We start from the raw sequence: 164,700 nt of genomic DNA, 5'->3' as shown, positions 1-164,700 counted from the left end.
CCTTGGGTCGCGATGCGGTTCGCCTTGCCCTGCTGGCGGCCGACGTAGCGCCAGCCACCTCCCTCTGGAATGCGGCCGAGCTTCTTGACGTCCATGTGCAGAAGGTCGCCAGGATGCTCGTGCTCGTAGCGGCGGATCGGTTCGCCGGTCGCCCGGTCGATGTGGGAGAGCCGGTTCAGCTGGCACCGCACCAACACCGCGTGCACAGTTGAGGCGGGAACACCCAGCCGGTCGCCGATCTGGATCGGTCCCAGGCGCTGCTTCCAGCGCAGGTGCACGATCCTGCGGACCACCGGCCTCGGAGTGCGGTTCGGCTGGTGGTGCGGTCGTGAGGACCGGTCCACCATGCCGGCGCGTCCCTCGACCTCGTAGCGGTCGGCCCACTTCTTGGCGGTGCGCCAGGAGACGTCGTAGCGCTCAGCTGCGCGGGCGTGCGACCAGCCGTGATCGATGACCAACTGGGCCAGGCGAAGACGAGCGCGCGGAGTCAGGGCCGCGTTGGCGTGGGTAGCGTGTGACATGAAGACCTCCTGGTTGGAGCGGTTCCTTAGACAGCTCCACTCCACATCGGGAGGTCTTCACCCGTCTACGCGTCAGATCGATTCATCGCAGCGCCTCGACCAACGTGCCTGGGCATCACACCTAGCTCTTCGTCAACGTCGCCTTGATGTCGGTCTTGAGCACCTTCCCGACCTTGGAGCGCGGCAGGTCGGGCCAGACCTCGACCTGCTTGGGCGCCTTGACGCTGCCGATGCGCTCCTTGACGAAGCCGGCGAGCTCGGTGCCGGCCACCTCCCTCCCCGGCCGCAGCTGTACGACGGCCGTGACCCGCTCGCCCCACTTCTCGTCCGGCAGCCCGACCACCGCACAGTCGGCCACGTCGGGGTGCTGCATGAGTGCCTGCTCGACCTCGGTCGAGTAGACGTTGAAGCCGCCGGTGATGACCATGTCCTTCGCCCGGTCGACGATGAACAGGAACCCGTCGCCGTCGAGGAAGCCGATGTCGCCCGTGTGGTGCCAGCCGTACGCCGAGGCCTCGGCCGTCGCCTCCGGATTCTTGTAGTAGCCACGCATCACCAGCGAGCTGCGTACGACGATCTCGCCACGTTCACCGCGCGGCAGCAGCTCACCCGCCTCGTCCATGATCGCCACGGTCACCAGCGGAGTCGGACGACCAGCCGAGGCCAGCCGGTCGTGGGCGATCGAGCCGTCCTCGAGGAAGTGATCGGCCGGCGGCAACGCCGAGACCATCATCGGCGCCTCGGTCTGGCCGAACAGCTGCGCCATCACCGGGCCGATCCGGGTCAGCGCCTCCTCGAGCCGGCTGGTCGACATCGGCGCAGCGCCGTACCAGAAGCACTGCAGCGAGGAGAGGTCGACGACCGACAGTCCTGGATGGTCGAGCAGCATGTAGATCAGCGTCGGAGGCAGGAACGTGTGCGTCACCCCGTGGGTCTCGACCAGGCCGAGGAAGCGCTCGACGTCCGGCGTACGCATCACCACGATCTCCCCCGCCTTGGCCAGCACGGGGAAGCAGAGCACTCCCGCGGCATGGGTGAGCGGCGCCAGCGCGAGGTAGACCGGACGCCCCTCGAACGGGTAGCTCATCAGGGTGATCGCGGTCATGGTCTCGAGGTTGGTGCCGGTCAGCATCACGCCCTTGGGCCGCCCCGTCGTACCGCCGGTGCCGACGATCATGGCGAGATCGTCCACGGCATCGGCGTCGACGTGGTCCGCCGAGGACGACCCGAGGAACTCCTCCCACGACAGCGCACCCTCCGCCGGCACGCCGTCGAGGCACACGACGGTCGTCAGCTTCGACAGCCGGTCGCGGATCTGGCCGACCAGCGGTGTGAACGACTGCTGATGGATGAGTACCGTGCAGTCGAAGAGGTCGAGCAGCTCGCGGTTCTCGGCCGCCTCGTTGCGCGGGTTGATCGGGCACCACACCGCACCCGCCCGGCTGATCCCGAAGACGCAGCTGAACGCGACCGGGTCGTTGGCCGACAGGATCGCGACCTTGTCACCCGGCTCCACTCCCGCGCGCACGAGTGCCGCCGCGATGCGAAAGCTGAGCTCGCGCACCTCGGCGTACGACGAGCTGGTGCCGTCGGTGGTCAGGCAGGGAGCCTCGGGATCCACCGAGGCCCCCTTGTCGAGGTAGTCGACCAGACGCACGACTCAGCTCTCGCTTCTCAGGCCTCGACGGTCAGGACCGGTTCCGACACCAGCCCGAAGGAGCGCAGCACCCCGAGCAGCTCACGGTGCCCGAAGGCCTGGCACCCCGACGCGAAGCCGACCCGCTTGGGCGGCTGCATCAGCAACGAGTACGCCGCGTAGGCCTGCAGCAGGCCGGTCTGCTTGTAGTTCTGGTTGCCGTGGATCACGCAGTGCGCGCGTCCCAGGGGACCGGACGCGTGCACGGAGTCGAGCGACTTGTTCAGCCGCGGGTTCTCGCGCGGGGGCATCGAGTTCATCACCTGCGCGGCAGTGGCTGCGAGGGCGGCGTACTTCTCGTCGGGGTCCATGTCCTTGGTCGCCTCGAGCGCGCCCGCGACGATCTGGGGCACGCCGAGCATCAGCGCCTTGTTGAACACCCCACCGAGCGCCTTGCAGTTCGCGACGCGGGGGTCCTTGCGGTACCAGACCGGGTGCGACGTGCCGCCCCACGGAAGCGCGAGGGCGAGCTCGTGCTGCCCCGGGATGGCGAGCTGGTAGTGGCCGGCCTCGGGGTCGAACGGCACGTAGGCGTTCTGCTCGAGGTAGTGCGCGCCGGAGAGCGCCGCGTTGAACAGGATCGTCTGCGTCGAGGCGATCGTCGGGCTGCCTCCCCAGAACACCGCGATGTCGAGGGTGTCGAGGCCAGGATTCTCGAGGGCGACCTCGGCGGCGATCTCACCGGTCGTGTACATCTGCGCGATGCCGGGCGCGAGGAGCAGGCCGGCGGCGGCGAAGTCGGCGCCGTACTCCTCGTCGCACCTGATCAGCCAGTCCTGCTCACCGGTGGTGTCGGTGTAGTGCGCACCGGAGGCCAGGCAGGCCTCGACCACCTCGGGACCCCACTTGCTGAACGGTCCGACGGTGTTGAGCACGACGGAGGCACCGCTGAACAGCTCGGTCAGAGAGGCGAGGTCGTGGGTCACCTCGACCACCTCGTAGTCGGCGGTCTCGATGCCGGCGACGTTGCCCTCCATCGAGGCCTTCAGCTTGCCGCCGTCGCGGCCGGCCGCGACGAAGGGCACGTTGTACTCGCGGAGGTATTCACAGATCAGTCGGCCGGTGTAGCCGGAGGCGCCGTAGACGACGACAGGCTTCTCGGTCATGGTCACATCCCCATCCCGCCGTCGACGGGCAGGCCGACGCCGTTGACGAAGCGGGAGGCATCGGAGGCGAGGAACACGACCGCGTCGGCCATGTCGGAGACCTCGCCGAGCCGGCCGGAGGGCGTCAGCTCGACCACGCCGGCCACGGCTTCCTCCGGAGAGCCGAAGAGGCCGAGCGAGGCCATGTCGGCGGCCAGTCCCTGTCCCATCGCCGTCGGCACGAGCCCCGGGTAGATGCAGTTGATGCGTACGCCGTAGCCGAGCTTGCCGGACTCCATCGCAGCGACACGGGTGAGCCGATCGACCGCCGACTTGGTGGCCGAGTAGATCGGGATGCCGGGGAACGCGATCGTCGCGGCCACCGACGAGATGTTGATGATGCTGCCGCCCTTGCCACCGAGACCGTCTGGTCGCATCGTCCGCAGCCCCCACTTGAGCCCGAGCGCGGTGCCGAGGATGTTCACCTCGAGCATGGTGCGGATGTCCTTGGGGTCCACCTCGGTGATCAGGCTGGTGATCTCGACACCGGCGTTGTTGACCAGGATGTCGAGCCCGCCGAAGTCGGAGGCGGCCGCGGTCGTGGCGTTCTCCCAGCTCGCCTCGTCGGTGACGTCGAGGTGCACGAAGCCGTGGCCGTCGCCCTTGAGCGAGTCGGCCACCTTCTCCCCCGCGTCGTCCTGCACGTCGGCGATGACGACGCGGGCGCCGTTGGCGGCGAGCGCCTGGGCCATGCCCTCCCCGAGTCCCTGGGCGCCCCCGGTCACGAGGGCGGTGCGTCCGGTCAGGTCGAGGTCGGTCATGGGTGTGCTCCTCAGCTGGGTGGGTGATCGCAGACACAACCTGCGCCGTCTCTTGACAGTTGTCAAGAGATTGCTTGACATTTGTCCAGACAGTCCCGAACTCCACTAGGGTGGGAGCCATGCCCAGCACCACCACCACGACGAAGTCGCCTGCCAAGGCGCCGCGTCGGGCGCCCGCCGACAAGTTCGACGAGCGTCGCAACCAGCTCGCCGAGTCGGCGCTGCAGACGCTCGGTGAGCTCGGCTACGCCCGCACCAGCCTCCGGGAGATCGCCAACAACTCCGAGTTCAGCCACGGTGTCGTGCACTACTACTTCTCCGACAAGACCGAGCTGATCGTCTACTGCGTGACCTACTACAAGGCCCAGTGCGTACGCCGCTACGACGGTGTCGTCGCCGACTCGAGCTCCCCTGAGGACCTGCTCGACGCCTTCGCGGCGAAGCTGGTCGAGACCCTCACCGACGAGGCGCCGATGCACCGCCTCTGGTACGACCTGCGCACCCAGAGCATGTTCGAGGAGTCGCTCCGCGAGGCCGTGCTGATGATCGACGGCACGTTGCAGGACATGATCTGGCGAGTCGTGTCGCGCTACGCCGAGCTCAGCGGTGTCGAGGTCGCGATGTCCCCGTCGGCGGCGTACGGCGTGCTCGACGGGCTGTTCCAGCAGGCACTGCTCAGCTACCTCACCGGTGACCAGCAGGGAGCACTCGACGTGCTGGTCGGTCAGGTCCACGCCCTGATGCCACTCACCCTGGCCTGAAGGAGGCAACCCACATGGCAGTCTTCACACGCGGATTCGGCGGTCGTCGGCAACGCGAGGCCGAGGAGCTGCCTCCGGGTCAGTACCTCGCCGACGGGTTCCCCGTGCTCAGCGCCGGGCCGACGCAGTACGTCGACACCGACGACTGGTCGTTCACGATCACGACCGAGACCGGCGAGCGGTCCACGTGGTCCTGGCAGGACCTGTTGGCCATGCCGGTCGAGGACGTCACGGTCGACATCCACTGCGTGACCCGCTGGTCGAAGCTGGAGACCCGCTGGCGCGGCGTACCCGTCGACGCGTTCTTCGAGGACGTCGAGAGCACGTCGGAATACGTGATGGCGCACTCCTTCGGCGGCTACACCACCAACCTGCCGCTGGAGGACCTGCTCGACGGCAAGGCCTGGGTGGTCTTCGAGTACGACGACGACCCGCTGACCCCCGAGCACGGCGGTCCGGTGCGGCTGCTGGTGCCGCACCTCTACTTCTGGAAGTCAGCCAAGTGGCTGTCCGGCTTCACGATGATGCCCAGCGACGAACCCGGTTTCTGGGAGGGCTTCGGCTACCACAACTACGGCGACCCCTGGCGCGAGGAGCGGTACGACGGTGACTGAGGCGCGCACTCGGGGGCTCGTCGGCGGGCCGCGCCCACGGTGGCTGCCGGCCCAGCTGGTCGGGCTGCGCTCGGAGACCAGGACCGCGCGGACGCTCGACTTCGACGTGCCGGGGTGGCCCGGACACCTGGCCGGGCAGCACGTCGACGTACGCCTCACCGCCGCCGACGGCTACTCCGCGCAGCGCGCCTACTCGATCGCGGAGCCGGTCGACGACGAGAAGATCTCGATCACCGTCCAGCAGGTCGGCGAGGGCGAGGTCTCGCCGTACCTCGTGGAGGACATGGAGCTCGGCGACCAGCTCGAGGTGCGGGGGCCGATCGGCGGCTGGTTCGTCTGGTCACCCTCGGCCGAGGCGCCGGTCGAGCAACCGATCCTGCTGGTCGGTGGCGGCTCGGGCGTCGTACCCCTGATGGCGATGGTGCGCGAGCGAGCCCGCCTGCACAGCCGGGCTCCGTTCCGGCTGGTGTACTCCGTGCGCGACCCCGCCCAGGTGATGTACGCCGACGAGCTCGAGCGCCGGGCCAAGGACGACGGCGTGCTCGTGGACGTGCTGCACACCCGCCAGGCGCCGGCCGGGTCGGAGCGGCCACCCGGGCGGATCACGACCGACGACCTGGCCACTCCTTCGACGTGGCCAACGGGCGTGGCACCGCGTGCCTACGTGTGCGGACCAACCGGGTTCGTCGAGCACACGATCGGACTGCTGCTCGGGCTCGGCTTCACCAACAAGACCATCCGCGCCGAACGATTCGGACCTTCAGGGAGCTGACATGACCGACCACAGTGCACTCGACGGCAACGCCGCTGCAGGCGCCTTCGCGGCGGTCTTCGGGGCCGACGTCACCACCGTCATCGTCACCTGCGCGGGCTGTCACGCCTCGGCGCCGTTCGCCGAGCAGGCGGCCTACCTCGGCTCCCCCGGCACGGTGCTGCGCTGCCCCGGCTGCGACCACCTGCTCGCCCGCGTCGTCGAGACGCAGACCGAGCTGTGGCTGGAGATGAGCGGCTGCGCGTCCTGGCGCTTCCCGCGTGAGGCACGCGACTAACGATGGCTCCGGCCTCGCCCGATGAGGACGAGCGCCGCCCCCGCCAGCAGCAACAGCAACCCGCCGACGACGACGGCGACGGCGGGGCCGCCGGTGGCCGCGAGGCCTCCGATCGTCGGCGAGGAAACCACCGTCGAGGCTCCTGGACCGCCGCCGCTGCCACCCGGACCCTGGCTGGGGTCGATCGGCTCCGGCGGTGAGGGTGTTGGCGCGACGTCGACCGTGACCGTGGCCCGGGCGCACAGCGGCACCGTCCCCGGTGAGCAGATGCGGTAACCGAAGGAGTCGGTGCCGATGAACCCGGCGTCGGGCTCGTAGACGATTCGCTTTTCCTCGACGCGCACCGTGCCCGACGTCGGCGGCGACGTGACCTGGGGTGGCTCGTTCATGGCGCCCGAGTCGTTGCCCAGGACCGCGATCGTGACCGCCGTGCCCTCGGTGGTGCTGGTCCGGTCGTCGACGGCGATCGGGTGGACATTGACGATGACCTCGGCCGTGCTGCACAGCTGTGGGTCTCCGTCGTCACAGGCCACGACGGTGAACCTGTCGACCCCCGAGAGCCCCGGTCGCGGCGTGTAGGTGAACGACCCGTCCGGTCTGACCGCCACGGTGCCGGAGCGGGGCCGCAGGCGGAGGTGGAAGGTGACGGTGTCAGCGTCCGGGTCGGTGGCCGCCACCGTGCCCGAGACGGCCGTTCCGGTGGTCGTCACCACGACCTGTGGAGCGACGAGCGGCGGGTGGTTGACCGGCTGCACCTCCACGGTCACTTCGGCCGTCGTACACAGGATCGGTGCGCCGTTCGCGACGGGCGAGCAGTAGGAGTAGGTGAACGTGTCCGTGCCGAGGAACCCGGTGACGGGGGTGTACTCCACCTTTCCGCCGACGATCGTGGCCGTGCCGTTCGCCGGATCTGTGTCGATGGAGTCGAGGACGCCTCCCACCACGTCGTTGGCGACCACGGGGATCAGGACCGGGGTCTCCTCGAACGTCCGCGCCTCGTCGTCTGCTGCGATCGGCGAGATCGCCGCGAAGACCGTGGCCGTGTCGCACAAGCTCGGGCCTCCGTTGTCGCAGACCCGGAAGGTGAAGCTGTCGTGGCCGGCGAACCCCGCGTCCGGCCGGTACAGGAACGCGCCTCCGCCGGCCATCACGGCTCGCCCGGACCCCGGACCCGAGACGGGGCCGCTGAACCGGAGGGTCTGGTTGGTGTCAGGGTCGGTGGCGGCGACCCGCCCGAGCAGCAGGGAGTCGGCCCGACCGGTGACGGTGACGTCCTCGGCGACCGGTTGCTGGTTGACCGGCGGCGGCGCCGGCTCGACGTCGGTGCTGGTCGTCGACCACTCGGCCGTCCCGTCGTTGTTCGTCGGGTCCGGGTCGGGCGTGTCCGCAGTCGAGGAGACCCGGTTGAGGAGGGTGCCGGTCGCCGGCGCCGTGCCAGTCACGGTGAGCTCGACGGAGGCTCCGCTCGCGAGGTCTCCGAGGCTCCAGGTGACGGTGCTTCCCGCGACCACGCCAGGGGCGGAGGCGGTGACCCCGGTCAGGGTCGTCGGGAGCGTGTCGGTGACGACGACGCCGTCGGCCGGGCTCGGCCCGTTGTTGGTGACGGTGATCGTGAACTGGAGCTGTCCCCCGGCCACGACGGTCGGCGGCGCGGTCTTGGTGGTGATCACGTCGGCACTCGGTCGGGGCACCACCCCGCTGCAGCTGGGGGCCGGGTACGTCGTGGGTGGTTCGGCGCGCACCGTCCCGGCGACCACGTTCTGCACGGTCCCCGACTGCACGTCGAAGATCTGGGGCGGGGCGGGCGGGGTCAGGTCGTCGACGACGATGGGCTCCTCGGGAGAGGACCCGACGAACTGGTTCTGCGTCTGGCTGGCTGCGCTGACGACGTAGCGGCCGAGACCGGTCACCCTGCCGTCGTTGTTGAGCGAGCCCGTGCGCGAGGTGCCAGTTGCGGCCTGGAGCCAGGTGCCGTTGTTGGAGAACTGCCCACCCACCTCGACCAGGCCGTCGTTGACCGCGAGGGTCGACTGGTTGGCGAGCCCCTCCGTCGTACTCAGCGCGCACTGGTTGTCGAGCGTCGCCCCGCCGTTGACGGTGAGGCTGCCCGTGATCCTGGCCAGGCCGGTGTTCTCGAACCGCCCGTTGACCGTGGAGCTACCCGTCACCGCGAGGATCCCGGTGTTGGTGAACGACGCCTGGTTGTTCAGGTTGAAGCCAGCTGCGGCGGTGAAGCTGCCGTTGTTGACGATGCCACCCGCACTCGGTGAGAACTGGCTGGAGACCGTCATCGTGCCGCCGGGCAGGTTGCGGATGTTGGCGGCGCCGTTGATGTTCAGGCCCGCGAACGTGGCCGATCCCTGGTTGTCGAGCAGGAACCCGGTCGCCACCGAGATCGAGGGAAAGCTCGCCGTACCCCCGGGAGCGATGTCGAGGGTGCCGGCGGCGTTGTTGAGGTACGCCGGAGCCAGGCTCGCGGAACCGGCCAGGCACAGGAACGAGCCCTCGGGAAAGCTGTCGACACCCCCGGTGAAGGTGCCGCCGGTGAGCAGGAGGCGTTCTCCCGGAGCCACCGTGATGGGCTGGTTGCTGCCTCCGGCGAGCGTGCGCGTCGGGGCCGAGCAGTCGGTCGCGAAGACCGCCTGGGTCGCAGACATCGGCACGGAGAGGAGCGCACCCACGGCGAAAGCCGTGAGCACACCGAGAAAGGCCGGCCTGCACCTCATCCAGCGACCATATCGGCATGTGAGACGTGCCGGCCGGTCGTGACGACCACGACGGAGGCGAAGCCGACGGCCATCAAGCGCTGGACCAGGCCGGGGATCACTAGACTCCCGGCACCTGTCCGAACCGGGAGGAGGTCGTCGTGGGGCGACTCGACGAGCTCGACCTGTCCGCAACGTTGCCGAAGAAGGAGGCGAAGAAGCGCCTCAAGGAGGAGCAGCGCCGGTTGCTCGACCTGCGGCTACGCCTCGGCGGACTCAAGGGCGGCAGCGAGATCGGTCCACCGCTCTGCGTCGTCTTCGAGGGCTGGGACGCTTCCGGGAAGGGCGGCGCCATCAAGCGACTCGTCAAGCAGCTGGACCCGCGGCACGTGCGCGTCCGGTCCTTCTCGGCGCCCTCCAAGGACGAGCTGCGGCACCACTGGCTGTGGCGGTTCTGGCCGCACCTCCCGGGGTGGGGCGGGATGGCCGTGTTCGACCGCTCCTGGTACGGCCGGGTGCTGGTGGAGCGGGTCGAGGGCTTCGCGGAGCCCGACGCGTGGGAGCGGGCGTACGCCGAGATCCGACAGTTCGAGTCGATGCTGGTCCTCGAGGGCACCATCCTGGTCAAGTTCTGGATGCACATCTCCGAGGAGGAGCAGCTGCGCCGCTTCGAGTCCCGCAAGGACGACTCGCTGAAGTCGTGGAAGCTGACCGACGAGGACTGGCGCAACCGCGAGAAGCGCACGGAGTACGCCGATGCGGTGGAGGACATGCTCGACCGCACCAGCACCTCCCGGGCACCGTGGCACCTCATCGAGGGTGACTCGAAGCGCTACGCCCGGCTGCGGGTGGTCGAGACCGTCAACCAGGCCATCGAGGCAGCCGTCGGCGGCGGCGAGCCCACGTCGGACTCCTAGGAGAGCCCGGACTCAGAACGAGGCGGCCAGCGCAGCCGGGCGCAGCCGCGCATGTGGCTGCCGCTCCTCGCTGCGGAACAGCTTGCCGATCTGGCGCGGAGCGTTCCTGACCGTCGTCTCCTTCAGCCACCCGTTGGGGAGCGACAGGCGCACGACCTTGTGCCAGGCGCTGCCGACCTGCCGGACGAGCGGGGCGGCGTGGTACTTGAGCTCGTACTGGTGGAACACCTCGCGGACCTTGGGAGCGATCTCGCGGTAGCGGCGGCTGGGCAGGTCGGGGAACAGGTGGTGCTCGATCTGGTGCGACAGGTTGCCGCTCATCAGGTGCATCGCTCGGGAGCCGGAGATGTTGGCCGAGCCGAGCATCTGGCGCAGGTACCACTCGCCCTTGGTCTCGTGCTCGTCGATCGAGTCCTGCTCGAAGGTCTCGACGCCCTCGGGGAAGTGGCCGCACATGATCACCGAGTGGGCCCAGAGGTTGCGCGCGACGTTGGCGGTGAAGTTGGCCGCCAGGGTCCGGCGCCACGAGCGGCCGGACAGGGCGGGGAACAGCACGTAGTCCTTGGCCGCCTGCCGGGCCGCCTTGCCGGCGGTCTGCCCGATCCGCGAGCGCAGCTCGGGTGTCATCTCGCGCTTCTCACGCAGGTGGTCGCCGAGGTCGATGTCGTACATCGCGATGCCGTACTCGAAGAAGCAGGCGTTCAGGAAGTTCCACAGCGGCTGGACGAGGTAGCGCGGCTTCCACGGCTGGTCCTCGTCGACCCGCATGATCCCGTAGCCGAGGTCGTTGTCCTTGCCGAGGATGTTGGTGAACGTGTGGTGCTGCACGTTGTGGGCGCGCTTCCACTGCTCCGCCGGCGACGCGTGGTCCCACTCCCAGGTGCTCGAGTGGATCTTCGGGTCGCGCATCCAGTCCCACTGGCCGTGCAGCACGTTGTGCCCGATCTCCATGTTGTCGAGCACCTTGGCGACCGCCAGGCAGGCCGTGCCCAGCACCCAGGCGGACTTGTACCTGCTGCCGATCAGCAGCGCCCGTCCGCCCATCTCGAGCTTGCGCTGCACGTCGATGACGCGCCGGATGTACGCCGCGTCCCGGGCGCCTCGGTCGTCGAGCACGGACTGCCGGATGGTCTCCAGCTGCCGGCCGATCGCCTCGACGTCCGCGGTCGAGAGGTGTGCCACGGGACTGAGGGGCTTGTTCTCTACGGCCGTCATCTGGGGAAACGTACCCGCTCAAGATGAACGGTAATCGTGCGGACCCTGATCAGATCACCCCGAGGGCGAGCATCGCGTCGGACACCTTGATGAACCCCGCGATGTTGGCGCCTGTCGAGTAGCTGCCTGGCGCCCCGTAGGCGTCGGCGGTCTCCAGGCAGCGGTCGTGGATGCCGCTCATGATGCGCGAGAGGCGCTCCTCGGTGCTCCCGAAGTCCCAGGAGTCACGGGACGCGTTCTGCTGCATCTCCAGGGCGCTGGTCGCGACGCCACCGGCGTTGGCTGCCTTGCCCGGCGCGTAGGCGACCTCGGCATCGGCGAAGACCTGCACCGCCTCGGGTGTCGCGGGCATGTTGGCGCCCTCGGCCACGATCGTGCAGCCGTTCTTCACCAGACGCACGGCGAGGTCCTCGTCGATCTCGTTCTGGGTCGCGGCCGGGATCGCGATGTCGCAGGCCACCTCCCAGACCGATCCGTTGTCCGAGAACTCGGCCGAGCCGCGCTGCTCGGCGTACTCCTCGATGCGGCCGCGCTGCACCTCCTTGACCTCCTTGAGCAGGTCGAGGTCGATGCCCTCCTGGTCGGTGACGAACCCGCTGGAGTCCGAACAGGCCACCACCACGCCACCGAGCTCGTGCACCTTCTCGATGGCGTAGATGGCGACGTTGCCCGACCCCGAGACCACCACCCGCTTGCCGTCGAAGGAGTCGTCACGGTGCTCGAGCATCTTCTCGACGAAGAAGACCGTGCCGTAGCCGGTGGCCTCGGTGCGCACCAGCGAGCCGCCCCAGGAGATCCCCTTGCCGGTCAGCACACCGGACTCGTAGCGGTTGGTGATCCGCTTGTACTGCCCGAACAGGTAGCCGACCTCGCGCTCACCGACGCCGATGTCGCCCGCAGGGACGTCGGTGTACTCCCCGATGTGCCGGTAGAGCTCGGTCATGAAGGACTGGCAGAACCGCATCACCTCGCCCTCGGAGCGGCCCTTGGGGTCGAAGTCCGAACCGCCCTTGCCGCCACCGATGGGCAGGCCGGTGAGTGCGTTCTTGAAGATCTGTTCGTAGCCGAGGAACTTCACGATGCCGAGGTAGACGCTGGGATGAAACCGCAGTCCGCCCTTGAACGGCCCCAGCGCCGAGTTGAACTCGACGCGGAAGCCGCGGTTGATCTGCACCTCGCCGGCGTCGTCGACCCACGGGACGCGGAAGATGATCTGCCGCTCCGGCTCGCACAGGCGTCTGATCACTGCGCTGTCGGTGTACTCCGGGTGCTTGTCCACGACGGGTCCCAGGCTGTCCAGGACCTCGTGCACGGCCTGGTGGAACTCCGACTCGCCGGGGTTGCGTTGCAGTACCTCGTCGTAGACGTCGCGCAGCTTCTCGTGCAGGTCAGGCATGGATGAGTGCTTCCTTGTCGGGTCGGTGAGAACGCGGCGCCAGTACCCAGATCAGGTCATCGGGCGCGGTGCCGCGGGAACTCGACCACCTGCTGGAAGGTCGGCCGGTTCTGCCAGTCGAGGTGCGGCTGGCCGACGATTCCCAACGGGCGCAGGATGATCGAGTCGTGCTCGGGCATCGTCTCGCCGGCGGTGTGCGACTCGGTCGAGGCGGTCCACGATGTGACATCGGTGCTGCCGTTGGCCTTCACCAGGGCGTCGTACGTCGTCTGCAGGGCCTGGTCGACCGAAGCGTGACAGGTGGCCGGGCCACCGTCGCACTCGCGGCTGGTCAGCTCCGGACCGAAGCCGTCGGCCGGCTTCTGCCCGAGCAGCTGCTGGAAGGTCGACATCAGGTAGCCCTCGAAGCCGCCGTCGTACGCCGAGCCGAGGTGGGCGCCGCCCGAGTTCGGGGTGTTCACCCACTGCATCGGCACCTTCGCGTAACCGGGGAGGGTGGCGCCGCCGGTGGACACGACTCCCCCGCTGCCCCCGGCGGCGAAGATCTCGTCGTAGAAGGCACGGATCAGGTTCGGCACCAGCTCGTCGGAGATCGCGACGGCTGCGTGGTCGACGTACTGCTCGTCCTCGTGGCTGGCCTTGATCCGGTGCGAGCCGGTGGCGTTCCAGGACTTCAGCTGCGCGAGCATCGCCTTCACCCCGGCGGGCTCGGAGCGGTTGCCGACGTACTTCAGGATCAGGTCGTTCAGCGTGACGCCGTCGAGATCCTGGCTGGCCGCGGTCTCCATCGCCTTGACCACGTCGGAGCGGACGAGGTCGTGCGGGTGCGCCGCCAGCTGCTTCTGGAGCTGCTGGTCGAGCAGGACCGAGCGGTAGGTCTGGCTGTAGGCGTACTCGCCGTCGGTGGCGAATCCCGGCGCCGGCTTGTTGTTCCAGCTGATGAAGTAGCCGTGCTTCGGGTTGGTCTCGTGCGGATGTTGGTCCTGGGTGAGGTAGCCGCGCCACTCGCTCTCGCCGGTGCCCCACATCGGCAGCGTCGGGTCGGCCGCGGGGTGTCGCACCGGGTCGAGCCCGCTGACGTAGTAGCCGGTGTCCTTGTCGTCGGCGTAGAACCAGTTGAAGGTGAAGTCGATCTTGGCCGCGGAGTCCACCCAGCTGCTCACGTCGTGGGTGCTGTTCGGGTCACCGAAGCCGAGGAAGCCGACGACCGAGTCGATGTCGTGGTTGTACGTCGATCGCTGGGTCACGATCGCGACCGGCTTTCCGTCGACCGTCGTCCAGCCCTGGACGATGCCGTGGCTGGTCTTGTAGATCGTGTGCTTCATCTGGGCCGGCGCGCCGGTGCCGCTCGCCTTCGGCAGCACCGTCTCGTCGAACTCCTCGCGCTGCATCGGAACACATCGTCCGTTGAAGAGGTACGACGTGCCGTTCGCCTCCGGCGTACCTCCCGAGGGGTTGCAGATCTTCTCGACCCGCTGGTCGATCAGGTCGCTCTCCGCGGAGGTGGCCGACCAGGCGTAGTCCTTGCCGCGTCCGAGCTCGACCAGGCCGGTGCCCGGGAACGAGGCGCCCATGGCGGCGTAGTCGGGCGCGTGGATGTCCAGCACGCTGAGGATCTGCGGGGCGAAGTAGGACACCTGCGGGCCGAACACCGCGATCGGGTGCCCCGACCGGGTCTGCGAGCCGTTAACGACGAGGGCGTTGCTCATGTCCTTCGGCATGGCCCGCAGCGAACCGATGATGTTCTTCGCGGCCTGCGCCCTGGTGGTCGCGCTCAACGGGATGCCGGGCACGGCCGGCGGGGTCGGGCTCGAGCCGTCGCCGCAGCCCGGGGCGGTGCCCTGCGGTCCACCGGTGAGGGCGCCGTCGTCGGGCAGCGCGTTGAGCGACTTGTTCCAGGGCTTGGTGCGCACGTCGTACGGGAAGGTCTTGTCAGTGATCGTGGTCGGCGCCAGCGGGTCGTTCTGGTGGTCGACCTCGTGGTAGGCCCGCAGCCCGTCGGCATCGCCGAGGCGGTTCTGGAGGTAGCTCAGCAGGTGGGCGTCCTGGACCTCGAAGCCGCCGCCCTTGCCGAAGATCCCGCCGATCAGACCGGCGATCGAGACGACGTCGGCGTCGGTCCACTTCTTCGGCAACAGCTGGTCGGGCGCAGCGGCGACGTAGTCGGCGGGCAGCTTGCTGGGGTCGGTCCGGGTGGCGTCGATGTAGGCGTTCACACCCTGCACGTAGGCGTCGATCATCGACTTGGCCAGCGCCCCGTCCTTGCCGTACCGCTCGGGCAGAGCGTCGACCTGGGCCTGCGCCTGGGCGGGGGTGTACGGCGCCAGCAGGAGCTGGTCGTGGTCCATCTGCTCGAAGTCGCACGACGCACCGAGGAACGAGGCCAGCATGCCCGCGCCGTAGTGGCGCAGCACGTCCATCATGAACAGCCTGTCCTCGGCCTGCGCGTAGCCGGCGCCGAACGCCGCCGCCGGGTTGGTGTCGCCGTAGATGTGCGGCACGTCGTGCTTGTCGCGGTAGATCGTCACGCCGGGCCCGGGAGTCTCGGTCTTCGTCACGTCCTCGGGCTTCACCCCGAACGACTCGTCGTTGAAGTAGTCGGTCAGCTTGGCGTTCGTCAGTGTCGGCGCGCCGTACAGGAGGTCGGAGTACTGCGACAGCTGGTCGTCACTCGCCGCCGGCCTCTTCCCGGTCGTCTCGAACTGGAGAGCATCGGTGGCGTTCACCAACCCGTTCTCACCGGGCGGCAACACGTACATCGCCTGCCCGTCGGCGTAGTCGTCCGCCCGATACCGGTTCGGCGAGCTCGCTGCCCTGGCCGACCCCCCAGCGCCGAACGCAGCCACCGACAACGCCGTAGCCGTCAGCACCGCCACCAGTCCCGTACGCCCACCCACCCGCATGCCAACCTCCACCTAGAACGTGTTCCAAGGTGACAACGGGTGCTCGATTGGTTCGGTTACGCCCGAGTAACCGGATGTCGGACCAGGCGTAGGTGGTCGAGCAGTGAGCGAAGCGATCAGTCAAGACGTCCTGCCCACGAAGCGGCGGCAAGCCGCTAGGCGGTGGAGTGCCTGGGGAAGCCGGAGTGGCGCACTCCGGCCCCTGAATTTCACTTTCGAATCCTGCACCTGCCGCCAGCGTGACACAGCCCCGACCTGGAGGTTGGCACGGTCTCGGATGAGGCATGGACACTGGGAGCGCTTCTAAGCGCATACTTGTCGCTACCCGGTGCGAAAGCTGGAACTTTACAAGCAAGCAACTGCGATCGAGGTGCAAGAACGGTGGACCGACTCCTCTATCTCACTGCGATCCTGATGGCCCTGCTGATCACCTTCGCGCTGGGCCTTTGGGCATTCGAGACGGCCCAGGACGTGGCAACCGCCACCGCCCCGGTGATAACTGCACTTGCGACAATCGGTGCCGCAGTATTTGGCATCAGCGTCGGGCGTGAGGCAGGAAAGTCAGAAGGTCGCGAGCAGGGAACAAAGACCGGCAGGAAGGAAGTTGCGGCGGAAGTACTGACGCACTTGCACGCTACCGCTACTGATGACTCAACCTCGCTGCGGGCGGCCAGCGGAGTGGGCGGCCAACCAGGAAGTCCCTCGACGAGCCCAAGCATTCTTGAGAGTCGTTTACGACAAATCCTCGACTCGTAGATCGAACTGGCGTCCGCGGCTCCCTCGCATAGGGCCGTTGTCGGTTTGCCCTAGAGCCTCGCTGCGCGGAGACGCGACAAACCAGCTTTGTGTCGTCACCGTTTGGAATGTACGACCATTGAGGTCGCGATTCAGTCCTGCTGGACTGTCACTGTTGGATCTCCGAGAATCACCATGCTCTGGCGGTCCAGTGCCGCTAGCCGCGCCACGAGCGCCCTCTCCCGTGCAGCTGCAACCCCCCTATTTATCGAGCCTTGCTGTGCGTACCATACGCTCCAGAATGTCCCGATTGTGGCGTAGTGGCGGTGCATGGCCATACCGATTGGTTCGCCATGTTCTTGGAAAAGCCCGTCGTACAGCGCCCCCCTAAGGTCACTGGTCATTGGCTCGGCGTTCTCCGGGTTCTTCAGCGTCCAGTTAAAGGTTGGTTCCACGTGGCCGACAAAAGCCCTGAGCGGATGTTCGCGCCCAAGAAGGTCTCTTGGCAACGGTGCCGTGCACGAACCCGCAACCGTCACCCCCGTTACCGCCTTGTCCACGTCGGAACCCTGCTTCGCGATTCCGCCATACAGGGTGGACGAGTCAGCACCCGCGGAGCAGCATGCGTGCGCGTACCAGATCGCACCGTCGGGAGACCAGTTCGAAAGTTGATCCGTACGCAGCACTTCATAATTCTGATCGACCGGAAGGCCGAGAGTCTCCCGGAGATACGCTGGATCCCCGTCTACAAATGTGGCCCCATGGCTGGTGGTGACGATCAAACCCGGGTGTCCCTCTAGGGACTCGGTGAGCGCGTCGCACGAGGCCTCGTCCGCTGCCAGGTGGGCCGGAGTCACGTCAGGGTCATGCGCGAAGTTGCTTCTCAGTGGCTCGGCCAACGTGTAGCGCATGTCCCAGGTGATGTCGGGCTGGCCGTGGTCGACAGTCCAGATCAGCACACTTCTGCGGCTTGCCGGGCTTGCACTCCAGTTGTCGAGCAGCGCGGCGACATATCGGTCAAGTCCCAGCTCAGGGAGATCAAGCCGCCCAACAAAATGAGTGCCGTTGAGGACGTACTGGACACGCCACGGAATCTCCGACGGAGAGCCGACGATGAGGAGGTACCGCGGGAGGCGGCGCTTACCGGCCCCCACCTCGCCGCCAGCAGTTGCTATTTTGCGGGCGGTGCCATCGGCCTCGTAGAGCATGAAGTAGGCCGACCCGAGATCTGGCCGGTACCGGAGCACTGGACAGTCGGGAACCACTTCCCGTCTGGCGGCGAGCAACCTCTGGATCGCCGGGGGAGCGTCTTCGGCGTTGGCCTTCCTTTTCCTGTCCGCTTCACCATCTGCTTCGATGTCCGGAAGAATGATTCCCCACCCGACCTCTTCCCAATGTTCGAGCTTCGGGGGTGACTCGGCGAAGAGAACCTGGTGCGGCCGCAGGGTGTCAACGCCCCGAATCGCCCACTGCTCGATCTCGTCGGACGGCAGACCCCGAGCCCCCTCTTCAGCCCCACCGATCCAAGCGTTTATTTGGACCTCCGCCCGGTTCACTACTCCGCCTCTTCCGAAGTGAATGCCGAGGGCTGGTCGTCGTCGACTTCGCGCTGAGACAAGGCTTGGGCGACCAGGTCCGCTAGCTCGGCGACACTAGTGAGCCCGGAAAATGCCTTGTTGAACTCCCTCAGAGTGTTCGCGGCTACGGCATCGACGATCAGTCGCTGATCGTTCGCGCTGACATGCACCTTGCCGAGGTCCGCGGGGTCATCCGGCTCCTTTTCGATGATCGTGATCGACAGCGGGTCCCGGGCGACGAAGAGAACAGGCAGCGTCCAGTTCAGCGCGCCCATTGATGGGGCAGACAGGGCCTCACGCAGGCTGTATCCCAAGGCCGCGAGTTCGAGCTGGACGATTCCTTCCACGTGCGCTCGATCCAACCGATCGGCAATATCGGACAGCAACGAGTTGTAGACGGTGCTGGTCAGAATGTGGGCACTTTCAGGATCAACCGGTGTCCTCCACCCAAGTGCCGCACCCGCACCGGCCTCCACGATGCTCTCGGCCAGAGTCTGCGTCGGGCCAGCAGACTCAGCCCCTGAGCAGCAGTTCAACGTGACAAGCCAAAGCCGGCGGTTGTCGACTAGGAGTTGAAGTCGAGCGATGTCGATCGTGACCGATTCCTGGGTCTGACTTTCGTCCGCTCGGTCCTGGATCGTGGCGAAGGAGATGTGCTCACTGCCGAAACTCGCGGAGCCGTGACAGAAGAAGTGGACAATGTGCGGCCGCTGCTGCTTCAACGCCCAGTTGATCGTTTGCTGGTCGACAAGGGGAATGACTTTGAGCCATTTGTTTGAGTTCGCTGAGGCATCAGCCTCCAACTGCTGTAGCTCGGTCAGAAGCTCGATCTCCCCCACGACCACCGTCAGATGCACAGGAAGAACGCCGGCAGCGGCATCCACGGCCGAGCGAAGACCCTCCCATTCCTCGCGGGCGGAGACGCCCACCGCCGACATGACCGCGAGAATCCGCAAGGGCGCGTGATACATGCGGGCCATGGTGTGATCGGATCCCACGACCCTGGCTATGGGCCATTGTGGGCACAAGGCCAAGAAGTTGTGCGGCTTGACCCACAGCGCTTCCCACAAGAATCCTGGGACCTCTTCCAGATCAGTCTCGAGTTCAAAGCACAATGGCCAAACTTCGCCCACGGGTGCCCTAAGCGCGTGAGCCACCGCGTCACGAGCGGCGGCTTCTTCGTTGAGGGCTTCGACGAGGCGTGCTCCGTGATACCGAGCCTTGTCAGGATCCGTTGGCTGAGTGAGAACCAGCGGCCGAGTCAGCACCTTGCCCTTTCCACGTCTCCCGCCGGGTGCTCGACTCAACTTCAGGCGCAGGCCACCGCTCTCCTCGTCTTCGATGAGAATCGTCGTACGCTGATTGTCACCCATGCTGTTTTCTCTCTATCAGCGCACTTGCCTTGGTGGCGAGAGCCTCTTGAATGGCTGCAAGGGCGACTTCGACACCGAGCGCGACCGCAGCCGCCTCGGGAGTCTGTGTGCCAGACTTAGCAGTCTTCTGGTATTGAGCAAGTTGAACCTGCCGCTGCTCCACGAACCGCTGAGCTGCTGCTAGCCAGATGGGCGTGTTTTCCGCCTCCATCAAGGTGGCGGCGGCTCCGCGTGGTCTTGCGTCCGCGCTGCTTGCGACCCCGTACGTCAGCGGCAGGAGATCATCAGGCGCCCGAGTTGGCTCACTCACCAGCATCCCATGAGTGAGTCTTGGCGGCGTCCCTTGTTCCTGCGCGTAGAGGAATTGGTAGCCGGCCTCGACCTCGCCGCATCCGGGATCTGCACTCAGATCAGTTACCAATACGGGACCGGGCCGCATCTCAGCGATACGACATCCCAGGTAGCGCATCTGCGCCGACGATTTGCTGCCTGCCGGCGAGCTGAGGCACAGCGACCAAGCTCCGAGCTCATCCAGGGTGGCGATGAGCGAGGAAATCGACACAAACCGCGACGAGACATCAGGGGTGCGCTTCATGGGATCAGCGAGAACTAGGCGGGCCTTGCTGTCGGTCACCTGTGCACCGCAAATCAGGTGAACCACGTCGGCTTGCTCACCTCCCTGGGCAGCCTTGAGCAGCCTGAGCCAAGGGATCCGGCGAGTCTCGCCTGTATCCGATTGCTCTGCCCTGACCTGCTTCTGCAACACCCTGGGGTCGTGGAGCACGACGTTCGTACGCTTCAGGCCGTGCCACATTTTGCGAAGTTCATGGTAAGTCCACAAGGTGGGGATTACATGAACTGTGGTTGTCCGCCGTGTCGAGCCGTGGAGGACAGCACGTACAACACGGTCCACCTCGAGCGCCCTGCTTTCGATCGCCCGCCTGTTGCGTCGCCCACGACTCTTTCCCTCCACATCCGAATCGGCCGCCCGTGCCCGGGCTCCCGACCCAGGGATGGAGTTGGTCGCAGCCACTGCTGTTCCATGAAGTGTGGTCCTCAATGGCCCAGGCCGTTCGCGGTCTGGTACGGCTACAAGGATTGCAACCTGCAAGCTGTCATGCGGGGTTCTGCGGGAGAGGGTCAGCGTGGGTAACCGGACAACGGTCACGTCGAAGAGTGCCTGCAGCAATCTCTCCCATGGCACCAGCGCCAGATACCCGAACGGTTCGGCGAGTTGAAGCCAGAGCACATTGGGTTCGGTCTTCTCAAGCGCTGACCTCACCATGTCTTCGAGAAGGGTCGGGATGTGAAAGTGCCCCTCGTCGATGTGGGATCGGGAAAGGCTCACGGGTAGCCCGAAGTCATGCGGAGCAAGGCTCAAGACACGATCGTCCGTGGCATCAGCATCCGTCGGCATACTTGCAAGTACTGCAACCTCTTTCCCCGCGCGCGGGGAAAGAGTGAGCCTTAGAACAGTGGACTGAGGTGCGTTCATGCTGGTCCCCTTGGATCGGCCGTAACCAAGTTGTCGAGGGCCCACCACGTGGAAACGTTGTTGATGTCTCCATGTCCTGAGATCGTCGAAGACGCTCGGACGCCGTACACGTGTGGGGCGTCGGCACCGAGGTTGTAGCGCTCATCAGGCAAGCGGACGTCAACAAGCTTCGCCCGGTCGCCTAGTCCCCAAGGTCCATAACCCCCCAAGGCGGAATAGGGATCAGGACGACCATCGGCTGCGATGCGTATCTCGTTAACGTCGACAGTCCTGTGCGCGGCGTACTGGAATACATGCCGCAGCGGCCAATCATGGGTGCTGTAGGTGCTGAGAATCGGCAGATTCACGCGATCCAGGGCGGCGTGGTATCCACCGCGACCGTATTCATCATCGGCGAAACAGCGATGATTGACGGCCGGCTGCAGCAAGAGCATCGACGTGACTTGCCGCGGCAGGGCACTGGGATAGCAAACCGCCGACAAACACACTTTTGCACCGTAGGAGTGTCCGAGAAGATGCACGCGTGTGTCTTGATGGTTGGCAGCACCAAGCAACTCGACGAGAAGCGGGGCGACGCCCTTGGCGCCAACCGTCCCGGCCCGATCTTTCATCAGCTGCACTGTGACGAGCCGAAGGATCCGGCGTGGATCTAGCTTGCCCAGCACCGATGCGCCGACGAGCGGCTCGGCCGCAGGCACCCTGCCGAAGTCTGCCACCTGCTCGGCAATCTTGTGGGGGTCCTCTCGTCTTTCCTCCGGGGTGGCCGCGCCGTAGGAGCGCCACGTGGCCACGGTGGGGTCGCCCTGTCGGCCCTGAGACTCTTCGTCCCCATTTGCCATGAACTCGGCAGGGTCATCCTCAGAGGTTCGTTCGAGTAGGGGCTTCAGCATCTCCTTAAGGTCTAGTGCCTCTATCTCGGAAATCTCGTCTCGGTCAAGAAGTTCGTAGAAGCGGGGAAGCGCCCGCTCCGACAACTCCGCAGCAACCGCTTCGACCTCACCGTGTCGAAGCGCGTGCTTGGCGGCGCGGTCGTCAGTTGCACCCCCGGCAATGCGCAGCCCTTCTTCGCTGCCGACCACCAAGGCGGTGCTGGGCCAGAAGACCCCCACAAGTAGAGGGTTTAGGGGCCGACCAGTCTCCAAACCTCGTTCACGGCGGAGGCCCAGGTATCCGTCAATGAAATCCCGATAGCGTTTGGTTGCGACATTCCAGTCGTTATTCCATCCGTGCGCGAACACGAAGACGTCCGTGATGTCGGTCGATCTAACCTGGTCGACGATGTGCTTCTGGGTCCGGGGTCCGGTGCAGGAGCCAACTTTGTCGAAGGGCAGCATGTACCAGTCGAAGGAACGGTCTGTCCCTCTAAACTCCTGATACGGGGTCACTTCCAACGTGGTCACGTCAGGGCCCCGATCCGCGGTGGGATGGCCTCGAGATCGGTCGCAACGCTGACCAACGTCAACGCCCACTTCATTTGCCCGCGAGTCATTCCGGCAAAGCTTGGAGTGAGGGAGACAATTCCCGTGTTGTTACCCCTGGCCTGAAGAAAGATCACGGCTTGAGGGCGTCGCGATCGGGATGACGTGGCAACAACGCAGTTTCGAAGTTCGGCTGCGCAACTCCGTAACTTGACAACCTTTCGACCCGCCACGAGCGGCCCCCAAATTTGGTGGTACATCGTCCTGGAATCGAGTTTGATCGCGGTCTGGGGCTCTGGCAAGGCCCACAGGAGGGGAGGAGCAGACCAGTAAGGATCACGTCCTCTCAGTGGTTGACCGAATAACCGGCACTGGACAAGGCGAATCTCGCGCTGCGGATTTACTCGACTCGCCTTGGTCTGTGTCGGTGTCGGTGTCGGTGTCGGTGTCGGTGTCGGTGTCGGAGACTGAAGAATCGTCAACGTCGTGCGTGCCGTAGGAGCCACGCCCCTTGGTTGTGCCACGTCAGCCCGGCCCGGTGGGTGCACTTGTGCATCGGGCTCAGGCAAGATTTAGCGCGTCGCTGTACGGACCCGTTCCCGTTCTCCCTGTTCCACACGTGGTCGCTGTCGTCAGATCTCGTACCTCACTGGCTGGCGACAGATAGGGATGCTTCCCGGCTGACCAAGCGTTGCCAAAACCATGACCGATCTGGCGCAGACCTTGCGCGACCGCTGGAGTCCGACCGCGTGGGACGGCGAGCACGTGCTCCAGCCCATCGACGTGGAGCGACTCGTCGAGGCGGCGCGGTGGTCTCCGTCCGCCGGTAACTCGCAGCCCTGGACGTTCATCACCGCTCCTCGCGGCGACACCCTGCACGAGCGGCTTGTTCCTCTTCTCGCGCCCAGTGCTCGTCGGTGGGCGCCCGATGCCTCGCTTCTGGTGGTCAACGTCTGTCATCGGTACGTCGAGGGCACTGACTGGGACAGCTCGGAGTTCGCCGAGTACGACCTGGGTCAGTCGGTGGCACACATGACGCTGCAGGCGATGTCGATGGGTCTGTTCTCGCGCCAGTTCCGTGCATTCGACCGCGAGGCCGTGGAGCGGGAGCTCGGCGTACCCGAGCACTGGGTCGCCATGACCATCACCGCCATCGGCCGACCTGCCCAGGAGCCACCGCTCGAGGGGCGAGTTCGTCGACCCCTCGACGACGTGTGGTGGCGCTAGCATCCGAAGATGCCCGCGCAGACTCCTGTACTACCCACCTCACTCGTCGGCAGCTACGCCCAGCCGGAGTGGCTGATCGACCGCGCCAAGCTGGCCGGGCGGTTCCCGCCGCGAGTTCGTGCCAGGGAGCTCTGGCGCATCGAGCCGGAGCACCTGAAGGAGGCGCAGGACGACGCCACGGTGTTGGCGATCCGGGCCCAGGAGGAGGCGGGGCTGGACATCATCACCGACGGCGAGATGCGTCGGGAGTCCTACTCCAACCACTTCGCCACCGCGCTTGAGGGCGTCGACACCGACAACCCCGGTACGGCGCTCGACCGCAGTGGGCACCCCAACCCGGTCCCCCGGATCGCCGGCCCGATCGAGCGGACCGGACCCATCGAGGTCGAGGACGTGAAGTTCCTGCGCGCGCACACCGACCGCACCATCAAGATGACCGTTCCCGGCCCGTTCACGATGTCGCAGCAGGCGCAGAACGACTACTACCCCGACCTCGAGTCCGCGGCGATGGCGTACGCCGCCGCCGTGAACGCCGAGATCAAGGACCTGCACGCCGCCGGCGCCGACATCGTGCAGATGGACGAGCCCTACATGCAGGCGCGGCCCGACGACGCCCGTGCGTACGGACTCCAGGCGCTCGAGGCCGCCCTCGACGGAGTCACTGGAACGACCGCCGTCCACATCTGCTTCGGGTACGCCGCGATCATCCACGAGCGCCCCGAGGGCTACTCGTTCCTCCCCGAGCTCGGCGGCTGCTCGGCCGACCAGATCTCCATCGAGACCGCCCAGTCAGGTCTCGACCTCGGCGTACTCTCCGACCTCGCCGACAAGACCGTCATCCTCGGCGTCATCGACCTCTCCGACCAGGAGGTCGAGAGCGCCGATGTCGTCGCCGACCGGGTCCGGCGAGCGTTTCACTTCACCTCGCCTGACAAGATCACCATCGCTACCGACTGCGGGATGAAGTACCTCCCCCGCGCGAGTGCCGAGGGAAAACTGCGCTCGATGTCGGCGGCCGCCGCGACGCTGCGCGCTGAGCTGTAGGGCGGACGCCGCCTCGGCAGTACGCTGAGTTCCCTCGAGGAGGCGAAGCGTTCATGCAGCTGCCCATCCTGGCCCGCCTGATCGCTTCCGCGAGCGCCGTCGCGTTGCTGCTGACCGGGGTCGGCTCGGCGGCGCACGGCGCAGACCCGACGTACCCGACCGGCACGTTCACCGTCGACCGGACCAGCACGTACGCATTGGCACCCGACGGGGACGTGCTCGGCAGCGAGCCGGTGGTGGTCACGCGACACGAGATCATCGACGACACGACCGCACCGGACGACATCCAGGTCGTGCTCGACCCGAACGACGGGGCCTCGGGCTCGTTCTTGTGGTCTGCCCCCTACTGCCCAGGTGACACGTGTTCCCTGGGCTTCAGCAGGGTTGGCACGTTCACCCCGCATGCCTTGCTCACCGACCAGGACGGCCACACCTCCATCGTCGGTCTGCCGCAGGTCACGGTGATCCGCGACCTCACCGCCCCAGTCGTGCGTCTCACGAAGCCTCGCCCTCGACTCCGTCACAGGATCTCCGCGTGGCGCGTGCTGCACGGCACGGTGAGCGACCGCCAGATCGGGGTCTGGTCCGTCCATGCCGGGCTGACGCAGAAGCGACACGGTCGCTGGTACTGCTACTCGGACTACGACCACCGGTGGCACAAGGGTCTGCGCTCCGAGGCTGCGACGTGGCGGGGGGCCGGGGACTATCTGGAGACCGAGCTGGTCGGCGCCAACGGCTGGCGCACGCCCCGCATCCCTGGCCTCACGCGAGGGAGGTTGGTGGTCCGCATCACCGCCGATGACCGGACCAACAACTTCACTCCGATGCGGGTTGTGCACAGGGGGCGCCTCACTCGCCGGTGAGTCTGGTCAGCAGCAACCTTCAGATTTGGTTGATCCATGCCACCGCCCGGCGCTCGCTGGCGAACGAGCTCGAGCGGGGATCGTCGATGTGCGACGTCTGTCGTCGCTGCCCGGGACCTCGCGGTCCGCTGCCCCGGGCCGCAGACGCCCGCCAGAGCAGGGAGACTGCGACAACGCCGGCCACGCTCGGCAGCAGCCCGATCCAACCGAGCAGAGGCGTCAGGCCGACCTCGCCGGAGGTGTCCTTGACCAGCAGCGCCGTCAGTGCGAGTGCGGCGCCCGCGGCGAGGAGCACGGTGGACACCCACCGCGCCCATGACGTGCCCGCCCGCACGGCCCAGATCGAGACGACCCAGCCCATGACGCCGAGCGCACCGACCACGCCGAGGATGACGAGCCAGGCGGTCACCGCCGAGTCGACACGGTCCGGGGTGTACGACGGGTAGCCGTGTCGGACGTGTCCGGCCAGCACGTGACCGGTGGCGCGATCGACGAACGGCGCGACGGTGGCCGCGATGGTGAGCAGCAGACCGGCGTACATCGCAGCCAGGGCGCCGGCGTTCCCCCGGCGGGTGCTGGTGGTGCGGGTGGAGTGGGTGGAGTGGGTGGTCATGACAGTCCACGTCCTTCTAGCTCGGTGTCTTCAGTGGTGTTCATGCGATCGTCGGTGGCTCGGATGTCTGCTGCCGTGGGCTGTCGCAGCACGGTCAGCGCGACGACGACGGCCGCGACCAGCAGGGCGGCGTCGAGAGTCAGCCCGAGCGCGTAGCCGCGGGTGAGGGCTGCGGGGGTCGCGACGTGGCCGGTGCGGTGGTACGCCGCCGTACCCAGGGCGGCCAGGCCGAGGGCGGCGCCGATCTGGCGAGAACTGTTCAGCAGCGCGGACGCGATGCCGGTCTCCTGTGCCGCGACGCCGGCAGTCGCCACCGACACCACGGGTGCCAGGCACAGGCCGTAGCCGACGCTGGAGAGGACGAGCGGGGCCAGGATGCCGTGTGCAAAGGACTCGTCGGCGTCGAGGAAGGCATACCCGCTGTACCCGAGGGCGGTGACGAGTCCGCCTGCCACCAGCAGGACGCTTGGCGCGAACCTGTGGCTCAGCTTCACTGCGAGCATCGAGCCAGCGACCACACCGAAGGCGAACGGCAAGGACTCCGTTCCGGTCTTCGCCGGCCCCGTGTCGAGAACCCGCTGGAGGTAGAGGACGACGAAGTAGAAGCCAGACCCCATGACGGCCCCCAGCAGCAGGTTGAAGGCGTTGGCACCGGCGACGGCCCGGTTGGTGAGCAGGCCGAGCCGCAGGAGGGGGTCGCGGGTCGTCGTTCTCTCCACGACGACGAACGAGGCCAGCAGGGCGACCGCGGCGGCCAGGGTGGCGACGGTGGTCGTCGAGCTCCAGGGGTGTCTGTCGGTGCGGACCACACCGAGCACCAGCAGACTCATGCCGGCCGTGACGAGGGCCGCGCCCAGCAGGTCCGGGCCGCCGGCCGAGCGCGCCGACCGATGGTCGTGGACGATGCCGCGCCCGGCGAAGCCGAGGGCGACTGCCACGAGAGGCACGTTGACGAACATCACCCACCTCCAGCCGGCGTACTGGGTGAGCAGCCCCCCAGCCACGACACCGAAAGCGCCGCCGGAGGCGTTCACGGCGCTCCACACCCCGAAGGCGCGGGCACGCGCGGGGCCGGTGGGAAAAGTGGAGGTCAGCAGGGCAAGCGCGGCCGGCGCCAGGGCCGCAGCGCCAGCACCCTGGGCGGCTCGGGACGCCACCAGTGCGACTGGGGAGGTGGCCAGCCCACCAGCGAGTGAGGCGAGCCCGAACAGGCCGAGTCCGAACATGAGCACCCGCTTGCGGCCGTACCGGTCGGCCGCTTTGCCGCCCAGCAGCAGCAGACCTCCGAAGGCCAGTGCGTACGCGTTGATGACCCAGGTCAGGCCGACCGGGGTGAAGCCCAGGCGGTCACCGATCCGGGGCAGCGCGATGTTCACGATGGACAGGTCGACCGTGACCAGGAACTGCACCATCGCGACGGTGGCGAGCACGGGGGCCGTCCGCACCCGCGGCGCGCTGGTCGGCGGGCCAGCGGCCTCGCTCGTGTCGTGCAAGGCATTGGTGGTTCGGGGTGCAGCCATCGTGGTCTCCAGGTACGGGTGTCGTTCGTACCTGCCACGGTGGCCGCCCAGGCGCCGATTCACCTTGACGTGGTGTGACCCCTCCTTGTCCTGGGGTGCACACGAGGCCAGGGACCGGCTAGAGCGCCTCGTGGTCGGTCGGGACATCCACCCGCAGCGCCTTCGGAGGAACCCCGTGGCGGGCACGGAAGGCGCGGGTGAAGGTGGCGTGGTCCCGGAAGCCCCAGCGGGCGGCGATGCGGTGGATGGGCAGGTCGGCGAACCGGGGATCGACCAGGTCCCTGCGCGCCCGCTCGAGCCGCTGGTTGCGGATCGTCGCGGCGACGGTGAGGTCCTGGCTGGCGAACAACCGGTGCAGGTAGCTGACGGAGATGTGGTGGGCGGCGGCGATCGTGTCCGGTGAGAGCTCTGGGTCACCGAGGTGATCACGAATGTGGTCGACCACCCGCGAGAGCAGTCCCTGCGGTCCCGGCAGCACCTGCCGGTCGGAGTCGAGCACGTGCGCGACCACGGCATCGAACATGTCGAGGGTCAGGTTGCCGAGTCGCAGCAGGTCGCCTGGCCGGTAGTCCCCGCCCGGCCCGGCGGGAGCGGAGGCCAGGCCGGCCAGGAACTGGGTGAACACGCTGCCCATGCCGCCATGTCCGGGCACGGCTTCGGCGAGCATCCGGTCGAGCTGCGGCCGCTGCTGCGCGAGGAGTGATCGGGGCACCTGGGCTCGGATCAGTCGCGCGGGACCGTGCTCTGGGGCGATGTGCACCTCGAACGGGCGGCCGCTCGAGCGCAACGCCATCCACCCGGGTCGCAGCTCGAGGTCACGACCCGCCTGGCTCAGCACGGTCCGGCCGCTCAACGGCGCGATGAAGGCGTACACGTCGGGGTCCGAGGCCCGGATCAGGGCCGGAGTACGGGCGACGGTGGCGTTGGCCGCCGTCAGCTCCGAGACCTCGATGCTGCCGAGCTGGACCGCGCGGACGTGGGCGGCGAACAGCTCGGGGCGCCGGCTCAGCACGCGGCTCCCGTGGTTGCTGTCGGTGAGGAAGGCGTCGAAGTGCATCAGACGTTCCTGCGTCGACAGGCCGTCGGTGCTGAACACCGTCTCGAGGACTGCGCCGGCAGTCGGAGCGGCGGTGGGCTTCTGCGGAAGGAGCCCGGCTGATGCAGCGGAGCTGGTCATGGCGAGGTTCCGGTGGTTGTTGCTGACGTGGTCGGGGTGTCACGGCGTCGTGCGTGCTACTTTTCGAACATGTACCGAAAGTACTCCCCGATCTGGCTGCCGGCCAAGTGGGTTGACGCGTCCGTCGACGTACCACCCACCTTTGCCGGGAAGGTTCGCGGTTGACGGGCGAGGACGGGCAGGCACCTCGGGTCCCAGCCGCACCCGCCCGGACCGGTCGGCCTCCAGTGACCTCGCGCAGCGAAGTGCTGGCGGCTGCGCGTCGGCTGATCGACCGGCACGGCTGGGAGAAGCTGACGATCCGGCGACTGGCCGCCGAGCTCGGCATCGGCCCCACGACCCTCTACCATCACGTGCGCGATCGGGAAGATCTTCTCCTCCTGCTGCTCAACGAGTACGCCGGTCAGATCCCCCGGCCCCACCTTCCTGACGATCCGCGCGCGCGCATCGTCCTGGCAGCCGTCGCCCTGCACGACGCCCTGGCCGCCTGGCCCTGGGCGGCGGAGGTCCTGACCACCGACGGCTTCATCGCCGTCATGGGTGAGCCGGCCCTGTGGACGGTCGAGACCATGGTCGACGGTGCGACCCGAGCCGGGTGCACCCCCGAGCAGGCGGTGGAGGTGTTCCGGAGCATCTGGTACTTCACGGTCGGCGAGATCCTGGTCCGGGCACACTCGGCCCGCGCTCGGAGGGACGGCACCAGCCACGCTCCCGAGCGAGGCTTCTTCAGCGCCCTCGATGCTGCACAGCTGCCGCGATTGAAGGCGATCGGTGACACGTGGGCCGTGGTCGCCGCCCGCGACACCTATCGACCGGGCGTCGAGGCGTTCGTCGACGGACTGCTCGCCCAGGCCTCGGCCGCGCTTTCGTAGGGCGAGTCGGCGTCTCGGCCAGGGTGCGGGTGAGCATCCGTCGGACTGGCGGGCCGCACGTTGTGGTTCCGGGAGAACAAGTTCGCGGGGTCGTAGCAGCGTTTCACCTGAGCGAGCCGCTCGTGTGTCGCCGCCGGGTAGACCGCCGCGAGCGCCTCCTCACCTGCAGTCGACAAGAAGTTGGCGTAGGCGCCGTGCACGCTGGGCCCCAGCCGCGACCACATCGCATCCAGGGCTGGGCGAGCGGCCTCCACGACCGGCGCCGGGCCGGCGGTGACGCTCACGACCAACAGCTCCGCCTGCCGGTACGGATACGCCGTCGCACCTTCCGGCACACGTGAGACAGCGCCCCCGAGACTGCGAACCCCGACCACCGGCGCGCCGTTCGACGTCGAGGACTCGGCGAGGACGCGGAGCACGTCTGGCACCGACTCCTCGTCGACGAACGCGCTGCGCAGCACGAACTGCAGGCCGGGTGGCGGTGCGGCGCCATCGACGAGCGTGTCGGCGTACGGCCGCAGGGTGATGTCGTCGTCGAGGACCGTGCCGAGTCGACGGATGGGCTCGAGAGCCTCCGCGGCACGGTCCGCGTCGTCACTGTCGAAAGTCACGTGGACCTCAACGGGTGCCTGCGGTCCGCCGGTCATCGGGTTTGCGAGGTTGACGAGGGAGGTCAGGTCGTCGGGTGCCGCTCGCAGGTAGTCCGACCACCCGGTGAGAACAGTTTCGGCCTCGCGAGCCGGGAACGTGACCTTGCCGTGGAAGACCTCGGTGGTCGTGTGGGCCGCGAAGTCGAACGCGGTCACCACGCCGAAGCTGCCGCCTCCGCCCCGGAGGGCCCAGAACAGGTCGCTGTGGTCCTCGGCGCTGGCGTGCACGACCTCACCGGACGCGAGGACGACCTCGGCGCCGACCAACGCGTCCAGGGCTAGGCCGTACTTGCGCACCTTCCAGCCAATGCCGCCCGCCAGCGTCAGACCGCCGACGCCCACGCTCCTGGTGTCTCCGGACGAGATCGCCAGGTTGTGCTCGCTCAGCGCGGCGGCGACTGTGCCCCACGTGGCGCCGCCGCCGATGCGCACCAGGCGGCGGTCGAGGTCGAGGATCCGCACGCTGTCCAGTCCGCCGAGGTCGATGACCAGGCCGCCGTCGTTGGTGCCGAAGCCGGAGAAGCTGTGGCCGCCGCCCCTGATGCTGAGGGGAAGAGCAGCGTCGCGTGCGAAGCGGACCGCTGCACGTACGTCGCCGACGTCGTCCGGTCGCACGACGTACGCCGGGGCGCCGGTCGCGAAGACTGTTCGGCGGGCCACCTCGTAGTCGGCGTGGCCGGGCTCGATCATCTGTCCGCCGAAGCGGTCAGCCTGGAGGTCAGACATGAACCGTACCCGTCGCAGGTTCTGGTCCGTCGACTGCGTGGACTGGTCGGTGTGGTGGTGGCTTGTGGCCATGGCGAGCTCCAGGGAGAGGTGTTCAACACCAGCACCCTGCGCTGCCGCGCAGGCGTTCGCCTTGACCTGGAGTGACGTGCGCTTGACGTCCTCTCCACAGTGATCGGAAGGTCAGAGCTGCGACTGCACCCCAGCCAACAACTGGCGCGCCATCACGATGCGCTGGACCTGGTTGGTGCCTTCGTAGATCTGGGTGATCTTGGCGTCGCGCATCATCCGCTCGACCGGGTAGTCGCGGGTGTAGCCGTAGCCGCCGAGGACCTGGACGGCGTCGGTGGTCACCTGCATGGCGACGTCGGAGGCGAAGCACTTGGCTGAGGCGCCGAAGAAGGTGAGGTCCTTGTCGCCGCGCTCGGATCGGCCGGCGGCGGCGTACGTCAGCTGTCGGGCCGCCTCCACCTTCATGCCCATGTCGGCCAACATGAACTGGAGCCCCTGGAAGTCGGCGATCGGCTTGCCGAACTGCTGACGCTCCTTGGCGTACTCCAGCGCGTAGTCGAGTGCGCCTTGCGCCACGCCGACGGCTTGGGCGGCGATGGTGACCCGGGTGTGGTCGAGGGTCTTCATCGCGGTCGCGAACCCGGTGCCCTCCCCGCCGATCATCCGGTCGGCGGGGATGCGGACCTTGTCGAAGTACACCTCGCGCGTCGGGGATCCCTTGATGCCGAGCTTCTTCTCCGGCGCACCGAAGGAGACGCCCTCGTCGGACTTCTCCACCACGAAGGCGGAGATGCCGCCGCGGGTCTTCTTCTCGGCATCGGTGACGGCCATCACGGTGTAGAACTCCGACTCCCCCGCGTTGGTGATCCAGCGCTTCACACCGTTGAGCACCCAGCCGTCGCCGTCCTTCTCGGCCTTGCACTTCATGCCGCCGGCGTCAGACCCGGCGTCGGGCTCGGAGAGGCAGTAGGAAAAGCCACCCTCACCTGCGGCGAGCTTGGTGAGGTACTTCTTCTTGATGTCCTCTCCACCGGAGATCTGCACCGGCAGCGACCCGAGCTTGTTCACAGCGGGGATGAGCGAGGAGCTCACGCAGACGCGGGCGATCTCCTCGATCACGATGACGGTGGCCAGCGCGTCGGCGCCGGCCCCGCCGTACTCCTCGGGGACGTGGGGGGCGTGGAAGTCGGCCGCGATCAACGCCTTCTCGGCCTCGACCGGGTAGCGCGCTTCCTCGTCGACCTCGGCGGCGTGCGGCGCGATCTTGGCCTCGGCGATGGCGCGGACCGCCTCTCGGATCGCCTGGTGCTCGTCGGTGAGGGCGTAGACAGGGAAATCGCTCATGGGGCAAGGCTAGGCGAGCCATTCGACGCCGGCGTTGGCGACGTCGTGCTTGGCGCGTGCGACGAGGGCTTCGTGCGCTGTCGGGTCCGCTTCCGGAGTGAGTGCCTCGCCCAGGAAGGTCGCCGTGTCGCCGTCCGGCCCCGGCAGCTGGACCAGGGCCGCCGCAGTAACGGTGCGTCCCTCGAAGACGGCATAGGCGAGGAAGCCCTCGACCTCCGCGACGTCGGGCAGGCGGTCGAGGATCCCGGCAGGATCGTGCACTCCGTGCTCGCGCAGGACCCGGACCACCTGGCGGCCCACACCCCAGCCGATCTGCTCCACGTCCACAGGTCCTCCCTCCACCGGTTGCGGTCGAGAATAGGTTTGTCCCGTGATCCCGGGTTGGCAGGACCGTGCAACGGTCGACCGCATGCTCGACGAGTACGAGACCTGGGCGGTCGTCGGGTTGTCCGGCAACACCAGCCGTACGGCGTACCGCATAGCGGCCCTGCTCCAGGAACGTGGCAAGACGATCGTGCCGGTCCACCCGAACGCACCGACAGTGCTCGGCGAGCAGGGCTACGCCACGCTGGCCGACGTGCCGTTCCCGATCGACGTCGTAGACGTGTTCCGGCGCTCGTCGGCCGCCGGTCAGTTCGCCGACGAAGCCGTCGCCGTGGGCGCCAAGGGCGTCTGGTTCCAGCTCGGCGTGATCGACCAGGAGGCGTTCGAGCGCACCTGGGCCGCCGGCGTGCCGATGGTGATGGACACCTGCCCGGCGATCGAGTGGCGCAAGCGGTGACCAACGGCCTGTACCTGCGTCCCGGACCGGGCATTCCCGACGGGCTCGCCATCCCGGAGAGCGATCTCGAGGAACGGTTCTCGAAGTCGTCAGGCCCCGGTGGTCAGTCGGTGAACACCACCGACAGCCGGGTCGAGGTCAGCCTCGACCTGGCATCGTGCTCGGCCCTAAACGACGCCCAGCGCGAGCGCGCGATCAGCCGACTGGGGCGGACGCTCGCCGTGGTCGCCTCCGAGCACCGCTCCCAGCACCGCAACCGGGTCGCAGCACGGTCCCGGATGGCTGACCGGCTGCGCGAGGCGCTGGCTCCGCCGCCCTTGCAGCGGGTGCCGACCAAGCCCACCAAGGGCTCCCAGCGACGTCGGGTGGAGAGCAAGAAGCGCCACTCGCAGGTCAAGTCCCTGCGCGGCCGGGTCCGCGACGACTGACGACACAACGGACAGGGCGAGCGGGTGATTCTGGAGCCGGGCGGGCGAAGTATCGCCCTTCCGGCGGCAGTTTCCCCGGGCGCCCGGGGAAACCGACCCCCCTAGGCCTCACTCGACGGTGAGGAGTCGCGCGCCGCTGCCCTCCTCCGAGAGATGGTCCTCCTCGTTGTTCAGGGCGCAGGACTTCAGTGAGAGGCAGCCGCAGCCGATGCAGCTGGTCAGGGTGTCGCGCAGCTTCTCCAGCTGCTCGATCCGGTGCTCGAGGTCGGCGCGCCAGTGTCGCGAGAGGCGGGTCCAGTCCTTCTTGGTGGGAGTCCGACCCTCGGGGAGGGTCTCGAGCGCGCCACGGATCTCGGCCAGGGGTACGCCGACGCGCTGCGACGTACGGATGAACGCCACGCGGCGTAGTGTCTCGCGGGCCTAGCGGCGCTGGTTGCCGGCGGTGCGCTCGCTGTGGATCAGACCCTCGCGCTCGTAGAAGTGCAGCGCAGAGACGGCGACGCCCGATCTCTCGGCCAGCTCGCCCGGAGTCAGCAGCTTGACGGTAGTCATTTGACCTCAACCTTAGTTGAGGTTATTGACTGGCGCCTATGACCATGACGCAACCCGATGTCGCGCCGCGCGCCTTCGACGAGCAGCACCGCACCGTCACTGTCGGGCTGCTCGCCCTGGTCACCATGTTCGCCTTCGAGGCGGTCGCGGTCAGCCTGGCGATGCCGAGCGTGGCGCGGGACCTCGGCGGAGAGACGCTGTACCCGATCGCGGTCATCGGGATGCTCACCGCCGCCATCGTCGGCATGGTCGTCGGCGGCATCTGGGGCGACGCTCGCGGGGCGAGCCTGCCGGTGACCCTGGGCGGTGTCGGCTTCGTGGCCGGCCTCCTCTTGTCGGGGTTCGCCGGCTCGATGGAGGTCCTGGTCGCCGGTCGGCTGCTGCAGGGCCTGGGCGGCGGGGCGGCACTGACGGGGCTGTACGTCGCCGTGGCCGACGGCTACCCGGCCCACCTGCGCACCCGGGTGTTCTCGCTGTTCGCGACCGCCTGGGTGGTGCCCTCGATCGCTGGCCCGTTCGTCGCCGGCGCACTGGTCGACCTCTTCGGGTGGCGCTCGGTCTTCCTGGTCGTCGCGGGCTTCGCCGCCCTCAGCATCCTGGCCGTACGACGACCCATGTCGCGCCGTCTGGCCGTCCGCTCCGAGCCGCTCGTCTGGGGCCGTCGACCGCTGTACGCCGTCGTCGCCGCGGTCGGGGTGGTCGCACTGCACCTGGCCGGCCACGGCTCCGGCCTCCGTTCTGCGGCGCTGCTCGTGGCCGGGTTGCTGGTCGTCACGCTCGCCGCCGGTCCCCTGCTTCCCCGGGGCACCACCCGAGCGACCCGCGGACTTCCGGCAGTGATCGCGTCGCGTGGCCTGTTCGGTGCCGCCTTCGCCTGCGTGGAGCTGTTCCTGCCGCTCGTGCTGCAGGTCGAGGCGGGGATGAGCCCGACCCTGAGCGGACTGGTGATGATGGTCGGTGCGCTCGGCTGGGTGGCAGGTTCGGCGTACGCCGGCAAGCGCGGTGAGCCCGAGACGTTCCCGAGGATCATGCGCGTCGGCAGCCTGAGCCTGCTCGTCGGCACGCTCATCTCCCTGACGCTGGTGCCCCTCGACCACCTGCCGGTGATCGCCGGAGTGGTGGCCACGATCGGCTTCGCCACCATGGCGGTCGGGATGGGCCTGGCCACCCCGCTGATGTCGACGCTGGCCCTCGACATGGCACCCGAGGGACGTCAGGGAGACAGCGGTGCGGCCATCCAGATGAGCGACTCGCTCGGTCAGAGCATCGCCGCCGGTCTGGTGGGTGCGGTGTTCGCGCGCTGGTTCCTGATCGACGAGCACACGTCCTATCTCGCCGGCTTCGGGATGGCGGTGCTGCTGGCGCTCGTCGCGATGATCACCGCGCGGCGTACCACTCAGAACGGCTGACCGAAGGGCACCTTCTTGGCCTTCGCCGGTGCCTCGAGGGTGGAGCGCTGCTCGAAGTCGCCGGTCTTGAGTCCCTTGGTGACGGCGGCGGCCAGCTGGCTGCGGCTGCGCGTTGCGTCCTCCGCCAGCGCCTTGAGGAACAGGTAGGTGAACGCGCCGTTGGGGCGGTTGCTGAAGGTCGCGTCGGACGCCGTCTGGTCGGGACGGCAGGCGGCGAACAGCACCGGCTTGGCGCTGCCGCTGCGCGCCTTGGTCAGCTCACGCAGCGACTTCGTGTCCGGCCTGGGGGCCGAGCTGGCGCGGATCGCGCGGGCCTGGTCCAACCCCCGGGGCGTCGGCGGCGGCAGGAACCTCGGCCGGCGACCCATCAACATCGCCTGCTGGATGTCCTCGAGGTCCTTCAAGCCGGTGCCGCTGTGGCAGGTGTCGAGGAGCACCTCGACGAGCACGCCCTCCGGCACCGTCGCGAACAGGTCGTGCAGCTCGTTGTCGATGATGACGGTGCTGCGGTCCCAGCTGTCACCGGTCTGCTTGATGTCGTGGCAGGCGAACGCTTCGTCGAGACCGTCAGGCTCGTCGGGATCGTCGGGCACGCTCGGTACCTGGGTGCCGTGGCTGGAGAAGGTGAAGACCAGCTGGTCGCCCGGCTTGGAGGCCTTGACCATCGAGGTGAGCGCGGTCATCACCTTCTTCTTGGTGGCCTCCTTGTCGCGCAGCACGGTGATGCTGCGTGCGGTGAAGCCGAGTCCCTTGAGGGCCTTGGAGATGTCGTTGGCGTCGTTGACACAACCGCTCAGCCAGCTGCTCATCGGCAGTGACCTGAACTCGTTGATGCCGACGCAGAGCGCGCGACGGGCCATGAGCGTTCCTTTCGGTGGGGTGTTCAGGAGGTGACGAGGACCGCGTCGGGTCTCGCGTAGACGACGAAGGCGAGCCACGTGGCGTCGCCGGCCTGGCGAGCCGCCTCCCGGGCACGGGTGGTGGCCACGCTGATCTGTTCTCCGGCCAGCAGCTCGTCGTACAGCTTCTCGACGAAGATGCGCGACGGCTGCTCCTGCACCGACCACAGGCAGGAGACGAAGGCCGATGCACCGGCGTCGAGGAACGCCTTCGCGAAGCCGCCGACCGTGGTGAGCAGCTCACCGGCCCGCCCGACCTGGCAGGCATTGAGTACGACGACCGGGCCGGCCGTCCCCTTCGTGGCCCAGGTGGCGTTCTCGCTGACGGTGGTGGCGCCGAGGTACTGCGGCTCGACCGTGCCGGCCCGCTTGAGCCCCTGGAGCAGCAGCTTGGCGTCGAGGATGTCGCTGGGATCGGCGGCACCGTGGCCGGAGAAGTGGAACAGGTCGAAGTCGCCCGAGCGCAACAGCGTGCGTACGCCGTTGGGCGTGGCCGTCACCTTGGAGGCCTCGAACTTCTCGGCCAGGAACTGCTCCTCGAAGACCGGCTCGGTCAGAGCGAACACCGGGTCCTTGTAGAGCGGGACCAGCGAACGCGCCCTGCCCCGGCGGACGCGCATCTCGCGCGGAGGGAAGCTGCCCGACTGCCACCGCACCATGCCGGCCTGGGCCAGGAAGCGCGGCTTCTCCTGGCGCGGACCCGTCGGCGGCTTGAGGTGGACCAGCTCCCACGGGACGAACGGCTCGTCGGCGTACACCAGCAGGTCCTTGATCCTGGACTTGTTGTCCCACAGGTAGGCCTGCATGTCGGGCGGGAACAGCTCGTCGAACATCTTCGAGCCGACGTCCTGGAGCTTGCGTTCGCGCTCCTTCGGGTCGCCGCTGGTGTTCTTCCACACGTCGGCGACGTCGTCGAGGATGGTGGCGATCTTCGCCTCGCGGTCCTTGAGCGGACTCGACTCGAAGTGCAGCGCCGGCTTGGTGGGCTCGAGGCGCACGGCGTAGAGGTAGGACACCTCGTCGTCGGTCAGCTCGCGTTCGTAGATCTCGATGCACGGGATTCCCTCGAGCTCCGGCGCATCGATCATGGGGTCCATGTCGACCCCGGACGTCGTGCCCAACGGCACCGTGGCCGCGTCCTGGGCACCGACGGCGGTCGCCTCCAGGGTCAGGTGGCCGACCGTGACCGTGCCCTGCTTGACGACGATCTTCACGACGCACGCGCCCGGGGCCAGCGCCTGACCAGTGAAGGTCAGCTCGCTGGTTCCTCCGCCCGGCGGCAGCGCGAAGACGTCCGCACCGGTGCCGGTCAGGCGCACGTTCTTCTTGCCGACGACCTGGACGGCCAGTGGCCGCTCGGCGTCGACGTCCACGCCGGCGGCGGCGTGGACGGCACCGCTGCTCGGCACGATGGCGTTGCGCGAGAGCTGGACGCTGATCACGAAGTCGGTCTCCACCACCACGTTGTCAGGCATCTCGGCGGCCAGGTGGGCCGGCGTCGACGCGAGCTCGGGAGCGACCGGTGGGATCGCGCGTTGCGCTGGCGCCATGGCCGCGGAGGGCGGTGGCGGCTCCGGGGGCTCCGCCATGGCAGCCGTGGGCTCGTCGGCCGCCGCGGCCGTCTCGGACTGCTGCTCCCACATGCCGGGCGGGATCCCGCGGGTGACCGGCGCCGACTCGACCGAGGCGCCACCTCCCGCGTCGTCTCCCCCGCCGGCACCCATGCCGAGCGGCAACCAGCTGCCGAGGGCCTCGATCACCTTGAGCTGGGAGAAGTAGTTGTTGTGGTAGGTGACGTCGTTCTCGCCCAGCGCGCAGGTGTCCCGGACGAAGCCACCGGCCTTGCCACCGATCGCCGACATCGACGCCACGTCGACCACCAGGTCGTTGTCGCCGTGGAACAGCTGGTCGACGAAGCCCTCCTTGAGCTTGCGCGCCAGCTCCTTGGAGAACTCCGGGGGACGGTGGCTGTCGTCGAACAGGCTCACGTGGAAGCTGGAGCTGACCACGAACCAGTTGGTGCCGGGCTTCGGCTGGCCCGGCTGCTGCTTGTCGAGCTCCTTGATGAAGCGACCACCGGGCGCCATCGCCGCCAGCCCGGGGACCTCGTCACCGGTCGCGATGTAGGAGACGAGGTACTTCACGAACGCCCCGATCCCCTTGACCACCCCGCCGACGATCACCCCGACAGCTCCGGCCCCGGCCATCGTCAGCACCTTCGCCGACACCGCTGCGAGGTTGGTGTAGAGGTCGACCATGTCCGACCAGCGCTCGGGGTCGGCCAGGTGTGTGCCGCCATGGGTCGAGGCCACGAAGACGATGTTGTCGACGCTGGCCGGCCAGCTGCTGGGGGGCAGCACCTGCTCCACGAAGGAGCGCGTGGTCAGCCCACCCCGGCTGTGCGTGACGATGTCGAAGACGAGCTCGGCCTCGGGCCGGTGGGTCTGCAGCCGCTCCAGCAGGTCCTCGGCGTTCTGCTTCGGGTCGACGCTGAGGGTCTTGTGGTCGAAACCGATGACGGCGTCGTACGCCGAGAGCGCGGTGCTCAGGAACCCCGGGCCGTTCTCCCCCACCCCCAGGGCCCCGAAGCCACCGGCGGTCGAGGAGAAGGTGCCGTGGATGAACAGCAGCACCCGCACCGGCCGGTCGGTCGGGAGGTGCAGCTCGTCGAGGGTCTCGAACCGCTTCCAGCTGGACACCTCGGTGTCGGTCAGGTGGACGAGGCCCGTCTTGACGTGGGCCTCCATCTTCTCGACTGCCTTCTCCATCAGGGCCGGCGCGACGAAGCGGAAGACCAGGGCCTGGGCCGCGCCTTCGACGACGGTGCCGAGCAGTCCCCGGTCCTGGCGGTCCGTGGGTGCCGGGGCGGCTGCACCCGGGACGGGCTGGACGTCGATCTCGAAGCGACGGGTCTGTGGCCCCGGGTCGAGAGAACGAGTACGGCGACCGGCGTCGACCGGCAGGTGCCAGGAGTAGACGCCGTCGCGCTCCAGCAGCACGACCGCGTCCTCGTCCGGGGGCACGTCGACGTCCAGCTGGACGGTGCCTCCGCGCGCAGGGGCACCCAGGTCCTTGGTGCCGCGCGGTGCGAGGTCGACGGTCTGCACCAGGTCGAGGTCGCTGTCCTGGAGCGCGGCGATCAGCTCTGTGTGGGCCGCTGCCTGGTTGAGCTGCGCCGGATCGGGCAGCCCCTTGGTGGCAGCCGGTTCCTGCGCGTCGTACGACGGAGGGGTGGTCACCCGCACCGTCCCGTTGGCAAACGTCGACGACATACGTTGCTCCCTTCGCCCAGTTCGGGTGCACGTCCTGTCAACGTAGAGCGGTTCGTGGGACTGGAGATACCACTGGGACGGCCTGGTCTACCCCGGGGATGTTTGAGAGGGCGGCGGGTACGGGCACGGTGAAGTAGTTGAACAACCAACCTTCGCGGACCCCTCAGGAGAGCGACCACATGATGTCAGACCCCGTCAAGCTCGCGATCATCTACTACTCCTCCACCGGCACCGTCGACGCGATGGCGCGGCACGCAGCCACGATGGCGGAGAAGGCAGGCGCCGAGGTGCGGCTGCGACACGTCGAGGAGCTCGCACCCGACGACGTGGTGGCGACCCAGGACGAGTGGGTCGAGCACCGCAAGGCCGTGGCCGACGAGCCGACCGCCGTACCAGACGACGTGGTGTGGGCCGACGCCGTCCTGTTCGGTACGCCGACCCGGTTCGGCAACGTGGCCAGCCAGCTCAAGCAGTTCATCGACACGCTCGGTCCGCAGTGGGGCGAGGGCAAGCTGGCCGACAAGACGTACGCCGGGTTCACCGCCGCCAAGACGATGCACGGGGGGCACGAGTCGACGCTGCTGGCGCTCTACAACACGATCCACCACTTCGGCGGCATCGTCGTACCGCCCGGCTACACCGACGACATCAAGTTCGAGGAGGGCAACCCCTACGGCGTCTCGCAGGTCGACCAGGGCGACTCCGACGAGCCGTTGACCGACACCGCTTCCGAGGCGCTGACCCACCTCGTCAACCGGCTGGTCACGATCACCGGCAAGCTGAACAGCTAGATCTCTAGAAGCCCAGCTTGTGCGCGGACTCGCCGCGCACGGCCTTGCCCTTCTCCTGCGCGGTCTGCTTCAGCTCGGCCTGGAAGTCGACCATCCGCTGCTGGAGAGCGGGGTCGCCGGCGGCCAGGATGCGTACGGCGAGCAGGCCGGCGTTCCTGGCATTGCCCACCGCCACCGTCGCGACCGGTACACCGGCCGGCATCTGCACGATGGAGAGCAGCGAGTCCATCCCGTCGAGGTACTTCAGCGGCACCGGCACGCCGATCACCGGCAGCGGCGTGACCGCCGCGAGCATGCCCGGCAGGTGGGCCGCTCCCCCGGCGCCGGCGATGATCACCTGCAGCCCGCGACCGGCGGCCTCCTTGCCGTAGGCCAGCATCTCCTCGGGCATCCGGTGGGCCGAGACCACGTCGGCCTCGAAGGCGATGTCGAACTCCTCGCACGCCTCGGCGGCCGCCTTCATCACCGGCCAGTCCGAGTCGGATCCCATCACGATGCCGACACGTGCGCTGGACTCGCTCATTCGCTCTCCTCTCCCAGGTCGCCCGCGAACCATGCTGCCGCATGGCGGGCCCGTTCGAGGCAGTCCTCGAGGTCGTCGCCGTAGGCGTTGACGTGGCCGACCTTCCGGCCCGGCCGCATCTCCTTGCCGTACAGGTGCACCCGCAGCCGCGGGTCGCGGGCCATGGCGTGGGGGTAGCCGTCGTAGAGGCGACCGGTGTGCTCGGCTCCGCCGAGGATGTTGACCATCACCGTCCACCGGGCGCGGGGGTCGGGTGCGCCGAGCGGCAGGTCGAGCACGGCACGGAGGTGGTTCTCGAACTGGCTGGTGACCGACCCGTCCTGGGTCCAGTGGCCGGTGTTGTGCGGTCGCATGGCGAGCTCGTTGACCAGCACCCGCCCGTCGACGGTCTCGAACAGCTCCACGGCCAGCACCCCGGTCACGCCGAGCTCGCCGGCGATCTTCATCGCGATCTGCGCGGCCTCGGCGGCGAGCGCGGGGGCGAGGTCGGGCGCCGGGGCGATCACCTCGTGGCAGATCCCGTTGCGCTGTGTGGAGGCCACGATCGGCCAGACGGCCACCTGGCCGGACGGTGAACGGGCCACCAGTGCGGACAGCTCGCGGCGGAAGTCGACTCGCTCCTCGGCCAGGATCTCCCGGCCCGACTCGAAGGCGGCGGCGCAGTCGTCTGGTCCGTCGACGAACCAGACCCCCTTCCCGTCGTACCCGCCCCTGGTGGTCTTCAGGACACACGGCCAACCCCCTGAAGAATTGGCGAAAGCGGCGACGTCCTCGACCGAGGACACGAGGGCGTTGCGTGGGCAGGGGATGTCCAGCTCGGCGAGCCGGCGGCGCATCACGCCCTTGTCCTGGGCGTGCACCAGCGCCTCCGGCCCGGGGCGTACGGCGAGCGAGTACTCCAACGCGTGCAGGTGGTCGGTCGGGACGTGCTCGTGGTCGAAGGTGACCACCTCGCAGCCCTCGGTGACCGCCCGCAACGTGGCCAGGTCGGTGTAGTCGCCCACCGTGTGGTCGGGCAGCACCTGCGCGGCGCTCACGCCCGGCGCCTCGGCCAGCAACCGGATAGGGATGCCGAGAGCGGCGGCGGGCTCGGCCATCATCCGGGCCAGCTGTCCGCCGCCGATGACGGCCACGGTGGGGGCGAGCGGCCCGCTGGACGTCTGGGTCACGGAGCGACCCTATCCAGCCCGGTCAGCGAGGCGAACGACGGACCGCGACCGGCTCGAGGTCGCCGAAGCCGCGGACCGGACGGGCCGGGAGCACGCGGGTCTCGTAGCGGTGCGCCGGCAGCCGCTCCGCCGTGTGGGCGTCGGTGATCACCCGGTTGCGCCGGGCGACGCCGACCAGCCGGGCCGCGAGGTTGACGGCGGGGCCGTAGACGTCCCCCATGCGGAGTACGACGGACCCGGTGACCAGCCCGACGCGCACGTCCGGCAGCCGCTTGTCGCCTCCGATCACCTGCACGATGTCCCAGGCGATCTCGACCCCCTCCTCCGGGGTCGGCGCCATGAACAGCACCGAGTCGCCGAGGGTCTTGACGACCCGTCCGGCCCGTCGGGAGACGACGTCGTGGCTGCGGCTCTCGAACACCTCGACCAGGTCGCCGATCTCGTCGTCGTCGAGCCGGTTGGTGAGCTCGCTAAAGCTGACCAGGTCGGCGAAACCCACCGTCGCCTCGGCCAGCTGCTCGTCGGCGGCGCCCTCGAGGCTCTCCACACGGGCGACGGCAGCGACGAGGTGCCGTCGCCAGACGTAGGTGAGCAGCGCCTCGAACTCCGGACCGATCCCCTCCACGAGCCGCAGCGCCTCCTCGCGCTTGGAGGAGTCGCTCGTGGTCTTGTCGAGCAGCGAGGCCAGCGTGGCCACCTCCCACTCGGCGAGCCGGTCCATCGTCTGCCCGACCGCACGGGTCATCCGCACGATCGTGTCGAAGTCGAGGTGGCCGAGCCGCTCGATCGCGGCGACCCTCGAGAGCGCCTCGGCGTCAGCGGTGCTGAACGCCGAGGCTCCGTCGGCGCCCGGGAAGCCGAGCGCGCGCCAGAGCCGCTGCGCCTGGTCGACGGTGAGTCCAGCGGTGGCAGCCACCTCTTCGCCGGTCAGCTCAGGGACGGCTCCGAGAATCGCTCGTTCGAGGTCCTCAGGTGCCGTCATCAGCCTTGCGGGCCCCGTGGAAGAGCTCGTCGCTCACCCGCAGCTGGGCCTGTTCGACGTTGGGGATGTCGTGGAGCTGCACCCGTCCCTGCTCGCTGGCGTCGGAGATGATCAGGGTGCCGCAGCCGAAGATCCGGTCGAGGAGGCCCTTCTCGTACTCGATGTCGCTGATCCGGTTCATCGGGATGTCGTGGCCGCGGCGGGTGAGCAGTCCGGTGCGGGTGATCAGCCGCCGGTTGGTGAAGGTGTAGGTCGTGGTCAACCAGTCGAGGAACGGCTTCACGCAGAACCACAGCAGCAGCAGGGCGGTGACCACCCACAGCACCCACCGCCAGGTGCCGGCGTGGTCGCCGTCGGGGAGGCTGGACAGGTAGCCCGCCACTCCTGCGATCACGATCAGCACCACGGCGGGGAGGACCAGCGCCTTGACGTGCGTGCGGGTGCTGAGCACGACGTGCTCGCCCTCGTTGAGGAGCTTCGGGGAGATCGCCACGGCCCCGATCATGCCACGGACGGGGTCGCTCTCAGGGGCCTTCCGGACGGACGTGCACGACGTCCCCGGCCCCGAGGTGCTCCTCCCCGGCGGAGGTGCGTACGACGAGCCGACCGGCCTCGTCGACGTCGACCGCCTCGCCGGTCACCTCGCCCCCCGGGACGGCCACCTTCACCTGCTGGCCGGGGGTGGTGCACAGCTCGAGGTACGCCGCCCGCAGGTCGGCGCCCGCGACCCACTCGTCGTAGCGGACCTCGAGCTCCTCGACCAGGGCACCGAGCAGCGCGGACCGGTCGACCGGGCCACCGGTGACGATCGCCAGCGAGGTCGCCTCGGGGACGGGCAGCTCGTCCCGGGACTGGTGGCAGTTGATGCCGATGCCGACCACGGCCGCGGCCGTCCCGTCGTGCTCGATCCGCTCGAGCAGGATCCCGCCGAGCTTGTGGTCGTCGGCGAGCACGTCGTTGGGCCACTTCAGTGCGACCTGGACGCCCGTGACCCGGCGTACGGCAGCGGCGGCAGCGACCCCGGTCAGCAGCGGCAGCCACGGCCAGCGCTCCGGGGGCGCAGCGTCCGGGACCAGCAGGAAGGAGACCGTCAGCGAGCTCCGGGCCGGGGTGACCCACTCGCGACCCAGCCGGCCGCGGCCGGCTGTCTGGTGCTCGGCGGCCAGCACCAGCCCCTCCCGCTCGCCGGACCGGAACCGGTCGCCGACGTCGGCGTTCGTCGAGGCCGACTCGTCGACCACCTCGACCCGCCATCGGCCCGTCGTCCCGGACGTCGTCCCGGACGTTGTCCCGGCTGCCTCGAGGGGTGGGCGGCTGTCCGCGTCGTCGCTCATGCCCACTAGATTGGCGCAGGAACGAACCGATTGCGAGGAGTCCTTCACGTGAGCGCAGCAGCGGGCCATCAGGACACGGGCGGCACTGAGGTCCCCGAGGACATCGACATCCACACGACCGCGGGCAAGCTGGCCGACCTCGACCGTCGTGTCGACGAGGCGGTGCACGCGGGTTCGGCCAAGGCGGTCGAGAAGCAGCACGCCAAGGGCAAGATGACGGCCCGCGAGCGCATCGAGAAGCTGTTCGACGAGGGCTCGTTCGTCGAGCTCGACGAGCTGGCCCGGCACCGCTCCACCGCCTTCGGCCTGGAGAAGAACCGGCCCTACGGCGACGGCGTGATCACCGGCTTCGGCACCATCGACGGTCGCCAGGCCTGTGTGTTCTCCCAGGACTTCACCATCTTCGGCGGCTCACTGGGCGAGGTCTACGGCGAGAAGATCACCAAGGTGATGGACCTCGCCATCAAGACCGGCTGCCCGATCATCGGCATCAACGAGGGCGCCGGCGCCCGCATCCAGGAAGGCGTCGTCTCTCTCGGCCTCTACGGCGAGATCTTCCGGCGCAACGTGCACGCCAGCGGCGTGATCCCGCAGATCAGCCTGATCATGGGCTCCTGCGCCGGCGGGCACGTCTACTCCCCCGCCGTCACCGACTTCACGATCATGGTCGACGGCACCTCCAACATGTTCATCACCGGTCCCGACGTCATCAAGACCGTCACCGGCGAGGACGTCACCATGGAGGAGCTCGGCGGCGCCCGGGCCCACAACACCAAGTCAGGCAACGCCCACTACATGGGCTCCGACGAGGACGACGCGCTGGAGTACACCAAGGCACTGCTGTCCTACCTGCCGCAGAACAACCTCGACGACCCTCCGACGTACGACACTGCGTCGTTTGGAGGGGGGGCGGACCTCGAGATCAGCGAGCTCGACCGGGCACTGGACACCCTCATCCCCGACGGTGCCAACCAGCCCTACGACATGCACACCGTGATCACCTCGGTCCTCGACGACGAAGAGTTCCTCGAGGTGATGGAGCTGTTCGCACCCAACATCGTGGTCGGCTACGGCCGCGTCGAAGGGAAGTCGGTCGGCGTCGTCGCCAACCAGCCGATGCAGTTCGCCGGCACCCTCGACATCGACGCCTCGGAGAAGGCGGCCCGCTTCGTGCGCACCTGCGACGCGTTCAACATCCCGGTGCTCACCTTCGTCGACGTGCCCGGCTTCCTCCCCGGGACCGACCAGGAGTGGAACGGCATCATCCGCCGCGGCGCCAAGCTGATCTACGCCTACGCCGAGGCGACCGTCCCGCTCGTCACGATCATCACCCGCAAGGCCTATGGCGGGGCCTACGACGTGATGGGCTCCAAGCACCTCGGAGCCGACATCAACCTCGCGTGGCCCACCGCCCAGATCGCGGTGATGGGCGCCCAGGGCGCGGCCAACATCGTCTACCGCAAGGAGCTGGCCCAGCTCGACAAGGACGGCGGTGACGTCGAGGAGCGCCGGGCCGAGCTGATCGCGGAGTACGAGGACGCGCTCGCCAACCCCTACATCGCCGCCGAGCGGGGCTACATCGACGCGGTGATCACGCCCCACGAGACGCGCATCGAGGTCGTCCGCGCGCTGCGCCTGCTCGCCTCCAAGCGCGAGACGCTGCCGCCGAAGAAGCACGGGAACATCCCGCTGTGAGCGACCCGGTGAACGACGAGACCCACGACTCCGAGGAGCGGCCCCCGCTGCTGCGCATCGTCAAGGGCGACCCGACCCCGGAAGAGGTCGCGGCGCTCGTGTCGGTCGTCTCCGCGATGGCTGCCGGCGCCGCGGAGGCAGCGGCCAGCGACCACGCCCCGAAGTCCGAGTGGTCGGCCCACCACCGCAAGCTGCGCACCACCCACCGGCACGGTGTCGGGGCGTGGCGCACCAGCGCGCGGTAGACCGATCACTAGGTTGGCCTGATGTCGACCCTCCCGCGCCTGATCCTCGCCTCCGCCTCACCGGCGCGGTTGAAGACCCTGCAGAACGCAGGCCTCTCCCCCGAGGTGATCGTCAGCGGGGTCGACGAGAGCACGGTCCCGATGACCGGTCCGGCCGACTACACGATGAAGCTGGCCCAGCTGAAGGCCGTCGCGGTCGCCGCTGACCAGAAGCGGGCGCTGGTGGTCGGCTGCGACTCGGTCCTCGCGCTGGACGGCGAGGTCCTGGGCAAGCCCGGGACCGACGACGAGGCAGTCGCCCGCTGGAAGCAGATGCGGGGTCGTTCCGGCGTGCTCCACACCGGGCACTGCGTCATCGACACCCACCGCGAGGTGTGGCTGGCACGCTCGGCAGCGACACAGGTGCGCTTCGCGCACGTCACCGACGAGGAGATCGAGGCGTACGTCGCGACCGGCGAGCCCTCAGCGGTCGCGGGGGCCTTCACCATCGACGGACGCGGCGGGGCCTTCGTGTCGGGCGTGACGGGCGACCACCACAACGTCGTGGGCATCAGCCTTCCCCTGCTGCGGCTGATGTTCGAGGAGCTCGGCTTCGTCTGGACCGAGTTCTGGAGCTGACCCGATGACCAGGGTCTCGTGGGCTCCGTGGAACTCCACGGCGTGCCGTGTGAACACGAACCGGCGGAAAGCCCAGAACCGGACCAGCATCGCCAGCACCGCGCCGACCACGTTGGCCGCCACGTTGTCGGCCAGCACGCTCGACCACCCGAACACGTTGCGGGTGATCCACAGGCAGGCCATCGGGATCACGAACGACGCGAAGTTGACGATCGCGTAGTTGACCAGGCCGCCGCCCAGACCGGTGGGGTGACGGTTCTTGAAGGCGTAGTGCCGGCTGCCGTAGAAGCTGATCAGCATGCCGACCGTGTTGGCGACGAAGTAGGTCATCACCGGGTAGTCGTGCAGCGGACCGGGACCGTAGAGCATCGGCAACCCGTGCACGAGCGCGTTGAACAGCAGCACGGCCACCGTGGTCGCGACGACGTTGACGGCCGAGAACTTGATCGCCTCGCCGAAGACGCGACGCGCTCGCGCACCCATGGCCTGCACGCTATCCCGGCGGTCCCCGCCGAGGGCTCGCGGACTCACTCACACGTATCGGGTGATCCCAGCCCCGGTGGGCGGGGTGAGCCTGAGCGGGCAGGGGGCGAACCCCCTGCCCGAGGCGAAAGATGTGGTGACATGAGCGACACCGACGTACACGGCCCGGTGGACTTCGTCCTGCTGGAGTTCCCCGACGACCGGCTCGAGGGTCGCGCAGCCGTTGAGCTGCTCGACCTCGTCAACCGCGGCATCATCGCGGTCTTCGACCTGCTGGTCGTCGGCAAGACCGACGACGGCGAGACCTACGGCGTGGAGATGACCGGCGGGGACGACCGGCTCGGCGGCTTCGCGGAGTTCGGCGGCGCGAGGTCTGGTCTGCTGACCGAGGACGACATGCGCGAGGCGGCCTCGGTCCTGGAGCCGGGACGCCTGGCGGCGCTCATCGTCTACGAGAACACCTGGGCGGTGCCGTTCGTGGCGGCCGCGCGCGAGGCGGGCGGCGAGCTCGTCGCCGGCGCGCGGATCCCGGCCCAGGACGTGATGGATGCACTGGACGCACTCGAGGCCCTCGAGGGTTCCGAGTCCATGGAAACGATGAGCTGAGGAGACAGAGATGCCCGGACTACTGCGTGGAGTGGCGCGCACCGCGGTCATAGCAGGAACCGCGTCGGCCGTGAACGGCCGCGTACAACGCCGACAGGCGAACAAGTTCGCCGAGCAGGACGCCCAGACCTATGCCAAGCAGCAGGAGGCCTACGAGCAGCAGTATGCGCCACCGCCGCAGGCACCGCCCCCGCCTCCCCAGGGCTCAGGGGGCGACATGCTCGAGCAGCTGAAGACCCTCGGGGAGCTGAAGGCGGCGGGCGTGCTGACCGAGGAGGAGTTCGCGGCCCAGAAGGCGAAGATCCTGGCTCGGTGATCAGGCTCCGTCGTACGCCGGCTGGCATGATCGGCCCATGCGTGGGCTGATCCTGGCCGGGGGAACCGGTTCGCGACTGCATCCGGTGACCCTCGGCACCAGCAAGCAGCTGGTGCCGGTCTACGACAAGCCGATGATCTACTACCCGCTCAGCACCCTGATGCTGGCCGGCATCCGCGACATCCTGGTCATCACCACACCCCACGAAGCCGCGGGTTTCCAACGCCTGCTCGGCGACGGCTCGGCGTTCGGGATCTCGCTGGCGTACGCCGAGCAGGCCTCCCCGGACGGGCTGGCCCAGGCGTTCACGATCGGTGCGGACTTCATCGCCGGTCAGTCGTCCGCGCTGGTGCTCGGCGACAACCTCTTCTACGGGCCGGGGTTCGGCCGCAAGCTCGCGCGCTTCGGTGACATCGAGGGGGCGACCGTGTTCGCCTACTGGGTCTCCCGGCCCAGTGCCTACGGGGTGGTCGAGTTCGACGCCGAGGGCACCGCGATCTCGCTGGAGGAGAAGCCGGAACGCCCGCGCAGCAGCTACGCGGTCCCGGGCCTCTACTTCTACGACGCCGACGTCGTGGAGATCGCGCGCGGCCTCGAGCCGTCGGCCAGGGGCGAGTACGAGATCACCGACATCAACCGGCACTACCTCGACCGCGGCCGGCTCCAGGTCGAGGTGCTCGAGCGCGGCACCGCCTGGCTGGACACCGGCACCTTCGACTCGCTGCACGACGCCAGCAACTTCATCCGCACCATCGAGCACCGGCAGGGGCTCAAGATCGGCGCGCCGGAAGAGGTCGCCTGGCGACAGGGTTGGCTCACCGACGACGAGCTCCGCCGGCGCGCCGAACCGTTGCTGAAGTCGGGGTACGGCGCCTATCTACTCGGCCTGGTCGACCCCGAGCACCTCTGACGCGGCGACCGTCCACCGGTCCTGCCACGGCCCGATGGGGTCGATGCCGTGCTCGCGGAGCCGGTCGTGGCCGAGCACCGAGTACGCCGGCCGGGCCGCCGGGCGGGGGAACGCCGTCGAGTCGGTCGGCCTGACGATGTCCGGTGAGAGTCCGGCAGCGGCCACCACCTCGCGAGCGAAGCCGAACCAGCTCGTCTCGCCGCCGGAGGTCGCGTGCCAGATGCCCGTCGGTGCGTCCGCCTGGACGAGCCGCACCACAAGGTCAGCGACGTCCTTGGTCCACGTCGGCTGGCCGACCTGGTCCTCGACGACGTCGACCGTGCCTCTCTCGCGGGCGAGACGGGCGATGGTACGCGGGAAGCAGGAGCCGTGGGCGCCGTACAGCCAGGCGGTGCGGACGACCAGGTGTCGCTCCGGCGCCACCATCCGCAGAGAGAGCTCTCCGGCCGCCTTGGTCCGGCCGTACACCGTTCGCGGTCGCACCGGCGCGTCCTCGTCGTACGGCGACCGGGCCTCGCCGTCGAAGACGTAGTCGGTGCTCACCTGCACCGGGAGCGCCCCGGCGTCGTGGGCCAGGCGGGCGAGCCGGGCCGCCCCGACCTCGTTGACGGCGATCGCCTCGGCCAGGTGCGACTCGGCAAGGTCGACGTCGGTCCAGGCAGCGCAGTTGACCACGACGTCGTGCCCGGCCACCGCCCGGGCGACCGCGGCCTCGTCGGTCAGGTCGAGGTCGTGGCGACCGGCCGCGGTGTGCTCGATGCCGCGCTCGGTCAACGTCGCGCAGACGTCGGTGCCGAGCATGCCCTGCGCACCGGTCACCAGCCATGTCACAGGCCGGAGCCTAGTGCGACTCGGTTAGCCTGCTCCCGTGTTGGTCCGCGAGCTCTCCGTCCCCGGCGCGCTCGAGTTCACACCGGTCCAGTACGATGACGACCGCGGGGTCTTCCTGGAGTGGTTCCGTGAGGACGAGTTCAGCAAGGCCACCGGGCACTCGCTGCACCTGGCCCAGGCCAACTGCTCGGTCTCGCGGGCCGGCACGCTGCGCGGCATCCACTTCGCCGAGCTGCCACCGAGCCAGGCCAAGCTGGTCACCTGCGTGCACGGTGCGGCCCTCGACGTGGTCGTCGACCTGCGCGTCGGCTCGCCGACCTTCGGTCGTTGGGACGCCGTCACGCTCGACGACGACGACCGGCGCGCCGTCTACCTCCCCGTGGGCGTCGGGCACGCGTTCATGGCGCTGGCCGACGAGACGGTCGTGAACTACCTGTGCTCGGAGCCCTACTCCCCCGGTCGTGAGCACGCCATCCATCCGCTCGACCCGGCGATCGGCATCGAGTGGCCGGCCACCGCCCGGGACGGCACGGACCTCTCGCCCCTGCTGTCGCCCAAGGACGACGCCGCCCCCACGCTCGCCGAGGTCCGGGCGCGCGGCGTGCTGGCGTCCTACGAGAGCTGCCTCGCCTTCAGCCGAGGTGAGCTCGCGCCTTGAGCGGCTCCCACCAGGCGCGGTTCTCGCGGTACCACCGAACGGTCTCCGCCAGTCCGGCGGTGAAGGGCACCTGCGGCTGGTAGCCGAGCTCGGTGCGGATCTTGGTGTCGTCGACCGAGTAGCGCAGGTCGTGGCCCAGTCGGTCGGTGACGTTGCGGACCCGGTCCCAGCCGGTGCCGGTCGCCTCGAGCAGCAGGCCGGTGAGCTCCTTGTTGCTCAGCTCGGTGCCGCCGCCGATGTTGTAGACCTCGCCCGGCCGTCCGCCGTGCAGCACGAGATGGATCGCCCGGCAGTGGTCGTCGACGTGCAGCCAGTCGCGGACGTTGGCACCCTCGCCGTACAGCGGTACCTCGGCGCCGTCGACGAGGTTGGTGACGAACAGCGGGATCACCTTCTCGGGGAACTGGTAGGGCCCGTAGTTGTTGGAGCACCGCGTGATCGACACCGGCAGTCCATGCGTGCGGTGGTAGGCCCGGGCCAGCAGGTCACTGGACGCCTTCGACGCGGAGTACGGCGAGTTGGGCTCGAGCGGCTGCTCCTCGTCCCAGCTGCCCTCCGCGATCGAGCCGTAGACCTCGTCGGTGGAGACGTGCACGAACCGGTCGAGGCCCGTCTGGAGTGCCGACGCGAGCAGCGTCTGGGTGCCGACCACGTTGGTCATCACGAAGTCGGCCGCACCCAGGATCGACCGGTCCACGTGGCTCTCGGCGGCGAAGTGCACGACGGCGTCGGTCTCGGCCATCAGGGTGTCCACCTGCGGCCGGTCGAGGATGTCACCCTCGACGACGCGCAGTCGCTCGTCGGACAGCACCGGAGCAAGGTTCTCGATGTTGCCGGCGTAGGTGAACTTGTCGAGCACCACCACCTGCTCGGGAACCGGTCCGCCCCAGGCGCCGGTGAGCACGCTGCGCACGTAGTGGCTGCCGATGAACCCGGCACCCCCGGTGACCAGGAGTCTCATGTGGGCCATCGTGGCAGCACCGGCACGATCTGGCTGCCCGTCGACCGCAGCGTCGCCGCGATCCCTGCACTCAGCGGTGTCCGGGCGAGGGCCGACGTGTGCGGCCAGGCCACCGACCGCAGCCTCAGGTCGCGCACCTGGAACCCCGACTGCGGACTGGTGCCCAGCACGATCGGCGGCCTGCGGCGGGTGATCCGGTGGAGGTCGCCGAGGACGGCGCCGACCGTCGTCGAGCGTTCGCTGGCGATCACCTTCAGCGCCCGCACTCCGTGGTCGGTGACCTGGCCGGTCGCCGCGACCACCATGGCGGCCGCGTCGTCGACGAAGAGGTAGTCGCGCCTGGTGTCCAGAGAGACGTAGACACTGATCGGCTGCCGGCTCAGCTGCGCCCGACAGAGCGCCGAGACCAGCCCTTGCGGTTTGGACAGATCCTGGCCCGGACCGTAGAGGTTCGCGAGCCGGCCGACGAGCAGGGCGGTGCCGGTGCGCTGGGCGAACTCGGTGGCGATGACCTCGGTCCGCAGCTTGGCGTGGCCGTACGGCGAGAGGGGAGCCGGCTCGGTGTGCTCGGTGAACGGCCCACCTCTCGCGCCGGCGTACACCCCGCCGGCCGAGGAGGCCAGGAAGAACCCGTGCCGGTGCCGACCATCGGGCTGCCAGCGCTCGAGGAACTGCTCGAGGATCGCCATCTCGACCGCGAGGTCCTCCTCGGAGGTCGCGACCACCCCGGCCCCGGCGCACCAGTAGACCTCGAGGGCACCGGCCAGCCCCTCGACGGCGGCCAGCAGCGCGGTCACCGCGTTGTCGCGGTCCTCCCACGGGACGATGGTCGTGCGCGGCTCGCGACCCAGCGCCCGGAGGCGTCGGCAGACGGCACTGCCGAGCAGCCCACCGCCACCGATCACCCAGGCGGTGCGGGCCTGGTCAGGGTGGGGGTCAGGGCCTGGGTCGACGTCCAAGGGGTCCCTCCGCAGGATCCTGGGTGATCAGGTACAGCGGCTTGCCCATGGCCATGTTGACGGCGACTCCGACGTACTCCGCGATCACGCCCAGCGAGAACAGGATCGCGCCGGTGCAGATCAGGGTGACGACGGCGAGCGAGGTCCAGCCGGCGACCGGCGCGGGGTGGACCAGCTGACGGATGACGATGAACACCGCCAGCAGGAAGCCCAGCACGGCGAACGCGATGCCGAGGCCGCTGACGAGCCGGAGCCCGCGGGTGCCGCCGGTCAGCACCATCCGCCAGAAGTGCGACAGCAGCGTGCGCGTGGAGTAGCCGGAGCGGCGCCCCTCCCCCTCGGCGCGCGACACGACCGGCGCGGTGGCCGGTGGTCCGGCGACCCAGCCGAGGGCGATGTCGAGGTAGACCCCGGAGCCGGCGTACGCCGCGACGCTGCGCCCCACCTCGCCCAGGATCAGCCGGTAGCTGTGGAACACCGAGGTGTCCGCGCCGCCGCTCAGCACGTTGACCACGCGCTTGGCTCCCCGGGAGGCGGCGTTGCGCACAGCACCGTGGGGGGCGCTGTTGGTCGGCCGGGCGTAGACGACGCTGACCTGCTCGGCCAGCGCCACGTCCAGCATCGCGCCGATGTACGCCGGGTCGTGCTGGCCGTCCTCGTCGAGGGTGACGATCCAGTCGCCCCCGGCCGACGCCATCCCGGCCAGGGTGGCCGCGTGCTGGCCGAAGTTGCGGCTCAACCAGATGCCTCGCGCGAAGGCGTGCTCCTGCTCCATCTCCCGGATCACGCGGGCCGAGTCGTCGGGCCCGCAGTCGTGCACGAGCAGCACCTCGGCCACCCGGAACGGCGCCCCCGCGGGCGAGACGGTGGACCGGTTCAGCGCCGCCAGCTCGGCCACCACCGAGGGCAGGTGGCGCTCGGCCTGGTAGACCGGGATCACCACCGAGACGAGGTGCTCGCCACCCGGTGGCGCGACGTCGGCTGGCACGGGCCCGACTATATTCACCGGCGTCTCGTCAGGGAGGGTTCGCGCATGGTCACTGCACCTCCACGCGTGTCGGTGGTGGTGCCGTCGTACCAGAACGGGGCCTACATCGAGGCGACCATCCGCTCGGTCCTCGCCCAGACCTTCACCGACTTCGAGCTGGTCGTCGCCGACCACGGCTCCTCGGACCGGACGTGGGAGCTTCTCCAGCAGTTCACCGGCGACGAGCGGGTCCGGCTGCTCACCACCGAGCCCGGCGGTGGTGCCGAGCGCAACTGGAACCGGGTGACCGAGCAGGCGCGCGGCGAGCTGGTCAAGCTGGTGTGCGGCGACGACCTGCTCGAGCCCAGTGCCCTGGAGCGCCAGGTCGCAGCCTTCGACGCCCATGACGAGGGCGTCGTGCTGGTGGCCTCGAAGCGTGACCTCATCGACGCGTCCGGACGACACGTGCTGCGCAACCTCGGTCTCGGGGGTCTGCCCACCGGTCGGGTGCCCGGGCCGAGCGCCGTACGGCGGACCGTGCTCCGCGGAGCGAACGTCTTCGGCGAGCCGGCCTGCGTGCTCATGCGCCGAGCAGTGCTGGAGCGGGCCGGCGGGTGGAGCGGGAGCCCCGGCTTCGTGATCGACCAGTCGACGTACTGCCGGGTGCTGCTGCACGGCGACCTCGTCACCACGCCGGAGTCGCTCGCCTCGTTCCGGATCAGCGCCACCCAGTGGAGCGTCCGGCTGGCCGGGGAGCAGGCGCGCTCGGTGGCCGAGCTGCATCGCCAGCTCGCCCAGCTCGCCCCCGGACTGCTCAGCTCCCGAGACGTCGCCGTCGGCAACGCCATGGCCGCTGTGCGGGCCGCCCAGCGCCGGCTGGTCTACCTGTACCTTCGCAGGCGGATGTCGCCCGACAGCTGACCGACCGCCACCCCGGAAGGCCCCACCATGGCCCTCGCCCCGCGCCCGTGCCCCGCGTGCGCCTCGCGGACCACACCCGCCGGCTGCGAGCTGCCGGAGATGATGTTCGGGCTGGGCGAGCGCTTCGACTACCTGACCTGCGCCGACTGCGCATCACTGTTCATCCGCGAGGTTCCCGACGACCTCGCGGCCTACTACTCGGCGCCGTATTACTCGCTCGAGGTCGACCCCGAGGTGGTCCTCGGCCGACCGGGAGTCAAGCAGCTGGTGGCGCTGCTCGGCCGGTCCACCCTGTTCGGGTCGGGTCGCGTGTCCCGGACCGCTCGGGTCGTGCCGGTCCGACAGCTGCGCACGCTGGTCACCCTCCTGGAGTCGGTCCGGCTGGCCGGGCTGCCCGGCGGGCGGGACACCCGGGTGCTGGACGTCGGCTGCGGGGCCGGTGCCCTCGTGTTCGCGCTCGGGCTGGCCGGGATGCGGTCCGTGACCGGTGTCGATCCGTTCCTCGCAGCCGACCGGACCCTGTCGACAGGAGCGCCCGTGCTGCGTCGCACCGTCGACGACCTGGACGGATCCTTCGACCTGGTGATGCTGCACCACAGCCTCGAGCACGTGCCGGACCCCGGCGCCACGCTCGAGGCCGTCGCGCGCCGGCTCTCGCCCGACGGCCGGGTGCTGGTGCGGATGCCGACCGTGTCGTCAGCGGCGTACGAGCGCTACGGCCACGACTGGATCCAGCTCGACCCACCGCGGCACCTCACGCTGTTCTCCCGCGCTGGCATGGAGACGCTGGCTCGGTCGACCGGCTTCGCGGTCGAGGCGGTGGCCGACGACTCCAGCAGCTTCCAGTTCTGGGGCAGCGAGCAGGTCAGGCGCGGCACCAGCCTGATGGCGCCTGACTCCCACTTCGTGAACCCGTCCGGCTCCGCCTTCACGCGGGCGCTGCTGCGGGCCTGGGACCGTGAGGCCGACGAGCTCAACCGCGCCGGCCGGGGTGACCAGGCGGCCTGGGTCCTCCGCCCGGTGGCCGCCGGCTGAGGGAGCTCACTCCACCGGCAGGCCGAGGCCGCGCGCGATCAGCATCCGCTGCACCTCGGAGGTGCCCTCGCCGATCTCGAGCACCTTGGCGTCCCGGTAGAAGCGCGCGACGGCGTACTCCTCCATGAAGCCGTAGCCGCCGAAGACCTGGGTGGCGATGCGCGTCGCGGTCACCGCCGACTCGGTGGCGTAGAGCTTGGCGATGGCGGCGGCGTGCTTGAACTCCTTGGCCGGCTTGCCGGCGTCCTTCATCCAGGCGGCCTGGTAGGTCAGCTGCCGGCTGGCGGCGAGCATCACCTCCAGGTCGGCGATCTGGAAGGCGACGCCCTGCTTGCGCCCGATGGGTACGCCGAACGTGGTCCGCTCCCCGGCGTACTGCAGGCTCAGGTCGAGACAGGCCTGGATGCAGCCGACGGCGAGGGCGGCGATCGCGACCCGACCGTCGTCGAGGGTGGCCAGGAACTGGGCGAACCCGCGGCCGCGCTCGCCGAGCAGGTGCGACTCGGGCACGCGCGCGTCGCTGAAGCTGAGCGGGTGGGTGTCCGAGGCGTGCCAGCCGAGCTTGTCGTAGGCCTTCTCGGCGGTGAACCCCTCGGTGCCGCTCGGGACGATGATGGTGGAGATCTCGGCCCGGCCGTCCTCGCGCTCCCCGGTGCGGGCGGTCACCGTCACCAGCGAGGTCATCTCGGACCCGGAGTTGGTGATGAACTGCTTGCTGCCGTTGATGACCCACTCGCCGTCGACGAGCTCGGCCTTGGTCTTGGTCGCCCCGGCGTCAGAACCGGCACCCGGCTCGGTGAGGCCGAAGCCGGCCAGCTTCTGGCCCTCGACGAGGTCGGGCAGCCAGGTGTCCTTCTGCTCGTCGGTGCCGAAGGTGAGGATCGGGTTGATGCCGAGGCCGACGCCGGCCTCCAGGGTGATGCCGAGCGACTGGTCGACGCGGCCGATCTCCTCGATGGCCACGCACAGGCTGGTGAAGTCACCGTCGGCACCGCCGTACTGCTCCGGCGCGGTGAGGCCGAACAGTCCGAGCGAGCCCATCTTCCGGACCACGTCGACCGGGAAGTGGTGGTCGCGGTCCCACTGGGCGGCGTGCGGAGCGATCTCCTTCTCGGCGAAGTCGCGCACCGTACGGCGGAACTGTTCGTGGTCCTCGGACAACTCGAAGCTCATGGGCGCATCCTAGCCCAGATGTTAACGATCGCTAACCCCTCGATGACCCCTCGCTCGGGTTCGCAACTGGGTGGGATGGTCCCTAGAGTGGCTGGGTGACTGTGACGAGCTCAACGGCGAGCTTCTTGGCGGACGCGACCTCGTCCGACGCCGCGCTGCGCCGCTTCCTGCACGGACTCCCGGGTGTCGACCAGGTGGGCGCCGAGCAGCGCGCGGCCGGCCTCGGCACCCGCTCGATCAAGACCTCGGCCAAGGAGTTCGCGATCGACCTGGCCATCCGGATGGTCGACCTCACCACGCTGGAGGGGGCCGACACGCCCGGCAAGGTGCGGGCCCTGTCGACCAAGGCGATGCACCCCGACCCGGCGGACCCGACCTGCCCCTCGACGGCAGCCGTGTGCGTCTACCCGGACATGGTCCCGTTCGCGAAGGAGACGCTGAGTCATGCCGGGGGTACGTCCGGCGTACACATCGCGGCCGTGGCCACCGCCTTCCCCAGTGGACGGGCGGCCCTGGACATCAAGCTGGCGGACGTCCAGGACGCAGTCGAGGCCGGCGCCGACGAGATCGACATGGTGATCGACCGCGGCGCGTTCCTGTCCGGGCGCTACCTGGAGGTCTACGAGGAGATCGTGGCCGTCCGCGAGGCGGTGGGTGACGCACACCTGAAGGTCATCTTCGAGACCGGCGAGCTCCAGACCTACGACAACGTACGACGGGCCAGCTGGCTCGCGATGATGGCCGGCGGCCACTTCATCAAGACCTCGACCGGCAAGATCCAGCCCGCCGCGACGCTGCCCGTGACGCTGGTCATGCTCGAGGCCGTCCGCGACTTCCGCGAGGTCACCGGACAGATGGTCGGCGTGAAGCCGGCTGGCGGCATCCGCTCCTCGAAGGACGCGATCAAGTACCTCGTGATGGTCAACGAGGTCGCCGGCCCCGACTGGCTGGACCCGGACTGGTTCAGGTTCGGTGCCTCCACGCTGCTCAACGACCTGCTGATGCAGCGCACCAAGATGCAGACCGGCCGCTACTCCGGCCCCGACTACTTCACGTTGGACTGATCGCCGTGAGCGAGCGTCAGCGAGTGAACAATGTGAGCCGAATTATCGGGCCCCGTTCGTGCCCGGAGCGAAGCGAGGACACGAATGGGTTTTGAGTACGCACCCGCCCCCGAGTCACGCTCGGTAGTCGACATCAAGTCCTCCTACGGACTGTTCATCAACGGCGAGTTCGTCGACGGCTCCGGCAAGGCGTTCAAGTCGATCTCGCCGAGCACCGAGGAGGTGCTGGCCGAGGTCGCCGAGGCCGACGACCACGACGTCGACCAGGCCGTGAAGGCAGCCCGCCGCGCCTACAACCGGGTCTGGTCGCGGATGAGCGGGGCCGAACGCGGCAAGTACCTCTTCCGGATCGCGCGCATCATCCAGGAGCGCTCCCGCGAGCTGGCCGTCCTCGAGTCGATCGACAACGGCAAGCCGATCAAGGAGTCGCGCGACGTCGACATCCCCACGGCGGCCGCACACTTCTTCTACTACGCCGGCTGGGCCGACAAGCTGGAGTACGCCGGCTACGGACCCGACCCACAGCCGATGGGCGTCGCCGGCCAGGTCATCCCGTGGAACTTCCCGTTCCTGATGCTGGCCTGGAAGATCGCTCCCGCCCTGGCCTGTGGCAACACCGTCGTGCTCAAGCCGGCCGAGACCACTCCCCTGACCGCGCTGCTGTTCGCCGAGATCTGCCAGCAGGCCGACCTCCCGCCGGGTGTGGTCAACATCCTCACCGGCGCCGGCGCGACCGGTCAGGCGATCGTCTCCCACGACGACGTCGACAAGGTCGCGTTCACCGGCTCGACCGACGTCGGGCGGGCCATCGCGAAGGCCGTGGCCGGGTCGAGGAAGAAGGTCACCCTCGAGCTCGGCGGCAAGGCCGCCAACATCGTCTTCGACGACGCGCCGGTCGACCAGGCGGTCGAGGGCATCGTCAACGGCATCTTCTTCAACCAGGGCCACGTCTGCTGCGCGGGCTCGCGGTTGCTGGTGCAGGAGTCGGTGGCCGAGGAGGTGCTGGCCAAGCTGAAGCGACGGATGTCGACGCTGCGCGTGGGTGACCCGCTGGACAAGAACACCGACATCGGCGCCATCAACTCCGCCGAGCAGCTCGCCAAGATCCGTGAGCTGTCCGACATCGGCGAGGCGGAGGGTGCCGGCCGCTGGTCGCCGAAGTGCGACCTGCCCGACCACGGCTTCTGGTTCCCGCCGACGATCTTCACCGGCGTCACGGCGGCCCACCGGATCGCCCGCGAGGAGATCTTCGGACCGGTGCTCTCGGTGATCACCTTCCGGACGCCCAAGGAGGCGGTCGAGAAGGCCAACAACACGCCGTACGGCCTCTCGGCCGGCATCTGGTCCGACAAGGGCTCCCGCACGCTGTGGATGGCCTCGCAGCTGCGCGCCGGCGTCGTCTGGTCCAACACGTTCAACCGCTTCGACCCGGCCAGCCCGTTCGGCGGCTACAAGGAGTCGGGCTACGGCCGCGAGGGTGGCCGCCACGGACTGGAGGGCTATCTCAAGTGACGCGCATCGACGTACGCAAGACCTACAAGCTCTACATCGGTGGCGCCTTCCCGCGCTCGGAGTCGGGACGCTCCTACGCGGTCAACGACGCCAGGGGCAGGTTCTGGGCCAACGCCTCGCACGCCTCCCGCAAGGACGCCCGCGACGCGGTCAAGGCGGCCCGTGCAGCGTTCGGCGGCTGGTCGTCGCGCACGGCGTACAACCGGGGCCAGGTCGTCTACCGGATCGCCGAGGTGCTGGAGGACCGTCGCGAGCAGTTCGAGGCCGAGCTGCGCACCGCCGAGGGCCTGACCGCGGCCAAGGCGCGCACCTACGTGGAGGCCGCGATCGACCGGCTCGTCTGGTACGCCGGCTGGGCCGACAAGATCGCCCAGGTGACCGGCGGCGCCAACCAGGTCGCCGGACCGTACTTCAACCACTCCGCCCCCGAGCCGAGCGGCGTGATCGCCGTGGTCGCTCCCAGCGGGCCGCTGCTGGGGCTGGTCAGCGTCATCGCGCCGGCGATCGTCACCGGCAACACCACGGTGGTGATCGCCAGCGAGCCGCATCCGCTGACCTCGATCACGCTGGCCGAGGTGATGGCGACCTCAGACGTCCCCGGCGGCGTGGTCAACATCCTCACCGGTCCCCAGGCCGAGATCGCCCCGTGGCTGGCCTCGCACATGGACGTCAACGGGATCGACCTCACCGGCGTCACCGACGACGAGCTCGCCCGCAACCTCGAGATCGAGGCGGCGGAGAACCTCAAGCGGGTCCGCCGTCCGGGCGTCGAGGACCTCCTCGCTCCCCCGGCCCTCGACCGGATGACCACCTTCCTGGAGACGAAGACCGTCTGGCACCCGATGGGGATCTAGGTTGCCCCAGGTGATCGTCCTGGCCGGGCCGTCCGGGTCGGGCAAGTCGCACCTCGCCGACCGGTTGGGGCTGCCGATCCTGAGACTGGACGACTTCTACAAGGACGGGGACGACCCGACCCTGCCGCGGCTCGACCTGGCCGGAGGCGAGCCGATCGTCGACTGGGACGATCCCGGCTCGTGGAACCTGGAGGCCGCGGTCGCGGCGGTCGAGGAGCTGTGCCGCACGGGCTGCACCGATGCGCCGGTCTACGACATCGCGGCCAGTGCTCGCACCGGCCACCACGTGCTGGAGCTCGACGGGTCGGCGTACTTCGTCGCCGAGGGGATCTTCGCCCAGGAGATCGTGGCCGAGTGCCGCCGCCGGGGGCTGCTCGCCGAGGCCCTCTGCGTCACCCAGCACCCCGCCCTGACCTTCGTACGACGCCTGGCCCGTGACCTGCGCGAGCACCGCAAGCCACCCTTCGTGCTGGTCCGCCGCGGGCTGCACCTGCTCCTCGCCCAGCGTGCAGTCGTCCGGCACGCGCAGGACCTCGGCTGTCGCGTGCTCTCACCCGACGACGCCTACCGCGAGGTGCGCAGCCTCATCGGGTGAGCTGCTCGTGCGGCGCCGAGCGCCAGCCGCCGTTGACGCCACGTCCGCGCATCAGCAGCACCGCCTCGGTGCGACTGCCGGCACCCAGGACCTCCAGCACCCGGTGCACCTCCCGCTCCACCGTGCGCAGGGAGAGTCCCAGTGCATGCGCGATGGCCCGGTCGCGCAGGCCGACGCACACGTGACGGGCCACGTCGAGCTGTCGCTCGGTGAGCGGCGGGTCCTCGCCCGGCTCCAGGATGGGGTGGCAGTGGGGCAGGGTCGCCCTCCAGACGTCGATCACCGAGTCGATCACCTCGGGCACGGTGGTGTACCACGCCACGCGGCGGCCGTAGGCATCGTCGGCACCGCCCACGATCGCCTGCCGTGAGTCGACGACGAGGGCCCGGAGGAACACCGGACCGAGCATGGTCGAGGGGAAGATCGACGAGAGCAACGGGTGCGTGTGAGTGGTGGCCGGGAGCGTGATCAGCTCGGTGTCCACGCCGCGTTCGCGGGCCGACCGCGTCAGCGCCACGCCGGGGTCCTCGGGGTCGTAGGCGTAGTGCGGCTGCAGCACCCACGAGGTGCTGGTCGCCGCCGGGGCGATCCGCTTGAGCTGCAGCACCAGCGCCGCGAGGCCCACCAGTGGCTGCACCGCACCCGGTCTCTCGGCAGCGACACTGTCGAGGCACTCGAGCACCTCGGCTGAGCGTCTGCGGAGGGCGGCGACCTCGGCCGGCTCCTCGAAGCTCCCGAGCCCCCGAGTGACATCCATGGCGCAGATGGTCTCAGGTGGCTCGGGATTTGGCAGCGGTTTCGCCGGTCGAGCCGAAGAGCGCCATCGCTCCGGTCGGGCATCCGCAGTGCACCGAGGCCCGCCTCGGGCGGCTCAGGCCAGTGCCTTGGCCTTCAGCGCGTCGAACTCCTGGGGCGAGATCGCCCCGGAGTCGAGCAGACCCTTGGCCTGCGCGATCTGGTCGGCGGGCGAGGCCCCGGACGAGACCTGCCGGATGTAGGCCTCCTGGTCGCGCTGGGCAGTCTGGACGGCGGCGATGTTGCGCTCGGTCATCTGCCGGCCGCGCGCGATCAGGTAGACGAGCGAGGTGAGGATCGGCAGGAAGATCAGGAACAGGATCCACACCGCCTTCACCCAGCCGCTCGTGTCCCGGTCGCGGAACAGGTCGCCGAGGATCTGGAAGAGAACCATCAGGTACGCCATCAGCAGGAAGAAGCTGAGGATGAACCAGAAGAAGTCCCAGAAGCTGTCCATGTCGGAGCCCTTTCGTCCGTCCTGGCACGTGTCGGGCGCCAGCGTCAGCGTCACGCTAGGGCTCCGGGGGTCACACCGACCTCACCTGCAACGGGTGAGGCCGCCGGCGCGCGCCGGCTCAGGCGAGGGGCGCGAACAGGTCGACCGGGTTGCCGTCCGGGTCGTGGACGACGGCGTAGCGCATGCCCCAGAACGCGTCCCACGGCGGCAACGCTCCGGTGGCTCCAGCACCGGTGAGCTCGGCGTACGCCGCATCGACCTGGGCCGGGGAGTCGCAGGCGAAGGCGAGCGCCATCCCGTGGCCGCCCGAGGGAGGTGTCCAGTCGCTGTTGAACGACAAGATCGTCTCGCGGGTGTCGAACGCCAGGTGGAGGCTGCCGAGGTCGACGTCCACGTGGGGCTCGGTGTCCGCATCCGCGGCGATCTCGAGGCCGAGGCGACGGTAGAAGGCCAGTGCCGCCGCCATGTCGGCGACGACGATCTCGATGACTGCTGGTCGTAGCTTCATGCGCCCGACGCTAGTCAGGCGCCTCAGGCGGCGTCTTGGACGGATCGGACACGTTCGGCGCGGAGCACGGTCGGCGTCGCTCCGGCCAGCGCCCGCATCTCACGCACCAGGTGGGCCTGGTCGACGTAGCCCGCACGCTGGGCGACCTCCGTCCACGCCAGCCCGGTGTCGGCGGCGGCGACGGCCCGCAGCAGCCGCAGCACCCGGCCGAGCTGCTGTGGCCCGTAGCCGAACAGGGGCAGCAGCCGGCGGTGCAGCTGTCGCGGGCTGTAGCCCACTGCCTCGGCCACCTGGGCGACGGACGAGCCGCGGTCGAGCAAGTCGTGCACCAGGTCGCCGAACGGGTCGCCGTCCGAGGAGGTCGCCCAGTCGATCAGCGCGGACTCCGGGTGTGCGCCGACCTGCTCGGTCAGCGCGCGGGCGCGGGCGCTGCCCCAGACGTCCTCGAGCGGCACCGTGCGGTCGCGCAGCTCGTCGGCCGGCACCCCGAGCAGCAGCGGACCCCGGCCGGCGTGCAGGCGCACTCCCGTGACCGGGTCGGGTGCCACGGCGAGGTGCACCCGAGCGGAGGTGTCCGGCCCGGCGACGAACAGGCGCTCGTCGATGAGCACGAGGTCGATGCAGCCGTCGGGCAGGATCCGCTGCTGCCCGGTCGAGGCAGCGTTGCGCCACACCTCGATGCCGGGCGCGACGGTGCGTTCGGCGTACCCCATCTCCCGACCGTACGACGAGCCACCGACAGCGGCTAGCGCACTCCGAGCTCGGCGTACCCGGGCTTGATGATGTCGTTGATCAGCTGCAGCCGCTGCTCGAAGTGGACGAAGGCCGACTTCATGGCGTTGACCGTGACCCACTGCAGGTCGCCCAGGTCCCACCCGAACGCATCGACGAGCGCGCCCATCTCGCGACTCATCGACGTGCCGCTCATCAGCCGGTTGTCGGTGTTGACCGTGACCCGGAAGCGCAGCTTCGCGAGCAGGCCGATCGGGTGCTCGGCGATCGAACCGGCGGCACCCGTCTGGATGTTGGAGTGCGGGCACAGCTCGAGCGGGATCCGCTTGTCGCGGACGTACTGCGCCAGCCGCCCGAGCCGCACTGCACCACTTTCCGGGTCACCGTCGACCGTGATGTCGTCGATGATGCGGACGCCGTGGCCGAGCCGGTCGGCACCGCACCACTGGATCGCCTGCCAGATCGAGGGCAGTCCGAACGCCTCGCCGGCGTGGATGGTGAAGTGGGCGTTCTCGCGCTGGAGGTACTCGAAGGCGTCGAGGTGCCGGGTGGGCGGGTAGCCGGCCTCGGCGCCGGCGATGTCGAAGCCGACCACCCCGTCGTCGCGGTGCTTCACCGCCAGCTCGGCGATCTCCCGCGACCGGGCCTGGTGACGCATCGCGGTCAGCAGCTGGCGTACGACGATCTTTCTTCCGGACCCGCTCTCCGCCATCCCCTCGTCGAAGCCCTCCTGCACCGCGCGGACGACCTCCTCCAGGGTCAGGTCACCCTCGAGGTGCTGCTCGGGGGCGTAGCGCACCTCGGCGTACACCACCCCGTCGGCGGCCAGGTCCTCGACGCACTCCCGCGCCACCCGGGTGAGGTGGTCGGCGCGCTGCATGACCGCGACCGTGTGGTCGAAGGTCTCCAGGTAGCGCTCCAGCGAGCCGCTGTCGGCCGACTCGGTGAACCAGCGCCCGAGCGACTCGGCGTCGTCGGCCGGCAGGGTGTGGGCGACCTCGTGGGCCAGCTCCACGATGGTGGCAGGACGCAGTCCTCCGTCGAGGTGGTCGTGCAGCAGCACCTTCGGGACGGCCCTGATCAGGTCGGGATCGATGACGATAGATTCGGACACGTTGCCCATCCAACACCTTCACAGGATGCGTCCACGAGGAGCGTCGTACATGCGCGTGTTCAGCACGTTCGAGGAGATCGAAGCCGCCGCCGGGGAGGAGATCGGTGCCTCGGAGTGGGTGGAGATCACCCAGGAGCGGGTCGACGAGTTCGCCAGGGCGACCGACGACTTCCAGTGGATCCACGTCGACCAGGAGAAGGCCGAGGCCGGTCCGTTCGGCGGCACCATCGCCCACGGCTACCTGACGCTGTCGCTGATCCCCTACCTCAGCAACCAGGTGTTCGGGGTCGAGACCGAGGGCGCCAAGCTCAACTACGGGCTCAACAAGGTCCGCTTCCCCAACCCGGTCCCGGTGGGCGCCCGCCTGCGCGCGGTCGTGACCGTCGGCACCGTCACCGACCTCCCCGCCGGCAAGCAGCTGACCATGAAGTACGTCATCGAGATCGAGGACCACGACAAGCCGGCCTGCGTCGCCGAGACCGTCGTGCTGCTGCTCAGCTGATCCGGTCGAGCACGATCGGCCCGGGCTCGTACGACGTGCCGATGTCGTAGCCACCCTCCAGCGAGGACAGCGCACGCTCGAAGCGGTCCGGCTCGTCGGTGTGCAGGGTGAGCAGCGGCTCGCCCTCGGTCACCGCGTCGCCGGGTCGGGCGTGCCACTCGACACCGGCTCCGGCCTGGACGGCGTCGCCCTGCTTGGCGCGGCCCGCGCCGAGCCGCCAGGCGGCGAGCCCGACGGCCATCGCGTCCAGCCGGGTGAGTACGCCGGACGAGGGTGCCGTGACGACGTGGGTCTCGCGCGCGACGGGCAGGGTTGCGTCGGGATCACCGCCCTGGGCGGCGATCATCTGCTTCCAGGAGTCCATCGCCCTCCCGGAGGCGAGCACGTCGGCCGGGTCGAGGTCCTCGCGGCCGGCGCCGGCCAGCATCTCCCGGGCCAGCGCGACTGTCAGCTCGACGACATCCGCTGGTCCACCGCCTGCCAGCACCTCGACCGACTCGCGCACCTCGAGGGCGTTGCCGGCGGTCAGGCCAAGCGGCGTGGACATGTCGGTGAGCAGCGCGACCGTGCGCACGCCCGCGTCGGTGCCGAGACCGACCATCGTCTCGGCCAGCTCGCGCGCCCGGTCGAGGTCCTTCATGAAGGCGCCGGTGCCGACCTTGACGTCGAGGACCAGGGCACCGGTGCCCTCGGCGATCTTCTTGCTCATGATCGAGGAGGCGATCAGCGGGATCGCCTCGACCGTCCCGGTGACGTCGCGCAGCGCGTAGAGCTTCTTGTCGGCTGGAGCCAGGCCCGATCCCGCAGCACAGATGACGGCTCCGACGTCCTCGAGCTGCTGCATCATCGCCTCGTTGGACAGTGACGCCTGCCAGCCCGGGATCGACTCCAGCTTGTCGAGCGTGCCGCCGGTGTGGCCGAGCCCGCGGCCCGACAGCTGCGGCACGGCGACGCCGCAGGCCGCCACCAGCGGCGCGAGCGGGAGCGTGATCTTGTCCCCGACCCCGCCGGTCGAGTGCTTGTCGGCCGTGGGCCGGGACAGCCTGGAGAAGTCCATCCGCTCGCCGCTGCCGATCATCGCCGCGGTCCAGCGGGCGATCTCGCGCCGGTTCATGCCGTTGAGCAGGATCGCCATGGCCAGCGCGGACATCTGCTCGTCGGCGACGTCACCGCGGGTGTAGGCGTCCAGCACCCAGTCGATCTGGCTGTCGCTGAGCTCCGCGCCGTCCCGCTTGGCGATGATCACCTCGACCGCGTCGTGCGCTGCCATCAGGCTCCCTCCTGTCGGACCAGCACCCTACGGAACCCCCGGAGCACGAACGTCCCCCGGCTCTCCGGCTCGCCGACGAGGTCGAGCGCAGGGAAGCAGTCGAAGAGCGCGGTCAACGACTCGGCCAGCTCCATCCGGGCCAACGGTGCGCCCAGGCAGAAGTGCAGTCCGGCGCCGAACGCGAGGTGCGGGTTGGGGTCACGCTGCGGGTCGAAGGTGTCCGCGTCGGCGAACGCCGAGGGGTCGCGGTTGGCAGCACCGAGCAGTGCGGCGACCTTCTCCCCCTCCCTCACGACGACTCCGCCGACCTCGACCTCACGGGTCGCCGTGCGCTCGAAGAGCTGGAGGGCGGAGTCGAAGCGCAGCATCTCCTCGACGGTCAGGGTCGGGTCGTCACCAGGAGTCAGTCCACGGGAGAGCAGCGCCACCAGGCCGTTGCCGAACACGTTGACCGACGCCTCGTGCCCCGCGTTCAGCAGCAGTACGGCGGCCGCGACCAGCTCGTCGTCGGAGAGCCCAGCCGCCAGCAGGTCGGTCGTCAGGTCCTCTCCCGGGCTCGAGCGGCGACGGGCGAGGTGCTCGCGGACGTGGTCGGCGAACTCGGTCGCGGAGCGCACGGCGTCGGCCACCACCTCGGCGGACGGTGCCGGCTCGTACATCCGCACGATCGCCTGCGACCAGCGGCGCAGCGACGACACGTCGGTCGTGGCAAGACCGACCAGCTCGGCGATGACCAGGACGGGCAGCGGCTCGGCGTACTCCCCGATCACGTCGAACGAGGACGGTTCGACCTCGTCGAGCAGCTCGGCGGCCAGCGCCCGGACGCGCGGGCGGAGCCGCTCGACGTGGCCGCGGTTGAAGGCCCCGGCCACCGCCCGTCGTAGTCGGGTGTGCTCGGGCGGCTCGTTCTCCATCATCTGGTTGCGGTGCAGGAGGTTGAACGGCTCGAGGTAGGCCGCCGGCTCCTTGTCGCGCCAGATCCGCCCCAGCGCGCGGTCGCGCAGGACAGCGCTCGCCGCGGTGTGCGAGAAGGTCAGCCATGTCCCCGAGCCCTCGTGCCGGGCGACCTCGTGACGCTGCCGCTCGGCGGCGAAGTGCGGGTAGGGATCTGCGACGACGTCGGCATCCGTCAGGTCAATCGAGGTCGTGGGGGCCGAAGGCATCCGGCAGCACCTCGTCCATGCGGCGTACGCCCTTCGGGGTGAGCAGCAGCAGCTCGGGTCCGCCGTTCTCCATCAGCAGCTGGCGACAGCGCCCGCACGGCATGATCAGCTCGGACTTCCCGTTGACGCACACCGAGTGCGTCAGCCGGCCACCGCCGGTGATGTGCAGCTGGGAGACCATGCCGCACTCCGCGCACAGCGCCACGCCGTACGCCGCGTTCTCGACGTTGCAGCCGGTGACCACCCGGCCGTCGTCGACCAGCGCGGCCGCTCCAACCGGGAAGTGTGAGTACGGCGCGTAGGCGTGGGTGGCCGCCTCGACCGCCCGGGCCTTGAGCTCGTCCCAGTCGACGTCGTCGGTGATCAACCCGCAGAGCCCTTCCGGTAGATCTGTCCGTCGGCCGCTGGCATGCGCAGTCGCTGGGAGGCGAAGGCCAGCACCAGCAGCGTCGTGACGTACGGCGCCATCGTGGTGAACTCGCGCGGGACGACGTCGGTGACCAGGAACCAGAGCAGGAACAGCACCCCGAAGACCAGAGTGGTCGCCGCCTGGGCCTTCGAGCCACGGAAGAACTGCCAGAGCGCGAACGCCACCAGGATCGCGGCCACGAGCAGCAGCAGCCCGTGCAATGAGACGGTGCCTTCGCGGAACGGCAGGGCCTGGGTGTAGCCGAACAGGGTCGACCCGAGGAACATCCCGACCGGACGCCAGTTGCCGAAGATCATCGCCGCCAGGCCGATGTAGCCGCGACCGTTGGTCTGCCCGACCTGGAAGCCCGAGACCGAGACCATCGACAGCAGCGCACCGCCGAACCCGGCCATCGCGCCGGAGATCAGCACGGCCACGAACTTGTAGCGGTAGACGTTCACGCCGAGCGTCTCGGCCGCCGACGGTGCCTCGCCGCACGAACGCAGACGCAGCCCGAAGCGGGTCTTCCACAGCGCCCAGGTGGTGCCGAAGATCAGCACCAGCCCGATCAGCACGAGCGAGCTGAGGTTCTTGGTGAACATCTCCACCACCCCGGCCAGGTCGCTGATCAGGAACCAGTGCTTGTTCTCCAGGGTGTTCATCGGGTCGGAGATGAACGGCAGGTTGATCACCGGAGGGGTGGGCAGCGGCGGTGACTGCGTCGGGCCGCCACCCTCGAGGTCGCTGAACCACGCCTCGGCCAGGAAGCCGGCGACACCGAGTGCGATCAGGTTGATGGCGACACCGGAGACGATGTGGTCGACGCCGAAGACGACCGTGGCCAACGCGTGCAGCGCGCCGCCGAGCAGGCCGAAGGCGGTGGCGCCCAGCACGCCCACCCAGACGCCGTAGTGGAACCCGAAGTAGCCGGCGCCGAGCGTACCCATGATCATCATGCCCTCGAGGCCGATGTTGACCACGCCCGCGCGTTCGGACCAGAGACCACCGAGACCACACATGGCGATCGGCATCGTGGCCGTCAGCGTGACGGTCAGCGTGCCCGACGAGGTCAGCTCGTCGGCGCCGCTGATCACCCGGACCAGGCAGAGCAGCACGAACCCGGCCAGGGCCAGCAAGGCGGTACGCCGGTAGCGCGACCGGCGCTCGACCTGAGCCTCGACCGGCGACGGCGGAGTCGTGACGACCGTGCTCACGAGGCCACCCCCTCGGTCTGCGGGGTCGCTCTGGACTGGTCGGCCAGCTGGGCAGCGACCTCGGACTGCTCGAGGCGGACCCGGTAGCGGCGTACGACCTCGTAGGCGATCACGACGGCCAGCACGATCACGCCCTGGGTGACGCTGACGATGTCGGGCGAGATGCCGGCCAGGATGTTCAGCAGAGTCGCCTGCTCGCTGAGGAACGCGAAGATCAGCGCTCCGAAGGCGATCCCGATCGGGTTGTTGCGGCCGAGCAGGGCGACCGCGATGCCGGTGAAGCCGAGCCCGGTCTGGAACGACGAGCCGTAGGCGAACGAGTCGGAGAACATCGTCGGCAGTCCCACCAGGCCGGCCACGGCACCGGAGAGCAGCATCGCGATCACGATCATCTTCTTGACGTTGACGCCGCTCGCGATGGCTGCGCTCTCGGAGGCGCCGGCCGCGCGCAGGTCGAAGCCGAACCGGGTGCGGTTGAGCAGCACCCAGAAGCCGACACCGACGACCACCGCCAGCAGCGAGAGCCCGTAGAGCTCGGTGGGGCTGTCCTTGAACAGGTTGATGGTGCCGACGCGGGTGCCCTCCGGCATCGCCTTGGTGTTGGTCGCGTTGCCGTTGTTCACGCCGATCTTGAAGATGATGTAGGTGATCACCGAGCCGGCGATCGCGTTCAGCATGATCGTCGAGATGACCTCGCTGACGCCGCGCGTCACCCGCAGCACGCCGGCGATGCCGGCCCACAGGGCGCCGACCACCATCGCGACGATGATGGCGGCCACGGTGTTCAGCTTGCCGGGGAGCCAGGCCTCCCCCGCGAACGCGGCGGCGGCGAACCCGGCGATCTTGTACTGGCCCTCGACGCCGATGTTGAACAGGTTCATCCGGAAGCCGATCGCCGCTGCCACACCGGAGAGGTAGAGCAGCGCCGTCGTGTTCAGGATGCTGACGATGTTGCGGTGGGCCGGCCAGGTGAACATGACGTCCCAGAAGCCGCCGACGTCGTCGCCGGTGATGCTGAGCACCAGGCTGGCGACGATCCCCGCCACCACGAAGGCCAGCACGGGAGCGGCCAGGGCGAGCCCCACCCGCTTGACGAGACTCACTGGTCGTCACCTGCTCCGGTCATGGCGGATCCGAGCTCCTGCGGTGTCACCGTCTGCGGGTCGAACTCGCCGACCAGCCGGCCGCGGAGGAGCACCCGGATCGTGTCGGAGAGGCCGATCAGCTCGTCGAGGTCGGCGGAGATCAGCAGCACGGCGAGGCCGTTCTTGCGGGCCTGCTTGATGTGTCCCCAGATCTGCGCCTGGGCGCCGACGTCGACACCGCGTGTGGGGTGCGAGGCGATCAGCAGGACGGGGTCGCCACTCATCTCGCGGCCGACGATGAACTTCTGCTGGTTGCCGCCGGAGAGAGCGCGCGCAGTGGTGTCGATGCCAGGAGTGCGTACGTCGTACTCCTCCACGATGCGTTCGGAGTCCTGTCGAGCACCGCCGACGTCGAGCCAGCCGCCCTTGACCGACGGCCGCCGGGTCTGGTGGCCGAGGATGCGGTTCTCCCAGAGCGGCGAGTCGAGGAGCAGGCCGTGGCGCTGCCGGTCCTCGGGTATGTAGCCGATTCCGGACTCGCGGCGCTCGCGGGTGGACCACTGGCTGATGTCCTGGTCGCCGAGCCGCACGGTGCCGGCGATCGGGTGCCGCATCCCGATCAGCGTCTCCACCAGCTCGGTCTGGCCGTTGCCCTCGACGCCGGCAATACCGAGGACCTCACCGGCGTGGATGTCGAAGCTGATGTCGGCCAGCTCGGTGCGGCCGAGGGAGTCGTGAAGCTCGATGTCACTCACGCTCAGCAGCACCGTGTCGGTGACGGTGGACTCCTCGGTGCTGGGCGAGGGCAGCTCGCTGCCGACCATCAGCTCGGCCAGCTTGCGGGCGGTGACGTCGGCGGGCTTGACCGAGGTGACGGTCGTGCCGCGGCGCATCACCGTGATGTCGTCGGCGACAGCGAGCACCTCGTCGAGCTTGTGGGAGATGAAGATGAGGGTGTGCCCCTGCGCTTTCAGCTCGCGCAGGTTGGCGAAGAGGGCGTCGACCTCCTGCGGCACCAGCACGGCCGTCGGCTCGTCGAGGATGATGATCTTGGCGCCGCGGTAGAGGACCTTGAGGATCTCGACCCGTTGGCGCTCGCCGACACCGAGGGTCTCGACCAGCTCGTCGGGGTCGAGCTCGAAGCCGTAGCGCTTGGAGATCGTCAGGATCTCGGCCCGGGCCGCGTCGCCGATGCCGTGCAGCTTCTCGGCCCCGAGCGCGACGTTCTCCAGCACGGTCAGGTTGTCGGCCAGCATGAAGTGCTGGAAAACCATCCCGATGCCCCGGTCGATCGCGTCGGCCGGTGTCGCGAAGGAGACCTCGGAACCGTTGACGGTGATGGTCCCGTCGTCCGGCTTCTGCACGCCGTACAGGATCTTCATCAGCGTGGACTTGCCGGCACCGTTCTCGCCGACCAGTGCGTGGATGGTGCCGGTGCGGATGGTGATGTCGATGTCGTGGTTGGCGATCACGCCCGGGAACCGCTTGCCGATGCCCCTGAGCTCGATGGCGCCGGACGCTGCGCCCGATGGTGCTGGTGACGGTGGCTCGACGACCGTGGTCACGGTCCCTCCTGACGTCTGGACGAACAGATGCCCGGGCGACACGGTAGCGCGTCGCCCGGGCACCAGTCTTGCCGGTGGGGAGCCGGTTGTGACCGGCTCCCCGGCTGTTACTTGACCTTCTTGGGGTCGGACGGAACGACGATCTCGCCGCTCTTGATCTTGTCCGCCGCCGCCTCGATCTTGCTCTTGATGTCGTCCACGAAACCGCCGGAGGTGGCGTAGCCGACGCCGTCGCTCTTCAGGTTGTAGTTCGTGAACCCGGGCTTCAGGGACTTGTCCGCGAAGGTCTTGATCTCGTCGTAGACCGCCGTGTCGACCCGCTTCAGGGCCGAGGTCAGGATGTGCGGCTGCTGGTCCTTCGGCGCGGTGAGGTACTGGTCGGAGTCCACACCGATGGCCCACTTGCCCTCACCCGCCGCGGCTGCGGCCTGGAAGACACCGAGACCGGACTTGCCGGCCGCGTGGAAGACGACGTCGGCGCCCTTCTCGTACATCGCCGACGCTGCGTCCTTGCCACCGGCCGGGTTCTCGTACGCCGTCTGCGCGTCCGTCTGGTCCTGGGTCAGGTAGGTGACGTCGATCTTGATCGACGGGTCCACCGACTTCACACCGGCCTCGTAACCGGCCTCGAACGGCCCGATCACGGCGCCGGGGACGCCGCCGACGAAGCCGACGTGCTTGGCCTTGGTCTTGAGCGCGGCCGCCACACCGACGAGGTAGGAACCCTCGTTGGCGGCGAACACCAGGTCGTTGAGGTTCTTCAGCGGCGTCTTGGGCAGCGTGGTGCTGTAGCCGTCGACGACCGCGAAGTTGGTGTCCGGCATCTCAGCCGCGACCTTGGCCGCCGCCGGGGAGTAGAGGTAGCCGATCGCGATGACCGGGTTGTAGCCGCCCTCGGCGAGGGTGCGCAGCCGCTCGGCGCGGGTGGTGTCGTTGTCGGAGGTCGTCGCCTTGGCCTCGATGCAGGTCGCGTTGAGGTCCTTGGTGGCCTGGGTCAGGCCGCGGTAGGCGGAGTCGTTGAAGGACTGGTCGCCACGGCCGCCGACGTCGTAGGCCACGCCGACCTTGGGACCGTCACCCTTGGCGGTCTTGCACACGTCGTTGGAGGCCGAGCTCTTGCCGTCGCCCCCGCCACTGCTGCTGCCACAGCCGCTCAGCGCCATGGCGCCGACGACCACTACTGCTGCGATCTTGCTGAACCTGCGCAAGATGCCTCCTCGATCTTGGGTGCCGCTCCCCGGCACGTACGGACGGCACCCTATGCGAGCGGGCGGGAGGCACCTACCAGTCGCGCGGACATCCCGGGAAGTGTTATCGGTCGGTGACCATCGACTTCAGCGCTGCGGCGGCCAGCACCTTGGCGCCGACCGAAATGGCCCGTTCGTCCACCCGGAGATCGCCCTGGTGGAGGTCGTACGTCGGACCGCCTGGTGTGCGCGTGCCGAGGCGGCCCATCGCGCCGGGAACGCTCTCGAGGTACCACGCGAAGTCCTCGCCGCCCAGGCTCTGCGTGGTGGCCACGTTGGCCTCCTCGCCGAGCACCGCCTCCACTGCCTTGCCGAGGATGACGGTCGAGCGGTGCTCGTTGACGACCGGCGGCACCCCGCGGACATAGGTGACGGTCGGCTCGACGCCGTACGGCTCCACGATCTGCTCGATCGTGTCCCGGACCAGCTCCTCCGCCTCGGCCCAGGCGACGGCGTCGAGCATGCGCACGGTCCCGCCGGCGCGGCCGGTGGAGGGGATGACGTTGACGGCCGAGCCGGAGCGGACGATGCCCCACACCACGCTCACGCCCGCGCGCGGGTCGAGGCGGCGGGAGAGCACCGCGGGCAGCTCGGTGACCAGCTTGCCGAGCGCGAAGGTCAGGTCCTCGGTCAGGTGCGGGCGTGAGGTGTGCCCGCCCTTGCCGTCGAGCAGCACGTCGAGCGAGTCGGCGGCGCCGGTGAGCGGCCCCTCGCGCAGGCCTACGGTGCCGACGTCCGTGGCGGGGTCGGCGTGCAGGCCGAAGATCCGCGAGACGCCGTCGAGGGCTCCGGCCTCGATGGCCATCAGCGCTCCGCCGGGCATGACCTCCTCGGCCGGCTGGAAGATCAGCCGGACGCGTCCCGGCATCCGGTCGGCGATCCCGGCCAGCGCCAGGCCGGCGCCGAGCAGTGCCGAGGCGTGCAGGTCGTGGCCGCAGGCGTGCGCCACCCCCTGCACCGTGCTGGCCCACGGGTCACCGGTGCGGTCGTCCACCGGCAGCGCATCGAGGTCGGCCCGCAGCGCGACGAGTGGCCCGGGCTGGGTGCCGATGTCGACCATCAGGCCGTTGCGCGGCAGCGGTGTCGGCACCAGGCCGACCTGGTCGAGCCGCTTGGCGATCACCGAGGAGGTGCGCTCCTCGGTCCACGACAGCTCGGGGTGGGCATGGAGGTCGCGGCGTACCTCGATCAGCTGGTCCGAGACCGCGTCGACGCCGGCGAGCACTGACTGGAGCAGGCCGGGATGGTCGATTGGGGCAGCGGAGGTCACAACGGACAAGACTATCGGCCCGTCCGTCAGCGCGGGCCCACCGCCGTGAACCGGAAGACGAAGCCGGGAGTGAGCATCCCGTTGCGCGCGAACAGGCTGGTCTCGTGGATGCAGGTCGCGCCCTTGGGCACGAAGGCGCCACTGAAGCGCACCTGATCGCCCTTCTCGAGGTCGGCCAGCTCCCGGTAGACGTCGGAGTTGGGGTCGACCAGCGTGTGGGCCTTGGCGTCCTCCGACGCACGACTCCAGGTGTGCAGCTGCACGTCGTCGGCCACCTTGACCGCGACCTGGCCCTGCTTGCCCCCGAGCACCGTGCCGACCTTGGTGATCGTGCCGACCCAGTCCTTGACCGCGCCGCCCGGCGGCAGCAGGGCGCACACCGCGCTCGCCCGGTCCCGGGCGGCAGTGACCAGAGTGATGTCGTTGCCGTCCTTCACGGCGGCCTGGCCGTGCGCCACCGCCCTGAGGAACTCGCGCTCCTCCCGCGGCTTGCGCGCCGGCGCGCCACCGCTGGCGCTCACCGCGATCACGACGACGAGGAGCACCACCGCGGCCGCCCCGATCCACAGCCGCCGGTCCTCGAGGCTGATCCCGAAGCGGCCCTCCAGCCGCTCGCGCCAGCTCGGTGGCTGCGGGTCCGGTTCGGTGCCGCGCGGCACCCAGACGCCGTTGCGGAAGTAGCCGTCGACGCGCTCGCGCACCGGCACCGGAGTCCGGTCGGCCTCGGTGTCGCTGTCCGGGTCGCGAGGCGGGGGCTCGCTCATGGATCGGAGTATGGCGGTTCACTCCCCCGCACCGCGGGAACCGATCAGGGACGTTCCGGACGGCTGTGTGCCAGCATGGCGCTCGTGCTGGGCGAGACGTTCTCTTGGGGCGGCCGCGCGGTGCGCTGGGAACGGATGGGATCTGGTCCCGACGTCGTGTTCTGTCACGGCACCCCGTGGTCCTCCCAGCTCTGGCGACCGTATGCCGAGGCGCTCGCCACCCGCTACACGGTGTACCTGTGGGACATGCCGGGGTACGGGCAGTCGTCGAAGCACGCCGACCACCCGGTTTCCCTCGACGTCCAAGGCGAGCTGTTCGCCGACCTGCTTGATCACTGGGGAGTCCGGGCGCCGCACGTCGTGGCGCACGACTACGGAGGGGCAGTCGCCCTACGCGCTCACCTGCTGCACCAGGCCGCCTTCGCATCGCTGGCCTTGGTCGACGTCGTGGCCCTGGCTCCCTGGGGTTCGGACTTCTTCCGGTTGGTCCGGGAGCACGCCGACGTGTTCAGCGCCGTACCGCCGTCCATCCATGAGGGTGTGGTGCGCTCCTACATCGCAGGCGCCAGTCACGTCGGCCTGACCTCGAGCGCCATGGAGATGCTGGTCTCGCCATGGCGTGGCGCCGAGGGACAGGCTGCTTTCTATCGTCAGATCGCCCAGGCGGACCAGCGCTACACCGACGAGATCGAACCCCGGTACTCCGAGGTGGACATCCCGGTCCTGGTGGTCTGGGGGCAGCAGGACACGTGGATTCCCGTCGACCGCGCCCATCGGCTGGGCGCGATCATTCCCGGGGCCAGGACACACCTGGTCGAGGACGCCGGGCACCTCATCCAGCTCGACCAACCAACGGCAATGGCAACCTGCCTGAGTCAATGGCTGGGCGAGCAAGCCTGACGCGCTCCGAGACACACTGAGGTCGGCAGATCAGCTCGCATCGCGGCATGTACGGACGGCGGCACACCGTGCGTTCCGCACTACGTTTGGGACACACAACCAATCAGGAGGCCGGCATGATTGCCCGCGTAGCTGTATGGGAGCCAATGCCTGACGATGACCGGCAGTGGGTTATCGACGCGGCCAAGACGGTGCCCGGTGTGCAAGATGCCTACCATCTCGTGGATCCCGAGTCCGGTAACGGTTTGTCCATCGCCTTCTTCGATGACGATGTCGACGTGGCTCACGTCAAGGCCGCCATCGCCGGAAAGGCCGAAGAGATCGGTTGGAATGACGTGCCACGCCCAGCGCCGACATCAGAGACCATCTACCGCGTAGTGCGACACGGGTAGCCGATCCGGGAGACCGTGTCCTCACATCGCCATGAGCGCGCGCGTCGCGCTACAAAGGCCTAGACGTAGCGCGCATGCCGATGCCCCCGCCGTGGCGTGAGTCGGCGGGGTGCAGGGCGGTGGAGCTAGTGGTCGGGTGGGCGCCGACGATCGTTGCTGACGTCGGTGGTGCCGGTGTGGTCGCGGAGGAACTGGTAGCCGTGCGGGCTGGTCCACAGGTAGGTGCCGGGGTCGAGGACGGTGTAGGTCCAACCGTGGGCGTGGGTCTTGAGGCGGTGATGTCGCTTGCAGAGCGGGGCGATGTTCTCCGAGCAGGTGGGGCCGCCGCGGGCGTGGGGGACGACGTGGTCCTTCTCGCTCGTCCGAGCGGGCCGTGCACACCACGGGAAAGCGCAGGTGACGTCGCGCAGCTCGGTCTGCTCGGCCAACCGGTCGGGCACCTCGTAGGCCTCGACGTGGATGTGCTCGGCCAGGTCGATGACCGGCTTCACGACGACGCTGGCGTCGGGGTTGGCACACCATGTGCGGACCTGGTCGGCGGTGACGAGACGGTGCTGGTTCTCCACCCGGGCGATCCCCGGGCCGGACCCCTCGATCGCCGCCTCGGAGAGGTGCACGTAGAGCACCACCTGTCGACGCGGCTTCGGGCGACGACCAGTCGGCTGTCCGGGGTCGGAGGTGTCGAGGTCGAGAGCGAGCTGGCGGCGAGCCAGATCGCCGGCGGCCATCGCCCGGCGTACGTCGAGGGACTCGCCACACCCCGCGGCAGCCAGGGACTCGGCGCCCGCACTGAGGGCGGCGTCCAGGTCGAGGGCATCGGCCAGGTCGAGCTCCGCCTCCACGAACGTGGTGCCGTCGAAGGAGACCTGCTGGTGGTGGAAGGTGACGTGCCGGCGCTCGGCAGCGCTCTGGGCGTCGGCGTCAGCCTGGTCGGGCATGAAGCGGGCCTTGGCCTCCTCGACCAGCCGGTCGAGCGCGGCTGGCCCGATGGAGTGTGCGAACGCAGCGACCTGGGCGTCGACGAACGCCGCTGCCTCGGGCGAGAGCGACATCGTCTGCTCCGCGACCCTGCGCGCCCGCCACACCGGCACCTCGCCTGCGGTCACCCGCCGGTGCAGGCGCCGCAGGCGGTACTTCAGCTCCAGCCCGTGGGCCATCAGGATCCGACCCGAATCGGTGGACACCCCCAACGCGGCTGCGAGCTCGGCGACGCAGAACTCCGCCACCAACGGTGCACCCTCACCGGCCAACGCCAGACCGGTCTCGCCGCCGATCGCTGTAGTCCCCGGCCAGAACGCCGCGTCGTGGATCGACTTCACGGGGTGCTGCTCGCCCCACACGGTCGCCGCCGCGAGCACGTCGACATCGGCCGCGTTGGCGTCGGCGCGGCGAACCCGGATGAACCCGAGCACGTCACCGGGAGCGTCGTGCTCTCCCACGACGGTGGCGGTGCGATTGGTGACCTGCATGAGCCAAGTCAACCAGTCACCACCGACAGTTTCGATAGTGTGAGCGAAGATGTGGAAAACCTTTGCGTTCGCGTCCTTGGCAACGTGGAGGCATGCTGGGCGTGTGACCTATGAACGGCTCTGGCCACGGCTGCTCGAGTCTCTCAACGAGTGGAGCATCGCGACGGAGGTCGCCCCCGGCAGGATCCAAGTAGCCGTCGCGACTCCTGACGATCCCGCGAGGCACGTCGAGATCCTGATGTCCGCGCACGAGTGGGACCAGATGGTCTGCATCCCCTGGGGCGACTTCTCGCGGGCCGCGGAGGAGGTCAGGAAATCCGTGCTCGCGGTGGGGGCACACGAGCGGTTCCTCATCTACGAGAACTACGAGCTGGTTCCCTCGGAGAGCTCTGCCCTTCCCGTGGACCCGGATGAGGAACGGATGGCCGAACTCGCTCGCCTGCATCCCGAGGGCTTCGGTCACTGGGTGGCCCTGGACCCGGACGGCAACGTCGTCGACGAGCTTCGCTCATCCCTGGAGTGACCGGCAGTCAGTCCTCGTCGTAGGCCGCGATCAGGCGGTCGGCGGCCAGGGGGGCGGTCAGCTCGCCGGCCAGCAGGGCGCGGCGTACGTCCTCGCGGATGGCGCGTACGCCGGGCGAGCGGCGCAGGCGCTGGTCGAGCTCGTCGCGGAGCAGGGCCCAGGTGAAGTCGAGCTGCTGCTCGGCCCGCTTGGAGGCGAGCCCCTCCTCTCCCAGGAACGAGCGGTGCGACAGGACGCGCTCCCAGACCTCGTCGACGCCGGTGCCTTCCAGTCCCGAGCAGGTGAGCACCGGAGGGATCCAGCCCTCGCCCGAGGAGTGCACCAGCCGCAGCGCCCCCGAGAGCTCCTTCGCGGCCGAGCGAGCCTCGGTTGCCCGGTCTCCGTCGGCCTTGTTGACCGCGATCACGTCGGCGATCTCGAGGATGCCCTTCTTGATGCCCTGGAGCTGGTCGCCGGTGCGGGCGATGGTGAGGAACAGGAAGGTGTCGACCATGCCGGCCACGGTGACCTCGGACTGGCCGACCCCCACCGTTTCGACGAGTACGACGTCGTACCCTGCCGCCTCGAGCACGATCATCGCCTGTGTCGTGGCCCGGGCGACGCCACCGAGCGTGCCGGCGGCGGGCGAGGGGCGGATGTAGGCGTTCGGGTCGGCCGACAGCTTCGCCATCCGCGTCTTGTCGCCGAGCACCGAGCCGCCGGTGCGGACCGACGACGGGTCCACGGCGAGCACGCCGACCCGCTTGCCCTCTCCGGTCAGCTGGGAGCCGAGTGTCTCGATGAACGTCGACTTGCCCACGCCGGGGACGCCGGAGATGCCGACCCGCACGCAGTCGACGTGTGGATCGGTGAGCTCGGTCAGCAGCTCGCGGGCGGCGACGCGGTGGTCGGCGCGTCCGGACTCGACCAGCGTGATGGCCCGGGAGACCGAGGCGCGCCTGCCGGCGCGGACGCCCTCGACCAGTGCCTGGACGTCGACGGTGGCCATCAGTGGCCGAGCTGGGTCGACAGCTTCTGCAGCAGGTCGAGCGCGGCCTCGGCGATGACGGTGCCGGGCGGGAAGACGGCGGCCGCGCCCATCTCCAGCAGCGTGGGTACGTCGTCGGGCGGGATCACGCCGCCGACCACGATCATCACGTCGTCGGCACCGAGCTCGACCAGTGCCTCCTTCAACGCCGGCACCAGCGTGAGGTGACCGGCAGCGAGGGAGTTGACGCCGACGATGTGCACGTCGGCATCGACTGCCTGCTGGGCGACCTCCTCCGGCGTGGAGAACAGCGGGCCGACGTCGACGTCGAAGCCCATGTCGGCGAAGGCGGTGACGATGACCTTCTGGCCGCGGTCGTGGCCGTCCTGCCCCATCTTCGCGACCAGGATGCGCGGGCGGCGGCCCTCGTCCTCGGCGAACTGGTCCGTTGCGGCGAGCACCTTCTCCATGGCCTCGTTGCTGCCCGACTCCCGCTTGTACACGCCAGAGATCGTACGGATGACGGCCTGGTGACGGCCGTAGACCTTCTCCAGTGCCTCGGAGATCTCGCCGACGGTGGCCTTGGCGCGGGCGGCGTCGACCGCGAGGGCCAGCAGGTTGCCGTCGAGCGAGCCGTGGACGTGGCCATCCTCGGCCGACTTCGTCAACGCGTGCAGGGTGCGCTCCACCTCGTCGGCGTCGCGCTCCTCGCGCAGCCGCTCGAGCTTGGCCAGCTGCTGCTTGTAGACGCTGGCGTTGTCGACGCGCAGCACGTCGAGCGGGTCCTCGTCAGCGAGGCGGTAGGTGTTCACGCCGATCAGCTTCTGCGCACCGGAGTCGAGGCGCGCTTGGGTGCGGGCGGCCGCCTCCTCGATGCGCATCTTCGGGAGACCCTCCTCGATCGCCTTGGCCATGCCACCGTGCTCCTCGGCCTCGGTGATGTGGGCCCAGGCGCGCTCGGCGAGGTCGTGGGTCAGTCGCTCGACGTAGTAGGAACCGGCCCACGGGTCGATGGTGCCCGTCGTACCCGACTCCTGCTGCAGCAGCAGTTGGGTGTTGCGCGCGATGCGTGCGGAGAAGTCGGTCGGCAGCGCGATCGCCTCGTCGAGGGCGTTGGTGTGCAGCGACTGGGTGTGGCCCTGGGTCGCGGCCATCGCCTCGATGCAGGTGCGCTGCACGTTGTTGAACACGTCCTGTGCGGTCAGCGACCAGCCGGAGGTCTGGCTGTGCGTGCGCAACGAGAGCGACTTGGGGTTCTGCGGCTCGAACTGGCTGACCAGCCGGGCCCAGAGCGCGCGGGCCGCGCGCATCTTGGCGACCTCCATGAAGAAGTTCATGCCGATGGCCCAGAAGAAGCTCAGCCGAGGTGCGAACTCGTCGATGGTCAGGCCCGCGTCCAGGCCGGCGCGGATGTACTCGACACCGTCGGCCAGCGTGTAGGCCAGCTCGAGGTCGGCGGTCGCCCCGGCCTCCTGGATGTGGTAGCCGGAGATCGAGATGGAGTTGAACCGCGGCATCTTCTGCGAGGTGTAGCCGAAGATGTCGCTGATGATCCGCATGCTCGGCTGCGGGGGGTAGATGTAGGTGTTGCGGACCATGAACTCCTTGAGGATGTCGTTCTGGATCGTCCCCGTGAGCTGCTCCGGCTTCACCCCCTGCTCCTCGGCGGCGGCGATGTAGAGCGCCATCACCGGCAGCACTGCGCCGTTCATGGTCATGCTGACGCTCATCTCGTCGAGGGGGATGCCCTCGAACAGCGTGCGGGCGTCGTAGATCGAGTCGATCGCCACGCCGGCCATGCCGACGTCGCCCGTCACCCGCGGGTGGTCGGAGTCGTAGCCGCGGTGGGTGGCGAGGTCGAAGGCGACGCTGAGGCCCTTCTGCCCGGCAGCCAGGTTGCGGCGGTAGAAGGCGTTGGACTCCTCGGCGGTGGAGAAGCCGGCGTACTGGCGGATCGTCCACGGCTGGGTGGTGTACATCGTCGGGTAGGGGCCGCGGAGGTACGGCGCCAGGCCGGGGTAGGTGTCCAGCGCATCGAGCCCCTCGAGGTGCTCGGGACCGTAGACCGGCAGGATGCCGATGCCCTCGGGCGACTCCCACGTCTCTCCCTCGACGCGCTCGGTCGCGGTGACCTCTCCGGCGAGCGGCAGGTCGGCGAAGCTCTCGGGAATCGAACTCATGCCAGCTTCTCCCTCGTACGACGCAGGAAGTCGAGCGCATCGACGCCCATCGCGCAGGTGTCGTCGGTATCGATGCCCTCGACCTGCCCCAAAGATGTGCGCAGCCCGGCGAGGACGACCCACTGGGCACCGGCCTCGCGAAGTGCCTTGGCCAGCGCGGAGCCCCACTCGGCGTACGCCTTGTCATGGCCGACCAGGCAGACGACCGGCTGTCCGTCGTAGTGCGCGAGCACGGCGTCAGCGTCGTCGTGTCGTCCCTCGTTGACCACGTCGATGCCACCGGCGGCGAACAGGTTGGTCGCGAACGTGGCACGCGCGGTGTGCGCGGCGACGGTGCCCATCGTGGCGAGGAAGACCTTCGCCTCTGCCGGCGCGTCGCGCAGCGCCTCGAAGGCGTGTCCGTAGGGACGGACCGGGAGGGCACCCTCGGCGTACGGCGCCCGCTGCGGCAGCGTCTCGTGCAGATTCGGGAACTCGCTGAGCCCGGTGATCGGCAGCGTGCGGTCGGCGATCTGCTGGTCGCGCGCGGCGACGACCCGGTCGATGCGGGAGCGCAGGTCGTCGAGTCCGTCGACCACTCCCCCGGCCTCCTCGATCCGGCCGAGCTCCTGCCACCCGGCGACGGCGAGGTCGTCGGTGAGCTTCTCCACCGCGAACGCGCCACCAGCCGGGTCGGCGACCTTGGCGACGTGGGACTCCTCGACCAGCAACGACGAGGTGTTGCGGGCGATCCGGCGGCCGAACGCGTCGGGCAGGCCGAGTCGCGAGTCGAACGGCAGCACCGTCACGGCATCGGCCCCGCCGACACCGGAGGCGAAGGCGGCGACGCAGGTGCGCAGCATGTTCACCCAGGGGTCGTACTTCGTCATCATCGGCCGCGAGGTCACCGCGTGCAGCACCATCTGCCGGTTGTCCTGCGCGGCCCCACTCAGCTCCAGCATCCGCGCCCACAGCCGTCGTACGGCGCGCAGCTTGGCGATCGTGACGAACTGCTGGTCGGTGGCGGCGAGCCGGAACTCGACCAGCCGTGCGGCGTCGTCGACCGCAACACCCGCTGCCCCCAGCGCGCGCAGGTAGTGCGCTCCGAGCGCGAGCACGTAGCCGAGCTCCTGCACGTCGGAGGCGCCGAGGTCGTGCACCGCGGTCCCGTCGACGACCAGGGCCCGGCACCCGAGCCGACCGGCCAGCGTCGCGGCCTCGGGTACGAGCTGGTCGAGCCGCGAGCGAAGCGAGTGATCAGTCGAGACCACTCCGCGCAGCGCAGCACCGACCGGATCGACGCCCAGGTTCGTCCCGGGAGCGAGGTTGGTGCCCTCGGCGAGCGCGGCAAACGCGTGGGCCACGCCGAGGGGGTCAGAGGGAGCGTCGAGCACGACCGGCGCGACGTCGAGGAGCACACCGTCGAGCACGGTGGCGAGGTCAGCGGCATCGACGCCGGACTGCCCGACCTGGATCCAGAGTGACGTGACGCCGTTCTCGAGGTCGGTGAGGGCCGCGTCATGCGCGGCCTTCGCGTCAGGGTCCGCCAGCAGCGCGCGGACGTCCCAGCCGTCGCCCCGGGCAGGTGGGCGAACCGGGTCGGGCAGGCCTGCCACGAGCGCGGGGGTGCCGAGCGGGCTGATCCCGATGCCGTCCAGCGTGCGGCGCGTGAGCTTCGCCCAGACCGCGTGGTCGGCATCGTCGTCGGCGAGACGGCGGGCCTTGCGCAGCACCGCTGCGGCCGCCTGTTCCCACTCGGAGACGTCGTGCTCCTGCCCCTCGGACAGGGACAGATGGGCGTCGGGGCTCATGTGCGAAGGATAGGGACCGTCCTCGGGGCGCTGCCAGCGACTGTGAAATACCCAACCTAGGGTTGGCGACATGGACCTCATCGTCGGCGACGGGCTCGGCCTCCGGCTGCCCGAGGAGTACGACGCCGACCGGTGGCTGGAGCTGGTCCGCGATCCCGACCAGCTCCGCTTCGGCACCCCCTCGTTCGTGCAGCTGCCCGAGACCCCCGAGGACATCGCCGTTCGGGTGGCCGAAGCCAGGCGGAAGTACGCCGCCCACGAGCCGAACACCTTCGTCATCGTGGCCGAGGACGATCCGCACAGGTTCCTCGGGAGCGCCGGCTGGTCCTTCCACCTGCCTCCGCCGCTCCAGATCGCGGACGTCGGCTACTCGGTGCACCCCGACTCCCGCGGTCACGGGATCGCCGGGCGCGCGCTGCGGACCCTCACCCGCTGGCTGACCGAGGACGACGGGGGTCCCGGGGTCGCGCGGGTGCAGCTCGACCACAGCATCGAGAACCCGGCCTCGTGCCGCACCGCCCTGGCCGGAGGCTTCGAGCAGGAGGGGATCCGCAAGGGGTTCCTGCCCTTGCGGGACGCCGGGGCCCCGGACGGCGTACGCCGCCACGACGTCTGCCTGCACGGGTTCGTCCCCGCTGCCACCTAGGTGGTCGAGCAGCGAGCGCCAGCGAGCGATCAGTCGAGACCCACCACTCGTTCACCCTCCGCTCACACGGTCGTCACCGTCGAGCCATGGCAGGACGCGAGCATGCAGGCATGCGCATCGCACTCGTCACCGAGGAGTTCCTCCCCAGCGGTGCCCCTGCCGCCGGCGTGACCCGGGAGATCGTCACCCATCTGGTCGACGGTGGGCACGACGTCACCGTGTTCGCCGCCGGCCGCGGACAGTCCACCTTCCGCGGCGCCCGCATCTTCTGGGCGAGCCGGATGACCTCGGTCGGCTCGGTCCGGGAGGCGATGACGCTGGCCAAGCCCGACGTCTGCCACCTGATCGACCCGCGCCGGCTCGGCATCAAGGCCGCGGAGGCGGCCGAGCGGCTCGGCGTACCGACGCTGGTGCTGGACCCCAGGACCTGGAGCCCGGGCGTCGACCTCGCCGACCACCACCCCGGGCTCCGCGACGACCACCTCCACGACCGGTGGGCGCGGGTGCACTCCCCCGACGGCGGGCAGCTCGTGGTCGGGCACGTCGGTGGTCCGCTGGAGAAGAAGAAGGTCCTCAACCGGCTGGCCACGATCGCCCAGCTCCCCGGCGTCCGCCTGGTCGTGCTCGGCGACGGCCCCGGCACCAAGGTGCTGCGCGCGGCCGGCGCCAAGGTGATCCCGCAGGCCACCACCCTCGAGCGGGCGCGCTGCCTCGCCACCTTCGACGTGCTCGTCCAGCCACGCAAGCGCGAGGTCTACGCGCCCGCGATCCACGAGGCGCTCGCCAGCGGCGTCCCCGTCGTCGCCTTCGACGGCGGCACGGCGGCCGACGTCGTCGTCCACGAGCACAACGGGCTGCTGATCGGCACCGATCGCGGCGGCAGGGCGTTCGCGCGTGCCGTCGCCCGCCTCGGCGCCAGCCCCGACCTCCGGTTCACCCTTGCGGAGAACGCACGACCGTCCATCGCGCACCGCACCTGGCAGGACGCGGTGACCGAGCTGGTCGACGTGCACTACGCCCCCGCCGCCGGGCGTCGGGCGGCCGCGATCAGCTGAGCCCGCGCACCTCGTCGCGGGCGAACCGCGCCTCGATGGTGTCCGCCGCGGCGGCCACACCCCCGGTGGCGCGGTAGCCGTCCGCGACCCGACGCGCCCCCTCGGCGCGCCCCATGGCCCCGCGGACGGCCGTCCGCAGCCGCGCGGCGTCGAGCTTCTTCACCGGCAACCGCGTGCCGCTGCCACTGACCTCGACCCGCATGGCCACCTCGAGCTGGTCGCGCCCGAACGGCACCACGCAGACGGGTACGCCGTGCGCGAGCGCCTTCTGGGTGGCGCCCATGCCACCGTGAGTGACCGCGACGGCCGCTCGCTCCAGCAGCGGGCCGTGCGGCAGGAACCGCTCGACCCGGGCGTTGGCGGGCACGACGAGGTCGTCGGGGATGCCGGCCGGCATGGTCGCGACGACGATGACCGGCTCGTCGGCCAGCGCCTCGAGCGCCGTACGCACCAGGATGCCGTCGTCCTGGAACTCCGAGGAGGTCGTGACCAGCACGAGCGGGCGGTCGATGTCGTCCAGCCACGACGGCACCTCGCCCGGCGGCTCCCAGGAGCTGGCGCCCATCATCATGATGTCGGCGCCCCAGTCCTCGTGGTGGTACTCGAACGGCTCGGCCGTGGCCACCAGCATCAGCGGCGCCCGTCGGAAGAACGCGTCTGCGCTGGCGACCGGAGCCAGTCCGCGGGCAGCGCGCAGCTGGGCGATGCCGGGGCCCATCGCCTTCTCCGCAGCACCCATGACGAGTGGACGCAGCAGGCCGTCGCGCAGCCGTCCGAGCGGGCCGGGAAGCGGCCTGAACCCGGGCCCGAAGGGCGGCGTCCCCACGGACCGGATCGGCGGCGTGTAGGGGCTGAAGACGACGTACGGCAGACCCGACGCCTCGGCGGCGACCGAGGCGCCCCAGGCATTGATGTCCACGAGGAGCACGTCGGGGTGCTGGTCCGCGATCGCCTGCTCGAGGTCCGGTGCGTCGTACTCACCGCGGGCGACGAAGGTCGACACGACCGAGGCCAGGGCGGCCCGGGCGTTGCCGGCCCGCCAGTCGACGTTCTCGATCGCCTCGATCCGAGGGTCGGTGGTCGAAGACTCCAGGCCGAGCGACCGCATCAGCTCGACCTGGCTCCCCAGCGTGCGGACGTGGACGTGGTGGCCCCGCGACCGCAGCTCCAGCAGCAGCGGCGTCATCGGGAAGAGGTGCCCGAGGGCGGGCGAGGTGTAGGCGAGGATCCTGCTCATCTTGACTCCCTGTTTCACGGCGTTGTTCATCGGTGGGACAGGAGCGGCCCGAGCAGCTCGTGGAGGGCGATCCGGGTCTGGCGGCGGCTGAGGCCGGCGTCGAGCCGGAGCAGCTTCCACGTGTAGACGTCGCACACGGCGACGACCTGGGCGAGCCGACGGTGCCGAGCCACCCCATTGAGCGACCGCAGGGTCTCGTCGAAGACGGTGCTGCACCACTCCCGGTGCAGTGCCCGGCCGCGCTCGGCGAACTCGGCGAGCGTCGGTGACCTCACCTCCTCGGCCAGCAGACGCAGCACCTGCGCCCCGACGTGCTCGTAGTGCTCGAGCAGCACCTCGATGGCGGTGTCCACGTCGCCGGGCGTCACGGCGCGCTCGGCCGCGGTCCGCGACATCGCCCGGTCGGCCGCAGCGGCGAGCAGGGACTCCTTGTCGCCGTACTTCCGGAGCACGGTCTGCACCGTGACCCCGGCCCGGGCGGCGACGTCGCGCAGCACGACCTGGTCGGTGGGGCGCTCCCAGAAGAGCTCGGTCACCGCGTCGAGGATGCGCTCGGCCGTGGCGTTGGCCGCCTCGGCGCGGCTCGTCATGCGGTACGGACGTCGGTCATCCGATTTCATGTTAGTGACATTAACATCAAATAAGTGGTGCGGGGAAGATGCTGGCGCTCCCCACGATGCTGCTGATCCCGGGAACGTCGCCGCAGCCGCCCTGGAGCTGCCCGCGGACGCCGTGGCCGAGCTGGATGCCATCGCCCGGTAGACCACCTCTCCCGGCATCTCGCGCCCGGGCCGCTGCGCGACTAGCGTTCTCCCGTCCGGACGACAGGGGGAGCTTCGATGGTGCGCAGGTGGTTGGTGGTCGTCCTCGCGCTGGCCGCGCTGGTGGCGTCGCTCGGCGCGCCGGCCGGGGCCGCCGGGGCGGACGTCGCGAAGTGGCAGCGCCGCCTCAACGCACTGCACTGTGACGCAGGCCCGGTCGACGGCAAGGCCGGCACGTGGACGAGGTCGGCGATCCTCCGCTTCCAGTCGCGCCACGGGATGGTGCAGACCGGGAAGTACGGCGTCGCGACCCGCACCCGGCTGTTCGCGACCACGGCCCAGCGGTGCGACGTACGCCCGGTGCCGGCGCGGTCCGGCTCCGGCCGGCGGATCGTGATCAGCCAGAAGCAGAACTGGGTGTGGCTGGTCGCGGCCGGAAACCGGGTGGTCGCCCAGGGCGGGATCGTCGACAACCCGGGCGCGCTGCGGCGGGGCAGCTACCGCACCGGGTCGTACTGCGGCCGGGCGGCGCGCGTGCAGAGGAACACCAGTGGGTCACTGTGGCTCGACGACTTCGTTCGCTTCGCGCCGTGCGGCTTCGGCTTCCACCGGATCCCGCGGTACAAGTCGAACGGCGGCCAGATCCACGCCGACCACCTGCTCGGCACGAACCTCGCGCAATCGCACGGATGTATCCGGGTCTCGGCGGCGATGGCTCGTAGAATCTGGACATTCACGGCATCTGGCCGGACGACCGTGCGCGTCATCTGAGACCACCGACTACCCCATGAGACAGACGGTTGCCAATGCGGCTCATCCCCAGCTCCGCTCCTAGAGTCGTCCAATGCTGAGCGCCCTGCGTCGCTACGTCGACGACCCGATCGCGACCTGGCGCACCGGAAGTCCCCAGAGCCAGGCCATGACCCTGGGCGCGCTCCTGCTCGGGGTCTCGCTCTGCTTCGTGGTCTCGGTGCTCTCCTACGGGCTGATGCCGATGACCGCCTACTACGTGTGGCTCCTGCTCGGCATGCTGCTGCTGCGGTTCCGGCCGCTGGTGGTGCTCTCGGTGGTGACCGGCACTGCGTCGGTGACCGCCGCGCTGCTCGACGGGCCGATGACCACCCCGAGGATCACCGCCTGCTTCACCCTGCTCCTCTCGCTGGCGCTCATCCTCTACGCCTCGAGCCGGCAGCAGAGCGGCCTGCCCGGGCCGGTGAGCGAGGCCATGCTGACCGACCTGAAGCGGAGGCTGCAGTCACAGGGGTCCATCCCCGAGCTGCCCGAGGGGTGGCACTCCCAGTCGGCGATGATCGCCGCCTCCGGGGTCGGCTACGGCGGTGACTTCCTGGTCGCGAACCTGCACGACGGCGGACGCCGGCTCGAGCTGATCCTGGTCGACGTCTGCGGCAAGGGGGTGGGCGCCGCCTCGCAGGCGCTCCAGTTCGGCGGTGCGCTCGGCGGTCTGATCGGGGCCTTGCCGCCCCGGGAGCTGTTCAACGCCGCCAACGAGTTCCTGCTGCGCCAGCACTCCGACGAGACCTTCGCAACCGCCGTGCACGTGCTCGTCGACCTCGACACCGGCGACTACCAGCTGACCAGCGCCGGCCACCCGCCCGCGCTGATCTGGTCCCAGGCGGCCGGAGGCTGGGAGGTCGACAAGGCGAGGGGTACGGCGCTGGGCATCCTGCCGCTCCCCGAGCTGCACATGACCAACGGTCGGCTGTGTCCCGGCGACGCGCTGATGTTCTACACCGACGGCGTCGTCGAGACCCGGCACACCGATCTCGACGAGGGCGTCGCCTGGCTACGTCGCGAGGCCTCGCGCGCGATCGACCACGGCTTCGAGGGCGCGGCCAAGCGGATCATCTCCAAGGTCAGCCGCGGCGACGACGACCGCGCCGTGCTGATCCTCGAGCACGCCGCCACGGCCGTGCACTTCGAGTCCTTCGGCAACCGCCTGACGGCGGGCTGACGACTCAGCCCTCCGAGCGGCCGTCGTAGTCCTTGTTGCGCAGGCCGATCTTGTTGCCGAGCCACACCAGCGGGTCGTACTTCTTGTCGGCCACGCGCTCCTTCATCGGGATGATCGCGTTGTCGGTGATCTTGATCCCCTCGGGGCACACCTCGGTGCAGCACTTGGTGATGTTGCACATGCCGAGGCCGGCCGCCCCCTGGGCCAGCTGACGCCGGTCGTGGGTGTCGAGCGGGTGCATGTCGAGCTCGGCGTACCGCAGGAAGAAGCGAGGTCCGGCAAACGCCGGCTTGTTGTCCTCGTGGTCACGTACGACGTGGCAGGTGTTCTGGCACAGGAAGCACTCGATGCACTTGCGGAACTCCTGGCCGCGCTCGACGTCGACCTGCGCCATCCGCCTCTTGCCGTCCGCGTCGCGCGGCGGCGGGGCGAACGACGGCAGCTCCTTGGCCTTCTCGTAGTTGAACGAGACGTCGGTGACCAGGTCGCGGATGACCGGGAAGGTCCGCATCGGGGTGACCGTGATCGTCTCCGTCTCGTCGAAGTCGGAGAGTCGGGTCATGCACAGCAGCCGCGGGCGGCCGTTGATCTCGGCGCTGCACGAGCCGCACTTGCCGGCCTTGCAGTTCCAGCGCACGGCGAGGTCGCCGGCCTGGGTGGCCTGGACGCGATGGATCGCGTCGAGGACGACCTCGCCCTCGGACACCTCCACGGTGTAGTCCTGGAGCTCGCCGGCGGCCTCGTTGCCCCGCCAGATGCGCATCTTCAGGTCGTAGCCCATGCTCGCCTCACCTCTCTTCGAAGAATGTCTTGAGCTCGTCGGGCATGACCGGGAGCGGCTGCTCGCTCAGGTCGACGCCCGTCCCCGCGGCGTTGAGCCGCAGGACGAGGTTCTTGGCGCCCCACTCCTCGCTCGGCTTGGGGAAGTCGTCGCGAGTGTGACCGCCACGCGACTCCTCGCGCGCCAGCGCCGCCTTCGCGATGCACTCGGAGACCAGCAGCATGTTGCGCAGGTCGATGGAGAGGTGCCAGCCGGGGTTGAACTGCCGGTGCCCCTCGACGACGACCTGATCGGCGCGCTGCTTGAACTTCTCGATCTCCTCCAGCGAGGCGCTGAGCTCCTCGGCCTTGCGGATGATGCCGACCAGGTCGTTCATCGTCTGCTGGAGGTCCTGCTGGACGGTGTAGGGGTTCTCGGTGCCGCCCTCGCGCTCGAAGGCGGCCAGCGCGGGGTCCTGGGCGGCGAGCACGACCTGCGGGTCGACATACGGCCGCTCCTCGCCCAGCCCGGAGGCGTACGCCGCAGCGGCCTCACCGGCTCGACGACCGAACACGAGCAGGTCCGAGAGCGAGTTGCCCCCGAGCCGGTTGGAGCCGTGCATGCCGCCGGAGCACTCCCCCACGGCGTACAGGCCGGTGACGCTGCTCTCCTCGGTGTCGGGGTCGACCTCGACGCCGCCCATCACGTAGTGGCAGGTCGGCCCGATCTCCATCGGCTCGGCGGTGATGTCGACGTCGGCCAGCTCCTTGAACTGGTGGTACATCGACGGCAGCCGCTTGCGGATGTACTCGGGATCCCGGCGCGACGCGATGTCGAGGAAGATGCCGCCGTGCGGTGATCCCCGCCCCGCCTTGATCTCGGAGTTGATCGCGCGGGCGACCTCGTCACGCGGGAGCAGCTCGGGTGGGCGGCGGTTGTTCTTCTTGTCGTCGTACCACCGGTCCGCCTCCTCCTCAGTGTCGGCGGTCTCCTTCTTGAAGAACTCCGGGATGTAGTCGAACATGAACCGCTTGCCCTCGGAGTTGCGCAGGATCCCGCCGTCACCGCGCACCGACTCGGTCACCAGGAGGCCCTTGACCGAGGGTGGCCAGACCATGCCGGTCGGGTGGAACTGCACGAACTCCATGTTGATCAGCGAGGCGCCGGCACGCAGCGCGAGGGCGTGACCGTCGCCGGTGTACTCCCACGAGTTGGAGGTGACCTTGAACGACTTGCCGATGCCGCCGGTCGCGAGGATCACCGACGGCGCCTCGAAGGTCACGAAGCGGCCGGTCTCGCGCCAGTAGCCGAAGGCGCCGCTGATCTTGTCGCCGTCCTTGAGCAGCTCGGTGATCGTGCACTCCATGAACACGTCGATACCGAGCGCCACCGCACGCTGCTGGAGGGTGCGGATCATCTCCAGGCCGGTGCGGTCGCCGACGTGAGCGAGTCGGGCGTAGCGGTGACCACCGAAGTCCCGCTGGGAGATCAGGCCGTCCTCGGTGCGGTCGAAGAGCGCTCCCCAGTCCTCGAGCTCCTGGACCCGCTCGGGCGCCTCCTGGGCGTGCAGCTGGGCCATCCGCCAGTTGTTGAGCATCTTCCCGCCACGCATGGTGTCGCGGAAGTGCACCTCCCAGTTGTCCTCGGGCCACCGGTTGCCCATCGCCGCGGCGATGCCGCCCTCGGCCATCACGGTGTGGGCCTTGCCGAGCAGCGACTTGCACACGATGGCGGTCTTGGCCCCGGCCTCGTGGGCGGCGATGGCAGCCCGCAGCCCGGCACCGCCGGCGCCGATCACGACGACGTCGTGGGTGTGCCGTTCGAACCCGTGGACGCCGGCCGCCTCGTCCGCGGACATGCGGTTGCCGGTCATCGGATGACGGTCTGACATCTAGAAGAACCTCAGGTCGGTGATGGCGCCGGTGGAGAGGAGCAGCACGTAGAGGTCCGCGATCGCCACCGAGAACAGGGACAGCCAGGCGTACTGCGCGTGCCGGGTGTTCAGCCGCGACACGAACGTCCAGGCCTGGTAGCGGACGGGGTGCTTGCTGAAGTGCCGCAGCCGACCACCCACGACGTGACGGCACGAGTGGCAGGACAGCGTGTAGAGCCAGATCAGCGCGATGTTGACCAGGAACACGACCGTGCCGAGGCCCATGTGGCCCCAGTTGCCGTCCTCGTCACGGAAGGTGAGCACGGTGTCGTAGGTGAGGATCAGCGCGACCAGCACCGCGGCGTACCAGAACCAGCGGTGGATGTTGTTCAGGATCAGCGGCAGCCGGGTCTCGCCGCTGTAGGACTGGTGCGGCTCGGCGACCGCGCACGCCGGCGGGCTGAGCCAGAACGACCGGTAGTAGGCCTTGCGGTAGTAGTAGCAGGTCAGCCGGAAGCCGAGCGGGAAGATCAGCACGATCAGGGCCGCCGAGAGCGGGAACCCGCCGAACGGCTGGCCGAAGTCGGAGGACCCCTTCACGCAGTCGCCGAGGCACGGCGAGTAGAACGGCGAGAGGTAGGGCTCGACGTAGTAGTGCGATCCCTGGAAGGCCCGGATCGTCGCGTAGACGATGAAGGACATGAACACCACGAACGTGGTGAGCGGGTAGAGCCACCAGCGGTCGGATCGGAGCGTCTTCTGCTCGATGCGGGCCCGGGTGGGCCCTCGTACGCCCGCGTCCGGAAACGCCATGGCCACCTCCGAGGCACGTGAGTACAGCGCGTGAACCGCCACTGTGATGGGGAACACTCTTGCCGGAAGCGGCGCGAAAGCGAAAGGGGCGCGCCCTGATTCCGGGTGTGGAGAACCTCACTCCGTACCCGCTTGCGGAAGGGCATATCTCACATGCCCTCGGTGCATCAGCACCGACGCGCGAGCGATACGGTGCCAGTTGTGGCAACTGCATCTCCGAGCCTGGTCAAGAACTCCAGGGGCATGCGCTCGACCATCGCGCTGAAGCTGATGATGGCGGTCAGCGGGATCATCTTCATCGGGTTCGTGCTCCTGCACATGTACGGCAACCTCAAGGCCTTCTCCGGTCACGACGCCTACAACGACTACGCCCACCACCTGCGCACCTTCGGCGAGCCGATGCTGCCGTACGGCGGCCTGCTGTGGGTCATCCGCGTGGTGCTGGTCCTGTCGCTGGTCGTGCACGTGTACGCCGCCGTGACCCTGTGGCGACGCGCGAAGCGGGCCCGCACGGTCAAGTACGTCGTGAAGAAGAACAAGCACTCGACGTACGCCAGCCACCTGATGCGCTGGGGTGGCGTGACGCTGCTGCTGTTCATCGTGTGGCACCTGCTGAACTTCACGATCGGCAAGGTCAACGTCGACGGCGGACCCACCAACGACCCCTACAACCTGCTCGTCGACTCGTTCTCGGTCTGGTGGCTGACACTGATCTACCTGGTGGCGATGGCCATGCTCGGCGCCCACCTCCACCACGGCATCTGGAGCTCGATGCAGACCCTGGGCCTCACCAACAGCGTGCGCGAGCGCGCCCTCGCCAAGCGGATCGGACTGGTCCTGGCCCTGATCATCACGATCGGGTTCTCACTCGTGCCCGTCTTCGTGCTCGCCGGCGTCATCGACAAGTAGGGATCGCGACCCATGACTGACATGCCCGACACCACCTTCACCAGCGACCCGTCGCACCACCAGGACACCCAGGAGACCGACGACGCCGCCGGCTACTACACGCCTGGTGACCCGATCGCCGAGACCAAGGCCCCGGGCGGTCCGATCGAGGAACGGTGGGGCACCCGGCAGTTCGAGGCCCGCATCGCCAACCCCGCCAACCGCCGCCGGCTCTCGGTCATCGTGGTCGGCACCGGGCTGGCCGGCGCCTCGGCGGCCGCCACGCTCGGCGAGGCCGGCTACGTCGTGAAGTCCTTCTGCTACCAGGACTCCCCCCGTCGCGCCCACTCGATCGCGGCCCAGGGTGGCATCAACGCCGCGAAGAACTACAAGGGCGACGGCGACTCGGTCTACCGGCTGTTCTACGACACCATCAAGGGCGGCGACTACCGCTCGCGGGAGTCCAACGTCTACCGGCTGGCCGAGGTCAGCGTGAACATCATCGACCAGTGCGTGGCCCAGGGCGTGCCGTTCGCGCGGGAGTACGGCGGCCTGCTCGACAACCGCTCCTTCGGCGGGGTCCAGGTGTCGCGCACCTTCTACGCCCGCGGCCAGACCGGCCAACAGCTGCTGATCGGCGCCTACCAGGCCCTCGAGCGCCAGGTGGCGGCCGGCACGGTGCGCACCTACACGCGGCACGAGATGCTCGAGCTGATCGTGGTCGACGGGCGGGCGCGCGGCATCATCGTCCGCGACCTGGTCACCGGCGAGATCGAGACCTACTTCGCCGACGTCGTCGTGCTGGCCAGCGGCGGCTACGGCAACGTCTTCTTCCTCTCCACCAACGCGATGGGCAGCAACGTCACCGCGACCTGGCGGGCCCACCGCAAGGGCGCCTTCATGGCCAACCCCTGCTACACGCAGATCCACCCCACCTGCATCCCGGTCTCCGGCGCCCACCAGTCGAAGCTGACCCTGATGAGCGAGTCGCTGCGCAACGACGGCCGCATCTGGGTGCCGAAGGACGCCAAGGACGCCGACAAGGACCCGCGCGACATCCCGGAGGAGGACCGCGACTACTACCTGGAGCGGATCTACCCCTCCTTCGGCAACCTGGTCCCCCGCGACATCGCGTCGCGGCAGGCCAAGAACATGTGCGACGAGGGCCGCGGCGTCGGGCCCGAGGTCGACGGCGTACGACGCGGTGTCTACCTCGACTTCGCCGAGGCGATGGAGCGACTCGGTCGCAAGGCGATCGAGGACAAGTACGGCAACCTCTTCGACATGTACGCCCAGATCACGGGCGAGGACCCCTACGAGGTGCCGATGCGGATCTACCCCGCGGTGCACTACGTGATGGGCGGACTGTGGGTCGACTACGACCTCCAGGGCTCGATCCCGGGACTGTTCGTGACCGGCGAGGCCAACTTCTCCGACCACGGTGCCAACCGCCTCGGCGCCTCGGCGCTGATGCAGGGCCTGGCCGACGGCTACTTCGTGCTGCCCAACACGATCCGCGACTACCTGGCCGAGGGGCCCTTCGACAAGGTGCCGGAGGACCACCCGGCCGTCGTCGAGGCCCAGCAGTCGGTGCGCGACCGGATCGACCGGTTCATGAACACCAAGGGCACCCGCAGCGTCGACTCCTACCACCGCGAGCTCGGCAACATCATGTGGGAGTACTGCGGCATGGAGCGCAGCGAGGACGGCCTGAAGAAGGCCATCGACCTGATCCGCGGCCTGCGCGACGACTTCTGGCGCAACGTCAAGGTGCTCGGCACCTCGGAGAGCCTGAACCAGTCCCTGGAGCGAGCCGGACGGGTGGCGGACTTCTTCGAGCTCGGCGAGCTGATGTGCATCGACGCCCTCAACCGGCGCGAGTCGTGCGGTGGCCACTTCCGTGCCGAGTCGCAGACCGAGGACGGCGAGGCGCTGCGCCACGACGACCAGTACGCCTACGTGGCGGCCTGGGAGTGGGCCGGCGAGCCTGGTTCTCAAGAGATGGGGAAGCCGATCCTGCACAAGGAACAGCTGACCTACGAGTTCGTCGAGATGAAGCAGCGGAGCTACAAGTGAAACTGACTCTGAAGATCTGGCGCCAGGCCGACACGGCCAGCGACGGAGCGATGCACACCTACGAGGTCGACGAGATCTCCGAGGACATGTCGTTCCTCGAGATGCTCGACGTGCTCAACGAGCGGCTGAACAGCGAGGGCGAGGAGCCGATCGCCTTCGACAGCGACTGCCGCGAGGGCATCTGCGGGATGTGCGGGCTGATGATCAACGGCGAGGCGCACGGTCCGCAGGTCACCACCACCTGCCAGCTGCACATGCGCTCGTTCAGCGACGGCGAGACGATCACGATCGAGCCCTGGCGGGCCGACCCGTTCCCGGTGCTCAAGGACCTGTGCGTCGACCGCAGCGCCTTCGACCGGATGATCCAGTCGGGTGGCTACATCTCGGTGAACACCGGTGCCGCTCCCGATGCGCACGCGACCCCCGTGCCCAAGGACAACGCCGACCGGGCCTTCGACGTGGCGACCTGCATCGGCTGCGGCGCCTGCGTCGCGGCCTGCCCGAACGGGTCGGCCTCGCTCTTCCTCGGCGCCAAGATCACCCACCTCGGCGAGCTGCCCCAGGGCCAGGCCGAGCGCGACAGCCGGGTGGTGAACATGGTCGCCCAGCACGACCACGAGGGATTCGGTGGCTGCACCAACATCGGCGAGTGCACGGCCGCCTGTCCCAAGGAGATCCCGCTCGACGTGATCTCGCAGCTGAACAAGGACCTCCGGCACGCCATTCGACGGGGTTATTAGTCCGATTTCGGAGGGTTTCGCTAAACCCCCGCGAATCAGACATTTAATCCATATGCTCTCCATTTATGGAGGGCACCATCCCCGCCCGGGCGCTCGCCGTCTGCGGGGTCGCACTGCTGCTGCTGGCCGCCGGGTCCACGGTCCCGGCCTCGAGCGGCAGCCCCGCCCTGTCCACGTCACCGCACGCATCGCGAGCCGAGCCGCGCGTCCTGGTGCACTCGGCGAAGGCCCGCCCCCACCACAGCCGTACGACGGCCCGCTGGTCGGGCTCGATCCGGGTCTCGACCCGCTCGGCCGTCGAGGACGCCTACACCCGGGCCTTCGACTCCGGGCTCGACCTCGAGACCGGCTGGACCGGCGACGACTCCCGGTGCGACCCGGGGAACACCTCGGCCGCCTCCCGGGCCGCCACCCTGCGCGCGGTCAACTTCGTGCGCGCCATGAGCGGGTTGGCTCCGGTCACCTTCTCCCCCACCCTGAACGCCCGCTCCCAGCGCACCGCGCTGATGATGTCGGCGAACGGCGCGTTGAGCCACACCCCGCCCCGCAGCTGGCGATGCTGGTCGCAGGCCGGTGCCGCCAACGCCGGGCGCTCCAACCTGGCGCTGAGCTACCCCTCGATCGCCTCGGCCGGCCTGGTCGAGCTGTACATGCGCGACCCCGGCGCCGAGAACGGCGCAGTCGGTCACCGTCGCTGGCTGCTGAACCCGTTCGCCACCACGATGGGGACCGGGTCCACCAACACCGCCAACGCGATGACCGTCGTCGGCCCGACCGCAGCGGGTCGACCCAACCCGGCCTGGGTCTCCTGGCCGACCGCCGGGTACTTCCCGACCACGCTGGAGCCGGGCGGCCGCTGGTCGCTGTCGGCCGGCAACAAGCTGATGGACTTCCGCCGCGCGACCGTGCGCGTCTACCGCGACGGCCGGGCCGTGCGCGCGACCAAGCTGCACGTGCGCACCGGCTACGCCCAGCCGACCCTGGTCTGGCAGCTCCCGGCGGGCACCGCCACCTCGGGCACCTTCAAGGTCGTCGTGCGCGGCGCGCACCTGAAGGGCTCCCGGGCCGGCTTCGGTCGCAGCTACGTGGTGCGCCTGTTCGAGCCGTCGAGCTGAGCGCGCGTCACCGTGCACCCAGCGCGAATGCTCGGGTGGGCTGCCACCCCGATGCCGCGTCATGGAGGTAGAGCCACATCTCGTTCACGTCGAACTCCGCATCGAACCGTTCGAACTCCACGAACGCCTGCTCCAGCTTGGACTCGGGCTGGTGGTGGGCGATGGTGACGTGCGGGTGGTACGGGAACGCCCGCTCGATCGCCAGCGGTCCCTGCAGCACCTCGGCCGCGAGCACCTCGCACTGGCTGATGCCCTGCACGACGCCGACGAAGACGACCGGCGAGGTCGGCTGGAAGGTGCCGGTGCCACGCAGGTGGACGCGGAACGGCTCGACCTGGGCCGCCACCCCGGCCAGGTGGTCCTCGACCGCGAGCCGGTCTGCCTCGTCGAGCTCGTACGGCGGCAGCAGCGTGATGTGCGTGGGGATGTGGCGTGCGCTCTCGTCGCCCATGCCGATGCGGTACTGCTGCAGCTCGCTCCCCCACGGTTCGGGGACAGCGAGCGAGACTCCGATCGTCGGCACGGCAGACAACCTACGCGGTCGTGGCGGGGTCCCGTCAGAGGGTCGGGCGCACCAGTCCGACCCGGTCATAGACCTCGGCGAGCGTGCGCGAGGCGACCTCACGAGCCTGCTCCGCCCCGCGGCGCAGGACACCGTCGAGCTCGGCCCGGTCGTCGAGCAGCTCGTTGGTCCGGTCACGGAACGGGGTCACGAAGTCGACGACCACCTCGGCGAGGTCGCCCTTGAAGTCGCCGTAGCCCTTTCCGGCGTACTGCTGCTCGAGGTCGGCCACCTTGGTGCCGGTCAGCGCGGAGTAGATGGTCAGCAGGTTGGAGATCCCCGGCTGCCCCTCGTCGTCGTAGCGCACCTGGGCTTGCGAGTCGGTCACCGCGGAGCGGATCTTCTTGGCCGAGACCTTGGGCTCGTCAAGCATCTCGACGATCCCCGAGGCACTGGAGTTGGTCTTGGACATCTTGGCCGTCGGGTTCTGCAGGTCGGTGATCCGGCCGGTGCTCTTGAGGATGTAGGGCTCGGGCAGCGGGAAGGTCTTCTTGTAGCGGTGGTTGAACCGCTGCGCGAGGTCACGGGTCAGCTCGAGGTGCTGGCGCTGGTCCTCGCCCACGGGGACGTACTTCGGCCGGTAGAGCAGGATGTCGGCGGCCTGGAGGATCGGGTAGGCGAACAGGCCGACCGAGGCAGCGCTCTCGCCCTCCTTGGCCGACTTGTCCTTGAACTGCGTCATCCGGCGCGCCTCGCCGAACCCGGTGATGCACTCCAGGACCCAGGTCAGCTGGGTGTGCTCGGGGACGTGGGACTGCACGAAGAGGGCCGAGCGGTCCGGGTCGATGCCCATCGCGATCAGCTGGGCTGCACACCGGTAGAAGCGCTCGCGCAGCGCCTTCGGGTCCTGGGGAACGGTCAGGGCGTGCAGGTCGGCGATGAAGAAGAAGGGCTGGTAGTCCTCCTGCAGGTCGACCCACTGTCGCAGGGCCCCGAGGTAGTTGCCGAAGTGGAACGAGTCAGCCGTGGCCTGGATGCCGGAGAGCACGCGCGGGCGCGCGGGGCCGGCAGCCTGAGCCGCGGTCGGGGTCTGGTGGGACATGATGGACATTGTTCCAGCAGTCGCGGGGCAGCCCCGACACGGGCTCGACGAGCCCACCCAATCGGACGACGAGGAGCGGCATGTCGCCGGCGTACAGCACCATCCCGACCCTGACCGATGGGGTCGTCACGCTCCGGGCTCCGATCAGCTCCGACGTGATGGGGTCCTTCGAGCAGTGCCAGGACCCGTTGACCCAGCGCTGGACGACGATCCCGGTGCCCTACACGCTCGACGACGCGAACATCTACATGTACCACTTCATCCCGCGGGGCTGGGAGACCGGCAAGGAGTGGGGCTTCGTGGTCGAGGCCGAGGACGAGGCCGGGTCGCGGAGGTTCTGCGGCACCATCTCGCTGCGCAACCGCGGCGAGGGTCGGGCCGAGCTGGCCTACGGCGCCCATCCGTGGGCCCGTGGTCGCGGGTTCATGGAACGTGCGCTGAGACTGCTGATCCAGTGGGGCTTCGCCGAGCAGCGCCTGAACACGATCGAGTGGCTGGCCCGCCGGGGCAACTGGCCCTCGTGGCGGACCGCCTGGCGGCTCGGCTTCACCTTCGAGGGGGTGCTCCGCAGCTGGCTCTCCCAGCGCGGCGAGCTCTCCGACGCGTGGGTCGGCACGCTGCGACGCGACGACGCCCTGCTCCCCCGGTTCCCATGGCTGGAGTCGCCGACGCTGGTGGGGCCCTCGGTGACGCTGCGCCGGCTCGAGGAACGTGACCTGCCGAAGATCGTGGAGACCCTGGCCGACGGCGAGACCCAGCACTGGCTGCAGAACGTGCGCGAGACCGCCCCGCACACGCTGGAGAGCGATCGCGAGTACGTCGTGGAGCGGCTCGAGGAGGCGGCCTCCGGCCGGGCCGTGCACTGGGCGGTCACCGACCAGCGCACCGACATGTACGTCGGCCAGGTCTCGCTGTTCGACCTGCAGTACAAGCGCGAGGCCGAGATGTCCTTCGTCGCGCACCCCCACTGGCGCCGCCGAGGGTGGGCCACCGAGGCCGGCCGCCTGGTGGTCAAGCACGCCTTCATCCCGATGGAGGACGGTGGCCTCGGCCTGCGGCGCCTCACCGCCGCCGCCTGCGCGACCAACGAGGGCTCCATGCGCGTGCTCGAGCGCGCCGGCTTCCTGCGGATCGGCCGCACCCGCAAGAGCACCCTGCGTGGGGACGACAAGTGGATGGACACCCACATCTACGACCAGCTGATCGAGGACCGCGACCGCAGCCTGTGGTGAGTCAGGCCGGCACGGGGACGCGCGTCGTACGCCGGTGCAGCAGCGCCGAGGCGACCAGCACCAGCAGGCCGGCGAGCGAGAGCGCCGCGCCGACCCAGCTCGGCGCCCGGTAGCCGAAGCCGGCCGCGACCACGACGCCGCCCAGCCAGGCGCCCAGCGCGTTGGCGATGTTCAGCGACGCGTGGTTCATCGCCGCGCCGATGGTCTGGGCATCGCCCGCGACCTGCATCAGCCGCATCTGCAGGCCGACCACCAGCACCGAGCTGCAGGTGCTGAGCGCGAAGACGGTCAGCAGGCCGGGGATGAACCACTGCGAGGTGACGGTGAACAGGACGAGGATCAGCCCCATCAGCACCGAGCCGACCAGCATGCTGCGGAACACCGACCAGTCGGCGAGCCGACCGCCGAGCGGCGTACCGACGACCATGCCGCTGCCGAACGCCAGCAGGTAGAGCGGGACCAGCGAGTCGTCGAGCCCGGCGACCTGGGTCACGGTCGGGGCGATGTAGGTGTACATCGCGAACATGCCGCCGAAGCCGACCGCGCCGACCAGCAAGGTGAGCAGCACCTGCGGGTTCTTGAAGGCACGCAGCTCGTTGCGGCCCGTGGCCTCACGGTTGGCGGCGACGTGCGGGACCAGCCAGAGCACCAGGCCGGCCGTCACCGCGGCGAGCGCGGCCACCAGCCAGTAGGCCGAGCGCCAGCCGGCGTTCTGCCCGAGCCAGGTCGCAGCCGGAACGCCGGCGACGTTGGAGACCGCGAGGCCGAGCATCACCCCACTGACCGCCCGGCCGCGGCGCTCGGCGACGACCAGGTCGGCCGCCACCAGCGAGGCGACCCCGAAGTAGGCGCCGTGCGGAAGCCCCGAGAAGAACCGCGCGAGGGTCAGCGAGGTGTAGCTCGTCGCGAGCGCACTGGCCGCGTTGCCGACCAGGAACACCAGCATCAGCCCGATCAGCAGCTCACGCCGTGGCAGCCGCGCCCCGAAGACCGCGAGCAGCGGAGCGCCGACCACGACCCCGAGCGCGTACGCCGAGATCACGTGCCCGGCCGTCGGGATGGACACATCGACCCCGTTCGCCAGCTGGGGCAGCAGCCCCATCGAGACGAACTCGGTGGTCCCGATCGCGAACCCGCCCATGGCGAGCGCGATCAGCGCCAGGCCGACGTACCGGGGAGACCGGGTCGTCGTCGGCTCGGCCAGGTCGGCGCTGTCGATCGTCGTACTCACCCTTTGCCCAACAGGGATGTGGCCGAGATGTTCCTGAGAAGCCGGATAGTCCCGAGTGATTGGACCCACAACTGCTGTCGAGAAGGGTCCGTTCACTCGGGACTATCCGGTCCTGCGGGTCAGAGCGACGCCAGCGACTCGTTGAACGTCGCCGAGGGGCGCATCACGGCCGACGCCTTGTCGTCGTCCGGGCGGTAGTAGCCGCCGATGTCGGCCGGTGAGCCTTGTACGTCGAGGAGCTCCTGCGTGACCGTCTCCTCGGCATCGCCGAGGGTCTTGGCGAGGGCGGAGAAGGCGTCGGCGAGGTCGGCGTCGTCGGTCTGCCCGGCGAGCTCGCGGGCCCAGTAGAGGGCGACGTAGAAGTGGCTGCCGCGGTTGTCGATCGTGCCGAGCTTGCGGCCCGGCGACCGGTTCTCGTCGAGGAAGGTGCCGGTCGCCCGGTCGAGGGCGAGGCCGAGCACCTTGGCCTGCGGGTTGTCGGTCTGCTCGGCGTACTTCTCGAAGCTCTCGGCCAGGGCCAGGAACTCGCCGAGGCTGTCCCAGCGCAGGTAGTTCTCCTTGACCAGCTGCTGCACGTGCTTCGGGGCTGAGCCGCCGGCGCCGGTCTCGAACAGGCCACCGCCCTTGATCAGGGGTACGACGGAGAGCATCTTCGCGCTCGTGCCCAGCTCGAGGATCGGGAACAGGTCGGTCAGGTAGTCGCGCAGCACGTTGCCGGTGACCGAGATGGTGTCCTCGCCCTTGCGGATCCGGTCGACCGAGACCTTGATGGCCTCCTCGGGGGTCTGGATGGTGATGTCCAGCTCGTCGCCCCCCTCCAATGACGCAGTGTGCTGGGGCAGGTACTCGTTGACCTTCTCGATCAGCTTCGCGTCGTGGGCCCGCGACTCGTCGAGCCAGAAGATCGCCGGCGTGCCGGTCGCGCGGGCCCGGGTGACGGCGAGCTTGACCCAGTCACGGATCGGCTCGTCCTTGGTCTGGCAGGCGCGCCAGATGTCGCCCGGGTTGACCTCGTGCTCCATCAGCACGTTGCCGTCCTGGTCGACGACGCGCACGGTCCCGGCCTTGGCGATCTCGAAGGTCTTGTCGTGGCTGCCGTACTCCTCGGCGGCGCGCGCCATCAGGCCGACATTGGGCACCGAGCCCATCGTCGAGGGGTCGTAGGCACCGTGCTCGCGGCAGTCGTCGATGACGACCTGGTAGATCCCGGCGTACGACGAGTCGGGGATCACCGCGAGAGTGTCGGCCTCCTCGCCGTCAGGACCCCACATGTGGCCGGACGTGCGGATCATCGCCGGCATGCTCGCGTCGACGATCACGTCGCTCGGCACGTGCAGGTTGGTGATGCCCTTGTCGGAGTCGACCATCGCCATCTTCGGCCCGTCGGCCAGGTCCTTGTCGACCGCGGCCTTGATGTCGGCGGCGGTCTCCCCGCCGACCTTCTCGGCTCCGGACAGGATGCCGCCGAGACCGTTGCTGGGATCGAGTCCGTGCTCGAGCAGCGCCTCGCCCTGCTCGGCGAACAGCGTCGGGAAGAAGGCCTGCACCGCGTGGCCGAAGATGATCGGGTCGGAGACCTTCATCATGGTCGCCTTGAGGTGCAGCGAGAACAGCACGTCGTCGGCCTTGGCCTTCGCGATCTGGTCACGCAGGAACGACTGCAGCGCAGCGGTGTTCATGAAGGTGGCGTCGACGACCTCGCCCTCCTCCACGGGGATCGACTCCTTGAGCACGTCGGTGCCGTCATCGCTCACGAGCTCGACCCGCAGGGAGCCGGCCTTCTCCACCACGACGGACTTCTCGTTGGAACGGAAGTCGTCGGCGGTCATGTGCGCGACGTTGGTCTTCGAGTCAGGCGACCACTTCCCCATGGAGTGGGGGTGCTTGCGGGCGTAGTTCTTCACCGACTCCGGCGCACGCCGGTCGGAGTTGCCCTCGCGCAGCACCGGGTTGACTGCGCTGCCCTTGACCTTGTCGTAGCGGGCGCGCACGTCCTTCTCGTCATCGGACTGCGGGTTGTCGGGGTAGTCCGGGAGCTCGAAGCCCTGCTCCTGCAGCTCGGCGATGGCGGCCTTCAGCTGCGGGATCGAGGCGCTGATGTTGGGCAGCTTGATGATGTTGGCCTCGGGGGTCTTCGCCAGCTCGCCCAGCTCTGCGAGCGAGTCAGGCACCTGCTGGTCCTCGGGGAGCCGGTCGGCGAAGCTCGCCAGGATCCGGCCGGCCAGCGAGATGTCGCGGGTCTCCACGTCGACACCGGCCTTGGCGGCGTACGCCTGGATGATCGGGAGGAACGAGTACGTCGCCAGCAGGGGCGCCTCGTCGGTGTGGGTGTAGATGATCTTCGGCTCGGACACGAAAGGCTCCTGGGGCGTTCGTCGCTGATGATTTATCTTCACGTCAAGATATCGCACCGGCCCGGCCGGCGCTCCACCAGCCAGCCTCTCAGCGCAGGGAGTGGCGCACAACCGAGGTATTTCGCGACCGGCCAGGGCCTCCTAGTCCCCGAATGCCCACCCCCGCAAGGAGCACAGCCATGAGCAACCTGAACCCCGAACTCTCCCGGGCGATGATGGCCGACCGAGACCGCGAGCTCGCCTCGCTCCAGCGCCGCCGCCAGGCGAAGCTGACCCGTCTCGCCGCCAAGCGTCCCGAGCCGTCCGTACGCCGCGCCCCGGGCCTGCTCGCGCGCCTCGTCCCGTGGTTCGGGGCAGGCGTACGGACTGCCTAGCACCGCTGCTAGCGTCGGGAACGTCCCTGCTCGTCACACCCAGGAGTTCCCGTCGTGAGCACATCTCCCCTCAAGGTCGCCGTCACCGGCGCCGCCGGTCAGATCGGCTACAGCCTGCTGTTCCGCCTCGCGAGCGGTTCCCTGCTCGGGGCCGACCGCCCCGTCGAGCTCCGCCTGCTGGAGATCGAGCCGGCGCTCAAGGCCCTCGAGGGCGTCGTGATGGAGCTCGACGACTGTGCGTTCCCGACCCTGGCCGGCGTGGAGATCGGCGCCGACGCCAACGCCATCTTCGAGGGCGTCAACCTCGCCCTCCTCGTCGGTGCCCGTCCCCGCGGCCCCGGCATGGAGCGCGGTGACCTGCTCGAGGCCAACGGCGCGATCTTCACCGCCCAGGGCAAGGCGCTCAACGAGGTGGCGGCCGACGACGTACGCATCGGTGTCACGGGCAACCCGGCCAACACCAACGCGCTGATCGCGATGAGCAACGCCCCCGACATCCCGAAGGAGCGCTTCTCGGCGCTCACCCGGCTCGACCACAACCGGGCCATCTCCCAGCTCGCAGCCAAGACCGGCGCCTCGGTCACCGACATCAAGAAGATGACGATCTGGGGCAACCACTCGGCCACGCAGTACCCCGACATCTTCCACGCCGAGGTCGGTGGCAAGAACGCTGCCGAGGTCGTCAACGACCAGGGCTGGCTGGAGAACGACTTCATCCCGACCGTCGCCAAGCGCGGCGCAGCCATCATCGAGGCGCGCGGGTCGTCCTCGGCCGCCTCCGCGGCCTCGGCCACGATCGACGCCGCCCACGACTGGCTGGCCGGCTCGGCCGACAACGACTGGGTCTCGATGGCGGTCGTCTCCGACGGGGCCTACGACGTGCCCGAGGGCCTGATCTCCTCGTTCCCGGTCACCACCAAGGACGGCAACTGGGAGATCGTCCAGGGCCTGGAGATCGACGACTTCTCGCGCGGCCGCATCGACGCCTCGACCGCCGAGCTGGCCGAGGAGCGCGACGCCGTCAAGGAGCTCGGCCTGATCTAGCGAGCCGGAGATGCGTGAGGCACGAACGCAGCTCCGACGCGAGCAGGTCGAGCAAGGCCCGCGACCGAGGAACGAGGTCGCGACGGCCGGGTCGAGACCCGGTGAGACGAAAGGCAACGATGAGTAGCACGCCGATCGTCCTCGACGTCGACACCGGCGTCGATGACGCGTGCGCGATCCTGTTCGCCGCGCTGCACCCCGACCTCGACCTGCGGGCCGTCACCTGCGTGGACGGCAACGCCCCGCTGGCCGACGTCGTCCGCAACACGTTGACGGTGCTCGACGCCTGCGGGCGGGAGGACGTGCTGGTCGCCGCCGGTGCCGAGCGTCCGCTGCTCGAGGAGCGGGCCGACGCGCGACATGTGCACGGCGACGACGGGATGGGCGATCTCGACTGGCCGCGATCCGAGCGCCGGCCCGACCCCCGGCACGCGATCGAGCTGCTGCGCGACGTACTCCTCGAGACCGCAGAACCCGTCACCCTGGTCCCGCTCGCACCACTGACCAACATCGCCCTGCTGCTGCGTACCTACCCGGCAGTTGCGCGTGGCATCCGCCGGATCGTGTTCATGGGTGGTGCGGCGCACGTCGGCAACGCCACGGCGTCGGCCGAGTTCAACGTCTTCCACGACCCGGAGGCGGCGGCGATCACGTTGGACGCCTGCGCGGACCTCGGCATCGAGACGGTGATGTACGGGCTGGACGTCTTCTACGGTCCGCGCGTCGCCCTCGACGTGGCGCGCGACCTGGTGGCCCTGCACGCCGACGGGCCGGCCGGCCTGGCCGGGCGCCTGATCGCCTTCCAGTGCGAGCGGTTCGGCGCCGGCTCCGCGACGATCGGCGACGCCGGAGCGGTCTGCGCCGTCGTCGACCCCGAGGGTCTGACCACCGAACGCCTGCCGGTGCGCGTCGAACTCGCCGGCACCTGGTCCCGTGGCCGCACCATCGTCGACCGGCGTGACTGGGACGGCAACCTCGCCCACGACCCGCACGGCCAGGCACCGGCCAGCCTCGACGTCGCCCTCGAGGTGGACGGTGCGCGCTACTCCCGGCTGTGGCTGGACACGGTCGTCGGAGCGCCGTGATGGGACGCGTGCTCGTGCTCGGCTCGCTCAACGTCGACCTGGTCACGCACGTCGACCGTCATCCCCAGCCGGGCGAGACCGTCCTCGGGGAGGGGCTCGAACGCCTCGCCGGCGGCAAGGGCGCCAACCAGGCGGTGGCCGCCGCAGCGGCCGGGGCCGAGGTGCTGATGCTCGGGGCGGTCGGGGACGACGACGCGGGTCGTGCGTACGTCGACCGGCTGCGCGGGCTCGGGATCGCGACCGAGGGGGTCGCCGTACTCCCCGACCAGCCGACCGGCACCGCGCTCATCGTCGTCGACGAGGCCGGGGAGAACACCATCGTGGTGGCGGCCGGTGCCAACGGTCAGGTCGGTGACGAGGCGCTGGGGCTCGTCGAGGCCGCCGGCCCGGGTGACGTCCTGCTCGTCCAGCTCGAGATCCCGCTCGCGACGGTCTCCCGCGCCTGCACGATCGCAGCGCTTCGCGGTGTCCGGGTCGTCGTCAACGCGGCGCCGTACGCCGCCCTGCCCGCCGACGTGCTCCCCCTGGCCGATCCCGTGGTCGTCAACGAGCACGAGGCGCGGCTGCTCGCCGAGTCCTCCGGCCTGCCGTCCTCGCTGCTGGTGACCTTCGGGGCCGACGGCGTCGACTGGAACGGCCTCCGCGCCTCCGCCGTCAGCGTGCCGCCCGCGGAGGTCGTCGACACCACCGGGGCCGGCGACGCCTTCTGCGGCGCCCTGGCTGCCGGCCTGGCCATGGGCCAGGGCCACGAGGAGGCTCTCGGGGGGGCGCTCTCCGCCGGCGCCGCCGCCGTACGCCACCCCGGCGCCCAGCCCGACGCGAGGCTCTAGCCGGGCTGGTTCGGGATCACGGTGGCCAGCACGATGAGCGCGGTGCCGACACCACCCAGCATCAGGGCGTCGGTCCAGCGGCTGCGGCGTACGCGGAGCATGCCGGCGTTGCTCTCGGGCAGCGCGATCCGCATCAGCGCCCCCACGAGCAGGGCGGCACCGATCAGGTCGACGCCGCGTCGCCAGGGACCGAAGGCGATGACGAGCAGCCCGACGGCACTGGCCGCGACCACGAGCAGGTAGACGAGTCCGCCCAGCGTCGAGGGAAACCGTCGCGGCTCGTCCCGCATGGTCACGCAGTCGCGCTGGATCCGGAGCTGGACCCCAGGCCGGCCTCGGCGGCCGCGACCACGTTGGAGAGCAGCATGGCGCGGGTCATCGGACCGACGCCGCCGGGGTTCGGGGAGATCCAGCCAGCCACGTCGTAGACCGACTGGTCGACGTCGCCCGCGATCTTCCCGTCCACCCGCGAGACACCGACGTCGAGCACAGCGGCGCCGGGCTTGACCATCTCGCCGGTGATGATGCCGGGCACGCCTGCCGCCGCGACCACGATGTCGGCGCCGCGGACGTGGGCGGCGAGATCACGGGTACCGGTGTGGCACAGCGTCACCGTCGCGTTCTCGGAGCGCCGCGTCAGCAGCAGTCCCAGCGGGCGGCCGACGGTCACACCACGACCGACGACCGTCACGTCGGCGCCGCGGATCTCGACCGAGTGCCGGCGCAGCAGCTCGACGATGCCGTACGGCGTGCACGGCAGCGGCGCCTCCTTGCCGAGCACCAGCCAGCCGAGGTTGGTCGGGTGCAGCCCGTCGGCGTCCTTGGTGGGGTCGATCTCCCCGAGGATCGCGTTCTCGTCGATCCCCTTGGGGAGCGGCAGCTGCACGATGTAGCCGGTGCAGGCCGGGTTGTCGTTGAGGCGGCGTACGGCGGCCAGGATCTCCTCCTGGGTCGACGTGGCCGGAAGGTCCTCGCGCAGAGACTCGATGCCGACCTCGGCGCAGTCCTTGTGCTTGCCGTTGACGTACCACGTCGAGCCCGGGTCGTCGCCCACGAGCACGGTGCCGAGCCCGGGGACCACCCCCTGCTCGCGCAGCTTGGCCACCCGTTCGGTGAGCTCGCCCTTGATCGCCTTGGCGGTCGCGGTCCCGTCGAGAATCTGTGCAGTCACGCGGAGTTCCTCCCTTGAGAACGATCAGTGCGCAAAATGACGAGTCCCGGTGAAGTACATCGTGACCCCTGCTGCCTTGGCGGCCTCGATGGTCAGTTCGTCACGCACCGAGCCGCCGGGCTGGACGATCGCCTTCACCCCGGCGTCGATGAGGATCTGCGGGCCGTCCTCGAAGGGGAAGAACGCGTCCGAGGCCGCCACGGATCCTGCCGCCCTGTCCCCCGCGCGGTCAACGGCCAGCTTGCAGGAGTCGACCCGGTTGACCTGGCCCATGCCGATGCCGACCGAGGCGCCGTCGCTGGCCAGCAGGATCGCGTTGGACTTGGCCGAGCGGCAGGCCGTCCACGCGAAGGCGAGGTCGGCGAGCATCTCCTCGGAGGCGGCCGCACCGGTGGCCAGGGTCCAGTTCTTCGGGTCGTCACCGTCGGCGTCGACCAGGTCGCGGTGCTGCATCAGCAGTCCGCCGGAGATCGACCGGGTCTCGGCGCCACCGCGCTGCAGCGGCTGGCACTCGAGGAGCCGGACGTTCTTCTTGGCCTGGAGGATCTCGACCGCGCCGTCCTCGTACGCCGGAGCGACCACCACCTCGGTGAACACCTCGGCGACCTGCTTGGCCATCTCCACCGACACCGGACGGTTGACCGCGATCACGCCGCCGAACGCCGACACCGGGTCGCACTCGTGGGCCTTGCGGTGGGCCTCGGCCACGTCGGCACCGACCGCGATGCCGCACGGGTTGGCGTGCTTGATGATCGCGACCGCCGGCTCATCGAAGTCGTACGCCGCTCGCCGGGCTGCGTCGGAGTCGACGTAGTTGTTGTAGGACATCTCCTTGCCGTGCAGCTGACGTGCCTGCGCCAGCCCGTCGGGCCCGAAGCCGTCGAGGTAGAGGGCCGCCGACTGGTGCGGGTTCTCGCCGTAGCGCAGCACCGACGCGCGCTCCCAGGTCGCACCGACCCACGCTGGGAAGCCCGAGCCCTCAGAGCTGTCGGTGAGCACGTTGCCCATCCAGCTGGCCACGTGGACGTCGTAGGTCGCGGTGTGCACGAACGCCTCGGCCGCCAGCACCTTGCGCTGCTCGAGGGTGAAGCCGCCGTCGGCGAGGGCGGCCAGCACGTCGGCGTACCGCTCGGGCGAGGTGACGATCGCGACGGACGGGTGGTTCTTGGCTGCCGCACGCACCATCGACGGACCACCGATGTCGATCTGCTCGACGCACTCGTCGGGCGAGGCACCTGACATCACCGTCTGGGTGAACGGGTAGAGGTTGGAGACGACCAGGTCGAACGGCTCGACGCCGAGCTCCTCGAGCTGTGCCACGTGGGTCGGCAGCCGGCGGTCGGCCAGGATGCCGGCGTGCACCTTCGGGTGCAGCGTCTTGACGCGACCGTCGAGGCACTCCGGGAAGCCGGTGAGGTCCTCGACCTTCGTGACCGGCAGGCCGAGGTCGGCGATCAGCTTCGCCGACCCGCCCGTGGAGACCAGCTCCACCCCGGCGTCGTGCAGGCCGCGGACCAGCTCCTCGAGGCCGGACTTGTCGTAGACGCTGACCAGCGCGCGCTTCAGCGCACGGCGTTGGCCAGCATGGGGGTCCAGAGAGCTGGTCGGCTCGGTCATCCGATCCGCACCTTCCTGTCGTTGATGGTGAAGCCGTCGCGGGCGATCCGGCCCACGGTGTCGACGAGCATCTGCCGCTCGGCGACCTTGATCCGTTCGTGCAGTGACGCGACGTCGTCGTCATCCTGCACGGGTACGACGGTCTGCGCGATGATCGGTCCGGTGTCGACCCCCTCGTCGACGACGAACAGGGTGGCGCCGGTGACCTTCACACCGTAGGCGAGGGCGTCCGCCGGGCCCGAGGTACCTGGGAACGACGGGCACAGCGCCGGGTGGGTGTTGACCACGCGACCGGCGAACCTGCCCAGGAACTCCGGCCCGACCAGCTTCATGAAGCCGGCCAGCACGACGAGGTCGGGCTCGAAGGCCGCGACCGTGTCGGTGAGGGTGCTGTCCCAGTGGCCGCGGCTGGTGAACTGGTCCACCTTGCGCACGAAGGTCGGTACCCCGGCCCGCTCGGCCCGGGCCAGGCCCTCGATGTCGTCGCGGTCGGCGCCGACGGCGACCACGGTGGCGCCGTACGACGGGTCGGCGCTGGCGTCGAGCAGGGCCTGGAGGTTGGTGCCGCCACCGGAGACGAGCACGACGAGTCGGCAGTCGGAACCAGCGGGCACCCGGACAGGCTATCTAGGAAGCCGAGCGCCGCTGCCACCAGGCGGTGACCACCCCGGCGACCAGGCCACCGAGGCTCATCGCGGCCACGGCGGAGACCAGCACCTCCCCGAACGGGGCGCCGATGTCGGCCATCCGGCCGGTGCCCATCGGACCGCCGGCGAGGGCGATCGCGAGGGCGCTGATCAGGGCGGCGCCGAAGCCGCAGCCGAAGCCGCGCAGGGCGGCGGAGTCGTAGGCCGTGACGCCGTAGGCGCGCTGGGCGAGCACCGAGCCGACGATCGCCACGAGGACCGGGACGGCCAGGAAGGCGATCGTCCACTCGGGCGTCGGTCCGGCGTCCGGCAGCCCGGCGAGCAGCGGGAAGGCAGGCATCGGGCCGAGCGAGACCACCGAGGGTGAGACGGCGGTGCCGGTGCCGACCGCGAAGCCGGGTCCGAGGAGGTAGGCCCCACCGAGCAGGACCGCGTTGGGCGCCACGGCGATGGTCGCGACGGTGTACATCACGTAGTCGCCGGGCGAGAGGTGCAGGCCCGACATCATCGAGGCGGCCTGGTTGAGGCCGAGCATCACCATCACCGCGACGAGGACCGCCGAGGCGACGAGGAGCAGCAAGAAGGACGCCGCAGCGCCGTACGCCACCGAGCGGATCCAGCCCGGCACGCGGGCGACCGCGACCGAGAGGAGGCCGGTGCCGGCGGCCATGCCGAGCGTGCCCGCGACACCGGCGATGAGCATCGAGCCCAGGATGGCCCGGCCGAGGCCGGGACCGGTGCCGTCACCGCCGACGACCACGCAGGTGATCACCGCGACCACGACATAGAGACCGGTGAAGATGACGGCGGCCAGCCCGAGCGTGCGGTCGTCGTCGACCTCCTGCGAGGTCGTCGCCGCCCAGCGGCCGTAGCGGTAGACGACGAAGAAGATGAGTCCGGTCAGGGTGAGCGGCACGATCCCGAGCGGTGCGCCCCGGACGCTGAACCCGGAACCGTTGCCGACCAGCCACGCGTCGGCCCCCACCCGCAGGGCATCGGTGGTCTGGCCGTGAGCCCCCGCGTCGGCGAGGAACCAGCCGATCACGGCCACCGCCATGAAGGTCACCATCGTCGTGGCGGCCGCTGCCAGCGCCGCGAGGGCAGCCGAGACGGTGAGCGGACGGCCCTCCGGCTCGTCACTGCCGGTCCCGCCCGGCGGACGACCGCGGAGGGCGTCGATGACCCGGCCCAGGCGCGTGGTCGTGGGTCGCGTCGACGTGCTGGTGTCGGAAGGGCGGCTCAGCAGATCAGTCATCGCCCTCCCATCTTGGCCGAGGAAGGCGGGGAGTCCTGTGAGGCACGCGGGTAGCCTCGGGCCCGTATGCCCAGACTTTTCCACCGAGTCGACCCCGGGGCCGTCCCCGACTTCGACGACTTCTACCTCACCACCCGACGCCGGTTGGCGCTGTCCGCCTACGCACTCACCGGCGACCTCGGGGCCGCCCGCAGCGCCGTCGGTGACGCCTACGTCGCGGCCAGGCACCACTGGCAGAAGGTGGGTCGGCTCCCGGACCCGGAGGAGTGGGTCCGCCCGCGCGCGTGGGCGATGGCCCAGCGTCGGCACGTGGCCCGGCTGTGGCACCGCGAGAAGGGCATCGGCGCGGACCAGAAGGCCGTCCTCGATGCGCTGCACCACCTGTCCGACCAGCAGCGCAAGGTGCTCCTGCTCGCCCACCTGGCGGCGCTGTCGACCGCCGACATCGGCCGCGAGCTCGGCGAGACCACTGCTCGGGTCGAGGAGCGCCTCCAGGTCGCGACCGATGCGTTCTGCCAGGAGACCGGCGCCGCGTCGGAGTCGGTGGGAGCTGCCATGGAGTCGCTGGCACCGATCGCCGAGGCGGCCGCGCTGCCGGCGCCGGCCGTGGTCCACCGGAGCGGTCAGCGACGCCGGCTCCTGCACACGGTCGGTGGGGCCGCGGTGGCGGTCGGCCTGACGATCGTCGGTGGCGTGTTTGTGGTGAGCGGAGGCGTGGTGCACGGAGGCGTGCGGGAGGACCTTGCCTCGGCGGGTACGACGCAGGCCGACACCCGGCCGGTGACCGAGAAGATGATGCTCAGCCTCCCGCAGGTCGAGCAGCTCGCCCCCGGTGACAGCTGGCGGGAGCTGGCGACCTCCGACAACACCACTGGCAGCGGAATCAACTCGGTGTGCCAGACGACGCGCTTCGCCGACCCGCGCGGCACGGGCACGATGGTGCGCACCTTCGCCGCCGACGGTGCCGACGCCAACCGCCGAGTGGTGCAGACGATCGAGATCTCGCGGTCGACCAGAGCCTCGCAGCGCGCCTACCGCACCACGCTCGGCTGGTTCGCCGGGTGCACGCAGGCCCGGCTGCAGCTGCTGGGCGCCTACCGGGTCAACGGTCTCGGTGACGAGGCGCAGATGCTCAAGCTGCGCATCCCCAACGCCGTACGCCGCACCTACGTCGTCGGACTGGCCCGTACCGGCTCCCTCACCGTCTCGACGGTCTCCGAGACCCTCGGGGGCCGGCCGGTCGCCGTCGACCGCGCCGTGACCACCCTGACCGACGCCGTCCGCAACGTCTGCTCCTCCGACCCGTCGGGCCCGTGCCCGACGGCGGTCCGGGCCGCACCGGTGCTGCCGCCGCGGTCGGGCGAGACCCCCGGGACCCTGGCAGCGGCCGACCTCCCGGTGATCGGCCGGATCAACCTGCCGTGGGTCGGCACCCAGCCGGTGCCGGCGCGACCCAACATCGCCGCCACCACCTGCGACAAGGCCGACTTCGTGCGCGCCGGGGCTCCCCGCGCGGCCACGCGCACCTTCCTGATCCCGGAGGCCCGGCTGGCCAAGCGGTTCGGTATCGCCGAGACCGTCGGGCCGTTCGCCTCGACCGCCAGGGCACACGGGCTGGTGCGCAGCATCACGGCGGCCATGGAGCTCTGCGAGAAGAAGGACCTGGGGGCCAAGGTGAGCAGCCAGGTGCTGCAACCCCGTGGCTACCGCGGCTCGGAGTACGCCATGTGGCGGCTCGACAGCGAGATCAACGAGAAGACCTCGGTGGGCTTCTGGATGGGCGTGGCTCGGGTGGGGCGTTACGTTGCGCAGGTGAACTTCACACCGTCCGGCGACAACGACGTCGACGAGGACACCTTCCAGGCCCTCATCACCCGAGCCCGCGACCGGCTCTTCGAGCTCCCGGCGAGCACCCAGTGAGTGTCCAGTGAGTGTCCGGTGAGTCTCCGGTGAGCGGGTTCGAGCTGACCGAGGGGCTGGTCTACCTCGACGGGAACTCGCTGGGTGCGCTCCCCTCCGGGGTCGCCGAGCGGTTGGACGACGTCCTACGCCGGGAGTGGGGTGCGGGACTGATCCGGTCGTGGAACGACGCGAAGTGGATGGAGCTGAGCCAGCGGATCGCCGGCAAGATCGCACCGCTGGTCGGCGTCTCCCCCGACGACGTACACCTCGGGGACAGCACCAGCGTCAGCCTGTTCAAGACGACGGTGGCCGCGGCGCGGCTGCGGCCGGACCGGCACGTGCTGGTGGTGGAGCCGAGCACCTTCCCGACCGACGGCTACATCATCGCCGGCGTCGCGGACCTGATGGGCCTCGAGCTGCGCTGGTGCGACCCTGCCGACCCACTGGCCGCGGTCGACGAGGACGTCGCCCTGCTCAACCTGACCCACGTCGACTTCCGGACCGGCGCCATGTTCGACATGGCCGCCATCACGGCCGGGGCCCACGAGCGGGGCGCGCTGGTGCAGTGGGACCTGTGCCACTCGGCGGGCGCGGTGCCTGTCGACCTGACCGGGGCCGGCGCCGACCTGGCGGTGGGCTGCACCTACAAGTACCTCAACGGCGGCCCCGGCTCCCCCGCCTTCCTGTGGGTCGCCCCCGAGCACCAGGCCGCCGCCCGCCAGCCGATCACCGGCTGGATGGGACACCAGTCTCCGTTCGCGATGGCACGCGACTACGAACCCACCCCTGGCATCCGGGCGTTCGGCTCGGGCACGCCGCCGGTGCTCGCGCTCTCGGCGCTCGAGGCCTCGCTGGCAGCGTTCGACGGGGTCTCGGTCGACTCCTTGCGGGAGCACTCGCTCGCGCTGACCGACCTGTTCATCGCGCTGGTCGAGGAGCGCCTGCCAGGTGTCTTCGAGATCGTGACGCCGCGCGAGCACTCCCGTCGCGGCAGCCAGGTCTCCCTCCGGCACGAGCAGGCGTACGGCGTCGTCCAGGCCCTGATCGCGCGCGAGGTCATCGGCGACTTCCGCGACCCCGACATCGCCCGCTTCGGCTTCGCCCCCCTCTACAACACCCTCGACGACGTACGCACCGCAGTGGATCGCCTCGAGCAGGTGATGGCGGCCGAGGAGCATCGCGATCCGGCGTACGCGGAGAGGAACGCGGTCACGTAGTCACAGGGCGCTGCGGTTTGGCCGGGTGCCCGGCCAAACCTCCAGTGGAGGGGTGAAACATCACCCCTCCAGTGACATCTTGGCCGGTCGCCCGGCCAAACCGTCACAGCTTCTCGAGGATCTCCCGCATCAGCTGGGCGGTCTCCGAGGGCGTCTTGCCGACCTTGACCCCGACCGCCTCGAGGGCTTCCTTCTTGGCCGCGGCGGTGCCCGAGGAGCCGGAGACGATGGCGCCGGCGTGGCCCATGGTCTTGCCCTCGGGGGCGGTGAAGCCGGCGACGTAGCCGACGACGGGCTTGGTCACGTGGTCCTTGATGTAGTCGGCAGCGCGCTCCTCGGCGTCGCCGCCGATCTCGCCGATCATCACGATCGCCTTGGTGTCGGGGTCCTTCTCGAAGGCCTCGAGGGCGTCGATGTGGGAGGTGCCGATGACCGGGTCGCCGCCGATGCCGATGGCGGTCGTGAAGCCGTAGTCCTTCAGCTCGAACATCATCTGGTAGGTCAGCGTGCCCGACTTGGAGACCAGCCCGATCGGGCCCTTGCCGGCGATGGTGTGCGGCGTGATGCCGGCCAGCGACTCCTCCGGCGTGATGATGCCGGGACAGTTGGGGCCGATCATCCGGGTCGCCTTGCCGTCCAGGTAGGCCCAGACCTCGGCGCTGTCCTGCACGGGCACGCCCTCGGTGATCACGACCAGCAGGCCGATGCCGGCGTCGATGGCCTCGATGCACGCGTCCTTGGTGAACGCCGGGGGGACGAAGACGACCGACACGTCAGCGCCGGTCTCCTTCATCGCCTCCTCGACGCTGCCGAAGACCGGCAGGTCCTTGCCGCCGAGCTCGACGGAGGTGCCGGCCTTGCGGGCGTTGACGCCACCGACGATGTTGGAGCCGGCCTCGACCATGAGGGTGGTGTGCTTGGAGCCCATCCCACCGGTCATGCCCTGGACGATGATCTTGGAGTCCTTGTTGAGGTAGATCGACATGTTCTTCTCTCCGTCTCAGGCGTTCGCCAGCTCGGCGGCCTTGTCGGCCGCGCCGTCCATGGTGTCCACCAGCGTCACGAGGGGGTGATTGGCCTCGTCGAGGATCCGACGGCCCTCCGCCACGTTGTTCCCGTCGAGGCGTACGACGAGCGGCTTGGTCGCCTCGTCGCCGAGGATGTCCAGCGCTCCGACGATGCCGTTGGCGACCTCGTCACAGGCGGTGATGCCGCCGAAGACGTTCACGAAGACCGACTTGACCTGCTCGTCGTTGAGGATCACGTCGAGCCCGTTGGCCATCACCTCCGCGTTGGCACCGCCACCGATGTCGAGGAAGTTGGCCGGGGTCACGCCGCCGTGCTTCTCGCCGGCGTACGCGACGACGTCGAGGGTCGACATGACCAGCCCGGCGCCGTTGCCGATGATGCCGACGGAGCCGTCGAGCTTGACGTAGTTGAGGCCCTTGGCCTTGGCCTTGGCCTCCAGCGGGTCGGCCGCGTCCTTGTCCTCGAACTGCGCGTGGTCCTCGTGGCGGAACTCGGCGTTCTCGTCGAGGGAGACCTTGCCGTCGAGGGCCTCCAGCTTGTCGCCCTCGAGCCGGGCGAGCGGGTTCACCTCGACGAGCGTGGCGTCCTCCTCGACGAAGACCTTCCACAGCGCCTGCACCATCTCGACCGCCTGGTCCTTGAGCTCGGCCGGGAACCCGGCCTCCTCGACGATCGCGGTCGCCTTGGCCTCGTCGACGCCCTCGAGCGCGTTGACGGCGATCTTCTTGACCGCGTCGGGATTGGTCTTGGCGACCTCCTCGATCTCGACGCCGCCCTCGACGGACGCGATGCAGAGGTAGGAGCGGTTGGAGCGGTCGAGCAGGAAGGAGAAGTAGTACTCCTCCACCGGCGGCGTCGCCGGCACGACCAGCACGCGCTTGACGGTGAGGCCCTTGATCTCCATGCCCAGGATGTTGCCGGCGTGCTCGAAGGCCTCGTCGGCCGTCTTGGCGATCTTGACGCCACCGGCCTTGCCGCGGCCACCGGCCTTGACCTGTGCCTTGACCACGGTGACGCCACCGATCTCCTCGGCGGCGGCCCTCGCCTCCTCGGCGGTCTCGACGGTCTTGCCGAGCGTCACGGTCACGCCGTGCTTGGCGAAGAGCTCCTTGGCTTGGTACTCCATCAGGTCCACGGTTCGATGGCTCCTTCAACGTCGGGGAGGGGGTTGACCCCCAGCCGACCTTAGTCCCGGCTCCGGGGGTGGGGGAACGTAGGGTGCGTCCGTGAAACGCGAAGAGACGCAGGTCACGCCGCTCGTCACTCCCCCGGTCACCCTCCACGTCACCGAGTACGGCGACCGCGACGCCGATGTCCACCTGCTCCTCGTGCACGGGTTCCCCGACGACCAGCGGATGTGGGAGCCGGTCGCCGCGTCGCTGCCCCCGGAGTGGCACGTGATCACCTACGACGTGCGCGGCTCGGGCCGGTCCAGCAGGCCGAGCGGCCGCTCGTCGTACCGCACCTCGCTGCTGGTCGAGGACCTCATCGCCGTCCTCGACGCCACCCTCCCCACCGGCGCACAGGTCCACCTCGTGGCACACGACTGGGGCTCGATCGCCGGCTGGGACGTGATCGCGGCCGAGACCTGGGACCCGCGGCTGGAGGGCCGGATCGCGTCGTACTCCTCGGCCAGCGGCCCCTCGCTCGACCACCTCGCCAGCCTGTCCTCCTCGTGGCGAGGTCGCCTGCGGATGCTGCCGCAGTTCCTGCACAGCTGGTACGTCTGGGCCTTCCAGGTCCCCTGGCTGCCCGAGCGGCTGCTCACCCACGCGCGCGGCCTGCCCTGGGAGGACGACCTGCGCGACAACGCGGTGCACAGCATCGACCTCTACCGCGCCAACATCCTGCCCCGTCTGCGCCACCCGCACCCCTGGCGCACGTCGATCCCAGTACAGGCTCTCGTGGCCACCCAGGACGCCTACGTGACGACCCGCAGCTACGAGGGGTTGGAAGCGCGCTGCCGCGACCTGACGCGCGTCGAGGTCGAGGCCGGCCACTGGTGGCCGCGAACCCACCCCGAGGAGTTCGCGCGCCTGGTCGCCGGGTTCGTCCGCGTCCACGCCTGAGACCCGTCGCGTGACCACCGACACAGGTGGCTCGTTGACGCGGCATGCCCAAGAACCTCACCACCGTGCTGGCGGCGGTCGTCGTCGGAGCCGCCGGCCTCGCCCTGACCTCCGGCACGCATGCCGCGGCCGCGACCGACGACACCCCCGGCTACAGCGTCCAGGCCATCACCGTCGACGTGAAGGTGGGACCTGCCGATGAGCAGAGCTGCCGGGTCGACGCCGACCTGTACCTGCCCGACGGTGCCAGCGCGACCCACAAGGTGCCGGCGATCCTGACCACCAACGGATTCGGCGGCAACAAGGCCGACGGCAACCAGTCGGCGATCGGCAAGGGCTTCGTGCAGCAGGGGTACGCCGTGATCAGCTACTCCGGCCTGGGCTTCGGCCACACCAACTGCAAGATCACGATGGACGACCCCGACTGGGACGGGAAGGCCGGCAAGGGGATGGTCGACGTCTTCGCCGGCACCCGCCCCTACCTGACCGAGGGCTCGAGCACCCCGCACTTCCTGCGCAACATCTCGCTGCAGAAGCCCGGCGACCCGCGGCTGGGCATGATCGGCGGCTCCTACGGCGGCCAGATCCAGTACGCCGTGGCCGAGCAGGACCCCCGCGTCGACACGATCATCCCGATCATCACCTGGAACGACCTGACCTACTCGCTGGCGCCGGGCAACGTGGCCAAGAAGGAGTGGGTCGACCTCTTCTTCGGCGACGGCATCGTCAGCGGCGTCCAGACCGCCAACCAGGACCCCGAGACGCTCCGGGTCTGCCCCAACTTCGTGGACCAGGCCTGCATCGGCGCGATCGCGCTGAACACGCAGGGCTACCCCGACGCCGGCACCGTCGCGCTCGCCAAGCACGCGTCGGTGGCGAGCTATGTGAAGCGGATCAAGATCCCCACCCTGCTGGTGCAGGGCCAGAAGGACACGCTGTTCAACCTCAACGAGGCGGTCGCCACCTACCGATCGCTCCAGGCGCAGCAGACGCCGGTCAAGATGATCTGGCAGTCGTGGGGCCACTCGGACTCCACGCCGGTCCCCGGTGAGCTCGACTTCGGCGCGAAGTCGCTGCGCGACAGCTACCTCGGCAACCGGCTGCTGGACTGGATGAACCACTACGTCAAGGGCGTCAGCAGCGCCAGCACCGGCCCGAACTTCGAGTACTACCGCGACTGGGTGAAGTACGACACCTCCGCGGCCAAGGCCGGCACCGCCGTCGGGGCGGCGTACGCCAGGAGCAGCACGGTCTCCTGGGACCCCAACCACACGCTGTACTTCACCGGCGGCCACGAGCTGACCCCGACGAGGTCCGCCGCCGTTGCCTCCTCGGCGTCCTACGCCAACGCGCCGGGTGCGCCGACGTCGTACTCCGAAACCTCCGGTGTCGAGGGCAGCCAGGTCAACCTGCCGCCGAGCGACGCGCCGGGCACCTTCGTCTCGTTCACGACCGACCCGCTGTCGGCGCCGGCCGACGTCGTCGGCTCGCCCAAGGTGACGCTGAAGCTGAGCACGCCGACCGCCGGCTACACCCAGATCGGCGGACCCTCCGGCCAGCTGGTGCTGTTCGCGAAGATCTACGACATCGCGCCCGACGGCTCGAAGGTGCTCAAGAACCGCCTGATCGCCCCGATGCGCGTCGCGGACACCAACAAGCTGGTGACGGTGCGGCTGCCGGGCATCGTGCACCGGTTCGCCACCGGTCACCGCATCCAGGTGGCCATCGCGGCCAGCGACGCGGCGTACGCCGGGAACACGCTGGTGCAGCCGGTCGCGGTGATGAGCGGGCCCGACTCGGGCAGCACACTCGGCCTGCCGGTCGTCGGCCAGCTCACCTTCCAGTAGCCCGGCCAGTAGCCCGCGAGTGAGCTAGGCGTCCTGCTCGGAGAAGTGCTCGGCGACCCATCCGGTGATCTCGGTGGTGGTCGCGCCGGGGGTGAAGATCTTCGCCACCCCCATCTCCTCCAGCGGGGCGACGTCCTCCTCGGGGACGATGCCGCCGCCGAAGACGACGATGTCGCTGGCGTCGCGCTCGGCCAGCAGGTCGATCAGCTTGCGGAACAGCGTCATGTGCGCGCCCGAGAGCACCGACAGGCCGACGGCGTCGGCGTCCTCCTGGATGGCGGTCTCGACGATCTGCTCGGGCGTCTGGTGCAGGCCGGTGTAGATGACCTCGTGGCCGGCGTCGCGCAAGGCCCGTGCCACGACCTTGGCGCCCCGGTCATGGCCGTCGAGTCCCGGCTTGGCCACCACGATGCGCAACATGGCTGCAGGTTATCGGGTACGCCGCGCGCGCGACGGCGAGCACAGTGACACCCACCACGTCACGCCGCCGTCGCCTCCGGCGTGCTCCGTCGTTGATCCACAGCAGAGAAACCCTGAATTTCCCGGGGCGTGACCTTGCCGTTATCGTGACGGGTCGCCCCCCGTGCCCAAGGAACGACAGGATTGCCCGTGGCTCAGCATCGAGCGAACCATCGCAGCAGGCAGCGCCCTGCGGCTGGTGGAACCCCCGTTGCCATGCCCGGAGCCGGCCGCCGCCGAGCCGTGAAGCCGGGCCGCAGCCGCTCCCGACGACTCCCCTCGTTGCCGACCGTCGCCGGGCTCGTGGCCCTGGTCGTGGCCGGTGCCGGAGCGATCACGGTCGGCCCCCAGCAGTCGGCCGACAGCGCCATCGCCCTGTCCTCCCAGGGTCGGGAGCTCTCGGGCACCGACGCGGTCGGCTACACCGGCGGCCCCCGTGCCCGCGCGCTGAGCCGTGACTCCGAGCGGGAGGCCCTGCAGGACGCCGCCGACGCCAAGCTGCAGAAGGCAGCCGAGGAGCAGGCGGCCGAGCGCAACGCCGAGCTGAAGTCCCTGGGCAAGGCGGCCGAGGCCCGCGCCGGCCAGATCGCCAAGAACCAGTGGCACCTGCCGACCGAGGGCTACCACCTGACCGCACGCTTCGGCATGGCTGGCGGGCTCTGGTCGAGCAACCACACCGGTCTCGACTTCGCCGCCCCCTCGGGCACGCCCATCTTCGCCGTCGCCAACGGCGTCATCACCGAGACCGGTTACGCCGGCTCCTACGGCAACCGCACCGTCGAGACCCTGCCCGACGGCACCGAGCTCTGGTACGCCCACCAGAGCGCCATCGGCGTGCAGGTCGGCGACCAGGTCATCGGCGGCCAGCAGATCGGCAACGTCGGCAGCACCGGCAACACCACCGGACCGCACGTCCACCTCGAGGTCCGCCCGGGCGGCGGCGACCCGGTCGACCCCTACCAGGCCCTGGTCTTCCACGGAGTCACACCCTAGGGCTTGACGAACGTGGCCGGCCCGCCGCCGATGTCGCTGTTGCGGAACTGGGGCTGGTTGTTGTTCGTGGTGCTGCTCGGCACCGCGGCGTCGAGGTCGGCCAGCACCACCGTCGCGCCCGCCTTCAGGCCCTGGCTGATGCTGACCCGGCGCTTGCCGACCACGCCGACGGTCACCACCGTGCGGGAGACGCTGCCGTGGGCCAGCACGCGCACGACAGCGCGGGCGCCGGTGCGGCTGATCGCCGAGGTCGGCACGGTCACGGCGTGGCGCGCGACGCCGGTCACGATCGACACCGAGGCAGTGCTGCCCTCGGCGACCGTGCGTCCGGACTGCACGGTGACGGTCACCGGGAAGTCGCCCGAGCTGTCCGGCAGCAGACCGATGGCGCTCACCGTCCCACGCAGGGAGGTGGCCCAACCGGCAGGCGTGACCGTGACGGACTGCCCCCGGCGTACGCCGCGGACCTGGGTGCTGCTCACCGAGGTGGTCACGGTGGTGACGCCCCGGCCGACGATCACCGCCGCGGTGTCGGAGGTCGACACCTGGTCGCCGCGGGCGAGGTCGACCTGGAGCAGCCGGCCGGCGTACGGCGCCCGCAGCACCGCCAGCCGCCGTGACGCCCTGGCCTCGTCGAGACGCGCATCGGCAGTGTCGATGTCGGCCTGGTCCTGGGCCAGCCGGGCCGCGGTCACGGTCCCGCCGTTCTGGCCACTGCTGTCCGACGAGCTCGGCGAGACCGTCGCTGTCATCGCAGCCGGAGCACCCTGGGTCTGGCCCGAGGAGGTGACCTGGCCCTGACCGCCCGACTGGCTGGCCTTGGTGACCGAGGCGATGGCCCGGGTCAGCGTCTCGGACAGCGAGGACAGGGCGCTCTCCAGGGCGTCCTGCTTCTCGGCCACGGTGTCCTGCGCGTCCTGGACGGCCTCGAGGGCCGACGCGCAGGCAGCGGGATCTTGGTCGTCGTCTGCCCGGCAGGCCTGGCTCTGGGCGGCCAGGGCCTGCTTGGCCGCAGCGATCGCCGCCGAGGTGTCCGACTGGGCTGCGGTCACGGCCTTCTGCTGGTCGGCGAGCTGGGCGAGCGCCTGCTGCAGGGCGGGGTCGGGCTTCGAGGGGGCAGTCGGCGCTGACGGCTTGGGGGCCGGCGGCTTCTGGGGTTTCTTCACGCCGCCGGAGGGACCCGCCGCCGCGGTCACGGCCGAGGCCTGGGCATCCTCGTCGCTGGCCAGCTGGGCCTTGGCGCGGGCCAGCGTCGCCACGGCCTCGGTCACCGCGGCGTCGAGTGCCGTCGTGTCGAGTCGTGCGAGCACCTGCCCGCGGTGCACCCGTTGCCCTGCCTTCACCCACACCTTGGCGACGGTGCCGTCGGTGCCGAAGGCGAGGTCGCGACGACCGGTCGACGTGACGGTGCCGGACAGGTCGAGGGTGCGCTCGACGTCGGCGAGGGTCGCCTTCGCGGTGGAGTACGCCGCATCGGGCTGGCGGGCCTGGGCGACGGCGTACCCACTGCTGCCGATCACGACCGCCTGCAGCACCACGAGGACGATCACCCGCTTCACGAGTTCTGGGTCTCCCCACCCGGGCGATCCGTGCCCGGACCGCCGAACATCACGGCGCACTGACCGTTGACGGGTTGGCTCACCGCGATCGACGTCGCCGTGATCGCGCCGGTGCTGTCCGGACGACCCACGCTGGTGACGCAGTGTCCGACCTTGACGTCCTTGGAGTTGGCCTTGGCCGAGGTGAGCCACGTGGTGGTGCCGGTCGTGGTCACGGTGATGCTGGAGGTCTCCTCGGACCCGGGTCGCACCGACTCGACCGTGAAGCCGGTGCCGCTGATGGCGGTCACCTTGCCGACGGCACCGAACCCGCCCCGACGTACCCCATCAGAAGGAGCTCCCGAGGGTGCGCCCTCCGGCGGCGACTGCTGGTCGGTCCGGGGGCCATCACCCGGGCCGCCCCCGCGTTGATCGACGAAGCCGTTGGTGCACGAGCCGCCGACGGCCTTGCTGATCCGCACGGTCGCGGCCGCGACCGTGGAGGTGTCGTCCGAGGAAGGGCTGGACGGCATGGCCATCACGCAATCGCCGACCTTCAGGTCCTCGGCGGCGGCGGAGACCTGTCGGGTGAACGTCGTCCTCGCGTTCCAGCTGACCGCGACCTGGCCCTCCGGTCCCTGGACCTGCGCGGTGGAACCCGAGACGGCCGCCACCATGCCGGACCCGCCCGGACCACCGCCACCGGGTCCACCGCCGGCCGCACCCCCGTCACCGTTCTGCTTGGTGACCGCGGCGGGCTTGTCGCCCGGGCCGTCCTGCCCGGAGCCGCAGGCAGAGACGGCGAGCCCGAGGGCGACGCAGACGACGGCGAGGGGAAGGGTCTTCTTCATGGTGCTCCTTGGGTCATTCGCTGCGGAGTGCGTCGATGGGAGTCAGGCGCGCGGCCCGGCTCGCGGGGTAGACCCCGAAGCCGATGCCGAGCACGAGGGAGGTGCCGATCGCCGCCGCCGTCGCGAGGGCGGACAGCGAGACCGGCTGGTTGATCAGCTCGGGGAGGAACTGCGCGCCCACGGCCCCGATCAGTACGCCGATCAGGCCGCCCGCCAGCCCGAGCAGTGACGCCTCGACCAGGAACTGGCGGCGGATCAATGCCGGTGTGGCACCGAGCGCCTTGCGCAGGCCGATCTCACGGACCCGTTCGGTGACCGAGACCAGCATGATGTTCATGACGCCGATCCCGCCCACCAGCAACGAGATCGCGGCAATCCCGCCGAGCAGCACGGTCAGGGTGCGGTTGGTGGAGTTGGCGGTCTCGAGCAGCGACTTCTGGCTGGTCACGGTGAAGTCGGCCTCGGTCGAGGACACGTCGTGCAGGTTCAGCAACAGGCTGGTGATCTCGGCGTACGCCGCACCGAGGGTCGCCTCGTCGCGGCCCTCGACGTAGATCGTCGAGACCGCGTCGCTCGTCGCACCGGTGAGCTGCTGGGCGGTGCTGATCGGGAGGACGGCGGTGTCGTCCTGCGACGAGTCGCCCTCCGACGAGGAGCCCGACGAGGCCAGCACGCCGATCACGGTCAGGCTGGTGCCCTGGGTGGTGACCGTCTCCCCGACCGCGCTGCGGCCGCCGAACAGCTCGGAGGCGGTGTCGGCGCCGAGCACCACCACTCGAGCGCGCCGGTCGACCTCGTCCTGGGTGAAGAACCGTCCGCTCTGCAGGGTGCGGGAGCGGACCTCCAGCCAGGCCGGCGTGGTGCCCGCGAGCTGGGTGGTCCAGTTGGTCGTCCCCGCCACGAGGGAGGCCGACGACCCGGTGGTGGGCGCGACCCGCGCCACCTCGGGCGCGACGGTGCGGTCGGCGATCGAGGCGGCGTCCTGGAGGGTCAGGGTCGAGGCACTGCCGAAGCCGCCGCGCAGCCCGGTCGACGAGGTGCTGCTGCCCGGGGAGACCACGAGCAGGTTGCTGCCGAGCGCGTTGATCTGGTCACGCACCTTGTCCTGCGCGCCCTGCCCGAGCCCGACGGTGAGGATCACCGACGAGACGCCGATGATGATGCCGAGCATGGTCAACGCCGACCGCAGCCGGTGCGAGGCGATCGCCGACCAGCCGGTCCGCAGGGTCTCCATCCAGGTCATGTGGTGATCTCGCCGTCCCGCACCGCGATGGTGCGCCCGGCACGCTCGGCCACGTCGTGCTCGTGGGTGATCAGCACGATGGTGCGTCCGAGCGCGGAGAGCTCGTCGAGCAGCCCGAGCACCTCGTGGGTCGAGGCGGAGTCCAGGTTGCCGGTCGGCTCGTCGGCCAGGATCATCGCGGGGTCGGTGACCAGTGCCCGGGCGACCGCGACGCGCTGCTGCTGGCCGCCGGAGAGCTCCCCCGGCCGGTGCTCGGCGCGATCACCGAGGCCGACCTTGTCGAGCGCGGCCAGTGCCCGCTCCCTGCGGACCTGGCGCGGCACGCCGGCGTACAGCAGCGGCAGCTCGACGTTGCGCCATGCCTTGAGGCTGGGCAGCAGGTTGAACTGCTGGAAGACGAAGCCGATCCGCCGGTTGCGGACCTCGGCCAGACGGGCCTCGCTGAGCAGGGAGACGTCTTCGCCGGCGAGGTGGTAGCTGCCGCTGGTGGGTACGTCGAGGCAGCCCAGGATGTGCATCAGCGTGGACTTGCCCGACCCGCTCGGTCCGGTGACGGCGACGTACTCCCCCTCCTCGATGCGGGCGTCCACCCCGCGCAGCGCATCGACCTGGATCTGCCCGGTGTCGTAGGTCTTGCGTACGCCGGCGAGCTCGATCAGGCTCACGGGCCGACCTCCACCGTGGCGCCGTCAGGACCCTGGAACTTGCCCGCCGGTGGTCCCGCGCCGCCTCCCGGGAAGTTGCCCTCGCCGCCGTCAGGGAACCGGTTCCCGGTGTTGCCGTTGCCGGTGGGCAGCTTCAGCGTGACCAGGACGACCTTGTCGCCCGCCTTCAGTCCCGAGGTGATCTCGGTGTTGCTGCCGTAGGTTTCGCCGACCTCGACCGGCGTACGCACCTGCTTGCCGCCGACCAGCTTCTCGACGTACGTCGAGGTGCCGGAGGTGTGCAGCGCCTGGCTGGGTACGGCGAGCACGTTGCTCACCTGCTTGGTGATGATCGAGACGGTGGCCGACGTTCCGGCGTACAGCTCGGCCTGGGCGCCGGTGACGGTGACGGTGACCGGGAAGGTCGCCGCCCCGGACGAGCTCGCCTCCGCGACCAGGCCGACGTCGGTGACGGTGCCGTAGACCGGGGAGGCCGCGCCGCTGGGCGTGACCTGGGCCTGCATCCCCTTCTTCACCGAGGCGATGTCGTCGGCGGCGACGTCGGCCACCACCTTGAAGTGCCGCGGCGAGACGATCACCACCTGGCTGGTGGTGGAGCTGTCCGAGCTCGCATCGGGCGCGGTGGCGCCATTCGCTCCGTCGGACCCGTCCGAGCTCGGCGAGGAGGACGAGGACGACCCGCTGACCTGTTCGCCGACCGTCAGGTCGACCGAGGCGACGGTGCCGGTCATCGAGGCGCTCAGGGTGGCGGAGTCGAGGTCGTCCTGGGCCTGGCTGAGGGCCGACCTGGCGGCGGCGACCGCCGCGCTGTCGGAGGAGAGCTGCGTGGAGGATGCGTCGGCATCCACGTCGTCGTCGTACTGCGCCTCGGCGGCGTCGAGCTGGGCCTGCGCCGAGGTCAGCGCGGCGTCCAGCGAGCTGGTGTCGAGAGTGGCGAGCCGGTCGCCCTTGACGACCTTGTCACCGACTGCGACGTACACGTGGGTGACCCGGCCGCTCACCGCGAAGTCGAGGTCGGCCTCCCGCGTGGGCTCGAGCGCGCCGGTCGCTGCGACGTTCTGCTGGTAGGTCCCGGCAGCCACGGTCGAGGTCACCGTCTGCGCGGCAGCGGCACCGGAGGGCCGGGTCAGCAGCCACGCGCCGGTGCCCACGACGGCCAGGAGTACGACGAGCAGCGCGATCACTCCGCGACGGCCCATCCTGCGCAATCGACCCAGCCGCATGCCTCGTCCTCTCCGACGTACCCGGAGAGGACTGTGGTGCCGGGGACTGAGCCCGACCTCGCCCTTACCTGTGGTGACCCTGTGAAGTGCGAGCCAGCCTGAGTCCGGTGAGAGCAGCTGGCTCCTCAGGTCAACGGAGGGGCTGCCAGTGTCCGTCCCCGCCGCGCGCGATGAATCGTCGGTGCGCCCCGGTCGGTGTCATCGCCCAGACGCCCCATCGGCGTCCGATCACGGCGTAGGTGAGGATCCGGTGCCCGTCAGGCGACCAGGCGGGTTCACTCGTCGTGCAGCCCGAGCGGACGCGGCGGCGGTCGGTGCCATCGGGGTTCATCGTGTTGACCTCCTCCTCGCAGGCCCCCCAGAGCCGGGTGAACAGCAGCCGTCGACCATCCGGTGACCAGTCGACCCCCTCCTCGGAGGTCTTGGCCGTCCGGGTGATCTGAGTGAGCCCGGTGCCGTTGGCGCGCACTGTGAACAGGTCAGTCTGTGGGTCGCCGTCGTTCGACGCCTTGTCCAGGACACTGAAGACAATGGTGCGACCGTCCGGGGACCAGGCTGGCGACTCGGGGATCAGGCTGAAGCCGCGCCCTACGTGGAGGGCCTGCACGGTGTGCGATGCCAACGAGTACACCATCAGGTCGACCCTGCCGACCCCGGACGTCCGGATGAAGAGGATCCGTTTCCCGCCCGGCGCCCAGGTGGGGTCCTGGTCGAAGTCATGGCGACCTCCCGGCACGAGTTGGTGCTTGTGGTGGCCATTCGCGCCCATCACCCAGATTCGTACTGCACCGCTCTTCAACCAGTGCACGTAGGCGATGCGGTGTCCCGCGGGAGCCCAGTCGGGACTGTCGTTGTTCACGCGGTAGGTCAACTGCCGCCTGCCGGTGCCGTTGGGCCGGACGGTGAAGATCTCGTTCACTCCGACCTCCACGTCAGGGCTGTCCAGGGTGTTGACGTAGACGATGCGCCCGTTGCGACCGGGATAGGTGGCGTTGGCCGGAGCGACGGCGAGACCGGTCAAGGCACTCGTGAGGGCGACGAGGCCAACAGAGAACAGACATCGACCGAGCGGACCAGCGAGGCGGCCGGGAAGCGTCGTTGAGGGAGTCGTCTGGGGAGTCGTCTGGGGAGTCGTCTGGGGAGTCGTCTGGGGAGTCATCTGGGGAGTCATGGGTGGGTCACGCCGTTCCGTGTGTCCGGGCTGTCTTCTTCGAGGGCTGAGGGCTGAGGGCTGCGCCCACACCGGGTGCGCGCGAGGCGCCAGAGTGCTGCAGCAGCTGCCCCAGCCGCCGTGACCGCCGCGACCTCGACCAGGGAAGCGGCGAACATCCATTGCGGGTAGTACGAATCCACGCCGGACTCGTCCCCCATGAACGACGTTGTGATCGAGACGGTCAGCACAGTTGCCCCGGCGGGGGTTGACCAGATCAGCACCCGCCACAGTCTGTGCGTGGTGCAGACGGCACCCCAGGCGATGGTGGCCATGAGCGAGATGAGGAGCAGGGCCGTCACCCCTGCGGTGACCTCCCCCAAGGAGCTGCCCTCCACCCAGCCGAACACGGCGAGCAGCAGAAGCCAGCAGCCACCCGCCCACGCCAGGGGGCCCGGGGGCAGCTGGGCGTCGCCGGCCCCACCCCCGGTCCCTGAGTTTCGGCGGGCATCACGCTCTCCGGGAGACCGTTGTCCCAGCCGCCACGCCGCCTGGGTGGCGACACCAACCGCGAGCAGCACGGTGAAGACCACCAAGGACGCGATGATGAGGTACTCCAGGTCGGAGGAGTCCTCGTAGAACTGCTCGTCGTAGGTGTGCTGTGTGCCATCGGCCACCAGCGAGGTGACGACGAACACGGCCGCACCGAGGGGTGTCGACACCATCAGTGCACGCCACAGCCCCCGCGTGGCCAGGAACGCACCCCACGTGATGGTCGCGCCGAGGAACACGAACGTGAGCAGCACGTTCAACCGCGTCTCCGAGAGCACGCTGACACTGGTGACCCAGCCGTACACGGCGACCAGGACCAACCAGGCTCCACCGGCCCACAGCATCCGGTTCCGCATCAGCTGGTCCCTCCTCATCTCGGGCATGCGAACGTCAACGGATCGCGTCGACGGCGTCCTTGAGTTGCTGGTCGGTCGGTGCCTTGTTGAAGACCTGGTGCACCGTGCCGTCGGCGCCGATGAACGCGAACCCGACCTGGCCATCCAGGCCGTAGGCATGCTGCACGTCCGAGGCGGGGTCGTTGACGACGACGTCGACGTGGAGGCCCTTGGGGATGAGCGGGTAGCCGGGTTTGCCTTCTTCTCCGTCTTGGACGGCAAGGACGGCAGGGTTGGTGCCACCGTGGGTGAGCTGTGTCAACGCGGCCAGGGCGTCGAGGCACCCGGCGCAGTCCTCGTCTCCGAAGGCGAGATCGGAAGAGAAGAAGGCGAGCACGACCGGCTTGTCGGTGTAGTCGGAGAGGCTGACGGTCCCGGTGCCGCTGGATCCGGTGACACGGTTGAGGTCGAAGGCTGCTGCCTTCTTTGGTGGGTCGCCGGCGTGCTGCCGTGCGGCGTACACCGCGACCTTCGCGCCAGCGGGCGCTGTGGTGGAGAAGGTTGCTGCGTTGATGTCGGGGTGATCGTCGAACGACGTGGCGTGAATCTGGTCTGACTCCAGCAGGACGTTCGTCTTCTGGTCGAGCCATTCGGTGAACGCGAAGGTGCCGCTCCCGTCGGCGAGGAAGTGGGCCGCGCAGTGGTAGCCGGCAGCGTTGCGCCCGAGGATGCGCTTGTGTCCGAGGGGTTTTGCAGATGGGCAGCCCTTCGCGAACTCGGCGCTGCCGGGTGCCGCGAACAGATCCGAGACGACGAATTGATCAGGGTGCTCCTCTGGTTTCTCGTAGAGGCTCCAGGGCTGGGACTCCTCCGGGTCGTGCACGAGCAACCTGGTGCCGTCGTAGACGAAGAGCATCTGCGGGTATCCGGTTTGCTTGAGCGCATAGCGCACGTGGTCCGGGGGGACCGCGACCAGGTCAATGTGGGCGTCGGACGGCCCGTCGCTGGTTTGGTCGTGGCCCTCATAGGTCACCGCGATGGCTGCGCGCGACACAGTCGACGACGGGGCGGTGGGCGAATGCGTGCTGCCCGGCTCCGGGGCGCTTCCGCAGGCCGGGACCATGCACAACGTCACCACCGCGGCAGCGCCCGTCATCAGCCGCCGCATGCACGCGAACGAGCTAGCGGTCGGACTCGACGGCGGCTGCGCGCAAGCGGGGCTGTTCACGGTCCGACCGCCGCGGCCTCGTCAGCGTTGCCGGACACTGCCTGCGGGGCGGTGAGGGTCGCCTCCAGCAGCGCCAGAAGCTCCAGCGTCCCCCTGAAGGCCACCGTTCGCTCGACGGCAGGGTGGGCGAGGGTGCCGGAGATCGGGTGGACTCCCGGGTTGAGATCGAGAACGACACGCACAGCCTGACCTCCTCGCCCTTGGCGGGCATTCACCACGCTTCGCCGCTGACCGTGCCTCAGCGACTCGGGGCCTCAGCCTAGGAAGCCCGTGCGCGTTTGGCCCCGGGTGAATGCCCTGGATCGGCTCACCGGTTTCGACGAACGCTGGGCTGGGGGCCTGGTGGGTGCGGCCCAACTTTCTGGTCGCCGAACCCGGGCGTCCACCCGGGGCGCACTGCGCCGCGCCCCACCTACGGTCGCAGCCCACCCTTGGTCCTCGCGATCAAGGATCGCAACGAAAGGTGCGGCCATGTACGGATCATTCAGCCCGAGCGGCTCGACGAAGCGAACCCCGTCGGCCTTCCCCGCTGTCGAGGGTTCCGACCCTCCTCGCCGGCCGCGCATCCACGCCGACCCGTCTCGCGAGCGACTGGCCACCTCGGCGACGGTCGTCACAGCGGTCCGCACGGTCGGCTCGGTGATCCTGGCGGGCCTGGCTGCCTACCAGGGCAACCTGGCGCTGCTCGTCCTCGCGCTCGCCGTCTACTGGATCGGGGACTCGCTCGACGGGTTCGTCGCCCGGGTCCGCGACTGCGAGACCCGCACCGGCGCCGTCCTCGACATCCTGTGCGACCGTCTCTGCTGCGCCGCGTTCTACGTCGGCCTCGCGTGGATGGAGCCGCACCTGGTCCCGGCGATCTTCGTCTATCTCGCCGAGTTCATGGTGGTCGACTTCTTCATCTCCATCGGGTTCCTGGCCTGGCCGATCACGAGCCCCAACTACTTCTACGTCGTCGACCGCACGCTCTTCCTCTGGAACTGGTCCAAGCCGGGGAAGACGTTGAACTCTGCCCTTTTCGCCGTGCTGTTGCTGGTCACGAGCTCGATGCCCCTCGGATCGGTTGTCGCAGTTGGCTTGCTGGTGATCAAGCTGGTCTCGTTCCGCCGAATGCTGCGCATCGGACTGCCGATCCCCTCGGTCGCGCTGCCGGAGCTCGCACCGGCCGGGGCGACACACGATCCCGTCCGGAGCCGTCAGGGGTCCTGGCAACCCGTCTGATTCGTCGACCGACGGGGTCGTCCCGGGCTGCTGCTGCAGGACCACCGTCGTGGGCGGCCCCCTCGGCCAGACCCTTCCGCCGAACCCGGGAAATTGCCTGGGGCGCACACCTTCCCGCCTTCCTAGCGTCGAGCCACTGAGCACAGCAATCACGGAGCAGTGGAGGCAGACATGGCGGTTCACATGACGACGGCGCTGTTCAGCGGTGCCGGCACGACGGGCGCAGCGGTGGCAATGGGGCTCGCGTCGGCGGCGAGCTTCGCCACCTCCAACGCATTGCAGCATCGAGCCGCGGGGACGGTGCCTCCGGCGGTGCGCCGGGTGCTGGCCGTGCTGGGGCATCTGGCGCGGCAGAGAGTCTGGGTCGTCGCGACCTGCATCTCCTTCTGCGCCCTGGTGCTGCACGCGCTCGCCCTGAGGATCGGTTCCATCGCCTTGGTGCAGCCACTCATGCTGGTCGGTGTCGTACTGGCCGTGCCCGTGCGGTCCGCACTGGAGCACAAGGCGCCACGCCCGTGCGAGATCCGGGCCGTGGGGGTCACGGCGGTCGGGCTCACCGTGTTCATCCTCTCCATCAACACCGAGTCCTCAGGTGCAGCGCCGGGGATGCCGGTCACCGGAGCCTTCGTGCTGGGATGCTTCATCGTCGGGCTGTTCGCCCTCCGGGCAAGCCGCAGCCGCCGTTCTGCGGCCGCTCCCACTCGCCAGGCCGCGATCCTGGGCTCCGGTGCGGGCGTCATGTTCGGCGCCACCGCCGGTCTGCTGAAGCTGGTGGGCACATCGGTGACGACGAACCGGTCAGGACTGCCGACCACTCTGGTCGTGCTCGGCATGCTGGTAGCGGCCGGGCTACTCGGTACGGCGATGAACCAGCGCGCCTACCAGCTCGCCCCCATCTCGCACTCGATGCCGATGGTCAACGTGGTCGACATCATGGTGGCGGTCCTCTTCGGCGCAGTGGTCTTCGGTGAGCTGCCCGCGCACACCCCGACCATGCTTGCCCTGCAGCTGTCAGCGCTGGGTTGCGTCGGTGTGGGCCTGCGGCTCATCGCGGCACTGGACACCCAGCGCGTTGACCTGGCACCCCGAACCATGGCGGCCGGGCAGCTCCGATGAGCCTCGCGATCTACGCCGCAGTCGGTGCGCTGACCGGCCTGCACGCCTCGACCTGGGGTGCGTTCAAGGACTCACCGTTCGAGGGCTTCCGACTCACGAGCTTCACGCGGAGCATCGTCCTGGGGGTGGTGTCCGGGCTGTTGCTGAACCTGGCGGGAGCGGTCCGTCCGGCCTCGGGTGTGTTGGTCGCCGTCGGTGTCTGCTACACCGCGGAGCGCTTGGTCACCGAGTGGTGGAAGACCATCCTCCGTGAGGACTTCCAGGGTGCCTACGCGATACCCATGCGTCTGGCAGTCCGCGGTCGACCAGTCGACGCGCGACTGCCGCGGTACGCCGTGGGTGCGGTCATCGTCCTGGGGTTCGTCGTTGCCTACCTCGTTGCGTCGCGACTGAGCGTCCACTCGCGCCAGGCCTCGTACTCGGCGGCCTTGCTGGTGGGCCTCGGGGGGTGGTTGACCGCCTTCGGCGGCGCCTGGAAGGACGCCCCGGTCGAGGGCTTCCAGCTGGCGAAGTTCTTCCGCAGTCCGGTCGTGGCAACGGTGTGGGGATGTGTTCTGCTGGCGTTCACCACGGACCTGCCCGCGCTCATCTTGTCGGCAGGCGGCCTTTCGGTGGCCACCATCGAGACGTACAAGACGTTCCTGGCCGGTGGTCCGCCGGGAAAGTTCGCCACCAAGCCGGTCCGGTTCGTACCCGACCGGGCGCGGCGCGCGTGCCGCCTGGCTCATGCCACCACCTATCTGCTGCTGGCCGCTGGCCTGACCGCGACGCCGCTCCACGCACGACCAGGGGCGACATCCGCCGGCCAGGCGGGCCGGGAGCTCGCCCTTCTCGCTGCGCTCGTCTGGGCCAGCGCAGTCGGCGGCCTTGTCCTGCGCAGCACCAACTCCGCTACCGTCGGAACGAGCAGTGGTTCGGACGGTCTGGCCGAGCCAACCGGGAGTCTGAGCGATGCCGACATTCATAGGGCGAGCCGCTGAGCTGGAGCTGCTCCGGGCACGCCTGGCCGAGGCCGCGGCCGGGGTTCCCCAGGCCGTCGTGGTCGAAGGTATGCCCGGAGTCGGCAAGACGTCGCTGGTGCAGGCCTTCCTCAACGGGTTGGACGCCGAGTCCGTCTGGTCGGCCTCAGGCGACGACGTGGAGACCACCCTGCGGTTCGGCGTCCTCCAGCAGCTCATGGGGACGCCCGACAGAAGCTGGGTCGATCCGTTCACCGCCGGCGCCGACCTGCTCGGGCGACTGGACGACCGACCCGGTCGAGCGCCGACCGTGTTCGTTGTCGATGACGTGCACCTGGCCGACGAGGAGTCCATGGCTGCGCTGACGTTCGCGCTGCGCCGCCTCCGGGCGGACCGTGTCATGGCCGTCTTCACGACACGTTCCGAGGACTCCTGGAGACTCCCGTCAGGTTTGCTCAAGCTGGTGGACGGTGTGGACGGCCGGGTCCGGCTGGAAGGGCTCAGCGACGATGACGTGATCGCCTTCGGGTCCACCCTCGGTCATGGCCAGGTCTCACCCAGGTCGGCCAGTCGGCTCAGGAGGCACACCGGTGGCAACCCGCTGTACCTCCGCTCCCTGATGAGTGAGCTGTCCACCGAGGTTCTCGAGGCGCCAGGCTCCTTGCCTGCCCCTCAGTCGTACGCGTTGCTGGTGCTCAGCTCGGTCGCCTCGCAGTCGGAGCAGGCGCGCAGGCTGGCCAGGTCCGCCGCAGTCCTCGCGGACGGCACACCCTTCTCGCTCGTCGCGGCCCTGGCGGAGGTTGACGAGCCTGAGGAGGCTCTGGAGGAGCTCACCCGTGCGCAGGTGCTCACCTGCGCGCAGACCGACGGGGGGTGGCGGATCAGTTTCGCGCACCCGTTGGTCAGGGCGGCCGTGTACGACGACCTCGGCCCTCTCGAAAGGCAGAAGGCGCACCAGCGAGCGGCCGTGCTGTGCGAGGACGACCAGGCGTTGTTCCATCGCCTGGCGGCGTCGAGCGGACCGGACCCCGAGCTGGCCGCGGAGCTCGCTGCGCGTGCCGCGCAGCTCCATGAGAGCGGGGACCTCCGCCAGGCAGCCGACTACTACCTCAAAGCCGGCCACGTCGGAGGCCGCGCGGGCTGGTCGTGGCTCATGGATGCGGCAACGCTGTTCCTGATCGCGGGAGACGTGACAGCCGCCAAGGAAGCCGAGGAGTCGATTGCCGAGGACGTCGGCGGTGCCGTCCGTGTCTACCTCCAGGCGAAGATCGCCTGGTTCGGTGGACAGCCGAGCGCCGCGGCTGAGCTCGCCACCCAGGCATGGGAGCGCGCCGACGAGCTGGACACGCGTGGCCGCGGAGAGCTCGCCGCGATCCTGGCGCAGCTCTACAACATGCAGGCCGACGGGCTCGGCGCCGCCGACTGGGCGACCAGGGCGCTGGCCGAGGACCTGCCGCCCGATCTGGCCGACTCAACCGTGGCGGCGGGAGCGGTCGGACTCGTGATCGCGGGTCAGCCAGAGGCCGCGTTGGACGCTCTCGCGGCCCTGCCGCCGGCTCCCGAAGCCGTCGGTCCGGACGGGCAGCACCAGCTGACGGCCCGTGGCGCCGTTCGGGCTCTGCTGGACGACCTCGACGGAGCCTGCCATGACCTGACGGTCATGTGCCGGAGCAGCGCCAGCGAGGTCGCACCGCAACGTCTGCTCGGCATGGGAGTCCTGGCCGAGGTCGAGTACCGGCTGGGTCGATGGGACAGCTCGTTGACCACTGCGGAACAGGCCATCTCGCTCGCGGAGGACAGCGAACAGCTCTGGGTCCAGGGCTATCTCCACGCGGTTGCCGTCCTTGTCTGCGCAGGACGGGGTTGGTGGCCCCGCGCGGAGGAGCATCTCGCGGACGGACGCCTCATCGGCGAGCAGCTCGGCGACCCGGCGACCTGGGCGGTCTGCGAGAACCTCGGCGTGCACGTCGCCGCGTGCCGGCGAGAACCGGAGGAAGTCGTCGCCCGCTCGCAGTTGTTGCTCAGCCTGAGCGGTCCCACCGACGAGCCGGGGTGGCTCAGCTGGCCGGTCCAGTTCACCTCGGCACTCGTCCAGCTGGGTCGGCTCGAGGAGGCCGAGGCCGAGCTGGATCGACTGGGGGCCATCGCGGCTGCTCGAGGCTCGCGTGCCAGGCTCGCCGCGCTCGCCAGGGTCAGGGGCGAGCTGGCGACCGCCCGACGCGAGCACACCAAGGCGCGAGCGTCGTTCGACGAGGCTCTGCGGCTGGACGACGCCGCTGACGCACTCGAGCAGGGGTTGATCCGCGCTTCGTACGGCCGACTCCTCAGACGACGTGGCGAGCGCCGCGCTGCACGCGCCCACCTCGAGGACGCCAGCGATCGTTTCCGCGCCCTCGGTGCGACACCCTTCGTGGACGCCTGCGCCGAGGAGCTCGGCGCCAACGGAGTCCCTTCCGACTCCTCGACGCGGTCGGAGGTGGACGGGCTCACCCCGCAAGAGCAGATCGTCGTCAGCCTGGTCTGCGAAGGGATGACGAATCAACAGGTGGCCCGGCAGCTGGTGCTCAGCGTCAAGACCATTGGCTACCACCTGGGAAACGCGTACGCCAAGCTGGGCGTGCACACACGAACACAGCTCGTCGCCAGGCTGGCTCCCACGCACAAGGAGTAGGCGAGCGAGCTAGAGCTTCTCCACCGGCGCGTAGCGCAGCAGCAGCCGCTTGACGCCGTCGGTGCCGAAGTCGATCGAGGCGACGGCGTTGTCGCCGGCACCTTCGAGCGCGACGACCGTGCCCAGGCCGAAGGTGTCGTGCTGCACACGGTCGCCGGGGTCCAGCGACGGGATCGGCCGGGCGGCCTTGGCCTTCTTGGCGGCGTCGGAGCGGGCTGTCGCCGTACCGAAACGACGCTGTGGTGCACGCCCGGAGGCTGATCCGGGCAGGCCGTACTGCGGCCGGTTCCACGACGACATCGCGCTCTCGGTACGGCGCCACTCGACGAGGTCGGCCGGCAGCTCGTCGACGAACCGCGAGGCCGGGTTGTGCTGGGGCGCCCCCCACGCGGAACGTACGACGGCCCGGGAGATGTAGAGCCGTTCGCGAGCACGCGTCAGGCCGACGTACGCCAGCCGCCGCTCCTCCTCGAGCTCGGGCTTGTCGCCCAGCGACCGCATGTGCGGGAAGACACCGTCCTCGAGCCCGGTGAGGAACACGACCGGGAACTCGAGGCCCTTCGCCGTGTGCAGCGTCATCAGGGTCACCACCCCGGGAGAGCCACCCGACCCCTCCCCGTCAGAATCCGTGGGCCCGTCGGGGATCTGGTCGGAGTCGGCGACCAGCGCCACCCGCTCCAGGAAGTCCGAGAGCCCAGGCGGCCCCGCGTCCTCGTCGGCCGGGTCGGCGGACGGCCCCACGACCGGGTCGTCGGAGAACTCACGGGCGACGGCGACCAGCTCGGCGAGGTTCTCCACCCGGGTCTCGTCCTGCGGGTCCTCGGAGTCCTCGAGCTCCTTGAGGTAGCCGCTGCGGGTGAGCACCTGCTCGAGCACGACGTCGACCCGCTCCCCCGCCTCGACCATCTGCATCAGCTGCTCGACCATGTCGACGAAGCCCTTGATGGCGTTCAGCGACCGGCTGGCCAGACCGGGCGCGTCCTCGGCCCGCTGGAGCGCCTCCCAGAACGTGATCCGGTCGCGCTGCGCCAGTCCTTCGATGCAGGCCTCGGCGCGTTCGCCGATACCGCGCTTGGGAGTGTTCAGCACCCGACGCAGCGAGACCGAGTCGGCCGGGTTGACCAGCAGCCGTAGGTAGGCCAGCGCGTCCCGGACCTCGCGCCGCTCGTAGAACCGCACCCCGCCCACCACGCGGTAGGGCATGCCGACGCGGATGAAGATCTCCTCGAAGACACGTGACTGCGCGTTGGTCCGGTAGAAGACCGCGATGTCGCCGGCCCGCGCCTTCTTTTCATCGGTGAGCTTGTCGATCTCCTCGGCGACGAACCTGGCCTCGTCGTGCTCGTCGTCGCCGACGTAGCCGACGATGCCGTCGCCCGCGCCCGAGTCGGTCCAGAGGTTCTTCGGCTTGCGCCCGTCGTTGCGGCTGATCACCGCGTTGGCCGCGGTCAGGATCGTCTGGGTGGAGCGGTAGTTCTGCTCCAGCATGATGGTGCGCGCGTTGGGGAAGTCCTGCTCGAAGTCGAGGATGTTGCGGATGTTGGCGCCCCGGAAGGCGTAGATCGACTGGTCGGCGTCACCGACCACCATCAGCTCCGCCGGAGTCGAGCGATCCTCGTCGGATGCTCCGGTCTCCTCCATCTGCTCGGCGCACAGCTCGTGGATCAGGGCGTACTGCGCATGGTTGGTGTCCTGGTACTCGTCCACCAGCACGTGCCGGAACCGCCGCCGCCAGCTCTCCCGGACCGCCGGGAAGGCCCGGAACAGGTGCACGGTCATCATCAGCAGGTCGTCGAAGTCGAGGGCGTTGGCCTGGCGGAGACGGCGCTGGTACTCGGCGTACGCCGCCGCGTAGGTCTCCTCCGTGCCGTTCTGGCCCCCCGAATCCGACAGAGCCTTGGCGGCGTCCTCGTGGTCCTGGAGCTCGTTCTTGGCGTTGCTGACCCAGTTGAGGATGGCGCGCGGCGGGTAGCGCTTCACGTCGAGGTCGAGGTCGCGGCAGACCAGTGTCATCAGCCGTTTGGAGTCGGCGGCGTCGTAGATGGTGAAGCTCGACTTGAAGCCGAACTTGTCGATCTCCTTGCGCAGGATGCGCACGCAGGCCGAGTGGAAGGTGCTGACCCACATGATCTTGGCCCGGCCACCGACCAACTCGGTGACCCGCTCACGCATCTCGGCCGCGGCCTTGTTGGTGAAGGTGATCGCGAGGATCGAGCCGGGGTGGGCGTTGCGCTCGGAGATCAGCCAGGCGATCCGACGGGTGAGCACCCGGGTCTTGCCGGAGCCCGCCCCGGCGACGACGAGCAGTGGGGCGCCCTCGTGCACGACGGCCTCGCGCTGCGGCTCGTTGAGACCCTCGAGCAGCTCCTCGCGGGTCGGCCGCCGACGGCCCTTCCTCGGGACCTCTCCGGCGGCGCCGTCCTCCCCGCCATCCTCAGGGGTCGCCGACTCGGCGGGAAGACCGGGGAGGGGGAACTGCGCGCTCATGTGGCTCAACCCTACGTCCGCGCGGGGACGGTTCCGCGCGCTGTCCCGGTGCGACCGCGGACTGGCCGATTCTCGGGACGGGCAGGCCCGCGAGCGGTGAGAATACGAGTCGATTTGTAGTAGTACGAGAAGTTCTGTCCGGGGGGAACCGCATGCGCGTCGTACTCGTGGGGCTGGCGACCGCGGCCCTGCTGGGGCTCGTCTTCGTGGTGCGGGCCGGAGGCATCGGCGCCCTCACGTCGAGCGGTGGCGAGGGCAGCTACCGGTTCCTGGCCACGCAGGCGGGGTCCAACGGCGAACCGATCACCTACAGCTCCTGCCGGTCGATCCCCGTCGAGTTCAACCTGCACGGCGTGGACGACCCCGAGACCACCCGGCAGGTCCTGCTCGAGGCGATGGGCGCCGCCTCCGCGGCCAGCCACCTCAACCTCGTCTACGCCCGGGACTCCGCGCGCCGACCCCGTGCCAACTTCGGGACGCTGGAGGGCTACCCGGTCCTGATCGCGTTCGCGGACCCGTCCGAGATCCCGATGGACCGCGGCATCGCCGGCGAGGGTGGCAGCTCCTGGGTGAACCTCAACGGACGGAGCACCTACATCTCCGGGCAGGTCGTGCTCGAGCGGCGCTACTGGAACAGCGAGCTGCACGCCTGGCACGGCCACGACCTCACCCGGGCCATCGTGATGCACGAGCTCGGCCACGTCCTCGGACTCGGCCACGTGCACGAGTCCGGGGAGCTGATGAACGCGGACAACGAGGGCAAGACCACCTGGGGTCCGGGAGACCGCGCGGGCCTGGCCATCCTCGGCAAGGGCCCCTGCACCTGAGCCGGCGTCAGGCCGAGGCGCGCCACCACGGGGCGGTCGGAAGGTCTGCGGCGGGATCGACCCGTCCTCCGGGCGCGGGCAGCGCGAGGGCGTCCTGCGCCGCCTCCTGGAGCAGCCACTCGACCGGGTCGGACCACTCGTGGAAGGCGAGGTCGAAGGTCGCCCAGTGGATCGGCAGCAGCACCCTGCCGCCGACCTCACGGTGGACACGGATCGCCTCGTCCGGGTTGAGGTGCACGTCGGGCCAGCGGGAGTCGTAGGCCCCGATCGGCAGCACCGTCAGGTCGAAGGGACCGTGGCGCTCGCCGATGCCCGTGAACGCCGGGGTGTAGCCGGTGTCGCCGCCGAAGAACACCCGACGGTCCTCCCCCGCGACCACCCAGCTGGCCCACAGGGTGGTGTTGCTGCCCAGGCTGCGACCCGAGAAGTGCCGCGCCTCGGTGCAGGTGAAGGTGAGTCCGCCGACCCGGTGGGACTCGTCCCAGTCGAGCTCGATGATCCGGTCGTCGGGCACGCCCCAGCGGCTCAGGTGCTCGCCGATGCCGAGCGGCACCACGAACGGGCACCTCTGCTGGTGGAGCAGCCAGTCGATGGTCGCGGTGTCGAGGTGGTCGTAGTGGTCGTGCGAGATCAGCACCGCGTCGAGCCTCGGCAGGTCGTCGAGTGGCATCGGCACCGGGTGGTTGCGACGCGGGCCGATGCTGCGCGACGGCGAGACCCGGTCGCTCCACACCGGGTCGGTCAGCACCCAGTGGCCCTCGAGCTCGAGCAGGACGGTCGCGTGGCCGAGCCAGGTGGCGGCCAGCTCGCCGGCCTGCTGCGGCAGGTTCGGGGTCTCGAGCTGGACCGGTCCGCGCGGCTTGCCCCGTCGGCCCTTGGTGGCGAACTCCGCCGCCATGCCGGCCGTGCTGCCCTCGGGAGCGTCGGTCGCGGGCAGCCGGTTGTGGAACAGCCCGTCGTGGAACTGCGGCGAGTCGCTGTAGTCGAACCGCCGCATCCCGGCACCCATGGAGCGGCGTACTCCCCGGGCGGCGGTGAACAGCGCGGGCAGCACCGCAGCCGCCGCGAGGCTGACGCGGACCAGCGGAAGTCGAGGGCGAGGCACGTCACCAGTGTGACGCGCCATCCAACCGCTATCGCAGCCGCACCACCAACCGGCTCACACCCCGCCCGCTGCCGCCGTTGACGAGCAGCTCACGACCGCGTGCGGTGGGCACGACGTGGAACCTGGCCCGGTGGCCGTCCAGCCGCACCCGGGAGACCTTCGTGCCTGCCGGCAGCGCGGCGCCGATCGTCAGGTGCCACCGACCGCTCTGCCGCACGACGGTCCGCAGCACCCTCCCGTAGCGGGAAGCAGTCACGTCGACCGCGCCAGCGCCGAGCCGGATGTGGCTGCCCGCCACGCGGTGCTGACCCGTCGGCACCTGCGGCACCACGTTGACGCGCCGGCGGCCGAGGTCGGGAGAGACGCCGAGCTGGTAGTGCACGACCGGCCAGAGGATCCCGTAGGTGCCCCAGGCCTGCAGGGCCATCGACCGCTCGGTGAAGTTCTTCTCGATGTTGCTGCCGAAGTCGGGCGACGGAGCGATCTCCGGCATCGCGCCGGGCAGCTCCCACACCTTCGGGTCGAGCTGCACCCGGGCGTTGCCGGTGGTGTAGCGACGCAGCTGCCCTGCACCCATCCGACCGAGCGCCGCTTCGGCGGCGGCCATGATCGAGGTGTTCAGGGTGAACACCGAGCGCAGAGCGGCCACGCTCGAGGTGGCGGTGTCACACGCCGGACCCTCGATGTCGTCGGTCGGCGAGGTCTTCCCCGACCCGGTGTGGAAGAGCCCGAACGTGCCGGTGTAGCAGGGGCGTTCGCGCTGGGCGACGAGGGCACGGGCATGGGACAACGGCGCGAGCGGACCGTCGGGTCGTCCGGGTCGCTTCAGCTCGACCTCGGCTGGGGTCACGCCGATCCAGTGGCGCTGGAAGACCTTGTGGTTGCCAGGGTCGTCCAGCGAGTCGGCGTACTGCCGGGTGCCCTGGCCGTTCCACCAGGTCCTGTCGAAGCGTCGCTCCAGCCCGGCGGCCTTGGTCGTGGCCCACCGTCGCGTCGCGGTGTCGTGCTTGCTGGCGGCCAGGTCGGCGAGGTCGCGCAGCCCGCGGATCGTGTAGACGGTGTTGTCCAGCTTCTCGGTGCCCATGCCGGTGACCTCGACGTTGCCGAGTCCCTCCGGCCAGCCGTCGTGGTCGGCGTCGAGGGCGCGGTAGATGTAGCGCATGTTCCGCTTGGCGAAGCCGTACATCTCGTCGCGGAAGGCGTTGTCGCCGGTCCATCGCCAGATCAGCGCCACGATCGAGGGAAACTTCGCGGTCTCGTCGGTGTTGCCGGCGTCGGCGTTGGCGCCGAAGTAGACCTGGCCGTCCGGGGTCACCTCGTGCACGACCTTGCCGCTCTGCCCGTTGGCCGCGACGCTGACGTCCCGCAGCGCGCGCAGGTGGGCCTTGATGGTGGCGAACTGGCCGCTGCTGACAGCGGCGAAGCTGGTGTACTCGCCATCGGTCGCGAACAGCCACGGGTAGTCGGGGAAGCCGGCGCCGTACCACCGCGCCCTCGCGACCGTGCCGACCGGCGCGGGGTAGTTCTTGCCGCCGTTGGTCGGACGGACCTGGAGGTTGCGCGACTCCTGCACCGACTCGGCGAGGTTCTGCTTGCTCCAGGCCACGCTGCGCTGCAGCAGCCGGTCGCCGGGGAGGCTGACCCGGGTGTTGGCCGCCAGCGCGTTCCTGGCAGCGAGCTTCTGGCGGAGCAGCGCCGTGGGGTTGGCGAGGGCACGCTGCTGGGCCGACTGCGCCTCGGCGAGGCCGTGGTCGGAACCGCCGATGGCGAACCAGAGGGTGCGGCCGCCCTTGGGCACTGCCACGTCGTACTGCAGCTGCCCGCCGGTGCCCTTGCCGTACGCCGTGTCGTCGCACCGGTCCGGCGGCGTCGGGGTGCCGGCGCCCGAGGCAGGACACACGACGTCGGCCTGCGGACCGCGATGGTCGGCTCCGAGCTGGGTGCCGCTCGGGGTGAGGCTGGAGCCCACGACGGCGGCGTAGTCGTGGGTCTCGGAGGTGCCGGGCGGGGTGCCCTGCTCGCGGAAGACGAGGTTCTTGCCACTCACGGCGCCGGTGTCCTGGAGGTTGTACGTCGTCTGGCTGGGCGTGGTCTCGCCCCAGGGATAGGCCTTCATCAGCTCGGAGTGCGCGTCGACGGCGATCGGCAACGTCGTCGCGGTGGTGGCGTCGAGCCGCAGCCCGATCAGCCCGGCGCGGAGCCCGTCGGGAGCGAAGTCGGTGCGCGTGATCCGGACCCCGTCGTGCGTGCCGAGGTCCATCCGCTGGTAGCCCCAGCCACTGGTGTAGCGCGAGGCGGTCAGCCAGCTACTGCCGGCCTTGAACCAGATCCCGTCGAGCAGCTTCACCGGCGGCGTCCAGAAGCCACCCATCTCGCCGCGGGTGTGGAAGCCGGTGGCGGGGTAGCTGCCGTCCTGCGCACCCATGCCCCAGAACCGGTCGCCGACGAACAGGCTTCGCCGATCGGGCAGCCGGCTGGCGACGGAGAGCTCCGGCGAGCGCGGCAGGGCTCCGACGGGAGCAGCTCCGGGCGCCGGCCCCGCGATGGCGAGAGTGCCCGTCAGGGCGGTGGACAGGATGACGAACCCGAGAACCGTGCGACGCATGTGCTGCCTCCCTGCGCGGTGAACCCGATGTCACCGGCCCACCCATCCGACTGCGAGCCATCGGATTTGGCAAGACTCAGGCGCTGGTCCGGTTCCTCCGACCGAGGTGCCCGTGCATGACGCCGACCATCCGCGGACCGGCGAGGCGGCCCTCGAGGCGGCGTACGTTCCGCTTGACCGGCTGGGCGATGTACTCCCCGAGGATCACGCCGGCCGCCAGCGCGATCGTGGTGGCCGCGGCGGCGGAGAGCTGCAGGATCCCGGCGGTGTCGCCGTCGGCCATCAGGCTCAGACCGCGGTAGATCAGCAGGCCCGGCAGCATCGGCACCAGGGCGGGCACCACCACGACGAGCGGGGGTACGCCGACCCGGCCGGCGATCGTGTAGCTGACCAGCCCGATCACCACGGCAGCGCAGGCGGCCGCCCAGGGCATCGACTGCGCCGGGTCCTGGACCGAGACGAACGCCAGGTGGCCGAGCAGGGTGCTCATCCCGATCGCTGGTAGCGCACGGAGCGGTGCGTAGCAGGTGAACGCGAACGCACAGGCCGAGACGATCGCCCCGACCAGGATCAACGGCACGTCGGCGTACACCGCGCCGCTGCCCGGTCGCACGCCGACCAGGCTCACTCCCAGCGGCCGCGCTAGCGACAGTCCGGCGGACACGCCGGCGATCAGTCCGGCCGTGGCCAGCAGCGCCTCGATGATGCGGGCGCCGGCGGTGAGGTAGAAGCCGGAGAGCGCGTCCTGGATGGCACCCATGAAGCCGATCCCCGAGAGCAGCAGCACGATGTTGGCCGTGATGACCTGCGAGGTGTCGACCGTCAGGTCGAGCTGTTGCGCCCCTGCGGCGACGAGCAGGGCGACCGCGGTGGCGACCATCCCACCCGCGATCTGCTGGTAGAACATCGGCCATCGCTGGCGGTTCAGGGTGCGCATCAGCATGGTGATCAGCACGGCTGCCAGGGCGGCCACCACGGTCACCACCGCGCCGCCGCCGAGGATCAGCGAGACGCCGCCGCCGACCACGCCCGACCCCGCGACCACCGACCAGCGCGGCAGCCAGTGGCCGGTGGAGTTGAGCCGTGCCACCCGGGCCCGTGCCTCGGCGACGTCGACCCGGTCCTCGAGGATGTCGCTGACCAGCTCGTGGGTGCGTGTCAGGTCGTCATAGTCGATGTCGCGCTGGCTGATGTTGCGCGTCAGCAGCACCGGCATCTCCTCGGGATCGACCTGGTAGCTCATCCGCAGCAACGTGAAGGTGACGTCGATGTCGGCGTTGCGCAGCCCGAGGTGGTGGGTGATGCCGAGCATGGTCGCGGTCACGTCGGCCGCCCCCGCTCCCGACGAGAGCAGGATCTCGCCGATCCGGAGCGCGAGATCGAGGATCTTGTAGGTCTCGCGAGCGTCGGTCACAGCACTCGATTCTGTCCCTTACCCCTGTGGACAACCGCCCGGGGCACGCCGAACCGATGCAGGCTGGCTGACATGGACGACCACACCTCTTCCGAGCTCGACCGGCTGACCATCCGCACCCAGCACGACCTGCAACACATGTGGGAGCTGCTGATGCACCCGCTCGGGTTCCGTTCGACGAGCCTCTGGGTCACCTTCATCGGCTCCGACGACCGGCCCACCCGCTTCCTCATCGAGGTCTCCGAGAGCGATCACGTCCCCGATCCACGCGAGGTGGCCAATCTCTACGACGTGCTCCAGCAGGTGATCGACCAGGACCCCGACGACCTGACCGTCGCGTTCCTGATCTCCCACCCCGGACGCGACGGCACCCGCGCCTTCGACCGCGAGCTCTCGGCCCGCCTGCTCGCCGGGGCGCGGACTGCGGGCGTTCCGCTCCGGCCGATCCACGTCGCCGACGACGTCGCCGTCCGCGCCATCACGCCCGACGACCTCGCCGCCTGACCGATCGGGGATCAGCCGACCGACCAGCGCAGGATGGCGGGCAGGCCGGGACCCACCCTGAGGCGGAACTTCGCGACCTCCACGCCCCGCGGCACCTCGAAGACGACCAACCCACTGGTCCGCTCCCCGGGGGACAGCGTGACCTTGGCCGGCAGCGCCTGCCCGGTGCCGACGCTGGTGTACGCCGGGTCGCTGCTGTACGTCGCGCCCGAGGAGTCGGTCAGCTCGGCGTGCACGTCGGAGCGTGATGCCCAGTCCTTGTCGCCGGTGTTGTGCACGGAGACCGGGATGGCCACCAGCTCGTTGCCCGGTGTGACGGTGACTCCGGGGAGCTTCGAGCGGGTCACTGCCGGGGTCCCGGCCGTCACCTCGAGGGACGGGCGCTTGGCGATGCCGGCGACCGAGACCGTCGTACCGATGGGCTTGGTGGGGGCCACCACCCGATGGGCTGCGTCGGCGCTGAGCCGGCCGACCCGGGCGGGCAGGTCGAGCTGGAACGCGACGGCGGCTGCCACCGCCAACGCTCCGATCACGGCGACGATGCGCACCGGACGCGGCATCGGGGGTCGTGGCGGGCGCTTGGCGCGACGTGGGGCCTCTCGGCTCGGGGCGGCGAGCGGAGCGTCTCCGGCGTACGTCGCCGCCGAAGGTGGGAGCCGCGCGCCGGCGGCCTGGAGGGAGAGCGACAGTGCCTGGGCGATGTCGGTCATCTCGGCCTCGTCGAGGACCCGCGGGCTCGAGGTCAGGAAGGTGGTGATGTTCTCGGTCGAGCAGATCATGGTGTCGCCGCACCAGCCGTAGATCGGCTCCTGGCGGGCGACGCAAATCACCGGGCGGATCTTCTCGGGGCTGAGCCCCGGCAACAGCTCGCCGACGGCCATCGCCGCGGCGGCCGAGGCGATGACGTGCCGCGCCCGGCGCTTCCCGTCCTGGCGGAGGGAACCCGACTTGACCTGGATCTCGCCGCTCCACGCCTGGCTGTCCACCACGAAGACACCACCGGGACCGACCACGATGTGGTCGATGCTGGCCTGCGCGCGTCCCGGCCAGCGGACGTCGTGGAAGATGCGCCAGCCGTCGGCGGAGAGCGCGCCGAGCACGCGGACGGTGGATTCTTCCTCCTCCGCGCCGCGTTCGACCGCCCCGGCGTGCGGCAGCGCCTGCTCTGCCTGCACCCGTTGCGTGTGCGCCTCAGCGCGAGCCGATTCGCCAGCCATCCAGCCCCCCGATGTACGGCACCCTAGGGACCTACCGACCGGTAGCGCTGGGAATTCCGAAAATTCCGGCTATTCGGACACTCTCGTACGGTCGCTGGACGCCACCAGCTCCCGGACCCGCGTGCTCAGCGAGGTGTCGAAGACACCCGGAGACGCACGCCAGCTCCAGTTGCCGACGTCGGTCCCGGGTGTGTTCATCCGGGCCTCGCTGCCGAGGCCGAGCAGGTCCTGGGCGGGTACGACGGAGAGGCGTGCCGTCGAGGACAGGGCGAGCCGGACGAGCGCCCACGGCATCGGCTCGTCCGGGTCGACGAGGTGCGACCGCACGTCCGCGCGAGTGGCCTCGTCGAGCCCAGCCCACCACCCCACCGTCGTGTCGTTGTCGTGGGTGCCGGTGTAGACGACGCTCTGCTCGCCGTGGTGCTCGGGCAGGTAGGGGTTGTCGGCCGACCCGTCGAACGCGAACTGGAGCACCTTCATCCCCGGCAGCCCGAACTCGGTGCGCAACGCCTCGACCTCCGGCGTGATCACCCCGAGGTCCTCGGCGACCAGGGTGCCGGGGCCGGCCGTCTCGACGAGGGCGGTGAGCACCTCGCGGCCCGGGCTCCTCACCCAGTAGCCGTCCCGGGCCGTCTCGGCGGCGACCGGCACGTGCCAGGCGGCCTCGAAGCCGCGGAAGTGGTCGATCCGCACGAGGTCGAACAGCTCCCGCTGCCGGGCGATCCGCAGCCGCCACCACGCGAACCCGTCGGCGGCCATCCGCTCCCAGTCGTAGTGCGGGTTGTTCCAGCGCTGCCCGTCCTTCGCGAAGTAGTCCGGCGGTACCCCGGTCACCGTCGTCGGCTGCCCCTCGGCGTCGAGCTGGAACAGGTCCCGTGACGCCCACACCTCGGCGCTGTCGTGCGAGACGAAGATCGGCAGGTCCCCGAACAGGAGCACGCCGCGCGCCCCGGCGTACTCCTTGAGCTCGCGCCACTGCTCGGCGAAGACCCACTGCTCGAACCGGAGGCGCTCGACCGTCTCCTGGTGCGCAGCCAGGAACTCGGCCACCCGGCCCGGGTCGCGGTCCCGCAGGCCGGGCTCCCAGGTCGGCCACTTCGCGTGGTCGAGCAGGCCGCGGATGGTCATGAACTCGAGGTAGGTGCCCAGCCACGCGCCCTGCTGCTGGCACCACTCGGCGTACGCCGCCCGCTGGGCAGTGGTCAGCCCGGCCACGTCGAGGAGTCCCTGCTCGACCTGGCGAGCCCGGCTGATCAGCTCGGGGTTGCCGGCCATGGCGGACAGGGCGTTGTACGGCGAACGGTCGTCCTCGTGCGTCGGCACCAGCGGCAGCACCTGCCACACCGTGACACCGGCGTCCGCGAGGAAGTCGACGAACGCGAATGCCTCGGGACCCAGGTCGCCGCTCGGCAGGGAAGTCACGTGCAGCAGCACCCCGGCCCGTCGTACGTCCATCGGACGGTGTTCGGTCATCACCACTCCCCTCGGCGGCACGAGCCTAGAGTGCGTCGGGTGAAGCTCGTCCTCGCACTCTGGTCCCCGGACACCGACGCCCTGTTCGCCCCCGCACTGCGCGAGTCGCTGGCCTCCGTCGGCGTCACCCGCCTGCAGGTCAACCTCGACGACGACCACATCCCCGACTCGGTGCTGCGGCTGCAGGCCTTCGACGAACCGCTCACCTGCGTGGTCTCGATCTGGACCGACGGAGCCGCTGCCGACGCAGTCGACGTCGTACGCCCCCTCGCGGAGCGTCTCGCCGCCTGGGAGGTCGACGAGCGTGTCCCCCTGGTGGCACCAGTTGTGCCCGACGGCGAGCGGCTCGACGGCCTGGCGCAGGTCGCCTTCCTCCGCCGCCCCGAGGGCCTGCCGTACGACGACTGGCGCGCCCACTGGCAGGGACCGCACACCCAGATCGCGATGGACACCCAGGCCACCTTCGGCTACGTCCAGAACCGCGTGACCGAGACCCTCACCGAGCACACTCCGACGGTCGCCGCGATCGTCGAGGAGCTCTTCCCGCCCGAGGCGATGCACGACATCCACGCTTTCTACGGCAGCGACGGCTCCGACGAGGAGCTCGGCCGCCGGATGACGCTGCTGATGGAGAGCGTCGCGAAGATGGGCGCCGACCACGACCTCGACGTAGTGGCGACCAGTCGCTACGTGTTCGACCTGGGCTGAGCGGCGCAGGGGGCTGTTCACGGTCCGGGAAGTCTGTCGATTCCAGCCCTTCTCAACCGTGACCGCCCCTAGGCTCCGCGGCGTGACCGATGCCATCTCGGGGTCCCGTCCCCCCTTCACGCCCCAGCGGGCACTGCAGTCGCTCCGCGCCCCTGCCCTCGCCCTGCTCGTGACGTTCGGCACCGCTGTGGTGCTGTCGGTGCTGCTGCTCATCGCACTCGCGATGACGGGCAGCGGAACCGACTCAGAAGCGGTCAACGCCTCCGAGGACAGCGGCCTGATGTTCATGATCGGCGTCCCCTTCCAGCTCACGGCCATGGCGCTGCTCGGGACGCTGCACGCGTCGACCGAGCTCTTCGATGCCGGGCTGTACGCGCCGCCGCTCCTGCTCACGGCGGTCTACGTCGTCTCACTGGGCGTGTTCGCCGGGCGGGACGAGCGCCGAGCACCGGCCGCCGGAGCCAAGGAGCGAGCGGGCCTCGCCGCGGTCGATGCGGCATTCGTCACCGTGCTGGCCCTGGTCGTCGCACGCGTGCTGGCGGCGCGATCCGACGACCTGACCGTGCACGCTGCCTCGGTCAGCCTCTTGTTCGGGTCACTGTTCCTGACCTTCGTCGGCGTGTTCGTCGGGCGGTGGCGCGCCGCCGGAGCTGTCTGGCCCGCGTGGGTCGACGCCGACTACGTCGTGGCCGCTCGCCTGTGGGGCGAACAGCTGCTGGTGTGGGTCGTGCTGGCGCTCCCGGTGGCGTCCGTCATCGCCCTGGTCAAGGCAGATCTGGCCACCGCGATCACCGTGCCGGTGTGGGGGCCGACCGCAGGGTTGTACGCGTACGTGTTCGGCCACCTCGGCAGCGCATCCGTGGGTGGCGAGTCGTTCTTCGGGTGGGACGACTCCGTCCTGCTCGGCATCGCGCTGATCGCGATCGCCGTGGTTGCCGCGCTCGTCACCGCGGTTGCCTGGCACCTGCGCCGCGTCCGTCCCGCCGCCGCGCAGCCGGCCAGCTGGGCGGTCCTGCCAGCGGTGTTCGCGTGCTCGGGCGTGTTGTTGTGGATCGCGTCGATCGCCTCGGTCTCCGGCGAGTTCTCGGTGGTGGGCGGGTCGGTGACGCTCCAGCCGGCCGTCTGGGTGATCTTCCTGCTCGCAGCGTGGGGAGCCATCGTCGAGGTGCTCAGCCGAACTGTCGCCCGGCAGGTGGCCGCATCATTGCCGAGCGGCGTACGCACGCGACTGGGGGCTCCACGCCCCCGCGTCGGCGCCGCCGCCGGCGGTCCGGTCGACCACCCGACGGCCGCCACACCGGCCGGCCCGGCTCCGGAGATGACGCCGGAACAGCGAGCGCGAGTCCGCCGCTGGGCGATCGTCGGCGGGTCGGCGCTGGTGGTCGTCGTGCTGGCGGCGATCGGCTACAGCATCGCCAACGCCAAGGTCTACGGGCCGAGCGGCTCCGCCTCGGCCTACCTCGACGCCGTGGCGGGCGCGGACGTCGACAAGGCCCTCGACCTCGCACCCCTGGATGGATCGGCCGCCGACGACTTGATGGACAAGAGCATCTACGCCGATACCGAGGATCACGTGACGGGCTACGAGATCACGGGCATCGAGGAGAGCGGCGCGCAGGCGACCGTCAAGGCGAAGCTCGAGGGAGTCCGCGGCGGGCGCAGCGTCGAGCTCACCCTCGAGAAGGACGGACACAGCCACGGGATCTTCGATCGCTGGCGGGTCACCGACGGTGGTCTGGCGAGCGTCGTCACCGTCGACCTGTCCGATGTCGGCACCTCCACGGTCGACGTGAACGGACACGCCATCTCCCTGGACGACTCAGCCACCGATCTCTGGGCGCTGCCGGGGAGCTACAGCTTCGACCCCTACGCGCATTCGCAGTGGGTCCAGGCCGAGCCGGTCGCGACGCGGGTGAGCCCTGACGAGTTCGGTGCGTACGCCGAGTTCGCCGAGCCGAAGCCTTCGCCAGAGCTCCAGGACGAGATCGACCGACAGACTCACGACTGGCTCGTCGAGTGCATGAAGACCGACCAGCTCGATCCGGAGGACTGCCCCCAGGAGGCGTACTTCGGCGACCAGGACACCGTGCGAAACCTGGTGTGGAAGCTGGACTCGGAGCCGAAGCTCTCCTTCGACTACTTCGACGGCACCTTCCCAGCGGACCTCTCGGTCGAGGGTGGCCAGGCGACGGCGACCTACGAGTCCGACGAGTCCTACGGCTACGGGCCCGCGGACTGGCAGCCGCAGACCGAGACCTCGGACCTGTCGTTCTCCGCGAGCGTCGACGTCGCCGACGACGAGGTCACGGTCGCCTTCGAACCCTACTGAGGAGAGTCTCGACAGAACGGTTGACCATGACTTACCGTAAGTGCTAACTTACCGTAAGTGAACACGAACGCACAGACCATGCTGACCGCCCTGGGTGATCCCACCCGCCAGGCGATCCTGGAGAGCCTCTCCGACGGCCCCCTGGCCGTGGGCGAGCTCGCGGCTGACCTGTCGAGCAGCAGGACCATCAGCCGTCCCGCGGTCTCCCAGCACCTCAAGGTGCTGAAGGAGGCCGGGCTGGTCATCGACGAGCAGATCGGCACTCGCCGGCTCTACCGCGTCGACCCCGAGGCGCTGAGGCTCGTGCGCGAGCACCTCGACCACTTCTGGGAGCGCTCGTTGTCCTCGTTCCAACGCCGAGTCGCCAGCGACACCACCGAGAAGAGGCCCCGAGATGAGTGAGACACAGACCAGCCAGACGGTGCAGCCCGTCCGTCGCGAGGTGGTGGTCGACTGCGACCCGCAGCGCGCCTTCGACCTCTTCACCGCCGACATGACCTCGTGGTGGCCCAAGCAGCACCACATCGGCAGTACGCCGATCGCCGAGATCGTCATCGAGCCGCACCCCGGCGGCCGCTGGTACACCCGCCACGAGGACGGCACCGAGACCAACACCGGCTTCGTCGTGCTCTACGACCCGCCTGGTCCCGATCAGCCGGGCCGCTTCAGCGTCACCTGGCAGGTCGGCGCCGACTGGACCTACCAGCCCGACCTCGTCACCACCATCGACGTGCGCTTCATCGAGGAAGAGCCGGGCCGCACCCGCGTCGCCCTCGAGCACCGCGACCTCGAGAACTTCGGCGAGCACGCCGAGCAGATGAAGAACGTCTTCGAGGCCGACGACGCCTGGACCGGGACGCTCGCCAACTACGTCGCGGCCGTCAGCCCCGCGTAGCGCCGTACCCCAGCAGGGCGGCCAGACCCAAGGCACTGCGTGGCGCCCACGGCGCGCGCCACAGCCCGCCGTGGGCCGCGGCGTACGCCTCGTCCTGCCAGGTGTGCTCGTGCTTCGGCCCTCCCCCGGTGTGCAGGTCGTGCACGAGGAGAGCGGCCATCAGCACGTTGGACGTCGCCGGCTCGAACACCTCGACACCGAAGCGGTGGGCGCCGGCGTACGCCGCGGCGAGCGCGCGGTTCTTGACGACCGATCGGGTCCGCGTCGGCGGTGCGACGTTCATCGAGACCAGAGCGCCGTCGCGGCGCGCCACCGTCGCACGCCAGCGCTGCAGCCGCTTGGCGAGCGCGTAGTTGGGTCCTTGCTGCGGCACCATCGAGTCGTTGATGCCGGGGTCGGAGCCGGCGACGTACTGCCGCCGCATCAGTCGACCGCCAGACAGCGCGCGCAACGGTCGGCCCAGTGTCTTCGCCCGCGTCGACCGCCCCTCGTAGGCGCGGGTCGAGTGGTCCACCGCCTCCCCCGGCACGGCGAACACGTCGGTCGGCGTGGCCAGGAACGCCAGGGCCACGTCGTCCCGATCGCCCTGCAACCGGACGCTCAGCTCGTCGACCGCCACCGACACACGGGTGTTGGTCGCGCCGTCGGCGTAGACGTAGTTGCCGACCACCAAGGTGCCGGGCTGCTCGCGCAGCCACTGCTCGACGGCGGGTACGTCGCCGAGCAGGTCGACGCCGGCCGACTCGTCGAGCGCCCCCTCGGTCCCCGACCGCACCGGAGCGACCAGTGACCCTGCGCCTTCCTTGGCCATCGGCAGCAGTCGCTTCCAGATCTCCGGCCGACCCAGGTCGACCGCCGCGACCCGCGCTCCCCAGCGCATCAGCGACGGCAGCGGCCCCATCTCGGCACCGGCACCGAGCACGGCGACGGTGTGCCCGTCCAGGCGCAGCCAGTCGGGATTGTCGAGGATCAGGCCGACGGCCTCCCCGACAGTCGGCTCGACGATGCCCGCGTCGGCCCATGCCTCGAGCCGGCGACGGATGCCGGAGCCGCGCAGTCGCTCCCCGTGGTAGGGCAGCACCAGCTCCTCGACCGGCTGGCCGTTGCCGACCACCTCGACGCCCTGGATCGGCTCGTCCCCACCGGTCGGCCACTTCTCGAGCGCGGACTCCTCGCCGTCCGATCCGGCCACCCGCATCGACTCGTGCAGCGACTCCAGGCCGCTGCGGGCGATGGAGTACGCCGCCTCGGGCGACTCGAGCCCGGCCTCGATGAGCCGCCGGAAGTGCTCGAGGTAGCCGCTGCGCCAGTTGGTCTCCTGCTCGACGGCCCGGGCGCCGGTCGGGTCGGTTTCCCGGAGTGCCTGCGCGACGACGGTGCGGCCCAGGGTCGACGTACTCCGGTTGCCGTCCGCGTCGGCCGGGAAGACGACGCCACGCTGGTGATCGCCCTGGTGTGGATGGGTAGCCATCGGCCCATCGTGCCCGATCCCGGTCCCACCTTCACTCTGGTCAAGTCGGCCCGCGTCTGCTTATCGTGTCGCGACCCCGGCCCATCGGGGTACGCCGCCGGTGACGCCGAGTCCTGTCCCGCCGCGGTGCCACGAGAAGAAATCGGGCAGGAACGGGGAACCCACTCTTCCCGGGTCACATGACCCTCGGGGTGTAGCCACCGACCGGTGGCCGGGCACCTTCCGCCCGAACCCGACAGCTAACCTCGCAGGCGCGTGGAGGAACCCTCATGCGCTTGCGCATCCCCGCCTCGGCGATGTTCGTCGCCCTGGCCACCGCCATCCTGCTCGTCCCGACCCTCGTGATCGGGTCCCCCGCCAGCGCGGCCACCATGAAGACGTGGAACCGGCTCGCCAAGTGCGAGTCGGGCGGCCGCTGGCACATCAACACCCACAACGGCTACTACGGCGGGCTCCAGATCAGCGGCGGCACCTGGCGCGCGTACGGCGGCAAGCGGCTGGCCTCGATGCCGCACAGGGCCAGCAAGGGCGAGCAGGTCCGCATCGCGAAGAAGATCCAGAAGCGACAGGGCTGGGGCGCCTGGCCCTCGTGCTCGCGCCGGATCGGCAAGCGCTGACTGTCCCCATAGTCGAGCGCGGGGTCTCAGTGCTGGACCCCGATCTGGTCCGGTGGTGTCGCTGACACCTGGGCCATGCCTTCGTCACGGGCGGTTTCGTCGACTCCCTTGACGGTGACGTCGTAGGGCCAGTTCTCGTAGGTGGCGACCCAGCGGTACTTGTTCGGCTCGTCGGGCCGTGTGTCGACGTCCGACCACTGCCGCCCGGCCGGAGTGCCTTCCAGGCTCCAGTCCGAGGTGTCGGGGTCGTTGAGGTGACCGTCGAAGTAGGCGTACCGGTCGGCGTCCTCGCCCCAACGCGAGTAGCGGATCTCGTAGGTGTCGTAGGTGCAGGACCACAGCTCCTTCTTGTCCGCGAGGTTCGGGTGCACGTGCTGGCAGTCGTTCATGGACGGGAACACGTTGGGCATGCCCTCGGCGCCCGTCGGCAGCGGGCAGTTGGCGGAGCCTTCCTTCTTGCTGCCGTCCCAGCACACCACCTGCCCCGTCGTCTGGTCCTGGGCACGGTCTTCCTTGGTTCCGGTGCCGCCACCGTCGGGTCGCATCAGGTACCAGCCGAGCGCGGCCAGCACGAGCACGACGGGCGCCCCGATCGCTGCGACGCGCTTCCAGGGGCGGCCCGGGACCGGTGGTCCCGGCTGAGGAGGATCCGGCGTCGGTGTGGGGATGTCGTCCGGGGGTGCCGGGGGTGCCGGGGGCGCCGGGGGCGGGTCGACGGTTCGGGTCAGGGGCACCGGGTCGGCGGGCTCGGCCGGCTCGTTCGGCTCGCTCGGCGGCCCCTGGACGGTCAGCTCACGCGCGCGCGACGCCAGGCCGTCGGGGTCGGCCTGGTCGGGGTCGAGCCGGTCCAGCTCGGCACTGACCGCAAGCACGGCGTCCCAGTCCTCCTCGTCGGCGTGCACCTTCAGCTCGTCCTTGAGGCTGGCGATGGTCAGCAGGCGCTCGGCCTCGTCGTGCCGGTCCTGGGCGTCCCGATGGGCGGGGTCGACGTCGATGACACTGCGGTAACCGCGACGCGCGGCCTCGATGTCACCGGCGGCCTCGGCCGCCCGTGCCCTGTCGTAGGACACCCCGAGCTTCTGCTCCTGGCGCATCCGGTTGCGCAGCTCGGTGGCGTCGCGGTACCCGGGGTCGAGGGTGATCAGGCTGTCCAGCAGGGCCACCGCCTCGTCGTACCGCTCCTTGCGCGACGCCGCGAGCGCCTGGACGTAGAGCCCGTACTTGGCGGCCTCGTCGGAGATCTCCTCCGGCGCCGGCCGCGAGACCGGCGGTCCGGTCGAGGTGAGGTCGAAGAGGCGGGTGTCGTCGGTGCGCAGGTAGATGACCGGAGTCACCCACTCGAGCGTCTGCTCGCTGGTGCCGTCGATGGCGATCCGCCCCAGCCGCACGGCCTCGTCGACGGCGATGCTCTGCGACAGCGCCTGGTAGAAGCCGCGCGAGAAGGCCAGCGCGGCCGGGTCGGTGACGGCGAACTGCATCGCCACGGCGGCGCTGATCCCGCTGTGCACCAGGGCGGCCGCGGTGCTCGAGAGCAGGTCGTCGGCGGCCGACTCACCCGAGGAGCAGGCGTTGAGCACGACGAGGCGCGGCACCGGCCGACAGGCGTGCAGCAGCCTTGCGAACCGCTGGGCCGAGACCTGGGCCGCCGCGCCGGTCGCTTCGTTCTCGAGTGCCAGCACGCCGCCTCGGTCGCTGACTCCCCCGTGGGCGATCACGTGCAGCACGTGCCACGGACCAGCGGTGAGCTTGGACTGGAGGGCGCCCCAGTTGCCGGCGTCGACCCAGACCATCTCGACCAGGCCCTGGTCGACGAGGTCGCCGAGGGCGTCGTCGAGACGACGCCGCTCCTCGGCCGTGTCCAGGGTCGGCAGGTCGCTCGGTGCGGCGATCATGCCGAGGATCCGCAACGGACCGGTCGCGCTCAGTGGCGCCGACGGCTGGGCGGCCTCGACGTAGCGGACGACGGGCTCGCGCTGGCAGAGGTACTCCCCGCTCTCGGCGTCGAACAACGTCTCCCACGGGATGCCGGCCAGCTCGGGGTCGCGCAGCCGCAGCACCACCCGCAGGGGTTCGCCTCGGCTGCCGGCCTGCTGGAGGCTGGCGGTGTAGCGGCCGTAGACGCGGCCGGTGAAGAGCGACTCGAACAGGGCGTGCCCGACGTCGCGGACCGGCCGCTCCAGGGTGGAGAAGGTCGAGCGGCTGGTCACCGCGGAGGCGAGCACGCTCGCGGCCAGCTCGCGCCGTCGCCCCAGGATGCCGGGTGCGTCCAGCTGCATGGTGCCGCTCGCCGTACCTGCCGGGGAGTCGACCTCGACCTCCCAGGTGCCCGGCGTGCTGCCTGCGCGGATCTCGATCTCGAGGTCGTTACCCATGGGAGGTCTCCGTGTCGTCGGTGTCCTCGGGGGTGTCCTCGGGGGTGTCCTCGGGGGTGTCCTCGTGGGCGTCGTCGTGGGGTGTCTTGTGCCAGGTCAGGATCACCGAGAAGTTGGCGTCGGCGCTGGCCTGTGCGACGAACGCGCCGGCCTCCGCGTGCAGGTCGAGACCGAACTCGATCTGCACCTCGTCGGGTTCGTCGCTGAGGTCGTGCAGCTGGCCGATCATCCCCTGGACCGCGGGCTTGATCCGGCCTACGGCCGTCTCGAAGGTCATCCGCGCGCGCTCGGCCACTGCGCCGCCGTCCATTCCTCGTACGGTCGGCACCTGCGGTCCGGCCACCTCGACGAGGACTGTGTCCCCGTCCGGCAGTCCGAACTCCACCAGTCGCCCCATGGCTACTCCCGGATCCCAGACCCCTTCATCAGACTCCTGCGAGGTCTTGTGACACAAGAGTCAGGAGTCACCTGTGGTGATACATGGGCTTTTGCCGTGCCCGCCGGGCTGCTGACCCTTGCCAGAACACGTTAGTTGCCGCTAACGTATTTCTCGTGACCGACCCGCTGTCCGCCGCTGCCGAGCCCAACCGGCGACGCATCCTGCAGCTGCTCGCCTCACAACCCCGCACCGTCAGCGAGGTCGCTGCCGAGTTCACGGTGACCCGGTCGGCGATCTCCCAGCACCTGCTCGTGCTGGCCGACGCCGGGCTGGTGGAGGCCGAGAAGGTCGGTCGCCAGCGGATCTACCGGGTGCTGCCCTCCGGACTGCACCGGTTGCAGGCCGAGATCAACCGGTTCTGGACCGACGAGCTCGACTCGCTGGTCGCGGACGCGCACGCACAGCACACTCACACCACCAGGAGAAGGTCATGACCTACACCAACACCGCGCTGCTGCCCGTTCCCCCCGACGAGGCGTTCGCACTGATCACCGAACCCGAACGGCTGCGCCGCTGGCAGACCGTCTCGGCGTACGTCGACCTCCGCGCCGGCGGCTCGTACCGCTGGGTCGTCGTACCCGGCCAGGTCGCCGCCGGCACCTTCCAGGAGATCGAGCCGGGCAAGCGCGTGGTGTTCGGCTGGGGCTGGGAGGGCAACGAGGCCATGCCCCCCGATGCCTCGATGGTCACCGTCACCGTCGAGCCCCACGGCGACGGTTCGAAGGTCACCCTGTCGCACGCCGGCCTCGACGAGCAGCAGGAGAAGGGCCACGCCGAGGGCTGGGACCACTACCTCGAGCGGCTCACCACGCTGGCCAGCACTGGCGACGTCGGCCAGGACGAGTGGGCCTGGGCGCCGGAGCACCTCGACCCGATCAGCGCCACCGAGGCCGTGCTCTCCGTCGTACAACCCGTGCTGCGCCGCCTCACCCCAGGGGACCAGCCCAAGCCCACCCCGTGCAGCGAGTTCACCGCCCACGACGTCGGCACCCACCTGCTGTCCTCCATCGAGCAGCTCGGCGCGTTCGCCGGCGCCACCGTGACCAAGCCAGAGCAGGGCGGCCTGGAGAACAAGGTCTCCGTGATGACAGCCCAGGCCGTCGACGCCTGGCGCGCGAACGGTCTGGACGGCACCGTCGCCGGTCCGGGCGGCTCGGAGCTGCCGGCATCCTTCGCCGCCGGCATCCTCCCCGTCGAGCTGCTGCTGCACGGCTGGGACCTCGCCCAGGCCAGCGGCCAGCAGATGCACCTCTCCGACGAGCTCGTCGCCTACGTCCGCACCCTCGCCGACACCCTCGTGCCAGGCGGTCGCGGCACGAACTTCGGCCCGGAGGTCCCCGCTCCCGAGAACGCCTCACCAATGGAGAAGCTCGCGGCCTTCGCCGGGCGCACACCGATGACGGCGTGAGTCCTGCACCATTGACCCGTGAACGAGCCCATCGAGGAGATCCAGGATCAGATCGAGGAGTGGGAGTCGCATCTCGACGGCGAGGAGTTCGAGAAGACCTTGCTCGCGAAGTTCGGATCCCTCCGGCGGGGTGAGCCGGGACGCGCCGAGCTGCTCTGCTCCCTTGCCGAACGACGACTCTCACGCGGCGACCCCGTCCAGGCCCGAGAGTGGTTCGAACGTGCCGTCGATGAGCCGGGCGAGGTGATCATCGACCCGCGCTGCGGCGTGCTGCAATGCTGCCTCGCCCTGGAGGCCGGTGAGGAGGTCAGCGCACTCGAACGCGACCTGCGCCGAGCCTCGGCATCGGGCGACTGGCGGGGCGCGTTCCACGAGCACATCGGCGAGACGTTCGAGCTGGCGGGGCAGCTGGAACGCGCGTTGCGCTGGTTCACCATGGGAGTCCGAGACCTCGACCTGATGGTGAAGGAGCCGACCACCTCGGAGTTGATCTGCCTGAACGGGCGTCGCCGCGTGCGTCGCAAGCTCGACAAGCCGCTGGACGCGTTTGACGTGTACACCGACGAAGAAGGGGCGCACGGACAGGAGCGTCACGACTGACCTCGCCGCTTGAACCTCACATCGCCATGGGGCATGCGGGTGCCTTCGTACGTCGGATCGTGGGCGCGATGGTGATGCCAAGAACAGAGCAGCACGCCGTCGCGCAGGTCGGTGCGGCCCCCGCGAGCCCAAGGAGTGCCCCAGTGGTGCGCCTCGCACCAGGTCGCCGGGATCGTGCAGCCTTCGGCCCGACACTCGCGGTCGCGAACCACCATTGCCTTGCGTTGTGCCGGCTTGAACAACCGAGAGCCGCGGCCGAGATCGAGCACCTCCGAGGACCCGCCGAGGACGGCTGGGATGATCGCGGCCGTACACGCCAGCCGACGGGCTTCGGCGGCGGTGATCGGCTGGTTGCCCACGAGCCCGGCCGCGGACAGCGCGGTGTTGAGGTCCTCGAGTGGGATCGTGACGATGACCGTGGTGGCGTCACCCCCGTGCACCGGAAGCCGGTGCGGGTCGACGGCCTCGAGGAACGAGCAGAACGCGGCTCCGAACGTGCGACGAGCGGGGATCCGGTCGCCCTCGCCCACGCCGTGGTGACGTGGGGACGTGAACGTCTCGAGGTAGGTGCGCAACCGGATCGCGACCGCGTCCGGCACCCTGCCCTGGAGCTGCGTCGTCCCGTCGCCCAGGCACTTCATGGTCAGCCTCGTCCGCTCGCTGGCCCGGCGTTCCTCGGCCTCGAGCTGGCGAGCCTCCTCGAGCTCGTACACCTCCGGCGCCACCACCTCGAGGACCTTGCGACCCAAGAGCCGCAGCTCGCGCGGGCCGAGTTCACGGGCTTCGGCCACGAGGTGCGCCTCGGCCTTGTCGATGACGTCCGGCTCAACGCGATCACGGGGAAGCTGGTCCAGCGCGCGCGTGATCACCGCTGCCTGCGCGACATTGATCTCACCGGCGGTCAGCGCGACTGCGACCAGCTCCCAGCGGCGATCGAGTGCGTCAGCCAGGGCCAGCTCTCGCCGACGCTCCGCACCCTCGCTCCGCGTCTCGTGGGCCAGCCAGGCGGCCACGTCGCGGGCGCCGTCCTCGGCGGCCAGATCGTCGGCCACGGCCATCACCTGAAGGCGGAGCGAGGCGAGTCGCGCCTCGAGACGGGTCAGCTGGAGGAGCGCCTCGCGCTTCTCGTTCGACTGGAGGAAGACAGGGTTGCCGGCAGCCATGTCACCCAGCGCCGCTTCGATGATCACGGCACCAGCGAGGACCGGGTGTGGCCGGCGTTCGATGAACGACTCCACGGCACCTCCTGCGTCGACACGACCAATGAACTGACCTGTCGATGCAGCGCGCCTGTCAGAGGCGACCCGTCACGGCGTACGGATCCAGCCGAGGCCCCAGCATCACTATCACCTCGTGCTTGGCTCTATCGTACAGGTGTTCGAATAGGCGGTCAAGAGGAACGGTACATCTATTCATAGTCGCGAGCCCCACGGAAGACTTCGGCCACGATTAACCAGGGATCGACTGGCAGCGTCTGGCCCGTGTTCGCATAGGCATTCTCGATGGATCCCAGCAGCGCCGAGAACCCGTCAAGGAATCGCTCGAGTGTGTTGTTCTCCCACGCGGCGCCATCTTGCAGCTCGCCCTGGAGCTCCTCGAGTGCCTTGAGGAGCTCCCCCCGTCCAGCCAGCGCTTCGTACTCGCTCATGGTTGCCACCATCCCCAGTTCCCGATGCCTCCAGGCATTCGAATCGATATCGACGTCCCGCCGTAGATCTGAGTCTGACGCCGCGACAGGATCTCGGATTGTGTGGCCCAGCGATAGGGCAGGTCGACGTTGGCGAACTGACCTGCGAAGAGCCGTCTGTTGTCCAGAGAGTAGAGCGCACCGTCTTGCTGGAAGACCCGTATCGGCGGCAACTCCGGCGGGGCACGGCCCGTCTCCGCCATGTCGTGCGCCAGATCGAGAACCAGTCGGCCGTCCTTGAAGCTTCCTCCGGCAGAGTCCTGTGTGAAGCGCACAGCGCGGCTGGGCATCATGCCGTGGTTCCAGTAAAGGCGCTGGATCGTGTTGGCGCTCGCCTCGCTGACGCCAGCCGCAACGCCATCGAATGCACTTCCCACCCTTGTGGCTGCAGCGCCGACAACCGCGCCGTCGGACATGCGGCCCAACAGCCGACCCGCTCCCCTACCGGCACCCAGCAGCGGCAACGACGCAGCGCTCGAGCCGACTGCGCTCGTACCGCACACGTTGGCGACGACGTCGAAGCCGGCCCACAGGTCGTGCGAGATCCGGTCTGCCTGCACGGACCACTCGTCCTGGCTGATCTGGCCGGAGTCGGCCTTGTCCTCGAGCGCGTCGTAGTCGTCCCAGCCACCGCCGGGACCGAGCGCGGACATCGCCCAGCCCAGCGCCATCCCGACGCACTCGGCCGCGTGACCGGTCGGGTCGGTGTAGACGGTCGGCGCGCCGAGGGCGTATCGATACGGGTCGACGTCCCCGCCCTCGATCCCCCACGTGTCCCTCGACAGGAACCGCCCGCTCGTCGGGTCGTAGGTTCGCGCGCCCATCACCAGCAGTCCGGATCCGTCGGACAGCAGCCCGCGGAAGCCCGGCCCACCCGAAGGGTGCGGGGTGTCGCCGAACGGGTCGTAGGAGTAGCGCCGTACTGCCCCGTCGGCCCCCACCGCGGCGCCGACATTGCCGAACAGGTCCGGCAGCAGCGCGGTGACCTGTCCGCCACTGACGCTGGCCAGCGCTGTGCCGTCCGGCCCGCGGAGGTACGACGTGCGCGAACCGTAGGCGTCGACCTGCTGCACGACATCGTTGCTGTCGTACACGTAGCGGGTCGTCCTGCCCCCACTCGTCGATGTCGTACGACGACCCAACGCGTCGTATCCATACCTCGTCCGACCGCTTGGGCCACTCACCTCGAGCAGCCGCCCGCGCGCGTCCCAGCTGTATCGATGGGAGTCGTCCTGCAGCAGGTTCCCGGCCGCGTCCCAGCGCCATCGAGACCCGACCGGAGACTCGGTCACCTGGTGGGCGGCATCGAAGGTCGAGCGACCCTGCTGCGCGGGAAGCTCCGGTCGGCCCAGGTCACCCGTGAGGCTCGACACCCGACCACGACGGTCGTACTCCGCGCTCTGGGAGGCGATCTGGCGGCCGTCGCGTGAGTAGCTGATCCCAATGGCATGACCATTCCGGTACGAGACGTGACCGCGCACCCCGTTCGGCAGCGCGAGCCCGGCCAGCCGCCCCTTCGAGTCGTACGACGCCCCCACCGACGCACCAGCGAGCGTCATCCGCGAGAGCCGACCCTTGCCGTCGTAGCCGTAGCCGATGCGACTCCCGCCCGGCAGCGTCAGCGACGTACGCCGACCCGCGCTGTCGTACGACGCCTTGACCGGATCCGCCCATGCGCCCTGGCCGGCCAGCCGACCGGATCGGTCGTACCTGAAGCTGGTCCTGATCCCACGAGCGTCGCGGAACCACACCAGCCGACCGCTGCGGTCGTAGCCCCACCGTTGACGGTGTCCGAGCGGGTCGGTCTCCGAGATCTGCTGGCCGGACGCGTTCCAGCCGTACTGCGTCGTGCCGGCGGCATCGGTGATCGTGGCCAGGTCGCCTGCGCGGGTGTAGCCGAATCGGGTCGACGCGTCGTCGGCATTGGCGATCGAGACGGGCCGGTCATGGTCGTCGTACTGCAGCCGAGTGACAGCACCGTCTGCGGTCCGACTCGCCGCCACTCGACCTCGTGCGTCGACGAAGACCCCGCCGCCGCCAGCCCTTTCGACGTAACCGGGAATGGGCGACTCCGCGACCGGGGCCGACCTCACGGCTGGTGGGGACCGCCGGAAGGAGACGGTACGACGGACGCCCGGCCCTGTGACCGACGCTCGATCGATGTGCGGCAGCCTGATCGACCCTGCGCGACCGGGGATCCGCACCCGACGAGTGCCCATGTCGTAGGAGTAGCGCCACTGCGCGGGCACCGGTCCCAGCACCCGCTGGCGAGTCACCCGACCGGCCTCGTCGTACTCGAAACGGATCCGATCCCGGCGACCGTCGGTGACCGCGGCAAGCCGCCCCGTGATCGGCTGGTAGCGGTAGCCGACGTCGGCAGCAGCCAGCCCGGCGCGCTGGTACGTGACGCGAGTGAGCACGTCGGCGTACACCCGATCCGGCCTGCCGTAGTGGTAGGTCACCCGATCGCCGACCTGGTCAGTGGCCGCGGTGATCCGTCCGCCGGCGTCGCGGTCGAAGCGAGCCCACTGGCCACCGTCGGCGACGACCCCGACCAGGCCTCCGTCCGGCGCCCGCACCCACCGGGACGTGCGCCCGGAAGCGTCCCGGACCCAGCTCAGCCGCCTGGGCGACCCGGCGAGTCCGAAGCCCAGCACCGAGCCGGTGCGCGTCGTCAGCTCCCACCCCGAACCGGTGTACGCGACCCGCGACCTGGCGAACGGCCCCGCACCGACTCCCGCCGACGGTTCGAAGACAGCGCCCGTCGGCGAGGGCGCTCCGGCCGTCACACGCCGGAACGGCAACCGTCGCCCGTCCGGCATCAGCAGGTCGAGGTAGCTGTAGGACATGCTCGGTGCGATCGCGATCGAGCCCGCGAGGCTCCAGTGGCGAGCGAGAGGTTCCTCCGGCGCCGAGGCGGGGAGCACCGGGTCGCCGACCGAGAACGACCGGGTGAGATCGGTGGCCTCCCCGAGGGCCAGGTCCGTGACGCCGACGTCCATCAACCCGGACGCGAGATCGACCGCGAAGCCCAGTGGTCCCGCGGTCGCAGACGGGTGATCCACCCGGGTGGCGGGTGTCGGTACTGGCGAACTGTGTCGGCCGGATGCCCTGATCGTCGCTCGCACCGCACCGGCGTTGCTGACCGTGGCCAGGTAGCTGCCGTTCATCGGCAGCCGGGCCGGCCGGTCGCACCACGACTCACCGGCGGTGTCGGCCTCGATGATCGTCCCGGTGGGTCCGGACAGCCCCACCGCGGCGGCGTCGCAGCCCGTCGTCGCGGAGTCCGCCGACTCCAGGTGCAGCTCGACCGTCGAGCCGACGTCGCCGTGGAAGGTCAGCAGGGTCGGGCCTGAGTCGATCGAGGTCGCCTTGCCGATCTCGACTGCGACGACGTCGTGCACGTCGGCCGGATCGACCTCGGCCGGTACGACGACCAAGGAGTCCTTGCTGGCGGAGCGGCCGTACGCCGTCGACACCGTGACCGGTCCTGGCACGGCCACCGGAGGCAGCTGCACGCGCAGCAGTCGCGGGCTGGCAGCGACGACCCGACCGAGCGCACCGCCCAGCGCCACGACGTTGCCCATCGGGTCGGGGTCGAAGCCCGACCCGCTGACGGAGACCGTCGTCCCCTGACCGACCAGCTTCGGCGTCACCCCCGAGACGTGCGGCCCGGGCGGGGTGGACGGCCGCAGCGAGGCTGCATCGAACGCTCGCAGGTGGTCGACCGACACCCGGTTGCCGGCCCGATCGAACCGGTACATCGCCGTCGTCGCACCTTGCCGGACGGCGGCCAGGCGACCCGCGGCGTCGTAGTAGAAGTGCGTGCCGGGGTCAGCCGGTGGCGCGCGATGTGCGGGAGCGCCGCAGCCGCCGACCAGCGCCAGGACGGCCAGCAGGGCGACGAACCGGCTCATGCCGCCGCCGCGAGCCCCGCCAACCGCAGCAGCCGACTCCGGGCCGGTTCGTGGGCCAGCGCCGCCCAGTGCGACCACGTCTCCGGCTGACCGGTGCCGGCCAACAGCCGCAGGGCCTCGGCGTACCCCTCCGGATCGAGCGCGGCCGCAGCGACGTACGGCGCCATCGAGTCCGGACCGAACGCGCCCGCGGCCACCCGACTGAGGATGGAGTACGCCGAGCCGCCGATCTCGACGACCTCCCGACCCGGCACATCGGTGGCCAGCTCGACATCGGACGACTCGAACCGGTCGCGCTCGAGTCGTCCCTCGACCAGTGCGGCCTTGACGGCACTCACCCAGCCACCACGCGTGTCCGACGACGCCACCTCGACAGCAGTCTCCTCGTCGACCGCCACCGGCCGGGTCTCGAACATGTACCCCGGTGTCGTACCGCTCGGCACGAGCCGCCCGATGACCCATCCATCCGCCGCCGAGATGTCCGCTCCGAGGTCGAGCAGGGCACCGTCGCGGTTGACGCGCAGGTCTCGCGCCACCAACGAGCCGGAGCGCCGCAGCCGATATCCGCCCATCCGCGTGCCGACCCAGGCGCGCGCCAACAGGGCGGCGTCCGACAGCCGCCCCGACGCGAGCTCGCCGAGGAACGACTCCAGCCCACCGAGCTCATGGGTGCACAGCTGTCGGAACAGCCAGCTCTCGTCGACCACGTGCGCCGACAACAGCGTCGGATCGCCGCCGTCGAGGTAGGTCTGCTCGACCCGGTCGGCGTAGAACATGCGCATCGTGTAG

Annotated in this window: 151 protein-coding genes, 2 pseudogenes and 1 riboswitch (1 of these 154 only partly in view); of the genes and pseudogenes, 63 read left to right on the top strand and 90 right to left on the bottom strand. The window is 69.7% G+C overall.

The genetic code is table 11. The features are described from left to right. The 4 genes from H976_RS0102600 to H976_RS0102585 form a co-directional block, all read right to left on the bottom strand. On the bottom strand, positions 1-521 hold a 521-nt coding region (locus tag H976_RS0102600), incomplete at its 3' end, for a leucine zipper domain-containing protein (protein WP_027860255.1). Positions 522-642: 121 nt separating this feature from the next. Next, a complete protein-coding gene (locus H976_RS0102595; RefSeq protein ID WP_027860254.1) occupies positions 643-2,178 on the bottom strand; it encodes a long-chain fatty acid--CoA ligase in 1,536 nt (511 codons plus the stop codon). Between the two features lie 17 nt (positions 2,179-2,195). Beyond that, complete coding sequence (locus tag H976_RS0102590; RefSeq protein ID WP_027860253.1) at positions 2,196-3,323, bottom strand: DUF5938 domain-containing protein; 1,128 nt, start codon at positions 3,321-3,323, stop codon at positions 2,196-2,198. Between the two features lie 2 nt (positions 3,324-3,325). Next, positions 3,326-4,123, bottom strand: coding sequence for an SDR family NAD(P)-dependent oxidoreductase (locus H976_RS0102585; protein WP_027860252.1), 798 nt, complete (start codon positions 4,121-4,123; stop codon positions 3,326-3,328). A gap of 119 nt (positions 4,124-4,242) precedes the next feature. Here H976_RS0102585 and H976_RS24200 point away from each other — a divergent pair, with 119 nt between their 5' ends. Genes H976_RS24200 through H976_RS0102565 form a run of 4 tightly spaced genes read left to right on the top strand, consistent with a single transcriptional unit; the run spans position 4,243 to position 6,547 of the window. Then, the gene (locus H976_RS24200) at positions 4,243-4,884 is read left to right on the top strand and encodes a TetR/AcrR family transcriptional regulator (RefSeq protein ID WP_036224007.1); all 642 of its coding nucleotides are present in this window, start codon (positions 4,243-4,245) and stop codon (positions 4,882-4,884) included. 14 nt (positions 4,885-4,898) lie between these two features. Further along, the gene (locus tag H976_RS0102575; protein ID WP_027860251.1) at positions 4,899-5,498 is read left to right on the top strand and encodes a sulfite oxidase-like oxidoreductase; all 600 of its coding nucleotides are present in this window, start codon (positions 4,899-4,901) and stop codon (positions 5,496-5,498) included. After that, positions 5,491-6,270 carry a ferredoxin reductase gene (locus H976_RS0102570; RefSeq protein WP_027860250.1) on the top strand — a complete coding sequence of 260 codons (780 nt, stop codon included), beginning with the start codon at positions 5,491-5,493 and terminating at the stop codon, positions 6,268-6,270. Before H976_RS0102575 ends, H976_RS0102570 begins: the two co-directional genes overlap by 8 nt. Before the next feature lies 1 nt (position 6,271). Continuing rightward, positions 6,272-6,547 carry a DUF6510 family protein gene (locus H976_RS0102565; RefSeq protein WP_027860249.1) on the top strand — a complete coding sequence of 92 codons (276 nt, stop codon included), beginning with the start codon at positions 6,272-6,274 and terminating at the stop codon, positions 6,545-6,547. Here the strand turns inward: H976_RS0102565 and H976_RS0102560 are convergent. Then, entirely contained in the window at positions 6,544-9,204 is a 2,661-nt protein-coding gene (locus H976_RS0102560) for an Ig-like domain-containing protein (protein WP_196803922.1), read from the bottom strand. The two genes, H976_RS0102565 and H976_RS0102560, sit on opposite strands and share 4 nt — an antisense overlap. A gap of 209 nt (positions 9,205-9,413) precedes the next feature. Here H976_RS0102560 and H976_RS0102550 point away from each other — a divergent pair, with 209 nt between their 5' ends. Beyond that, the gene (locus H976_RS0102550) at positions 9,414-10,169 is read left to right on the top strand and encodes a polyphosphate kinase 2 family protein (protein WP_027860247.1); all 756 of its coding nucleotides are present in this window, start codon (positions 9,414-9,416) and stop codon (positions 10,167-10,169) included. A gap of 12 nt (positions 10,170-10,181) precedes the next feature. Here H976_RS0102550 and H976_RS0102545 read toward each other — a convergent pair whose 3' ends face one another. From H976_RS0102545 to H976_RS0102535, 3 genes are all read right to left on the bottom strand, one after another. Continuing rightward, positions 10,182-11,384: an acyl-CoA desaturase gene (locus H976_RS0102545; RefSeq protein WP_027860246.1), complete on the bottom strand. Its 1,203-nt coding sequence runs from the start codon at positions 11,382-11,384 to the stop codon at positions 10,182-10,184. Between the two features lie 49 nt (positions 11,385-11,433). Beyond that, a complete protein-coding gene (gene gdhA / locus H976_RS0102540; protein WP_196803932.1) occupies positions 11,434-12,771 on the bottom strand; it encodes an NADP-specific glutamate dehydrogenase in 1,338 nt (445 codons plus the stop codon). A gap of 65 nt (positions 12,772-12,836) precedes the next feature. Beyond that, complete coding sequence (locus H976_RS0102535; protein ID WP_027860244.1) at positions 12,837-15,683, bottom strand: penicillin acylase family protein; 2,847 nt, start codon at positions 15,681-15,683, stop codon at positions 12,837-12,839. 381 nt (positions 15,684-16,064) lie between these two features. Here H976_RS0102535 and H976_RS29825 point away from each other — a divergent pair, with 381 nt between their 5' ends. Beyond that, entirely contained in the window at positions 16,065-16,439 is a 375-nt protein-coding gene (locus H976_RS29825; RefSeq protein ID WP_155917902.1) for a hypothetical protein, read from the top strand. Positions 16,440-16,570: 131 nt separating this feature from the next. Here H976_RS29825 and H976_RS0102530 read toward each other — a convergent pair whose 3' ends face one another. The 4 genes from H976_RS0102530 to H976_RS29815 are packed head-to-tail and all read right to left on the bottom strand — an operon-like array spanning position 16,571 to position 22,263. Further along, on the bottom strand, positions 16,571-17,974 hold the full coding sequence (locus tag H976_RS0102530) for a hypothetical protein (RefSeq protein WP_027860243.1): 1,404 nt from the start codon (positions 17,972-17,974) through the stop codon (positions 16,571-16,573). Next, positions 17,974-19,368 carry a CHAT domain-containing protein gene (locus H976_RS0102525; RefSeq protein ID WP_081682604.1) on the bottom strand — a complete coding sequence of 465 codons (1,395 nt, stop codon included), beginning with the start codon at positions 19,366-19,368 and terminating at the stop codon, positions 17,974-17,976. Before H976_RS0102525 ends, H976_RS0102530 begins: the two co-directional genes overlap by 1 nt. Then, positions 19,361-20,863, bottom strand: coding sequence for a hypothetical protein (locus tag H976_RS29820; protein ID WP_155917900.1), 1,503 nt, complete (start codon positions 20,861-20,863; stop codon positions 19,361-19,363). Before H976_RS29820 ends, H976_RS0102525 begins: the two co-directional genes overlap by 8 nt. Further along, the gene (locus H976_RS29815; protein WP_155917898.1) at positions 20,860-22,263 is read right to left on the bottom strand and encodes a hypothetical protein; all 1,404 of its coding nucleotides are present in this window, start codon (positions 22,261-22,263) and stop codon (positions 20,860-20,862) included. Before H976_RS29815 ends, H976_RS29820 begins: the two co-directional genes overlap by 4 nt. 720 nt (positions 22,264-22,983) lie before the next feature. On the opposite strand from H976_RS29815, the gene H976_RS0102515 reads away from it, so the two are divergent. The 3 genes from H976_RS0102515 to H976_RS0102505 are packed head-to-tail and all read left to right on the top strand — an operon-like array spanning position 22,984 to position 25,415. Beyond that, complete coding sequence (locus H976_RS0102515) at positions 22,984-23,508, top strand: nitroreductase family protein (RefSeq protein ID WP_027860241.1); 525 nt, start codon at positions 22,984-22,986, stop codon at positions 23,506-23,508. A gap of 9 nt (positions 23,509-23,517) precedes the next feature. Continuing rightward, entirely contained in the window at positions 23,518-24,552 is a 1,035-nt protein-coding gene (locus tag H976_RS0102510) for a 5-methyltetrahydropteroyltriglutamate--homocysteine methyltransferase (protein ID WP_027860240.1), read from the top strand. 53 nt (positions 24,553-24,605) lie between these two features. After that, the gene (locus tag H976_RS0102505; protein WP_027860239.1) at positions 24,606-25,415 is read left to right on the top strand and encodes a hypothetical protein; all 810 of its coding nucleotides are present in this window, start codon (positions 24,606-24,608) and stop codon (positions 25,413-25,415) included. Positions 25,416-25,434: 19 nt separating this feature from the next. On the opposite strand, the gene H976_RS28435 is transcribed toward H976_RS0102505, so the two are convergent. The 3 genes from H976_RS28435 to H976_RS0102490 all read right to left on the bottom strand — a co-directional run bounded on the left by H976_RS28435 (position 25,435) and on the right by H976_RS0102490 (position 28,725). Beyond that, positions 25,435-26,028, bottom strand: coding sequence for a hypothetical protein (locus H976_RS28435; RefSeq protein WP_196803921.1), 594 nt, complete (start codon positions 26,026-26,028; stop codon positions 25,435-25,437). Next, entirely contained in the window at positions 26,025-27,548 is a 1,524-nt protein-coding gene (locus H976_RS24190; protein WP_196803920.1) for an MFS transporter, read from the bottom strand. Before H976_RS24190 ends, H976_RS28435 begins: the two co-directional genes overlap by 4 nt. A gap of 118 nt (positions 27,549-27,666) precedes the next feature. Continuing rightward, positions 27,667-28,725, bottom strand: a complete 1,059-nt coding sequence (locus tag H976_RS0102490) for a helix-turn-helix domain-containing protein (RefSeq protein ID WP_051276024.1) — start codon at positions 28,723-28,725, stop codon at positions 27,667-27,669. A 227-nt stretch (positions 28,726-28,952) separates the two neighbouring features. On the opposite strand from H976_RS0102490, the gene H976_RS0102485 reads away from it, so the two are divergent. After that, entirely contained in the window at positions 28,953-29,597 is a 645-nt protein-coding gene (locus H976_RS0102485; protein WP_027860237.1) for a TetR/AcrR family transcriptional regulator, read from the top strand. Here H976_RS0102485 and H976_RS24185 read toward each other — a convergent pair. The 3 genes from H976_RS24185 to H976_RS0102470 form a co-directional block, all read right to left on the bottom strand. Then, entirely contained in the window at positions 29,531-30,973 is a 1,443-nt protein-coding gene (locus H976_RS24185; protein WP_081682620.1) for an FAD-binding oxidoreductase, read from the bottom strand. The genes H976_RS0102485 and H976_RS24185 overlap by 67 nt on opposite strands. A 183-nt stretch (positions 30,974-31,156) precedes the next feature. Next, positions 31,157-32,329, bottom strand: a complete 1,173-nt coding sequence (locus H976_RS0102475) for an acyl-CoA dehydrogenase family protein (RefSeq protein ID WP_027860236.1) — start codon at positions 32,327-32,329, stop codon at positions 31,157-31,159. Positions 32,330-32,338: 9 nt separating this feature from the next. Next, on the bottom strand, positions 32,339-32,650 hold the full coding sequence (locus H976_RS0102470; protein ID WP_196803918.1) for a hypothetical protein: 312 nt from the start codon (positions 32,648-32,650) through the stop codon (positions 32,339-32,341). 49 nt (positions 32,651-32,699) lie between these two features. On the opposite strand from H976_RS0102470, the gene H976_RS0102465 reads away from it, so the two are divergent. Both H976_RS0102465 and arfB read left to right on the top strand, forming a co-directional pair. Further along, the gene (locus tag H976_RS0102465; protein ID WP_027860234.1) at positions 32,700-33,110 is read left to right on the top strand and encodes a CoA-binding protein; all 411 of its coding nucleotides are present in this window, start codon (positions 32,700-32,702) and stop codon (positions 33,108-33,110) included. Continuing rightward, positions 33,107-33,538 (top strand): alternative ribosome rescue aminoacyl-tRNA hydrolase ArfB, encoded by a 432-nt coding sequence (arfB, locus tag H976_RS0102460; RefSeq protein ID WP_036223999.1) that lies wholly within the window; start codon positions 33,107-33,109, stop codon positions 33,536-33,538. The genes H976_RS0102465 and arfB overlap by 4 nt, the downstream gene beginning before the upstream one ends. 108 nt (positions 33,539-33,646) lie before the next feature. Here the strand turns inward: arfB and soxR are convergent. Continuing rightward, a pseudogene (gene soxR, locus H976_RS24180) lies at positions 33,647-33,943 on the bottom strand (redox-sensitive transcriptional activator SoxR); the annotation flags it as partial. Positions 33,944-33,958: 15 nt separating this feature from the next. Further along, a complete protein-coding gene (locus H976_RS31065; protein WP_369758992.1) occupies positions 33,959-34,090 on the bottom strand; it encodes a MerR family DNA-binding transcriptional regulator in 132 nt (43 codons plus the stop codon). Positions 34,091-34,128: 38 nt separating this feature from the next. Here H976_RS31065 and H976_RS24175 point away from each other — a divergent pair, with 38 nt between their 5' ends. Further along, positions 34,129-35,499 (top strand): MFS transporter, encoded by a 1,371-nt coding sequence (locus H976_RS24175; protein WP_036223997.1) that lies wholly within the window; start codon positions 34,129-34,131, stop codon positions 35,497-35,499. Here the strand turns inward: H976_RS24175 and H976_RS0102445 are convergent. Continuing rightward, complete coding sequence (locus tag H976_RS0102445; RefSeq protein ID WP_027860232.1) at positions 35,487-36,359, bottom strand: caspase family protein; 873 nt, start codon at positions 36,357-36,359, stop codon at positions 35,487-35,489. The genes H976_RS24175 and H976_RS0102445 overlap by 13 nt on opposite strands. A gap of 23 nt (positions 36,360-36,382) precedes the next feature. Next, on the bottom strand, positions 36,383-39,670 hold the full coding sequence (locus H976_RS0102440; protein ID WP_027860231.1) for a CHAT domain-containing protein: 3,288 nt from the start codon (positions 39,668-39,670) through the stop codon (positions 36,383-36,385). Between the two features lie 182 nt (positions 39,671-39,852). Between H976_RS0102440 and wrbA the strand changes: the two genes are divergently transcribed. Next, on the top strand, positions 39,853-40,461 hold the full coding sequence (gene wrbA, locus H976_RS0102435; protein WP_027860230.1) for an NAD(P)H:quinone oxidoreductase type IV: 609 nt from the start codon (positions 39,853-39,855) through the stop codon (positions 40,459-40,461). Between the two features lie 4 nt (positions 40,462-40,465). Here wrbA and purE read toward each other — a convergent pair whose 3' ends face one another. Genes purE through H976_RS0102410 form a run of 5 tightly spaced genes read right to left on the bottom strand, consistent with a single transcriptional unit; the run spans position 40,466 to position 44,469 of the window. Then, positions 40,466-40,984: a 5-(carboxyamino)imidazole ribonucleotide mutase gene (gene purE / locus H976_RS0102430; RefSeq protein WP_027860229.1), complete on the bottom strand. Its 519-nt coding sequence runs from the start codon at positions 40,982-40,984 to the stop codon at positions 40,466-40,468. Continuing rightward, positions 40,981-42,153: a 5-(carboxyamino)imidazole ribonucleotide synthase gene (locus H976_RS0102425; protein ID WP_027860228.1), complete on the bottom strand. Its 1,173-nt coding sequence runs from the start codon at positions 42,151-42,153 to the stop codon at positions 40,981-40,983. The genes purE and H976_RS0102425 overlap by 4 nt, the downstream gene beginning before the upstream one ends. 22 nt (positions 42,154-42,175) lie before the next feature. Next, a complete protein-coding gene (locus H976_RS0102420) occupies positions 42,176-43,135 on the bottom strand; it encodes an adenylate/guanylate cyclase domain-containing protein (RefSeq protein WP_051276019.1) in 960 nt (319 codons plus the stop codon). Beyond that, positions 43,122-43,628 carry a PH domain-containing protein gene (locus H976_RS0102415; RefSeq protein WP_027860226.1) on the bottom strand — a complete coding sequence of 169 codons (507 nt, stop codon included), beginning with the start codon at positions 43,626-43,628 and terminating at the stop codon, positions 43,122-43,124. Before H976_RS0102415 ends, H976_RS0102420 begins: the two co-directional genes overlap by 14 nt. Positions 43,629-43,659: 31 nt before the next feature. Next, positions 43,660-44,469, bottom strand: a complete 810-nt coding sequence (locus H976_RS0102410) for a biotin--[acetyl-CoA-carboxylase] ligase (protein ID WP_027860225.1) — start codon at positions 44,467-44,469, stop codon at positions 43,660-43,662. 48 nt (positions 44,470-44,517) lie between these two features. On the opposite strand from H976_RS0102410, the gene H976_RS0102405 reads away from it, so the two are divergent. The 3 genes from H976_RS0102405 to H976_RS0102395 are packed head-to-tail and all read left to right on the top strand — an operon-like array spanning position 44,518 to position 47,027. Then, entirely contained in the window at positions 44,518-46,164 is a 1,647-nt protein-coding gene (locus H976_RS0102405; RefSeq protein WP_027860224.1) for an acyl-CoA carboxylase subunit beta, read from the top strand. After that, positions 46,161-46,409 (top strand): acyl-CoA carboxylase subunit epsilon, encoded by a 249-nt coding sequence (locus H976_RS0102400; protein WP_081682602.1) that lies wholly within the window; start codon positions 46,161-46,163, stop codon positions 46,407-46,409. The genes H976_RS0102405 and H976_RS0102400 overlap by 4 nt, the downstream gene beginning before the upstream one ends. A gap of 21 nt (positions 46,410-46,430) precedes the next feature. Beyond that, a complete protein-coding gene (locus H976_RS0102395) occupies positions 46,431-47,027 on the top strand; it encodes a nucleoside triphosphate pyrophosphatase (RefSeq protein WP_027860222.1) in 597 nt (198 codons plus the stop codon). Between the two features lie 63 nt (positions 47,028-47,090). Here the strand turns inward: H976_RS0102395 and H976_RS30535 are convergent. Continuing rightward, positions 47,091-47,510: pseudogene (locus tag H976_RS30535) on the bottom strand (GtrA family protein); the annotation flags it as partial. A 141-nt stretch (positions 47,511-47,651) separates the two neighbouring features. Between H976_RS30535 and H976_RS0102385 the strand changes: the two are divergent. Genes H976_RS0102385 through rfbA form a run of 3 tightly spaced genes read left to right on the top strand, consistent with a single transcriptional unit; the run spans position 47,652 to position 49,342 of the window. Then, positions 47,652-48,116, top strand: a complete 465-nt coding sequence (locus H976_RS0102385) for a DUF6325 family protein (protein WP_027860220.1) — start codon at positions 47,652-47,654, stop codon at positions 48,114-48,116. A 10-nt stretch (positions 48,117-48,126) separates the two neighbouring features. After that, complete coding sequence (locus tag H976_RS0102380; protein ID WP_027860219.1) at positions 48,127-48,432, top strand: SHOCT domain-containing protein; 306 nt, start codon at positions 48,127-48,129, stop codon at positions 48,430-48,432. A 37-nt stretch (positions 48,433-48,469) separates the two neighbouring features. Next, a complete protein-coding gene (rfbA, locus tag H976_RS0102375; protein ID WP_027860218.1) occupies positions 48,470-49,342 on the top strand; it encodes a glucose-1-phosphate thymidylyltransferase RfbA in 873 nt (290 codons plus the stop codon). Here the strand turns inward: rfbA and rfbD are convergent. Further along, positions 49,310-50,173 (bottom strand): dTDP-4-dehydrorhamnose reductase, encoded by an 864-nt coding sequence (gene rfbD, locus H976_RS0102370; protein WP_027860217.1) that lies wholly within the window; start codon positions 50,171-50,173, stop codon positions 49,310-49,312. The genes rfbA and rfbD overlap by 33 nt on opposite strands. 37 nt (positions 50,174-50,210) lie before the next feature. Here rfbD and rfbC point away from each other — a divergent pair, with 37 nt between their 5' ends. Continuing rightward, a complete protein-coding gene (gene rfbC, locus H976_RS0102365; protein WP_027860216.1) occupies positions 50,211-50,831 on the top strand; it encodes a dTDP-4-dehydrorhamnose 3,5-epimerase in 621 nt (206 codons plus the stop codon). Here the strand turns inward: rfbC and rfbB are convergent. Genes rfbB through H976_RS0102350 form a run of 3 tightly spaced genes read right to left on the bottom strand, consistent with a single transcriptional unit; the run spans position 50,806 to position 53,739 of the window. Then, positions 50,806-51,792, bottom strand: coding sequence for a dTDP-glucose 4,6-dehydratase (rfbB, locus tag H976_RS0102360; RefSeq protein ID WP_027860215.1), 987 nt, complete (start codon positions 51,790-51,792; stop codon positions 50,806-50,808). The two genes, rfbC and rfbB, sit on opposite strands and share 26 nt — an antisense overlap. Continuing rightward, a complete protein-coding gene (locus H976_RS0102355) occupies positions 51,789-52,751 on the bottom strand; it encodes an NAD-dependent epimerase/dehydratase family protein (protein ID WP_051276017.1) in 963 nt (320 codons plus the stop codon). Before H976_RS0102355 ends, rfbB begins: the two co-directional genes overlap by 4 nt. Further along, positions 52,729-53,739 (bottom strand): glycosyltransferase, encoded by a 1,011-nt coding sequence (locus tag H976_RS0102350; RefSeq protein WP_027860213.1) that lies wholly within the window; start codon positions 53,737-53,739, stop codon positions 52,729-52,731. The genes H976_RS0102355 and H976_RS0102350 overlap by 23 nt, the downstream gene beginning before the upstream one ends. A 45-nt stretch (positions 53,740-53,784) precedes the next feature. Here H976_RS0102350 and H976_RS0102345 point away from each other — a divergent pair, with 45 nt between their 5' ends. Both H976_RS0102345 and H976_RS0102340 read left to right on the top strand, forming a co-directional pair. Further along, the gene (locus tag H976_RS0102345) at positions 53,785-54,639 is read left to right on the top strand and encodes a glycosyltransferase family A protein (protein ID WP_036223981.1); all 855 of its coding nucleotides are present in this window, start codon (positions 53,785-53,787) and stop codon (positions 54,637-54,639) included. Positions 54,640-54,666: 27 nt separating this feature from the next. Continuing rightward, positions 54,667-55,674: a bifunctional 2-polyprenyl-6-hydroxyphenol methylase/3-demethylubiquinol 3-O-methyltransferase UbiG gene (locus H976_RS0102340; RefSeq protein ID WP_051276015.1), complete on the top strand. Its 1,008-nt coding sequence runs from the start codon at positions 54,667-54,669 to the stop codon at positions 55,672-55,674. A gap of 6 nt (positions 55,675-55,680) precedes the next feature. Here the strand turns inward: H976_RS0102340 and H976_RS0102335 are convergent, their stop codons facing one another. Beyond that, positions 55,681-56,847, bottom strand: coding sequence for an acyl-CoA dehydrogenase family protein (locus H976_RS0102335; protein WP_027860210.1), 1,167 nt, complete (start codon positions 56,845-56,847; stop codon positions 55,681-55,683). Between the two features lie 95 nt (positions 56,848-56,942). Here H976_RS0102335 and deoC point away from each other — a divergent pair, with 95 nt between their 5' ends. The 4 genes from deoC to H976_RS0102315 all read left to right on the top strand — a co-directional run bounded on the left by deoC (position 56,943) and on the right by H976_RS0102315 (position 60,872). After that, positions 56,943-57,911, top strand: coding sequence for a deoxyribose-phosphate aldolase (gene deoC, locus H976_RS0102330; protein ID WP_027860209.1), 969 nt, complete (start codon positions 56,943-56,945; stop codon positions 57,909-57,911). 84 nt (positions 57,912-57,995) lie between these two features. Then, positions 57,996-59,423 (top strand): aldehyde dehydrogenase family protein, encoded by a 1,428-nt coding sequence (locus tag H976_RS0102325; protein ID WP_027860208.1) that lies wholly within the window; start codon positions 57,996-57,998, stop codon positions 59,421-59,423. Further along, the gene (locus tag H976_RS0102320) at positions 59,420-60,277 is read left to right on the top strand and encodes an aldehyde dehydrogenase (protein WP_027860207.1); all 858 of its coding nucleotides are present in this window, start codon (positions 59,420-59,422) and stop codon (positions 60,275-60,277) included. Before H976_RS0102325 ends, H976_RS0102320 begins: the two co-directional genes overlap by 4 nt. Before the next feature lie 10 nt (positions 60,278-60,287). Continuing rightward, positions 60,288-60,872 (top strand): ATP-binding protein, encoded by a 585-nt coding sequence (locus H976_RS0102315; RefSeq protein ID WP_231388770.1) that lies wholly within the window; start codon positions 60,288-60,290, stop codon positions 60,870-60,872. Here the strand turns inward: H976_RS0102315 and H976_RS0102310 are convergent. The 5 genes from H976_RS0102310 to H976_RS0102290 form a co-directional block, all read right to left on the bottom strand. Then, complete coding sequence (locus tag H976_RS0102310) at positions 60,862-61,629, bottom strand: response regulator transcription factor (protein WP_027860205.1); 768 nt, start codon at positions 61,627-61,629, stop codon at positions 60,862-60,864. The genes H976_RS0102315 and H976_RS0102310 overlap by 11 nt on opposite strands. A gap of 114 nt (positions 61,630-61,743) precedes the next feature. Further along, positions 61,744-62,124: an SHOCT domain-containing protein gene (locus H976_RS0102305; RefSeq protein ID WP_027860204.1), complete on the bottom strand. Its 381-nt coding sequence runs from the start codon at positions 62,122-62,124 to the stop codon at positions 61,744-61,746. Positions 62,125-62,242: 118 nt separating this feature from the next. Then, the gene (locus H976_RS0102300) at positions 62,243-62,632 is read right to left on the bottom strand and encodes a VOC family protein (RefSeq protein ID WP_027860203.1); all 390 of its coding nucleotides are present in this window, start codon (positions 62,630-62,632) and stop codon (positions 62,243-62,245) included. A 23-nt stretch (positions 62,633-62,655) separates the two neighbouring features. Beyond that, positions 62,656-63,345, bottom strand: coding sequence for an AraC family transcriptional regulator (locus tag H976_RS24170; protein WP_036223973.1), 690 nt, complete (start codon positions 63,343-63,345; stop codon positions 62,656-62,658). A gap of 32 nt (positions 63,346-63,377) precedes the next feature. Next, positions 63,378-64,478 carry an adenosine deaminase gene (locus tag H976_RS0102290; RefSeq protein ID WP_027860202.1) on the bottom strand — a complete coding sequence of 367 codons (1,101 nt, stop codon included), beginning with the start codon at positions 64,476-64,478 and terminating at the stop codon, positions 63,378-63,380. 49 nt (positions 64,479-64,527) lie between these two features. On the opposite strand from H976_RS0102290, the gene H976_RS0102285 reads away from it, so the two are divergent. After that, a complete protein-coding gene (locus H976_RS0102285; protein WP_027860201.1) occupies positions 64,528-64,980 on the top strand; it encodes a MaoC family dehydratase in 453 nt (150 codons plus the stop codon). Here the strand turns inward: H976_RS0102285 and H976_RS0102280 are convergent. The 9 genes from H976_RS0102280 to H976_RS0102240 form a co-directional block, all read right to left on the bottom strand. Then, positions 64,973-66,250 carry a thymidine phosphorylase gene (locus H976_RS0102280; RefSeq protein WP_027860200.1) on the bottom strand — a complete coding sequence of 426 codons (1,278 nt, stop codon included), beginning with the start codon at positions 66,248-66,250 and terminating at the stop codon, positions 64,973-64,975. The two genes, H976_RS0102285 and H976_RS0102280, sit on opposite strands and share 8 nt — an antisense overlap. After that, positions 66,250-67,413: a cytochrome P450 gene (locus H976_RS0102275; RefSeq protein WP_027860199.1), complete on the bottom strand. Its 1,164-nt coding sequence runs from the start codon at positions 67,411-67,413 to the stop codon at positions 66,250-66,252. Before H976_RS0102275 ends, H976_RS0102280 begins: the two co-directional genes overlap by 1 nt. Then, entirely contained in the window at positions 67,385-67,780 is a 396-nt protein-coding gene (locus H976_RS0102270; RefSeq protein WP_155917896.1) for a cytidine deaminase, read from the bottom strand. The genes H976_RS0102275 and H976_RS0102270 overlap by 29 nt, the downstream gene beginning before the upstream one ends. Further along, positions 67,777-69,036 (bottom strand): ABC transporter permease, encoded by a 1,260-nt coding sequence (locus H976_RS0102265; protein ID WP_027860197.1) that lies wholly within the window; start codon positions 69,034-69,036, stop codon positions 67,777-67,779. Before H976_RS0102265 ends, H976_RS0102270 begins: the two co-directional genes overlap by 4 nt. Then, positions 69,033-70,139 (bottom strand): ABC transporter permease, encoded by a 1,107-nt coding sequence (locus H976_RS0102260; protein WP_027860196.1) that lies wholly within the window; start codon positions 70,137-70,139, stop codon positions 69,033-69,035. Before H976_RS0102260 ends, H976_RS0102265 begins: the two co-directional genes overlap by 4 nt. After that, positions 70,136-71,686, bottom strand: coding sequence for an ABC transporter ATP-binding protein (locus tag H976_RS24165; RefSeq protein WP_036223969.1), 1,551 nt, complete (start codon positions 71,684-71,686; stop codon positions 70,136-70,138). The genes H976_RS0102260 and H976_RS24165 overlap by 4 nt, the downstream gene beginning before the upstream one ends. 107 nt (positions 71,687-71,793) lie before the next feature. After that, a complete protein-coding gene (locus tag H976_RS0102250) occupies positions 71,794-72,894 on the bottom strand; it encodes a BMP family protein (RefSeq protein ID WP_027860195.1) in 1,101 nt (366 codons plus the stop codon). A gap of 103 nt (positions 72,895-72,997) precedes the next feature. Further along, on the bottom strand, positions 72,998-74,203 hold the full coding sequence (locus tag H976_RS0102245; RefSeq protein ID WP_027860194.1) for an amidohydrolase: 1,206 nt from the start codon (positions 74,201-74,203) through the stop codon (positions 72,998-73,000). Between the two features lie 26 nt (positions 74,204-74,229). Further along, positions 74,230-74,967, bottom strand: coding sequence for a hypothetical protein (locus tag H976_RS0102240; protein ID WP_027860193.1), 738 nt, complete (start codon positions 74,965-74,967; stop codon positions 74,230-74,232). A 75-nt stretch (positions 74,968-75,042) separates the two neighbouring features. On the opposite strand from H976_RS0102240, the gene H976_RS0102235 reads away from it, so the two are divergent. Further along, positions 75,043-75,867: an alpha/beta fold hydrolase gene (locus H976_RS0102235; RefSeq protein WP_036223967.1), complete on the top strand. Its 825-nt coding sequence runs from the start codon at positions 75,043-75,045 to the stop codon at positions 75,865-75,867. Between the two features lie 116 nt (positions 75,868-75,983). Next, on the top strand, positions 75,984-76,259 hold the full coding sequence (locus H976_RS0102230; protein ID WP_027860191.1) for a hypothetical protein: 276 nt from the start codon (positions 75,984-75,986) through the stop codon (positions 76,257-76,259). 125 nt (positions 76,260-76,384) lie between these two features. Here the strand turns inward: H976_RS0102230 and H976_RS0102225 are convergent, their stop codons facing one another. After that, positions 76,385-77,728, bottom strand: a complete 1,344-nt coding sequence (locus H976_RS0102225) for an HNH endonuclease signature motif containing protein (protein WP_027860190.1) — start codon at positions 77,726-77,728, stop codon at positions 76,385-76,387. 103 nt (positions 77,729-77,831) lie between these two features. Between H976_RS0102225 and H976_RS0102220 the strand changes: the two genes are divergently transcribed. Continuing rightward, on the top strand, positions 77,832-78,251 hold the full coding sequence (locus H976_RS0102220; RefSeq protein ID WP_027860189.1) for a hypothetical protein: 420 nt from the start codon (positions 77,832-77,834) through the stop codon (positions 78,249-78,251). A gap of 7 nt (positions 78,252-78,258) precedes the next feature. On the opposite strand, the gene meaB is transcribed toward H976_RS0102220, so the two are convergent. From meaB to H976_RS0102205, 3 genes are read right to left on the bottom strand one after another with little or no spacing between them, the layout of a single operon-like run. Beyond that, positions 78,259-79,239, bottom strand: coding sequence for a methylmalonyl Co-A mutase-associated GTPase MeaB (gene meaB, locus H976_RS0102215; protein ID WP_027860188.1), 981 nt, complete (start codon positions 79,237-79,239; stop codon positions 78,259-78,261). Then, a complete protein-coding gene (gene scpA, locus H976_RS0102210) occupies positions 79,239-81,398 on the bottom strand; it encodes a methylmalonyl-CoA mutase (RefSeq protein WP_027860187.1) in 2,160 nt (719 codons plus the stop codon). The genes meaB and scpA overlap by 1 nt, the downstream gene beginning before the upstream one ends. Continuing rightward, positions 81,395-83,188, bottom strand: a complete 1,794-nt coding sequence (locus tag H976_RS0102205) for a methylmalonyl-CoA mutase family protein (RefSeq protein ID WP_027860186.1) — start codon at positions 83,186-83,188, stop codon at positions 81,395-81,397. The genes scpA and H976_RS0102205 overlap by 4 nt, the downstream gene beginning before the upstream one ends. A 70-nt stretch (positions 83,189-83,258) precedes the next feature. Between H976_RS0102205 and H976_RS28430 the strand changes: the two genes are divergently transcribed. Together H976_RS28430 and H976_RS28425 are read left to right on the top strand one after the other, a co-directional pair. Beyond that, entirely contained in the window at positions 83,259-83,834 is a 576-nt protein-coding gene (locus tag H976_RS28430) for a GNAT family N-acetyltransferase (protein WP_051276013.1), read from the top strand. A 110-nt stretch (positions 83,835-83,944) separates the two neighbouring features. Next, a complete protein-coding gene (locus tag H976_RS28425; RefSeq protein ID WP_051276010.1) occupies positions 83,945-84,889 on the top strand; it encodes a glycosyltransferase in 945 nt (314 codons plus the stop codon). On the opposite strand, the gene H976_RS0102190 is transcribed toward H976_RS28425, so the two are convergent. Further along, a complete protein-coding gene (locus H976_RS0102190; RefSeq protein ID WP_027860185.1) occupies positions 84,882-86,126 on the bottom strand; it encodes a nucleotide disphospho-sugar-binding domain-containing protein in 1,245 nt (414 codons plus the stop codon). The two genes, H976_RS28425 and H976_RS0102190, sit on opposite strands and share 8 nt — an antisense overlap. Before the next feature lie 26 nt (positions 86,127-86,152). Then, on the bottom strand, positions 86,153-86,746 hold the full coding sequence (locus tag H976_RS0102185; protein WP_027860184.1) for a TetR/AcrR family transcriptional regulator: 594 nt from the start codon (positions 86,744-86,746) through the stop codon (positions 86,153-86,155). A 219-nt stretch (positions 86,747-86,965) separates the two neighbouring features. Here H976_RS0102185 and H976_RS24150 point away from each other — a divergent pair, with 219 nt between their 5' ends. Next, complete coding sequence (locus H976_RS24150) at positions 86,966-87,658, top strand: peptidoglycan-binding protein (RefSeq protein ID WP_051276007.1); 693 nt, start codon at positions 86,966-86,968, stop codon at positions 87,656-87,658. Positions 87,659-87,731: 73 nt separating this feature from the next. After that, positions 87,732-88,859 carry a PP2C family protein-serine/threonine phosphatase gene (locus H976_RS24145; protein ID WP_051276005.1) on the top strand — a complete coding sequence of 376 codons (1,128 nt, stop codon included), beginning with the start codon at positions 87,732-87,734 and terminating at the stop codon, positions 88,857-88,859. A 4-nt stretch (positions 88,860-88,863) separates the two neighbouring features. Here the strand turns inward: H976_RS24145 and H976_RS0102170 are convergent, their stop codons facing one another. From H976_RS0102170 to H976_RS0102160, 3 genes are read right to left on the bottom strand one after another with little or no spacing between them, the layout of a single operon-like run. After that, positions 88,864-89,640 carry a succinate dehydrogenase/fumarate reductase iron-sulfur subunit gene (locus H976_RS0102170; RefSeq protein ID WP_027860183.1) on the bottom strand — a complete coding sequence of 259 codons (777 nt, stop codon included), beginning with the start codon at positions 89,638-89,640 and terminating at the stop codon, positions 88,864-88,866. Between the two features lie 7 nt (positions 89,641-89,647). Beyond that, complete coding sequence (locus H976_RS0102165) at positions 89,648-91,492, bottom strand: fumarate reductase/succinate dehydrogenase flavoprotein subunit (RefSeq protein WP_231388769.1); 1,845 nt, start codon at positions 91,490-91,492, stop codon at positions 89,648-89,650. A gap of 18 nt (positions 91,493-91,510) precedes the next feature. Further along, on the bottom strand, positions 91,511-92,305 hold the full coding sequence (locus tag H976_RS0102160) for a hypothetical protein (RefSeq protein WP_027860181.1): 795 nt from the start codon (positions 92,303-92,305) through the stop codon (positions 91,511-91,513). 201 nt (positions 92,306-92,506) lie between these two features. On the opposite strand from H976_RS0102160, the gene H976_RS0102155 reads away from it, so the two are divergent. The 4 genes from H976_RS0102155 to H976_RS28420 all read left to right on the top strand — a co-directional run bounded on the left by H976_RS0102155 (position 92,507) and on the right by H976_RS28420 (position 97,124). Next, the gene (locus H976_RS0102155; protein ID WP_027860180.1) at positions 92,507-93,214 is read left to right on the top strand and encodes a succinate dehydrogenase cytochrome b subunit; all 708 of its coding nucleotides are present in this window, start codon (positions 92,507-92,509) and stop codon (positions 93,212-93,214) included. Between the two features lie 21 nt (positions 93,215-93,235). Next, positions 93,236-95,269, top strand: coding sequence for a fumarate reductase/succinate dehydrogenase flavoprotein subunit (locus H976_RS0102150; RefSeq protein ID WP_027860179.1), 2,034 nt, complete (start codon positions 93,236-93,238; stop codon positions 95,267-95,269). Beyond that, complete coding sequence (locus H976_RS0102145) at positions 95,266-96,009, top strand: succinate dehydrogenase/fumarate reductase iron-sulfur subunit (protein WP_027860178.1); 744 nt, start codon at positions 95,266-95,268, stop codon at positions 96,007-96,009. The genes H976_RS0102150 and H976_RS0102145 overlap by 4 nt, the downstream gene beginning before the upstream one ends. A gap of 65 nt (positions 96,010-96,074) precedes the next feature. Then, entirely contained in the window at positions 96,075-97,124 is a 1,050-nt protein-coding gene (locus H976_RS28420) for a CAP domain-containing protein (RefSeq protein ID WP_027860177.1), read from the top strand. A 7-nt stretch (positions 97,125-97,131) separates the two neighbouring features. On the opposite strand, the gene H976_RS0102135 is transcribed toward H976_RS28420, so the two are convergent. Both H976_RS0102135 and trpS read right to left on the bottom strand, forming a co-directional pair. Beyond that, on the bottom strand, positions 97,132-97,647 hold the full coding sequence (locus H976_RS0102135; RefSeq protein ID WP_027860176.1) for a 2'-5' RNA ligase family protein: 516 nt from the start codon (positions 97,645-97,647) through the stop codon (positions 97,132-97,134). A 34-nt stretch (positions 97,648-97,681) separates the two neighbouring features. After that, a complete protein-coding gene (gene trpS / locus H976_RS0102130) occupies positions 97,682-98,728 on the bottom strand; it encodes a tryptophan--tRNA ligase (protein WP_051276061.1) in 1,047 nt (348 codons plus the stop codon). Positions 98,729-98,808: 80 nt separating this feature from the next. On the opposite strand from trpS, the gene H976_RS24135 reads away from it, so the two are divergent. Continuing rightward, positions 98,809-99,960 carry a GNAT family N-acetyltransferase gene (locus H976_RS24135; RefSeq protein ID WP_051276000.1) on the top strand — a complete coding sequence of 384 codons (1,152 nt, stop codon included), beginning with the start codon at positions 98,809-98,811 and terminating at the stop codon, positions 99,958-99,960. Between the two features lies 1 nt (position 99,961). Here H976_RS24135 and H976_RS0102120 read toward each other — a convergent pair whose 3' ends face one another. Further along, a complete protein-coding gene (locus H976_RS0102120) occupies positions 99,962-101,191 on the bottom strand; it encodes an MFS transporter (protein ID WP_051275998.1) in 1,230 nt (409 codons plus the stop codon). A 119-nt stretch (positions 101,192-101,310) separates the two neighbouring features. Further along, on the bottom strand, positions 101,311-103,545 hold the full coding sequence (locus H976_RS0102115) for an NADP-dependent isocitrate dehydrogenase (protein ID WP_027860173.1): 2,235 nt from the start codon (positions 103,543-103,545) through the stop codon (positions 101,311-101,313). 179 nt (positions 103,546-103,724) lie between these two features. On the opposite strand from H976_RS0102115, the gene H976_RS0102110 reads away from it, so the two are divergent. The 4 genes from H976_RS0102110 to H976_RS0102095 all read left to right on the top strand — a co-directional run bounded on the left by H976_RS0102110 (position 103,725) and on the right by H976_RS0102095 (position 106,878). Beyond that, positions 103,725-103,919: a hypothetical protein gene (locus H976_RS0102110; RefSeq protein WP_027860172.1), complete on the top strand. Its 195-nt coding sequence runs from the start codon at positions 103,725-103,727 to the stop codon at positions 103,917-103,919. 54 nt (positions 103,920-103,973) lie between these two features. Further along, positions 103,974-104,963: a malate dehydrogenase gene (locus H976_RS0102105; protein ID WP_027860171.1), complete on the top strand. Its 990-nt coding sequence runs from the start codon at positions 103,974-103,976 to the stop codon at positions 104,961-104,963. Positions 104,964-105,082: 119 nt separating this feature from the next. Then, positions 105,083-106,048, top strand: coding sequence for a nucleoside hydrolase (locus tag H976_RS0102100; RefSeq protein ID WP_036223963.1), 966 nt, complete (start codon positions 105,083-105,085; stop codon positions 106,046-106,048). Continuing rightward, complete coding sequence (locus H976_RS0102095; protein ID WP_027860169.1) at positions 106,048-106,878, top strand: ribokinase; 831 nt, start codon at positions 106,048-106,050, stop codon at positions 106,876-106,878. The genes H976_RS0102100 and H976_RS0102095 overlap by 1 nt, the downstream gene beginning before the upstream one ends. On the opposite strand, the gene H976_RS0102090 is transcribed toward H976_RS0102095, so the two are convergent. Genes H976_RS0102090 through H976_RS24130 form a run of 5 tightly spaced genes read right to left on the bottom strand, consistent with a single transcriptional unit; the run spans position 106,875 to position 111,568 of the window. After that, positions 106,875-107,168 (bottom strand): DUF3017 domain-containing protein, encoded by a 294-nt coding sequence (locus H976_RS0102090; protein ID WP_036223960.1) that lies wholly within the window; start codon positions 107,166-107,168, stop codon positions 106,875-106,877. The genes H976_RS0102095 and H976_RS0102090 overlap by 4 nt on opposite strands. Positions 107,169-107,170: 2 nt before the next feature. Continuing rightward, positions 107,171-108,049: a bifunctional methylenetetrahydrofolate dehydrogenase/methenyltetrahydrofolate cyclohydrolase gene (locus tag H976_RS0102085; protein WP_027860167.1), complete on the bottom strand. Its 879-nt coding sequence runs from the start codon at positions 108,047-108,049 to the stop codon at positions 107,171-107,173. A 24-nt stretch (positions 108,050-108,073) separates the two neighbouring features. Then, positions 108,074-109,666: a bifunctional phosphoribosylaminoimidazolecarboxamide formyltransferase/IMP cyclohydrolase gene (gene purH, locus H976_RS0102080; protein ID WP_051275996.1), complete on the bottom strand. Its 1,593-nt coding sequence runs from the start codon at positions 109,664-109,666 to the stop codon at positions 108,074-108,076. Further along, positions 109,663-110,280 carry a phosphoribosylglycinamide formyltransferase gene (gene purN, locus H976_RS0102075; protein WP_027860165.1) on the bottom strand — a complete coding sequence of 206 codons (618 nt, stop codon included), beginning with the start codon at positions 110,278-110,280 and terminating at the stop codon, positions 109,663-109,665. Before purN ends, purH begins: the two co-directional genes overlap by 4 nt. Positions 110,281-110,293: 13 nt before the next feature. Next, on the bottom strand, positions 110,294-111,568 hold the full coding sequence (locus H976_RS24130; RefSeq protein ID WP_051275994.1) for a DUF6350 family protein: 1,275 nt from the start codon (positions 111,566-111,568) through the stop codon (positions 110,294-110,296). Between the two features lie 66 nt (positions 111,569-111,634). On the opposite strand from H976_RS24130, the gene H976_RS28415 reads away from it, so the two are divergent. Both H976_RS28415 and kynU read left to right on the top strand, forming a co-directional pair. Next, complete coding sequence (locus H976_RS28415; RefSeq protein WP_051275992.1) at positions 111,635-113,488, top strand: sigma factor-like helix-turn-helix DNA-binding protein; 1,854 nt, start codon at positions 111,635-111,637, stop codon at positions 113,486-113,488. Positions 113,489-113,499: 11 nt separating this feature from the next. Beyond that, positions 113,500-114,687, top strand: a complete 1,188-nt coding sequence (kynU, locus tag H976_RS24120) for a kynureninase (RefSeq protein WP_036223955.1) — start codon at positions 113,500-113,502, stop codon at positions 114,685-114,687. A 103-nt stretch (positions 114,688-114,790) separates the two neighbouring features. On the opposite strand, the gene sucD is transcribed toward kynU, so the two are convergent. Both sucD and sucC read right to left on the bottom strand, forming a co-directional pair. Beyond that, entirely contained in the window at positions 114,791-115,672 is an 882-nt protein-coding gene (sucD, locus tag H976_RS0102055; protein ID WP_027860164.1) for a succinate--CoA ligase subunit alpha, read from the bottom strand. Between the two features lie 15 nt (positions 115,673-115,687). Continuing rightward, positions 115,688-116,851: an ADP-forming succinate--CoA ligase subunit beta gene (gene sucC / locus H976_RS0102050; RefSeq protein ID WP_027860163.1), complete on the bottom strand. Its 1,164-nt coding sequence runs from the start codon at positions 116,849-116,851 to the stop codon at positions 115,688-115,690. Positions 116,852-116,942: 91 nt separating this feature from the next. Here sucC and H976_RS0102045 point away from each other — a divergent pair, with 91 nt between their 5' ends. Both H976_RS0102045 and H976_RS0102040 read left to right on the top strand, forming a co-directional pair. Further along, positions 116,943-117,785 carry an alpha/beta fold hydrolase gene (locus tag H976_RS0102045; protein WP_027860162.1) on the top strand — a complete coding sequence of 281 codons (843 nt, stop codon included), beginning with the start codon at positions 116,943-116,945 and terminating at the stop codon, positions 117,783-117,785. Positions 117,786-117,829: 44 nt separating this feature from the next. Beyond that, complete coding sequence (locus H976_RS0102040) at positions 117,830-119,632, top strand: CocE/NonD family hydrolase (RefSeq protein ID WP_027860161.1); 1,803 nt, start codon at positions 117,830-117,832, stop codon at positions 119,630-119,632. Positions 119,633-119,656: 24 nt separating this feature from the next. Here the strand turns inward: H976_RS0102040 and H976_RS0102035 are convergent, their stop codons facing one another. Continuing rightward, entirely contained in the window at positions 119,657-120,052 is a 396-nt protein-coding gene (locus H976_RS0102035) for a cobalamin B12-binding domain-containing protein (RefSeq protein WP_036223952.1), read from the bottom strand. A gap of 255 nt (positions 120,053-120,307) precedes the next feature. Here H976_RS0102035 and H976_RS24115 point away from each other — a divergent pair, with 255 nt between their 5' ends. After that, the gene (locus H976_RS24115; protein WP_081682597.1) at positions 120,308-121,084 is read left to right on the top strand and encodes a M23 family metallopeptidase; all 777 of its coding nucleotides are present in this window, start codon (positions 120,308-120,310) and stop codon (positions 121,082-121,084) included. Here H976_RS24115 and H976_RS0102025 read toward each other — a convergent pair. The 9 genes from H976_RS0102025 to H976_RS0101985 all read right to left on the bottom strand — a co-directional run bounded on the left by H976_RS0102025 (position 121,081) and on the right by H976_RS0101985 (position 130,051). Next, positions 121,081-122,643 (bottom strand): efflux RND transporter periplasmic adaptor subunit, encoded by a 1,563-nt coding sequence (locus H976_RS0102025; protein ID WP_027860159.1) that lies wholly within the window; start codon positions 122,641-122,643, stop codon positions 121,081-121,083. The genes H976_RS24115 and H976_RS0102025 overlap by 4 nt on opposite strands. Beyond that, positions 122,640-123,473, bottom strand: a complete 834-nt coding sequence (locus tag H976_RS30270) for a DUF5666 domain-containing protein (protein ID WP_027860158.1) — start codon at positions 123,471-123,473, stop codon at positions 122,640-122,642. Before H976_RS30270 ends, H976_RS0102025 begins: the two co-directional genes overlap by 4 nt. Before the next feature lie 13 nt (positions 123,474-123,486). After that, positions 123,487-124,716, bottom strand: a complete 1,230-nt coding sequence (locus H976_RS0102015) for an ABC transporter permease (RefSeq protein WP_027860157.1) — start codon at positions 124,714-124,716, stop codon at positions 123,487-123,489. Continuing rightward, the gene (locus H976_RS24110) at positions 124,713-125,381 is read right to left on the bottom strand and encodes an ABC transporter ATP-binding protein (protein ID WP_036223949.1); all 669 of its coding nucleotides are present in this window, start codon (positions 125,379-125,381) and stop codon (positions 124,713-124,715) included. Before H976_RS24110 ends, H976_RS0102015 begins: the two co-directional genes overlap by 4 nt. Next, the gene (locus H976_RS24105; protein WP_051275989.1) at positions 125,378-126,604 is read right to left on the bottom strand and encodes an efflux RND transporter periplasmic adaptor subunit; all 1,227 of its coding nucleotides are present in this window, start codon (positions 126,602-126,604) and stop codon (positions 125,378-125,380) included. Before H976_RS24105 ends, H976_RS24110 begins: the two co-directional genes overlap by 4 nt. Before the next feature lie 130 nt (positions 126,605-126,734). Beyond that, on the bottom strand, positions 126,735-127,625 hold the full coding sequence (locus H976_RS0102000; RefSeq protein WP_027860156.1) for a PD40 domain-containing protein: 891 nt from the start codon (positions 127,623-127,625) through the stop codon (positions 126,735-126,737). Positions 127,626-127,771: 146 nt separating this feature from the next. Further along, positions 127,772-128,680 (bottom strand): hypothetical protein, encoded by a 909-nt coding sequence (locus tag H976_RS29810; protein ID WP_155917890.1) that lies wholly within the window; start codon positions 128,678-128,680, stop codon positions 127,772-127,774. 16 nt (positions 128,681-128,696) lie between these two features. Beyond that, positions 128,697-129,809 (bottom strand): hypothetical protein, encoded by a 1,113-nt coding sequence (locus H976_RS0101990; protein ID WP_155917887.1) that lies wholly within the window; start codon positions 129,807-129,809, stop codon positions 128,697-128,699. A 56-nt stretch (positions 129,810-129,865) separates the two neighbouring features. After that, on the bottom strand, positions 129,866-130,051 hold the full coding sequence (locus H976_RS0101985; protein ID WP_027860153.1) for a hypothetical protein: 186 nt from the start codon (positions 130,049-130,051) through the stop codon (positions 129,866-129,868). A gap of 289 nt (positions 130,052-130,340) precedes the next feature. On the opposite strand from H976_RS0101985, the gene H976_RS24100 reads away from it, so the two are divergent. From H976_RS24100 to H976_RS0101965, 4 genes are all read left to right on the top strand, one after another. Further along, the gene (locus tag H976_RS24100) at positions 130,341-131,090 is read left to right on the top strand and encodes a CDP-alcohol phosphatidyltransferase family protein (RefSeq protein WP_081682594.1); all 750 of its coding nucleotides are present in this window, start codon (positions 130,341-130,343) and stop codon (positions 131,088-131,090) included. A gap of 171 nt (positions 131,091-131,261) precedes the next feature. Continuing rightward, on the top strand, positions 131,262-132,206 hold the full coding sequence (locus H976_RS0101975) for a hypothetical protein (protein ID WP_036223945.1): 945 nt from the start codon (positions 131,262-131,264) through the stop codon (positions 132,204-132,206). Continuing rightward, the gene (locus tag H976_RS0101970) at positions 132,203-133,186 is read left to right on the top strand and encodes a hypothetical protein (protein ID WP_027860151.1); all 984 of its coding nucleotides are present in this window, start codon (positions 132,203-132,205) and stop codon (positions 133,184-133,186) included. Before H976_RS0101975 ends, H976_RS0101970 begins: the two co-directional genes overlap by 4 nt. After that, positions 133,158-135,836 carry a LuxR family transcriptional regulator gene (locus H976_RS0101965; protein WP_081682593.1) on the top strand — a complete coding sequence of 893 codons (2,679 nt, stop codon included), beginning with the start codon at positions 133,158-133,160 and terminating at the stop codon, positions 135,834-135,836. The genes H976_RS0101970 and H976_RS0101965 overlap by 29 nt, the downstream gene beginning before the upstream one ends. Positions 135,837-135,845: 9 nt before the next feature. Here the strand turns inward: H976_RS0101965 and pcrA are convergent, their stop codons facing one another. Beyond that, positions 135,846-138,323 (bottom strand): DNA helicase PcrA, encoded by a 2,478-nt coding sequence (gene pcrA / locus H976_RS0101960; RefSeq protein ID WP_027860149.1) that lies wholly within the window; start codon positions 138,321-138,323, stop codon positions 135,846-135,848. Between the two features lie 152 nt (positions 138,324-138,475). Between pcrA and H976_RS28410 the strand changes: the two genes are divergently transcribed. Beyond that, positions 138,476-139,150, top strand: coding sequence for a matrixin family metalloprotease (locus H976_RS28410; protein ID WP_027860148.1), 675 nt, complete (start codon positions 138,476-138,478; stop codon positions 139,148-139,150). Between the two features lie 7 nt (positions 139,151-139,157). On the opposite strand, the gene H976_RS24090 is transcribed toward H976_RS28410, so the two are convergent. From H976_RS24090 to H976_RS24085, 3 genes are all read right to left on the bottom strand, one after another. Further along, positions 139,158-140,255 (bottom strand): MBL fold metallo-hydrolase, encoded by a 1,098-nt coding sequence (locus H976_RS24090; protein ID WP_231388768.1) that lies wholly within the window; start codon positions 140,253-140,255, stop codon positions 139,158-139,160. Positions 140,256-140,283: 28 nt separating this feature from the next. Beyond that, positions 140,284-142,860, bottom strand: coding sequence for a glycogen debranching protein (locus H976_RS0101945; protein ID WP_231388767.1), 2,577 nt, complete (start codon positions 142,858-142,860; stop codon positions 140,284-140,286). 76 nt (positions 142,861-142,936) lie between these two features. Then, positions 142,937-144,274, bottom strand: coding sequence for a threonine/serine exporter ThrE family protein (locus tag H976_RS24085; RefSeq protein WP_051275985.1), 1,338 nt, complete (start codon positions 144,272-144,274; stop codon positions 142,937-142,939). Between the two features lie 72 nt (positions 144,275-144,346). On the opposite strand from H976_RS24085, the gene H976_RS28405 reads away from it, so the two are divergent. Then, positions 144,347-144,778, top strand: a complete 432-nt coding sequence (locus tag H976_RS28405) for a hypothetical protein (protein ID WP_051275984.1) — start codon at positions 144,347-144,349, stop codon at positions 144,776-144,778. 11 nt (positions 144,779-144,789) lie between these two features. Here the strand turns inward: H976_RS28405 and H976_RS28400 are convergent, their stop codons facing one another. Both H976_RS28400 and malQ read right to left on the bottom strand, forming a co-directional pair. Further along, positions 144,790-145,953 (bottom strand): NERD domain-containing protein, encoded by a 1,164-nt coding sequence (locus H976_RS28400; protein ID WP_051275981.1) that lies wholly within the window; start codon positions 145,951-145,953, stop codon positions 144,790-144,792. A gap of 111 nt (positions 145,954-146,064) precedes the next feature. Beyond that, positions 146,065-147,468 carry a 4-alpha-glucanotransferase gene (gene malQ / locus H976_RS0101925; protein WP_027860146.1) on the bottom strand — a complete coding sequence of 468 codons (1,404 nt, stop codon included), beginning with the start codon at positions 147,466-147,468 and terminating at the stop codon, positions 146,065-146,067. Between the two features lie 39 nt (positions 147,469-147,507). Here malQ and H976_RS0101920 point away from each other — a divergent pair, with 39 nt between their 5' ends. The 4 genes from H976_RS0101920 to H976_RS0101905 all read left to right on the top strand — a co-directional run bounded on the left by H976_RS0101920 (position 147,508) and on the right by H976_RS0101905 (position 151,400). Further along, positions 147,508-148,176, top strand: a complete 669-nt coding sequence (locus tag H976_RS0101920) for an EthD domain-containing protein (protein ID WP_027860145.1) — start codon at positions 147,508-147,510, stop codon at positions 148,174-148,176. An 82-nt stretch (positions 148,177-148,258) separates the two neighbouring features. Continuing rightward, positions 148,259-150,505 carry a hypothetical protein gene (locus H976_RS0101915; RefSeq protein ID WP_027860144.1) on the top strand — a complete coding sequence of 749 codons (2,247 nt, stop codon included), beginning with the start codon at positions 148,259-148,261 and terminating at the stop codon, positions 150,503-150,505. A gap of 57 nt (positions 150,506-150,562) precedes the next feature. Then, positions 150,563-150,907 carry a helix-turn-helix transcriptional regulator gene (locus tag H976_RS0101910; RefSeq protein WP_231388766.1) on the top strand — a complete coding sequence of 115 codons (345 nt, stop codon included), beginning with the start codon at positions 150,563-150,565 and terminating at the stop codon, positions 150,905-150,907. After that, entirely contained in the window at positions 150,900-151,400 is a 501-nt protein-coding gene (locus H976_RS0101905) for an SRPBCC family protein (RefSeq protein ID WP_027860142.1), read from the top strand. Before H976_RS0101910 ends, H976_RS0101905 begins: the two co-directional genes overlap by 8 nt. Here the strand turns inward: H976_RS0101905 and H976_RS0101900 are convergent. Next, complete coding sequence (locus H976_RS0101900; RefSeq protein WP_027860141.1) at positions 151,387-152,871, bottom strand: hypothetical protein; 1,485 nt, start codon at positions 152,869-152,871, stop codon at positions 151,387-151,389. The two genes, H976_RS0101905 and H976_RS0101900, sit on opposite strands and share 14 nt — an antisense overlap. A gap of 94 nt (positions 152,872-152,965) precedes the next feature. Beyond that, positions 152,966-153,139, top strand: a riboswitch (cyclic di-AMP (ydaO/yuaA leader). A gap of 1 nt (position 153,140) precedes the next feature. Here H976_RS0101900 and H976_RS0101895 point away from each other — a divergent pair. Then, positions 153,141-153,488 (top strand): transglycosylase family protein, encoded by a 348-nt coding sequence (locus H976_RS0101895; RefSeq protein WP_036223936.1) that lies wholly within the window; start codon positions 153,141-153,143, stop codon positions 153,486-153,488. 26 nt (positions 153,489-153,514) lie between these two features. On the opposite strand, the gene H976_RS0101890 is transcribed toward H976_RS0101895, so the two are convergent. Both H976_RS0101890 and H976_RS24070 read right to left on the bottom strand, forming a co-directional pair. Next, positions 153,515-155,860 (bottom strand): CHAT domain-containing protein, encoded by a 2,346-nt coding sequence (locus H976_RS0101890; RefSeq protein ID WP_027860139.1) that lies wholly within the window; start codon positions 155,858-155,860, stop codon positions 153,515-153,517. Then, entirely contained in the window at positions 155,853-156,257 is a 405-nt protein-coding gene (locus tag H976_RS24070) for a CU044_2847 family protein (protein ID WP_051275979.1), read from the bottom strand. Before H976_RS24070 ends, H976_RS0101890 begins: the two co-directional genes overlap by 8 nt. Before the next feature lie 155 nt (positions 156,258-156,412). Here H976_RS24070 and H976_RS0101880 point away from each other — a divergent pair, with 155 nt between their 5' ends. Genes H976_RS0101880 through H976_RS0101870 form a run of 3 tightly spaced genes read left to right on the top strand, consistent with a single transcriptional unit; the run spans position 156,413 to position 158,307 of the window. Beyond that, positions 156,413-156,733 carry a helix-turn-helix transcriptional regulator gene (locus H976_RS0101880; protein WP_027860138.1) on the top strand — a complete coding sequence of 107 codons (321 nt, stop codon included), beginning with the start codon at positions 156,413-156,415 and terminating at the stop codon, positions 156,731-156,733. Next, positions 156,730-157,707 (top strand): TIGR03086 family metal-binding protein, encoded by a 978-nt coding sequence (locus H976_RS0101875; RefSeq protein ID WP_027860137.1) that lies wholly within the window; start codon positions 156,730-156,732, stop codon positions 157,705-157,707. The genes H976_RS0101880 and H976_RS0101875 overlap by 4 nt, the downstream gene beginning before the upstream one ends. A gap of 18 nt (positions 157,708-157,725) precedes the next feature. Then, positions 157,726-158,307 (top strand): lipopolysaccharide assembly protein LapB, encoded by a 582-nt coding sequence (locus tag H976_RS0101870; RefSeq protein ID WP_027860136.1) that lies wholly within the window; start codon positions 157,726-157,728, stop codon positions 158,305-158,307. On the opposite strand, the gene H976_RS0101865 is transcribed toward H976_RS0101870, so the two are convergent. The 4 genes from H976_RS0101865 to H976_RS29805 form a co-directional block, all read right to left on the bottom strand. Beyond that, positions 158,298-159,545 carry an HNH endonuclease signature motif containing protein gene (locus tag H976_RS0101865; protein WP_027860135.1) on the bottom strand — a complete coding sequence of 416 codons (1,248 nt, stop codon included), beginning with the start codon at positions 159,543-159,545 and terminating at the stop codon, positions 158,298-158,300. The genes H976_RS0101870 and H976_RS0101865 overlap by 10 nt on opposite strands. A 170-nt stretch (positions 159,546-159,715) precedes the next feature. Next, positions 159,716-159,955 carry a hypothetical protein gene (locus H976_RS0101860; RefSeq protein ID WP_051275978.1) on the bottom strand — a complete coding sequence of 80 codons (240 nt, stop codon included), beginning with the start codon at positions 159,953-159,955 and terminating at the stop codon, positions 159,716-159,718. After that, positions 159,952-163,911, bottom strand: a complete 3,960-nt coding sequence (locus tag H976_RS0101855) for an RHS repeat-associated core domain-containing protein (protein ID WP_155917885.1) — start codon at positions 163,909-163,911, stop codon at positions 159,952-159,954. The genes H976_RS0101860 and H976_RS0101855 overlap by 4 nt, the downstream gene beginning before the upstream one ends. Next, a protein-coding gene (locus H976_RS29805) for a hypothetical protein (protein ID WP_155917883.1) crosses the window boundary here: on the bottom strand, positions 163,908-164,700 show its 3' portion. 257 nt of this gene lie beyond the right edge of the window; only the last 793 of its 1,050 coding nucleotides appear in the window; its start codon lies off the right edge, out of view; the stop codon is at positions 163,908-163,910. The genes H976_RS0101855 and H976_RS29805 overlap by 4 nt, the downstream gene beginning before the upstream one ends.

It is taken from the genome of Marmoricola sp. URHB0036 (assembly GCF_000426045.1).
Taxonomy (GTDB): Bacteria; Actinomycetota; Actinomycetes; order Propionibacteriales; family Nocardioidaceae; genus Marmoricola.
This window is presented reverse-complemented; position numbering and strand designations above follow the sequence as displayed.

What these genes read in the sequence shown, in the direction of transcription:
- H976_RS0102240 (WP_027860193.1), bottom strand. Translation starts at nt 74,967, where the DNA reads ATGAGCGAGCCCCCGCCTCGCGACCCGGACAGCGACACCGAGGCCGAC.
- H976_RS29810 (WP_155917890.1), bottom strand. Translation starts at nt 128,680, where the DNA reads ATGAGGAGGGACCAGCTGATGCGGAACCGGATGCTGTGGGCCGGTGGA.
- H976_RS0102325 (WP_027860208.1), top strand. Translation starts at nt 57,996, where the DNA reads ATGGGTTTTGAGTACGCACCCGCCCCCGAGTCACGCTCGGTAGTCGAC.
- H976_RS0102225 (WP_027860190.1), bottom strand. Translation starts at nt 77,728, where the DNA reads ATGCAGGTCACCAATCGCACCGCCACCGTCGTGGGAGAGCACGACGCT.
- H976_RS0102015 (WP_027860157.1), bottom strand. Translation starts at nt 124,716, where the DNA reads ATGACCTGGATGGAGACCCTGCGGACCGGCTGGTCGGCGATCGCCTCG.
- H976_RS24100 (WP_081682594.1), top strand. Translation starts at nt 130,341, where the DNA reads ATGTACGGATCATTCAGCCCGAGCGGCTCGACGAAGCGAACCCCGTCG.
- H976_RS28425 (WP_051276010.1), top strand. Translation starts at nt 83,945, where the DNA reads ATGCGCATCGCACTCGTCACCGAGGAGTTCCTCCCCAGCGGTGCCCCT.
- H976_RS0102585 (WP_027860252.1), bottom strand. Translation starts at nt 4,123, where the DNA reads ATGACCGACCTCGACCTGACCGGACGCACCGCCCTCGTGACCGGGGGC.
- H976_RS28420 (WP_027860177.1), top strand. Translation starts at nt 96,075, where the DNA reads ATGGAGGGCACCATCCCCGCCCGGGCGCTCGCCGTCTGCGGGGTCGCA.
- H976_RS0101900 (WP_027860141.1), bottom strand. Translation starts at nt 152,871, where the DNA reads ATGGCTACCCATCCACACCAGGGCGATCACCAGCGTGGCGTCGTCTTC.
- H976_RS0101965 (WP_081682593.1), top strand. Translation starts at nt 133,158, where the DNA reads ATGCCGACATTCATAGGGCGAGCCGCTGAGCTGGAGCTGCTCCGGGCA.
- H976_RS29820 (WP_155917900.1), bottom strand. Translation starts at nt 20,863, where the DNA reads ATGAACGCACCTCAGTCCACTGTTCTAAGGCTCACTCTTTCCCCGCGC.
- H976_RS0102475 (WP_027860236.1), bottom strand. Translation starts at nt 32,329, where the DNA reads ATGAGCGATTTCCCTGTCTACGCCCTCACCGACGAGCACCAGGCGATC.
- H976_RS24150 (WP_051276007.1), top strand. Translation starts at nt 86,966, where the DNA reads ATGGTGCGCAGGTGGTTGGTGGTCGTCCTCGCGCTGGCCGCGCTGGTG.
- H976_RS0102035 (WP_036223952.1), bottom strand. Translation starts at nt 120,052, where the DNA reads ATGTTGCGCATCGTGGTGGCCAAGCCGGGACTCGACGGCCATGACCGG.
- H976_RS0102575 (WP_027860251.1), top strand. Translation starts at nt 4,899, where the DNA reads ATGGCAGTCTTCACACGCGGATTCGGCGGTCGTCGGCAACGCGAGGCC.
- H976_RS0102095 (WP_027860169.1), top strand. Translation starts at nt 106,048, where the DNA reads ATGGGACGCGTGCTCGTGCTCGGCTCGCTCAACGTCGACCTGGTCACG.
- H976_RS0102335 (WP_027860210.1), bottom strand. Translation starts at nt 56,847, where the DNA reads ATGAGCTTCGAGTTGTCCGAGGACCACGAACAGTTCCGCCGTACGGTG.
- H976_RS0102185 (WP_027860184.1), bottom strand. Translation starts at nt 86,746, where the DNA reads ATGAAATCGGATGACCGACGTCCGTACCGCATGACGAGCCGCGCCGAG.
- H976_RS24130 (WP_051275994.1), bottom strand. Translation starts at nt 111,568, where the DNA reads ATGACTGATCTGCTGAGCCGCCCTTCCGACACCAGCACGTCGACGCGA.
- H976_RS0102160 (WP_027860181.1), bottom strand. Translation starts at nt 92,305, where the DNA reads ATGGCGTTTCCGGACGCGGGCGTACGAGGGCCCACCCGGGCCCGCATC.
- H976_RS0102205 (WP_027860186.1), bottom strand. Translation starts at nt 83,188, where the DNA reads ATGAGCCCCGACGCCCATCTGTCCCTGTCCGAGGGGCAGGAGCACGAC.
- H976_RS0102230 (WP_027860191.1), top strand. Translation starts at nt 75,984, where the DNA reads ATGATTGCCCGCGTAGCTGTATGGGAGCCAATGCCTGACGATGACCGG.
- H976_RS0102410 (WP_027860225.1), bottom strand. Translation starts at nt 44,469, where the DNA reads ATGAGCGACGACGCGGACAGCCGCCCACCCCTCGAGGCAGCCGGGACA.
- H976_RS24200 (WP_036224007.1), top strand. Translation starts at nt 4,243, where the DNA reads ATGCCCAGCACCACCACCACGACGAAGTCGCCTGCCAAGGCGCCGCGT.
- H976_RS0102170 (WP_027860183.1), bottom strand. Translation starts at nt 89,640, where the DNA reads ATGGGCTACGACCTGAAGATGCGCATCTGGCGGGGCAACGAGGCCGCC.
- H976_RS0102340 (WP_051276015.1), top strand. Translation starts at nt 54,667, where the DNA reads ATGGCCCTCGCCCCGCGCCCGTGCCCCGCGTGCGCCTCGCGGACCACA.
- H976_RS0102110 (WP_027860172.1), top strand. Translation starts at nt 103,725, where the DNA reads ATGAGCAACCTGAACCCCGAACTCTCCCGGGCGATGATGGCCGACCGA.
- H976_RS0102490 (WP_051276024.1), bottom strand. Translation starts at nt 28,725, where the DNA reads ATGACCAGCTCCGCTGCATCAGCCGGGCTCCTTCCGCAGAAGCCCACC.
- H976_RS0102510 (WP_027860240.1), top strand. Translation starts at nt 23,518, where the DNA reads ATGCCCGCGCAGACTCCTGTACTACCCACCTCACTCGTCGGCAGCTAC.
- meaB (WP_027860188.1), bottom strand. Translation starts at nt 79,239, where the DNA reads ATGGCCACCGTCGACGTCCAGGCACTGGTCGAGGGCGTCCGCGCCGGC.
- H976_RS28410 (WP_027860148.1), top strand. Translation starts at nt 138,476, where the DNA reads ATGCGCGTCGTACTCGTGGGGCTGGCGACCGCGGCCCTGCTGGGGCTC.
- H976_RS0102310 (WP_027860205.1), bottom strand. Translation starts at nt 61,629, where the DNA reads ATGGATGTCACTCGGGGGCTCGGGAGCTTCGAGGAGCCGGCCGAGGTC.
- H976_RS0102545 (WP_027860246.1), bottom strand. Translation starts at nt 11,384, where the DNA reads ATGACGGCCGTAGAGAACAAGCCCCTCAGTCCCGTGGCACACCTCTCG.
- H976_RS0102090 (WP_036223960.1), bottom strand. Translation starts at nt 107,168, where the DNA reads ATGCGGGACGAGCCGCGACGGTTTCCCTCGACGCTGGGCGGACTCGTC.
- malQ (WP_027860146.1), bottom strand. Translation starts at nt 147,468, where the DNA reads ATGACCGAACACCGTCCGATGGACGTACGACGGGCCGGGGTGCTGCTG.
- H976_RS0102165 (WP_231388769.1), bottom strand. Translation starts at nt 91,492, where the DNA reads ATGACCGGCAACCGCATGTCCGCGGACGAGGCGGCCGGCGTCCACGGG.
- rfbB (WP_027860215.1), bottom strand. Translation starts at nt 51,792, where the DNA reads ATGAGACTCCTGGTCACCGGGGGTGCCGGGTTCATCGGCAGCCACTAC.
- H976_RS24070 (WP_051275979.1), bottom strand. Translation starts at nt 156,257, where the DNA reads ATGGGGCGACTGGTGGAGTTCGGACTGCCGGACGGGGACACAGTCCTC.
- H976_RS0102275 (WP_027860199.1), bottom strand. Translation starts at nt 67,413, where the DNA reads ATGCCTTCGGCCCCCACGACCTCGATTGACCTGACGGATGCCGACGTC.
- H976_RS28435 (WP_196803921.1), bottom strand. Translation starts at nt 26,028, where the DNA reads ATGACCACCCACTCCACCCACTCCACCCGCACCACCAGCACCCGCCGG.
- H976_RS0101890 (WP_027860139.1), bottom strand. Translation starts at nt 155,860, where the DNA reads ATGGGTAACGACCTCGAGATCGAGATCCGCGCAGGCAGCACGCCGGGC.
- H976_RS0102565 (WP_027860249.1), top strand. Translation starts at nt 6,272, where the DNA reads ATGACCGACCACAGTGCACTCGACGGCAACGCCGCTGCAGGCGCCTTC.
- pcrA (WP_027860149.1), bottom strand. Translation starts at nt 138,323, where the DNA reads ATGAGCGCGCAGTTCCCCCTCCCCGGTCTTCCCGCCGAGTCGGCGACC.
- H976_RS0102345 (WP_036223981.1), top strand. Translation starts at nt 53,785, where the DNA reads ATGGTCACTGCACCTCCACGCGTGTCGGTGGTGGTGCCGTCGTACCAG.
- H976_RS0102150 (WP_027860179.1), top strand. Translation starts at nt 93,236, where the DNA reads ATGCCCGACACCACCTTCACCAGCGACCCGTCGCACCACCAGGACACC.
- H976_RS0102440 (WP_027860231.1), bottom strand. Translation starts at nt 39,670, where the DNA reads ATGTCGTCGACGTTTGCCAACGGGACGGTGCGGGTGACCACCCCTCCG.
- purH (WP_051275996.1), bottom strand. Translation starts at nt 109,666, where the DNA reads ATGACCGAGCCGACCAGCTCTCTGGACCCCCATGCTGGCCAACGCCGT.
- H976_RS0102445 (WP_027860232.1), bottom strand. Translation starts at nt 36,359, where the DNA reads ATGGCCCGTCGCGCGCTCTGCGTCGGCATCAACGAGTTCAGGTCACTG.
- H976_RS28415 (WP_051275992.1), top strand. Translation starts at nt 111,635, where the DNA reads ATGCCCAGACTTTTCCACCGAGTCGACCCCGGGGCCGTCCCCGACTTC.
- H976_RS24145 (WP_051276005.1), top strand. Translation starts at nt 87,732, where the DNA reads ATGCTGAGCGCCCTGCGTCGCTACGTCGACGACCCGATCGCGACCTGG.
- H976_RS0102300 (WP_027860203.1), bottom strand. Translation starts at nt 62,632, where the DNA reads ATGAAGCTACGACCAGCAGTCATCGAGATCGTCGTCGCCGACATGGCG.
- H976_RS0102525 (WP_081682604.1), bottom strand. Translation starts at nt 19,368, where the DNA reads ATGGGTGACAATCAGCGTACGACGATTCTCATCGAAGACGAGGAGAGC.
- H976_RS0102235 (WP_036223967.1), top strand. Translation starts at nt 75,043, where the DNA reads ATGGCGCTCGTGCTGGGCGAGACGTTCTCTTGGGGCGGCCGCGCGGTG.
- wrbA (WP_027860230.1), top strand. Translation starts at nt 39,853, where the DNA reads ATGTCAGACCCCGTCAAGCTCGCGATCATCTACTACTCCTCCACCGGC.
- H976_RS0102535 (WP_027860244.1), bottom strand. Translation starts at nt 15,683, where the DNA reads ATGCGGGTGGGTGGGCGTACGGGACTGGTGGCGGTGCTGACGGCTACG.
- H976_RS28430 (WP_051276013.1), top strand. Translation starts at nt 83,259, where the DNA reads ATGGACCTCATCGTCGGCGACGGGCTCGGCCTCCGGCTGCCCGAGGAG.
- H976_RS0101975 (WP_036223945.1), top strand. Translation starts at nt 131,262, where the DNA reads ATGGCGGTTCACATGACGACGGCGCTGTTCAGCGGTGCCGGCACGACG.
- H976_RS28405 (WP_051275984.1), top strand. Translation starts at nt 144,347, where the DNA reads ATGGACGACCACACCTCTTCCGAGCTCGACCGGCTGACCATCCGCACC.
- H976_RS0102505 (WP_027860239.1), top strand. Translation starts at nt 24,606, where the DNA reads ATGCAGCTGCCCATCCTGGCCCGCCTGATCGCTTCCGCGAGCGCCGTC.
- H976_RS0102380 (WP_027860219.1), top strand. Translation starts at nt 48,127, where the DNA reads ATGCCCGGACTACTGCGTGGAGTGGCGCGCACCGCGGTCATAGCAGGA.
- H976_RS24185 (WP_081682620.1), bottom strand. Translation starts at nt 30,973, where the DNA reads ATGTCTGACCTCCAGGCTGACCGCTTCGGCGGACAGATGATCGAGCCC.
- H976_RS24115 (WP_081682597.1), top strand. Translation starts at nt 120,308, where the DNA reads ATGCCCGGAGCCGGCCGCCGCCGAGCCGTGAAGCCGGGCCGCAGCCGC.
- H976_RS0102385 (WP_027860220.1), top strand. Translation starts at nt 47,652, where the DNA reads ATGAGCGACACCGACGTACACGGCCCGGTGGACTTCGTCCTGCTGGAG.
- H976_RS0102100 (WP_036223963.1), top strand. Translation starts at nt 105,083, where the DNA reads ATGAGTAGCACGCCGATCGTCCTCGACGTCGACACCGGCGTCGATGAC.
- H976_RS0102395 (WP_027860222.1), top strand. Translation starts at nt 46,431, where the DNA reads ATGTCGACCCTCCCGCGCCTGATCCTCGCCTCCGCCTCACCGGCGCGG.
- H976_RS0101860 (WP_051275978.1), bottom strand. Translation starts at nt 159,955, where the DNA reads ATGAGCGAGTACGAAGCGCTGGCTGGACGGGGGGAGCTCCTCAAGGCA.
- H976_RS0101855 (WP_155917885.1), bottom strand. Translation starts at nt 163,911, where the DNA reads ATGAGCCGGTTCGTCGCCCTGCTGGCCGTCCTGGCGCTGGTCGGCGGC.
- H976_RS24170 (WP_036223973.1), bottom strand. Translation starts at nt 63,345, where the DNA reads ATGGGGTACGCCGAACGCACCGTCGCGCCCGGCATCGAGGTGTGGCGC.
- H976_RS0101895 (WP_036223936.1), top strand. Translation starts at nt 153,141, where the DNA reads ATGCGCTTGCGCATCCCCGCCTCGGCGATGTTCGTCGCCCTGGCCACC.
- H976_RS31065 (WP_369758992.1), bottom strand. Translation starts at nt 34,090, where the DNA reads ATGACTACCGTCAAGCTGCTGACTCCGGGCGAGCTGGCCGAGAGATCG.
- H976_RS0102190 (WP_027860185.1), bottom strand. Translation starts at nt 86,126, where the DNA reads ATGAGCAGGATCCTCGCCTACACCTCGCCCGCCCTCGGGCACCTCTTC.
- H976_RS0101970 (WP_027860151.1), top strand. Translation starts at nt 132,203, where the DNA reads ATGAGCCTCGCGATCTACGCCGCAGTCGGTGCGCTGACCGGCCTGCAC.
- H976_RS0102515 (WP_027860241.1), top strand. Translation starts at nt 22,984, where the DNA reads ATGACCGATCTGGCGCAGACCTTGCGCGACCGCTGGAGTCCGACCGCG.
- H976_RS0102285 (WP_027860201.1), top strand. Translation starts at nt 64,528, where the DNA reads ATGCGCGTGTTCAGCACGTTCGAGGAGATCGAAGCCGCCGCCGGGGAG.
- trpS (WP_051276061.1), bottom strand. Translation starts at nt 98,728, where the DNA reads ATGTCCCACCAGACCCCGACCGCGGCTCAGGCTGCCGGCCCCGCGCGC.
- rfbA (WP_027860218.1), top strand. Translation starts at nt 48,470, where the DNA reads ATGCGTGGGCTGATCCTGGCCGGGGGAACCGGTTCGCGACTGCATCCG.
- H976_RS24135 (WP_051276000.1), top strand. Translation starts at nt 98,809, where the DNA reads ATGTCGCCGGCGTACAGCACCATCCCGACCCTGACCGATGGGGTCGTC.
- H976_RS24105 (WP_051275989.1), bottom strand. Translation starts at nt 126,604, where the DNA reads ATGCGGCTGGGTCGATTGCGCAGGATGGGCCGTCGCGGAGTGATCGCG.
- scpA (WP_027860187.1), bottom strand. Translation starts at nt 81,398, where the DNA reads ATGAGTTCGATTCCCGAGAGCTTCGCCGACCTGCCGCTCGCCGGAGAG.
- purE (WP_027860229.1), bottom strand. Translation starts at nt 40,984, where the DNA reads ATGAGCGAGTCCAGCGCACGTGTCGGCATCGTGATGGGATCCGACTCG.
- H976_RS0101905 (WP_027860142.1), top strand. Translation starts at nt 150,900, where the DNA reads ATGAGTGAGACACAGACCAGCCAGACGGTGCAGCCCGTCCGTCGCGAG.
- H976_RS24190 (WP_196803920.1), bottom strand. Translation starts at nt 27,548, where the DNA reads ATGGCTGCACCCCGAACCACCAATGCCTTGCACGACACGAGCGAGGCC.
- H976_RS24175 (WP_036223997.1), top strand. Translation starts at nt 34,129, where the DNA reads ATGACCATGACGCAACCCGATGTCGCGCCGCGCGCCTTCGACGAGCAG.
- H976_RS0102040 (WP_027860161.1), top strand. Translation starts at nt 117,830, where the DNA reads ATGCCCAAGAACCTCACCACCGTGCTGGCGGCGGTCGTCGTCGGAGCC.
- H976_RS0101875 (WP_027860137.1), top strand. Translation starts at nt 156,730, where the DNA reads ATGACCTACACCAACACCGCGCTGCTGCCCGTTCCCCCCGACGAGGCG.
- H976_RS0101990 (WP_155917887.1), bottom strand. Translation starts at nt 129,809, where the DNA reads ATGCGGCGGCTGATGACGGGCGCTGCCGCGGTGGTGACGTTGTGCATG.
- sucD (WP_027860164.1), bottom strand. Translation starts at nt 115,672, where the DNA reads ATGTCGATCTACCTCAACAAGGACTCCAAGATCATCGTCCAGGGCATG.
- H976_RS0102590 (WP_027860253.1), bottom strand. Translation starts at nt 3,323, where the DNA reads ATGACCGAGAAGCCTGTCGTCGTCTACGGCGCCTCCGGCTACACCGGC.
- H976_RS0101945 (WP_231388767.1), bottom strand. Translation starts at nt 142,860, where the DNA reads ATGCGTCGCACGGTTCTCGGGTTCGTCATCCTGTCCACCGCCCTGACG.
- H976_RS0102280 (WP_027860200.1), bottom strand. Translation starts at nt 66,250, where the DNA reads ATGGCAGCGCACGACGCGGTCGAGGTGATCATCGCCAAGCGGGACGGC.
- H976_RS0102420 (WP_051276019.1), bottom strand. Translation starts at nt 43,135, where the DNA reads ATGACGGCACCTGAGGACCTCGAACGAGCGATTCTCGGAGCCGTCCCT.
- H976_RS30270 (WP_027860158.1), bottom strand. Translation starts at nt 123,473, where the DNA reads ATGAAGAAGACCCTTCCCCTCGCCGTCGTCTGCGTCGCCCTCGGGCTC.
- H976_RS0102560 (WP_196803922.1), bottom strand. Translation starts at nt 9,204, where the DNA reads ATGTCTGCGACCCAGGCGGTCTTCGCGACCGACTGCTCGGCCCCGACG.
- H976_RS0102305 (WP_027860204.1), bottom strand. Translation starts at nt 62,124, where the DNA reads ATGGACAGCTTCTGGGACTTCTTCTGGTTCATCCTCAGCTTCTTCCTG.